The following is a 228,322-nucleotide window of genomic DNA, read 5'->3' on the forward strand; positions in this document are numbered from 1 at the left end:
TCTGTTCCAAGGGCTTACTGCAAAAGGCAGAAAACATGAAAAATAGCACATGAAAGTTGGAAGAATGCGATTGACAGGTCACAACATATCAGTGGACCATGCGGCAGGTTCGGCCGGACATTATCTGCCCTCCTGAATCCCGCGTGCCCCGCGGGCGCCAGCCATCAGATGTCGAGCCGCTGCTTGGCGGCCCGGAACGCGTCGATTGCCATGGCAACGTCGTCCTGACTCAGCGCTGCAGACATCTGCGTGCGTATCCTCGCCTTGCCGCGGGGGACCACGGGGAAGGAAAACGCCACGACATACACGCCGAGCTCGAGCATGGTCTCGGCAAAGCGTGCAGCGAGTGCGGCGTCGTGGAGCATGACGGGGACGATGGGGTGCTCACCGGGCAGCAGTTCAAAGCCCGCCGACTGAAGGCCATCGCGCAGCGCCGCCGTATTGTCACGCAAGCGGTCGCGCAGCGCCGGTTCCTCGTCGACCAGTTCGAGCGCGCGGATCGCGCCTGCCACCACCGGCGGTGCGACGGTGTTGGAGAACAGGTAGGGCCGTGAACGCTGCCTTAGCAGCGCAACAATGTCTGAATGTGCGGAGGTGAAGCCACCACTGCCGCCGCCGATGGCCTTGCCCAGCGTGCCGGTAATGATGTCTACCCGGTCCATGCAGTCGCGGAACTCGTGGGTGCCGCGCCCGCTGGCGCCAAGGAAGCCGGTGGCGTGGCAGTCGTCAAAATGCACCAGCGCGCCGTAGCGCTCCGCAAGGTCACAGATCTCGTCCAGGCGGGCAATGGTGCCATCCATGGAAAAGACACCGTCGGTGGTGATCAGCTTGAAGCGGGCACCGGCGGCATCTGCCGCCTTGAGCTGTGCTTCCAGGTCGGTCATGTCGTTGTTGCGGTAGCGGTAGCGCGATGCCTTGCACAGACGGATGCCGTCGATAATGCTGGCATGGTTGAGTTCGTCGGAAATCACCGCGTCTTCGGGGCCGAGCAGAGTCTCGAACAGGCCGCCGTTGGCATCGAAGCAGGACGGGTAGAGGATAGTGTCCTCACAGCCGAGAAACGCACTGAGTCGTTCTTCGAGAGTCTTGTGCAGTGTCTGTGTGCCGCAGATAAAGCGCACGGACGCCATGCCATAGCCCCACTGCTCGAGTCCCTGGCGCGCGGCGGCATTCACCTCGGGGTGCTGGGCGAGGCCCAGATAGTTGTTGGCACACAGGTTCAGCAGCTCGCCGTCGCCGGCGATGCCCACCCGGTTGCCCTGGGGCGTGCTGATGATGCGCTCGTGCTTGCGCAGCCCGGCCGCATCTATGTCCGCCAGCTCCGACTGCAGGTGTTCCGCGAATGTTCCGTACATACTCTCAGTGCTCCTCCCAGTTGAGAATGACCTTGCTCGCTTCGCCGCTGTTCATCACCGTGAAGCCCTGCTCGAATTCCCGATAGTTCAGACGGTGGGTGATGACCGGCGAAATATCCAGTCCGGAATCGATCATCACCGACATCTTGTACCAGGTCTCGTACATTTCGCGACCGTAAATTCCCTTGATGGTGAGCATGTTGAAAATCACCGTGCTCCAGTCTATCGCCATCTCCTTCGCCGGGATGCCGAGCATGGCGATCTTGCCCCCGTGGCACATATTGGCAATAAGGTCGTTGAAAGCCTGAGGATTGCCGGACATTTCCAGGCCGACATCAAAGCCCTCGCGCATGCCCAGCTGCTTCTGCAGGTCGCTGATGGTGTCGCGGCCGACATTCACGGTGTGTGTGGCACCCAGGGTTTTCGCCATCTCCAGCCTGGCATCGATAACGTCGGTGATCACGACGTGGCGCGCACCGGCGTGGCGACAGACGGCCGCCGCCATCGCGCCGATGGGGCCGGCGCCGGTGATCAGCACGTCCTCACCCAGCAGGTCGTTCTGCAGAGCCGTGTGTACGGCATTGCCGAAGGGATCGAACAGGGCGGCAACGTCCAGATCAATGCCCGGGGCGTGCTCCCAGACATTGGACATGGGCAGGACCATGTATTCGGCAAATGCCCCCGGACGATTGACGCCGATGCCACTGGTGTGAGCGCAGAGGTGTCGTCTGCCCGCCATGCAGTTACGGCAGCGGCCGCAGACCACGTGACCTTCGCCGGACACGATCTGCCCGGGCTTGAAGTCGATGACATTGCTGCCCACCTCGACGATTTCGCCGACAAATTCATGGCCGATCGTCATCGGCGCCTTTATCGTCTTCTGCGCCCATGCATCCCAGTTGTAGATATGCAGATCCGTGCCGCAGATCGCGGTTCGCCGTACCTTTATGAGAACGTCGTTAATGCCGGGGCGAGGCTCGGGCACCTCTTCCAGGCTGAGCCCGGGTGCAGCGTCGCGTTTTACCAGTGCCTGCATGAAGGCCTCCATGGGTTTCGTATAGAAGAATAATTCCAGTATAGTGGATGAAGGGCGCGCCGGATGCAAGTCCTGGCGGTGCTCTCGTGCCTACAAGTCCTCAATCCCGGCGGCGCTGGCTTCAAGCGACAGGCGATCAGTGAAATAATGCGCGTTATCGGACCGATAACAGCGAGGCACCTGTGACAGCAATGAATAATGAAGAATCCGTGATCCCGGCATTGAACGCCCGTCGTCCGGCGTTCCTCGGGATGCTCGGTGGCCGGGTTGTGGCGCTGGATCGTGATGCAGGAACCTGCACCATGGCCTTCGACATCAGCACCGACTTCTGTCACTCCGTCGACATCATCCAGGGGGGCTTCGTCACGGCCATGCTTGACGCGGCCGCATCGCACGCCGCGTTTGCGCTTGTCGACGGCGTCACGGCGCTCGCCACCCTGGAGATCAAGGTGAGTTTTCTCGAACCCTCACGCGCCGGCGTCTATCGCGCCGTCGGCATCATCAATCGGGTCGGTCAGAGCACCGCCTTTCTCAGCGCTGAGCTGTATACCGACGATGGGCGTCTTACCGCCATGGCAACCACAACAGCCCGCCTCATCCGCAAAAAGGAAGTCGCCTGATGAAGCTCTCGCGCCGCCTCCTGCTGTCGCCGTTTCTGATCGCGGCGGGTCTTTTTCTCCTCGCCGGCTGCGGCGATACAGAGCAGACGGTCAGGGAGCCGCAGACGGTGGATGCTCTGGAGGCCTTTACCGATGGCATGCAGCGGGTTGGCGGTTTTCTGCCGTTCTACCTCGACGAGAAAAAGGGCCGTGTGTATCTGAGCCTGCAGCCTGATCCGCCGCAGATGATTTATCAGGCCTCTCTGCCGCAGGGCGTTGGGTCGAATGACCTGGGCTTTGACCGCGGCCAGTTGGCGCGGAACGGGACATCGCTGGTACGTTTCGAGCCCGTGGGGGATCGCGTGCTGATGCGTCGCCTGAACACGCAGTTTCGCGCGAACTCGGGCAGCGATGCCGAGCGCCGCTCCGTGGAAGAGGCATTTGCCAGTTCGGTGCTCTGGGGCTTTCCGGTGGTTGCCCGCAGTGACGGGCAGCTGCTGCTGGATGCCACGGATTTCCTGCTGCGCGACAGCCACGGCATAGCGCGCAACCTGCGCGATCGCGGGCAAGGCGATTTCCGGCACGATGCCAGTCGCTCCGGGCTTTACTACCCACGCATCCGCAGTTTTCCGCGCAATACCGAGTTCGAGGCGACGGTCACCTTTACTGGCGATAATCCGGGTCAGTACCTGGAGGATGTCGCGCCAGATCCGCACAGCTTCAGCGTGCGAATGCATCACAGTTTCGTGGCGCTGCCGGAGCCCGGCTACCAGCCGCGCCTTTTTCTGCCGGAATCCGGTTTTGGCGCATTTACCTACCGTGATTATGCGGCGGCGATTGAAGAGCCGATTGTGCAGCGCTATATCCGCCGGCATCGCCTCGTGAAAAAGAATCCAGCGGCGGACAGCAGTGAACCCGTCGAGCCTATTATCTACTACCTTGACCCCGGCACGCCGGAGCCCGTGCGCGGCGCTTTGCTGGATGGGGCGCGCTGGTGGAATGATGCCTTTGCCGCTGCAGGCTATGAAAATGCGTTCCGGGTCGAGATGCTGCCCGAGGATGCCGACCCCATGGACGTGCGCTTCAACGTCATCCAGTGGGTACACCGCGCCACGCGCGGCTGGTCCTACGGTTCGAGCATCACCGACCCGCGCACCGGTGAGATCATCAAAGGTCACGTGACTCTGGGCTCGCTGCGCGTGCGGCAGGATTACCTTATTGCCCAGGGTATGACATCGCCGTTCACGGAGGGCGACGAAGACACCGATGACATTTCTGCGCTGGCGCTGGACCGGATACGACAGCTCTCCGCGCACGAGGTAGGCCACACGCTGGGGCTGGCGCACAATTTCGTCGCCAGCGCCCGGGGACGCGCGTCGGTGATGGACTACCCGCATCCCCGGATAGCGCTGGATGCGGATGGCGAGGTTGCGCTGGATGATGCCTATGCGAGTGGCATCGGGGACTGGGACAGGATAAGTATCCGCTATGGTTACGCGGACCTGCCGCCGGGCGAGACCGAGCTGGCAGCCCTGTCGGGCCTGCTGGAGGACGCGCGGTCTGGCGGCTACGCCTTCATTTCCGACCCCGACTCAAGAGCGAGTCGACAGGCACACCCGCGCAGTCATCTTTGGGACAACGGCGCCGACGCCGTCGCCGAACTGGAGCGATTGATCGATCTGCGCGAGCATGCCCTGAGTCGTTTCGGTCATCGCAGTATTGCCAATGGTCGTCCATTTTCGGATCTCGAGGAGATACTGGTCCCGGTGTATTTCCATCACCGCTACCAGGCCGAAGCCGTCGGCAAGTGGATTGGCGGCATCGATTACCGCTATGCGGTGCGTGAGGGCGGTGACGACTATGCCTACCGCCCGGTGTCTGCGGTCAGGCAGCGCCGGGCACTGCTGGCGCTGATGAGAACGCTGCGCCCGGAGTTTCTTGCGCTGGACGAATCGCTGCGCCGCGCCATACCGCCAAAAGCCTATGGCTATGAGCGCACGCGTGAAAGTGCCGGAGGCTACATGGGACGGCAGCTGGATCCTGTGTCCCTGGCGGAGGCCTCGGTACAGCACACGCTGGACATTCTGCTTGAGCCCGAGCGGCTCGCCCGGCTGGCGCTGCAGCACGCGGATGATTCGGCACATATTGGCGTGGGACTGCTGTTTGCCCAGCTGCAGGAGAATCTGCTACCCACGGTCACGGAAGACGGCTACCTGGCGCTGCTGCAGCAGCGCACGGCGGCGACATTGCTCTCGGCCTGGCGCAAGCTGGTGCAGGCACCAGAGGTCGCTCCGGAGGTGCGTGCGGAAAGCCTCGCTGCGCTGGAATCCGCGGCGCGCTTCATGCGTCGACAGCACCAGGCGCCGCCCGGTTACGCGGCCTTTTACGCCTACCAGCTGTCGCTGATCGAGGAGTTCCGCCGCAGTCCGGCGCTTCTGCCACCGCTGCAGTCGCGTGACCTGCCGCCGGGCTCTCCCATCGGGGGATGATGGTTGCCGGCGGCTGCCACGCTGTTACCAGCGGCCGTAGCGATTGAGGTCGTAAACGCCGGCTTCCAGCGGCGCCTGCGTCTCGAGCAGATCCCGGAAGCTGTGGAACACCGGCCAGATGTCCGGATCCATGCGCCGCAGCCCCCAGCGCCCGACCATCGCCTGCATCGCGGCCTCACTGTCCACATCCAGCAGGGTGCCGACGAAGTCTCCCAGTTCCTCCGCGTCCACGCGCAACATCAGGTTGGGGTAGCTGCCGACCAGCGTGGGAAGGATGCTCAGAGTGTCGTGCCCCTCCTGATAGCGCAGTGATTCGCCCAGCATGAAAGCCACGTTGCTGTGTCGTCGATTGCGCAGCAGTGTCAGGGCTTCGCGGCTGCCGTCCGCATGATCCACACGCAGGAAGGTGGTTTCCGGCATCCAGCGCACCAGGTCCAGGTCGCTGGCGGGGCGTGCAGCCAGCACTCGCAGCGTTCTGTGCGTGTCGCGCTGCTCAGGTGTCAGCCCTGGTGACCAGTGATCGGTCTCCGGCCTGTTGATGGCGTCGCTGGTACCGGTGAGTTCGGGGCTTCTTTTTTTCAACTGCTGCAGCACCCGGGTATAGCTGTCGTCTGTGCCTGGCAGGACCTGCGTCGGTGTCGTGGTATCCAGATCGTGGTAGGTCATGAGCATCTTCAGCTTGCCGCTGTTCTGGTACCAGCTGTCGTACCTGGCCTTGCGCCGGTCGGGCGGCAGCAGTCGCAGAAAGTTGGTTTCCGCCTCGTTGCGTATGAGGTCAAAATAGAGTCGTGTCTGCGCCTGGTGGGAGACGCTGCCAAAGACATTGAAGCCCACCACCAGCTCATAGTAGGTTCTTTCCAGCAGCGGATAATCCATCAGCCAGGTTGTACGCGGCTGTTCCCCCTGCCAACCGGCCATGACGGAAGCGCTGTCATGATGGCGGAAAATGGTCAGGAAGGCATTCGGGTTATGCGTCTCACCGTTCCAGACCTGGGACAGGCCCGGGCCCTGGGGAAAGTCTTCGGCGTAGCGAAGGGTTCGCCTGTCAAGATAGCGGTTGCGTACCGCCTTGTAGTCGAGCCACTCCGGTCCCAGCGAGATCAGTGAGCTTTTCTGTCCGGGCACGCCCAGCAATGGGCTGACCTCCTCGCGGTAGGCCTTGCGGTTGGTGAAACGTTCTTCTGCCGGCGATTCGAACATGACCCAGAACTGATCGCGAATGACATCGGTGGCGATCTGTCCGCGACAGACGGGTCCTCGAATGAAATTGCGCACAAAGTACAGCGCGTCGTTGAGCAGAAAACGGTAGCGCAGCCGGGGTGGAATGGCGGCGAAGGTCTCGAAGGGGTTGGCGCGCGCATCGCTGTCATACCCGGGCAGTGTATCGACAGACCAGTCCTGGCTGTCGAACAGGTCCATGAGTTCCCGGCGTCGCGCGCGATCAAAGCGGTAAATGATGTGGGTCTTGTGGACGATGCTGTCGTCAATGCGCGCAAGACGATAATGGAAATCACCCTCTACCGGATCATTCGGCCGCAGAGTGGCCACCGGCCGGGGTGCAGCCGGGGCAGCGGTGCGCGACCGTATGAGGGCATAGAAGCGGCTGTTTGCACCTTCGCCGCTCTCCAGATACAGGTGACCGAGGTACAGATGCTCGTACAGATAACGGGCGAGTAGCCTGGCGCGTTTATCGTCGCGATTCAGCCAGCGCTCCCACTGCCGGATCTCTTCGGTATGCGTTGAGTCGGCGGCGTCGGCGCTGCCGTCCCTTTCTGTCGACGCTATGAGAGCGCCTTCCCTGATCCAGCGAGACAGCCTGTCATACTCGCCATCCGTGAGCCCTGCCATGACCAGCGGCATGCCGCCATGGGGGTTCTGTTCGCGATAGCGCGCAAATTCGCCGGGCTCGGGGCAGGCATGCCTGCGCGACAGGTCGAGGCGGATCTCGTCCGGGATGGGGTCCTGCTGCGGCAGCGGATTCTCTCTGCCAAAGTCAATCATGGACTGCAGCAGCGGCAGCGTTTCCTGGCCGCCTTCCTGTGGCGCGTCCAGGACGCTGAAGAAGCCGCGCCGGCGCCACTCTGCGGCAGTCTGCGCATCGATACCCAGGCGTGTAGGCGGTGTGTCTCCCAGCCGCAGACCACTATAGACCCGTATTTTCGAGGCGCCGCGTTCAAGCCCTGCAACGTTATCGAATTTCAGCTGGCAGGGGGCGTCGTAGCAGGCGTGACAGGCCAGGCATTTGTCGTACAGCACGGGCAGGATATCCCGCTCGAAGTCGTGGCTTTGCTCTTTCGCTGTCTCCCGATCCTGCCACGCATACTCTTTCTGCCGGGTAAACAGCTGTTTAAGCTGGTCAAAGCCCGAGCGCAGCGATGTGTTTATCGTATGCAGCTGGTTGTCGGGGTTATCTGCCTCTGGCGTCTGCGCGTTGTCGGCGGCGACCATCTGGTTGAGGCAGAGTGTCGCGGCCATAAAAAGATATAGCAGGGCCGACTGCCGGCTCCTGGAGAATCCATCAATCACCGTGCTGGCTCCCTGCGTCCGCCGTTGTTCTCTCGACCTGGAATCCCTGACGCGGAAAGTGGACAGCAACAGTGCCTACCCGGGGGTGCTCACGCAGCAGGCTGATATGCTCCAGCGTCGACTGCATGAGGACACCTGCCACCGGCTGCCGACCGTAGTCCGTTGCCATGACCTGCACGTCTTCGCCAGGCCTGAGTCCGTCCATCGGCGCCAGCGATTTGCCGTCAGCCACCCGGGGTGACACACGGCGAGCCAGCTCAACGGCGTCCGCGGAGGACAGTTCCGTGGCATCACCGTGGCCGAATTCGCGCATGACATCCATCCATTTGAGCAGGTGGGGATAGGGGGCAAATTCGGTTTCCAGCGCCGGGTTGCGCCAGACAAACCAGCAGCAATGATAGGTGGAAAAGTCCGCTTCGGTGGGCGTGCTGTTGAACAGAAAGGCGCTCGACCCCAACTGACGGTCCAGGCGCGCCAGATGGCCGTGAAATGCGGGCAGGGCGGTTGCCAGCGGCATGGTGAGGCTCGTCCCTCCGGTGAGTTCACGCCGGTCGCGCATGAAGGCGTCGGCCGCCTGTGGGTCTGAGAACAAGGGGCTCTGTGCCAAAGCCCTGGGCTGGAAGGCCACGGAGATACAGATGCGGAAAAACTCGCTGTCGGTCCAGCGCGCGGCGGCGTTGACGGTTGCCTCGTTCCCCGCGGGGTAGATACTGTTCTCGGGGAGGATGTGATCTATGACCCGTGCGATCAGCGCCGAGTCACAGTAGATGTCGGCACCAAGCTGCATCACCGGAGTTCGGCGGTAACCGCCAGTCAATGGCATCAGGTCGGGTCTCGGCATGATCACGGGTATCTCCACACGCTTCCAGGTGGCGTGCTTGTAGCCCAGCAGCAAGCGGATCTTTTCGGAAAACGGTGAATCCGCATACTGGTGGAGAACGATATCGGTCATGCAGGTATGCCCCGGTGGCTCCTGGCCGGGAGTGGCCGGAGGCTTACTGTCGCAAACATCCCGGGGGGCGTCCATGGCAAAATTGCCGCGCGGAATACGCCGCGGATGGCGGCGTGCCATGGCGGGTGGCCTTCCCGGGGCGCGAGCCTGCTATGATCGGTGCGGTCAATCACCGGAATGGAGGAGGCATGAAGCAGAAGAGCGGTGCAGACCTGTCTGTACAGACCCGACTGGTGCACGATCCCGATAACGCCTACGGTGTCGTGGCGACACCCGTCTACCACGCTTCGACCGTGCTTTTCCCGACCTACGCAGACCTGCGCCGGGGGGAGGCCGATCCACTGAGTCGCGATTCGATGTACTACGGCCGCATGGGGACACCTTCCACCCGTTCACTCGAGGACGCGCTCTCCGCTCTGGACAACAGCGTTGGCGCGGTATTGTTTCCTTCCGGCGTTGCCGCTATCGCCGCCACGCTGCAGTGTTTTCTGCGTCCGGGTGACCATTTGCTGATGGTGGACTCGACCTACGGCCCCACCCGCAACTTCTGTCTGGGATACCTGGCTGACATTGGCGTGGAAACCACCTTCTACGACCCCTGTGCAGGCACTGCGGAACTGCAGTCCCTGTTCAGGGAGAACACGCGCCTGGTGTTCATGGAATCGCCCGGGTCAGCGACGTTCGAGGTGCAGGATGTTCCCGCGATCGTTTCTCTGGCCGCCGGGCGAGGCATTCTCACGGCAATTGACAACACCTGGGCGACACCGCTTCTGTTCAATCCGCTGGATCACGGCGTTGATCTTGCCATTCAGTCCGGCACGAAATATCTCAACGGCCACGCCGATTGCCTCTATGGCGTAGTGACGTGCCGCGACAACACACTGTATGACCGACTGCATCGGTATGCCCTGGCCACCGGCAGTCATCTTGCGCCCGATGACTGCTTTCTGGCGCGACGCGGTCTGCGTACGCTCGCGGTACGCCTTGCGGCACACGAGGCTGCCGGCATTGCCCTGGCAGAGTATCTGGCGCAGCGATCCGAGGTGTCACAGGTTCTGCATCCGGGGCGCCCGGAGCACCCGGGCCATGCCATTTTCAGGCGTGACTTCTGCGGCGCCAGTGGTCTGTTCGCGGTGGTGCTGGACGGTTTCGACGAGGAGCGGCTGGCCCGGTTCCTCGATGCCCTGGCGCTTTTCGGTATGGGTTATTCCTGGGGTGGCTTTGAAAGCCTGGCCCTGCCCATGCGGCCGGTGCGGACGCTGTCGACGCGACTGGCGCTGGGTCCCGATCAGCGTTTGCTGCGCCTGCATGCCGGTCTCGAGTCAATCGATGATCTGACTGCAGACCTTGAAGGCGCATTTGCCGCCGCTGCACGCTGATGGCGATCAGCTGCTTTCGAAGCGTCGGAAGTCGGTGATCAGCGCATCCACCGCCGCGGCAATGATTTTCTCGCCGTTCGCAGCCGTCGCCTGAGACGGGTCAGAGCCAATGCGACCGTCGGGAAAGTTTTCCCGGTAATGGTTGGCATCGGTGAAGGTATTCACGGGCGCGACTTTTGGCTGCAGCTTGCGCGTGCGCTTTTGCTCGGGATAAGCCGCCCATGTCACGGCGATTTCCGAAGCCGTGGCATGCATGCCATCGTTGCTGGGGTGCAGCTGTCGACAGGTTTCCATCACTGCCGGAAGCTCCCACCAGTTTCGCGCGCGCAGGGTCAGCGCGCTTTCCTCCGGCGCTGCCGGATTCAGGCTTCGCCGCGCATAGATTTCGGCGAAGGCAGCGTGCAGCGTCGCCGTATTGCCGCCGTGCCCGTTGAGAAAGTAGATGCGCCGGAAACCGTGTCGGGAGAGGGATGCGCACCAGTCCTCAAGCGCGGCAATCATCGTCGACGGACGCAGGGTGATGGTGCCGGGAAATCCGAGATGGTGCTGTGCGCAGCCGACGTTGAATGTCGGACCAACAAGAAAGTTATCGCGCTCGCCCGCGCGCCGGGCGATGATTTCGGGACACAGGGCATCTGTTCCTATCAGGCCGGTGGGGCCGTGCTGCTCCATGGAGCCGATGGGCACGACAAGTGCCTTGCTGCTGCGAAGATAGTCTTCGACATCGCACCAGGTTGATAATGCCAGCTGCATGGCGTTTCTCCAGAACGGTCTCGGTTGTCTTTCGACCATCGCAGAATACCATGGACAGAGCCGGTATACTGTCAGCTCCCTTGTGGTTCCGGGACAATAAAGCGACACAATGCCAATCATTTCTCTGCTTGCCCGCGTGCCGTTGCGCGCGCTTTATCTGCTGTCCGGCGTTCTGTCCTTCCTGCTTTACAGAGTGCTTCGCTATCGACGTCGGGTGGTGCGTGAGAACATCGCTGCGGCGCTGCCCGAGCGGCCGGTAGCCGAGCAGCGTCGCATCGAACGAGCCTTCTATCGCTACCTTGCCGATCTGGTGGTAGAGGTTATCGCTGCGAGCGCCTTGCCGCGCTCGGCGTTCACCTCCCGCGTCACGCTGCGCAATCCCCAGCTGTTCGAAGCGGCGATCCGCGATCGTGGGGTGCCGATGCTCGTGCTGGCGATACATCAGGGTAACTGGGAGTGGATGCTGCACGCTGCGACGCTGTCGCTGGATACGCCGATTCACGCCGTCTACAAACCGCTGCACAGCCCGCGCTGGGACGCGTTCGCCGTTGCCATGCGCAGCCGCTTCGGCAGCAGTCCGCTGCCCATGCAGCGGGCGTTCAGATCGGTGTTGCGCAATCGTCACCATAGCGTCGCGTATGCCCTGGTGGCCGATCAGTCGGCGTCACGCCACGGCTACCGTACGCAGTTTCTCGGCAGAGAGGCGAGTTTCTACCGCGGGGCGGACCAGATGGCGCGTGCGGTTGATGCGCCGGTGATTTTTATCCAGTGCCGTCGCCTCGGCAGAGGGCACTATGAGGCCGTTTTCCACAGCCTGTCGATGCCGCCGCACGACTGCCCGGAGAACGCCATTACCGAGCGCTACGTCGCCCTTGCAGAGCAGTGCATCCGGGAGCAGCCAGAGACCTATCTCTGGAGCAGCCGCCGCTGGCGACGCAAGGCCCCATGATACGCTTGCGTCATGTCGCGGGGCTGGACGAGGATATTGCCTGTTGATGACGATCGCTATAGTTTTCACCGTATTGCTGGCGTTGATAGGGTCACTCCGTTATCCCTGGTGGAAGCCGGCGGTACCCATAACACTGCCGCGGATTCTCATGTACCACATGATCTGCGAGCCCGTGCCGGGTGCCCGCTTCAATGGACTGCGCGTATCCCCGCAGCAGTTAGAGCGCCAGCTCGCCTGGCTTCGTCGTCATGGCTGGCAGTTCCGATTCCTGTCCGATGTGCTATCGGCAGATGCCGTGCGTCAGCCTGGCTCCGAAAAGGTCTGCGTGATCACCTTCGATGATGGCTACGCGGACAACCTGCATAGCGCACTGCCGATTCTGCAGCGCCACGGCGCGGTGGCCACGCTTTACCTGGTTCAGCACCGCCATGACAACGACTGGTCGGTGAAGAAGAAACAGCACCATGATGAGGGCGAACTGGCGCGCGAGCCGAAGCTGACGGATGCCGAGGTCGAGACGCTCCTGGCGTCCGGGTGTTTCGAGCTGGGAGGGCACAGCGCGACCCATGCCGATTTCAGCAAGCTGGACCCCGCGACGCGGCGTGCGGAAATCGTGGAGAGCAAGTCGGCGCTGGAGAGACGTTTTGGCGTGCCGCTGCAAACCTACGCCTACCCCTTCGGGATTTATGACAGCCTGGACGTGGCGCTGGTCCGCGAGGCCGGCTTCCTGGGCGCAGTGACAACGCGTCCCGGTATCAGCCGTGACCTGCAGACCGAGCGTTTTGAACTGAAGCGTGTCAAGGTATCGGGCAAAAAAGGGCAGCTCATCTTCCGCCTCGGCATGCGGATGGGCTGGCGGACCTGGGTATAGCCGGATGATCATCAGTCATCGCTATCGCTTCATTTTTATCAAGACGCACAAGACCGCGGGCAGCAGTCTGGAAATGGGTCTTGGGCCCCTGTGCGCGAAAGAGGATGTCGTGTCGCACATGGAGACCAACCTGCAGTCGGGTGTGCCGCGCAATTATCTGCCCGACACGCGGATTGGCCGCGCCTATGGCCGGCACCGCTGGGTACGTAAACTGCTGTCACGGCATTCGCCACGCCTCGGCGCGTATTTTTATGAGCATATGCCGGCATGGCGGGTGCGCGAGCTGGTGGGTGAGGGTGTCTGGCAGTCGTACTTTACCTTCTGCATGGAGCGCAATCCCTGGGACAAGCTCGTGTCCTACTATCTGTGGAAACGCGACGGGCAGTCGCGGTCCATGCCCTCTTTCAAATCCTGGGTGATGGGTAAACCCCACAGACTGCCGCTGGATGCGGACCTGTACATGTCGGGTGATCAACTGCTGGTGGATCGTGTCTTTGACTATCGGGATCTACCGTCGGCACTGCGTGAGCTGGGCTCACGTACCGGACTTCCGGTTCCAGCAGTGCTGCCGGGTGAGAAAACCGGCATCGCGATTGACCGCAAGCCATGGCCCACCTACTACGACGACGAGGCGCGGGCACGTGTCGAGATGCTGTATCGCCGCGAGATCGCGTTGATGAACTACCGCTTCGACGGGCCGTGACAACTGGCGTCAGCCTGGCCTGATAACGCTGTGCACATAGCCGGTGCGGGGACCGTCGATGCCAAGGCGACTGCGCTGTGCTTCGCTCGACTCGAGGTCTCCGGGCCGGGTAACGCTGGCGGTGAATCCGGCTTCCTCAAGTCGCTGCAGATAATCGTGACCATACTGCCGCAGGTGCTCGTCCGGGCGCCTGTCGAAGCGCGGTCGGACATTATCCGGGCGTACGTTCTCGCAGGTGGTCTCGGCGTGCAGCGGGACGTTGAGAATCGCCCATCCCCCCGGACGCAGCGTGCGGCGGAACTCGGCCAGGGCCGCGCGATCGTCGGGCACATCCTGCAGGACATGGCTGCAATAGATGGCGTCGAGGCAGGCATCCCGGAACGGCAGTGCACTCACGTCCAGCCGGAAATCGACATCACGGCGCATCAGGTCGGCGCTGATATAGCCGGTGCCGGCGCGCTGGCGGAAAAAGTCTGCGAGCCGCGGTTCGGGCGCAACGTGCAGCAATCGCAGCGGTTTGTCGAAAAGCTGCGTGTTGCGCTGCAGGAACAGCCAGGTCAGACGGTCGCGTTCGCGCGCCCGGCACAGGGGGCATACGGCGTTTTCGCGATAGCGCGCGCCGGTCCCCGCCGGCAGGAAGCGACTGAAGTCTGCCTCGCATACCGGACAGTGCACGGCGCTGCCGCGGTAGCGCCAGGGTGCCAGGCGATTGCGCCACTGGCGCAGGCGAACTTCCACCGGTTTCAGAAATTGCACAGTTGAACCTTCTCCTGATCGCAGAGGGGTAGCAGCATGCGAACACGACCCTCCAGCCGCTTCAGCTTGCGCTGAACCTTGGCGCGCGCGGCGCGCTGTGAGCAGGCGGCGAGCGGGATGAAGTCTGCGCTACCGATGCCATCGACCACCAGTACCTGTACGCTGCCGTCGGCGTGCTCAACCGCGATCATGTTGTGTGGCAGAAGGTCGCGGGTCAATACGCGGTATCGCGCCATGACGTCAGCAAAGGCCTTTATCCCATCACACAGCGCCGGCGTCAGTCCGCGCGGCAGGCGTTGCTCGAGATTCCGTGGCCAGCTGCCGTCGTGGTTGCGGTACAGCCGCGTTACAATGCCGAGTCCGCAGTCTGTGGTCACCGTGCCGAAGTATTCAGGAACGTGCTGCCAGACCGGCGTCAGGTCGGGGGTGGATGCCAAAAGCTGCTGGTAGGCACGTATCTCCTTGATCTGGTCATCGAAGGCGGAAGCCGGCAGCAGCTGCTTCCAGCCGCGTTTCTGCGCGCGACGGGCGGCCCCGGTGCGGTCTGAACGCAGGACCTTGATGCACCGGTCGGCGTAGTCCGGATGCTGGAAAACCCGACGTGTGCCGCCGATGAACAAGGGTTTCTCATCACTGAGCAATACCTGCTGCATCAGTGTTCCGTCCTGTCGCGCTGGGTTTCCAGCAGCTCACGGTAAACCGCCAGGGTGTCCTCACACATGCGCGAGAGCAGAAATGTCGTGTTGGCGCGCGGCGGCGGCAGGGCCTGCCGCAGTGCGGCATCGACTTTTTCTACCGCCTCTTCGATGGCGCCGCAGGGCACCGCACCCTCCGGGAACAGCGCCTGCATTATCTCGCCGACGCCACCGTGATTGTAGGCGACCACCGGAACCTGCATGCTCAGCGGCTCCAGCACCGTGCGACCGAAAGACTCCGGCCGATTCGACAGGGACAGGACGACGCTGGACATGGCATAGATTTCCCGCATGTCGTTCCTGTGTCCGGTAAACAGCACGTGATCCGACAGCCCCATGTCCATCGCCAGGTCGTGAATTTCCTGTGCGTATGCTCTGTGTCCGGGGTCTTCGTCGCCAACGATCAGGCCTTTCACGCTGCGGCCACGGGCGCGCAGCCCCGCGAGTATCCGCAGAAAGTCCGTGTGATTCTTCAGGCGTGTCAGCCGCCCCGGCAGCGTGATCACGTCGTGTTCCAGCAGCTGGGGATATTGTCGGTACCAGCGGCGCAGCCAGTGTTCCGGCGGCCGGTAACCGGGCGGGAACTGCGCCGGGTTGATACCGCGATACACCAGCCGAAGCTTCGCGGGATCGCAGTCAGGGTAGTTTTCCGTGACATAGCGCCGCACTGACTCCGAGACGACGATGACGCGCTCGCCGCAGGTCACGATCGCACTGTAACGGCTGACCGAGTGCAGACCATGCACAGTGGTCACAAGGTGTGGCCGTGTCGCAGCAGGCATGCCGCGCCAGGCAAGCCAGACCAGCCAGGCGGGCATGCGCGAGCGCAGGTGGACAATGTCAAAGCGCTGTCGGGTCAGCCAGCGTCGCAGTCCTGGCACCTGAAGCAGTGACAGTGGGGATTTTTTGCCGAGTGACCACTGCACGTGCGTTGACCCCTGACGCTCGAGGCGAGAGACCAGCTGACCTCCGCCCGAGATCACCCAGGACTCATGGCCGGCCTTGACCAGGGCAGTGCCCATTTCCAGCGTGCCGCGCTCCACGCCCCCGCTGTTCAGCGCCGGCAGAACCTGCAGAACCTTCATGTCAGCACCCTTTCCGGCAGTTTCTGCAGCAGCCAGTCTGCGGCGCGAGCGGCCTCCTGCAGCGGCTGCGCTGGCCGCTGCGGCGACTGACCGGCCAGAATCGGGTCGAGCAGGTTGATCATGTTGCGACGGTGCAGATTCTCCATGCCGTGCTGCAGCCGCCCGGCGCGGACTGTGGGCAGGGCAAGCAACCCGGTTGCCGTGCCGGCGCTCAGCGCCTCGTAAACCATGGAAACACTATCCTCGGTAATCCATGCCTGCGCACAGCCTGACAGCATCTGCGCAACCCATCCCTGCGGCGTATCGGTGTGTGATATCACCTGCAGGTTTGCTACCGCCTTCGCCGCCAGGGCGGCGATCGTACCGTCCGGTGTTCGGCGCGAGGTGCTGGCAGTCCACTGCATCCCGGGAAAACGCTGACACAGTAACGCGACCCGGGTACAGACGTCGTCGACAGGGAAATGGAAATGTCGTGACGGCCCGCCAAGCAGAATCAGGCCGCGGCTGTCGTCCACCTTCGTGGCCGGCAGAATGGGGTTGAGAACACCCTCGGTGACCAGTACCCGTGGGCTTTGCGGCGGCAGGTCGTGGCGCGGTACGACGGCCGTATCGAAACAGCGCAGGGGAAGGCTTGGGCGCATCAGCACACAGGTCAGGCAACCACTCGCCCGGCCCAGCGTCAGCAGCTGGCGATGCGTGGCATGGCCGGCGCCAACGGCGATTGTCGGAGTATTTGACGCCGTCAGGTCCGGATAGCGGCCACGCAGCAGATCTGTCCAGCCCGCGCGCCGGCTCGCCACGTCTATCCATGTGACCGTCACCGGCCGGCGTCGCGCCAGCGCCTGTCCCAGACCCTGGAGCTGTGCCTCGTGTCCCGCCTTGCCGTCCGACAGCAGCCAGATCCTGATCGCCTCGGAAGCCGCGGCGGTACTGGCGTGGGGCCGCTCAGCGTGCAGCATCGCTATCGCTGAATTGTTGCCGGTAGAGGTCGGCATAGGGGCCGTCGTTGGCAACCAGTTCCGCGTGCGTGCCGATTTCCACGATACGCCCGGCTTCCAGCACGATAATGCGATCCGCGCGCTCCACGGTAGACAGACGATGCGCGATGATCAGTGTCGTGCGGTCCTCGGTGATACGCGTCAGTGCCTGCTGGATGAGCATTTCCGAGTGGGCATCGAGTGCCGAGGTGGCTTCGTCGAGCACCAGGATTCTGGCGTCCTTGAGGAATGCGCGGGCAAGAGCGAGGCGCTGGCGCTGCCCGCCTGAGAGATCGTTGGCGTCCTCGTTGACCTGGGTTGCCATGCCGTCTGGCAGCTGTGCGATGAACTCGCTGGCGTGGGCGTCGTCTGCGGCGCGACGTATCGCCTCCTCGCTGGCGCCGCGAAGTTCGCCGTAGGCGATATTGTCGGCAATACTTGCCTCGAACAGTACGGTGTGCTGGTTGACGACAGCCACGTGGCGGCGCAGCGACTCGAGTCGGATGTCCTCCATGGCAATATCGTCGATGAAAATACACCCCGCGGGCGGCGGCGTGAAACCGGCTACGAGGGACGCCAGAGTTGACTTGCCGGCGCCGGAACGCCCGACGACGGCCACGGTTTCTCCGGGCTCTATGATCAGATTGATATCCTGAAGTACTGGCGTATCCCCTGGCTGGTAACGGAAGCTAAGGTGCCGGCATTCAATGCGTCCTCGCGGGTTATCGAGGCTGCGCGTGCCGCGATCTGGCTCCACTGGCTGGTCGAGAATCGCAAAGATGCTCTCGCTGGCTGCAATCCCCCGCTGTATGCCGGCGTTGATGTTACTTAGCTGCCGGAGTGGCTTGGCGACGAGGCTAGCTGCGGTAATATAGGTGAGGAACTCTCCGGCCGTCATGCCGCCGCGCAGCTCCGGGTCGAGTCCCAGCCAGAACAGTCCCGCAATGGCGCCGAAGGTCAGAAACTGGATCACCGGCGTACTGATCTCGTTGACCCGGGCGAGCTTGAGATCCTGTTTCAGTGCATAACCGCTGCGTTCACTGAAGCGTTGATTCTCATAGCGCACGCCACCAAAGCTGCGAACCACGGGAAACCCGCGGATCGCCTCGGTCGTGACCTGGGTAATCCCGCCCATGGACGTCTGTATCCGACGGCTGTATTTCTTGAACTGCCCGGAGGCAAAGCCGATGATCAGCGCGATCAGTGGCGCGACCGCCAGGAAAAGCAGGGACAGTTTCCAGTTCAGGTAAAAAATATAGGCCATGAGAGCGATTACGGTCAGGCCCTCACGGACCACCACCTTGATGGCGTTGGAGGCGGCCGATGTGACCTGTTCTACATTGTAGGTGATGATGGAAACGAGCTGGCTGGAATTGTTCTGGCTGAAGAAACTGCCCGGCATCAGGTTGATATGCCGGAACAGGTCTACCCGCAGCTGATTGACGACGTTGCGAGCCACATACGTGATGTAGTAGCCGCCGAGATAGGATCCGATACCTCGCAGGCTGACAATGACCAGCAATGCCACGGGCAGGAAAACCCGGATCCCCTCCGGCGAATCAAGATTGAGCGCCAGTTCCCACGCGGCGAGTTCGGTGGTGTCGGCGGGCAGGGTCGCGAAAGCATTGGGGAGATACTGCATAAGCCCGGCAAACGCCGACTGGGTGAGCGCGTACAGCATGAAACCGATAAGACTGAGGAGAAACGCCGGCCAGATGGCCTTCACGTAAACCAGCAGACGGCGGTAGGTACGCCAGCCAGAGGGCGCTGGGCTGCCTGGACTGTCGTGGCTCATGCGATCGGTAGTATTCCGTCTGGCGGGTGTCGGAGTCTGGCCTTCCTTGACTTGCCGGGGTGTAGGGTGATCATGCGGTGCTGCCGTATCTGCCGGGAATGCCCAATCTGCAATTGTACGGTATCGGGCGCGGCTCGCCTAACAGGCGGGGCGGCATGACCGGCGACAGGGGCGTAAAGCATGGCAGTCAGCGGTGACCATTTGCAGGCAGGACAGGAGAAAATGCCGTGATACATGACGACAGCGTCCCCCGACACATTCCGCACCTCGCCACGCCGGAGGTAATGTCGATGGGACTGCGCCCACTGGATCCGGGGGACTGGATCGAGACGGATACCAGCCTGTCACATTTTCATCAGCATACGCTGGCGATGCGACAGCTGCACGGTCACGCCGTGTACGCAGCGCTCCCCGGGTCCCTAGAGGCGCAGCAGGAACTGCTGTCGCTGCTGTGCGGGCACTTGCTGGAGGACCATGCCGACGCCTATCGGCGCGATGGCAGTGGGATAAGCAGCGCTGCGGGCGGCTTCCACGTCGCGCTGACGGAAGCGGACCCGGAGCCACTGTGGCAGGCGTCCCTGCTGGTGGCAGACGACCTCGTCATTATGCAACCCTCGGCGAATGGTTACCTGCTGGCCGCGGCAAGCCTTGCCAGTCCAAGCCACTGGCGTCTGCAGGACAAGCTCGGACAGCCGATACGGGCAGTTCACGACCCGATTCCGGGAATACATCGGCAGCTCACCCCGCGCATTGAGCGTTTCTTTGTCCACATCAGCCCCGAGCGCCCGGTATCCCGCTTCAACTGGGCGTTACAGAGCGATCCCGGCCTGTTTCACCCCGCTGCGCCTGAGGCCACGGCGAGCAGTGACACCATTCTCTATTACCGGGTGGAGCGTCAGACACTGCGACGGCTGCCCTGCAGTGGAGCCATTGCATTCACGATTCGCGTTTTCCTGCACCCGCTGGCGGCACTCAGCACGGTGCCAGGCGCTATTGACGCGCTGGTTTCGGCTGTCGATGCCACGCCACCGGCGCTGGCCAGGTATAAAGGATTTCCCTCACTGCGAGACGCGCTGGAGCAATACCGGCTAAAATCCGCAGCTGAAATCCACTGGCCCCGGAGGTCGCCTACGTGATCAATGCCCATTTCGCGGCCGCCCTCGGGCCGATGCGCGCACCATTTCTTTTGCTGGTGCCCGTCTGTGTGCTGCTCGGCTGGGCTGCAGCGGTTCACGATGGTCACAGTGTGAACGCTGTTCATCTTGCTCTGGCTGCGGCGGGCGCCCTGGCGGCGCACATCAGTGTCAATGCGCTCAACGAGTATGAGGATTTCCGCAGCGGCCTCGATTTCCGGACCGAGCGAACGCCGTTCAGCGGCGGTACCGGCGTGCTGCCGGCCAATCCGGATAAAGCGCATTACGCACTGGTTGTTGCCGTTGCGACGCTGTGTATTGTGATAGCCGTGGGCGTTTACTTCATTCGCCTGCGCGGCGTCGGTATTCTGCCTCTTGGCCTGGCGGGTGTTCTGATCATCGTGCTGTATACCCGTTGGCTGACGCGCTCGCCGCTGCTGTGCCTGCTGGCGCCGGGTGTCGGGTTCGGGCCACTGATGGTGCTCGGGGTCTACTATGTGCTCACCGGTGTGTACAGCACTACCGCTCTGATGGTGTCCCTGCTGCCGCTGTTCATGGTCAGCGACCTGTTGCTGATCAACCAGTTCCCGGATCGTGAAGCGGATCGCTGGGCTGGTCGCAATCACCTGTTGCTGGTCTGGGGCGGTCCCGCGGGCGTGGCGGTTTACGGGGTCTTTCTTTTTGCGGCCTATGTTTCCGTGGTTGTCGCCGTGATCTTCAAGGTGTTGCCGCCTATGGGTCTGCTGAGTCTGGCGACGATTCCCGTCGCTGCACTGGCATACCGCGGTCTGCGTCGGCATCAGGACTCGGTGCCCGCGCTGGTGCCCCACATGGCGCAGCACGTGGCCCTGACGCTGGCGACGCCGCTGCTGCTCGCCCTTGGCATTGCCATCAGCTGATGGCAGGTCGTGGCATTCCGTGCTGATTGAGCCCCTCGCGGTAATCGCTCGATACTGGCGCGCCCTGTCGATTCTTTCCCTGGTTGTGTTGACCACGCTGTCGCTACTGCCACTGCCGGCAGGGTCGTCTGTCGCCGGCAGTGACAAGTTTCTGCACCTTGCCGCGTGGGGGCTCGCGGTGATTCCCGCGGCACTGGCGCTCGGCGGACGCGTGCTGCCGTTGATCGCTCTGTTTCTGATGTGGAGCATAGCTATCGAGTTTGTACAGCCGTTTGTGGGGCGTTTTTTTGAAGTCGCGGACATGCTGGCCAATGCCGCGGGTCTGTCGCTAGGCGCGTGGCTGGGTAGCGCTCTGCGCCGATTCGCCGGACGGTGAGGGAGCCCGCATGTCCGTAACGCCGCAACCCGCACTGTCTTCCCTCGTTCTGCGGGCCATAGGTGTGAGCACCGGTACGGTTGTAAGTCGTGCTGGCATACACGATGCCCATGAGGCGGCCGGGACCAGTGCCGGGCTGTCTGGCGCCCTTGGGATCGTCTTCGGCGCAGTTTTTGCCGTCTGGTCCGGTGCTGTCTTCAAAGGTGACTTTGCGCCGGTCGCCAACATTATCGCCATTTCCGCGAGCCTGACCTTCCTCCGCTGGCTGCTCGTGCGCAAGCGGGCGTCGATAGACGCGTACGAAGCGGAGGTGCACTCGCGTTGAACTGCCTTGCTCTGCATTCCTGCCTGAATATGCCATCATGCCCATGCCCTGCAGTCACCCGGGAAGCCGAGCCATGACCGACAGCAGAAACGACGAACCTGACGACGACCACGCAGAAAGTCTCGCGCAGAGTTACAGACGCGCCTACGACAACAGAATCGGGTTCGGACGGAAACCGGCACTGATTCTGGTGGATTTTGTGCGGGCGTATTTTGACAGGGATTGCGAGCTGTATGCGGACGTCCAGCCGGCGCTCGATGCTGCGCTTCGGGTGCGGGCGGCGGCCCGCGAAGCGCAGATTCCGGTCATCTACACGAATGTCGTGTTCCACGAGTCGGGGATGAATGGCGGTCGTTTCTTTCAGAAAGCACTGCCGCTGCGTCATTTCGTGGCCGGAAATCCCATGGGTGCCTGGGCGGATGGGCTCGAGCCTGCCGCGAGCGAACTGGTCATTTCCAAGCAGTATGCAAGTGCGTTTTTTGCAACCAGCCTGTCTTCCACTCTCACGGCCATGGGTATCGATACGCTGTTGATTACGGGTGTGACGACCAGTGGCTGCATCCGGGCAACCTGTGTCGACAGCTGTCAGCACGGTTTCATTCCGATTGTCGTCGAGGAAGCCTGTGGTGACAGGCACCCGGCGCCTCACGCCAGCAATCTGTTTGATATGGATGCCAAGTACGGCGATGTGTGCAGCGAGCATGAGGTGGTTGTCTGGCTGTCTGGCCTCGGACAGTCGGTGCGACGATGACGCGGCGTGCGGTTCGTTGGCGGATGGGCTACTCTTCAAGGGCAGTCGGTGCCGTGATCGGTGCCGTGATCGGTGCCGACAAAGTGCAACCAACAGGCAACTGACAGGGAGAGACTATCGTGGCGGCAAATGACAAGACGACGTCCGACAGGCAGAAAGAGATGGATGCTGGCAGAGAGTCCGTGCTGGCTGCCTATAACGACATGCTGGAGGCTCAGGGGCATTTTCGAAGTGCTGCCGAGGCCGCCGGGCTGGATCTCAAGAACGATGCGATGGAGCAGCTGCTGAAAGGCAGGGAAAAGGCGGATGCACTCGGCGAGGAAGTTCAGCGCTACGTGCACGAGAAGCCCGTAGCCACCCTGGGCCTCGCATTTTTTGCCGGACTGCTAGTGTCGCAGTTATTGTCCCGGAAGTAGCTCTGTGCCCGAAGACGCGGATCCCCACGACAGCGGCGCGCAAAACGACAGGGCAGCGGCGGAACTGCAGGCCTGGTTCGCACTGGGCAGCCAGGCCGTTGCTGTCATGGAGCAGCTGGCGACAGTGCTGCGCCTGGAGCTTGGGCTCGCTGTTGCCGATGCGAAACGGCTTCTCATGGTGGTGCTGGCGATGATCCCGCTGATTTTGCTGGCGTGGCTGGGCTTCTGCGCACTGCTTGCCTGGCTGGCAGTGGTGGCCAGCGAGTCTGTCACACTGGGCCTGACCACGTTTCTTTTGCTGCAGCTGGGCTCTCTTTTTTTGCTGGCGCGTGCCGCCCGCCGATTCCAGAGCAGTCTGGGTTTTCCGGCCAGCCGGCGCCAGTGGCGGGCGTTGATGCACAGCCAGGCCGCGAACAGCGGCGAGACAGGGCAGGGGAAATGAGTCGTAAACAACAACTGCGGGAACTGCAGTCTGCCGAGGCGGTGCTCGAGGAACGCAGACTGAAACTGCATCGTGCGGCGCGTTCGCGGCGGGATCACCTGCAGCGCGTGCATCCCGCCTGGCTGCTCGCGGTCGGTTTCACTACTGGCGTTGTCACGCATCGCGTGGGCGTGTGGGCAGGGGCATCCGGCATGGTTTCCTCGCTGCTCGTTTCCGGATTGCGTCTTGCGCGCATCGCGGCAGGCAGTGTGTTCGCCGACATCGGCGTCACCGGTCGGTGAGCCCCGGCGATGGCCAGCCGGGAGCGAGTCACCCGGAAGCGAGTCACCAGGAAGTCCGCCAGGGCAGCGGGCAGGGTGTCACGCTGGCCCTGCGCTGCCTGTCGGTGCTGGCGGTTCTCTACACGGTGTATTTTGCCCGATCGCTGCTGATGCCCATGGTGGTGGCGCTGTTTTTCGCGCTGTTGCTGAGCCCGTTGGTGGAGTCCCTGAAGCGGTTTTATGTGCCGCGAACCCTGTCTGCCATCCTCATTCTCTGCGTTATCGGCGGGCCGCTGGGTTTACTGGCGAGTCAGCTCGCTGAGCCGGCACAGCGCTGGGCGACAGCGATTCCCCGGCTGGCGGATGAACTCAGTCAGCACGTGGAGGACCTGACGCAGCGACTGGCTCCCGGGGAAGCGCCGACACCGCCCGAGCCGCAAGGCTTTACGTTTTTTGGTCTGTTCGGCGACGATGAGTCGGATGCTGCAGGCGTCTCCGGAGGCAGCAACGCAGACCCGGGCATCAGCGAAAAACTCAAGCAGGGGGGACTGGAAGCCATGATTGCCGCGTTGAGCGCGGCGCCGGTCATGATCGCCCAGCTGCTCACTGCCCTGATGCTGATTCTGTTTCTCCTCATTTTCGGTTCCGGGCTTTTTGTCACCTGGGTCAACGTCTTCCCGCACATTCGCGAGAAAGAGCACAGCATCGACCTGATGCAGTCCATTCAAAGGGAGCTCTCGCGGTATATCCTGACCGTCAGCGTCATCAATGCCGGCCTGGGTCTGGTCGTCGCATCCGCGCTCTGGTCCCTCGGTGTCGAGGACGCGCTTTTCTGGGGCGCTGTGGTGGGAATGCTCAACTTTGCGCCTTACGTGGGGCCGTTGATCGGTGTGATCCTGCTCTCGCTCGCCGGTGTTGTGCAGTACGGCCTCGCACTGTCGGCGCTGTTGCCGGCGCTGGTCTATTTCAGCATCAACATGCTGGAAGCCCAGTTCGTGACGCCTGTTGTCCTCGGCCGCAGAATGCGGCTGAACCCGCTGATTATCATTGTCTGGCTGGTCATCTGGGGCTGGCTGTGGGGTGCCGTGGGGGTGCTGCTCGCCGTGCCGATGCTGGTCTGCATCAAGATAGCGGCGAAACAGACCCGCGTCATGAATCACTGGGTGGACCTGATAGAAACCCGCGCCTGAGCAAGGCATTGGCGGTCGCACGGACTGCCGCTTGCGCGATTCCCCGCGTGGCGAGGCAGGCAGCATACGCCCGTTGCGCAAACCGCGTTAGAATCGGGGCACACATCACTACCGTGAGGCTACCCGTGAAAGCATCCGACCTGTTCGTCCGCGCGCTGGAAGCTGAAGGCGTGAAATACATTTTTGGCATTCCCGGCGAGGAAAATCTCGATCTGCTCGAATCCCTCCGAACTTCGTCAATCCGGCTGATTCTGACGCGGCACGAACAGGCCGCGGGCTTCATGGCGGCGACCTATGGGCGTCTTACCGGCAATGTCGGGGTCTGCCTGTCGACGCTGGGTCCGGGGGCGACAAATCTGGTCACTGCGGCTGCCTACGCCCAGCTGGGCGCCATGCCCATGCTGATGATCACGGGACAGAAACCGATCAAGAGCAGCAAGCAGGGGCGTTTCCAGGTCATTGACGCGGTGGACATGATGCAGCCGATTACCAAACATACCGTGCAGGTTGTGAGCGGTGATCGCGTGCCGTCCATTGTGCGCGAGGCATTTCGCCTGGCGCATGAGGAGCGGCCGGGCGCTGTGCATATTGAGTTGCCCGAGGATATTGCGGCGGAGCAGACCGATGTCCCCCTGCTTGCCGCCAGTGCGGTGCGCCGCCCCATCGCCGAATACAAGTCCATTGACGCCGCCGTTGGCATGATCGAGCAGGCGAGGTCGCCGGTGCTGCTGATCGGTGCCGGCGCCAACCGCAAGCTCACGGCAAAAATGCTGCGCGAGTTTGTCGACAAAACGGATATTCCGTTTATCACCACGCAGATGGGAAAGGGCGTTCTGGACGAGAAGCATCACCGCTTCATGGGAAATACCGCGTTATCAGACGGCGATTTTGTGCACCGGGTCATCGGTGCGGCTGACCTCATCATCAACATCGGTCACGATGTGGTCGAAAAACCCCCCTTTTTCATGCGCGCGACGGACAAACGCCAGGTTATGCATATCAACTTCGAGACCGCTGCGGTTGATCCGGTGTATTTTCCCCAGCTGGAGGTGGTGGGCGATATTGCCAACAGCATCTGGCAGATCAAGGAAAAAATCAGCGTTCAGGATGACTGGTCTTTCGATTTCTTCAGCCGCGCGCACGATGCCTACCTAACCCATCGTGCCGAGGCGGAGGCGGACATGCGCTTCCCGATGCTGCCAGAGCGCCTGGTCAGGGTAGTGCGTGATGTCCTGCCCCCAGAGGGTATCGTGACGCTGGATAACGGGGTCTACAAGATCTGGTTTGCGCGCAATTTCCCGGCAGCGCATCCGAACACGCTGCTGCTGGACAACGCTCTCGCCACCATGGGCGCGGGGCTGCCGTCGGCAATGGCGGCGAAGCTGGTGCATCCGGACAGACCGGTGATTGCCGTGGTGGGTGACGGCGGATTCATGATGAACAGCCAGGAACTGGAGACAGCTGTCCGTCTCAAGCTGCATCTGGTCGTGGTGATACTGCGTGACGACGCTTACGGCATGATCAAGTGGAAGCAGGCCCAGATGCAGTTCCCTGACTATGGGCTGGATTACGGCAACCCGGATTTCGTGCAGTACGCCGAATCATATGGCGCACGCGGCTGGCGCGTGGCTGACAGTGCCGAGCTGGAGCCGCTGCTGACCCGCTGTCTGGGTGAGCCCGCCGTGCACGTGATCGACGTGCCGGTGGACTACTCACTCAACGACGAAACGCTGCACAGAACGATACCGGCACTGAGTCGCGCGCTGTAACCGGCATGCGCCGCGCAACGCTCTACCGGTTGCCGCCGCCGCGCTGACCGCCGCTGCGTCCGCCCCCGGCTCTCGGGCTGCCAGCGCTGCGTCGCGGGGCCCCACCGGGACGACCGCCGCCTGGCTTGCCCGCGGCTCCGCCGCGTCCTGGTGGACGTCCGCTCCGCTGTGCCGCAGCGGGCTTGCGCGCCGAGGGAGGAGGGCGTACCCCTGCCGCCGGCAGTGCATGCTCTGGCTCATAGCCGTCAATTTCCTCTCGTGGCAGCGTCTTTCGAATCAGGCGCTCGATACCGTACAGGTAGTCTGCCTCATCCGCTGACACCAGCGAATAGGAATGCCCGCTGGCACCGGCACGGCCGGTGCGACCGATGCGATGGACGTAGTCCTCGGCGATATTCGGCAGATCGAAATTCACCACCTGCGGCAGCTGGGCGATATCCAGTCCACGGGCGGCAATGTCCGTAGCGATCAGCGCCTGAATGCGGCCCTGCTTGAAGCCGTCCAGGGCACGGGTGCGGGCATTCTGGCTCTTGTTGCCGTGAATGGCCTCGGCACGGATGCCGTCGTCTTCCAGCTTTTTCGTCAGCTTGTTGGCGCCGTGCTTGGTGCGGGTAAATACCAGTACCTGATGCCAGTCCCGGCTGCGAACCAGGTGAGACAGCAGCTCTGGCTTGCGCTTCTTGTCGACCGGATAAATCCATTGCTCGACGCTGTCCGCTGTGGCATTGGCCGGGGCAACCTCTACCTGTTTGGGGTTGTTGAGGTAACCCTCGGCCAGGCGGCGGATCTCGCCGGAAAACGTGGCAGAGAACATCAGTGTCTGGCGTTTCTTCGGCATCAGCGCGACGATGCGACGGATGTCATGGATGAAACCCATGTCGAGCATGCGGTCGGCTTCGTCCAGCACCAGGATCTCCACGCGATCAAATGCCACCGCACCCTGCTGGTGAAGGTCGAGCAGGCGACCCGGCGTGGCGACCAGGATGTCACTGCCGCGTTTCAGTTTCGCGATCTGCGGATTGATTTTTACGCCGCCGAATACCACGGAGGCGCTCAGTTCACTGCGTGCGCCGTAGTCGACCGCGCTCTGGTGCACCTGAGCCGCGAGTTCACGGGTGGGTGTCAGTACCAGGGCACGCACCTGGCGGTCGCGGGTGCGGGTGCCCTCTGCGAGCCGCTGGAGCATGGGAACAACGAAGGCGGCGGTTTTACCGGTACCGGTCTGGGCGGCCGCCATGAGGTCATGGCCAGCAAGAACCAGGGGAATGGCTTTCTCCTGAACCGGAGAGGGGCTGGTATAGCCCTTGTCGGTCAACGCCTGCAATAGCGGCGCAGACAGACCGAGGTCTGTAAATTTCATCGTCAGGATCCCTAACGTTGGATGCTGACGAACAGGAAGACACTGTCAGCAAGTGTCGAGGTGCGCAGGATACGCTATCGTCCGGCCTTTGCAACTGCCCGTAACGTTATCCATTCAGGCGCCCGGGTCACGCAGCAAGTCGCAGGGACAATCTGTGAAAATAAAGCGTGCACATCCCCGCATTCGGTGTTAATGTTCAAGGCGTTTGATAGTTGCAAGCATTTATGTCGCTTTAGTTCGTGTACGCTCTATCTGCCCCCATTGTAGGGACAGCCACTTCAAGGTCGCTATTCATTACTACGGGTCAGATTGTCGTTTCCCGTCCTGTTTGTTCATATTGCCCAGCATGACTTCAAGCAAGAACGCCCGCTTGTGGGCACAATCAATGAATGAGTAGGAATGTAGAAAATGGCATCAGTTACCGGTACAGTTAAGTGGTTCAACGAAACAAAAGGCTTTGGCTTCATCGAGCAGGAATCAGGCCCTGACGTGTTTGCACACTTCAGCGCTATCAGCGGTTCAGGTTTCAAAACCCTTCTGGAAGGTCAGAAAGTGCAGTTCAATGTCACGCAGGGCCAGAAAGGCCCCCAGGCGTCTGATATTGAAGTTATTGCGTAACGCGATAGCACAGTGACAGCAGGAACCCGGTTGGCGAAAGCCAGCCGGGTTTTTTTGTGGGCGCTTTTTCTTGTGCTTGATATCAGGCATGTGCTCGATATCAGGGACCTCGACTGCCCGCAAGCCGGGCGGGCTAACAGGCTATGACCGCCGGCTGCTCATGCCGGCATCTGTGTCACGCTGATGTAACGGGGCGCCCCGGGTCACTGCTTCGCTCGCTGAACCGGGCCCGGATATCGGCAAACCTGCCGCGCAGATGGTCGGGCAGCGCCAGCATGGCTGGCGTTGCGATCAGCGTAAGGATGGTCGCGAAGCTCAGGCCGAACACGATCGCCTGGGAGAGTGGCCCCCAGAAAGTGGCCATCTGGCCGCTGGCAGTGATACTGCGGTTGATCAGGTCCACCGACAGGCCGCACGCGAGTGGCAGCAAGCCGAAAACCGTCGTCACAGTAGTGAGCAGAACCGGCCGCAGACGTTGCGAGGCCGATAGCACTACGACCTCCGCCGTGCTGAGGCCGGGCTGCTCTCTGCGTACGGTGTTGAAGGTATCAATCAGGACGATATTGTTGTTCACCACAATGCCCGCCAGCGCAACGACGCCAACGCCTGAGAGAATGGCGCTGAAAGGCTTGTCGAGAATCAGTAAGCCAAGAAGCACGCCCGCAGTTGACATGATCACCGCCAGCAGAATCAGTGCGCTCTGGTAGAAACTGTTGAACTGCGTGACAAGCAGAATGAACATGAGCAGCAGTGACAGCAGGAAGGCCACCTGCACGAAAGCCAGGGAGTCTGACTGCTCTTCGTTGGCGCCGCGGAAGCGGATATCCAGGCGAGGATCGAAGGTCTGTGTGTTCAGCCAGGACTCGATGTCACGGACCATGCTGTCTGCGAGTACACCATCAATGACATCAGCGCGTATGCGCTCTACCGGTGTCCCGTCGATACGCTCAAAGGTGTCGACACCCGGCGAGGGCTGCAGCGTCACAAAATTCGACAGCGGCACATGCCCCATGGCAGTGCTGATGCGGAGATCGTCCATGGCGCCGATACCGCGCTCATTCAGGGGATAGCGTACGCGAATGTCAACCGCATCGTCAGCGGATTCCGGCCGGTATTCCGCCACTTTGACGCCGTTGGTCACCAGCTGCACCGCGACTCCCGCGGAGGAGACGTCAGCACCGTAAATAGCGGCCTGGGCGCGATCCACATCCATCTGCCACTCGATGGTCGGCAGCGCCAGCGTGTCATCGATATCCACCAGCTCGGGCAGGGACTGCATGTACTCCTTGATGCGGGCGAGGGCGGGCTCAAGCAGAGCGCGCTGGGGTGAGCGCAGCTCTATCTGTATCGGCTTGCCGACCGGTGGGCCTTGCTCCTGAGCCATGACGTCCACTGTGATGCCCGCCAGCGGATCCGTGCGACGACGAATTTCCTTTATGATCTCGCGCCCCTTGATGTTGCGTTCGCTCTCGGGGAACAGCTGGATAAAAATGGAGCCAATGCGATCTGCGGTGCTCATCGCGCCGCGCCCCATGCCGTTGCCGCCGGGGAGAATCGTGCGCGAGTTCAGTGCCTCGATGCCGGGTATCTCGAGAATCTCCCGCTCCACTTCATAGACCAGCGCGTTGACCTCGTCGGCTGAGAAATTGCCCTGTGCGCGAACCGACACCTGTATGAACTGCGGGTCAGAGTCCGAGAAGAACACCATGCCCTTGCTGTACTTGCCATAGGCGACAAAAATGCTCATCAGTCCCGCGAGCACGATCATGAGAGTGAGGCCGGGCCTGGCGCATACGCGCGCGAGGAAGCGGGCGTAGCCGCCGGTCACTGTCGGCAGGGTTGTGGGATCGCCGCTCTCGAGCTCCTGCATGGCCTTGGCTGCCGCACGGGAATGGACGGTGGGTCGCCCGAAGACCGTGCCCAGCACCGGGCCGAACAGCAGGGCATACAGCAGCGAGCCGGCCAGGACCGTGAACACGGTGACCGGCAGGAAGCTCATGAATTTTCCGGGAATGCCCGGCCAGAAGATCAGCGGCAGAAAGGCCGCGAGCGTTGTCGCCACGGACGCGGTGACCGGCCAGAACATGCGCTTTACCGACTCTGAGTAGGCGGCCCGGTGGTCCATGCCCTCACCCATTTTGCGGTCGGCGTACTCGGTAACCACAATGGCACCGTCAATCAGCATGCCCAGCCCGAGCAGCATGCCGAACATCACCATGAAGTTGAAGGTGTAGCCCAGCAGATAAATGATGATCACGGAAAACAGCAGCGACACAGGAATACCGAGACCGACGATCACGCCGCTGCGAAAGCCCATGGTTGCCACGACGAGAATCATGACCAGCGCCAGGGCCGTAAAGATGTTGCCCTGGAGTTCCGTGACCTGCAGCCCTGCGAACTCGGCCTGATCCTGCGTGGTGAGCACCTTGATGCTGCTGGGTATCTCGGGGCGCATCTCTTCCAGGAGGGCACGTAATGCGTCGACTGTCTCGATGATATTGCCGTTGGCCCGGGCGCGCACGGCAATCGATATGGCGTCCATGCCATTGACGCGGGCGTGGCTGTCGCGATCCTTGAAGGTCTTGCGGATCTCGGCGACTTCGCGCAATGTGACCACGGTATCGCCAGAGCTGGTAATGGGCAGGCTCATTACGTCTTCCGGGCGCTCCACAATGGAGGGTACCTTCACGGAAAAACGCCCGCTGCCGGTATCGATACTGCCCGCCGGGATCAGCCGGTTGTTGCGCTGCAGCGTGTTGATCAGTGTCTCACTGGATATCTGGTAGGTATCCAGAGCCTCCGGATCAATGATCACCTCCAGAAGTTCCTCACGGTGGCCCTGAAGGTCGGCCTTGAGTACTGAGGGTATAGTCTCTATCCGGTCGCGTAACATGAGTGCCGTTTCATACACGATGCGCTCGGGGGCACCATCACCGATCAGGCTGATCTGCAGTATGGGATACTCGTCGATTTCAATTTCGCGAACGATCGGCTCCTCCGCCGTGGCCGGAATCTCGGCCTTGCCGCGGTCAACGGCCTCGCGCACGTCTGTCAGTGCCTGGCTGAGATCCTGCTCGGGGCCGAATTCGATGAACAGCGTGGCATTGCCCTCGGATGCCATCGCCGTGATTTCATCAATGCCCTCCACCTTTCGCAGTTCGGTTTCCATCGGCTGTATCAGCAGGCGTTCGGCGTCCTCGGGCGAGATACCCTCGTGCATGATGCCCACATAGAAAAAGGGCACTTCTATGTGGGGTTCGTTGGCTATTGGCAGGATGGAGCGCGCGATAAGCCCGCACAGGATGATAACGCCCATGAGCATTAGCGTGCTGCGCGAGCGATTGATCGCGGCGTCTATAAAACTCATGATGACGCGCTCCGGGAGGCGACCGTGCCGCTTTCCGTGACGGGCTCGACACGCTGTCCGGGAACAACGGATTCCTGGCCGACGATGATCAGGCGCGTGCGATCGGGCAGACCGGTAATCCAGGCGCCGTTGGGCGTATCTTCAATAATCGTGATGTGCCGGAACTCGACCTGGTCACGATCGTCCAGTATGCGAACGCCGACACGACCGGCATCGTCCAGCGCAAACAGGGCCGGCGAGACCCGGTGCGCCTGCACCTCATCGCGGGCGATGAACAGCGTTGCGGTGACGCCGGATCTCAGCGCGTAGTCACTGTTATCGACCGTCGCCTCCAGCGCATAGGTTCGCGTCTGGTTGTCGCTCTGGCGACCGACAAAGCTGACGATGCCCGTCACCTCCTGGCCGGTGGCGATGCGGGCGTTGACACTGTCGCCTTTCTCGATGGCACTCACGTCGCGTTCGGTCACGCGCGCGGTCAACAGCATCGGATCGAGATCCAGCAGTGTCACGCAGTCACCACCGGGAGACAGGTAATCGCCGCTGTTGGCGTGAATCTCTTCGACCATGCCGGCGAACGGCGCCCGGATTTCGGTGCGCGCCAGGTTGAGCCGTGCCCGTCGAAGGACCGCCTCGGCCGCCGCCTGTGAGGCCTCGGCCTGGGCGATGGCGGTATCCGACTGCAGCCCCTTTTCTTTCAGACGCTGACTGCCTTCATATTCCAGCGTGGCGCGGCGCAGCATGGCCTCGGCTTCGGCAACTGCCGCGCTGCGGTCGTCATCCGCAAGACGGCAAAGGAGTGCGTTCTGCTCCACACGCTCACCGCGTTCGACTGCGCGCTCGGTCACCACCCCGGTGATTTCTGATTTGACGACGACGGTGCGCTTATTGGCAGTGCGCCCGCGCAGAGTGATGCGCTGGATGCGGGGTTCCGCCTCGATCTCACGCACGCGGACCCTCGGCAGCTCGTTTTTTTCGCGGGGTTCGAAGGATTGTTCGGCCAGTACGGGCCGGGTGTCGGGATCGACGGCTTCGTCACCGGAGAGAAGGCCTGACAGCAGCCAAAGACCGATTGCTGCCGCGATCAAAAAGGCAGTGATCAGGTTTTTGCGCATAGGAGGTGACCGGGGCGCATCGCCCTGCAGTGAAAATCAGTCGACGAGTATATCATTGCATCAATCAATCTGGCTTTCGTACTCTTCGTGAAATTGTTCCAGGTGTCGCTCCACGAGGGCGGTCTGTCGACCGTAGCGAGCGACATGGAACACGGCATCGCCCTCGTATACCAGCGGCAGGTTGGTGCGGCCGATGACCACCCCGTCGTGGGTTGCCACCATCGGCACCTCGCTGCTGCCGAGTGGGTCGGCGACCACGGCAACGGTTTCTCCCGCCACTATCTTGGCGCCAAGGGGAACCAGGGTGCTGAGAATGCCGCTTTCCGGGGCCCGCAGCCAGCTCGACTGGTCGCTCACTATGGGTGCGGGCACCGGCTTGCGGCGGGGGCTGCGGCGCAACAGGCCCACTTCCCGCAGGACGTTGATGACGCCGGAGACGCCGGCACGGATATACATCTCGTCGAAGCGCAGGGCCTCGCCGGCCTCGTAGAGAATGACCGGAATGCCGGCATCACCGGCTGCCTCCCGCAGCGAGCCGTCGCGGATCTTCGCATCGATCGCCAGCGGAACGCCGAAGGCCTCCGTCATGGCCCGCGCTCCGGGCATGTCCAGGTCAGCGCGAATCTGGGGGAAATTGGCCCGATGGCGGGCGCCGGTATGCAGGTCAATGCCGTAATCGCACTTGAGCACGATTTCCCGGAGGAAGGTGTTGGCGACCCGCGCTGCGAGCGATCCGGCTTCCGAACCCGGAAAGGAGCGGTTGAGGTCCCTGCCATCCGGCAGGTAGCGGGAATGGTTCAGAAATCCGTAGATATTGACGATGGGAATCGCCAGGAGCGTGCCGCGCAGGTTGCGTAGCGAACGGTGCTTGAGCATTCGCCGGATGATTTCGACACCGTTGATTTCGTCGCCGTGCACGGCCGCACAGACGAAGGCGATGGGTCCCGGCTGTCGGCCATGTATGACCTGTACGCTGATGGACAGGTCGTCATGCGTGTAGAGTGGAGCCACCGGGATATCAACGGTCTTTTTTTCTCCGGGAGCAATGCTGATACCCCCGATGTCAATAGCGCCGCGTGATCTGGCCATGTCTCTATCCCTGAGTGCGTCGGCTGTCGGTGCGCGTTGGCCTCGCGTTCTCCTCGACATACTGGATGATTCTGCTGGCGATATTCTTGCCGCTGGCCTCTTCGATACCGCGCAGACCCGGGGAGGAGTTGACCTCCATGATCAACGGTCCCCGGGACGAGCGCAGTATATCGACGCCTGCCACCGCGAGTCCCATGGTCTGTGCCGCCTTGACCGCCGTGCGCCGCTCTTCCGGCGTCAGCTTGGTCGGCTGTGCACTGCCGCCGCGGTGAAGGTTGGAGCGGAATTCGCCTTCCGCGGCGCTGCGCTCCATGGCGGCGACGACCCGGCGGCCGATAATAAAGGCGCGCACGTCCGAGCCACCCGCTTCCTTGATGAACTCCTGCACCAGGAAGTCAGCGCCGAGCTCGATGAAGGCATCGATCACGGATTCCGCGGCTTTGTAGGTTTCCGCCAGGACAACACCGCGCCCCTGCGTACCCTCGAGGAGTTTCAGCACTACGGGGGTGCCGCCGACCATCTTGATCAGCTCGCGGCCGTTCTCCACGCTGTGGGCAAAGCCGGTGACCGGCATGCCGACGCCCTTGCGCGACATGAGCTGCAGCGCCCGCAGCTTGTCCCGCGAACGTCCCAGCGGGATCGACTCCGTGAGGCAGTAGACCCCCATCATCTCGAATTGCCGGATGACCGCCGTGCCGTACTCTGTTATCGAGGCGCCAATGCGCGGAATGATGGCATCGAATCCTTCAACGGCCTTGCCTTTGTAATAAATGGCGGGCCTGGCCGAGTTGATATCCATGTAGCACTTCAGCGTGTCCATGACTTCAACATCATGGCCGCGTTCGCGAGCCGCCTCTGCCAGCCGCTGCGTGCTGTAGAGTCGTGAGTTGCGCGAGAGAATGCCTATCTTCATTTTCATGGTCGGGCGGTGACCTGTGTCAGTGGTTTTCTAGCGGGGAGGTTTCCCGACCAGGTAGGAGCGGCCGGAATCCACCACAAAGTTGCGTTTCAGCGCCGTGCGGCCCAACAGGCAACGAAAACGCATGGAGTCGCGATCCGTCAGCGTTACCTCGGCTGTCAACTGATGGGGGCCAATGTGGATCTCCGCCTCGATGACATAACGCATCTCAGCGTGCCCGCCGGAATCGCGCACCGACCGGCGGTCGACAACCGGGGCTTCGCACTCCAGTACTGTGTCCTGATCCCGTTGATTGGGATGGATGGAGAAGGCGACATAAAGTCTGCCGTCCCGCTCGAAAGGAGACACCTTGAAGGCGTGCAGTGCACTGGTGCGTGCCCCGGTATCGACCTTTGCCTTGATGGCGTCGATACCGAGAGCCGGGAAGCTGATCCACTCCCGCCAGCCTACCCGAGGCAGGCCGGGTGGAACAGGAGTTTCGTCCCGGTTGGTAGCGCTGGCGCCTGACACGGGCTACTTGTGGGCTATGGGTTTGTCAGTGAACAGGTAGTCCCTGAGCTCACTGTAAAACTTTGGATCCTGACGGCGTATCCACTCAATCACCATCGCGGCATGCTCCTTTTCCTCGTCGCGATTGTGCTCGAGAATACGCTTCAGTTCCGGGTCCTGGCAGGCATCGACTCGCTGGTTATACCAGTCTACGGCCTCCAGCTCTTCCATCAGTGAAACGATGGCGCGATGCATGTCGCGAGTTGCGGCGGACAGTTCGCTTACGGGTTCGTGATATCCCTCATTGGCCATAATCGTCCCCTGATGTGTATTTTTACCGTCGACGTTGCGACAAAAACGAATAGTCTGGCTCCTCAGCACGGACAATGCAACGAGTCTGCGCCCGGCGTTCGCAATCAGCCAGGCTCCTGCCGCCGGTTTATGTGCAAAAACCAGCGATCCTGCGTCGCTGGTGCATTCAAGACAGGAAGCGGAATTCACAGGGGTGTTCTTTGTCGTGATTGGCGTATACTGCGCCGCTCGGGGTCACGCGATCTATTGAGGGGTCGTGACCCGCAACGCACTCAGTGTATCCTACGGGCCGCTATGAGCTGGAAAACACAACGACAGCGAGTCTCCAGAACGTTGGCAGTATTCCTGCTGGCTTTTGCTATCGGAGCGCAGTTCGGGCTGGTCGGCCATCAACATGTCGATGGCAAGCCTGTTGCCGACTGTCTTCAATGCCAGTTCGATCACGGTAAGGCAGCGATCTCAAGCAATAGCCTGAGCGGCTTCCACGCCCCGGCACACGCAGCACCTGAATCAGTCACCCTGGTGGGTATCGTCGCTGCCCACTACGCCTTCAATGCGCGAGGCCCACCCTTACTCTCCTGATCATCACATTTTCTTTCTATCATCAGGAGAACGACATGAAGAAGACCCTAATTGCGGTCTGCGTTGGCGCTGCCAGCCAGGCTATGGCACAGATACCAGAGTCACGGATGGAGCACGTGCTTGTTACGACGCCCATTCACAAAAAAGCGGCAGAGACAGCTCTCCCCGTTACCGTTCTGAGCGGCGATGAACTGCGTCGACTGGCGGCGAGTACTCTCGGCGAAACGCTTGGCGACAAGCCAGGCATCTCCAATGCATCCTTTGGCCCCGGCGTCGGAAGACCCGTGATACGGGGGCAGGGTGGTCCGCGAACCATCAATCTCAACAACGCCATTGCAGCGGCCGATGTGTCCAGCCTCAGCCCGGACCATGCGGTGAGCATCGAGCCGATGTTGGCGGATTCCGTTGAGGTGCTGCGTGGCCCCGCCACACTCCTCTACGGGGGTGGGGCTATTGGCGGTGTGATCAATACGCGCGACAACCGAATCCCCAGCGAGCGTATAGATGGCGTGCAGGGTGCCGTGGAGTATCGCTACGATGACGCTCCCGAGATGAACACGGGTGTTCTGAAATTCGAGGGAGGCTCCGGCGACTTTGCGTTTCATGTCAGCGGCACGTTCCGGGACTTTGAGGACACGAGTATTCCAGGTCTGGCGATTGATGAGGAAGCGGTAGAAACGCAGGAAGCGCTGCTCGGCGGTGGGCACGGTGGGGACCACGAAGAAGATCACGATCACGAGGAAGAAGAATTCGAGAACTCCGATGGCTTTATTGCCAATACGGATGGCGACGCAGACGTTTTCACGATCGGCGGCAGCTATCACTTTGGTGAACGGGATTTTGTCGGTTTTTCCTACAACAGCTTCGAAACCAATTACGGCATTCCGCCCGGGGCGCATGAACACGGCCATGAAGAAGAGCACGACCACGATGGAGAACACGACCACGAGGGCGAAGAGCATGGCGAGGAGGAGGACGAGATTATCCGTATCGATCTCAAGCAGGAACGCTACGATACGCAGCTACACATACACGACCTCGTGCCGGGCCTCATTGACGTAGCGCGAGGCTTTCTGACCTATACAGACTATGAGCACGTGGAGCTTGAGGGTGTTGAGATCGGGACACAATTCAGCCGTCAGACCTACGAGGGGCGCCTGGAGCTTGTGCGCGAGGGCGATAATCATGGCGTCCTCGGTTTGCAGTGGCGCGCTGACGAGTTTGAGGCGGTGGGTGATGAAGCCTACGTACCAAAAACCGACTCGTCGGAATGGGGTGTGTTCTACGTGCAGGATTTCCACGCTGCAGACTGGCAGTTTGAAGTAGGTGGTCGCGCCGATATCGTTGATCGCGATCCGGCGACCGGCGCCGCAGAAGACTTCACCAGTTTCAGTCTGTCGGCGTCGGGACTTTACAACATCAGTCGTGAGTGGAACCTGGGTGTTTCCTTGTCACGTGCAGAACGCGCACCTTCAACGGAGGAACTGTTCTCTAACCTCAATAACACGGATGAGCAGCTCGTAACCCACGCCGCCACGGGCGTCATCGAAATCGGCGACCCCGACATCGGCACTGAAACGTCTCTCAACGGCGACCTGTCGCTAACATGGACTGCCGAGCGCAGCTTCGCGGAGCTCACGGTGTTCTACAACACCTTCAGTGATTATATTTTCCTGCTGAATACAGGCGAGGAAGTTGACGAAACTCCGGTGTACATTTACGAACAGGAGGACGCGAAGTTCTATGGTGTGGAGTTTGAGTCCAGCTTCGCGCTTGCCCGCGTTGCCGGTGGTGACGTTAGCCTGGGTGTTTTTGGCGACATGATTACGGGCGAATTCGACTCCGCCGGTGACGTGCCGAGGCTGCCTCCCATGCGGATTGGCAGCGAGCTCTCCTGGCGCAGTGACTCCCTGGGCGCCTATGTCAGGTTCCTCAATGCGAGTGATCAGGATGATCCCGGTGATTTTGAAACCGGGACCGACGGCTATACCCGTTGGGACGCCGGTGTCGACTACCGCGTGCAGTTTGCGGGTAACAACGAGTTACTGGCTTTCCTGAAGTTAAAAAATATCACCGATGAGGAAATACGCCTCAGCACCTCTTTCCTGCGCAATTTCGCGCCTCAGGCCGGAGAGAGCATAGAAGCGGGTGTGCGTTTCATGTTCTAGCCGTAACAAGGCAGGAGAGAAGGCACGGCGCGTTCATAGCGGCGTAAAGTCGTCGGTTCGACGATAGCGCGGGTTGCGAAAGCTGAACGGGCCGCCTGCTTAGATCCCCCCCAACGACCCAGCTTCAGCCTGAGGCGACGGGCCCGTCGTCTGGGGGGCTTTTCCAGCTCGCGCAACGAGTGTTCAAATGCGATCGAAAAGATTATGCTGGAGAGCGACATCAATAACGGAGATACCGCAATGCCACTTACCAATTTCAGTCGTCTGACCAAGCTTTTCCGGGAGCAGGAGGTTACGGCAGACGAAGAGGTGTATCGTGAGCTTTTCGTACTGGTGCTGTCGCGTGCAACGGATGCGGATGCCTACACGCATCCGGCGGAAATCGCCAGCGTACAGGCTGTGATAAAGGAATACCTTGGCGAGGACATTTCGAGCAGTGACATTCGCACAGCCGCATTGTCGAAGCTCTACGAGTCTGCGCCGCTGCACAAATATCTCGCGGAGGTTGCGCCGCGACTCAGCCGACCGCAGCGCGTGTCAATTATCCGCGGTCTGGTGGAAGTGCTGAAAGCCGATGGCAACGTTTCCAGTGGTGAGGCGGAATTCTTCAACATGGTGACGATGGCGCTGGGCCTGACGGCCGCGGATGCCGCCGGACTGGCTGTGGAGTAGCGACCGGCTCGACAGGCGTCCGGCCTGGTCGGCGGTCAGGACGCACGCCCCTGTAGCCACCGGGACGCCAGCCACATGCCGGCGAACATGCTGACGACAAAAGCCAGAGTCCCGGTATGGCCATAGATCAGCGCGGTCAGGCCAGGGCCCGGGCAGTAGCCGTAGAGTCCCCAACCCGTTCCGAACAGCGCCGACCCTATCATCAGACGGCCGTCTATTGCTCGCGCCTGCGGCAGCGAGAACGCCTGCGCGAAAATGGGCGTCCGGCGGCGCAACACCAGGGTAAAGGCGATGGCGGTCACCGCGACGGCACCGCCCATCACGAATGCGAGATCGGGCATCCAGTCACCAAAGATGTCGAGGAAGCCCAGCACCTTGGCGGTATCGGTCATTCCCGACAGCGCGAGACCGGCACCGAACATCAGGCCACAGACGAGTGCCGCCAGCGCTTTCATGAACCACCCCCGAGCACGTGGCGCAGGATAAATACCGTGATGATGCCGGTGGTCATGAATGTTGCCGTTGCCGCCAGGGAGCGCAGGGAGTGAAAGCCCAGCCCGCAAACCCCATGCCCGCTGGTGCATCCATTGCCGAGTCTGACGCCAATGCCGACGACAAGCCCTGCAGCGGCGGCCAGCGGCCAGCCTGCGGGATTGGGCGCCGGCGCGGGGGTGCCGCTGATCCAGTGATAAAGAGCGCCGCCACCGATCAAACCCAGCAGAAACAGCCAGCGCCAGGCATTGTCAGCAGCGCCGGAGACAGCGCTCCAGGCGATGCCGCTGATGCCGGCGATACGCCCGACAAGCAATAGAAGCATGACGGCAGAGAGGCCGATGAGCAGGCCGCCCGCCAGCGGTGCCAGAAATTGGTTTACCATGAGGTGTGTCCGCAGGTCTGCTGTGGTTGCCAAGTGTGAGCACATGGCGCGTCCCGGGCAAGCCCTGCGTGCATGCGGCGAGAGTGTCACTCTGCCGCCATGCCATCCGGTTTTTCTGCACTGAGGAGTTTCATGCACCCGTCATCCGTGTCCGAGCCCACCAGCGGCCACTACAACTGGTCCCTGCTATGGCGTCTGCTGCCGGTGCTGCGCGAGAACGCCGGCCGTGTCGCCCTTGCCATGGCCTGCCTGTTCCTTGCCAAAGGCGCTCTGCTGACCATTCCGTTTATTCTGAAGTCGCTTGTCGACACGCTGGATCTTGAGACTCCTGAACAGATAACGGTGGTTATGCTGCTGTCGCTGGTGATTGCCTACGGTATGGCGCGCTTCGCCAGCGTGATGTTCGCAGAGCTGCGCGACACCCTGTTCGGCCGGGTCACGGAGCGGGCCATGCGACGAATCGGTCTGCAGGTGTTCCGCCATGTGCACAATCTGGACATTGATTATCACCTGAATCGACGCACCGGCGGTCTGGCGCGGGATATCGAACGTGGCACCACCGGCATCAGCTTCCTGATGCGTTTCTTCATTTTCAATATCGCCCCTACCCTGTTTGAAATTGCGATGGTTGCGGGCATCCTGCTATACAACTACGGGCTCTCCTACGCTGTTGTGGTTGTGGTCGCGGTGCTGGGTTATGGCGCGTTTTCCTTCCGCGCGACCGAGTGGCGGACCCGCTTTGTCCGTGCGGTGAATGAGGCGGATTCCAGCAGCAATACGCGGGCGGTCGACAGCCTGCTGAACTACGAAACGGTCAAGTACTTTACCAACGAGACCTTTGAGAGCGACCGCTACGATGAGTCTCTCGCGGCCTGGGAGCAGGCTCGGCGCTCCAATCGCCTGTCGCTGTTCGCGCTGAATGCGGGACAGGCGCTGATAATCGCTCTTTCCCAGACACTGATGATCGGTCTGGCGGCCTGGCAGGTTCGGGATGGGGTGCTGAGCCTTGGTGATTTCGTGCTCATCAACCAGTTCATGCTGCAGCTGTTCATGCCATTGGGCTTTCTCGGTTTCGTGTACCGAGAGATCAAGAGTTCCATGGCGAACATCGAGAACCTGTTTGATCTGCTGGAGCGTGAGCCCGCGGTGCGCGATGCCGACGATGCCAGGACGCTGCAGGTCGAACACGGACGTATCGCTTTCGAGGATGTGGTGTTTAATTACGGGGACAAGCGCAGCATTATCAATGGCTTCAGCCTGGGCGTTGAGCCGGGAACCCGTGTGGCACTGGTCGGCGCCAGCGGCGCGGGCAAATCCACGCTGATAAAGCTGCTGTTTCGATTTTATGACCCGGTGGCTGGCCGAATTACCATTGACGGTCAGGATATCCGCGAGGTCACGCAGGAATCGCTGCGTCGGCACATAGCAATCGTTCCGCAGGATACCGTGCTGTTCAATGACAGTCTGCTGGAGAATGTTCGCTACGGCAATCCGGCGGCAGATGACGACGCGGTGCGAGAGGCGATTCACGCTGCCCACCTCGACGACTTTGTCAGTCAGCTCCCGGAGGGCCTGCTGACCCGCGTGGGTGAGCGGGGGCTGAAACTCTCTGGCGGTGAAAAACAGCGGGTGGCCATCGCGCGCGCAATCCTCAAGGACGCACCGATACTGGTCTTCGATGAGGCAACGTCATCGCTGGACAGTCACTCGGAGCAGGCCGTGCTCTCGGCGTTTCGCGACCTGGCGCAGCGCCATACGACGCTGGTCATCGCGCATCGCCTGTCAACCGTGGTAGACGCCGATCGTATTGTCGTTCTGCGCGATGGCGCTATTGCCGAGAGTGGCGCACACGGCGATCTGCTGTCGCGTGATGGAGAGTATGCCCGACTGTGGTGGGCGCAGCAGGCACGTGAAACGGTGCCCGCGTAAAGGTAGTGTCGTGGGCGGCTTCAGGGGCCAATCAATGCTTTGAGGTGGGCTTCTACGCTGCGTGCGAGGGCGTGCAGCTCGTAGCCGCCCTCGAGACACGACACAATCCGGCCTGCCGCGGAGGTATTGGCGACCCGGCACAGCTCGGAGGTGACCCAGGCGTAATCACTGTCGACGAATGTCAGGCCTGCCATGTCGTCAGCCTGGTGGGCGTCAAAGCCGGCGGAAATCAGCACCAGTTCCGGGGCAAAGTCGGCAAGCCTCGGCAGCCAGTGTTCTTCCACTGCGCAGGCGAAAGCCGCACCGCCGGAGCCCGCCGCAAGCGGCACGTTGACAATATTGTCCGCCGAGGGCGTTGATCCCGAGTGGGGATAGAAGGGGTGCTGGAAGGTAGAACAGAACAGTATCCGGGAGTCATCGGCAACAATATGTTCCGTGCCGTTGCCGTGGTGCACGTCGAAATCGACGATAGCAACACGGGCTAGCCCATAGGCTTCGAGGGCCTCGTAGGCCGCAATAGCCACATTGTTGTAAAGGCAGAAGCCCATGGCGCGATCGCGCTCTGCATGGTGGCCGGGCGGGCGCACGGCGCAGAATACGCGGCGGTGTTCTCCCGTCATCACGAGCGCAACAGCGCTGGCGGCAGCACCGGCTGCACGTTCTGCCGCCAGCAGGCTGTGCGGGTTCATGGCGGTGTCGCCATCCAGCCAGGTCATGCCGGCGGCGGGCGACTGTTCGGCGATAGCGTCGATATAGGCAGGATCGTGGACTCGCAGCAGCTGCTTCCGGGTAACCCGGGGTGCATCGTGACGCACCAGCGCCGCATCGAGACCGCAGCCAATCAGTCGATCATTGATGGCCAGCAGGCGAGCCGGGGATTCCGGGTGGCCCTGCCCCGATTCGTGTAGCAGGCAATCCGTGTGCGTGATGTATCCGATGGTCATGTGGGTATCCAGCTGATTTGTGCCTATGGCACCATTGTCCCGTATCCTGCGCATCGATGCACTTGCGTGCGGGAGCGGGAGAATCATGGCGAGGAAACATTACCTGCACCGGCTGTTCGAGCCAGACAGCGTTGCCGTCGTCGGGGCCTCTGATCGTATTGATGCCGTGGGGGGCAGAGTCCTGCACAACATCCTCGGCGGCGGTTTTTCGGGCGCGGTATATCCGGTCAACTCCCGCCGCACGACGGTCCAGGGTTTGCAGGCCTATCCCCGAATAGGAGCGATCGGCGTTGCACTGGACCTGGTTGTCATTGCCGTGCCCGCGAGCGATGTCCCCGACGTGCTGCTCGATGCGGCCCAGGCTGGCGTCTCGGCGGCGATTGTCCTTTCCGCCGGCTTTGGTGGTCAGGCGACGGATGGCCTGTCGCAGCAGCCGCTGGTCAGGATCGCCCGGGAGCACGGCATCGCGCTGCTCGGCCCGCATACGCTCGGTGTGCTGCGCCCGTCCTGGAACTTCAATGCCAGCTTCGCGCGCAGTGTGGTGGGGCCCGGGCGCGTTGCTCTGTTGTCCCAGTCCGTGGGTTTCTGCAATGCCATGCTCGACTGGGCGGCCTCGAATCACTTTGGAATGTCCCTGCTGGCGTCTCCCGGTGCGGCCGCCGATGTGGATTTCGGCGACCTGCTTGACTATTGCGCGGTGGATGCGTCAACGCGCAGCGTTCTTCTCTATGTAGAGCGCATTGCCGATGCCCGGGCCTTTGTCAGCGGACTGCGGCTTGCTGCGCGGGTGAAGCCTGTTGTCGTGCTCAAGTCGGGCGGTGGAGCCATCAATGATACCGCGATTGACCAGGCACCCATGGCGGATGCTGCGTTTGATGCCGCCGTCAGGCGCGCCGGTGCCGTGCGCGTGAGCAGCGTGCATGAACTGCTAACGGCGGCACGGACCCTGGCTTCGGGTACCAAAGCGGCGGCGGGGCAGCGCGTGGTGATGATCACCAATGCCGCCGGCCCGGGAGCCATGGCCACGAACCGCGCCCGCCACCATGGCCTGCCAATGGCCTGTCCCTCCGCGTCCACCCGCGAGGCGCTAACCGCCGTAATGCCGTCCGGCTGGCAGTGCAGCAATCCGGTCGATTTGCTGGGTGATGCCGCCCCCGCGCGTTTTGCCGAGGCAGCGAAAGCGCTGTTGGGCGATCCCGAGGTGGATACGTTACTGGCGCTGTTGACACCGCAGGGCGTGACCGATCCGCTTGCCTGCGCAGAGGCGCTGGTTGCACAGGCCAACCCCGCGGGCAAGCCGGTAATGGCCTGCTGGATGGGGCAGGATCTGGTGGCAGACAGCCGCGCGCTGCTGTCTGCCGCCTCGATTCCGCAATTTTCAAGTCCCGAGCGGGCGGTGGATGCGCTGGCTTATCTCGCCAGCTACCGGAACAGCCAGAATCTGCTCCTGCAGCTCACGCCACCCCTGTCTCGACATGCCGCTCCCGATCTACCCCGCGCCAGGGCGCTTGTCAGAGATCACATGACCGCTGAAGCATCGCGCTTGCCGGCAGCGGCTGTGGTCGAGTTGTTCGACGCCATGGATGCCCGGGTGGTTCCCTCGCCTGCTGCCATGACGGGCGCGCCGGCGTCTTTTCATCGTCGTATCGCGTTGCTTCTTGCGCGGGCGCCGGCCTTTGGGCCGGTGTTATTCCTCGGCCCTGCCGGCAGTATCCTGCCGCGTCTTGACGGTGTGCAGGCGTCACTGCCCCCGCTTAACGATTACCTGTGTCGGGAGCTGCTAGGGCGCGTGACAAAGCGCTTTGCCATGGAGCCCCTTTTGCCCTCGCAGGAAACCCAACTGATAGATATGCTGATGACGCTGTCGGCGATCGCCTGTGAGATTCCCGAGGTCGAAAGCATCAGCCTGCCGTACCTGCCGCTGGGCGATGCAGCAGTGCCGGAAGCCGAGCGCATAGAGGTTTCCCTAGTCCCCCGGGGCGTCGGCGCTACCGCATCCAGCTATGGCCATATGGCCATACTTCCCTACCCGGGTGAGCTGGAAAACCGGGTGTCACTCCCCGACGGAGAATCCCTGCTGATTCGGCCGATACGCCCGGAAGATGCCGACATGGAGCAGCGTTTCGTGGATGGCTTGTCGGCGCAGAGCCGTTATTACCGTTTCATGTATCGCCTCGATCATCTTTCCACTGCCATGCTTGCGCGCTTCACCCAGATCGACTACGACCGTGAGATGGCCCTGGTGGCCGTTGTCGACAGCGGTTTGCCGGGTGAGCGCATTGTCGGCGTGTCGCGCTATGCCGTGAACTCGGATGCCGTTTCCTGCGAGTTTGCCCTGGCGGTGTCCGACGAGATTCAGGGCCGGGGTATCGGAAGCCAGTTAATGCAAGCGCTATTTCGCATTGCGCGCGATCGCGGCCTCGAGCTCATGGAGGGTGAAGTGCTGGCCCACAATCGCAAGATGCTTGCACTGTGCCGCGGTCTTGGCTTCAGCCTGAAGCGTCGTCTCGACGATCCTGATATTGTCGCGGTTACCCGACCGCTTTAGTGCGTCACGTGGTGAGTCCGTTGTCGCCCGGCCGCATCCGATGGCACGTTGCCTGCGTAGCTAAAGATCGGGAAAAAGATCTGCGAAGGAGTCGGCGGGCATGTCAGCACAAGCTGCGGTCATTATCGGTGCCAGCGGTGGTATTGGTCGGGCATTGGTGGACGCGGTGCAGGATGGCTGCGTGCACGCCGTCAGTCGCAGTGCGGCACCGGACGCTCTGGCGTCGCACGTGCAGTGGCACGTCTGCGCCGATGACGCGGTGCAGCGCGCTGAAACCGTTTCGAGAATCGGCAGAATGCTCAAGGAATCGGATGCCGAACTGCGGCGCGTCATCGTGTGTAGCGGAACACTTCACGGCGAGCATTATCGACCCGAGCGCGCGCTGCGCGAGCTTGATGCCGGCACCATGCAGACCGTGTTTCACGTCAATGCCATGGTGCCGATGTTGTGGCTTGCCGCACTGGAGCCTCTGATGCGGCGCAGCCCGGGGTGCGTTGCGGCTTTCCTGAGTGCTCGCGTGGGCAGTATCGCGGACAATCGCCTGGGTGGCTGGTACAGCTATCGGGGATCCAAGTCTGCCCTCAACATGATGCTCAAATCGGCGGCAATCGAACTTGCCCGACGTGCACCCGCGATCAAGCTTGTCGCGTTCCACCCCGGCACCACCGATACGCCATTGTCGGAACCGTTCCAGGCGCGCGTGCCAGAGGAAAAGCTTTTTACGCCGGCGTACGTGGCTGACAGGCTGCTGACGATCATGGAAAGTGTCAATGCGGATGGTACTCTGTCCTACCTGGACTGGGCCGGGGAGCGCATTGACTGGTGAATGGCGCGACACCCCGGCGCCGGCGTCTGTTCATGGCAGCCGGGGCAGGGTATCTTGCGCAGGGATATCTGCTGTGGAGTCACTGATGGTTTCAGACATCGTAAGGCACGCCGGCTGGCGCGCGATACCGGTTCTTCTTTTTTGCGTCCTTGGGGCCTGTGCGCAATACGACAACAGGCGCGGTGTCGAAGTTACCTGGAAGCCCGCAGCCATCGGGGATCTGCAGCCGGGCAGGACGACCCGCGGCGAGATTCTGGCACGTCTGGGACCGCCGTCGCAGGTTATCGCCCTCGGCGACGAATCCGTGCTGTATTACCTGAATGAACAGGCCGACGGTGAAGCCCTGCTGCTGATTGTGTATAACCGCTTCACGGTGGATACGCGCTACGACCGGGCTATTTTCTTCTTTGACGAGAATGACATTCTCACCGATCACTCCACGTGGATTCGACCGGACGCGGATTAACGCGATGATGCGTGTATCAGCCCTTCTTGCCGTGTTTCTCCTGGTTGGCTGCACGCAGCGCTTTCATCAGTTGGGGCAGCCACTGCCGTCCGTTCAGGCTGAGCCCGCCGCAGGCGCATCGCTGCAGTCGGTGTTGGCCCAGCTGGGTCCGCCGCAGCGCCTGACGCGCAGCGCCTCGGGGTGGGTCATGGGCTGGGAGCACTGGCGTATCTCAGAAAATGCCTTTGGAGCCAGTCTCGGCGTCCTGGGGGTCGATGCGCTGACCTTCGACTGGGGTGACGCCCGGGTCCGCGGCGATTTTCTGCTGGTCAGCTTTGATGACGGGCATGTCGCGACCTCGGTCTCGCGCGCCACCTGGGACAATGCCGTTGGCGGCGGTGCTTCCGTGCAGGCCTTTGTCGGCGTCGCACCGCTGGTGAATGTCGCCGACCTGCTGATCCCCATGCCCCAGCATGGCTGGGGCGCCGCCGCGTTAATGCCATTGCCCACGGCTCTCAATAACGAAAACAGACCGGGCATGGGCAGTAATGGTCTGGAACAGCGCGGTACGCCGACCGGAATCGGGCAGCGGACCCTGGAGATGAGATAGCCGGCGCGTGATGTCCAAATCCATCCGGCCCCGACAATAAGGAGATGACGCATGTTGAACGACACTATCACCGGGCTGGTGAGCCACTGGGCAAAGACGTGTCCAGACAAACTGTGGCTTCGTGATCTTCGTGAAGCGGGCAGCGATGATTACACCTGGTCTGAGGCTTACGCCGAGATTCAGGCCATCGCCGCCATGCTGGAGGACCGCTTCGGGCACGGTGAACGCATGGGCATATTGTCCCGCAACCGGCCGCACTGGTTCATGGCAGATCTCGCGGTTATCGCCTCCGGTAACATCTCGGTAAGCCTGTTTACCACGCTGCCCGCATCCACAGCGGAGTACATACTTGATTTCACGGAGACCCGGGTTCTGTTTGTCGGTGAGACGCATAACTGGGAGGCGGTCAGCAAGGTTCTGCCTGACGGTGTCACTCTGATCACGCTGCCGGGCGTTTCCCTCGATCATCCCCACTTGCGCTGGGAGGACCTGTTGGCGGAGTGGCGGGGCAGGGCGCCGGCCTATGAGTGTGCTGCCGATGACACCATCGCCCTGGTGTTCACCTCCGGCACCACGGGTCTGCCCAAGGGGGTTATCCAGACGCATTCCAGTAATCTTGTGCCGATTCGCCGGTTCATCCAGGCCTTCGGTATACGAGACAATCCACGCTACTTCTCTTATCTGCCCCTTTCACATATCGCCGAGCGCCAGATTGTGGAATTTTCCTCGGTGGTCGTTTGCGGCGAGGTGTCGTTCAACGAGTCACTGGAAACCATCCTTCGGGATCTGCAGCGCACACGCCCGCACATGTTCTTCGGGCCGCCGCGCATCTGGGAGCAGTTCCAGCAGGCGATCATTGGCAAATTCGGTGGCCAGGCAGAGCTCGACAAGGCTCTGGAGGCGGATCGTGAGGGTATTGGCAGGCTGGTGCTGGACACCATGGGGCTGAACGAGGTCGAGTTCTGTCTGGTGGCCGCCGCGCCCACCCCGCCAGCGCTGATTCACTGGTGGGAAAAGTTCGGTCTTACGCTCATGGAGGGGTTTGGTCAGACCGAAGCCATGGGGCTGATTGTCAGCAGTCCCGACCAGCGCCGTATCGGTTCGATCGGCAAGCCGATTGGCGAGGTCCAGTACCGGATAACAGAAGATGGCGAGCTGGCGGTCAAGGCGGAAGGCTGTACGCCCGGCTATTACCGCATGCCGGACAAGACGGCGGAACTGATTCGTGATGGCTGGATCCACACCGGCGACAAGGCCCGTGTGGATGAGGACGGCTTTCTCTACATCACCGGGCGCGTGAAGGATTACTTCAAGACTATCCAGGGCAAGTACGTCGCGCCGCCACCCATCGAGGGGGAGTTTGCGAAGAACCCGCACGCCGAGCAGCAATGTCTTCTGGGGCGCGGTTACTCGAAGACAGTCATGGTCGCGGTGCTTACGCCGGAAGCGCGTCAGCGCTCGCGCGAGGAACTGGAAGCCTCGTTCCTGGCGACGCTGGAAGAGATCAACGCCGCTGTTGAGAGGCACGCGCGCATCGGTGGCGTCATTCTGTCCAGCGAGGCGTGGGATATCGCCAACGAGGTGCTGACACCGACGCTCAAAATACGTCGTGACCGCGTCGAGGAGCTGTTTGGCGATGTGGCGCGCGAGATTGCGTTGCAATCCGCGGAGCAGGGAAAAGTTGTTGTTCACTGGCATGGCCAGGTGAACTGAAGGTTCGACCACTCCCATGGCAGATTGGCCTGCCGTGGGAGCGTTGACGCAGGCTCGATCCGTCGCCCGCCCGAAGGCGTGGCGATGACGGGGTTCAGCCGAGAAATTCGCCGCGCGTACTGGCGTCGGTCTTGAATGCACCACCGAGTGCCGTGGTCCGGGTTGTCGAGTTACTGTCCATGACGCCGCGTGATTTCACGCAATAGTGGACAGCGTTCACGGTCACGGCGACGTCGTCGGTCTCCAGCAGCGTTTGCAGCGCGACGAGGATCTGCTGTGTCAACCGTTCCTGGACCTGGGGGCGCTGGGAGAAAAAGCGCACAATGCGGTTGATCTTTGACAGGCCGATGATCCGGTGCCGCGGTATGTACGCAACCCTGGCGCTCCCGTCGATGGTGACGAAATGATGCTCACAGGTGCTCACCAGATCGATCTTGTCGATGCAGACCATCTCCTCCACCTGCATCTTGTTGTCGATGACCGATATGGACGGGAATTTTGCATAGTCCAACCCGGAAAAGATCTCGTCGACGTACATTTTGGCAATCCGGTGCGGCGTTTCACGGAGACTGTCGTCGCGCAGGTCAAGTCCTAGCACTTGCGCGATTTCCGTGAAGGCATCACGAATCCGGGCGTATTTCTCATCCCGGTCGAGACCGTTGTGAACTAGCGGTGTCTCGAGGCCTTTATCGGTCAGCGCTTTCTGCACCATGGCAGCTTCGGCACTGAGGTTGGTTGTGACGTCCGGGCAGGTAATAGCATGGGCAGTGGTCATGTCGAGTCTCCATCAACGTAAACAGAAATACGCGGACCTTGCCCGCCCAGATTGCCGGGAACATGGTCAAAGTAGCGACAGGTTTGCGCTGCCATGCGATGAGTGCAAGACTATTCACAGCGCAGTTACCCTACCTTTGGAGATTTTCAGTATGTCGACAGACAGGCCAGTACGCCTTGGGCTGATGGGCTTCGGGCAGACGGGACGCCAGCTGTATGATCTGGCATCGCACCGGGACGACATCACCGTCATTGCCATTGCCGATATCGGCAAGCCCCAGATTCTCCACTACCTGCTGCAGTCGGAAGTTGCCAGACCGGCGGAGTATTCCCTGGATGGCAATTATCTGGTGGGTCCCGGCGGTCGCACACGCCTGATGTCCACCGACCAGCCGGCGGAAATGCCCTGGGATGTGTTTGACGTGGATCTCGTGATCGACGCCACCGGGCGCTACCGCAGCGCTGACGAGATGCGTGCCCATCTGGGCAACGGCGCTCCCAGAGTGCTGCTGCGCACGCTCCCCGGGGATGATATCGATCGCATCGTGATACCCGGCGTCAACGAGGAGAGTATTGCCCCGCAGGATCGCATGGTCTCCGCCGGTTCACCGACAACATCGGCACTGTGCCTGCTCCTGCACACGCTGTCGCAGCACTTCGTGATCGAGTGCGGCAGTGCCACCACGGTACATGCGTACACGTCGGACCAGGCGCTGCAGGACTATGCGGGCAGCGATTACCGGCGCAGTCGCTCCGCGGCGCGCAATATCATTCCCAACGGCCATGAGGCCGGCCACTGGCTGGGCCATGTGCTGCCGCTGTTTGCCGGCAAGATAACGACGTCGACACTCAATGTGCCCGTGCAGGAGGGCTGCCTGCTTGACGTGAACCTGGTGTTCGAGGATGCCGCCGTGACCGCCGATGACGTCAACCGGGTCATGACCGAGGCAGCAAAGCGCCTGCCTGAGCAGATGGGCGTGATAGATGATCCGATTGTGTCCTCCGATGTGCTCGGCAGCAGTCTGTCGCTGCTGTTCGACATTCAGGGGACGTTGAAAGCCGGGGAACATTTCGTCAAGACCCTGTCCTGGTATGAAACGCGGGGGCATGCCGCGCGGCTTCTCGACGTTGCCCGACTCTACCATCGACTTGATGCCAGGGAGGTTGCGTAATGAAAAACCTCAAGGTCGCCATCAATGGCTTCGGGCGAATCGGCCGCTCCGTCTTCCGCATACTCGAGGACGTGGAGGGTATCGATGTTGTCGCCATCAATGATCTCTTCGACCACGACGCCCTGCGCTATCTGCTCAATTACGACACTGTCATGGGCCGCTTCAAGGGTGAGCTGGCGTTGCAGGATGACCATATTGTGACTGGCAAGAGCCGTGTCCGTATGCTCAGCGAACGGGATCCCTCGGCGTTGCCCTGGGCTGAACTTGGCGTGGACGCAGTGATCGAGGCCACCGGCGCATTTCGCACGCGGGAGAAGCTGCAGCTGCACATCGACGCCGGTGCCGACCGCGTGGTGCTGACCGTACCGGCAAAGGATGATATCGACTTCATGGTCGTGCTGGGAGTAAACGACGAACAGCTTGAGCCGGCGCACCGGATCATCTCCAACGCGAGCTGTACGACAAACTGTCTGGCGCCGATGGTGCGCGTGCTGAATGACAGTTTCGGCGTCGTCGAGGGTGTCATGAACACGGTGCACGCCTATACCAACGACCAGCGGCTTGCAGATGTCCCGCACTCTGACTGGCGTCGCAGTCGAGCGGCTGCGGAAAACATTATCCCGACCTCTACCGGTGCCGCGAAAGCGGTCGGCAAGGTGTTGCCGGAACTTGCCGGCAAATTGCACGGCATCGCATCCCGGGTACCGGTTTCCGACGGCTCGGTGGTGGATCTGTTTGTGAAGCTGGGGCGCACGGTCAGCGTGGAGGAGGTACATCGGGTCGTGAAAGCCGCATCCGAGAGCGACACCCTGGCGGGCATCCTGCAGTTCAGCGAGCGGCCGCTGGTGTCTTCAGACATTATAGGCAACAGCCACTCCTCGATATTTGACAGTGGTTTTACCGCAGTGACCAACGGCCGGTATCTGCGGGTGCTGAACTGGTACGACAATGAATGGGGTTACAGCTGCCGCGTCTGCGACCTGCTGGAGCGATTCCGACAGTGGTAACCCAGGGGGTGGTACACCTTCTTCCCTACTGTTCGCCAGCGAGCGTGTAATGGTTCACTGGGCGAAAGAAGGCAATGCTCAGGACGAGCCGCTCCGGGGTGATACCTATGCCAGTCTGCGACGCAATGTCAGTATGCTGGGCAGCGTTCTTGGCGAAGTTATCGCCTCTGCCGAGGGTGAGGACTTTCTGGCAGGCGTTGAACGCATCCGACAGCTCTCCCGCAGCTCCCGCGATGGCGACAGTGAAGACCGGGACCGGCTGATTGACGCCCTGCACAGTCTGCCCGAGAAAGACATGCTGTCGGTGGCCCGCGCCTTCAGCCAGTTTCTCAACCTGGCAAATATCGCCGACCAGCAGCACAGCGTGTCGAGGGAGATGGTGCAGCAGTTCTCGCCGTCGAGCATGCTGTCAGGCATGGTGGACGAGCTGCTTGCTGCCGACATCGATCCGACCGGGGTCGCGCAGACGATTGACGCCCTCAATATCGAGTTGGTGCTGACGGCGCATCCCACGGAAATCATGCGTCGAACACTGATCCACAAGCACCGCGAAATCGGTCGTTGCCTGTCTGATCTCGAGCTCTCCGGGCGTACCGATGCCGAGCGCGAGCGACTGCAGCAGCGTGTGCGGGAGCTCGTTGCACAGATCTGGTTCGGAGAGGAGTTCCGGGCTGAGCGACCCACACCGGTGGATGAGGCGAAGTGGGGCTTCGCCGTGGTCGAGGACTCTCTCTGGAATGCGGTGCCGGAATTCCTGCGCCGCCTCGATCGCGCCCGGCAGCGCGCCTGCGGGGAAGGCCTGCCGCTGGATGCGGCACCGGTACGATTTCTTTCCTGGATGGGCGGCGACCGTGACGGCAATCCCAATGTCACGGCCAGCGTGACTGAAGAGGTATTGCTGCTGGCCCGCTGGCAGGCCGCCGACCTCTACCTCCGCGATATCGAGGATCTGATCGAAGAACTGTCTGTCACGCGCTGTGATGCTCACCTTCGCGAGCGCAACCCCGAAGCCCGTGAGCCCTACCGTGCAGAGTTGCGCAAACTTCGCCGGCTGCTGCGGGACACCCTGAGCTACCTCGAGGCGGTGCTCGCCGGCGAGTCGCCTGCAGAGCCTGCGGATGGGGACTGGCTGCACAATGAACAGCAGCTGCGCGAGCCCCTGCTGTTCTGCTATCGCTCACTTGAGGCCTGCGGCATGCAGGCCATAGCGCAGAGTCGTCTTCTGGACAGTTTGCGTCGCGTGGAGTGCTTTGGCGTTCATCTTGTGCGCCTGGACATTCGCCAGGACAGCGCCCGGCACACGGCGGCATTGGCCGAGATTACCCGATACCTCGAGCTCGGGGACTATGCCGCCTGGGATGAGCCGCATCGCCTGGCGTTTCTGGTGTCCGAGCTGCAGGGACGCCGGCCGCTGCTGCCGTGGGGATGGCGGGGGAGTGATGACGCGCAGGAGGTTTTCGATACCTGTCGCGCCATCGCTGCACAGCCGGCCGCGTCGCTGGGTGCCTATGTCATTTCCATGGCCCGCGAGGCGTCTGATGTGCTGGCGGTGCATCTGCTGCTGCGCGAGTTTGGCTGTCGTGTTGCCCTCCCTGTTGCGCCGCTGTTTGAAACCCTGGATGACCTCTCCAACGCCAGCCGTGTTGTGGAGGGTCTGCTGCAGATCCCCTGGTATCGCGAGCACATAGACGGCCGCATGATGGTCATGATCGGCTATTCAGACTCCGCCAAGGATGCCGGCGTTTTTGCCGCTGCCTGGGCGCAGTATCAGGCCCAGGAAGCGCTGCTTTCGGTGTGCCGTACGAATGCCGTGGAGCTGACGCTGTTTCATGGGCGCGGTGGCACGATTGGACGTGGCGGGGCGCCTGCCTATGACGCGCTGCTGTCACAGCCACCCGGGTCGTTGCGCAATGGTCTTCGGGTTACCGAACAGGGCGAGATGATTCGCGCCAAGCTCGGCCTGACCTCGATTGCCGTGCGCACCCTGGCTCTGTACGCCAGCGCCATCTGCCGCACGAACCTGATCAGTCCGCCGCGTCCGAAGCAGGCCTGGCGCGAGGGCATGAACGCCATGGCCGAGAGTTCCTGCGCCGCCTATCGACGGGTAGTGCGCGACAATCCCGATTTTGTCGACTATTTCCGTCACGCGACACCCGAGCAGGAGCTGGCAAGTCTGCCTCTGGGATCGCGGCCGGCGCGGCGTCGGGGAAGCGGAGGAATCGAGAGCCTGCGCGCCATTCCCTGGATATTTGCCTGGTCGCAGAACCGGCTAATGCTTCCCGCCTGGCTGGGGGCGGGGCATGCGCTGCGTGAAGCACTGACGGGCGGGCACGCGCAGACGATTGCGGAAATGGCCCGGGAGTGGCCCTTCTTCGCCACGCGTCTGGCCATGCTGGAAATGGTTTTTGCCAAGGCCGATGCCGGCTTGTCTGCACATTACGACGTCCATCTGGTACCAGACAACCTGCGCGATATCGGCGAGGCGCTGCGCGCGGAAATGGCGGCAGACCGGGATACCGTCATGTCCCTGCTGGGGGTCGATGCCTTGCTGGAAACTCAGGTATGGGCCGCTGAATCGATATCACTGCGCAATGTCTACACAGACCCCCTGAACTATCTTCAGGTCGAGTTGCTCACACGAACCCGGGAAACCGCCGACCCGGTGGCCCAGCGGGCCATGATGGTCACGATAGCGGGTATCGCGGCGGGCATGCGCAATACCGGCTGACAGGAGAATCATCGTGCAAGAATTCAGTAATCAATCGCAGGCCTTCCAGTCGCGTCTGCAGGCCTTCATGGATGAGCACGTCTACCCGAACGAGGCGCTCTACGCCCGGCAGCTGCACGAGGCGACATCGCGCTTTGCGCCCTTGCCGCTGATGGATGAACTGAAATCCCTTGCGCGTGAGGCGGGGCTGTGGAACCTGTTTGTTTCACCGCACCACGCCGGGTACTGCGATCATGGGGGTTTCAGCAATTTCGATTATGCGCCAATGGCGGAAATGATGGGGCGTGTTCTCTGGTCGCCGGAAATCTTCAACTGCAACGCGCCCGACACCGGCAACATGGAAGTGTTGATGAAGTATGGAGATGCGGCGCAGCGGGAGCGCTGGCTGCGCCCACTGCTGTCGGGGGAGATTCGATCGTCTTATGCGATGACGGAACCGCAGGTGGCCTCATCGGATGCCACCAACATCGAACTGCGGATAGAGCAAGAGGGTGATGAATGGGTATTGAACGGACGCAAATGGTTCATCACCAACGCCATGTACGAGCGAACGACAATCTTCATCGTCATGGGCAAGTCGGACCCCGACAACCCCAACCGTCACCTGCAGCAGTCTCAGGTTCTCGTGCCGAAGGACACGCCGGGAGTGACGCTGGTGCGCCCGCTGACGACGCTGGGTTACGACGATGCGCCACTCGGGCACGCCGAGGTGGATTTCAAGGACGTGCGTGTACCCCTGGAAAACATGCTGCTCGGCGCAGGCCGCGGTTTCGAGATTGCCCAGGGGCGCCTCGGTCCCGGGCGTATGCACCACTGCATGCGCCTGATCGGTGCGGCCCAGCGCTCGCTGGAGCTGGCGTGTGCGCGGGTGCAGACGCGGACGACGTTTGGCCGTGCCCTGAGTCAGCACCAGTCGGTTCGCGAGGATATCGCCCGCTGTTTTTCCGAGATCGAGATGGCCCGGCTGCTGGTGCTGAAAACCTGTCAGCGCATGGACGAGGTGGGTCCGCAGGAGGCGCGCGACATGATCGCCGCCAGCAAGACCAGCGTTCCCCTCATGATGCAGACCGTGATTGATCGCTGCATGCAGGTGCACGGCGCCGGCGGCCTGACCGAGGATTACTGCATGGCGGAGGCATTCAACTATGCGCGCTGGTGCCGTCAGGCGGATGGCCCGGATCAGGTGCACCTGATGGCGCTTGGCAAGCAGATCATCAACCGCTTTGCCTGAGGCCCTGGTGGACGACAACCAGGGGCGCGCTGGTGCGGGCCGGGAGTTCTGCTTTACACTAAGCCTGTAATCCGTCACTCAGGCCTTGCGTGGCGAGATCGTCCGGCGCATCGATCACTTGCCGGGTTTCTGATTCTGCCGTGGAGTGAACCACCATGCGACTGTCTGCCCAACGTTTTACCGCGATGCTCTTACTGCTGTTCTGTACCAGTGGCGTTGCGCAGGCCGACAGATACGAGGAGGCCATCCAGTCCTTCGACAGTGCCACAGAAACTGACCGGTTTTTCAGGACCGCTTATGGCTACGCGCTGTTTCCCACCATCGGCAAGGGTGGCATCGGTATTGGCGGCGCCTACGGCAAGGGCCGCGTCTATCGACAGGGCGAGCACGTGGGTGATGTCTCCATGACCCAGCTGACCATGGGCGTGCAGTTCGGGGGGCAGGCCTACAGCCAGATCATCTTCTTCGAGGACGCGCGGGCCTTTGAGATATTCACGTCCGGGAATTTTGAGTTTTCCGCCCAGGCCACGGCGGTGGCCATCACTGCTGGCATCTCTGCTGAAGCCAATACCGGGGGTGGCGTCTCTGCCGGCGCCAGCGGTGGCCGCAATGACGCGACGGCGAGGCACGCGGGTTATCGCAAGGGTATGGCGGTATTCACCATTGCCAGAGGCGGGTTGATGTACGAGGCCACTATCGGGGGACAGAAGTTCAGCTACGAGCCACTGGCCGCGCCCTGACAGCAGCTGCATCCTGTGCCGCCCTGGCCAGCTCAGGCCCGTCCGCGGCGATCAGAATCACCAGCCAGGCTTTCGGTCCCTGTGCGCCATACACCATGTTCAGTGCGATGTCGGCGGTGCTGGAGGGCCCCGAGATGATCTGCAGGCAGCGCGGGCGATAGGCATCGGAATCCGCGGTTCTTGACTGCCAGGCGTCTTCCAGTCGGTCGAACACATCGACAGCGTCCACCAGCACAATGTGATTTTCCGCCAGCAGGCTGTTGCTGACCGGGCTGTCGCGCCCGCTCTCCAGAACAATACTGCCCGTTTCGGCAATCGCCCGGCGGGCATAGCTCACGCTCACCTTGTCACCGCTTTCCACCACGCCGAAACGCGGCAGCAGCCCTGCCTCGCGCCATGGCAGGGCCGCCAGTCGCGCATCCTTGCCGGCCACCACTTTGCGCTGGCCGAATCGCCGGGCGACATAGTCGCCGATACACGCCACGGCACCCGAGCGGTTTTCCACGCCGCGAGCGTCGCCGTGATTATTGAGCACGTTTGCCAGAAACGTCACGTGACGGTCCGTGTGCCGCGCTCTGGCCGCAGGTCCCCTGCCGATTGCCTGCAGCTCATGGGCAATGTCCGCAGGATCAGCGCGTCGGCTGCTGTTCCTGATCCGCGCTTCAATGGCGGATTGCGCCCCGTGATCATCTTCCATGGCGTGACTTTCTGAGGCTGTTGTATTGATGCATGAACGTGTTGGCGGACTCCGGCGCCGGAAAATCCCGCGCCGCGCTCCAGCCCTTTGCGAAGGGCAGCCGCGCAAGGCTGCCGCGCCCGCGTGCCAGCCAGGTCAGGGACCGCACCGCGAGGGCGGTCAGTCTGCGATACAGTCCGGGGGTTGTGAGCAGCCAGGCATGCGCGCGCATGCCCATGCGCCAGCGGCGGGGCGACAATTGCGCGAGAAGCTCCTCGTGGCGCAAATCCCGCAGCAGATCGGGCAGGGCGATATTGGCCGGGCAGACTTCTTCGCAGCGGCCGCATGCAGTGCAGGCGTTGGGCAGGTCATGACTCTCATCGAGCGAGGTCAGCAGCGGGGTCAGTATGGATCCCATGGGCCCGGGATAGACCCAGCCGTAGGCGTGTCCGCCAGCGGCAACATAGACCGGGCAGTGATTGAGGCAGGCGCCGCAGCGCACGCAGTGCAGCATGTCACGGTAATCGCTGGCCAGAATGTCGGTGCGTCGATTGTCGAGCAGTATGATGTGTGTCTCCAGCGGGCCATCTTCCTCGCCGTCACGACGTGGACCGCTGTAGAGCGTGCTGTAACAGGAGATCGGCTGTCCTGTCGCGGACCTCGCCAGCAGGCGCAGCAGATCCGTCGCATCCGCAAAGCGCGGCAGCAGGCGCTCCAGCGTCGTGCACACAATCAGCACCGGCGGCAGGTTGGCACAGAGATCGCCGTTGCCCTCGTTAGTGACCAGTACGGAATAACCGCTATCCGCAATCAAGGCATTCGCGCCGATAATGCCCACATCCGCATCGAGGAAACGCTGCCTGAGAAGCCCACGTGCCTCTGCCACCAGGGCGGCCGCATCTCCCAGTTCGCGGTCGCCGAGATCATGCCTGTCCAGGAACAGCTCACGGATCTCGGCTTCCGGCTTGTGCAGTGCGGGTCCCACGATATGGCTGGGGGTTTCCCCGGCCTCCTGCAGGATATACTCGCCAAGATCGGTCTCGGTAACCTGGTAGCCCTCGGCTATGAGGTGATCGTTGAGCGCCGTCTCCTCGGTCACCATCGACTTGCCCTTGACGACCTGCCGGGCCTCATGGCGCTGGCAGATATCGGAAACCAGGCGGTTGAGCTCGTCGCCATCCCGGGCGAAGTGCACCTCGTTGCCGTTCTGCGTTGCCTGCTTCACATAACTGTCAAGGTAATGATCCAGGTGGTCCAGGGTGTGTGTCCGCACCTCACTCACATGGGCGCGGAGCGCGTCAAAATCACCGAAGGAGGCAACGCCGCTATCGCGAAGCTGTGGCATCAGCGTCCCCAGGCGCTGGCGATTCATCGATCGCTCTGGCTGCAGCATGGCGTCATGGGCGTTCTGCAGGAATGTGGCGCTGGTCTGTTTCACTGCCTGCCGGCCCCGTTCGCCGGGCCCGCCCCGATGCCCTGCCCGGACCTATGGTCATGGATCAACTCGACCACGTGGCGGAACTCGAGATCGATGCCCTCCCGCGAGGCGCGTCCGGCGAGGCTGAGGAGACAGCCGAGATCACCACCAACCAGCATGTCCGCACCCGAGTCGATCGTGTCGCGCAGCTTTTCAGACGCCATGGTGGCAGAAATTTCCGGCATCTTCGCGCAGAAGGTCCCGCCGAAGCCGCAGCAGACGTCGCGTTTCTCGAGCTCCAGAGCCTGCACCCCCGCGCGCTCGCGCAGCAATGCCCGGGGCTGCTCACGGATGTTGAGTTCGCGCAGACCCGCGCAGCTGTCGTGGTAGGCGACCTTACGGTTCGTCAATGCCGTGTCAGGAGTTCGATCACCGGCAGGAAGGGGCATCACGTCGGTCAGAAAGGCGGTGATTTCGAAGGTCCGGCTAGCAAGCGCCTGGGCGCGCTCTTTCCACTCCCCCTCAAGCAGGCGCGGATAGTGCTTCACGATCATCCCGGCGCAGGATCCGGAAGGTGCCACCACGTAATCGGCGCTTTCGAACATGGCGATGACGCGCCTGGCGACATCACCGGCGCCCCGGTAATCCCCGCTGTTGTAGCCCGGCTGTCCACAGCAGGTCTGCGCTCTGGGTACGCTGACCCTGCAGCCGGCGGCCTTGAGCAGGGCCAGACTGGCGAATGCCACGGATGGCCGGAAAACATCGGCCAGGCAGGTCACGAAGAGGGCCACTTTCGGTCGCCGCGATCGGCCTTTACGGATGTGCGGTGCGGGAGACAAAACAGGCGTTATCCTTGCCAGCTGAATGGCGCTGCGCGGCAGTATAGCGCAGCAGACCCCGCTTAGCAGTCCCCGCTCATACTGCTGTCGGCAGTGTCAGCCACAGCGAGACGATTAGCAGCCCGACAGGGATTGCCAGGGCGGGCAGAAGCAAGGGGTGACGGGACCGCACAAGCCGTTCGAGGACGCTGGCGGCATGCCCGGGCACGTCGTCCTGCAGAGGATGACTCCACAAACTCGCGCGCTCTTGCCGCCGAGGCATCTTGATGCCGGGAATTCCCGGCAGGTGCGTGCAGACAATGACGCCGCCACGAAAGACAAAGGGGCCAAAGGTGTGGAAGGTGCCGGCAGCGCCTGTCTGGTAGATACCGCGGTGATCGACCAGGGCGACATGGTCGCCGTCTATACCGATCTGGGGGGCGGGGAGAGCGAGGTAGTGTCTGGCGCCGAGACTGAAAAGAAGCGCCGGCAGGCACAGGGCGGCCAGCGCCGTCACCCCGGCTGCGATTGCCAGGCAGAACGTGAGAGCAAGGGAAAGGCACGCGAGAGACCACTTGCGCCTCGCTGCAGCGCGATCTGCATCTGGCGGCAGCCAGCGAAACCGCGGCAGCCTGGGCTCCAGCAGGAAGTCGGGTGCCGCAGGCGGGGTCTTGCTGGCGCTCCGCCGATGGAAGTTCATCCAGGTAAGCAATCCGCCGCACAGCGTGAGCACCAGGAGCACGAGCAGGCCCACGGCGTATCCGAACTGCCTCCGCGAAGCATCCGCTCGGGTGCTCGCTGCCAGGTTGGTGAGCGATTCTGACACTAGCGGCGCCTCCAGCCTGCCTGCCGGGCTGACACGCTCCACCTTCAGGCGATCGGGCGCGAAGATCAGCAGTCGATCGCGCCAGGTCGTCACACGCGCGGATGCGGGCAGGGATGGCAGCGCTATTACGGCCTCAGGTGCCCAGTCTTCATTGAAGCGATAGAGGTCCGTGCCTGTGCCGTCGGTCAGCAGAGCCCAGTTGCCGTTCGCGGTCAGCGCAAAATCCAGCACCCGGTTCTGGTTGCGGGCTATCGCCTTGGGATGCAGCAGGAGTATTTCGTCCAGCTGCTGCCCGAAGGCGGCAGCGTCCGGGCGGTAGACGCCAATCCCGGGGCCTTCGCTGTTGTTGATCAGCAGCAGACCGCGATGATTGATCACTCGCAGTGGAGTATTGTTCGCCGGTAGTGGACTGCGCTGATCGATCGTGCCGCTGGCAAGCCGCAGCAGTTCCGGCGCATCGTTTATCGCGAAAAGCGTGGCGGTCAGTCGGCTGGAGGCGAGGGACTCGACGGTTACGGGCGCGGCGGTGAGCGCCTCGCACGCGGGTGCGTCAGCGTCAGTCTCCATCGGGCACTCCCATGGGCGCCAATCGTCAGCCGCATCACCCATGGCGCTCGCGCTCAGGATCGGTGTGTTCCCGCGAATCGAGAGAAGGGCACGTATTGCCTGAAAGCCAAGATCAGCGGCGCTGTACGTTGTGATGCTGCTCCCCGCCCGATCGTGCACCAGCAGGCTGTCGCCGGCAAGCATGTAGAGCGTGCCGTCCATTGCCGAGACCAGGTTTTCCGGTCCTGTGACGGGCGCAGCCGGAGACCACAGGAAAAGCCGGGTCAGCAGTGCGACCATAAGGGCGGTGCCCGCCAGTGCCGTGCCGACCGCCGTTGCGAGAAAGCGCAGCTGCAGGCTCGCCGCATCGGCATTGTCTGCTGATGGCATATCACTGCGGATCTGGAACCGGTTTGGCGGCGGGGCGGATTCGAGCGGGTTGCACTCAGGTTCAGGGTCTGGCTCTGGGGCTGGCTCTGGTTCAGGTTCAGGTTCAGGTTCTGGCTCTGGCTCTGGCTGTGCCAGCAGGTGGCATTCCAGCCCGCCGGCTACCAGTCGCTCGCAAAGCTCTTGTGCCTCCGCTTCCGGCAGCGCGCGTCGCAATGTCACGGCGCCGTTGCCGAAAAACGACTCTACCGCCGCCGGGTCTGCCAGTCGGAAAAAGGCGGTGAGCCTCAGGCGTGCCTGCCGGGTATCGGTCCCGGGCAGAAGATTCCCCGTGAAAACCAGGTCAAACCCGGGGTCGGATGATGTCAACGCAGTCGACTCCCGGGCTGGCATGACGCGATTCAGTGAATACCGCGCATCATCTTTCGCAGGACAGGCGATGCCGCCAGCAATACCGCACCCACGCTGACACCGGTCCACAGCAGGCTGCTGAACAGATCGGTATACAGTCCCAGCGCGACGCCGACGTCAGCGATCTCCCCGGTGGGTGTCTCCACGACCGCCAGCTTTGCCAGCTGCGCCGCCACGTGCTGCGAGTAGGCGGTGGCGAGAAACCAGGCGCCCATCATCAGACCCGCGATGCTCGGCACCGCCAGCTTGGTTACGGCAGACAGACCCACCGGCGACAGACACAGTTCGCCGCTGGTATGCAGCAGGTAGGCAAGCACCATCCAGTAACCGGAGACCAGTCTCGCCTGGTCGGGGTTGGCGGCACCCAGCACCAGTGCACCGAAGCCGAGTCCAGCCTGGGCGATGCCAAACGCAAACTTGACCGGCGTCGAGGGCTCCAGTCCACGGCGTCCCAGCGCCGTCCACAGCCAGGCGAAAAGCGGCGCCAGCAGAAAGATAAAGAAGGCGTTGAGCGAGCCGAACTGCGCCGCGGTGAGCTGGACGCCGAAGATATTGCGGTCCATGACCCGGTCGGCGTACAGCGTCATGGAGCCTGCACTCTGCTCGAACAGCGACCAGAACAGCACGCTGGACATGGTAAGGATGACCAGTACGATCATGCGGCTGCGCTCCGTGGCATCGCACTTGACCGCGATGAACCAGACCAGACCGCACAGCACAGAGATGGCAAGGACATTCAGCAAGGTGCCGACCGCGCCCTGGAACTGAAGCATCTGCCACGCGGCTAGCACTGCCAGCAGCGCTGCGGCGTAAATGGTGGTTTCCTTGTTCAACCCCAGCGGTGAGCGCTCACGCAGAACCGCGGGCCGGGCAGGCTCTGCGTGCCCCTGCAAATGCCGCTGGCCACGCAGGAAGGTTGCGAGGCCGACGAGCATGCCAATACCGGCGGCACCGAAACCGTAGCGCCAGCCCAAGGTCTCACCCAGATAGCCGCAAAGCAGCGTGGCGGTAAACGCGCCGAGATTGATGCCCATGTAGAAGATGGTGAAGCCGGCGTCACGGCGCGGATCATCAATCGCGTAGAGTTTTCCGACGATGGTGGAGATGCTGGGCTTGAGAAAGCCTACGCCTATCACAATCAGGCCGAGGGAAAAATAGAACACCTGCAGCGCGCCGCTGTCGCGGATTACCGTATCGCCCATGCGTCTGGCCTGCTCACCCTCGACCGCCATGCCGAGGTGGCCTAGGACCAGCAGCAGGCCGCCGAAGACCACGGCCTTGCGCATGCCCAGGTAGCGGTCAGCGATGAGTCCACCGAGCACGGGCGTGGCGAACACCAGGGCGGCGTAGCCACCGAGGACCTCAAGGCCGTTGCTGTCGCTGAACAGATGGTACTTCGTGAGGTAAAGAAGCAGGAGGTACTTCATGCCATAAAACGAAAACCGCTCCCAGAGCTCCGTGGCGAAACACACGAACAGCCCCGTGGGGTGACCGAAAAATCCGGTGTCCAGGGCGCGATCGGAGTCGTTGGCGGTCGTTGCGGGCATGCGCGGTTTTCCTCGGATTGACGATGGCTCAGGCGGCGATGCCCTGTCGGTCAGCACCGTCGAGGTGCGCCCGGATGGCGGCGGGGTCGTGCAGCCGCTTGATGGACTCGAACAGGACGGCACCCTGTGGATAATAGCTTCGCAGATATACCAGCCACTGCTTCAGCGGGTTTCCCGCATAGCGGGCATCGTAGCCCTGCAGCGTCAGCTCGAAAAAATGTCGTAACAACGGGCGCACGTCAGACCAGGCCATCGGCGCCAGCGGATCGCCGCGGTCGACACTGCGCACCAGCCGCGGCAGGTCCGGCCGGCACAGCGCGCCGCGTCCCAGCATGAGGTCGCTGCTGCCGCTGGCTTCCCGGCAGCGAACAGCATCATCCGGACTCCAGATCTCTCCGTTCGCCACCAGCGGCAGTTCGGTGCAGGCCCGCGCGCGTTCGATCTCTCCCCAGTAGGCGGGGGGGCGGTAGCCATCCCGGCGGGTACGTGCGTGAATCACGATTTCGCTGGCGCCGGCATCGCTGATGGCCGAAATGACCTCGGTAAAGGTGCTCCGGTCGTCGAATCCCAGCCGCACCTTGACCGTCAGCGGGGTCGCCGCCGGCAGCGCACGACGCACGGCAGCGGTAATGGCGTGAACGCGCCCGGGCTCGCGCAGCAAGATGGCGCCGCCATCCGAACGGTTCACGGTTTTTGCCGGGCAGCCGAAGTTCAGGTCAATGCCCGGTGCGCCCAGCTCTGCGCCTCGCGCGGCGTTTTCCGCAAGCACCTGCGGCTCTCCGCCGAGAAGCTGCAGGAACACCGGTGTGCCGTGCCGGGTAACGCCGCCCTGCTGCAGTTCCGGACAGATACGATGGAATACCCGCGGTGGCAGAAGCTGCCCACTCACACGCAGAAACTCCGTGACGCAGCGATCAATGCCCCCGAGACCGGTGAGCATCTCGCGCATGGTGTGATCGATGACGCCCTCCATCGGGGCCAGTAGAATGCGCATGGCAGTGGGCGCTGTAGCGGTGAATGTGGGGAGAGTGTAACCCAGCTCGCATGGCATCAGAATGCCTGCTGCTTTATGATGCAGCTGCCAGTTGCCAGAGGGACTTCCATGTCACCCACACTGTTTGAGCAGGGCGTCGAGATCATGTTTTTCGGCATGGGAACGGTCATCGCCTTCCTGACGCTACTCGTGATCGCGATGGGCCTGATGTCACGGCTCCTGGCACATTTCTATCCCGCAGTGAACCCGCCGGCGCCGTCAGCCGCCGCGCCAGCTTCGGGGCAGCTGGAGGCGGACGAACTGCTAGTGGTGATCACCGCGGCCGTGCACCGGCATCGACAGCAGTCCGGGCAAACGCAGCACAAGGAAACAGCTCATGGATAACAGCACGCAGCCCCTGGGCATTACTGATGTGGTTCTGCGCGACGGGCACCAGTCGCTTCTGGCAACGCGCATGCGCCTGGACGACATGCTGCCGATCGCCGCCGCGCTTGACGATGTCGGTTTCTGGTCCCTGGAATCATGGGGTGGCGCCACCTTCGACGCCTGCATCCGCTATCTCGGGGAAGATCCCTGGGACCGCATCCGCGAACTCAAGAAGGCCATGCCGAAGACGCCGCAGCAGATGCTGTTCCGCGGCCAGAACATCCTCGGTTATCGTCACTATGCCGATGATGTGGTGCGCCGTTTTGTCGAGCGGGCGGCGGAAAACGGCGTCGATGTGTTCCGCGTGTTTGACGCCATGAACGATATGCGCAATCTCGAGATTGCCCTGCGAGCCGTGAAAGAGACCGGCAGGCATGCCCAGGGCACGCTGTCCTATACCCTCAGTCCGGTGCACGATATCGAGACCTGGGTGGATATGGGCCGCCGGATCGAAGATACCGGTGCCGACTCCATCGCAATCAAGGATATGGCAGGGCTGCTGCGTCCCTACACGGGTTATGAACTGGTGCGCCGCCTCAAGGAAGCCTGTTCCATTCCCATCCACATGCAGTGTCACGCCACCACCGGGCTCTCTACGGCGACCATTCTCAAGTGTGTCGAGGCCGGTATCGATAACGTCGATACGTCGATCTCCTCCATGTCCATGACCTACGGCCACTCGCCGACGGAGTCCGTCGTGGCCATTCTCGAGGGCACCGATCGCGCAACCGGCCTGGATATCGACAAGCTGGCGGAGATAGCCGCCTATTTCCGCGATGTCCGTCTCAAGTATGCGCGGTTCGAGGGCGCGCTGCGCGGCGTGGACTCGCGCATTCTGGTTGCCCAGGTGCCAGGCGGCATGCTGACCAATATGGAGAATCAGCTGCGGGAGCAGGGCGCCTCCGACAGGATGGATGAGGTGCTGAAGGAGATTCCCCGCGTACGCGAGGACCTCGGCTTCATACCGCTGGTGACGCCCACGTCGCAGATTGTTGGCACTCAGGCAGTGCTCAACGTGCTCACCGGGGAGCGCTACAAATCCATCTCCCGCGAGACAGCGGCAGTACTCAAGGGCGAGTACGGCGCAACGCCGGCGCCGGTCAATCAGGAGCTGCAGGCGCGGGTACTCGAGGGTGCCGAACCCATCACCTGCCGTCCCGCCGAACGGCTTGAGCCTGAAATGGATGCCCTCAGTGACGAGCTGGAGAGTCTCGCGCAGGAGCAGGGCATCTCACTTGCCGACGGTGAGCGTCGGGTCGACGACGTGCTGACCTATGCCCTGTTTCCACAGATCGGCCTGAAGTTTCTCGCCAACCGCGGCAATCCCGATGCCTTTGAGCCGGCCCCCGGCAGCGAGGCCAAGGCCGGCGGCGAAGCGGCCGCAGCGCCGGCGGCGGTCAGCGCGCCCGCAGAGACACCCCCGGCGCCGGGGGAAAACGCCGCCGCCGTCTATACGATCACGGTGAACGGCAAGGCCTACACGGTCGAGGTGGCCGAGGGTGGCGATATCGAGCGTGTCGCGCCTGCCGAATCGACGGAGCCAGCGGCCAAGGCCGCTGCGCAGACGTCGGATGCGGCGCCGGGCGGGCCGGTCGAACCGGTGAAGGCACCCCTCGCGGGCAATATCTTCAAAGTGGAAGTCGCGGTAGGAGACACTGTCAATGCCGGACAGGTGCTGATCATTCTCGAGGCCATGAAGATGGAGACGGAAATCCGTGCTACCCGGGACGGTCGCGTTGCCGGTATAGAGGTTAGCGCCGGAGATGCGGTCACCGTGGGCTCAACGCTGCTGACGCTGGAAAATCGTCAGTGACGCGATTGCACGAACTGTGGTCAGCCTCGGGGCTGGCGCAGATGGATGCTGGCGCCCTCCTGATGATTGGCGTGGGTCTGCTGCTGCTGTTTCTGGCCATCCGCAAGAACTTCGAGCCACTGCTGCTGGTGCCTATCGGCTTTGGCGGCATTCTGGCCAATATTCCGGGCGCGGGACTGGCCTATTCCGCCGCCGAGAATGCGCTGAACGCGGCCGATCCGGCCCTGCTGCCCGAATTCGCCGCGATGCTGGCGCTGCCGGCGGACGCCGGCGTGGAGACGCTGCGGGAGGGTCTTGCCGATGCCAGCGCTGCGCTGAGCACCGGCCTGCACCGGCTTGCGGAAGACGCCGGCTACGCCGATGGCATGCTCTATACCTTTTATCGCGTGTCGATTGCCAGTGGCATCGCTCCCCTGGTGATCTTCATGGGCGTGGGTGCCATGACGGATTTCGGACCCCTGCTGGCCAACCCGAGAACGCTTTTCCTGGGCGCTGCCGCGCAGTTCGGAATTTTCGCCACGGTGCTCGGGGCAGTGGGTCTGACCCAGCTTGGCCTCACTGACTTCACGCTGGCAGACGCCGCGGCGATCGGCATTATTGGCGGCGCGGACGGTCCGACCGCCATTTATGTCTCCAGCGTGCTTGCCCCCGATCTGCTCGGCCCGATCGCGGTTGCCGCCTATTCCTACATGGCCCTGGTACCGCTGATACAGCCGCCGATCATGCGACTTTTGACCAGCGAGGCGGAGCGGGGCATCGTCATGACCCAGCTGCGTGAGGTCGGTCAGCGCGAGAAGATCATCTTTCCGCTGGTGCTTCTGGTGCTGGTGGCGCTGCTTCTGCCCGGCGCCGCGCCACTGCTGGGTATGTTCTGCTTCGGCAACCTGATGCGCGAATGCGGGGTCGTCGAGCGCCTCAGCGCGGCGGCCCAGAATGCCCTGATCAACATCACCACAATTTTTCTGGGGCTGTCGGTGGGCTCAAAGCTGGTCGCCGAGCAGTTCCTTGCCACCAGTACACTGGGCATACTGGCGCTGGGGATTGTCGCCTTTTCCATCGGCACAGCCGCGGGCGTGATTCTGGCGAAACTCATGAATCGCTTCGGCTCCACCCCGATCAACCCCTTGATCGGGTCCGCCGGTGTCTCAGCCGTGCCGATGGCCGCGCGCGTGAGCAACCGGCTGGGTCTGGAGGCAAATCCGCACAATTTTCTTCTCATGCACGCCATGGGGCCTAACGTCGCGGGCGTGGTAGGGTCTGCGGTTGCCGCCGGCGTGATGATAACGCTGCTCGGCTGACTGCTGGCGTTAGCCGCCGCCGACGATATTTTGTACACTCGGGGCCCTGCCTCGCTTGGGACATCAGGACGACATGAACCCTAATTATCTCGATTTTGAACAACCGATTGCAGAGCTTGAGGTGAAAATCCAGGAGCTGCAGCTGGTCGGCACGGACGCCGATCTCAATCTGACGGAAGAGATCGCCACGCTGCGCAAGAAGAGCAAGCGCCTCACCGAGAAAATCTTCTCCAATCTCAGTGCCTGGGATATTGTCCGCGTCGCGCGGCATCCGCAGCGGCCCTACTCCATGGACTATATCTCCAGGGTGTTTACCGAATTTGACGAACTGCATGGCGATCGCCACTTTGGCGACGACAAGGCCATTGTCGGGGGTGTTGCGCGTCTGGATGGCAGGCCGGTAATGGTCATTGGCCAGGAAAAGGGCCGTGCGGTAAAGGACAAGGTCTATCGCAATTTCGGCATGCCCAAGCCCGAGGGCTACCGCAAGGCGCTACGTCTGATGGAAATGGCCGAGCGGTTTCGCATGCCTGTCATCACGCTGATCGACACGCCGGGAGCCTATCCGGGTATCGATTCTGAAGAGCGGGGCATCAGTGAGTCGATCGCCAGGAATCTCGCGGTCATGTCGCGACTTGCCACGCCGATCATCTGCGTGGTGATTGGTGAGGGCAGCTCCGGGGGTGCCCTGGGCATTGGTGTCGGCGATCATCTCGCCATGCTGCAGTATTCCACGTATTTTGTTATCTCGCCCGAGGGTTGCGCGAATATTATCTGGAAATCCACCGACAACGCCCCGGATGCAGCACAGGCCATGGGCGTGACCTCGAAGGTACTGCAGGAACTGGGTATTGTCGACGCGACGATACCGGAGCCCCTGGGCGGAGCGCACCGGGACATCGACCTGATGGCCGAACGCATTCGCGATCACCTGGTGCAGAAGATCGATGCGCTGCAGCAGCTGCCGCTGGAGGCCATGCTCGAGTCACGCTACCAGCGGCTGATGTCCTACGGTAACTGACGGTCGCAAGCAGGCTATGGCCAGGGGCAGCGGATTGCTCACTGTAGACGCCGCCGTTGCCCGAACACTGCAGCAGCACCTCGATGCACCGCACTGGCTCGTGGCCTTCAGTGGCGGCCTGGATTCCAGCGCATTGCTGGTTGCCCTTTGCCGTTACGTCGCAGCCGTTGGCACGGCGCCGCCGCTGACCGCGCTGCACATTCACCACGGCCTTTCCGCCCAGGCCGATGCCTGGGGAGCCCACTGCCTGTCGGTATGCAAAAAACTGCATATTGAGTGTCGTATGCAGCGCGTGGCGGTGGTCTGCGGCGCGCAGGGGGTCGAGGCCGCAGCCCGCGAGGCGCGCTATGCGGTGTTTGAAAGCGCGCTGCAGGAAGGCGGTCGCCTGTTCGTCGGTCACCACCAGGATGATCAGGTGGAAACGTTTTTCCTGCGCCTGATGCGTGGTGCCGGGGTACATGGCCTGGCCGGTATGCCGCCGGAGCGGGATCTGGGCAAGGGACGCCTCGTTCGACCGCTACTCGCCCTGACGCGGGAAGATCTTCGCGCCTACGTGGTCGCGGCGGGACTGGACTGGATCGAGGATACCTCGAACAGTGATACTCGCTATGACCGCAACTACCTTCGCCAGCGCGTCCTGCCGCTGCTGGAGCAGCGCTGGCCGGGCTATCGGGCGCCGGTCACGCGGGCCATGGCGCTGCTCGCCGAGCGGGAAGACTCAGGGCCGCTGACGCCGTTGACCACACGCTACAACGCGTTCGGCGATCCCGGCTGTGACAGCCGGGAGCTTTGCCGGCTGCCTACAGAGGCGGCGGCAGGGGCGCTGCGCCGCTGGTTGCGCGAGCACGGCTGTCTGCCGCCGCCCTTTGAGCCCCTGCGGGAATTCCTGCGCCAGCTCGGGTCCGCCGCGGCAGGCGCGTCGCCGAGGCTGCAGCGCCGTGACTGGTGCCTGCAGCGTCATGCCGGCGCGGTGTATCTGCTGCCGCGCCCTTGGCCATTTGTGCAACCGCCGGCGCGCGCGGTGAGCGACGGCGAGCGTATCGTGATCGAGGGTGTGGGGCGTGTTGACGTTCTGGCCCCGGCAGGCGCGGAACCGGCATTGACGCTGGGTTTCCGTCAGGGCGGCGAAAGGCTCTGCCTGCCGGGCGAGACGCATCATCGCACGCTGAAGACGCTGCTGCAGGATGCACGAGTGCCACCCTGGTGGCGCGAGCGTGTCCCGCTGTTGTTTTCCGGGCGGAATCTGCTCGCGGTGGGAGACCTGTGGCGGGCCCGGGACGCCTGCGCAAACCTCGTCTGGGAACGCCCCTGCAGCGGCTATCCTGATTGAGGTAGACCGGGCTTTCTGTTAATTTAGCCAACCATCTTCTCGCAGGGCATGCCGGGTTGGCGCGGTGACAGGCGCGCTGGCCCAGAGCAGTTTTGCGCGTCTCCCATTTCAGCGACTGTAAGGTTTTTCATGACGCGTTTCGTCTTTGTGACCGGTGGGGTCGTTTCTTCTCTCGGCAAGGGCATAGCAGCTGCGTCGCTGGCGGCGGTGCTCGAGAGCAGAGGCCTCAAGGTGACTCTGCTCAAGCTGGACCCCTACATCAATATCGACCCCGGCACCATGAGCCCGTTCCAGCACGGAGAAGTGTTTGTCACCGAGGATGGCGCCGAGACCGACCTGGATCTCGGCCACTACGAACGCTTCACGCGTACCGTCATGCATCGCGGCAACAACTTCACGACCGGCCGTGTCTATAACGCCGTGCTCGCCAAGGAGCGCCGCGGCGATTACCTCGGTGGCACGGTGCAGGTGATTCCCCATATCACCGACGAGATCAAACGGCGCGTGTATCTGGGTGCCGGTGATGCGGATGTGGCGGTGGTGGAAATTGGTGGCACCGTCGGCGATATCGAGGGTCTGCCTTTCCTTGAGGCGGCGCGGCAGCTCAAGGTCGAGCTGGGCTCATCCCGTGCCCTGCTCATGCACCTGACGCTGGTGCCTTATATCGCCACCGCCGGCGAGATCAAGACCAAGCCGACGCAGCACTCGGTGAAGGAGCTGCGCTCCATTGGTCTGCAGCCGGATATTCTTCTGTGCCGCTGTTCGGTGCCGATTGATGAGGGGGCCTGCCGGAAAATCTCTCTGTTTACCAACGTCGAGGAGCGTGCCGTCATTCCCCTGATGGACGCCGACTCCATCTACCGGATCCCGCGGGCCCTGCATGACAAGGGTCTTGATGATTTTGTGGTCGAGCGCTTCCGGATTGACTGTCCCGCCGCTGACCTCAGCGAGTGGGACGAGGTGCTGCGGCGGGAATTCAGTCCCGATCGCGGCGAGGTGCGCGTGGCCATGGTGGGCAAATACATGGAGCTTCCCGATGCCTACAAATCGCTCAATGAAGCCCTGTCCCACGCCGGCCTGCAGACGCTGACCAATGTGCGGATCGACTATGTCGAGGCAGAGGACATCGAGCGCAACGGCACGGACGTGCTTGCGTCGGCGGATGCGATTCTGGTCCCCGGGGGCTTTGGCGATCGCGGCGTCGAGGGCAAGATCGAGGCGGTCCGCTACGCGCGCGAGAACGGCGTGCCCTTCCTCGGCATCTGCCTCGGCATGCACGTGGCGTTGATTGAATACGCCCGCAACGTCTGCGGCCTCAGCGGCGCCAACTCAACGGAAATGGAGCGGGACACGCCGCACCCCGTGATCGCGCTGATCACGGAATGGCAGAATGCGGACGGCTCGACGCAGCTGCGCGACGAGTCCTCTGACCTCGGCGGCACGATGCGCCTGGGCGCTCAGCCCTGTCATCTGGAAGCCGGCAGCATGATTCGCGGGATCTACGGTGCCGATACCATCAATGAGCGGCATCGCCATCGCTATGAAGTCAATAGTAATTACGTGGAGCGCTTTCAGAACGCGGGTATGCGCGTCGCCGGCTGGTCGGCCGACAGAAGCCTGGTCGAGATGATCGAACTGCCCGGACATCCCTGGTTCGTCGCCTGCCAGTTCCATCCGGAATTCACCTCGCGCCCGCGCGGTGGACACCGGCTGTTCACCGGTTTCATTGAAGCGGCGGTCGCCAGGGCGGCTGCCAGATAAGGCGCTGCGGCGTCCAACAGCGGAGAATTACGGCATGCAGGAAGCCAGCGTCAACGTCGCCGGTCTGACCATCGCGAATTCACGTCCCTTCACCCTGCTGGGGGGAGTCAACGTGCTCGAGAGCGAGCAGTTTGCGATGGATGTGGCGGGCGTGTATTGCGAGGTTTGCGCCAGGCTTGGCATTCCGCTGGTTTTCAAGGCGTCCTATGACAAGGCCAATCGCTCTTCCATCCACTCTTTCCGCGGGCCGGGTATCGAGGAAGGGCTGCGCATTCTGGCGCGCATCAAGTCCGAATACGGCGTAGCGGTGATCAGTGATGTCCATTCGCCGACGGAAGCTGCACCCGCCGCCGAGATCTGCGATATCATACAGCTGCCGGCGTTCCTGGCGCGTCAGACCGACCTGGTGGCGGCAATGGCGGCTACCGGTGCAGCAATCAATATCAAGAAACCACAGTTCCTCAGTCCCGCGCAGATGACCAATGTGGTCGAGAAGTTCCGCGAGTGCGGTAACGACCGCCTGATGCTGTGCGAGCGCGGAACGATGTTCGGCTATGACAATCTCGTGGTCGACATGCTGGGCTTTGACGTGATGCGCAAGTCCTGCGGCAATATACCGCTCATTTTCGACGTCACGCATGCGCTGCAGTGCCGTGATCCCATGGGCGCTGCCTCCGGTGGCCGGCGCTCACAGGTCGCCGAGCTGGCGCGGGCCGGTCTCGCCGTCGGGCTGGCGGGTCTGTTTCTCGAGGCACACCCGGAGCCGGACAAGGCCCTGTGTGATGGTCCGAGTGCACTGCCACTGCACCGGCTCGAGGACTTCCTCACGCAGGCCAGGGCCATTGACGAGGTGGTCAAGCAGCTCCCCCCGCTGGCCATAGACTGATAGTTTCGAAAGACTGACAAGTTTCGGAGATAAGGCATGAGCAAGATCAGGACCGTCCAGGCATTCGAGGTGCTCGACTCCCGTGGCAACCCCACGGTCATGGCCGAGGTCGGCCTCGAGGATGGCAGCCTGGGCGTGGCCTGCGCCCCATCCGGCGCTTCCACCGGTTCCCGGGAGGCGCTGGAGCTGCGCGACGGCGACGCGGCCCGCTATCTCGGCAAGGGCGTTCTGTCCGCCGTAGCCCATGTAAACGACAGCATCGCGACGCTGCTCAAGGGCGCGGACGCCAGCGATCAGCGCGACATCGACCGCCGCATGATCGAGGCCGACGGCACGCCAAACAAGGCGAGCTTCGGTGCCAACGCCATCCTCGCTGTGTCCCTGGCGACGGCAAAGGCGGCGGCGATCTCGCAGCAGCTGCCGCTGTACCGCCATATTGCCGCGCTCGCTGGCAACACCTCGCTGACCATGCCCGTCCCCATGATGAATATTCTCAATGGGGGAGAGCACGCCGACAACAATGTGGATATTCAGGAGTTCATGATACAGCCGGTGTCGGCAGGCTCCTTCGCCGAGGCGCTGCGCATGGGCGCGGAGGTATTTCACCACCTGAAGAAAACGCTCGGCGCTCGCGGTCTCGCCACGGCGGTCGGCGATGAAGGCGGCTTTGCGCCCAGCCTGCCGAGCAATGCCGCGGCGCTGGAAGTGATTGCCGAGGCGGTGGCCAACGCCGGATATCGCCTGGGCGAGGACATCACCCTGGCACTGGACTGTGCCGCGTCCGAATTCTATCGCGATGGCCGTTACCGTCTGAGCGGTGAAGGGGTGGACTACGACAGCGCGGGCTTTGCCGATTACCTGGCCGGGCTGGTGGATAATCATCCTATCATTTCCATCGAGGACGGCCTCGACGAGTCCGACTGGGATGGCTGGAAACTGCTGACCGAGAAACTGGGCGACCGGGTGCAGCTGGTCGGTGACGACCTGTTCGTGACCAACACCGATATCCTGCGACAGGGTATCGAGCGCGGCGTGGCGAACTCCATACTGATCAAGTTCAACCAGATCGGCAGTCTCAGCGAGACACTGGATGCCATTGCCATGGCCTCCGAGGCGGGGTACTCCTCGGTCATTTCCCACCGCTCGGGGGAAACCGAGGACACCACAATCGCCGATCTGGCCGTCGCCACTGCGGCCGGTCAGATCAAGACGGGGTCACTGTGCCGCTCCGATCGCGTTGCCAAGTACAACCGTCTGCTGCGTATTGAAGCAGAGCTGGGCACAGAGGCACCCTATCGCGGTCGCCTGGAATTCCCGCGCTAGTGGGCCGCTAGGCAGCCGTCTTGCGCTGGTTTCTCGCTGTTCTCGCCGGTCTGCTGATTCTGCTGCAGTACCGCCTGTGGTTTGCCGATGGCAGCCTTGCCGAGCGGCAGCGCCTGCAGCAGCAGGTGGAAACTGCAGAGCGCGAGAATGCCCGCCTGCGCGAGCGCAACAACACGCTGTCCCGGGAAGTGCTCGAGCTCAAGTCGGGCAAGGCCGTTGTGGAAGAGCGCGCCCGGGAAGAACTGGGTCTGATCCGCGAGGGCGAGATATTTTACCACTTCGTGGAAGAGGATGACCGCAAGCGCCGCATTCGCCAGGACAAGCCGCAGTGAGCTGCTGGGGTGTCATACCTGCGGCGGGAGTCGGTCGTCGCATGCTTGCGGATACGCCCAAGCAGTATCTTCAGGTGGCGGGCATGACGCTTCTTGAGCACAGTTTGCAGGCCCTGCTCGCCGATGCGCGCATACGGGCCGTGAGCGTGGTCGTGAGGGCGGGGGACGGGCGAGCATCGCAGCTTGGCGGTATTGCCGGGAATCCCCGCGTCAGTCTGGCGATCGGGGGCGACGAGCGCAGCGATTCGGTAGCCGCCGGTCTCGATGACCTGCTTGCGCTCGGCGCCGATGTCGAGGACTGGGTGCTGGTGCACGATGCGGCGCGGCCATGCCTGCCGCAGGCGTCACTTGCCGCTCTCATGGAGCAGGTGCTGGCCAGTGGACGTGGGGGCATCCTTGCGCAACCCGTCCCGGATACGGTGAAGAAGGCCTTTGAGGGGCAAATTGCCGCCACCATCGACCGCCGCGACCTGTGGCTGGCGCAGACCCCGCAGATGTTCCGCCTCGGCGAGTTGCGCAGTGCACTGTCGGCGGCCCGCCGCGAGGGCCGTGCGGTAACCGACGAGGCCTCGGCCATGGAATGTTCAGGAGCCGCGGTTCAACTGGTGTCGTCACCGCGGCGCAACCTCAAGGTGACGACACCAGAGGATATTGAACTCGTGAAGTTTTACCTCCAGTCGGAGAACTGAACCATGCGCATTGGGCACGGCTACGATGTACACGCCTTCGCCGACGGTGACCACGTTATGATCGGCGGCGTCAGAATTCCGTACGGTCGCGGACTCGCCGCGCACTCCGATGGGGATGTCCTTCTGCATGCGATCTGCGATGCGCTGCTGGGCGCGGTTGCCGCGGGCGATATCGGGCACCACTTTCCCGATTCGGATCCCGCCAACGCCGGTATCGACAGTCGCCTGCTGCTGCGACGCGTTGTGCAGAGTGTGCGAGGAACGGGCTGGTCGCTGGGTAACCTCGATGCCACGGTAATCGCGCAGGCGCCGCGCATGGCGCCCCACGTGGATGCGATGCGATCGCTGATCGCAGCGGATTGCGCTGTCGACATCGACGCCGTGAATGTGAAGGCAACCACGACGGAAGGTCTGGGTCCCATGGGTCGCGGGGAGGGGATCGCTGCCCATGCGGTGGTTCTGCTGCAGCCACTCGCGGCGCGCCGCGCCGAGTGACTTTTGTCCATGCATTTGTGAAGATAGCGCACCTCGCGGGGTCCTCGGCTGAGTCCGGACTGTCGCCGGTGCACCATCCCCGCTGATTGCGAATAACAGGAGCTGAGTTGAATAGCCCGGATCTTGCCGGTATTGGCATGACGTCACAGCGCACCCGTGAACGGCTGGTCGAACGTCTGGCTGAGCGGGGTATCCGCAATCGTGAGGTGTTGCAGGCAATGCGCACAACACCGCGTCACCTGTTCCTCGACGAGGCCATGGCCCACAGGGCCTATGAGGATACGGCGCTGCCTATCGGTTATCAGCAGACGCTGTCCCAGCCTTACGTGGTGGCCCGCATGACCGAACTGCTGCTCGCCGGCGGGCCGCTCGGTCGCGTGCTCGAGATCGGCAGTGGGTCGGGTTACCAGACCGCGATTCTGGCTCAGCTGGTGGACAATGTCTTTGCCGTAGAGCGCATCAAGCCGCTGCTCGATGCCTCCCGGCGGCGTCTGCGGACACTGCGCCTGCGCAACGTCCGGTTTCGTCACGCGGACGGCAGTCTGGGCTGGCCCGAACTGGCGCCCTTTGATGGCATTCTGGGCGCCGCGGCGCCGGCGGAAGTGCCTGCCGACCTGCTGGCCCAGCTGGCACCCGGGGGGCGCCTGGTCCTGCCGGTCGGCACGCAAACCCAGCATCTGCATGTCATCACTCGCACCGATGACGGTTTCTCGACAGAGGTTGTCGAGGCGGTGCGTTTTGTGCCCCTGCGACCCGGGACCCAGCGGTGACAGTGGACCGGGAGAGTGTGCTGCGGGAGTACGGCGGCATCTATCTGCGCGGCGTGTTGATGGGGGCGGCAGATATTGTGCCGGGTGTCTCCGGCGGCACCATCGCCTTTATCACGGGGATCTACGACCGCCTTATCGCTGCCATCAGCGCCGTGGATCATCACACCGCCATGCTTCTGCTACGCGGTCACTGGCGGTCAGCGGGAGCGGCCATCGACGGTGGGTTTCTGCTGGCGCTGGGGCTCGGCATCGTTACCAGCATCGCCACGCTTGCCCACTTGCTCGGATGGCTGCTGGAAGCACACCCGCTACTGGTGTGGGCATTCTTCTTTGGCCTGATTGCCGGCTCGGCTTTGCTGCTGGTGCGCCATGTCAGCCATTGGCAAGGCCTTACCGTCGGCGCGCTGGTGACTGGCGTTATGGTGGCTGCCGGGATTGCCCTGCTGCCAGCCACGCAACTGGGGGATGGCAACCTGGCGCTGTTTGTTGCCGGGTTCATTGCCATCTGCGCAATGATACTCCCAGGTATTTCCGGGAGCTTCATCCTCGTGTTGCTGGGTATGTACGGACCGGTGCTCGCTGCCGTGGAGGATTTCCGCCTGCTGCCCCTGGCCATACTCGCGGCCGGCGCGGTGTGTGGACTGCTCGTTTTTTCCCGACTGCTCAACTGGCTGCTGACGCAATTCCACGCTGCCTGCATGGCCCTCCTTACCGGTTTTCTCATCGGTTCCCTGCTGGTGGTCTGGCCCTGGAAGGCGGCGCGCGATACCGAGGCCGGTGGCGTGGCGCTGGAGACCACGGTGCTGCAGTGGCCGCTGAGTCCCGCGGCCTTTGCTGAACTGAGTGGTGAGCCTTCGCGTGTGCTGCCCTGTGTGCTTCTCATGTTGGCCGGATTTGCGGCGGTGTGGCTGATCGAGCGTCGCTGGGGCGACGACGGTTCCTGAGCCATGCAGCGCCGTCGGCACCGGCGAATGCTTGGGCTGTGCGCCATGCTGATGTGCCTGGGGCTTCAGGCCTGTTCCGTACGGCCGCCGGCGCCGATTGAAGATCGCGCATCGACGCCTGCGCCGGAGGGTCGCAGCTATCGCGTACAGCCTGGAGATACCCTGTATTCCATCGCCTGGCGCTATGGACTGGATTATCCACGCCTCGCCGCCGCCAACGCGATTTCGCCGCCGTTCACCATCCATGTCGGCCAGCGACTCGCGCTGCGAGAGGCGGATGTTCCCGACGCGCCGGTGCGACCGCCCCCCGCGCCTGCGCGCAAACCGAGTGAGGCAGTCCCCGTCTCGCCGCCGCGTCGTCCCGCGGCCGACACATCGCCACCCCGGACAGCGAGCCCGCCGGCGTCGCCGAAACCGCCACTGCAGGCAGCGGCTCCGCCCCGGGATGTCGCGGTAGGAACCTGGCGCTGGCCCGCAAAGGGGCCTGTCGTGCGCCGCTTCTCCGCTACCCTGCATAAAGGGATCGATATCGGCGGCGACGAGGGAGATCCGGTGGTTGCCGTTGCGGCGGGCCAGGTTGTGTATGCCGGCACCGGCATCCCCGGTTACGGCGAACTGCTTATCCTGCGACACAACCCGCGCTACCTCAGCGCATATGGCCACAACGACCGACTGCTGGTGGGAGAAGGTGCGCGCGTCAGCGCAGGCCAGCAGATCGCTACCCGCGGCAGCAGCGGTACCAACGCTGTCAAGCTGCACTTTGAAATTCGTGAGAACGGCAAGCCGATCGACCCCATGAGACTGCTGCCCCCGCGCTGAGCCATCCCCGGAGTTTCAGGTAAACACATGATGACGCTATGTGCTTGTCAGCTGACACAGGCTTGGGTAGTCTGAATGCCACTCTTCCATTGCGATAGCGTCCGGTGAGTGTCCGGAAGCGGTGCGGCGGCGCGTATTATGGGGCGATCAAAACGACCATCGGGGTTCAATGAGGATCAGCGCGAATCGCTATCCCTGTCCTATGGGGGCGAACCTGACGCGTTGCAGGGCGATGGTGCAGATGAGGTTCTGGAGGTAGGCGAGGACACCGCCAATGGCACCGCTTCAGCAGCCAACGGCAAGTCTGCAGCGGACCGCAGTCTTGACGCCACGCAGATGTACCTCAGTGAAATCGGCTTTTCGCCACTGCTGACGGCAGACGAGGAAAAGCATTTTTCCCGACTGGCGCTGGCGGGTGACGACGCGGCGCGTCGCCGCATGATCGAGAGCAATCTCAGGCTCGTGGTGAAGATTGCGCGGCGTTACCTGCACCGAGGCCTTTCCCTCCTCGACCTGATCGAGGAGGGAAATCTCGGCCTCATGCGCGCCGTGGAGAAGTTCGATCCCGAGCGCGGGTTCCGCTTTTCCACCTACGCAACCTGGTGGATACGGCAGACCATGGAGCGCGCGATCATGAACCAGACGCGGACCATTCGCCTGCCCATCCATGTAGTCAAGGAGCTTAATGTCTACCTGCGTGCGGCGCGGGAGCTGACCCAGCGGCTGGATCATGAACCTACCGCCGAAGAGATCGCGGGGATGCTCGATAAACCGGCGGAAGAAGTGTCCCGGATGCTCGGATTGAACGAGAAGATCACCTCGATGGATGCACCGCTCGGTCCCGATTCCGATGGCTCCTTTGCCGATACCATTGCCGATGAGGCCGCCTGTGACCCCTCCGATCTGCTGCAGGATCAGGACGTCATCGAGGGCGTGGTGCAGTGGCTCGAGCAGCTCAGCGATAAACAGCGTGAGGTGGTGGCCCGCCGCTTCGGTCTGCTGGGCCACGAAGTGTCCACGCTGGAGGAGGTGGGGCAGGAAATCGGTCTGACCCGGGAGCGAGTCAGGCAGATTCAGGTCGAGGCGCTCAAGCGCCTACGACGCATCATGGAGCGGCAGGGCCTCTCGGTGGATACCCTGCTGCACTGACAGCCGGCGAGTCAACGCCGGCTGTGGTCTATCGCTCGAGCAGTGCCAGCTTGTTGGGTTTGCCGGCCCATTCCTCTGCGTCGGGGGGAGATTCCTTCATTTCAGTGATATTCGGCCAGATTTCCGCCAGTTCTGCATTGAGCTCCAGGAATACCTGCTGGTCTTCCGGCAGCTCATCCTCGGAGAAGATCGCATCTACCGGACACTCGGGCTCGCACAGGGCGCAGTCAATGCACTCGTCCGGATGGATCACCAGGAAATTCGGGCCTTCGTAAAAACAATCGACTGGACACACTTCCACGCAATCCGTGTGCTTGCACTTGATGCAGTCTTCACCTACCACAAATGTCATGCTTGTCTGCCCCTGTACTACCGCTGTTCGAAGGCGGCATTCTAGCGTCATGTGCCGGGGTTGAGAAGGGGGCTATTCCGCTGCGCCACGCAGTTCGTAAAGTAAGTCCAGGGCGGCCCGGGGGGTTAGCTCATCCGGATTGGTCTCGCGAAGGCGCGTCAGCGCCGGATGTTCCGCCGCGGCAAACAGGTCAGTCTGCGCCGGCGCCGCTCCGGCGGTTTCCTGCTGGATATTACGCCCCGCTTCCAGCTCACGCAGTTTGCCTGCAGCGGCACTGATCACAGTGGCGGGGATACCCGCCAGACGCGCCACCTGCAGTCCGAAACTGCGGTTGGCCGGCCCGCGCTGGATCTTGTGCAGGAACACCACGTGGTCGCGGTGCTCGGTGGCATCCAGGTGTACATTGAGCATACTGTCGCAGGTGTCGGGCAGGCTTGTCAGTTCGAAGTAGTGCGTGGAAAACAACGTAAACGCGCGCACCTCACGACCCAGGTGCACCGCGGCCGCCCAGGCAATGCTGAGGCCATCAAAGGTGCTGGTACCGCGGCCGATCTCGTCCATCAGCACCAGGCTGCGGGGCGTTGCATTGTGCAGGATATTCGCTGTCTCGGTCATTTCCACCATGAAGGTGGAGCGTCCGCCGGCGAGATCGTCGGAAGCGCCAATGCGGGTGAATATGCGGTCCAGCGGGGCCAGGGTGGCAGCGGACGCGGGCACGAAGCTGCCAACGTGCGCCAGCAGGGCGATGATGGCGTTCTGGCGCATGTAGGTGGATTTGCCGCCCATGTTCGGGCCAGTGATCAGCAGCATGCGGGTGCTGTCGTCAAGCGCCGTGTCATTGGCAATGAAGGGCTCGTCCAGCACCTGCTCCACCACCAGGTGGCGCCCGTCGTGCACGCTGAACGATGGTGTCTCGCAGAAGCTGGGGCGACACAGATCGAGTCGGTCGGCGCGCTCTGCCAGTGTCGCCAGGACATCGAGCTCGGCCAGGGCCGACGCGGTGGCCCTGAGCGGCCCGAGAACCGCGTTCAGAGTATCGAGCAGGCCCTCATAGAGCTGCTTCTCCCGGGCCAGGGCGCGGCTCTTGGCGGACAGGGCGCGGTCCTCAAACTCCTTTAGTTCCGGGGTGATGAAGCGCTCGGTGTTCTTCAGGGTCTGGCGACGCGTGTAGTGCTCCGGGGCGCGCTCTGACTGGCTGCGGCTGATCTCGATGTAATAGCCGTGCACGCGGTTGTAGCCGACTTTCAGGGTCGACAGACCGGAGGCGGCACGCTCGCGCTGCTCGATGTCCAGCAGGAAATCCCCGGCATGAGTGCTGATGCGTCGCAGTTCGTCCAGCTCCTCGTCATAGCCCTCGGCAATCACGCCGCCGTCGCGGATGACGACCGGTGGGTTGTCGATGAGCGCGGCGTCGAGCTGGGCGATAAGCGCTGGATAGTCGCCAAGGCCTGCGGCCAGCGCTTCCAGCCGCTCGTGGCGCTGTGCCGGCAGCGCCGCGTGAATGGTTGGCAGAGTCGACAGCGTCAGCAGCAGTCGGGTGAGGTCCCGGGGGCGCGCCGAGCGCAGCGCAACCCGGGTGAGAATGCGTTCCAAATCGCCCACCGGCTTCAGCGTATCGCGCAGTGCATCGACATGCATCTCGGCCAGCAGGTCTGCAATCCCGTCCTGGCGCGACTGCAGCAGTGCGATGTCGGTCAGGGGGCGATGCAGCCAGCGCCGCAGCAGTCGGCTGCCCATGCTCGTGCGGCAGCGGTCCATGACCCAGAGCAGGGTATGATCCTCGCCGCCGGCGAGATTGCGGTCTATCTCGAGATTACGCCGGGTGGCTGCGTCCATGACGACGCTGTCGCTGTGGCGCTCCACGCCGATGCCATCAATATGCGGCAGCGAGGAACGCTGGGTATCCCTGACGTATTGCAGCAGGCAGCCGGCCGCGGCAATGGCCAGCGGCATGTCGTCGCAGCCAAAGCCCTGCAGGTCGCGGGTCTGGAACTGCTCATTCAGCGCGCGTCGGGCGCTCTCGACATCGAAGGCCCAGCCCGGCTGCCTGCGGGCACCGCGTCGTTGCTGCAGTGCCGGCTGTTCCAGCTCCTCGTGATACAGCAGTTCGGCCGGGTTCAGGCGCTCCAGTTCGCCGATCAGCGCCTCTTCACTGTCGGCGAGCAGCAGGCGGAAGCGGCCGCTGCCAAGATCGAGGTAGGCGATGCCATAGCTGCCGGCCGAGCCGGTCACTGCGACCAATAGTTGTTCCTGCCGGGCGTCGAGCAGAGCCTCATCGCTCAGCGTGCCGGGCGTAACGATGCGCACGACGCGGCGCTCTACGGGCCCCTTGCTGGTGGCGGGATCGCCGATCTGCTCGGCAATGGCGACCGAATGTCCGCCGCGCACCAGGCGCGCCAGGTAGTTTTCCGCCGCGTGGTAGGGCACGCCGGCCATGGGGATGGATTCCCCGGCGGACTTGCCGCGGGCGGTGAGGGTGATGTCGAGCAATTCCGCGGCGCGGCGTGCGTCGTCGTAGAACAGCTCGTAGAAGTCACCCATGCGGTAGAACACCAGCTCATTGGGGTGTTCTCGCTTGATGCTGAGGTACTGCTGCATCATTGGGGTGTGTGTAACGTCTTGATTCAAAGGCTGAATATCTTCAATTGACTGAGAGGTGACCGTGAGCCGCCATGTTACGGCAGAGATCTGCCGTGTACACCCAAAAGTTGTTATTTGGTGGCTTCGCAATGACTTTTCGTCTGTCCGCACGGATAGTTTCACCTGCACCATGAGAGGTAGGTTTCTCGAAGCGGTCGAGACGCGGTGAGACAGCCGGTTACAAGAGTGAGCTTCCGGGAATCGCCCCCAGCAGTTCCCGGGTATAGTTTTCTCTCGGCGCGTTGAAAAGTTGTTCGCCGGAGCCTTCCTCAATCACCCTGCCCTGGAACAGCACGATGATACGGTCGGCGATGTGCCTGACCACTGCCAGGTCGTGGGAGACAAAGAGCATGGTCAGGCCGTATTCACGGCCGAGTTCCACCATGAGGTCGAGGATCTGCGCCTGAATGGTCACGTCCAGCGCCGATACCGGTTCGTCTGCTACCACAAACTCCGGACGGGTGGCGAGGGCGCGCCCGATCGCAATGCGCTGGCGCTGGCCGCCAGAGAACTCGTGGGGATACTTGCGCACGGCACTGCGCGCCAGCCCCACGTCGTCCATTAGCCGCAGCACCGCGTCGCTTACGCTGCGTCGGTCTTCCAGCTTGTGCAGCAGCAGCGGTTCGGCGAGCGTGTCGAAAACGGTCATGCGCGGATTCAGTGACGCGAAGGGATCCTGAAAAATCATCTGCATTCGCCGGCGCATGCTTTTCAGTGCCTTGCCTTCCAGCACCGTGATATCTGTGCCATCAAAGCTCACGCTGCCCGCGGAAATCGGCACCAGACGAAGCAGCGAGCGTCCGATGGTGGATTTCCCGGAGCCGGACTCACCGACAAGCCCCAGTACCTCGCCGCGCCGGATATCGAAGCTCACGTCGTCCACGGCCTTCATGGTGTCGCCGGACGGGGTGCGGAACCAGGTCCTGAGATTGCGCACCCGGATCAAATCGTCACCGACCGCCTCGGACAAGGTCTTGCTGCCGCTGGGGATGGCCGCCAGCAGCGTTTGCGTATAGGGGTGCTCAGCGCCGCGGAAGATCGCCTCGCGATCGCCGTGCTCGACGATGCGGCCGTTCTGCATCACCGCGATTTCATCGGCGATGTCCGCGACCACCGCCAGATCGTGGCTGATGAAAATCACGCCGATATCACGTTTTTTCTGGAGATCGGCAATCAGCTTGAGAATCTGCGCCTGTATCGTGACGTCAAGTGCTGTTGTGGGTTCGTCGGCAATCAGCAGCCTGGGTTCGTTGATCAACGCCATGGCGATCATCACCCGCTGGCGCATGCCCCCGGAGAACTCGTGGGGATAGCTGTCGATGGTGGTCCCGGGATCGCGGATACCCACCTCGTCGAGTATCTCGATGGCGCGGCGCCTGGCCTCAGCCTTGCCGGCGCCGCAGTGCAAAATGAGCGGTTCTGCGAGCTGATCGCCGATGCACAGGTACGGATTGAGGCAGGTCATCGGGTCCTGGAAGATCATCGCCACGTCGCGGCCGCGGATGCGTCGCAGTTGCGACTCGCTCATTTGCAGCAGGTCTTCCCCGTCGAACAGCGCGCTGCCGCTGTCAATACGCCCCGGGGGTGAGGGTATCAGCCCGAGCATGCTGTAGCAGGCGACGGATTTGCCGGAGCCGGACTCGCCGATGATGGCGGTGATCTTGCCCGACTGGACGTCGAAGCTGATGCCGTCCACGGCCTTGTTGACGCCATTGCGGGTCACAAAGCTGACGCCGAGGTCCCTGACTTCCAGTAAGGCCATGGCCGCTAATCCCTGGAGCCGCGAACGTCCAGCGCATCGCGCAGCCCGTCACCGAGAAAGTTGAGCGAGAACAGGGTGACAGTGAGCGTCAGGCCCGGGTAGATCAGCAGCCAGGGGTACTCTTCCATGGTATCTGCGCCATAGGAAATCAGCAGACCCCAGGAGGTCTGGGGTGGCTGCACGCCTAGACCGAGGAAGCTGAGGAATGCCTCGAGGAGCATCACACCGGGAATGGTCAGCGTGGTGTAGACGATGATCGGTCCCAGCGCGTTCGGCACCAGGTGGCGTCGTATGATGGTTGACGTCGGCAGGCCCAGGGAAATTGCCGCCTCGACAAACTCCTGCTGGCGTAGCGACTGCACCTGCCCACGCATGATGCGCGCCATGGTCAGCCATTCCACGGCGCCGATGGCCAGGAACAGCAGGAGCATATTGCGCCCGAAAACCACCATCAGCAGCACGATGAAGATCATGAACGGCAGGGCGTACAGGATATCCACCAGACGCATCATCACCGCGTCCACCCGCCCGCCAACGTAGCCGGCAATGGCTCCCCAGGTGACCCCGATCAGCAGGGCGACAGTGGTGGCAATGAAGCCCACCGCGAGGGAAATGCGCCCGCCGTACAGGATCTGGGTGAGCATGTCGCGACCGAAAATATCTGTTCCCAGCCAGTGCGCCGCCGACGGGGGCGTTGCACCGAGATCGAGGTTCTGTGCATCAAAGGCGTAGGGCGCGATCCACGGCGTCAGCAGTGCCGTCATGACCATGATCAGGAGAACGATCAGACCGCACACAGCCAGTCGGTTCTTTTTCAGGCGTACCCAGGCATCCTGCCATAGCGAGGTGCCCTGTTCGGCCTGGGCAATGTCCGTGATGACCTCAGTCGTCATGCGCTGCTCCCGTACTGGGCTCGCAGCCGGGGATTGAGCCAGGCGGCAAGAACGTCGGACATCAGGTTGAACAGTACGATGAGCGTTGACAGAAATACCGTGGTCCCGAGAATCATCGTGTAATCCCGGTTGAAGGCGGCCTGCACATAGAAGCGTCCCAGCCCGGGTATCTGGAAAATACTTTCCACCACGAAGGATCCTGCAAGCAGGCCGGCAAAAGCCGGCCCCAGGAAGGTCACAACCGGTAACAGGCCGCCACGCAGCGCGTGCCTTGTCACCACCTGCCACTCCGGCAGGCCCTTGGCACGGGCGGTGCGGATGTAATCCTGTGACAGCACTTCCAGCATGCCGGCGCGCGACAGGCGGGCGATGTAGGCGGCCAGGGCGGCGCCGAGTGTCAGGCTGGGCAGGATCTTGTCGCCGGGCAGGTCTCCCCAGCCCGAAACCGGAAGCCACTCGAGCCTGATGCCGAACAGAAGGACCAGCAGCGGGCCGAGCAGGAAGGTCGGCATGCAGATACCCAGCATGGCCAGTGCCATCGGGACATAGTCCTGCGCCGTATTGGGTTTCAGTGAGGCGAGAACGCCAGCGAGACCGCCGATAAGCGTTGCTATGAGGAGCGCATAGAACCCGAGTTCCGCCGTTACCGGCAGACCGGCAGCGATGAGTTCGTTGACGCTGCGACCGGGATATTTGAAGGAGGGACCGAAATCGCCGGACGCGAGGTCACCGAGATAGGCGAAGTACTGGCTTGCCAGCGGCTGATCGAGCCGGTACTGAGCCTCCAGTGCTGCCCTCACCTCGGGGATCACGGCTTTCTCGCTGTCGAAGGGGCCCCCCGGCGCCATGCGCACCAGGAAAAAGGTCGCGGTGATCACGGCGAGGATCACCGGCACCGCCTGCAGTAAACGACTGCCAATGAACCGCCACATCAGTTGGCTGCCTGCCTGTTGTCTGCAGGCGTCTGCCATTTCCACGCCGGGGCATCCGCGTCGAGCACCACGTATTTGTAATTCAGCATGTCGCCAGCGTTGGCTGGCATGCCCTGCAGGCTGGGCTGCACCAGCCGCTTGGTCTTGTAGGCATAGATCGGAATCAGCGGTGTCTCTTCGAGAAAGATACGCTCCGCGCGCTGGTATAGCTGCATCTGGGCATCCTTGTCCGGGGTTGCGCGAAGGTCCTCGAGAATGATTCTGTCGTACTCGGCGTTGGCAAAACCCGTGCGGTTGGTGCCTCCGGTGCTGATCATGGTGTCGAGGAAGGACCCGGGGTAAATGTCCGCGACCCAGCCCATGCGGGCGATATCGTAGTTGTGCTGGTCCAGGCTATCGAGATAAACGCGCCATTCCTCGTTGGCGATCTGCACGTCGATATTCAGATGCTGCTTCCACATCTGCTGCACGGCAATGGCAACGCTGCGGTGGTTCTCCGCGGTGTTGTACTTCAGCGTCAGCGCGGGAAATCCCGCGCCACCCGGATAGCCCGCTTCAGCCAGCAGACGCCGCGCGGCTTCGGGGTCAAAGTCCAGGATGTGCGTGTGTTCATAGTCGGGCATGCCGAAAGGTACGTAGCTGGACCAGGCGGTTACCGTATCCTGGAGCACAGATCGCGCCAGTGTTTCCCGATCAATCGACAATGCCATGGCCCTGCGCACGCGACCGTTGTCCAGTGGCGGGTGCTCCATGTTCATCATGTAGTAGTAAATGCCCATGAAGGGCCCCTCCACCAGCGGCGTTTCGGACTGTGCCCGGTAGTCCGGGATCTTGCTGTTCGGGGGGTTCAGCGCCGTGTGCAGCTGTCCGCTGCGGAACATTTTTTCCTCGGTGGTCGAACTCTCGATGGGCCGAAACACAATACCGTTGAGCGCCACATTATCTCTATCCCAGTAGTAGGGATTGCGCTTGACCTTGACGAAACGCTGCATTTTCCACTCATCGAGCGTGAAGGGCCCATTGCCGACAAAATTCACGGGGCGTGTCCAGGGCGAGAAACGGTCCGTGGGTGCGCCGTGGGCCTCGATAGTGGCGCGATGCACGGGAGCGAGGTAAACGTAGGTAAACTTGAGCAGAGCGAACGGGTTGGAGTACTCAAGCGCCACGCGCAGTGTATGGGCGTCAAGCGCCTGTACGCCGATGGCGTCGGGGTCGTCGATGCGGCCAAGATGGTAGGCCTCGGCGTTGCGTATATGGTAGAACACAACGTCCGCGACCTGGTTGCCGATCTTCGGATTCAGGGCCCGCTGCCAGGACCAGACGAAGTCCTGTGCCGTGACCGGATCGCCGTTCGACCAGCGGGCCTCGGGATTCAGGTAAAAGGTGATCACTGAGCGGTCGGCGTTGAACTCCCAGCGCTCGGCCACCCCGGGCTCGATTTCCAGGGTATAGGGATTGCGGGCGATCAGCGGCTCGAACAGCGCGCTAGCCAGATTGCCTTCCGGCGAGCCCGTCAGCACATGTGGATCTATGGTCTGCGGCTCGGTGCCGTTGCCGAAATAGAGAATGCCCTCGCGATTGCCGCGCTCTACGTTGTTTTCTCCGGCGGAGCAGGCGAGCAGCCCTGACACAGTGACTGCCGTAATCAGCTGCCGGAAAGCCGTCATCTTTCGCGGTTCCGCAGAATGCGCCACTGCACCGTTTTAACCCTGGCAACGGCCACCGCCCGATAAAACTTCTGCTTATTCTTGCTCTTCGCCTCCTTGCCTCGAAGATTCATTGCCCCTTCTCCACAAGCTCCCAGAACTCGCTGCGGTCATTGGTGCGGGGGTAGGGTTCGTCTGGCACGTCGACGCCGAGGAAGTCGCAGAGTGGCGCCCAGCCTTGCTTCGCCTCGAAAACCAACAGGCGCTCCGCCGGGATCGTCGCCTTCACAGACGCTTCATGCGTCATGAAGGCCTGTGCAAGGGCTGCGTCCGACATGTTGTCATGAACTGCGCAGCGTGCCGTAACGCTGTGGGCCATGTCGAGCCAGGCTTGCATGGGCTCTGGTGCATTGGCCCGGTCGGCCACCAGTTTGGCGATGGTCGAACCATAGGACGCCGCCCAGCTGTCCGGGCTGCGCGTCGACAGGATAAAGCGCGCATCGGGCAAGGCGGCGCTGAGTTCGCGGTAGAAGGATGCTGTGGGCCAGTCGACCGCGCTGTTGAAGCCCTCGAAGAGCGCGGCCCAATCAGCCCTGCCCGCCAGCGCGTCGTTCCAGTGCGGCACGCGCAGCGGCATGTCGTGCAGCACGCTCTCCATGTGGTAGCAGGGGCCGAAGCCCAGCCGCTCCAGTGCGGCCTTCAGGGAATAGGTGCCCGTCCTGCCGAGCCCGGCGCCGATGACTTTCATGTCTTGCTTTCCTGAGTTGTCAGAGCGTTCAGGCTTGCAGTCCCCTGCAATCCCATTGAATTTCTGAAGCCAAGAATGGGGGCAGCCGCCGACAGGCGTCAATCGCACCGGGCGTCAATAAAGCGTCAAAACGCTATTGCGGCAGGCGCGGATCGCCCGGCATCAGGTCCGGCCAGCCGTAAGTCTCCCACGCGGTGACCAGACCAATGTTTTCCGCGAAGGATATGAATTCCGGATGCAGACGGATCTGCCGGATCGGCTCCACATCCGTCCACAGGCTCATCAGTCCGGGCATGTTGGCCGGGTGCATCCGCTCACGATAGAGTTTCATGACGAGACTGGCATGCCCCATCCAGATGGCGGGCCAGGCGATGGAGGGGTCATAGGGGTCGGCCATCGCCGCATGCAGCATGTCGAGCATCTGGCAGTAGGTGGCGCGTGCGTCCGGCTCGCCTGAACAGACGCCTCTCGCAGCGGTCGTCCAGTAGAGGTCACGCGTCTCCTCAGAGATCACGCCGGTGCCCGGCGGCGGAGTGATCACCGATCCCATAAGCAGGCGTGTGCGGTAATAGGTTTCAATGGCGCTGGCATGATCCCCGCATGCGGCCTGGACTGTAGCAAGATGCAATCCCGGCATGCCCAGATCGACCATCCTGCGACCGGCCGCCAGTGCGGCGTCATGGTTGCCCAGATTGAGATGGGCGATGCAAAGCATGCCGTAGTTGCGGCCATAGACCGGGTCCTGCTCAATGGCCGCCTCGATATAAGGAAGCGCCGCCCGAGTGCGTCCCAGGTAAAGCAGGAAAGATCCAAGCCTGACGCTGACGTCAGCATTGTTGGGCTCGAGCTGATAGGCCTCGAGGGCGTATTTCAACGCGGCGCCGGGATTGAACCGGGTCCACTCATGAATGCCGAGCAGGACCAGGGCATGGCCCTGACTGCTGTCAAGCTCCAGAGCTCGCTGCGCGCAGATCGCGGCCTGCTCCGATCGGGCAACCCGCTCCACGCAGGGCGTGTAGACGGCCGTGTGTACGTGTGCCTCTGCCAACGCAGTCCAGGCCTCGGCAAAACCAGCGTCCAGCTGCAGTGCCTGCTCCAGGAGTTCGACGGCCTTGGCGACCGCACCTTCGGACATGGATCGTTGCACCAGAGAGCGCCCCTGCAGATAGAGTGCATAGGCCTCGCGATTGGCCGTCATTCGCCGCTGCGTACCTGTGGTCATGCTAACGCCAAGCGCCCTGCAGATATTGGTGGCAATCCGGGCACTGAACACCTGCCGGGTATTCAGAAATGTTTCGACCGTGCCTTCGAGCCGGTCGGACCAGATCTCGCGGCCTGAGGGCCCGTCGATCAGCTGAATGGTGATGAAGACACCAGACAATGTGCGGCGCACCATCCCTTCGATCAGGTAGGCGACATTCAGCCGCTCCGCGAATTCCGGAAGCATTAGCCCAAGACCTGTCAGGGCGTCGACCGATGTACGCCCCACCACCGCGATGTCCGAGACCCTGCCGAGATGAGCGTAGAGTTCATCGACAACGCCCTCGGCGAGATAGAACTCGCCGCCAATCTCGTCATGCTGCGCGAAGGACAGGACCGCGACGCCGACCCGCTTCTGCCGGCGCGTGGGGTTTTCACGCATGCGCCAGGCAGTCATGAGCTCTTCAGCGACTCGCTGATCGCCTGCCGCGTTCAAAGCCGATGATAGACGGTCGGCCAGGATTCTCAGCCGGCTTTCGATCTGCAGACGCCTGCCGGCCAGCCAGGCCTCCAGCGGTTCGCCAAATGCCATGCCGGCAGCCAGGGTATTGCCGGACGTTTCGTTCAGAAGGCGGATCGCGCTGTGGGCATCGCCGCCAGATAGTGCGGCTTCGAGTGTTCCGAGGTCCGTGCAGATTTTAGCCGGCTTGATGGCGACCCGCGCGTGGGAAACTTGCAGGATGTCCGATCCGAACGGCTGCAGCTGCCGGTTCAGGTCATACAGGCATTGGCGCAGACTGGCGCGCGCCTGCTGCGTGAAACGCCCTGGCCAGAGGAGCTTGCTGATCTGTTCACGCTCGATCGCATTGCCCGGCGCAAGGCACAGGAGAACCAGGAGCGCGCGTCCGCGCCGGTTTGAAATACTGATGTCTGAGCCCTGCGCATCCAGGACAGCAAAGTCTCCAAACAGGGAAATAGCAAGTGGTCTCTCGACCGGTGCCGTCTCTTCCAAAGCCATGCCGAACCCGATCGCTGATTATTTCTTCTATTCTCAAGGATCATGCCCGGTTAATCTCTCGATTGCGAATCTGACGATTTGCGACGAGAGAAGACACAGGATGGCTAGGCAAACTCAGGAGAATACGATTTTCGATTATCAACGGGGTAAAGGGTCGCTGCGAAAACTCACGGTAAAGCAAAGCCAATGAGGGTCAGACTGTATTCCGGTACGGTGATTCCGCCGAGGACCCACGCCGGCGTGTGCTGCGTGGAAATATCCACCCCGGTTTTCACGATGCGGAGAAACGCTTGTCTCTGATGTACAGGTCATGGGCGTTGCTGCCGCGCTTGTTGCGCTTCTCGATATCGAACAGTTCCGTGGTCTCAATCAGGGTGCTCAGTTTCCGGTAGCCGTAGTTGCGGGAGTCGAAAGAGCTCTGGTTGGCGATGTGCCCTCCGACTGCCGCAATGTTTGCCCAGCCGTCGTCATCGGCACAGGCCTCGACCGCGCCGCGCAGCAGGCTGATCAGCTTGGCGTCCTGGTTAAGCTGCTTTTTGGATTTCTTCTCCTTGGCGGGTCCCTTGGCATCACCGGTTGAACTCGCCTCATCCGAGGAGGCGGCGAGCGCCTCGAGGAACACGAATTTGTCGCATGCGGCCTGCAGGGAGCCTGGCGTTTTCTTTTCACCGAACCCATACACCACAAGGCCGGATTCACGGATGCGCGTTGCCAGCCGGGTAAAATCGGAGTCGCTCGTCACCAGGCAGAAACCGTCGAATTTCTCGGTGTACAGCAGATCCATTGCATCGATGATCATGGACGAGTCGGTGGAGTTCTTTCCTGAGGTGTAGCTGAACTGCTGCATGGGGCTGATGGCGTATTCGTGCAGCAGGGGCTTCCAGGAGGACAGCTGTGGAGTCGTCCAGTCGCCGTAGGCGCGTTTCACGCTGGCCGCCCCGTACTTGGCGACTTCCTGCACCAGTGCTTCGCACAGGGTGGGCCTGACATTGTCGGCGTCGATCAGTACGGCAAGCTTCTTGCTGTGTTCCATTGGTATGTCCCGGGTGTTTCGATAGCCGCCGACGATGTCTGAGCGAAGGCTCCGTGCTGCCTCAGCCCATGCGGTGCAGGGCGCAGAGCTTGTTGCCGGAGGGGTCGCGCAGGTAGGCGAGATAGAGCCGGCCGAGGCCGCCCTCGCGCACCCCGGGCGCGTCCTCGCAGGCAGTGCCGCCATTGGCAAGCCCCGCGGCATGCCAGGCGTCGGCAAGCTCGGGGCTCGTTGCGGCGAAGCCGATGGTGGAGCCGTTGCCGGCGGTGGCCGGCTTGCCATCGATGGGCGGCGTCAGGGCGAGAATGCCCTTCTCGGTCATGTAGAACAGGCGACCGCGATCATCGCGCTTGCCGGGCGGATAGCCCAGGGCGCCCAGGGTGGCATCGTAGAAGGCCTGGGCGGCGTCGATATCGTTTGCACCGAGCATGATGTGGCTGAACATGGTTGGTAATCCTCAGGGGCTGACGGTTTGGTCAAGGCGGACAACTGTATCAAGAGAGTCGCTCCGAGGACTACAGGCACGCTGCAAAATGCCTATTGCCGTGGCCTGATCGCTCGTTGCCGGACGCGCGACTTGCTGGATCCGCTTGCGCGAGAACAGCGGCCGCGAGGCCGTATCGACACCGCAGAGAGGCTCAGGGACGAGTTGGATCGAAGTGTCGGGTCAGCCCTTCCCAGCAGCGGCAATAGTCGCGCTGGCGCAGGGAGGTTTCCAGCGCCCAGGGCGTCGGCTGGATGAGGTAGCGCGATTCCAGCATGAAGGCCAGAGTATCGACGTAACGCTCCGGCTTCAGGGTCGCGTTGCTGGCTTTTTCGAACACCGCCGCCTCGGGTCCATGGGGCGACATGCAGTTGTGCAGGCTGCCGCCACCGGGCAGGAAACCGGTCTCCTTGGCATCGTAGACGCCCTCGATAAGTCCCATGTACTCGTTCATCACGTTGCGATGGAACCAGGGCGGTCGGAAGGTGTTTTCCGCCACCATCCAGCGTGGTGGAAAGATGACGAAGTCCACGTTGGCGACGCCTTCCGTCTCCGAGGGTGAGGTCAGCACTGTCAAGATGCTCGGGTCCGGGTGATCGTAGCTGACCGAGCCGATCACGTTAAAGCGCGACAGGTCATAGCGATAGGGCGCGGAGTTGCCGGTCCAGGCGACCACGTCGAGGGGTGAGTGGTCTATCGGTGCGCGGTACAGGTGGCCCGCGAATTTGCACAGCAGCTCAATGTCGCCTTCCCGGTCCTCATAGTGCGCGACCGGGTATTCGAAATCGCGATCGTTGGCATAGCCGTTGGCGCCCACCGGGCCGCGCTCCGGCAGCACGAAGGGTGCACCGTAATTCTCGCAGACATAACCTCTTGCAGGTCCCGTCGGCAGATCCACCGCGAATTTCATTCCCCGGGGGATCACGGCGACAAATCCGGGCGCCACGTCCAGCACGCCGCATTCGGTGCGCAACCGCAGCTCACCCTGCTGGGGAATCAGCAGCCATTCGCCATCGGCGCAGTAAAAATACCGATCCTGCATGGAGCGGTTGGCGGCGTACAGGTGTATCCCCATACCTTGCTGCGCCAGTGCATCACCGCAGGATGCGACAGTGGTCAGGGAATCCACCAGGTCGACATCAACCTCGGGCAGTGGCAAGGGGTCCCAGCGCAGCATGTTCGGTGGCGTGTTGGTTCTCTGTGGACCGGTGGCAAGCAGCGGACTGCCCTCGGGGTACGGGGCATAATCGCCCTGAACCACCGAGGGTCGGATGCGATACAGCCAGGTCCGCCGATTGCTGGCTCGCGGTGCGGTGAAGGCGGTTGAGCTGAACTGTTCGGCGTAAAGTCCGTAGGGAACCCGCTGTGGGCTGAAGCGCCCGCGTGGCAGGGCACCCTCGAGCGCTTCGGTTTCGTGCTCGTTATCAAAACCGGTGAGATAGCGCGGTCCTGTTGCTGGCTCACTCATGACCGTTGTCCTGGTTGCTGTTCGTAGCCGCAAGTCTGACGGATATTCCATGCAGACGACAGCCGCTCGCTGTGCGAGGGCTTTAGGTCTACCATACTGCCGCCGCCGGCGACGTCGTTGATGGCAGTTACGACCCGCACCGATGCAGCACGCGTTACGTCGCTGGACGCCCCACGAGAAACAGCCGAGAGGCAAACCAGAAGCAACAACTGTTAGATAACCAGGGAGATTTTGATCCATGCAAGAGGCTTTTATCTGCGATGCCATACGCACCCCCATAGGCCGCTACGGCGGGGCCCTGTCGGCGGTTCGCGCCGACGACCTCGGTGCAATACCGCTGCGGGCCCTGCAGGAGCGGAATCCCGGTGTCGACTGGTCGCAGGTGGAGGATGTCTGGTACGGCTGTGCCAACCAGGCCGGTGAGGACAATCGCAATGTCGCGCGCATGAGCCTGCTGCTGGCGGGCCTGCCGGAAACGGTGCCTGGCGTCACGCTCAATCGCCTGTGTGGTTCCGGTATGGACGCGGTGGGCAGTGCCGCGCGCGCCATCCGCTGTGGCGACATGCAACTGGCGATCGCCGGCGGCGTGGAATCCATGTCCCGCGCTCCGTTTGTCGTGAGCAAGACCGGCAGTGCTTTCGGGCGCGACGTCAGGATGTATGACACCACGATGGGCTGGCGCTTCATCAACCGGCTGCTGCAGAAACAGTACGGGGTGGACTCCATGCCGGAAACTGCCGAGAACGTCGCAGAGGCGTTCTCCATCGGTCGCGAAGATCAGGACGCGTTTGCGCTGCGCAGCCAACAGCGAACGGCGGCGGCCCAGGCCGACGGACGTTTTGATGAAGAGCTGACGCCGGTGACGATTCCGCAGCGCAAGGGAGATCCGGTGGTGGTGACAAAGGACGAGCACCCCCGGGAAACGTCCCTTGCCGCGTTGGCAAAGTTGCCGACACCGTTTCGCGATAACGGCACGGTCACCGCCGGCAATGCCTCCGGGGTTAACGACGGTGCCTGTGCACTGCTGCTGGCGTCAGCGGACGCGGCATCGCGCTTTGGCCTGACGCCGCGGGCGAGGGTGGTAGCCATGGCCACCAGCGGGCTTGCGCCGCGCATCATGGGTTACGGCCCGGTAGAGGCAACGCGCCGGGTTCTCGCGAAGTCTGGCCTCGAGCTTGCAGAGATGGATGTGATCGAGCTGAACGAAGCCTTCGCCGCGCAGTCCCTGGCGGTCACCAGGGCGCTGGGCCTGGCCGACGATGCCCCGCAGGTGAACCCGAATGGCGGCGCGATTGCCCTTGGCCATCCGCTGGGAATGAGCGGTGCGCGACTGGTTACCACCGCGCTCTACGAGCTGCAGCGCAGGCAGGGTCGCTTCGCACTCTGCACTATGTGCATTGGTGTAGGGCAGGGTATTGCGGTGATTATCGAGCGTGTGGACAGCGTCTGAGGCGACCTCTTCCGGGGTCAGGTCCCGCTGGGACCTGACCCCGCGGGAGAAGAAGCAGGCGCATCCGGCTGAGCGCTGGGATGCGCTTTTTGAAACGCCGGCAGCAGGTCGCAGCGATCCCGAAGCGCGCGGATCCGTGGAAAATCCCCCAGCGCTACCGCAAAGCGTTCGGCATTGTAGATCTGCGGCACGATAAAGATTTCCGCCATTCCCGGTGCCTCGCCGTTTACGAAGGCCTCCTCCGGCAGGCGGCTCTCCAGCGCGGTGAAGCCCTCGATGACCCAGTGTGCGTACCACAGCCGCACCGCGTCTTCGTCCTGGCCGAGTTCGCCCTTGAGGTATTTCAGCACCCGCAGATTGTTCAGAGGATGGATGTCGCAGGCAACGAGCTGGCACAGCGCGCGTACCTGGGCCCGCAGCAGGGCATCCCGTGGATACAGCGCCGGTTCCGGGTATTCCTCCTCCAGCCACTCCAGAATGGCGGTACTCTGTGTCAACGCCTCATTACCGGTAACCAGCGTCGGCACGAGTCCCTGCGGATTGTGCCGCCGGTAGCTGTCACTGCGCTGTTCCCCGGCAGCGAGATTTACCGGTATCACGCCGTAGTCGAGTCCTTTCAGGTTGAGGGCAATCCTGACCCGGTAGGCGGCGGATGAGCGGAAATAGCTGTAAAGCTGCATAAGATTTTCTCTGCGCAATCAAGTGGGCGGCGTGTAGGCCTCCACCTGCTGGTCAATGTCGCCGAAAATGCTGTTGCCGTCGGCATCGCGCATGTAGATTTCGATGCGGTCGCCAAAGGACATGAACGGCGTTTTTGCCTCACCCTGTTCGATGGTTTCGATACAGCGGACTTCGGCCAGGCAGCAGGAGCCATCCTTGCTGCCAACGTTGGATACCGTACCGCTGCCGATGACGGTGCCGGCAACGAGAGAGCGCGACTTCGCGCAGTGGGCGATCAGCGTCGGAAAATCGAAAACCATGTCCACGCCCGCATTCGGACTGCCGACTTTGGTGCCGTTGTGAATGGCGTATAGCGGCAGATGCAGCCTGTGACCGTCCCAGGCGTCGCCGAGCTCATCCGGCGTGGCCAGAGTGGGCGTAAATGACGTCCACGGCTTGGATTGATAAAAGCCGAACTGCTTGCCCAGCTCTGCCGGTATGAGGTTGCGCAGTGACACGTCGTTGACCAGCCCGATCAGCTTGATGTGTCCGGCGGCCTGCGCTGGCGTCACACCCGCGGGAACGTCGTCGGTGACCACCACGACCTCGGCTTCAAAATCGATGCCCCAGGCCTCATCCTGCACGGGGATCGGGTCTCTGGCACCGATAAAGGCATCGGAAGCACCCATGTAGATCAGTGGATCTTCCCAGAATGACTGCGGCAGTTCCGCGCCGCGTGCCTTGCGCACCAGTTCCACGTGGGTCACGTAGGCGCTGCCGTCGGCCCAGTGATAGCCCCGCGGCAGCGGTGCGTCGCAGTCTGCAGGGTCGAATGTGATGCTCTTTGCCGTTCCGGCCTGCAGCGCGTCATAGCGATCCTGCAGCTTCGGCTGCAGCGCCGCCCAGTCATCCAGCGCTGCCTGCAGCGTCGGGGCAATATCGTCGGCGGGGCAGGCCCGCGACAGGTCGCTACTGACGATGTGGAGCCTGCCGTCACGTCCGTGTTTGAGCGATGCGAGCTTCATGGTACTTCTCTCCTTGCGTACTTCAGAATGCCGGAATGTCGGTTTGCGTGCGGCCGAGAATCAGAGCGTGAATGTCGTGCGTGCCTTCGTAGGTGTTGACGACTTCCAGGTTGACCAGATGGCGCATCACCGGGTACTCGTCGGAAATGCCGTTGCCGCCCAGCATGTCCCTGGCTTTGCGCGCCACATCGAGGGCCTTGCCACAGGAATTGCGCTTGATCAGAGAGATGAGCTCCGGCGCGATCTCTCCTGCATCCAGCAGCTGTCCCGCACGATGACAGCCCTGCAGTCCGAGGCTGATGTCAGTCTGCATGTCGGCGAGCTTGACCTGGATCAGCTGATTGGATGCCAGCGGACGCCCGAACTGGCTGCGTTCCATGGTGTAGTCGCGGGCCGCAAACCAGCAGGTCTCGGCAGCGCCGAGGGCACCCCAGGCAATACCGTAGCGCGCATTGTTGAGACAGCCAAAGGGACCCTTGAGGCCGTGTACATTCGGCAGCAGCTGTTCCTCGGTCACAAACACGTCCTGCATGACGATCTCGCCGGTGACCGAGGCGCGCAAGGCCAGCTTGCCCTCGATTTTCGGCGCCGAGAGTCCTGCCATGCCTTTTTCCAGGATAAAGCCGCGAATCTTGCCATCGTCGGTCTTTGCCCAGATCACGAACACGTCAGCGATGGGGCTGTTGGTGATCCACATCTTGGCGCCGTTGATCCGGTAGCCGCCATCGACGCTGGTTGCGCGGGTTGCCATCGACCCGGGGTCGGAACCGTGGTCTGGCTCGGTGAGACCAAAGCAGCCGATCCACTCCCCGGTGGCCAGACGCGGCAGGTACTTTTCGCGCTGCTCCTCGCTGCCGTAGGCGTAAATGGGGTACATGACCAGCGATGACTGCACGCTCATCATTGAGCGGTAGCCGGAATCCACCCGCTCGACTTCCCGCGCAATCAGGCCATAGCTGGTGTAGTCGACGCCGGGACAGCCATAGCCGTTGATGGTGCTGCCAAGCAGCCCGAGTTCACCCATCTCGCGAAAGATCGCAATGTCAGTGTACTCATCGCGAAAGGCCTGCTGCACGCGGGGTCGCAGTGACGCGGCCGCATACTTGCGTGCGCTGTCGCGAACCATGCGCTGCTCGTCTGTGAGCTCCTGCTCCAGAAGAAATGGGTCGCGCCAGTCAAGGGCACGCCAGCTTGTCTTGCCACTCATAAATGTCACCTCGTCACGACTATCTTACAGTGTTTGCCAGCCTGGCTCCCGCACACCTAGTTTACGGGCAATACCATGGCCTCCCAACAGGAAGTTGGCCGACCCGCGCGCCGGCGGCGAATCATGGCTGTTTCCCGCGCCTTGGTTTTTCTCCCGGTGACCGATATGCTTCCCGCACAAGCAAGCACTCTCCGAAAACAGGGCCAGAGACATCATGAAAACACGCGCAGCAGTCGCTTTCGGCGCCGGAAAGCCACTCGAGATCTGCGAGGTCGATCTCGAGGGACCACGCCAGGGTGAAGTGCTGGTGGAAATGAAGGCGACGGGGGTCTGTCACACCGATGCCTTCACCCTCTCGGGGGACGACCCTGAGGGTGCCTTCCCGACAATCCTCGGTCACGAGGGCGCGGGTGTCGTGCTGGAAGTGGGCGAGGGCGTCAGGAGTCTCCAGCCCGGTGACCACGTGATTCCGCTTTACACACCGGAATGCCGGGAATGCGATTACTGCCTGCATCCGCGCACCAATCTGTGCCAGGCCATTCGCGAGACCCAGGGGCAGGGTGTCATGCCCGATGGTACTTCGCGTTTCTCCCTCGATGGCAAGCCGCTGCGGCATTACATGGGCTGTTCCACCTTTGCCAATCACTCTGTCCTGCCGGCGATCGCCCTGGCCAAAGTGCGCAAGGACGCCCCCTTTGACAAGATCTGCTATATCGGCTGTGGCGTTACCACGGGTATCGGTGCGGTAGCTTTCACCATGGGCGTTGAGGCGGGCGCGACGGTGGCGGTTTTCGGGCTGGGTGGCATTGGCCTGAATGTCGTTCAGGGGGCGCGCATGGTCGGTGCCTCACGGATTATCGGCGTTGACATGAACCCGGCAAAGGAAGCCCTCGGCAGGCAGTTCGGCATGACAGATTTCGTCAACCCGCGCGATGTAGACGATGTGGTTCAGCATCTCATTGCGATGACCGGTGGCGGTGTCGACTACAGCTTCGAATGCATAGGTAATGTGCAGGTCATGCGCCAGGCCCTGGAATGTGCCCACAAGGGCTGGGGCCAGAGCTGCATCATCGGTGTGGCTGGTGCGGGGCAGGAGATTTCCACCCGCCCGTTCCAGCTGGTCACCGGACGCAGCTGGCGCGGCACGGCATTCGGTGGGGCGCGTGGACGCACCGATGTCCCGAAAATCGTCGACTGGTATATGGAGGGTCGCATCAACATTGACGACCTGATCACTCACACCATGCCGCTGGACGATATCAACAGGGCGTTCGATCTGATGCACGCGGGAGAGAGTATCCGCTCCGTCATACACTACTGAATCGGGCCGGTTCAGGGTCCCGGTCGCACAAGGGGGCAGTCAGGCATGGGGCTCGAGATCGACCGCAGCGACTTCAGTACGCAGGATTTCACCGCGTTCCAGGCGGCTCTGGAAGGCAATCTGGCCAGCCTGGCGGAGCTTCTGCAGACCCCGGGTTTTGGCGAGGGGCCGCCATCCCTCGGTGCCGAACTCGAGATGTACCTGGTGGACCAGGCCGGCGAGCCCCTGCATGCCAATCAGGCCATCCACAGCGCCGCCGGTGACCCTCAGCTGACGCTGGAGCTGAACCGCTACAACCTCGAGTACAACCTGACGCCGCGGCTGCTCGACGCCGCTGCCTTTGCCGGCACGGAAGCGGAGATCGTGGCGCGACTTGCGGATCTCGGCAAACTCGCTGCCCGTCACGGCGGCCATCTGCTGCCGATTGGCATCCTGCCGACGCTGAAACAGAGCGACTTCGGCGCCGACTGCGTCACCGACCAGCCGCGCTATCATGCGCTGGTGAAGCAGCTTATCGAACGTCGCGGCAGCGACTTCTGCATCGATATCAGTGGTGACGATCCGCTGCGTCTCGATATGGCGGACATCACTCTGGAGGGCGCCAACACCAGTTTCCAGGTGCACTACCGGGTTGCGCCGGCGGCGTTCGCAGATACCTTCAACGCGCTGCAGCTGGTGACGCCGCTGGCGCTGGCACTTGCCGCAAACTCGCCGACGCTGTTTGGGCACGCCCTGTGGCGCGAGACACGCATTCCACTGTTCAAGCAGTCCATCGATATCCGCCAGCGTGACCGCTACTCCTGGAGTGAGCCCGCGCGGGTGAACTTCGGCCGCGGCTGGGTCAGGCGCGGGGCGTTCGAGCTGTTCGAGGAGGCGGTGCGTCTGTATCATCCCCTGATCCCGGTCTGCGCGGACGACACATGCCCGCTCGCCGATGGCGAGGCTCCGGCACTGCGGGAGCTGCGCCTGCACCTGAGCACCGTCTGGCTGTGGAACCGGCCGGTGTACGACCCGGCGGATGGCGGCCACCTGCGTATCGAAATGCGCGCACTCCCGGCTGGCCCGACCGCCGTCGACATGGTAGCCAATGCGGCCTTTCTGATCGGACTTGCCGAGGGCCTGCGCGCCGACATCAATCGCCTGCTCCCCGCTATTCCGTTCCACATCGCCGAGTACAATTTCTATCGTGCCGCACAGCACGGCCTGCAGGCGAATCTGGTATGGCCCAGGCAGGCCCAGTACCGCCTCCGCGAGCAGCCGGTGACCGGCATTATCGCCTCGCTGCTGCCAGTGGCTAGGGAAGGCCTGGCGTCGGTAGGCGTGCAGGCCGACGAGATCGATCACTATCTGGGTATTATCGAGACACGCCTCCACGGTGGGGTGACGGCGGCCGACTGGCAGCTCAAGGCCTGGCGTCGACTCGAAAAGGACATGACCTCGCACCGCGCACTGCACGCCATGCTGAAACTCTTCATGACGCACAGTGAGGCAAACCTGCCGGTCGCCCGCTGGCCCCTGCCATGAGGCGACGGTTCACGTTCCTGCATAATCCGGGGGAGCACGATCTGGCCCAGTCTCCCGAGGCCATGCTCTCACGCTATCGCGGTCCACTGTGCATCAAGGTGGATGGCGAGGACCGCTCGCGCTGCCGTGCGCTGGTGACCCTGCTGCACGGCAACGAGCCTTCGGGTCTGCACGCCATCTGGCACTGGCTGCGCAGCGCCGAGCGGCCGGCGGTGAATCTTCTGCTGATGATTGCATCGGTGTCTGCGGCGCTTTGTGAGCCACTGTTCTCGCATCGCATGCTGCCCCGCGCCCGGGATCTCAACCGCTGTTTCCGGCCACCGTTCGAGGACGAGCAGGGTCGCCTGGCAGAGGAGATCCTGACTCTGCTGGAGCTGCACGATCCCGAGGCGGTTGTGGACATGCACAACACCTCCGGCCGGGGCCCCGACTTTGCCGTCGTCGCGTTTGATGATCCCTTCCATGACGCCATTGCGGCATTCTTTACCCATCGTCTGGTGGTCTGCTCACTGGGTCTCGGAGCCTTGATGGAAAGCAGCAGCGATACCCGCCCGATCGTGACTGTCGAAGTCGGCGGGTGCGAGGACCCCCGGGCCGACACCATTGCCCTGGCCGGCCTGCAGCGGTTTGCGCAAGCGCCCCGGATCTCGCCGCAGCACGGTAACGCGACGCCATTGGAGAAACTCGACGCACCGCTGCGACTCGAGCTCCGGGACGGCGTCACCCTGACCTATGCAGATACCCCGCAGCGCGGCCACGACGTGACCCTGAACCCGGTCATTGAACATCACAATTTCGGCACCGTGACGGTAAACACACCGCTGGGCTGGAGCGATGCCGATCCGCGGCAGCTGTTTCAGGCCAGGGATGCCTCCGGACTGTGCGCGGTAAGGCAGCTCGTGCAGGTGATTGACGGCGTGCTGTATCCTGCCCAGACGCTCATTCTGTTCATGATCACCACGCATGCGGGGATCGCTGAGAGTGACTGCCTGTTCTACGCCGTGTCGGCGGATGGCAGCCCCATCTCCGGAACAGGGCCTGTAGGTATCTGACCTGTCGCTTTTTCACGCAGGTTTTGGCGCGCCGACCGCATAAGGCCGAATTCATGCCGTTTCCACACTTGCATTTGTCAGCGCGAACACTGACTATATATACAGTGGTTTGGCGGTAGCGCTTTTCAGCCGTCCCGACGCCGCTTTCCGAAAATTGCGAAGGCAGAAAAGTCAAAAACACGAGCGACACAAGGTGTCGCTACCGCCGGCTGAAAATCCGGACTGGCATATCGCAGGTAATGGAGAAGACTTATGGATCCGAACAAACAGAAGGCGCTGCAGGCGGCACTCGGCCAGATCGACCGTCAGTTTGGTAAAGGCACGGTCATGCGCATGGGTGACAACGAGCGGATCGCTATCCCGTCCATTTCCACGGGGTCTCTCGGACTCGATGTTGCCCTGGGTATCGGTGGTCTGCCACGTGGACGAATCTGCGAAATCTACGGTCCGGAGTCCTCCGGCAAGACCACACTCACCCTCCAGGTGATTGCCGAGGCACAAAAAGCCGGCGGTACAGCCGCATTTATCGATGCCGAGCACGCACTCGATCCTTCCTATGCCGAAAAGCTCGGTGTTCAGGTCGACGATCTCATCGTGTCGCAGCCCGATACCGGAGAGCAGGCCCTTGAGGTGACGGAGATGCTGGTGCGCTCCGGCGCCATTGACGTGCTCGTGGTCGACTCTGTTGCAGCGCTGACGCCAAAGGCGGAAATTGAGGGCGAGATGGGTGACAGCCATGTGGGTCTTCAGGCCCGTCTGCTCAGCCAGGCCATGCGCAAGTTGACGGCGACCATCAAGCAGACCAACTGCATGGTGATCTTTATCAATCAGATCCGAATGAAAATCGGCGTGATGTTCGGCTCGCCGGAGACCACAACCGGTGGCAACGCCCTGAAGTTCTATTCCTCGGTAAGGCTGGATATCCGCCGCATCGGTGCGGTGAAGGAAGGCGATGAGGTAGTCGGCAACGAAACACGCGTGAAGGTGGTCAAGAACAAGGTGGCGCCGCCCTTCAAGCAGGCTGAATTCCAGATCATGTACGGCTACGGTATCAATCGCATGGCGGAGATCATTGATTGGGGTGTCAAGCTTGATCTGGTCGAAAAGTCAGGTGCGTGGTACGCCTACAAGGGTGACAAGATCGGTCAGGGCAAGGCCAACGCCTCGAAATTCCTCACGGATAACCCGGCGCTCGCCAGTGAAATTGAAGGATTGATCCGAGCTCAGGTGCTGGAACTCAAGTCGCCCAAGAAGGCGGAGGAGGCAACAGTTGCCGAGGCGTCAGCCGATTCCGAGGAAGACTGAAGCGGTTTTCAGGCGCCGGGTCCCACTGATCCCACTCTCACGCCCGGCGCCTTTTTTTGTCACTGGTAATGGTTATGGCGCATGTCGCGAATGACGGGTAACCCTGATCCGTCCGGTCTGGACGAGATCGACAGTCAGGGGGGCGATGACGGTGAAGCCAACGCCAACATCATCGCTGTGCGTCGATCGGCCATGGACCTGCTCGCGCGACGCGAGCACGCCCGTTTCGAACTCGAGCGCAAACTGCTCCGCCGCTATCCCCAACACCTGATACAGCAGGCTGTCGAACGTCTCGCTGAAGAGGGTCTACAGAGTGACGAACGCTTTGCAGAAAGCTACGTACATCAGCGTGCGGGTCGTGGCTACGGACCTTCGCGCATCCTGCGTGAATTGCAGGAACGCGGCGTAGACGATAGCCTGGCAGAGTCGATACTGGCAGTCAGCGGTATTGACTGGCATGACATAGCCCGTCGGGCTCTGACAAAGAAGTTCGGTGCCGTGGCCGAGCCGCTACCGCTGGTTGAGAAAGCCCGAATCCTGCGCTTTCTCGCCTACCGAGGCTTCAGCCGGGAGCATTTGCCGGCCCCTCTGGGCTGACTGCTTGTGTCTGCTGACGTCGGGCACAGCGCTCAGGGGTTGAGCAGCGCTTCCCGCAGAGCCCGCGCCTTTTCCTTGATGCGGCGAACATTGTGAGGGCCAGTGCGCAACAGCTGCTTCTGCAAGAGGGAAAGCGACTCAAGGTCCTTTCTCGCATAGGCCCAGACCGCCTCACTGCGTTCTACTGCTACCACGCCTTCGATCACCGGGGTTGCCTGGATCTGGTCCAGGGCTGCAATCAGTGCATTATCCATCTCATCCGGCGCATAACCCAGTGCACCGTATGCCTCTTCCAGCAGCGGACGGAAGCGCTGAAACGCGCTGACCATGGGCGCGATGGGCGCGTCGACCAATGAGTTCACCATCGCGTCGTAACGGCGGTAACTCTCAGGGTCTATGATCGTCTGGTCATTCTGGGTTCTTACCTTGAACGCGCCTTTCGGGCGCTGCAGGTTAAGCAATCTGTCAGGAACCAGGCCTCTGCGAATAGAGTCGATGGCGGCCGCGCTGCGCTCGACCAGGTTGTTGTTGCGCAGCACTTCCCCGGGGATACCATCAGAAAAGACCTCGCCCAACTGCTCACGCAGTCTGTCGTCGCTGTTCGCCAGGGTCAGAGGCGGCTCAGTGGGCTCTGCTGGCGCCTCTGGCTGGATGTTATCGGCGTCATCCACATTCTCATTGCCCACCTCGCCTTCGGGATCGCTCGCTCCAGCCCACTCGGAGGTGTCTACGGTTACCGGGATGTCCGGCGCGATGGGGGCGGGGGGTTCAGCGGGCGTTACTGGCTCCGGCGCTGCGACTTCCGGTGCGGTCTCCACGGGGACCGTGTCGCTGTCATCCCGCAGCATCAGCCACGCAAAGACCGCCAATATCAGTACCGAGACTGCCGTTATCAGGGTTTGTCTTGCTGGATTGGCGCTGCGCTGCGGTGCTTTGTCATCGCTCAGTCGCTGATTGCGGTTTGCCTGCATGTTGCCTCCCGTGCCTTTGACCCGGACACCGCGCCAAAGGTAACAAAAACCGAGGCAACAGACACTCGCTATGTTGCTGACGGCCCGAGATCGCGAGGGGCACTGTCGGGACTGGCGTAAGCCATGACCTTCAGCGGCGTTCCGGCATGGTAGGTATCGAGGCCCGACAGGGCGACGGTTCCCGCACGCGTCAGATCGAGCCTGCCTTCGGCATCGACACAGTCGTCCGGCAGGTCCAGCAGCACGACCTCGCCAATCACGAGGTGCGTGCCATTGATCGCCAGCTTCTGGTGCTCTCGCAGGCGCAGTCCCATGCGCACTGTCGCCTCGCCGACAAAGGGGGCGTGGAAATCCTCATGCCAGTGTTCCGTAAGCCCGGTGGCCTCGAACTCCGAGATCTCGCGCGGGTAGCGGGCCGCGGTCTGGTGGGCCGACTCGATGAAGTGTTCGCCCACATGGTTGATGGTGTAGTACCCGGTCTCGAGAATATTGTCGAGGGTGTGGCGGTCAACCGGATCGGGCCGGATGACCAGCCCAATCAGGGGTGGACGCGAGCCGAGATGCACAACAGAGCTCATGATGGCCACATTGCTGTGGCCCTGGGCGTCGGCGGTAGCGACCAGGTTGGCTGGCTTGTAACCGGTGACGGCGTTGATCAGGGCAGCCCGGTACCGCTTATCCAGTGCGGCGATGTCCTGGTCGTCTAGCTGCATGGGCGGTCATCGCTGCCGTCGCCGCGCGCTCTGCAGGCCTGCGCCTCCGGACTGCCGTACAGTCTCCGGTAACGCCAGCGCGCCCAGGGCGCGTAGAACGCGTCCACAATGCTGGCGATAACTGGCCAGCGCAGCCACCGCCACAGCCATCCGTGGCGTGTGTGCTGCCAGGCAGCGACGTTGGCGTCTGCGCCCGTCAGCCAGTCACCGTTACCGGTACGCAGGTGCAGGGTCCTGAGCAGGGTGTCGCGGTCAGGCAGATTTTCTGTGGAATTCAGGGCATGAATATCCTGAAGGGCCAGTGAACCCTGCTGAAGCCTGGCGAGACGCTGAATCTCACCGGCGCACAGGGAACACTGGCCATCGTAATACAGCGTTGCTTTCATGGAGGCGTCTGTCATGGAGTGGCCTGTTCATTGCTGCCGCGGTGGCGGGCAGCCCTTCTCATCGTGCTCACAGCTGTTGAAACCCAGGAGCGCCCAGAGATAACAGCGGGAAAACAGAAAATTCAGCGTCAGAGCCGTGGCAACAAGCAATGCCAGAGGTGTCAGAACGTCGTGGCTGTCTCGCAACGCTACCCAGGCTGCCAGGATAATGGCTCCCATCAATCGCAGCACTCGCTCCGTGCTGCCGAGATTGCGTTCGATCATGTCGGTGACCTGTTGGGTGAATGTTCGGGGAATCTACGCTACACCGCAGCAAACAGATGAATGGCAAGTCGTGATCGCCCCAATTGACCGCCGCTGCAGAGCGGCTCTCAATCCCCGACTTCCATGCCCATCACCAGTGTGCGGGTAGCGAGCTGAACCTCCCTGACGAACAACAGCAGAGAAATAATCAGCAGGCAAAGCGCCAGAACAAAGACCGTAACGATGGCCGCGCCGATATCGATCTGCCAGAAATCGCCCACGAACAGTCCTACTACCACGCAGCAGACCAGCAGGGCTGACGACGCGCAAAGGCCGATACAGCGGTTGATAAGGCGGATGCGCCGCCAGAGCATTTTGTTTTCGCGGCTAGCGGTGGCCAGCTGATCGGGTTCCTGAAGCCGGCTGACGCGCCGTTCGACAATGCGCGCGCGATCGACGATACGGCCGAGACGCGCTGACATGACGTTGAGAAAGCCCGCGATGCCCGCCAGCAGGAAGACCGGCGTGACGGCAATCTGTATGACGCTGCCGAGGGCGGCAACCGAATCGTTCATGGAGAACACCACCTTGCGGTGAAAAGCGTGATAGTAGGGCCAGCCGCGAGAGCTGTGCAACAAGGATACGTTGATTGCCGCAGGTGATGGCTGCATGATGATGTGATTCCACAGTGACATGGCAGGAGCGCGCTGTCGCGCGCGACGCGGTGGGGAGGTGTCGACGATGATGGCAGGCGAGATGGAAGGCAGGTTGTCGGGAACGTCGGTGATTCCGATTCTCACGGTGCAGGATCCCGAGCAGGCAGTGCTGGCCAGCGAAGCCCTGGCCAGGGGAGGGATGACGGTGATCGAGATCACGTTGCGCACAGCGCAGGCGCTCGCCTCGATTCGCGCTGTGAAAGAGGCGTTGCCGTCTCTTCAGGTCGCGGCGGGCACGGTACTGGATGACCGCCAGATGGATGCGGCACTGGCAGCCGGCAGTGATTTCTGTGTCAGCCCGGGTCTGACCCCGGCGTTGTTGCGCGCTGCCCGCGACCGCGGGTGTTCCCTGCTCCCCGGCGTTGCCACGGCGAGTGACATCATGTGTGGACTCGCCGAGGGTTTCCAGGTCTTCAAGCTGTTCCCCGCCATGGCGGCCGGCGGCGTTGCGCTGCTGCGCAGTCTCTCTGGGCCCTTTCCCGACGTGCGTTTCTGCCCCACCGGTGGTGTCACCCGGGAAAACCTGGGGATCTTGCTGGCCGAGCCGAATGTACTCTGCTGCGGCGGCTCGTGGATGGCATCGCAGTCGCTGATCGACGCGGCCGACTGGGCGGCGATCGAAGGCCTGGCGTCGGCGGCACAGTCAGGCCGAGGCACAGGACCATGAAAACGGATGTGCTGGTGGTCGGCGGCGAGGGCGACCTTGCCCTGCGCAAACTCTATCCCGCGCTGTTTGCCCTGCGCCAGGGCGGCTGGATCGATGGCGATATGCGGATTGTCGCGGTGGCACGCAAATCGCTGACGCAGGAAGCGTTCACAACCCAGGTGACGGCCTGGTATGCCGATCAGGGCGGGGAGACGGGCAGTGCCGAGTGGCAGTCCTTCCTCGGCCAGCTGGTCTATGCGTCGCTCGACGCAACGACGGCCGATGCCATGTCGGAACTGCGCCGCCGCCACCTCTCAGACAGCGAGCGGGAACTCGTGGTGTATCTGGCGACGCCGCCACAGATCTTTGCGCCGGTGTGTCACGCCATGGACGCGGCTGGACTGGTCAGGGACAACATGCGGATCGTGGTGGAGAAACCCCTCGGTGATGACCTGGAGTCCTTTCGCAGCATCAATGCCGACCTGACCGCGATTTTCCGCGAAGACCAGGTCTTTCGCATCGACCATTACCTGGGCAAGGAGACCGTGCAGAACCTCATGGCCACGCGCTTTGCCAATGCCTTCCTGGAGCCGCTGTGGAACAATCGCTACGTCGACAACGTGCAGATCACGGTCGCCGAAAGCATCGGCGCGGGCGGGCGCTGGGATTTCTATGACCGGGCCGGCGCGATGCGGGACATGGTGCAGAATCACCTGCTGCAGATTCTCTGCATTGTGGCCATGGAGCCGCCGGCCCACCTGGCGCCGGACGATGTTCGCAATGAGAAGCGCAAGGTACTGTCTTGCCTGCGGCCGATGGACGATCACATCGTGCGCGAGAACACCGTCATGGGGCAGTACACGGCGGGCGCGATAGGCGGCAAGCCGGTGCCCGGTTACCTTGAGGAGGAGGGCGCCAGCCCGAAGTCGGTGACGGAAACCTTCGTCGCCATAAAGGCCGAGATCGACAACTGGCGCTGGGCCGGGGTGCCTTTCTACCTGCGCACGGGCAAGCGACTGCAGCGCCGCATGGCTGAAATCGTTGTCGAGTTCAAGGACGTGCCACATTCGATATTCGGCCAGCAGATGGCCCAGTGCTGCGGCAACCGGCTTATTATTCGCCTGCAGCCGGACGAGATCATCCGGCTGGAGATGCTCAACAAGCAGCCCGGACTGGGAGAGGACCTGCCGCTGCGCTCGGTGTCGCTGGATCTGTCTTTCCAGAGCGATGGGGAGTCGGCACCGGATGCCTATCAACGCCTGCTGCTGGATGTTCTGCGCAACAATCCGACGCTGTTTGTGCGCGCCGACGAGGTCGAGCAGGCCTGGCGCTGGATTGATCGCATTCAGGAAGCCTGGGCGCGCCTGGGACGGCATCCGCAGCATTACATCGCCGGGTCCTGGGGGCCCTCCGCCGCCTACGCGCTGATTGCCCGTGACGGGCGCAGCTGGTACGAGTCCGCGCGATGAAGGGTGCCATCGAAGTCTGCGCGTTCCCCGGCCAGGCCGAGCTGGCGCCGGCGCTGGCGGCGGCGGTGGCCGATCGCCTGCGCACGGCGATTGCCGCCCGCGGTCGCGCGGTACTGGCAGTGTCCGGGGGCAGCACGCCGGTGCCTTTTTTCGTGGCCCTGCAGCGGGAGGTGCTCGACTGGCGCCGGGTGACGATAACGCTGGTAGACGAGCGCTGGGTGAATGCCGACCACCCGGATTCCAATGCGGCGCTGGTTCAGCGCTATCTTTTGCAGGGCGGGGCGGCCGGGGCGCAGTTTCAGCCGCTGAAAAACGGTGCCGCCACGGCCGCTGCGGGCTGTGACGCCATCAGTTCACAGGTCAGTGCGCTGTTTCCACTGGATGTTGCGGTGCTGGGCATGGGCACCGACGGCCACACGGCGTCCTGGTTTCCCGGTGCCTCGAATCTGGAGCAGGCGCTGGACAGGGACTATCCCGGATCCTGTGTCGCGCTGCAGCCTGCCGCTGGCGGTCATGAGCGCCTGTCACTGAGCCTTGCTGCGGTGCTTTCGGCCGCGCAGCTTTACCTGCACGTCAGCGGTAGCGAAAAATGGACAGTCCTGGAGCGAGCACTGCTGCCAGGGCCGGTTGCCGACCTTCCGGTACGCGCGTTGCTGCGGCAGTCAGAGCGACCGCTGCAGGTATGCTACGCGGTACAGGACAAACCTGCGAGGGACGATGCATGAACCCGATAGTGGAACAGGTGACGGATGATCTGCGCGAACGCAGCCGCAGGACCCGCGGCGACTATCTCGACAACTGCCGGCGTACACGGGACGAGCTGCCGCCGCGCAAGCGCCTGTCCTGCGGCAACCTTGCCCACGGCTATGCGGCCTGCAGTCAGGATGAAAAGGCGGTCATGGCGCGGATGGAGTCGGCCAATATCGGCGTTATCAACGCCTATAACGACATGCTGTCAGCGCACCAGCCACTGCATGCCTACCCCGACCTGATCAAGCAGGCGGCCTGGGCGCTGGGCGCTACCGCCCAGGTGGCCTCCGGCGTGCCGGCGATGTGCGATGGCGTGACCCAGGGACAGCCGGGCATGGAGCTCAGCCTGTTCAGTCGGGACGTGGTGGCCATGGCCACGGCCGTGGGTCTGAGCCACAATCTGTTTGACGCAGCCGTGTGCCTGGGGATCTGCGACAAGATTGTTCCCGGCATGCTGATCGGGGCGCTGCAGTTCGCACACCTGCCGATCGCGTTCATTGGCTCGGGGCCGATGGCCTCCGGCATACCCAATCACGAGAAGGCCGCTGTGCGCCAGCGGCACGCCCAGGGCAAGGCCGACGACGCCGAGCTGCTGGCGGTGGAGTCAGCGTCCTACCACAGCCCCGGCACCTGCACGTTCTATGGCACCGCCAACAGCAACCAGATGCTCATGGAAATGCTCGGTGTCCAGTTGCCGGGCAGTTCCTTCCTGCATCCGGAAGACCCGCTGCGCCCGGCGCTTCTGGACAGGACGGTGTCGGCGCTGGTGCAGGCCGCGGCCGAGGGGCCAGGTCATATCCCCCTGTATCGGGTGGTGGACGAGGCTTCCATTGTCAATGCCGTGGTGGGCCTGCTGGCGACGGGGGGATCGACCAATCACACGCTGCATCTGGTGGCCATCGCACGCAGCGCCGGCATCCAGCTGTCGCTCGACGATTTCCACGCCCTGTCGCCGGCCGTGCCGCTGCTGACCCGTATCTATCCGAACGGGAGTGCGGATATCAACGATTTCCAGCGTGCCGGCGGCATGGCCTGTCTCGCCGGCGAGCTGCGACATGGCGGCCTGCTTAACGAGGATGTGATGTCGCTGCTCGGTCCCGGACTCAATGCGCTGTGCCGTCCGCCCACGCCCGGGAATAACGGTGAGGTGCAATGGGCGGGTGACGCGCCTGTGTCTGCCGATACCAGCGTACTGGCAACGCTGTCGTCGCCCTTTGCTGCCGAGGGCGGTCTGCGCCGGCTGCGGGGGAATCTGGGCGAGTGCGTGATCAAGGTCTCGGCGGTCGATCCGGCGCACTATCGCATCAGCGCCCCGGTCCGGGTCTTTGCCAGCCAGCAGTCGCTGCGCGAGGCCTTTGACGCCGACGCACTGAATGGCGACATGATTGCGGTGGTGCGCTTCCAGGGGCCTGTCGCCAACGGTATGCCCGAACTGCACAAGCTGACGCCTTACCTGGGTGTCCTGCAGGACCGTGGGCACCGCGTCGCGCTGGTCACCGATGGCCGCATGTCCGGTGCATCCGGCAAGGTGCCCGCAGCGATCCATCTGACGCCGGAAGCGGCCGCGGGAGGCATGCTGGCGCGGGTGCGCGATGGCGATCTCATCACCCTGGATGCCGACGCCGGAACCCTCGAACTGCATGTAGAAGCGTCGGAACTTGCGGCAAGAGAGTCAGTTCCGTTGCCGGATTCCGCCTCCACGCTCGGGCGAGGCCTGTTTGGCGCCATGCGCGCGCGGGTGTCCGACGCTGCCAGTGGAGCCAGCGTTTTTCAGTTTCCCTGAAGATGGATGCATCGGTGTTATGCCCTGTCCCGCGTCTGCTGAAACGCCATGGCGGCGCCTCGGAGTGCGGTCTCCGTGTCCGTGATGACATGCACGGGTAGCGCCTCGCAATAGGCTGCCATGACGCCCTTGTCGCTGAAATCCCGCGCAAACTGACCCGTGTCCAGCGCCGGCAACAGCCGCGGCAGAATGCCACCACCGATGTAGACCCCGCCGCGTGCCCCCTGGCTGAGCACGGTATTGCCGGCAAAGCGGGCCAGCAGCGTGAGGAACTGGTCGACGGTGCGCCGCCCCCAGCTTTCACCACCGCCAAGTGCTTCCTGTGTGATGGTTTCCACCGGACGCAGGGAGCCGGGTTCGCCGCGCAGAACGGCATCGATGCGACGCAGTCCTTCACCCGACAGTACATGCTCCGCGGAGATGCGCGTACCTAGCTGCTCGTGAAGCGCCTGCTTGAGCGACCACTCCTGTGACGTGACGGCCGCCAGATCAACGTGCCCGCCCTCGGTGGGAATAACCGTCTGCGTGGGTCCGGGCGATACCACGCAGGCGACGCCGAGGCCGGTGCCGGGGCCAATCACGCACAGGGGTGCGCCGGTCACGGGACGTCCGCGCTTGATGCGCTGCGTGTGCGCGTCATCAAGCGCGTGAACGCCACTTGCCAGCGCGGTGAAATCGTTGATCAGGAGAGCGTCAGCGAAGCCAAAATCACGCTTCAGGGCCGCCGCGTCGAACTGCCATCGACCGTTGGTCAGCAACGCGCTGGAACCGTCGGTGGGGCCGGCCACGGCAATGCAGGCGCGCGCCGGGAGCGGCATATCGAGACTGCTCAAGAAACGCGTCAGTTGCGTCGGGAAATCCTCGACACCGGCGTTGGCGAATCGAGTGACGCGCTGCAGTGTCGTTCTGCCCGTCTCACTGACCGCAATCGCAAAACGGCTGTTGGTGCCGCCGATGTCGGCAACCAGCAGGTCGCGATCCTTGCTTCTGCCGCGCATGGCTTTTCCCCCGTCATACGGTTTCATTGTGAGTCTACCGCGGAATCGCGCTGCGTCGGCAATGGCATCGCGTTTTCGGCCAATCCGGGAATCTGACGGCAAAACCGCTATTGACCGGCTGATCCGCGGATGGCAGATTGACGCCGTCAACATAAAACCTATAACCAGGAATCGTGTTATGAAAAAAGCTTTTTTCCAGAGCGCCGCCGCGTGTTTTCGTCCCTCGCTGCTGTGCAGTGCAGTAGCGGCCACGCTGGTCACGCCGTCCGCTTACTCGCAGGGTCCTGGCGTACTGGAGGAGATCGTTGTCCTCGCCACCAAGCGTCAGCAGACCCTGCAGGAAGTCCCCGTTGCCGTCTCTGTGGTCAGCGCCCTGGAGATGGAGCAGGCGCAGGTGCTGGATATCAAGGATCTGCAGTCGCTGGTGCCGTCGCTGCGTGTGACCCAGCTGCAAACCAGCGCCAATACCAATTTTGTGATTCGTGGCTTTGGTAATGGCGCGAATAACGCCGGCATTGAGCCCTCGGTCGGTGTGTTTATCGATGGCGTATTCCGCTCGCGGGTCGGCAGTGCGCTGGCCGACCTGCCCAAGCTGGAGCGAGTTGAGGTGCTGCGTGGCCCGCAGAGCACGCTCTTTGGCAAAAATGCGTCAGCTGGCGTGATTAATGTCGTTACGGCGAAACCCGATCTTGACGGATATAGTGGCTCCATCTCTGCTACAGCGGGGAATTATAGCCAGACGATCGCGCGCGCAGATGTCACGGGGCCTCTGTCCGATAACCTGGCATTCAGTCTGTTCGGCAGCATTAACAAGCGCGACGGGTATTTCGACAATGAAGTCAATGGTGATGACATTAACGAGGTAAATCGCTGGAATCTGCGTGGTCAGCTGCTGTTTGCGCCGACCGACCGGCTTGAGATGCGCGTTATCGTCGATGGCGAGAAACTGGACGAGGCCTGCTGCGGTGTGGCTAACCTGGTCGATGGCCCGACGGGCCCGGCAGTGCGTGCGCTGGGCGGCGATCTGGTGCCGAATGATGCGTTCGCCTATCGCGGTTTTTATGACTTTTCACCGGAGAACGACATCGAGACCTTCGGCGCGTCGCTCGAGATCAACTACGAGCTCGACTGGGCGACGGTGACGTCCATTACGGCCGATCGCGAACTCTCCCAATACCAGAACGCGGATATCGATTTTACCAGCGTGCGGCTTGCCCAGGCGTTTATCAGTGACACCCAGATTGACACCTTTACCCAGGAACTGCGACTCACCTCCAACGGCGACGGCGCCCTGGACTGGATGGTTGGCGCGTTCTACTTCAATGAGGACGTCTCTATCGATGGCGATTTCCGTATCGGCGATGACTTCAGGCCTTTCTTCGACGTATTGACGGGGGGCGCGATCACTGCCGTCGAGGGTCTTTTCGGTACCTTTGATCCACGCGTCACGCCGGGTAGTTTGTTGCGCTCCGGCACGGGCTATCCCGTGGAGCAGTCGACCCAGGATGATGAATCACTCTCTGTGTTCGCACAGTTCGACTGGCGGTTTACCGACGACCTGACCCTGACGCTGGGCGGAAACTATACCGAGGTGAAGAAAAAAGCGGGCGTCAACATTGTCTCCGATGAGTTGTTTTCCGCCATTGAGCTGCCAGAGGCGCTTGCGCCCCTGAGGGGCGTACAGATTCTGCCGCCCTTCCTCAATTTCCCCAACGCCGTCGAGTCCGGCAGGACCACCGACGACGATTTTACCTACACGCTGCGACTGGCCTACGATATTAACGCTAACGTCAGCACCTACGCTGCCCTTAGCACCGGGTTCAAGGCGTCATCCTGGAACCTGTCCCGTGACTCCAGGCCTTTTGCACGCGATATCGCCGCACTGCAGGCGGCAGGTCTGACGGTGCCGAATCTGGTGTCCGGGACACGCTTTGCGGGCCCGGAAGAATCCACGGTGTATGAACTCGGCATGAAAGCCGAATTCAGTTCCTTCGCTTTCAACCTGGCGATCTTCGACCAGGAAATTGACGGTTTTCAGTCGAACGTTTTCACCGGTACGGGCTTTGTGCTCGCGAACGCCGGCACGCAGACGGTGCAGGGTTTCGAGTTTGACACCAACTGGGCACCGACAGAGGCACTGCGCCTGAGTTTTGCCGTAACCTACCTCGACCCCGAATATGAGGACTTCGTTGGCGGTGTCGGTCCGGATGGGCCTACCGACCTCAGTGGAACACGCCCGGCTGGCATTCACGAGTGGAGCACCAACACCTCGGGTACCTATAGCTTCAGTATTGGCAGCGCCAGCGGCTATGCCCGAGTCGAGCACATCTTCGAAGACGAGGTCCAGGTGGTCGAAAACGTGTCTGCCGCTGTTGCCTCGCGTGAAGTCTCGACTTTCAACGCCAGTGTCGGCCTGAACTGGAACAACGGCATTGAGCTGAATCTCTGGGGACGCAACCTGACCAATGATGAGTACCTGCTCAGTGCATTCCCGGCGGTTGCCCAGGCCGGCAGCTTCAGCGGTTACCCGAACCAGCCGCGAACCTACGGCCTGACACTGCGCAAGAGCTTCGACTGAGACGGCGTGCTGTCTGTCGTTTCCCGGACGGCTGCAGTGTGCGGCAGTCCGGGACTCGGCGGCAGGGGCCGCGCATTCAGTAACCGCGGGTAAAATCGATCTCGTAGCGCAGCGCCTCCCCGGCGAGAAAGCGCTTCAGGTTATCGAGGAACAGCGGCGCAATCGCGGTGACCTCGGTGGGCGCGGCGGTGTGTGATGTGATGTAGATGCCGTCGGTCCGCCACAGCGGATCGTCCTCGGGCAGCGGCTCTACCGGCAGCACATCCAGCACGGCCGCACGCAGGTGGCCATCTTCCACGCTCTGGCGCAATGCCACGTGGTCTATGGCGTTGGCGCGCCCGGCGTTGATCAGCACCGCGCCCACTGGCAGTGCCTGCAGGAAATCGCTGTCAATCAGGCCGCGAGTGGCGGGCGTATCGGGCATGAGGGAAACCACGAAATCCAGGTCCCGGGCAAACACTAGTCTGTCTTCAGTGCGGTAACAGCGGCTGAAAGGGGCTTCTGCCTGGCCCCGGGTGTTGAGACCGCTGAGTCTGACGCCAAACGCCTCGGCGCGTCGCGCCACCGCCATGCCCAGAGCCCCGGTGCCGAGGATGCCGACCCGCTTTCCTGCCAGATTTCCGTCCGGCGTGCCGTCCCACTGCCTTGCGCTCGCGCGCTGCAGCACGTTGCGCTGCAGCGCCAGCATCCACGCCATGACGTATTCACTGATGGCGGCATCAAACAGGTTCTTGACCCCCGTGAGCCGATAATTCTGCCGTGACGCGCTGATCAAGGGGGTGACGCCGGCCCAGGTGGATTGAGCCCACTGCAGCGCAGGCAGGCGCGGCAGCGCCTTGAGAAGGCGGTCGGGCGCCGCCAGGACAACGCTGGCAGACTCCGCGACGCCGGGCAGTTGCGCGGCGTCGGTGCAGGGATGTATGCGGGTGTCTGCCGGCAGATCCCCGCGCAGAGCAGCGGCCAACGCGTCGGCGTCGGCGCTGAGAATGAGTATCTCTGTGATGGCCATGAACGCTCCGGTGATAATGTTGCATGTGCCGTACCGGACGGAATTCGGCGGCATTGCGTCATACTGCACAGCCAACCCGGTACTATCGAAGGTATAATGCCAGCTGCTGCGGCCTAGCCGCTACTTTGTTGCCGCCGGAATCCGCATTATGTCATCCGAAACACCGATTACCCGCTTTGCCGACCTCGACCTGCCAGCCGCGCTGCAGCAGGCACTTGTCGACGTCGGCTATGAGTCGCCGTCGGCGATACAGGCGATGACCATCCCTCCCATGCTTGAGGGCGTGGATCTGGTGGGGCAGGCGCAGACGGGCACTGGCAAGACGGCAGCGTTCGCGCTGCCCTGTCTGGCCCGCCTTGATCCCACGCAGCGCCTGCCCCAGGTGCTGGTGCTGGCGCCCACACGGGAACTGGCGCTGCAGGTGGCCGAAGCCTTCCAGAACTACGCCCGCCACCTGCCGTCGTTTCACGTGCTGCCCCTTTACGGCGGCGCCGACATGCGAACACAGCTGCGACAGCTGCAGCGCGGCGTGCAGGTCATCGTTGGCACGCCGGGCAGGGTCATGGACCACATGCGCCGGGGATCTCTGGATCTTGGCAGCCTGCGTACGCTGGTGCTGGATGAAGCCGACGAAATGCTGCGCATGGGCTTCATCGATGACGTCGAGTGGATTCTCTCGCACACGCCCCCCGAGCGTCAGATCGCACTGTTCTCGGCGACCATGCCAGAGGCCATTCGCCGTATCGCCAAGAACCACCTGCGCAACCCGCACGAGATCACGGCGAAAGTGACCGCGGTGGCAAAATCACGTATCCGCCAGCGGGTGTGGATGATGGCCGGCGTGCACAAACTCGATGCGCTGACGCGGATCCTCGAGGTGGAGGATTTTGACGGCATTATCATATTTGTGCGCACGCGCATTGCCACCACGGAGCTGGCGGAGAAGCTCGCCGCACGTGGCTATGCCACCGCAGCGCTGAACGGCGACGTTGCCCAGAACCTGCGTGAAAAGACGGTCGAGAATCTGAAGTCAGGCCGCCTCGATATCCTCGTCGCCACAGACGTGGCCGCACGCGGGCTGGATGTTGACCGCATCAGCCACGTGATCAATTACGACATCCCCTACGATGCCGAGGCCTATACCCACCGCATCGGCCGCACCGGCAGGGCGGGACGCCACGGCGAAACGATCCTGTTCGTTGCCAATCGCGAGCGTCGTCTGCTGCGCGCGATCGAGCGTGCCACTGGCGACCGGATCGAGCCGATGCAGCTGCCGACCCCCGAGGAAGTGACCGACAAGCGCGCCACCCGCTTCAAGCAGCGGATCACCGAGGCGCTCGATGTGGCCGAGCTGGACAGCAGTCGGCGACTGGTGGAGAGTTACCAGCACGAGTTCGGTGTTCCGGTGCTCGACATTGCCGCGGCGCTGGCCTTTCTGGCCCAGGGTTCGGGGCCGGCGCCGTCTGCTGCACCCGCGAGCGTGACGCCGCACAGAACCCCGGTCGACGACGGCCCTAGCGCGCGTCACACGGCTCCCCGGCAGCGCACGGCAGGCAGCAAGCGTGCGGACACTGGAGCGCCAGCAAAGCCGCGGCCGCAACGCGACTCGGCCGTGCAGGCGGGTATGCGACGCTACCGCATCGAGGTGGGACATCTGCACGATGTGAAGCCGGGCAACATTGTCGGTGCCATCGCCAACGAAGCGGACATGGAGTCAGAGTACATCGGTAAGATAACGATCAACGATGAATACAGCACAGTGGAACTGCCAGAGGGCATGCCTTCGGAAGTGTTCCAGCATCTGCGTAACGTCTGGGTGTCCGGGCGCAAACTGCAGATTTCTGAAATCGATGCGACGGCCGATGGTCAGGCACCCCCGCGCCGGCGTAAGGCCGGCGATACCGATGCGAAAGCATCGCGTCCCCGCCTGTCTCCAAACGGTCCGCGCACGGCCGCTGCAAAGTCTGGCGCCAGGCCCGATGGCAAGCGGTCCGCGACCAAGAAGCCCCGCAAGAAGCCCAATTGATGAAACCGCCGAAGCGATTGCTGCCGCTGATCGAGTACGGCCTGGTTGACGAGGTGCTGTATCCGTTGATGAGTGGCAAGGAAGCCGATGTTTTTGTGGTCCGCTGCGGCGAGGAAGAGCGCTGCGCCAAGATCTACAAAGAGTCGCGAACCCGCAGCTTCAAGCAGGCCGTGAAATATACCGAGGGGCGGAAAGTCCGGAACACCCGGCGCGCCCGGGCGATGGAAAAAGGCTCGCGCTTCGGTCGCGAGCAGCAGGAGGAAGTCTGGCAGAACGCCGAGGTCAGCGCGCTGTACCGCCTGGATGCCGCTGATGTGCGCGTGCCGCGCCCCTACGGCTGTGTTGAAGGCGTGCTGTTAATGGAACTGATCACGGACGAGTCCGGCGATGTCGCGCCGCGTCTGGCAGATGTGCGCATGTCTGCAGAGCAGGCGGTGGAGGATTTCGACATGGTCATCCGCTATGTTGTGCGCATGTTGTGCGCCGGCATCGTGCACGGTGATCTGTCCGAGTTCAACGTGCTGGTGGATGAGGGCGGGCCGGTCATTATCGATCTCCCGCAGGCGGTGGATGCCGCATCCAACAACAACGCGCGCGAGATGTTCATTCGCGATGTCCTGCGTATGACGCAGTACTATGCCCTGTTCGAGCCCGCGCTGCTGCAGACGCGGTATGCCGCAGAAATCTGGCAACTCTACGAAGATGCTGCCCTGGAACCGGAAACTCCGCTGACGGGTGTCGCTGAACTGGACGAATCGGCGGCCGACGTCGATGGCGTCATGCGCGAAATCGAGGCGGCGCTGGAGGAGCATCTTGAGCGTCTGGCGCGCGAGGCGGACGACGACGAGGACTGAATCCACGCCTGGCGTAACTCACACGAAGAGGCGAGCATGAAGATCCTGCTGCAGCGGGTAACACGGGCAGATGTGTCGGTGGGAGAGGCGACCATCAGCCGCATAGGTCCTGGCCTGCTGGTTTTCCTCGGGCTGGAGCAGGACGACCGTTGCGGTACGGCCGAGGCACTTCTGCACAGGCTTCTCGGTTATCGGGTTTTCGTGGACGCCGCGGGGCGCATGAATCTGAGCGTGGCAGACGCAGCCGGCGACGTCCTTCTGGTGCCCCAGTTCACCCTGGCCGCCGATACCACTCGCGGTCGGCGTCCCGGTTTTTCCTGCGCCATGTCGTCTGCCGACGCTGAACCCCTGTACAGTTTCTGCCTTGACTGGCTCGCATCGAATCACACATCGGGCAAGGTTGCCGGTGGGGTTTTCGGTGCCGACATGCAGGTCAGCCTGGTCAACGACGGGCCGGTAACGTTCCTGCTGTCGGCCTGATGGCGCGTCCTGTGAAGCGAGGAGTCAGTCCCTGCCGAGCGTGCTGATCAGGTGGTTGACGCGTCGGCGCACCGCGGCATCTCCCAGTGCGGCCTGGATTTTCGGCATGTCGCTCGCCATCAGGTAGTCCGGCAGGTAAAAATATTCCAGTGCTTCCTGTGCAGCGAGGTCCACGTCGCCGATATCCGTGACGCCATGGAAAGCCACCTGATCACCAATCCGTTCAGCGACATAGCAAAGCACCGCAGAGGCGAGGTCGCCATCAATATCGGGATGCTGCGCCGGCGGCAGCGCCATGGGGATGTAGCCATGCTGCAGTCCCCGGATGAGTGCCTCAGGCAGTCCCCACTGCTCGACCAGCATGCCGGAAATCACCGCGGCGTTTGCCATCAGCTCGTCCTGCTGGGCCTTCGCGCGGGAGAACAGTGTGGCTTTTCGCGCATACAGTCCCGCCATGTCGGCACGCGCCGACAGTAGTGCGAGATCGCCCAGGTTCGCCAACAGCGATCGCGTGGAGAGTATTGACGGGTGCGCCACGCCGAGATGCTGCCCTAGCATGAGTGCGGTAGTGCTGGCCACATAGCTTGAACGCCACAGGCGCATGTAGGCATCCTGCTGTGAGGCGTGCTCGAACTCCATGACGCGATTGACGGTCGACTGCAGCACCAGACCCTTGACCAGGCTGGTGCCCAGGTACGTGATGGCGTGCTGAATACTGGAAATAGGCGCGGATAGAGCGAATGCTGCCGAGTTGACGGTTCGCAGAATATCAGCGGTCAGCGCAGGATTCGACTTGACTGCCTCGGCAAGCGCGTCCGGGTCGTCCAGGCCTTTGGTGACGCGCTCGAGAATCGGCGGCGGCTGACGCAGCCGGGCAACGATTTCTGCCACGTCCTCGCGTTCTACCTCGGTGAGATGATCCTCCATGACGAGGAAAAAATCGGCGAGCTCGTTCGGTACCTTGCGCTCGGTGACAGGCCGCGCGGTGGCGGGCTCGCTGCGAGCCGTCGCGGCTGGCCGTCGCTCTGTGACGGTGTCACCGACGACGGGCTTGCGCCGACTGGCGTCGCTACGCACGGCGCTCTTGTCATCTTTGTTCCGCGTGAACCATCCCATGTCGCGCTTTTCCCCCTGATACCAATGTCGTGGGCAGGATGATCGCCGGACTGCAATAGCAGGTCGGATTTCTGCATCAGCACACCGGCAAAGGTTAGCATACTCGTGGGCGGCTGGCGTGCAGGAGCGTCCCCGTTATGCGCTCCGGGGCACGCTATTGTCGGGCGACGGCAGCGGCACCACCAGCCGCAGGTTCCGGCGCTTTTTCGGGGTAAAGTATGTCCGTGATGCGAACAATACGCTTGACGCTTTCCTCGATGATGGCAATGGCGTGCAGCTGTCGCGTTGCCTCCAGGGTACTCGTCTTGCCGTCGCTGATTCTTTCAAGCAGGTAGGTACGCCGCTGGCGACGCAGCCGCTTGGCCTGCTTGAGCTGTTTTTCCCGCGCTTTAGCGCTCATCTGCTTCAATTCACCGCTGCGCATGAAGGATAGATAAACCGCCTCCAGTTCTGGCGAGAGACCCTTATTCACATCCGCCGCTGGCAGCGCCGCCAGCTCCGCCACCAGCTCCCGGAGCTGGCTGAGGTCTTCTTTCGCCTGGTTCAGGTTGAGCAGATCTTCTGCTGCGTCGGGTGGCATGGTCTGCGCGCCAAGTCGACTGCTGAAGTCACCGATAGCCCGCAGCAGTGCGCCGGTGCTGATATCGCGCTCCGGCTCCCCGTCCTCGGCGCTGTTGACCAGCGGACGCGCCCGCCCAAGAAGCTGCTTGTAGACGCGCTTTAGCTCCGAGCGCATGGCAGCGACACCCATCACCGGGACGCCGAGAACCGTATCATCGAGATAGCGGGTCTTCTCGGACAGCAGCTCCGGCTGGCGTATCCGGCGCTCAATGCGGCGCAATATCGGATCCGCCAGAACCGTCATCAGCAGCAAGCCGAACAGGTTGAACAGGGTGTGAAACAGTGCCAGACCGGTGCTGATGTCGGCGCGTTCCGGACCGCCGGCAAGCGATTCTGAAACCCACCACAGCGGCCCCAGCAGTGCCAGCGCCACAACGCCGGTGACCAGTTTTTCAACGACATGAACCGCTGCCAGGCGGCGCGCATTCGCCGTTGCCCCAATGCTGGCCAGCACGCTCGTGGCCGTGGTGCCGATATTGGCGCCGATCACCAGCGATGCGCCCAGCAGCGGAGTCAGTACACCGGTGACCGAGGCGGTCAGAATAATTGCCAGCGCCGCGGAGGAGGACTGTATAAGCGCCGTTAGCAGCGCGCCGAAAGCCACCCCGAGCAGTATGCCGATAATCCCCGACGTGCCGAGGCGCTCCATAGGAATCCACTCGGCGACGTCGATAAAGGCATCCCGAAGCAGTCCAAGACCGAGAAAAAGTACGCCGAAACCGGCGAGCGCAAAGCCGACATGGGCGAGGCGCGATCCGGGTTGCAGCAGTCGCGCCAGCATCCCAAGACCGATCATGGGCAGTGCTATCAGCTCCACCTTGATGCGCAGGCCGACCAGGGCAACGATCCACGCCGTCATGGTGGTGCCAAGATTGCTGCCAAAAACCACCCAGGCTGCCTGCCTCAGCTTGAGCATGCCTGCGTTGGTAAAGCCGAGAGTGGTCACGATCACGGCGCTGGATGACTGCACCACGGCGGTAATGGAAAACCCGACCAGCGCCGCGCGCAGCCGGGTGCGGGTTGAGCGTTCGAGGAAGCCCTGTAGCGAGCTTCCTGCAGCGGCCTTGAGGCCGTCGGTCATCATGCCCATGCCAAGCAGCAGCAGGCCGATCCCGCCGAGGGCAAAGGTCAGCAGGGTGGCGCTCATCAGCGCGGGGTGACCCCCTCAACCGGCTCCCGCGGCAGGTCGTCCGTCGCCGGCGCGGAGCCCGCCCGCAGCCTCAGTGCCGCCGCCTGCGCCTGTCGGCTGTAGTCCATGGATTCGCCGAGAATGCGCGCGGCCTCCTGGTCGGCATGGAAGCCGCGGGAGTTCTCGCTGCTGATATAATCGAGCCGCCACATTGCCTTGCGCTGCAGTTCCAGCACGGGGGCAAGTTCCGTGTCGGTGGCACCCGCCGCCTGTGCCTCGAGAATGGCGTCCAGCATCTCGGTCATTGCGGCGCCGGCGCGCTCGGTCAGAGTGACCGTGGTTTCCTGTATCCGGTACACGCGCTCGCGCAACTCGGCCTCGGCGACGTTGTGGCAGGTCTGGCAGGAAGTGTTGACCGACTGCATGGGGCTCTGCACGTTATGACTGCTCATTTTGGTCGCACCCCGTGTCTCGTAGGGCATGTGGCAGTCGGCGCAGCTCACGCCGCTGCGAGCATGAATACCCTGACTCCAGAGCTCGAATTCCGGGTGCTGCGCCTTGAAGATCGGTGCCCCGGTCTCGCCATGGCGATAATCGAGAAAGTCGCTGCCGTCCGGGAAGGATTTGCTGGCCCAGTGCGTCTCCAGGTTCTCCATGCGCAAACCCTGACTCCAGGGAAACTCGAGGGTATCACCGGCGGCGCAGTAATATTCCACGTGGCACTGGGCGCAGACCATTGAGCGCATTTCCTGGCGGCTGCTGTCGGCGTTCACATCATAGGGTTGTTCCCGGTCGCCTCGACGCCAGGCCTCGACGCCCGGCAGGTGGGGCACCGGCGCATCGCCTTCCGCAAGGGCCTGCATGCCCAGCACGAGGCCCGGGCGCGTGACGCGCAGCGCCATGGTGTCGGGGTTGTGGCAGTCGATGCAGGTTACCGGATGTGCGTCGCCCTCAAGGGCATGCTCCTCGGGCAGCGCCTTGCCGGCAAATTCTTCGGTGAAGCCACCGGGTGGCGGTGTGGGAAAAACCGGTTCACTGTCATCAGGGGTGCCGTCGGGGACGGCGTATAGCATGGCCAGAACCTCCTGGTAGGGGCGCTGACTGAGCTCCTGAAAGCCACGGATTACCGCCGGCATATTGAAGTCCTCTGCCAGTGCTGCGTCGTCCGCCGGCAGGCCCATCGCCTCCAGCCCCACCTTGCGGTACAGCACGTTGGTCGAGCCGTGACAGTGCAGGCAGGCCCCGGCCTGAGGTTTCTGTGTGACGCGCTCGGTAACACCCTGATCGTAGAGCATGTAGGCATGTCCGCGGGCCTCGCGGTAGTCAATGCTGAAGGCATATCCGGCATAAAGCCGTCGCAGCCAGGGCTGTGCGTCGAGCTTGCTTTCCGGCATGGCGCTGGAGCCGCCGTAGAACTTGTCGCCCGCGGTTGCTTTCCAGCCATCATAGTGGTGCGGCCAGTTGAGACCCCAGGGCTGGGGGTCCACACTGATCTCATCGAGCTTGGCCACCCGCACCCCGGGACTGCGGGCCTCCTGCTTGCGCTCGAAAACCGACGTGAGCAGGTGGCTGACCACCAGCGCAGCGATGGCGGTAACCAGGAATACCGCGCCCAGAAGCAGTACGGATTTTGCCAGACCCGCCTGTCTGCCGCGCGCGTTGTATGTCATGTGGATGTCCATGCTCTCATCCTCTGCTTATTGACGATCGGCAAATCCGCGTCTTCGACCGGCATGGCCGACGTCGCTGTGGCAATCGGCGCACCAGGCCATATCGCCGCCCTGGTGCGCGGGTAACATGGCGTTGACGGTGCCTTCGTGGCAGGCCAGGCAGGCTTCCTGTGTCTTGCGCCGGTTGCGCGGCTTGATCTGCAGGGGCCGGTGGAAATTGTCGGTGGTGAAGGCCAGCGCATGGAAAAAACCGTTGTCTGCCTTGGTGATCCAGCGCCCCGCGAAGCCCTGACCGAGATGGCAGTCGTTGCAGGTTGCGACATTGTCGTGGCTAGACTGCAGCCAGCTGTCGTAGTGCTCCTGCATGACGTGGCAGTTCGCGCAGACGGCAGGGTCGTCGCGCAGGTAGGCCAGACCGTCGGCATAGCCCAGCGTGAACATGCCCACCCCGCCGAGGATACCGAGCGCCGCGGCGGTTGCAACAGCCAGTCTCCAGAGTGTGCGGTCCGTCCGCTGTCTGTCGGTCATTCAACCGCTCCGGCGCCTCATCACAGGCCCTTACGGTAACTGTAGGGCGTGACGCCCGTCCAGCCCTTGAAGGCGCGGATGAACGCACTCGACTCCGAGAACCCGGCGCGGTGGGCGATTTCCTCGATACTCAGACCGCGGCGGCCGAGGTAGTGCAGGGCGATATCGCGCCGCAGCTGGTTCTTGATGTCCTTGAAGGTGGTGCCTTCACTGGCAAGACGGCGACGCAGGGTCTGTGGGTGCAACTCCAGAGCCCCGGCAATCGTGTTCAGCTCTGGCATGTGCATGAGGTCCTGGCGGATCAACTCGCGTACCTGGCTGGTCCAGCTGCTGCGCTCATACTGCAGCGTGAGCATGTTCAGCGCCGGATGGCGCAGAAAGCGTGCCAGGGTCTGCTCGTTCTGCAGCACAGGCTTGTCCATGAGCGAGCGCGCCAGCACCAGCGAGCAGACCGGCTGCTCGAAGCTCACGGGGTTGGCGAGGAACATCAGACGATACTCCTCGGGCTGTGCCGCCGGCGAATAACTCAGCGTGGCGCGCTGTATCGGCAGGTGCTCCTGTACCAGCCAGCTGCCGAAGCGGTGTATGTTGAACAGGAACAGCTCGGCGATGTAGGGATCGATGTCGCCATCAGCCACCCCGACCAGACGAATCAGGACACGTGCGTCCTCGACATGCAGCTCTGGCCGCGGCCCGAAGTCGAACAGGGAGTAGAAGCGGCAGTGACGATGCAGGGCCTGTCCCAGCGTCGTGGAACCCACGACCGCATGACACATCATTGCCCAGGTGCCCAGCGGCATGACACGCTGGCAGTAGCCCAGCGACTCATCCTGCATGGCGCGCATGGTGCTGATCTGCAGGTCGGCAAAGCGTTCAATCGAGATGCGCGCATCCCGCTCCTGCAGCAGGCGTGGTGAAATGCCGTTTTTGCGCAGCAGTGGCAGCGGATCAACGCCGCGGGTCACGGCATGCCTGAGAACGGCGCGCGCGAAATGCACTGAGATGGAAAGCTTGCGCACTGCTGTTTCCCTGCCTTGACGGCACCGGAGCGCCGGGTTGCGAGGCTGTCAGTTTGGGTCAAGTTTTTTGTCGGTGGCGGTCATTGTTGGCGCCGTGGGTGCTCACCATACTGCACACTTGCCCACAAATGGAGTTAACGCATGCTGCCAAGGCGCTTCACCGAAGAACAGACCATGTTCCGCGATGCCTACCGAAAATTTCTTGCCGCAGAGATTGTGCCACATATGGAAGACTGGCGTGAGGCGGGTATCGTGGACCGGGACGCCTTCAGGCGCGCCGGCGAGCGGGGTTTCCTCATGGTCTGGCCCGACGAAAAATACGGCGGGATGGGTGACAACGATTTTCGCTTTGAGCAGGTCATCATCGAGGAAACCTGCTACGCCCGGGTGGGCGACTGGTACAACAGCCTGCACAGTCGCCTGGTCGGCCCGTATTTCACCCGCTTTGGCAGCGAGGAACAGCGAGCGCGCTTTCTGCCACACTGTGTCTCCGGCGAGTGCATTCTGGCGATTGCCATGACCGAGCCGGATGCCGGCAGTGATCTCGCAGGCATGCGCACATCGGCGGTTGAGGACGGCGACGACTGGGTGTTGAATGGCTCCAAGACCTATATTTCCAACGGCATCAATGCCGACGCCGTGATTGTGGCGGCGAAGACGGATCCGCAGAACAACCCGCATGCGATGACGCTGTTCATTGTCGAGCGGGGCATGCCGGGCTTTGAGCGCGGCCGCAATCTCAAAAAGATGGGCCTGAAGGCACAGGACACGGCGGAGCTGTTTTTCAACGATGTCCGTGTGCCCAGGGCCAACGTGCTGGGTGAGCCCGGCAAGGGCTTCATTTACCTCATGGAAGGCCTGGCCGAGGAGCGCCTCATGGGTGCCGCTGGCTACATTGCATCGGCGCAGCTGTCCTGGGACCTGACGGCAGCCTTCGTGCAGGAGCGCAAGGCCTTCGGCAAGTCGCTCGCCGCCTTCCAGAATACGCAGTTCCAGCTGGCCGATCTGCGCACGCGGCTGGATATCACCCAGACCTACGTCGACCAGTGCGTCGAGGCTTTCAATGCCGGGGTTCTCACCGCAGTAGATGCGGCGAAAGCCAAGCTGGCCACCAGTGAGCTGCAGGTGGAGGCCGCGGAGATTGGCGTGCAGCTCCACGGCGGTGCCGGCTACATGGACGAATATCCCATCAGCCGTCAATATACCGATGCCCGGATCTCGACCATTTACGCCGGCACCTCGGAAGTCATGAAGATCATCATCAGCCGCGACTGCCTGTCGGCGGATTACGTGCCGTTCAACACGCGCAACTTCTGAAACAGCAACCCGTACAGGAAACAGATGCCATGGAACTGAAAGACAAGGTAGCGGTAATCACCGGCGGTGCCTCGGGCCTGGGGCGCGCATCCGTGAAGCGTTTCGTCGGCCACGGTGCCAAGTGCGCCATCTTCGACATGAATGTGGAAAAGGGTGAGGCACTGGCGGCCGAGCTCGGGGACAACGTCATTTTCGTCAAGGTCAATGTCTCCGACGAGGCCTCGGTGCAGGCTGGCATCGCCGCCACCCTGGCCGCTTTTGGCGCCATTCACATCAACTGCAACTTCGCCGGCATCGGCAATGCCATGCGCACCATGGGCAAAAAGGGACCTTTCCCGCTGGACGCCTTCAAGCAGGTTATTGACGTCAACCTCGTTGGAACCTTCAATGTGCTGCGCCTCTGCGCGGAAAAAATGGGGGAAAACGAGACCTTGACCCGGGACGGTGGTCGCGGTGTGATTATCAACACTGCCTCGGTAGCCGCCTATGAAGGCCAGATTGGCCAGGCCGCCTACTCCGCGTCGAAGGGTGGCATTGTCGGCCTCACGCTGCCGGTTGCCCGCGATCTTGCGGTCCTGGGTATCCGCGTGAACACCATCGTTCCGGGGTTGATTGCGACGCCGCTGATGATGGGAGGCGCTGAAGAGCTGACGCCGGAAATCTGGGAGCACCTGAAGCCCCTGGGCAGCCAGGTGCTGTACCCCCAGCGCCTGGGTGATCCGGATGAAATCGCCCACCTCGCCCAGATGATGGTTGAGAACGACTACCTGAACGGCGAGTGTGTGCGGCTGGATGGCGGCATCCGTATGCAGCCCAAGTAGAGTGGGAGACAGCAGCGTAGGAGGCAGCATGGGACCGTTACACGGCTACACAGTCATCGAGCTTGCGGGCATTGGTCCCGCACCCATGGGCGGGATGATGCTGGCGGACATGGGCGCGGAGGTGATTCGCGTCGACCGTGCCGGCGCCGCCGACCCGCGGCTCACCGAGCGGGTCAGCGGTCGCGGCAAGAAGTCGATCGTGATCAACCTCAAGGATTCGTCAGGGGTGGAAACCCTGCTGCGCATGCTGGAAAACGCCGATGTGCTGATCGATCCCTTTCGCCCGGGAGTCTGCGAGAAACTGGGTATCGGCCCCGACGTGTGCATGGCGAGAAATCCCCGGCTCGTATTCGCGCGAATGACGGGCTGGGGACAGACGGGTCCTTTGGCTCACACCGCGGGGCACGATATCAACTACATCTCCCTGGCGGGTGCCCTTTATGCGGTGGGGCCTGCCGGCGGCAAGCCTGTCGTGCCCTTGAATCTGGTGGGCGACATGGGCGGTGGCGGTATGCTGCTGGTCAACGGCGTGCTCGCCGCGCTGCTGGAAGCGTCCAGCTCAGGGCAGGGGCAGGTGATAGATGTTGCCATGGTGGACGGCACGGCACAGTCGATGTGGATGTTTCACAGCCTGCACTCTCTGGGTGCATGGAATGCGGACGAGCGCGGCGTGAACATGCTCGACGGCGGCGCGCATTTTTATGACACCTATGAGTGCGCCGATGGGGAATACATGGCCGTGGGTGCTATCGAACCCCAGTTTTACGCCGAATTGTGCCGTCTGGCCGAACTGCCCGCAGAGACCTTCGGTGACCAGAACAATGCCGCGGCCTGGCCGGCGATGAAGGCGCAGCTGGCCGAAGTCTTCCGGCGCAAGTCACGTGACGAGTGGTCTGCCCTGTTCGAGGGCAGCGATGCCTGCGTTGCACCGGTGCTGCGGTTTACCGAGGCACCCGAGCATCCGGCAAACCGGGCGCGGGAGGTGTATATTGAGATCGATGGCGTGGTCCAGCCCGCTCCCGCACCGCGCTTTGCCCGCACCCCTTCGGCTGTCGGTCACGGCGCTCACGGTGCCGGCGAGGACACCCATGCCGTCCTTTCTGCCATGGGCTTCGGCGCGGAGGAGATTGATGCGCTGCACCGGCAGGGCGCCGTGACGATGCAGACTTGACGGCACACTGACGCACCCTGATATCACAAGGAAACGAGGAATGACGACATACGACACGGTATCGGTGGAGCGCCGCGGGGCGGTGGCCCTGCTGACCCTGAACCGGCCCGACAGCCTGAACGCGTTTGACGAGGCCCTGCGCCGCGACATGCTTGCGGCGGCGCTGGCGGTGAATGCCGACAACGACGTGCGTGTCGTGGTGCTGACCGGTGCCGGACGCGCCTTCTGTGCCGGAGCCGATCTCACCGAGGTATCCTCCCGCGAGGAGGGTGGCGGCCTCAATACCGAGGCCATGCTGAACACCGAGTACAAGCCGGCGGTGCTGGCGATTGCCGAAGCGCCCAAGCCCTGGATCTCCGCGGTCAACGGCGCAGCGGCGGGTATCGGCAGTGCCTTTGCCATGACCTGCGATCTCACGGTCATGGGACGCAGTGCCTACCTCTACCAGGCCTTCGCGGCGATCGGGCTGGTGCCTGATGGCGGCGCAACCTGGCAGCTGGTGCGCGTCCTGGGTCGCAAGCGGGCCTACGAAATGATGATTTCCGGCGAGAAAGTCCGGGCTGATCGCTGTCTCGAGCTGGGACTGTGCAACCGTGTTGTTGACGATGACGCACTGGTGGATGCCGCGATGGCCTGGGCGGAAGAACTGGCGGAGAAGGCACCGCTCGCGCTGCACTATGGCAAGAAAAGTCTGGCGCTTGCCGCAGAGAACGATCTGGCTTCGGTGATTTCCTCCGAGGCATCGCTGCAGCATATCTGCATCGACAGTAAGGACGCCGAGGAGGGCGTGCGCGCCTTTCTCGAGAAGCGCAAGCCGCAGTGGCGCGGCTGCTGACGTTCAACACCTGCCCGGTGGGCATTGGCGCGCGGGCAGGCCTGTGGCCGGTGGCTCGACCTGACCTCTGGATTGGCTGTGGCTGACGACAGTAAAGACGCGCTGCAGCAACTGCAGGCTCGCCTGGCGTTGACTCTCGATGAGTCCCGTGCCGAGGCGCGCCAGCGCCGCCACGCCAAAGGCTATCGGACCGCGAGAGAGAATCTGCATGATCTGGTGGATGACGGCTCCTTCCAGGAGTACGGCCAGCTTGCCGTGGCCGCCCAGCGCAGCCGGCGTGATTATGCGGATCTTCAGGTATCGACCGCCGCAGACGGTATCATTACCGGGACCTGTACCATCAATGCTGACAGCGTGGGTGCCGACAGGGCGCGCGCCGCCGTCGCGATCAATGACTACAGCGTGCTCGCCGGAACCCAGGGGTATTTTCATCACCGCAAGCTGGATCGCCTGTGCGACGTGGCCATGCGTCACCGCCTGCCGGTAGTGATGTATACCGAGGGCGGCGGCGGTCGTCCCGGAGATACCGATGTCGCAACGCAGATAGCCGGGCTCAATCTGTCGTCGTTTGCGGCGTGGGCACGTCTGGCCGGAAAGGTGCCGCGTATTGCCGTCAGCAATGGCTATTGCTTTGCAGGCAACGCTGCACTGTTCGGCTGCGCCGACTTCCGCATTGCCACGCAGCAGTCCTGGACCGGTATGGCGGGTCCGGCCATGATCGAGGGGGGAGGCCTTGGCAGCTTCGCTCCAATGGACATCGGCCCCGTGAAAGCGCAACAGCGCAACGGCGTTGTCGATATTGTCGCGGCCGATGAGGCCCAGGCGACCCGCGTGGCCCGGCAGCTGCTTTCGTATTTTCAAGGCAATGCGGAGCGATGGGAGTGTGCCGATCAGGCGCAGCTGCGGTCGGTGATTCCCGCGGATCGCCGCTGGGGCTATCCCGTGCGCAGGCTGATTGAAGTGCTCGCAGACAGCGACACGTTTCTGGAGCTGCAGCGGGTATTCGGACGCGGCATCATTACCGGCTTTCTGCGCATCGAAGGCCGGCCGCTGGCGCTGATGGCGAGTGACTGCCAGCAGCTTGGCGGTGCGGTGGACGCGGAATCGGCGGACAAGGCGGCACGCTTCCTCAGCAGCTGTGGCGCTCTTGGACTGCCGGTGCTGTCACTGATCGATACGCCGGGGTTCATGGTGGGTCCGGATAGCGAGGCGGCCGGAGCGGTGCGCCGCATGTCCAGCCTGTTCACCGCCGGCGCAGCGCTCGAGGTTCCATTGATTGCCATTTTCCTGCGCAAGGGCTACGGCCTCGGCGCCATGGCCATGGCCGGTGGTGGTTTCATGGAGCCGGTATACAGCGCGGCCTGGCCCTGTGGGGAATTCGGCGGCATGGGGCTGGAGGGTGCGGTGCGTCTTGGCTACAGCAAGGAGCTGGCGGCCGTCCCCGAGGGGGAGGCCCGGGAAGCCCTGTTCGCCAGACTTGTGGCGAAACTCTACCAGGTGGGTAAAGCCACGGAAGCGGCTGCCCATCTCGAGATAGATGCCGTCATTGACCCTGCCGACACTCGCCAGGTTGTCCTGCGGGCACTGGATGCTGCGCTTCCCCCGGCATGAACGCCGTGTCGCGCCGGCTGTGGATCCCTGTCGTGGTCACTGCGGTCAGCGCGTGACAATCAATCTGACGGCCTGCAGCTGCAGGCTGGCACGGTCGATCAGGCGCAGGCTTTCCTCGCGCTGCCAGCGCAGGTGATCAATCTCATCCTGACGCACCTGTGGGTTGATCCGTTGCAGGGCTTCGAGGCGCTCGATTTCCCCGCCGAGGGTGTTATCCGCGGCATCGCGCGCCCCGCCGATGACAGCGCGCAGCTGTTTCCCGGCAATGCCGGTTGCCGCGTTCAGGTGCTCCTCGACCTGGCCGCGTACCTGCTTGATGATGGCAAGCCCGGTGCTGCGATTGACCCGGGTCACCAGCTCACTGAGTTTGTCATGCGGCATGAGGCCTGACAGGTCGCGGCCCTTGTTGTCGACCAGAATGCGCAGCGGGGACAGGGACAGGAATCGCTGCAGCTGAAGCTGGCGCGGGGCGGGACAGCTCACGGTGAACAGGGATTCGAGTAGCAGCGAACCCGGGGCCACACCCTTCAGGGCGATGGTACCGATCGCCGTGTTGCCAAGCTCCGTGGCGAGTATCGCCTCCATGCTCTCGGACACCATGGGATGCTCCCAGGTGAGGAAAGCCATGTCTTCGCGGGCGAGCGCAATGCCGCGATCGAAAGTGACAGTACGCCCCTCCTCAGGCAGATGCGGAAACTCCGGCATCAGCATGTGTTCACCTGGCCGCAGCACCAGGCAGTGCGCCGAGTGGTGCTCGTGCTCAACGCCGACAATGTCGCACAGACCGGTAAAGTAGGTCTCCAGCGCCGTGGATGCTTCGGACGCCTCGATTTCCCGAATCAGCCGCTCGGCCTCGTCCCTGTGACAGGAGTTTCGCTCGAGCAGGCGGTCGCGGCCCTCGCGCAGTTCCTGCTTGGTGATGTTGGTGAAACCCCGGGTTTCTGACAGCAGTGCCTCGAAATCGGCATTGTCGCCGCCAAGCGCATTCAGCAGGGGTTCGCTGAAGCGGCTGTAGATCATCTGTCCCGCCGAGCAGCTGTTGCGGAAGATATCGAGTCCTTCGTGCAGCCAGCGGAACAGGGTTTCCTGGGCGGTGCCCTCAAAGTAAGGCACGTGGATGGTGATATCGCCGCGTTGCCCGATACGGTCCAGGCGCCCGATGCGCTGTTCCAGCAGATCCGGGTTCAAGGGCAGGTCGAACAGCACCAGATGCTGCGAGAACTGGAAGTTGCGGCCCTCGCTGCCGATTTCCGAACAGACCAGCGTCTGCGCGCCGTTCTCGGTATCGGCAAAGTAGGCAGCGGCGCGATCGCGCTCGATGATTGACAGGCCCTCGTGAAAAGCCGCGGAGCGGATGCCGGCACGCAGGTGCAGGTAGTGCTCCAGCGCGATGGCGGTTTCGGCACCGGAGCAGATGATAAGTGCTTTAGCAGGGCGCATGGCCTTCAGCGTCGATGTCAGCCAGGCGACCCGCGGATCTGTCTGTACCCAGTCGTCGCCGCTTTCGTAGCGTTCCGGGTACAGCGCCTGCAGCGGATCCTGCGCAGTTTGCAGGGTGAGTGGTGGTGCGATTGGCGCGGCCGCAAGGCGTCGCTCCGGAAAGCCGGCGACGCTGGCCCGGGTATTGCGGAACAGCACGCGGCCCGTGCCATGGCGATCGAGAATGCGCGGGATCAGGTCCTCGGCGGGCAGGTCGGGATCCAGGCCCTCCGGCAGCTCGGTCGGCGTTTCTCCGGCCTCAAGCTGCTCGATGACATGGCTCCAGCGACGGTACTCGGCTTCCTGCTGGCGGAACTGCTGAATATCCCGGAAGCGCGCCGGATCCAGCAGCTGCAGGCGGGCAAAGTGGCTTTCCTGTCCCACCTGCTCGGGGGTCGCCGTCAGCAGCAGCAGTCCGGCGGCATGGCGCGACAGGTTGTCGACAAACTGATAGTCCTCGCCGGGTGCATCCTCCGACCACTGCAGGTGGTGTGCCTCATCCACCACCACCAGATCCCAGTCCGCCGCCAGGGCGAGCGCGCGTGCTGCCGGGGAACGACGAAAAAGGGCGGTACTGGCGAGCACCAGCTGCTCTGTCTCGAAGGGGTTGTCGCCCTCGTGCTGCTGCAGCCGCTCCTCATCAAACAGGGCAAAATGCAGACTGAAGCGACGCAGCATCTCCACCAGCCACTGGTGGAGCAGCGGTGCCGGTACGAGCACAAGCACCCGTTCACTGCGGCCGGTGAGCAGCTGGCGATGGATGATCATACCGGCCTCGATGGTCTTGCCGAGGCCTACCTCGTCGGCAAGCAGCACTCGCGGTGCATGGCGCTGGCCAACCTCGCTGGCAATATACACCTGGTGGGGCAGCAGGCTGGTGCGCGATCCGAGTAGGCCGCGGACTTCCCCGCGCTGCAGCCGGTCAAGCTGCATGCAGGTGGCGACGCGCAGGGCGAACTCGGCGTGCCCGTCGAAGTGGCCGTTGAGAAGACGCTGCTGGGGGGTTGTGAGCTGCACGAAAGCGTCGAGCTCAACCTCGGATGCCCGATGTTCGTTGCCCTGCTCGTCGACCCCGGCATAGGCCAGCAGACCGGCTTTCTCGATGACGTCCGTAACTTCGAAGCGCCGGCCATCGGCGGTTTCCACCGTATCTTCCTTCTTGAAGCGAAGCCGGGTCAGCGGCGCATTGTGTGCCGCATAGGTGCGTTCCTCTCCTACTGCTGGAAAGCTCAGCGTGACGCGCCGATCCTCAAGGCCCACCACGATGCCAAGGCCCAGCTGCATGTCGGCATGGCTGACCCAGCGCTGTCCAATGATATATTCCATGCCTCTCAGGACTCCGCGATGGTAGTTGGGAAGAACAGCCGCTGGCTGTTGTCATAGGTCTGCCTGAGAAGCGCTTCCGTCGGCAGTGCCTTTATTGCGGCGATTTTTTCTGCGACGAACGGCAGATAACAGGGCTCATTGGGGCGACCCCGGTAGGGCACCGGCGTCAGATAGGGTGAATCGGTCTCCAGCAGGAGCTGTTCAAGCGGCGTCATGGCCACGATGTCACGGACATTCTGCGCCGAGTTGAAGGTGACAATGCCGTTGAAACCCAGCATGAAGCCGGCATCCAGACAGAACTCCGCCAGTGCCTGACCCGAGGTGAAGCTGTGTATGACGCCGCGGCGGGACAGATCGGGCAGGAATTCGCCCAGGATCGCCCGGGTGTCCTCGTCGGCCTCGCGGCTGTGTATGACCACCGGGTAATCGTGGCTGGCGGCAATAGCCAGCTGGGCGCGGAACGCTTCTCTCTGGCTCGCCCGATCGGTGTGGTCGTAATAGTAGTCAAGGCCTATCTCTCCCACAGCCAGTATGCGCGGGTGTGACAGGTTGGCGACGATAAGGTCAGCCACCCGATCGCAGAATCCCGACGCTTCATGCGGGTGAATACCCTGCGTTCCCCAGACGCGAGGGTCGGCCTCGGTCAGTGAGACGACGGTCGACAGATTGTCGGGGGATACGGCAATGGTGATCAGCTTTTCAATGCCGCTTGCCACCGCACGCTCAATCGCGGCGGCGAACTGATCGTCATCGAAATAGTCCAAGTGGCAATGGGTTTCGATGATTGCGGTATTGAAGCGGGGAATGTCGCGACGCTTTTGCTTGCCCATAAACTCCTGCAGACTGCCCAGGCGTGACGTGCCTGGCGCGTTGTATAACATGACAATCCGCGCATTATATCGGACTCGGACCGATCGATGTGACCCACCGGAGTCTCTTTGCTGATGTTGAAAACGATTTCCAGTGGCTTTTGGCTGCTGACAGCCCTGCTTGCCTCGATCGCTGCGCTCGCGCGCGAGCCCGCCAGCTACGGAGAGCGCATAGCGTTGAGAGGGGCTGAGTGGGCCGAGGGACGGATGGACCCGGCGCTGACGGTGTTATCCGGGATCGACGATCGCGATAACGTGGGAGAGGGGGGGTCGCAAGCGCAGGACTCGGTAACGCAATGGCAGGCACAGGTCGAGACCCTCGAGGCCGCAGGTGGCCCCTACGCCAGCGGGCTTGAGGAACCGCTCGCAGATCTGGCGCGGCAGCGGGTTGCCGAGGGCCGCTTCGGCGAGGCCCTGGCCCTCTACCGGCGCAGCCTGCATATTCTCCGCGTGAACACCGGCCTTGCCAGTCCCGCTCAGATGACCATCGTGCGCGCCATGCTGGAGCTGCAGCGTGCCCTTGGCGATCGTGAGGGGCTCGACGATCTCTACGGCTATTACTACCGCCTGGGGTGGTTGGCGGCAGATGACGAGGAGGGTGATGAGCGCTGGCGCGTGGCCCTGGAATATCTGCGCTGGCAGCGGGAATTGCTGCGTACGGCCGATAGCGGCGACCCGGACCGTGAGCTGCTGGAGCTGTTCCGGCTGAATACCGAGCTGCTCGAGCGCGCAAGCGCCGAGGCGGCGCCCCTCGGAACAAGACAGGATCTCGTTCAGAGCCAGCTCAAAAACCTGTACCTGGTGCAGGCCAGGGTCCTGCCGCAGGTACGGGAAAGCCTGTCCGTACTGTCGCCGCGGCGCAGCCGCCGTCAGGAGCTGTTGCCGGAGGATGTCGATCGTGACCGCCTGCTATCCCTGCAGCGATCGGCGGTAGCCACCGGGGCAGAGCTGCTGACCTCACTGGCTGAGCAGGCTGAGTCGCCGGTTGCCCGCGCTGCACTGTACCGCGAGCTGGGGGACTGGGAACAGTGGAACGGCAGCTGGCGTCGCGCGGAAGAGGCCTGGCGCAGGGCCGTTTCTCTCCTGCAAGACGCTGGCGAGAATGATCGGCTCGCCGAGTGGTTCGGCGAGCCGGTGGAACTGCCCGACAACGGTGCGTTCTGGCAACCGCCTAATGACGCCGACGTCTCCCTGGTGAGGGCGGGTTTCGATGTGAGCGAGCGGGGGCAGGTGCGCCGGGCGACGGCGTCGGTCCTCGCAGGGCGCGACAGTGCATCGATTCTGGCGGTCAGGGAGCTGCGCGATGTGCGTTTCAGGCCCCGGTTTGACGCCGGCCAGGCCGTCGCGGTGGAGGGACTGGAGCGCGACTATGAGGTTTACCACTGACCACTGACCGCTGTCAGCGGTTCTCGACCACCAGCAGGACGCCCCGCGCGCTCATGGGACCGCGCGTGCGCCATTCGAGCAGCTGGCCACCATGCCGGTCGATAACCCGCTCGGCCATCTCGACAAAGGTGGGGCGCTCCGGATCGGCAAGAATGATCTGTCCAACCCCAGCACGAATGGCCCTGTTGACCATGTTATACACGGGTTTGACCAGTTCATCCCAGAAGCAGATATCGGCCCCAATCAGCATATCGTACTGAGCCAGCTGGCGCGTTGTGAGCTGTTCAAAGCGGCGTGCCTCGGGCTGCGTCTCCACCCCATTCAATCGCGCGACAACGTCAAGAAACGGAAACACCGCCGGGTCGGCGTCTACCGAGGCTACCCGCGCGCCGTATTTCTGTGCGCACCACACGCCGCCGATTCCCCAGCCGCAGCCGACATCGATCACGGCGTCGGGCCTCGCGGGAGGGTTGCGATGCAGGTAGTCGATGACCAGGCAGCTGGATTTCCAGAGTTTGTTGCCATGTATCCCCGGCTGCGCAGAACGCCGCTTCACGGCGCGAATGTCCGGATGGGAGGCAGTTGGCATCCGTGCACCGCGGAAACGCCGCAGTGTCTTTACCGCCATTGCAGGGCGCTTCCGGTAGCTACGGCATAATTTCCTGCGGGCCAGTGCTCAGTCAAGGGTTTCAACGTCTTCCGCCTGCGGCCCCTTTTCGGTCTTTGCCACCTCCAGTGCGACCCGCTGGCCGTCGCGCAGACTGCGTCTTCCCTCGCCGCGGATTGAACGGAAGTGAACGAAGACCTCATCGCCACCGTCGAGGGTGATGAAGCCGAAGCCCTTGGAGGCATTGAACCACTTGACCTGGCCCTCTTCCCGCTTGCCGCTGCTCTTCTGCGGCTTCTGTCGCGAGGACTCACGACTCTGAGCGCGGGGTTCCTTGCGCTGCTGCGGTGCCTTTTTCGGGGTTTCCGCGCCCGGTGCAACGACGGCCTCTGCTGCTGCCTTCGATACCAGTGGACGGTGAGTGGCGAGTACGGATGCGCAGGTGGCGATGATAAATGCCAGGCCCAGCAGCAAATCCGGATCCTTGCTGCCCTGCATGAGCGTTGTGGCGATGAATACCAGCATGGCGATGGCGATGGCGATAACCAGTTTGCCTGAAATGGACATGATGCTCCTCGTGTTAAAGCGTTGATAAATCGTTACACATCGCTGCTCGTTTCCGGGCAGCGATGTGGCGGTGGTTCGCAGAAACCCTGCGTGGGTCTGGCGGCGTCAGCCTTCCGGGCGAGGTGAGTTTCTCGCCCGGGAAAATATCGGCTAAAGCTTGGTGACGTCTTCTGCCTGCAGTCCCTTGGGGCCGTGCGCCAGCGTGAACTCCACCGCCTGCCCCTCGTCCAGCGTCCGGTAGCCGTCACCCTGAATCGAACGGAAATGGACGAACACGTCCTCGTCGTTTTCCCCCTGCGTGATAAATCCGAACCCCTTGGCGTTGTTGAACCATTTCACCGTGCCGTTGACACGCTCTCCCATGCTGCATCCCTCGATGTTGCGCTGTTATTGTTTTCGCGGGGCCTGTTGCCCCATTGCCTTGTTATTCTCTGGTGCTCATGCCCCGGCGAGAGATGCCCGCTGCCGGGCCAGCTTCTCCAGGGTCTGACGGTGCTGATCCAGCTTTCCGCGTTCCTTGTCCACCACGGCAGCCGGCGCTTTCTCTGTAAAGCCGGCGTTCGCGAGTTTCTTCTCGAGTCGCGTTATCTCCTCTGACAGCTTGCCGGTCTCGCGGTCGAGCCTGGCCAGCTCGGCGTCGACATCGATCAATCCGGCGAGCGGCACCAGTAATTCCAGCTCACCGACAACCGATGTCGCGGCTGCGGGTGGCTCGCCGGAGAGCCATTCGATGCGCTCCAGTCGCGCCATCTGTGTCAGGAACGCCGCGTTGTCATCAAGGCGTTGCCGATCCTGTGCCGTGCCGTTGCGCAGCAGCAGCGGTACCTTGACGCCCGGTCCGACACCCATTTCGCCGCGTATGGTGCGAACGCCCAGAATGACAGACTTCAGCCATTCTATCTCTGCGTTCGCGGCCTTGTCCACGCGGTCGTCGTCGGCCTGTGGCAGCGGCTGCAGCATGATACTCGGTCCGCTGACGGCGGCCAGGGGAGCAACGGCCTGCCAGATTTCCTCGGTGATGAAGGGCATGAAGGGGTGCAGCAGGCGAAGCCAGGTTTCCAGCACCCGGATCAGCGTCTGCCGGGTGCCGCGCAGCGCGGCTGCGCTCGCCTGGGGGTCGCGCAGTACCGGCTTGGACAGCTCGAGATACCAGTCGCAGTATTCATTCCAGATGAAGTCGTAGAGGGCCTGGGCCGCCAGATCAAAGCGATAATTGCCTATCGCTCTGTGGACTTCGGCCGTTGTCTCCTGCAGCCGGCCTTGAATCCAGCGGTCTACCAGATGCAGTTCAACCGGCGCCTCCCCTGACTGACCGCAATCCTCACCTTCGGTGTTCATCAGCACGTAGCGGGCCGCGTTCCAGATCTTGTTGCAGAAGTTGCGGTAGCCTTCAATGCGACCGATATCGAACTTGATGTCGCGGCCGGTCGAGGCGAGCGAGTAAAAGGTAAAGCGCAGGGCATCCGTGCCGTAGGCGTCAATGCCATCCGGGTAGTGTTTGCGGGTTGCGTGCTCGATCGACTTTGCCAGCTGCGGCTGCATCATGCCGGCGGTCCGCTTGCTCACCAGACTCTCCAGGTCGATGCCGTCAATGAGATCGATCGGGTCCAGCACGTTGCCCTTGGACTTCGACATTTTCTGGCCTTCGGCGTCGCGCACCAGACCGTGCACATACACCTCGTGAAAAGGCACTTCCTCGCGCAGATGCAGCGTCATCATGATCATCCGGGCAACCCAGAAGAAGATGATATCGAAGCCGGTTACCAGCACCGACGTCGGGTGGAACTTGGCGAGTTCCGGCGTTTCCTCCGGCCAGCCCAGGGTGCCGAAGGTCCACAGTGCAGAGGAGAACCAGGTGTCCAGCACGTCTTCGTCGCGGTGCAGAAGGGTCTCCGCGGGAAGCTTGTGCGCCTCGCGCACGGCGTCCTCGCTCTGCCCGACGTAAATGTTCCCGCCGGCGTCGTACCAGGCGGGAATACGGTGTCCCCACCAGAGCTGCCGGCTGATGCACCAGTCCTGGATGTCGCGCATCCAGGCGAAATAGGTGTTTTCCCATTGCTTCGGGACAAAGCGGATGTCGCCATTCTCCACCGCGGCGATGGCGGGTCCCGCGAGTTTGCGTGCGTCGACATACCACTGCCGCGTCAGCCAGGGTTCGATCACCACCCCGCTTCGATCGCCGCGGGGGACTTTCAAGGCGTGCGCCTCAACTTTTTCCAGCAGGCCGAGCCGATCCATGTCGGCGATGATCTGCTCGCGGGCGGTGAATCGATCCATGCCGCGGTAGGGTTCCGGGGCCGCTTCACTAATGCTGGCATCGGCGTTGAGGATGTTGATCAGCTCCAGGTCGTGACGCTGTCCCATGGCGTAGTCGTTGAAGTCATGGGCGGGCGTGATCTTCACGCAGCCGGTGCCGAACTCGGGGTCAACGTAATCATCGGCGATAACCGGCACGTCGCGGTCACTGAGTGGCAGGCGCACTCGCTGGCCTACGAGGTGGGCAAAGCGCGGGTCATCCGGGTTTACCGCGATGGCGCTGTCGCCGAGCATTGTCTCCGGGCGCGTGGTTGCGACACTGACATGCCCGCTGCCGTCGCTGAGGGGATAGCGGAAGTGCCACAGGTGGCCCTGTTCTTCTTCAGCAACGACTTCAAGATCGGAAATGGCGGTGTGCAGCGCCGGATCCCAGTTCACGAGTCGCTGTCCCCGATAGATCAGGCCCTCCCGGTAAAGACGAATGAAGACGTCCTGCACCGCAGCCGAGAACCCGTCATCCATGGTGAAGCGCTCGCGCGACCAGTCCAGGGATGACCCAAGGCGCCGCAACTGGCGGGTGATATTGCCGCCGGACTCCGCTTTCCACTGCCAGACGCGCTCGATAAATGCATCGCGCCCGAGCTCGTGACGATCGGTAGCTTCTGCCTGCAGCTGCCGCTCCACCACCATCTGAGTGGCGATGCCGGCATGATCTGTCCCCACCTGCCACAGGGTGTCGTCGCCCGCCATACGGTGGTAGCGGATCAATGCATCCATGATGGCTTCCTGGAAACCGTGACCCATGTGCAGGCTGCCCGTGACGTTGGGCGGTGGAATCATTATGGAATAGGGGGCTTCGCCACCCTGGGGGGCAAAGTAGCCACTGCTCTCCCAGTGCGAGTACCAGCGGCTTTCGATGTCGGCGGGTTGGAAAGTCTTGTCCATGCGGCGTGGATTCCGGTGGGCGATCAGCGTTCGGGAAAACGCGGGATTATACGCCGCGGATGTCGTGTTTTTCCAATGCGAATCCCCGCTCACGGTAGAACGACCAGGAGGCGCGCAGCGCTTCAAGGCTCTGCGGGTCCTGGGTGACGACCTCGGCTACGCGATGGAATCGTGAAAAAAAAGCCGGCACCGACAGATCGAGATTGATCAGCAGGTCGTCATGTCCCTGCGGGTCCTGTCCCCAGCCGATGGCAATACGATCGGCATCGTCGCTATTGATCAGGCCATGGGGCAGGAAACTGTCGGGGCGGAAGCGCCAAAGCAGATCATCCATTTCCTCCGCCTGAGCCTGTGACGCGCAGTTGAAGAAAATGGCATGCCCGCGCTGGAACGCCTTGTCCGCCAGTCGTGCGGCCACCTGCAGGCGCTTGGCGGGTGCTCCAGCCTGTACGACGTAAAAGCCGACCCGCGTCACTGTGCGCCAGCGCGCTCTCGCAGATAGCGCAGCAGCAGACCCACCGGTCGCCCGGTGGCGCCCTTGGGCGAGCTGTTCCAGGCGGCCCCAGCGATGTCCAGATGCGCCCAGGGGTAGTTCTCGGCGAACTGCGCCAGGAAACAGGCCGCCGTGATACTGCCTGCCTCGGGGCCGCCAATATTGGCGAGGTCGGCAAAATTGCTGTGTAGCTGCTTGCGGTACTCATCCCACAGCGGCATGCGCCAGGCCCGGTCATGGCTGTCGATACCGGCTTTCAGCAGCTGATCGGCCAGTTCGTCGTTGTTGGCGTAGAGGGCAGCGGCGTGGGAGCCCAGTGCCACAACGCAGGCTCCCGTGAGGGTGGCCATGTCAATGACTGCCGCGGGCTTGAAACGCTCCGCGTAGGTAAGCGCATCACACAGAACCAGTCTGCCCTCGGCGTCGGTGTTCAGCACCTCGATGGTTTTTCCGGCCATGGACGTTACCACATCCCCCGGCTTGGTGGCGCGACCGCTGGGCATGTTCTCGGCGGCGGCGATAATGCCCACTACGTTGATCTCCAGACCCAGCTCGCAGAGTGCCTCGAAGGTGCCGAGAACGCTGGCGGCGCCGCACATGTCGTACTTCATCTCGTCCATCTTGGCGCCGGGTTTCAGCGATATACCGCCGGTATCAAAGGTAATCCCCTTGCCGACCAGCACCTGCGGCGCGTCGCCGCGCTTGCCGCCCTTGTATTCCATGACGATGAGCCGCGCCGGCTGATCGCTGCCGGCGGACACTGACAGCAGAGAACCCATGCCGAGCTCGGCCATCTGCTTTTCATTGAGAACCTTCGTCGTGACACGCGCATTCTGGCGGCCCAGCTTGCGCGCCGCTTTTGCCAGGTAGTCCGGCGTGCAGATGTTCCCGGGCAGGTTGCCAAGCTCTCTTGCCGCATTGATGCCCTTGCCGAGCGCAATGCCGACGTCCATTGCGCTGCGGGCGCGCGCCGCCGGCAGCATTTCCCCGGGCGACACCGAAAGTTTGGTCAGCTTGCTGCCGCGGGGCTTCTTGCTCAGGGTTTCACTGTAGTGGTACTGGTGCGCCACGACGCTGCGAGCCAGATCTTCACAGCACGCTGCGGCATCGTCCTCACTGTCGAAGGGCAGGTCATTCAGCAATGCCAGGGCGTCGCGCGCCTCGGTATGTTTCAGTGCCTTGCCGGCAGTGTCGCAAAAACTGCGCTGTGCTGCGCGATCAAACGTCTTGCCGTTGCCCAGTCCGACCAGCAGTACCCGCTTGACGTCCTTGCTCCCAGGCAGAAGCAGGGTCTTGCCCTGCGCCCCGCTGAAATCGCCCATTGCCAGGGCCGCCTGAATAATCCCACCCAGTGCACTGTCCAGCTGCGCCCCGATGTCGCTGAGCTTGCCGCCGGTAAAAACAGGCAGGATGGCACACTGGGTCTTGGTACTGCCGCCATCGCGGAGCGTGCGGGCGGTGATACTGATGCTCGGCATACAGGATTCCTTGTGAGATTTCTTTCGCTTGGCGTTGTGCGTAGTTTACGGGGAACGCGGTGACAACTGAACCATTGGCCGTTTACGCTGTGGAATCGGCCTTCGGTTTTTTAGGCATCAGCACGAGCGCCGTTCCCGACAGATAGTCGTGCCAGTAGCGCCCCCTGCGGTCCACCAGGCACCAGAGATAACCGATGCCCAGACACGCCAGCGACAGCAGCGCCGCCGCACAGCGCAGCAGACAGCGCGCGGCGGTAAGGCGTTTGCCCGGCAGGGCTACCAGCTTGATGCGCCAGGCCTGCATGCCCAGGGTCTGGCCACTCTTGCGCCAGAAGGCGGTGAAGAACCCGGCGATCACCAGCACGGCAATGCCGCGGACCGCCCACGCCTGCAGGGGCTCGTCGCCCACGGCACCGCCAAGAAGTCGCGTCAGTGCGGAGTAGAGTCCCATGCCTATCGCCACGCCGAGCATGATGATGGGCAGTACCAGGAAGGTGTCGTAAAGTGCCGCCATCAGACGTCTTGGCAGGCCGGGCGCCATTACCGCGTCAGCGCCAGTCTCTTGTTGGGTATCGGTATCAGTCATGCGCTGTGGGCTCTATCGACAGGTGGTCAGTGCGCGGGGCGGGCGGTGTATCCTGCTGTCGGTAGCGTGTATCCAGCAAATCACTATCGGGATCTGCAAGCGTCAGCGCAGAGGTGTCGGGTGTGGCTCGCGGCACCGTCGCTGCGAGCCCGGGAATTGTCTCGCCAGCCTCCGCGACGGTAATGTGGGAGGTGTCCGGTGGCGCAGGCGCCTGCGGTTCCGGAGCACCGAGACGCTCCCCCGCGGCAGCGACGGAGAAGGCCGACAGGTCCATGTCGCGACGGGATGCCGGGTGACGTTCATCGGGCTGCAGCACGTCGGTACCTGCCGGTGCCAGAGACAGCGCTGCCCGCGTTTCCTGTCGGGGCTGATGCGCAGGCCCCGGTTGCGCGGCGGCGGTGCCAGGAGTGGACTGTGCGCTGTCACTGGCGACGGCGATTGTGGCCAGGGCCCCTGCGCGCCGCATGGCTGTCTGGTATTTCAGTGCTTCATCCTTCGTGCAGTTGCGTTTGATGAGCTGCTTCCTGCCGGAGAAGAGTTTGTCCAGCGTGGCTTCTCTCGCGTTGAACAGGGCGCCGACCCTGCGGCGCACGTCGCCAAGGGATTCACCATCCGCGATATCACCGGCGAAATAGATGTTAAAGGTTTCCTGCATGATCAATCCCGGCCGCCCAGCGCCAACACAGTATAGGGAATGCCGTGGAGACACTCCAAGCCGACGTGATACCGGTTTCGCGCGCACCGCCTCACGCCGGTATAATACACGCTGAAACAGGAGGACACATGACAGTTGCCGAAACCCTCAAGCAGAAACTCGAGACCGCGCTGGCGCCCGTCTCGCTGGACATCGCCAACGAGAGCCACATGCACAGTGTGCCGCCGAACTCGGAAACGCACTTCCGGGTGGTGGTGGTCAGTGATGCCTTTGACGGCAAGCGGCAGGTTGCCCGCCACCAGTCCGTGTATGCCGCCGTAGCAGATGAGCTGGCCGGACCGGTGCACGCACTGGCACTGCATACCTATACGCCACAGGAATGGTCCGAGCGGGAGCAGCTGGCACCGGCCTCGCCCGAATGCCTCGGAGGCAGCAAGGCAGACGCCGGCGGGGGATCCGTATCATGAGTGTGGTGGTTGCCGCGCTGTACAAATTCACCCGGCTGGCCGATTACCGCGAGCTTCGCGAGCCGCTCCTCGACGAGTGCCTGCGTCTGGGTGTCCGTGGCACCCTTCTCCTCGCTGAGGAAGGCATCAATGGTACGATTGCCGGTGATCGGTCCGCTATTGATGCTGTCCTGGCCTGGCTGCGGCGCGACCCGAGGCTCGCCGACATCGAGCACAAGGAGAGTGAGGACGAGGCTCTGCCTTTCTACCGCATGAAGGTGAAGCTCAAGCGCGAGATCGTGACGCTGGGAGTCCCCGGGGTTGATCCGAATGCCCGGGTCGGCACCTACGTTGCGCCGACAGAGTGGAACCGCGTGGTGAATGATCCCGACGTGGTGCTTGTCGATACGCGAAATCACTATGAATACGGCATTGGCAGCTTCCGTGGCGCGCTGGATCCCGGGACGTCATCCTTTCGCGAGTTTCCCGAGTGGGTGAAGAACAACCTGGATCCAACGCGCAATCCCAGGGTGGCAATGTTCTGCACGGGTGGCATCCGCTGTGAAAAAGCCTCCTCTTATCTGCTGCAGCAGGGGTTTGAGACTGTGTACCACCTTCGGGGCGGCGTGCTCAAGTATCTGGAGGAAGTCCCGGAAGCGGAAAGTACCTGGGAAGGAGAGTGCTTTGTCTTCGATAACCGTGTGTCCGTGAATCACCGACTGGAAAAGGGCGAGTATGACCAGTGCCACGGGTGTCGCCGTCCCATCACCCAGGACGACAAGCTGTCAGAGCGTTACCAGAAGGGGGTGTGCTGTCCGGCCTGCTTCGACGAGCTGACGACTGACCAGAAAACCCGGTTCGCCGAGCGGCAGAAACAGGTGGAGCTGGCGCGGGTGCGCGGTGAGCAGCATCTCGGCGCGGACTGCGCCGCCAGTCAGCGGGAGCGCAGCGCTATCTCAATGGAAGAGTAGGCGTCCCGCCCGGCCGCCGATGCGCGAAACCGGTACAAAAATGCTCTGTGCGAGACTGTCCCCACGTGAGATAACGCCGAGCAGCCGGCCGCTGGCGATGCTGAATACGGCGCCTCCGGAGGCGCCGCGATAGGCAAGGCAATCGGTGGCGATATCCTCATCGCTGCGCGCCACAACGCGGCAATTCCGGTGGAAGGTCAGCACCTGGCCGGCTTCGCCCAGACCCTCGTCCCTGGAATATCCGGCCATGATGATGCGGCTGCCAATCCCGGGCACGACGTCCTGCGCCACGTTGGCGGCGGTGACCGTGGCAGTGGGCAGCGGCTCCTCGAGACGCATGATCAGCCAGTCGGCGTGCATGCCACCGCCACTGGAGACCGTCTTCACGCGGCTCTCCAGGCGCTCTCCCGCGGTCGACTCGATGACGAAGGTGATATCGTCCGTGAGGTCGGTGTGGTATTCGATGCAGTGCCAGGCTGTCAGAATGAGCGATGCTGGCTCGCCGTCGACCGGTGCGAGCAGCGTCGCGCTGCAGGATTCGCGGTAGTGTCGCGGGTAGCCGTTTTCGATGCGTCGCCCGGGCACCAGCAGCCTCCCGACACTCATCAGCATGGGTGGCGATGTCGCACTCACCTGCTGTCGCGGTTCCGCAGTGACGAGGATTGCCGGCAACAGCCATGGCAGGATGCACAGCCACACGCGGGCTAAGCAAGGTATTGGCAGGCGTCTGCCCCGCTGACTGGCGCCGCGGTTTTTCGGCCGGTGCGTCGATATCACCGCGGGCTCAACCTGACGACATGACTTGACTGACGTCAATGTCTGGAAACTGATCTATCGTTACTCTTGCGTCCAGCATTGCATTCCACATTGCATTCAAGCGGTACCGCGTCGGTGCCAAAAAAAACGGAGAATAGCATGAAGACCCTGACAGCGATCACCCTGCCCCTGACACTCAGCTGTGCGTTGGCGACCAGCGCGCTGGCACATGAAGCCGGCGATATTATTCTGCGGACAGGATTCGTGACTGTGGCGCCGAACGACGACAGCGATGCCATCGTCCTGCCCAGCGATCCAGTCACGACGTTGCCATCGGGTGTCGGCGTTGGCAACGACACCCAGCTCAGCATTATCGGCGCATTCATGGTCACGGACCAGTGGGCGGTGGAACTGCTGGCGGCAACGCCCTTTGAGCATGATATTGACGTACCGGATCTGGGTATCGACGCCGGCAGCATCAGGCATCTGCCGCCGACACTCAGTCTGCAGTGGTATCCCCGCGGTGGTCAGGAAGGCTGGCAGCCCTATGTCGGGCTGGGTGTTAACTACACGTATATCTACGATGAGGACATTGATCCGGCGCTTGCCGATGCGCTCGGCAGCGTCATCGGGGCGGGATCGTCACGGCTGGATCTGGACGATTCCTTCGGCTTTGCGGCCCAGGCCGGGGTCGACATTCCGCTGAGCAGGAACTGGATGCTGAATGCGGGCGTCTGGTACATGAACATTGAAACCACCGCCGATGTCGTGACCGACGTGGGCACTGTCAGCTTTGATGTCGATATCAACCCCTGGGTGTACAACATCGGTATCGCCTACAAGTTCTGATCCCTGCTGGCGCGTTATTGGCCCATTAGCGGCGGCGACCGCGGTCGTCGCCGCTGTCATCCGTGCCCGGAATGATCCATCGGCGCCGATGAACCGCCACCCGGCACGATCTCCCGCTGCAACAGGTGGCCGCCGTGTGCATAGGTGAGGTGCAGCGTCCATGCCCCTGCTGCGATCATCAGCACGGCCACGAGGGTCTTGAAGCCTCGACTCTTCAGTATTGCGCTGACATGACCGGCGGCGAAGCTCGCGCCCAGCATGGTCGGCAGGGTGCCCACGCCGAAAGCCAGCATCAATCCCGCAGACTGCAGCGCATCCTGTGCGGTCAGCGCATAGGCCAGCGCGCTGTAAATCAGCCCGCAGGGCATGAGTCCCCAGCCCAACCCGAGTGCGTAGGCCTCGCGGGCGCGCTGCACCGGCAGCCAGCGCGCGGAAAAGCGCTGTATGGGACGCCACAACACCGCGCCGGCGCGCTCAAGGTACGTGAGTCCGCGCCACCAGTCGGCAATATACAGCCCCATCGCAATGAGCAGAAAACCTGCGAGGTAGCGCAGCCCCAGCGTCCATTCTGCAAGCTGGATGCTGCCCGCGAGCAAACCGAGCAGGGCGCCGAGCAGAGTGTAGCTGCTGATTCGGCCCGCGTGATAGGCCACAGTGGTCCCCGGCGCGGCCTTGCCACCCAGGCCGACGGCCGCGGCGATGCCGCCACACATTCCCAGGCAATGCCCGGCGCCGGCGAGGCCTATCGCCAGCGCCGCCAGCAGACTGACGCTGTTCATGTCGACGGTCCGTCCTCCTCTCCGCTGTGCGCCTTGTGGTCTTTTTTCTCATCGCTGCTGTCATCGTCGGCAAGAATGCGCCAGCTTTCCTTGTCCAGGTCATCGTACTGGCCGTTGTCGATGGCCCAGAGCAGAAGACGTATGGCGATTACACAGAATACCAGGGCAATCGGAATCAGCAGATAAAGGCTTTCCATAACATCTGACCTGTTACGTTCGGCGCGGTGGACGTACCAGTCGCAGGGAATTGGCGACCACCAGAAGTGAGCTCAGCGACATGCCGATGGCCGCGGCCCAGGGCGGTATGTAGCCCAGAGCAGCGAGGGGTATGCCAAGCAGATTATACCCTAGTGCCCAGGCGAGATTCTGGTAGAGCGTGCGCCGGCACTGCTGTGCCTTGTCGATGATCGCTGTCACCCGGTGCAGGTCTCCGTCCATGATCACGAAGTCTGCCTGGGTGCGCGCGAGGTCCGTGGCGCCGGCAACCGCAATAGAGGCATTGGCGCGTCTCAGCACGGGAGCATCGTTGAGGCCATCGCCAACCATCAGCACGATGGCCCCCTGCCGCTGAAGCGCGGCGACGTGGGCACTTTTGTCCTGCGGCGTCATCCCCACATGGATCGCGTCAAATCCCAGGGATCTGCCCATGACCGTGGCCTGTCGAGAGTGATCGCCGGTGACGAGCTCGAGCCGTGCGCCACGGGATTTCAGCTCCGACGTCACTGCTGTGGCCTCGTTGCGCAGCACATCCTCGAGCGCTATCCAGGCCAGGGGCTGATCGCGCAGCACCAGTGCGACCCAGTAGCCTGCCGCGTCGGGTTGCGCGGGCAGTGAGGGGGCAATCTCTCGGCAGTACTCTGCGCTGCCGACTCGGCAGGCGCGACCTGAAAACGTCCCTGAAACTCCTCGCCCAACGTGGAAAAGCACCTCGCTGACGCTGTCTGCTGGCGCAATCTCTGTGAAACCGCGTGCGATGGGGTGATTGGCGTAGCGCTGCAGGGCGGCGGCCAGGGCCAGCACGTCCGCGCGCGAGGTATCGCCGAGGCAGAGAACCTGTCCAATGGCCAGCTCACCGCGGGTCAGGGTACCGGTCTTGTCAAACAGGATATGCGTGACGCGGGCGACAGACTCCAGGGCTCCCTCGCCGCGCACCAGTACGCCACCGCGGCGCAGGGCATTGGCCGCGTTGCTCAGGGCTGCAGGTGTCGCCAGTGCCAGTGCACAGGGACAGCTGATGACCAGCACCGAGAGTGCCGTCCACAGTGCCCGCTCCGGCGCAATACCGTACCAGACCCAGGCGGTTGCGCCCGTCGCCAGTAGAATGCCACCGATGAACCAGCCCGCAATACGGTCCGCGATCTGCGCGATCGGTGGCTTTTCCGCCGACGCGGTTTCGATAGAGCGCTGCAGCGCGGCAAGTCGTGTATCCACATAGCTGCCGCTGGCCGTGATATCTAGCGCGGCATCGGTATTCACCGTGCCCGCGAACACCGTGTCGCCCGCCGTTACCCGTCGCGGCAGCGATTCGCCGCTGAAGGCGTCCTCGCGCACAGCGCTTTCGCCGCTTCCCACCACGCCGTCGATGGGCACGGTATCGCCGGCGCGAACGAGGACGCGGTCGCCCCGCTCCAGTTGCTGGCGCGCCTGCTGCCGCCAGTCATCGCCCCGACGCACCAGCACCGCATCGGGCAGCGCCGACTCCGCGTCAAACCAGTCCAGGCTGCCGGCGAGGCGCGCCCGCTTTTCGGCGAAGCGTGCCAGCAGCAGCAGAAAGGTGAACATGACGACGGAGTCGAAATACACCTGGCCGGTGCCGGTAACCGTGGCATAGACACTGGCCGTGAACGCGAGGCCAATAGCCAGCGCGACCGGCAGATCCATGACCAGAGCGCCCTGGCGCAGGTGTCGCCAGGCGCTGCTGAAAAAGGGACGCGCCGAGAAACGCACGATAAACGCAGTAACACCGAGGCTGACCACGCGCAGCAGCTGCTCGTATTCCCGGGCAATGCCCTGCAGTTCACCGGCATGCAGGGCAATGGCGAACATGCCCACCTGCATCATGCCGAGCCCGGCAACCGCGAGGCGGCGCAGATCCGAGCGATACTCGCGCCGCATCTGTTCCCGCTGGGCGTTGGCATGGAACGGTTTTACGCTGTACCCAAGCGCTGCGACACGGGCAAACAGGCGACTCAGCGGGAGACGCTCGCAGTCCAGAACGACGTCCAGTCGCGATTGCGACAGGTTCACAATGGCGCTGTGGACCCCAAAAACCCGGGCCAGGCTCTGCTCGATCAGCCAGGTGCAGGCGGCGCAGGTCATGCCACCGAGCAGCAGGCGCACGCGAGTCAGGCCGTCGCCATCATCATGACTGAAGGTGGCGGCGAGTGCCGGATCGTCGTACAGCCGGAACTGCTCCTCGGCACTGGCGTCGCCCGAGCTGCCGTCAGGTCTCAGATTGTACTCGGTGCGCTGGGCATAAAAACGCGCCATGCCGCTGTCAGCAATCAGCTGGGCGACCGCGCGACACCCGGGGCAGCACATGTCCCGCAGTTCATTGTCGATAACAACACGGAAATTGCTGCCGGCGGGTACCGGATCACCGCAGTGAAAGCACACTGTGTTTGCGGAGGAGTCGGTCATTGATTGCCGTGCCTGCGCCGGCAGGTTTGACTCAGCGCGGGACTGCACGCTGGGCGTCTGTGGTCGCATTTCCGGTGGTGCCGGTGATGCGCCAGTCGCTGCTCTCGCCCGCGTCCAGCAACCAGTGCCAGTTGTCTCCCACAGGAACCGGAAGGCGGGCGGCGTAGCGTTCCGGACCGCTGCGACGCAGATCGATACGGATATCCCGGTCGGCCTCCATGGGATGCGAAAGCCGCAGTCGGAGCTCGGCAACCGCGGGCAGATCCTCGGTAACAACTGTGACAGTGTCTTCTGCTATCGCCAGACGGGCTGCATAGCCCCTTTCCCGGGCACGCTCGTCGCGTTCAAGTTGCCGGTTGATGGCGAGGCCGTCCTTGTAATAATCATCCGCCACCAGATCGTCAGAGCCGCGCACGGCGATGATCATGGTGGTGATGGCCGCAATAACGACCGAGCCCGGCAGTACGATCAGGAACCAGGGCCAGAACTGTCGGTACCAGGGTTCCGGCGTACTGTCGTCAATCCGCGATTTCAGCATTACCGCGGTCTCAGAAAGCGGCTGTCGGCTGAGATACGCAGCGAGGGCATGTCGCTGGAAATGGCCTCGAAAGTGATTTCTGTGCCGGGGGCATCCAGGTGCCGAGGCTGCGCACGTACTCGCAGGGTGATGGAGCGCACCTCGCCGGCGTCCAGTGCGTAACTGGCGTCGCCGATGATCTCGGCCTCGTCAATACCGTTGACGCTGAGGTCAAAGTCGTGCGGCTGGGTATCCATGTTCACCAGCTGGATGCGATACATGTTTTCGATATCGCCCGCCTGTGTCTCGACAAACAGGTTGTTGCGATCGCGGATGATGGTCATTTCCAGGGGCACCCGCGACACCACGTTGTAGCCGAATACGCCGATCATGAGGGTCAATACCGTGAGATAGCCGATGACCCGCGGCCTGGCCCAGTGCGTGGGTTTGCCTTCCAGCGCGTTTTCACTGGTGTAGCGGATCAGACCCGGCTCGTAGCCCATCTTGTCCATCACGGAGTCGCAGGCATCGATACACAGCGCGCAGCCGATGCACTCGTACTGCAGACCCTGACGGATATCGATGCCGGTCGGACAGACCTGTACGCACAGGTCGCAATCGATGCAGTCGCCGAGGCCCAGGGCTGCCGGGTCCGCGGAGCGCTTGCGCGAACCGCGCGGCTCACCGCGGGCCGGATCGTAGGAGACGATCAGGGTATCGCGATCGAACATGACAGACTGGAAGCGCGCATAGGGACACATGTAGGTGCATACCTGCTCGCGCATCCAGCCGGCATTGATATAGGTGGCGAGAGTGAAGAACAGCGTCCAGAGGGCCTGCCACTTGCCCGTGGACAGGGTAGCCAGCTCAACCGTCAGTTCACGCACCGGGTAGAAGTAGCCGACGAAAGTCAGACCGGTCATAAAGGCGACGAACAGCCAGCCACCGTGCTTGGTGGCCTTGCGCATGGCCTTGCCGACAGTCCAGGGCGCCTTGTCCAGCTTGATGCGCTGATTGCGGCTGCCCTCGGTCTTCTGCTCGATCCACATGAAGATACTGGTCCACACGGTCTGCGGGCAGCTATAGCCGCACCAGACCCGGCCTGCCACCACGGTAACCGCGAACAGGCCGAAGGCCGCAATAATGAGCAAAAAGGCCAGCAGCGGAAAATCCTGTGGCCAGAAGGTCAACGTGAAGATGTGGAACTTGCGCTCAGGCAGATCGAACCATACCGCCTGGCGGCCATTCACCGAGATCCACGGCAGCAGGAAATAGGCAATCAGCAGTGGCCAGCCGGTATACAGGCGCAGGCGCTGGTAGAAGCCTTCTATTTTGCGCGTGTAGATTTTCTCGCGCTTCTGGTAAAGATCGAGCTCGGCAACTTCGGCAGGCGCGAGCTCTTCAACGTCGATCAGTTCGGGGTCTTTGTCAGCCATAATTCCTTCTCGCCCGGGGGACGATTACTGCAGGATGTGCGGGGCGCCGCCGGGCCGGCGTGCCCCGTCAGTTGCCCAGGCCGTAAATGTAAGCGGTGAGAATGTGGATCTTGTCTTCCGTGAGATTCTCGCCATAAGCCGGCATCTTGCCATTGCGGCCAACGCGCAGGGTATGTGCAATCTGCTCCTCTGTGCCACCGTACAGCCATATGCCGTTGGTCAGGTTGGGTGCACCCATGGCCACGTTGCCCTTGCCTTCAGCGCCGTGGCAGGCCACGCAGTAGGTCTGGAAATGCTTCTCACCAAGTTTGGCCTTTTCCGGATCGGCGCTGCGCCGGTTTAGCGACAGCACGTATTCGGTGGTTTCAGCGATACCGTCGTCGCCCAGTATGTCTCTCCAGGCAGGCATGGCGGCGTTGCGCCCGTTTACCAGCGTGTGCTTGATGGCGTCGGGTGTGCCGCCCCACAGCCAGTCCTCGTCTGCCAGATTGGGGAAGCCATAGGCACCGCGTGCGTCGAGTCCGTGGCACTGGGAGCAATTGTTGCTGTAAAGCCGCTGGCCCATGCGCATGACCTTGGAGTCCTGGGCGATTTCCTCAACAGGCAGCGCCAGATAGCGATCGCGCATGGCGCGAAACTGCGCCTCCGCGGCCGCGACTTCCTCATCGTGCTGCTCGATCTGGGTCCAGCCCAGAACGCCCTTGAAGTTGCCCATGCCAGGGTAGAAGATCAGGTAACCGATTCCCCAGACAATCGTGATGACGAACATGGCAAACCACCAGGCAGGGAGCGGGTTGTCGTATTCCTCGATGCCATCGTGGCTGTGTCCCGTGGTCTGGTCTATTTCCTTGGGCTGTTTGCGGTTGGCAAACAGGATCCAGACGAGACCGGCGATGGTCACGATCGTCAGGACAATGATCCAGCTGCTCCAGAAGGTCGTCATTGCTGCTTTTCCTCTTGCTCGCGCTGCGGCTCGTCCGGCGCGGATTCTTCGTCGGCGAACGGCAGGTTGGCTGCCTCATCGAAAGTCTTCTTGCGCTTGCTGCTGTAGGCCCAGATGCACAGTCCGATAAAGGCCATGAACAGGAATAGCGTGCTCAGTCCACGCAGATCATTAATATCCATACCACTCCTAGCGGCGCGACTGTATGAGTGTGCCCATACCCTGCAGGTAGGCGACCAGCGCATCGATTTCCTTCCTGCCGTTTACAACCGAGCTTGCGTTGGCAATGTCATCATCGGTGTAGGGCACACCGAGCCTGCGCAGTGCGCGCATTTTTTTCGGCGTCCGTTCAGCGTTGATTTCGTCCCGGAACAGCCACGGGTAGGCCGGCATGTTCGACTCGGGGACGACATCCCGCGGGTTGTACAGGTGTGCCCGATGCCAGTCGTCGCTGTAGCGCTCACCGACACGGGCCAGATCAGGCCCGGTGCGCTTGGAGCCCCACAGGTGAGGATGATCGTAGACAAACTCGCCGGCGACGGAATAGTGGCCGTAGCGTTCGGTTTCGGCGCGCAGCGGGCGAATCATCTGCGAGTGACAGGTATTGCATCCCTCGCGAATGTAGATGTCACGGCCCTCAAGCTGAAGCGCCGGGTAGGGCTTCAGCCCTGCGACCGGCTCGTTGGTTTCCTTGGAGAACATCAGCGGGACCAGCTCGACCAGGGTGCCGAAGCTGATCGCCACAATGATCAGAATGATCATGATGCCGACGTTCTTCTCGACCTTTTCATGTTTCATTACTGGCGCTCCTAAGCCGCGCTGGCGCTGGTTGCCGGTACCTGTACAGGCACATCGCGGCGAGTGGTCATATAGACGTTATAGGCCATGATCAGCATGCCGCCGAGGAAGATGGCGCCGCCGAGCACCCGCACCACGTAACCGGGGTAGCTGGCGGCAACACCCTCCACGAAGGCGTAGGTGAGCGTGCCATCCTGGTTGTAGGCGCGCCACATCAGGCCCTGCATGATGCCGTTCACCCACATGGATGCGATGTAAAGTACCGTGCCGATGGTCGACATCCAGAAGTGCACGTTGATCAGACTGATGCTGTACATGCGTTCACGATTATAGAGCACGGGGATCAGGTGATAGAGCGAGCCAATGGTGATCATGGCCACCCAGCCCAGCGCGCCCGAGTGCACGTGGCCGATTGTCCAGTCCGTGTAGTGCGACAGGGCGTTCACCGTCTTGATAGCCATCATCGGGCCCTCAAAGGTCGACATGCCGTAGAAAGACAGGCTGACCACGAGGAAGCGCAGGATGGGGTCGTCACGGAGTTTGTGCCAGGCGCCGGAGAGGGTCATGATGCCGTTGATCATGCCGCCCCAGGACGGCGCCAGCAGGATGATGCTCATCACCATACCCAGGCTCTGTGCCCAGTCGGGCAGTGCCGTATAGTGCAGATGGTGTGGACCGGCCCAGATGTACACGGCGACCAGCGCCCAGAAATGCACGATACTCAGGCGATAGGAGTATATGGGGCGATCGGCCTGCTTGGGCACGAAATAATACATGATGCCGAGAAAGCCGGCGGTCAGGAAAAAGCCCACCGCGTTATGTCCGTACCACCATTGCACCATCGCGTCGACGGTGCCGGCATACGCCGAGTAGGACTTGGTCATGTCCACAGGCATGGACGCGCTATTGATGATGTGCAGCACGGCGACCGTGACGATGAAGGCACCAAAAAACCAGTTCGCCACGTAGATGTGGCTGGTCTTGCGCTTCGTGATTGTGCCGAAGAAAACCACCGCGTAGGAAACCCAAACGATGGCGATCAGGACATCGATCGGCCACTCCAGCTCGGCGTATTCCTTGGAGCTGGTGAGGCCGAGAGGCAGTGTGACAGCAGCTGCGACAATGACGGCCTGCCAGCCCCAGAAGGTGAAGGCGGCGAGCCGATCAGAGATCAGCCTCACCTGGCAGGTGCGCTGGACAACGTAATAGGACGTTGCAAAAAGCGCCGAGCCGCCGAAAGCAAAGATAACGGCGTTGGTATGCAGTGGTCGAAGACGGCCAAAGCTGGTCCAGGGCAGGTCGAAATTCAGCGCCGGCCAGGCCAGCTGCGCCGCGATGAGGACGCCGACAAGCATGCCGACGATGCCCCAGACGACGGTCATGATCGCGAACTGTCGCACCACCTTGTAGTTGTAGACGGGGTGCTCCAGGTCAGAATTGAGCTCAGTCATGGTGTTGTTCCGTTCCGATGGATTCGAGCGGGTTGAATGCGTGGTTGCGTAATTCTAGTGGTTTCCGCGCCGGAATGGTGGTCTCAGCCATCAGTGAAAGCCGGAGCCGCCCCGTAATCCCAGGCAAGGATCGAAATCACCATGATGCTGACCAGCACCACCATGGCAATGGCCAGCACGGCGCTGGAGAACAGGAAGCCGCGCTCCTCCGGGATTTTCATCATGATGGGGATGCCAAGATACATGAGGTAGACGGACCAGCTGATGGCGACAACACCGATCAGCAGGTCGAGCCAGAGCGTGGGATAAAATCCCACGAGGCCAGTCACGAACAGCGGCGTCGCGGTCAGGCCCGCGATCACGATTCCCTTGGGCACGGTCGACTCCGCGCCGTAGGTTTGCGACATCCAGTGAATGAAGTAGCCGATGATGGCGACGCTGCCCACCATCACCAGGTAAAAAAGCAGGCTTATCTGGAAGGCACTCTCCGTTGTCAGGCGCACAACGTTACCTTGAAGCCCCGTGGTCCAGCCGACCTTGCTGGTGCCGAAATACCAGGCGATGGCGGGGAACAGCGCCAGAATGCATGGGTATAGCACGAGGACGTTGCGCGACTTTTCCGGAAGCTTTGCGACAATGCGCCATTGTGTGCTGGGTCTGAGCAGGAGACCGATGGTGTGCTGGATCATGTGTCGGGAATCCCCGTGGGTTTCAGGTTGCATAGTGTAGCGGCAACGTGCCGCCGTTTGTTGATGCAGGTCAAGTCTGCCGGGCAAGCCATTCGGTGTAGACCGGCCGCACCGTCTGGACGAATGTATACCACGAGCGGGACGCGCATGGGGTGATGCCGTCTATTCGCCGCTGGTAAGCTGTCTCAGGGCCGCTTCGTCGAGAATACGGATTTCACGGTTGCTCACGTCAACGATTTCTGACTTCTGCAGCCTCGTGAACACCCGGCTGACGGTTTCCACGGTGAGGCCGAGATAGTTGCCGATATCCACGCGGGACATGCTCAGGCGAAATTGCGTCGCACTGAGACGACGGCGGGCGTTGCGCATTGAGATGCTCAGAAGCAGCGCGGCGATGCGCGCATCCGCAGAGCTTTTGCTCAGCAGCGTAATCAACTGCTGGTCCTCGGTGATCTCCCGGCTCATGAGCTGGAAGAAATGCCGCTGTAACTGCGGCATGCTGGCGCTCAGCTTCTCCAGCGACGAGAACGGGATTTCGCAGACCGCCGAGGTTTCGAGCGCGCGTGCCGATGAAGCATGACGACTCTGGCTGATGCCATCCATGCCGACAATCTCTCCCGGAAAATAGAACCCGGTGACCTGCTCCCGACCGTCGTCAGTCATGCGGTAGGCCTTGAGCGTGCCCGACCGTACCGCGTAGACCGAGCCGAAGTCATCGCCCTGGCGATAAAGATGCCCACCTTTCTGCAGGGGACGCCCGCGCTGGATGATTCTGTCAAGCTCCTCGATATCGCGGGATTCCAGAGAAAAAGGTAGACAAATGCTGTTCAGACGACAGTCGCTGCAGTTGGCGGAAAACTCATGGCTGCAGGCCAGCGGCTCCTGGCGACTGACCTTGATCGGCGCTTGCGATGTCATGGAATGCACCCCGAAACTGAGGTGTAAACGCTATAGCGCTACTGCCCCGGAGTCAAGGTCTCTGCCGCTCCCCCCTCCCGGGGCGGCGATCCGGCCGTGCCTCACACGGTGGCGGAAAAACGGCCGCCCGACGCCACATCAGCGGCGAGATAACCATCAAAAGGCATGCAGATATTGCGCAGGAAGGGCCGGCCGGCGGGCTCTACCCGGAGTTCGGTGTCGCCCAGTGTCACCAGGCCGTCGCCTGCCAGCGGGGTGAGTGCGTCCAGCGCGTCGGCAAAATGGCGGTCAAAGTCGACGCCGAAGCGCGTGCCGGTGTCTGCCTTGTTCAGGTGCAGGTCACAGATAAGTGACATGATCACGTGGCGCCGCAGCCGGTCTTCGGCGTTCATTTCGTAACCGCGCCGCAGCGGTAGCTCGCCCTGGTCCACCAGACCGTAGTAACTGTCCAGCTGAGGTGCATTCTGCAGGTAGAAGTTGCCGATCTGGCTGATAGCGGACACGCCGAGGCCCAGGGTGTCTTCCGCCAGACGCAGCGAGTAGCCCTGGAAGTTGCGCTGCAGTCTGCCGCGGGACTGGGCCTGCGCCAGTTCGTCGTGGGGCAGCACAAAGTGATCCATGCCAATGTGCAGGTAGCCCGCGCTCTCCAGCGTTGATGCGATGAGCTCCGCCAGGCGCAGCTTGTCTTCCGGTGAGGGAAGGGCCAGCCGGTCAATCGCTCGCTGTGAGGAGAATCGCTCGGGCAGGTGGGCATAGTTGTAGCTGGCAATTCGGTCCGGGCGCAGCCGCAGCACATCCTCCAGCGACTCTTCCATGCTGTCGACGGTCTGGAAGGGCAGGCCGTAGATGAGATCGAAGCTGAGAGAGCGGAAGCCGTGCTCGCGCGCCGCATCCACCAGGGTGGCGACGCTCTCGGGTGTCTGTATCCGGTTGATCGCGCGCTGCACGCGTGGGTCGAAATCCTGGATACCGAGACTCAGTCGATTGAAGCCGAGCCCCTTGAGCAGGGCAATGGTCGACACATCGACCGTTCGCGGATCAATCTCGATGGCGTATTCCCGCTCAGCTGTGCTCTGGAGGGCGAAGTGCCGGGACAGTGCGTGCATCAGGCGGGTCATTTCACCGCTGTCGAGATAGGTTGGCGTGCCACCGCCCCAGTGCATCTGGGTGATGGGCCGCCGGTCGCCGACAATTTTTGACTGCATGGCGATCTCGAGCTCCAGGCGGTCGAGGTAATCACTGGCCACGCCGCGTCGGCGCGTTACCACTTTGTTGCAGGCGCAGTAATAGCAGATGTCGTTGCAGAACGGCACGTGAATATACAGCGACAGTGGGCGCGTGCCGGCATCCGTTTCCGCCTGCCAGTCGAGGTAGCGTTCCCTCGGGAAACTCTCGCTGAAGTGTGGCGCTGTCGGGTAGGACGTGTAGCGCGGCCCGCGGCAGGCGTACTTGCGCGCCAGTGCAATGTTCGCGTCGCCATGCGCTGGTTTTTCCTTCTGCGGGATCACAAGGGGCTGTGTGTGTTGCATGAGATATCACCGGCTGCTTATGTCTATGTTGTGTTCAGGCTAGCAGTGGTATTGGTTGTCCGCGTTGATTTACGTCAAGGAGGCGCGTCGTGGTCCTCTAGGTTTCGAGTGCCTCGAGTTCACGCGTGACTTCCGGCAGTTCCCGCGGCATCCCGACGCCCCATCCCTGAAGGTAGTCGATGCCCAGCTCGCGCAGGGGCTCGATGATATCCAGCGTCTCCACGCACTCGGCGATGGTTTCCTGACCCAGAAAATGCGCCAGGTCATTGATGGACCGGACCATGGCATGGTCGGTCCTGTTGGCGAGAATATCCCTGATGAAGGTGCCGTCTATCTTGACGTAGTCCACCGGCAGTTCGCGCAGGTAGCTGTAGCTGGCCAGGCCGGTGCCGAAGTCGTCGAGCGAGAATTTGCAGCCGATATTGCGCAGGGTGCGGACGAAGTCGACCGCCTTGGTCAGATTCTCGATGGCACCGGTCTCGGTGATTTCGAAGCAGATCTTGCTGGTGCCGACACCGAATTCCGAGATCTGCTCCAGCACGTAATCGGTAAACGTGTCGTTGGTCAGGCTGCTCCCGGAGAGATTGATGGACAGCTGTGGCACGACCTTCTGCATGTCCATCAGGCTGGAAATCCACTCGCAGACCTTGCGCACCACCCAGCGGTCAACCAGGTTGATATAGCCGAAACGCTCGGCGGAGCGGATGAACTCCGTGGGCGACAGCAGGCTGCCGTTGTCCTGACGGATCGACAGCAGAATTTCATAGTGATGGGACGCCGGTCTGCTGCCGTCCATGGCGCTCTGCACGATCGGCTGGGCGCGCAGCACCAGGGTGTCGGTGGCGATGGCGTCTTCCAGCTGCCGCTGCGACTGCGTTTTTTCCCGCTGGTATGCAATCAGCTGCTGCTCGTCGACATCAAACTGAACGCAGCGGTCGCCGCCATGCTCCTTGGCAACGCGCCCGGCGTCCCGCGCCTGGCGCAGCACCTCGTCGGCGTCCACGGTTGACTGCAGGATTGGCGCGACGCCGATGGACGTGGTGAAAGAGACTTCCTCGCCAGCGACAGTGATGCTGCTGTCGCTGATATCGCTGCGCACCCGGTCGGCGAACACCATGGCTTCGTCAATGGCGCGATAGGCGAGAAGAATGCCGAAGGTATCGCCTTCAAGGCGGGCCGCGAGGGACCGTTTTTCATTCAGCTGGCTGAGCAGGCGGGCAAACTCCGCCAGCACCTGGTCGCCGTCCACTTCGTCGTAAACATCGTTCACCAGGTGAAAACTGTCGATATCCAGGTGCAGGAAGGCATGCGCGGCATCGTGTCGCTGGGCGTGGTGTACCGAGCGCTCAATCTGGCGCTTGAGCGATTCACCATTGATCAGGCGCGTGACGCGGTCACGGTTGCGCTTGAAGCTAAGGCGCTCCTGAGCGCCCGCCAAAGTTCCGTAGACGCTCTGGTTGAGCACCGACATTCGGTCGACGGAGCTGGGCGGCTTGAGTCCCTGACTCAGCTTGCGGGCCAGCCGGATGCGCGATATCTCCGCTACCTTCTGCCCCAGCTCGTTGACGAATGCGTAGCGCTCCCTGTCATCGCTGATCCATACCAGGCGCATGCGACGGCGGAATCCCTGCTTGTCGCGGTAGCTCATGATGGTGCCGATCTGCAGCTGCTCTACGCGCTTGACCCAGCGGTTGAGTCTTGGCAGCTGCTCCAGCCGCGCGCGGGAGATGCCGGTTTCTCCGGCTGATTCATGAACGGCGTAGGTTTCCAGCGGCACTTCACCGCGCAATATTTGCGACAGCTCTTCCAGCGTTTGCTCGTGACCGAGGTTGTCCGGTTGCGCCGATCGGATGTCTTCTTTCAGCCCTCGAACCGCGGGTGCCAGCTCGCGAAACGCGTCCGCGGGCTGGTCACCGCGCTCAACGCTGTTCAAGGCAGACAGGATTTTCTGCAGAGCTCCCACCTGATCCTGCCAGGCCTCGGACTCAACGCCCTCGCGCACGGCGATCTGGACCAGAAGATCGCGCCAGCCGGCATCCATGAGGTCGAGAAGAACCCGCGGCGCCGAGGGCGGCTTGATGAAGGTCCCCAGCAGCTGCTCGACGGACTGCTGGGCCTGCTGCAGTCGTTCCTGGCCTTCCATGGTGCTGACAACGCGCTCGATGTTCTTGCGAAGTGCGGTTTCCTGCTGCGTGACCAGTCTGTCAAGATTCTTCAGTGCGGTCTCGAAAACGCCTGCGTCACCGTCATAGCTCCCGGCAATGTCATCGACGATGGCCCGGACTTTTTTCTCCAGCACGCGATTCGGGAAATTCTCTGCGGTTGCCAGCTGCGACAGCTTGTCGAGCATCTGGTGCGCCGGATGTTCGGGGTCGGCAAAAAACCTTGGCTCCTGCAGCGATAGCCGCGCCAGCGGTATGCGCAGCTGGTCGAGAGTGGGCTTGACGTCGTCCGCCACGTCCACGCTGCCGCGAATGGTGCTGAAGACGTTGTCGATGAAGTCGAGGCGGTTGGAACTCTCTACCTGCAGTTTGCTGCCGGCAAGTGCAGGGAGCTGGCCGGAATGTTGCTCAAGCAGTTCGCGCAGGGACTGCGAGCTGCCAGCACTGCTTATCCAGTCGGGGTGCTGCTGTAACTGCAGCAGGGCCTGAATCACCGTTGCCGGTTCTGCCCGCGGCGCGTCAGTGGACTCCGCCGAGCTTTCAGCCTCGGCATCCGCAGATGAGCTGTCTTCGGCATGACGCGCCGACAGCGCATGCACGACGGCGTCATACATGGCATCGTGTTTCATGCGCGGCTGCACGGGACCCTGGGCCGCGGCGAAGTCTACCCCGCGGTCTGGGGTGATGGGATCGGTAGCTCGCCGCCCCTGGCGGCCGCGTCGCTCCACAGCGGGCCTTGCCGGCGCGTCTCCGCTGCCGCTTGCAGCATCCTTGCCGTCGGCTGCGCTGACCTGTGCGTCGCCGGAGTTTTCGTTGTCGTCATCTCTCTCCGGGCTCCTGCGCTTCTGCACCGGTCGCCGACTGCTGCTGTCCATGATGGAGCCGGTGTTGTAGAGCTCATCCTCCAATCCTGGCCGCAGCCCGTCGCTGGCCAGGCCGTTGTTGAGGCGGGCGTAGAATCCGCGGAGTTTATTTATCCATTCGCGGTGGAAGAACTTCAGGCTGTCCTGGATGACGGTAGGACTGAAGTCCAGCCGGTGCAGCGCGTCGCGAAAGCTGCGACACAGGTATGCCGGATGGAAGGGGGTTTTGACGCGCGCCGCTCCCAGGGCTAGCAGGTCACCAGTGCGCAGCGTCAGGCTTTCCAGGTCAACCCGGTACAGGTTTACCGCGTCGGTCGTAATGCGGTCGAGGGCCAGTTTTTCCTCCATCTCGCTGAGCCCGACCAGGTCGAGCTCACTGGCGTCCGTTTCTTCCAGAGCATCCTCGCCTCGTCTACTGCGGGGTTTTTCCGGCTGCGCAAGTTCGTCTGCCAGCTGCTCCAGCATTCCGGAAATAAAGGCCTTGTTGTTACGCTTCAGACTGTTCAGCGCGTCGTAGTGCTCATGGCGCCCGGAAATGCCATGCTGTGGCGAGGTAGACAGATCGAACAGGTGATCGCCGAGGCTCAGCGTGAATGCGCGCAGACTGTCACCGAGCAGAGCGATACCCTCGGCGTTGAATTTCTCGCGGTATCTCGCAGCGTCACCGGCTGTCAGGCGATGTTTTCCCAGCATCATTCCCAGCGCCCGGGCGCTGTCATCGTCCAGCCCCTCGGTCACCGTGACGTCCAGGCCATGGCCGAGACTGCCGTTGAAGACCACGGAAAGTCGCGCATCCGGTGTGCCGGCACCGCCGGGATGGAACACGGTGAGTGCCGCGACCTCGATATCGCGCCAGTTCTCCTGTACCGGGTGCTCGGCAAAGAACAGGAGCGCATGAATTCCCCTGACCGCCAGTTTTCCGCGGTAGACACCGCCGCCCGGCAGGTGCAGTTCGGCGCTGTGAGGCGCGTCGGGTAGGGCTTTTTTATCCATGCTCTCTGGGCATTGGCCGAGGGTATGCGTCGCGTCCGGTATAGCCGGGCACGATAGCGTGCGAGGCGCCTGCACACAAGTGATCAAGATGCCCCGTCCTTGAGCTATGCTTAGACAGAACAGCAGGAGCACGGGCCATCCATGTTTTCCGGGACTACTGACATTCTCGCCGTGCTCGGCCTGTACTTCTGTTTCATGCTCGGCATTGGTTTCTGGGCCCGGCGCAGCCACGATTCCGCCTCCGGCTATTTTCTGGCAGGGCGTCGCCTGCCCTTCTGGGTTGCAGCCTTCAGCATGAACGCCACGGGCGAAAGCGCCTGGCTGATCCTGGGGCTGTCTGGCGTTGCCTATCTCACGGGGGTGCAGGCGCTCTGGGTGGTAGCGGGCGAGGTGCTGGGAGTGGCGGGTGCGTGGCTGCTGGTAGCAAGGCGGCTCAACGCCGCATCCCGCGAGTCTGCCACGATTACCGTCCCCGACTTTCTCGGTCAGCGATTCCCGGCTCAGGGAAAGCCTGTTCGACTGCTCGCGGTGGCGATTATTCTGAGCATGGCCTGCGCCTATATCGCCGCGCAGATGCTTGCCACGGGCAAGGCCTTCAGCGTTTTTCTGGGTTGGGATTACGCCACCGGGGTCTGGGTCGGTGGACTCGTGACTGTCGCCTACACGGCGTTCGGCGGCTTCAAGGCCGTGGCCTACACCGACGCTGCCCAGGCCATGCTGATGCTATTTGCCCTTGTGGCGGTGCCTGCTGTCGGCATTCACGCCATCGGAGGTCTTGCCGCACTGGGGCAGGGGCTTGCTGACGCCGACGCCGCCCTGTTGCTGCCCTGGTCGCTCGAGGACGGCAGTCTGGTGGCGATGATTGTGATCGCCAGCGGGCTGGCCGTCGGGCTGCCTTTCCTCGGTGTGCCGCAGCTGCTCGTGCGTTTCATGGCGATTCGTGAAACGCGGGACGTGCCGAAAGCCGCAGGCATGTCCATCGTCGTTATTCTGCTGTTCGACCTCGGCGCGGTGGCGACAGGGCTGGTTGGGCGTGTTTTGTTCCCCGGGCTCGAGGATGCGGAAACCGTCATGCCGGAGCTGGCCCGATCCCTCTTTCCGCCGCTTGTTACCGGCATTCTGGTAGTCGCCGTACTGTCGGCAGTGATGTCCACGGTAAGTTCGCTGCTGAATCTCGCGTCCTCTGCCATTGTTCACGACCTCTATGGACAGTTTGCACGTCGCTCCGACGCCGCGAGGCGCGAGGCGGGTATCGGTGCCTGGGTCACCCTCGCTATCGGTATTGCGGGCTGCCTGATTGCCCTGCGCGGGGGTGGCGTGATCTTTTCACTGGTTCTCTTCGCCTGGAGCGGCCTCGGCGCTGCCTTCGGTCCGGTTGTTCTGTGCGTACTGCACTGGCGCGGTACCACGGGCCCGGGTGTCATCGCCGGCATGGTCACCGGGTTCGGCACCACGGTGCTGTGGGTCCTGCTGTTCAAGGAGGCCAGTCATGGGCTATATGAAATGGTTCCCGCGTTCATCGCCAGTCTGGCCATGACGATCGTGGTGAGTCGGCTGACGACTCGCGTGGACTCAAGCCCCGAGGCCTTACCCTCTGAGAGGGCGTAACCCGAAAATAAAACAAGGAGATAGACCCATGCACACCCTCAACAGACGTCGCTTTGCCCAGGGAATCGCCGCTGGCAGCCTGGGCGTTTTCGCCAGTCCACTGCTGGCCGCCGGCTTCTGGGGCAAGGCCGATATCGTGGTGCTCTGCGATACGCTTTACACTATGGACCCTGGCTACCCCAATGCCAGCGCCTTCGCGGTGCGCGGCAACCGGATTCTTGCGGTTGGCGCTGCGGAAGATATCCGGACCCTGGCAGGCCCAGCGACCGAGGTGATCGACGCGCGGGGACTCACCGTGACGCCGGGGTTCATTGATGCCCATAGCCACCCCCTCGGTGCAAACGAAGTCATCAGTGCCAATGTCGATGTTCGCAGCATCGCCGATATACAGGCCGCGCTGCGCAAACGCGCGGCGGATACGCCTGCGGGGCAGTGGATTCTGGGACACATGTACGACGACACCAAGCTCGCCGAAGGCCGGGCGCTGAATCGCGAGGATCTTGACGGCGTTTCCACGGCGCATCCGATATTCGTGAAACATCGGGGCGGTCACACCGGCGTCGTCAACAGCCGGGCGTTCGATCTCGCCGGCGTGACCGTCGAGACGCCCGATCCGGAAAGCGGCAAGTTTTACCGCGAGGGAGGAAGGCTGACCGGCAAGGTTGCCGAGCATGCCGTGGACGTGTTCGAGGCGGCGGGCGAATGGCCCGATGTTGACCGCGCCGGCCACGCCGAGAATGCCGCGCTGATGACCCGGCGCATGGCGGCATCCGGGCTCACCTCCACCACCGACGCCTGGGGCAGCGAGACCGGCTGGCGAGCCTATGATGATGCCTATCGCGCGGGCAGGCTGTCGCTGCGTGTCAGCTTCATGCCGGGCGGCAGGAACAGTATCTACACGGCGATGAAGGCGGCGGGGCTGCACTCGGGATTCGGCGACGCCATGCTGCGCGTGGGCGCGGTCAAATACGGTGCCGACGGCTCGGCCTCAGAGCGCACCATGGCGATGAGCACGCCCTATGAGGGTCGGCCCGACGACTTCGGCATCTTCACCATGAGCGTGGAGGAGATCAACGCGGCGGTGGATGACGCGGTGGCCCACGATTTCCGTATCGGCATTCATGCGAATGGCGATGTTGCCATCGACCGCGTGCTCAGCGCCTATGAGCGCGTGCTGGCCGACATGCCGGGGCGCACCCCGCGCTTTCGCATCGAACACTGCTCTCTGGTCACGCCGTCACTGCTCGACAGGATTCGCGACGCCGGCGTGGTACCAACGCCCTTCTATACCTACGCGCACTACCACGGCAACAAGTGGGGCGAGTACGGTGAAGAGAAGATGCGGAACATGTTCGCGCACCGCTCCTTCCTCGACCACGGCATCCCGGTTGCCCCCGCGTCGGATTTCACTCCCGGGCCCTACGAGCCGATGATGGCGCTGCAGAGCATGGTCACGCGCAAGGATTTTCAGGGCAGGGTCTGGGGGCCAAATCAGCGTATCAGCGTTGATGAGGCGATGCGCGTGTGCACCATGAACGGTGCCTATGCGTCCTTCGAGGAAGACCTGAAAGGCTCGATTACTCCGGGCAAGCTGGCGGATTTTGTGGTTCTGGGGGATGATCCCAACAGGGTGGATCCGGACCGGATCAAGGAAATTCCCATTCTGCGGACCGTGATGGACGGGCGGACGACCTTCGAGGCGTGAACAGGCGTGCCGCAGCCTTTGTTGGCGATTCTGCCGGTCGGCCCTTCCGGCCCGTCGGGCGGCCGTCCCGACCGCTTATTCGAGGGACACAACCTTGATCGAGCGGCCCCGGTCCGGTTGATAGCGGAACCGCCCGCGCACCGTCAGAGGCTCGCCCTCGCGACCCGTAAGGTCGCCCGGGAAATCCAGCTCCACGCGGTGGTAGGCGTCGTCCTCGATCCAGTAATGCAGCGGATCGGGATGCGATCGCAGCGTGCCGCTGACCACCACCTGGCGCCCAGCATAGTCGTCCTGTTGCGCGGCAAGCTGAGCCAGGGTGACATCGGCGGCGTTATCGCCGGTGCAGGCGATCAGGCTGAGCAGAGCGACAATGATGGCGGCGTGGCGCATGGTGAGAACTTCCCTGATGGTGTTTGTCTGCTGGGCTATCGGTGAGAGCGTCAACGGCAGGTGAGGGCTGCCCGTGACCGGGTGACCCACCGTGACCGCTGCAGTATGATTACACACAAGCCTGGTTGGCGGTAACCTCAGCCGGGAACAGGCAGGCATCGTCGATGCCGTCTACCGCCATGCTGGTATCAGGACAGTGAGCGTATGCCTTCCAGTCATTGCCATGTCTATCACCTTGTTCAGGCCAGACTGTGGGAGCAGGTTGCGGCGACCGAAGGTATTTATTTCCCACCGACTTACGAAACGGACGGCTTTGTTCACGGGACCGCTAACACGCAGAAGCTATTGAGCGTTGCCAATCATTTTTATCGCGATATTCCCGGCCGGTGGTGCTGTCTGCGCATGACCGTGGAGAGCCTGGGCCGCACCGGGGTAGAGACCGTTTTCGAAGGCACGGCGCCGGTGGGCGACATTCAGCCCGGGTTCGAGGGCGCCGGGGACGAGTTGTTTCCCCATATTTATGGCGGTATCCGGCCTGCGGCCGTGCTGCAGGTGCATGCCGTAACCCGAGCGGCCGATGGCACGTTTCTGGCGGTTGCCGGTGTCACTGACTGAGCCGAGCCGCGGCATGAGAGTGTTTGACAATGGTCCTATGCATGAATAGCTGCACCGCCGCCAGACGCTGGCTGCGTCTTCTTGTCCTCGCGCTCGTGGGCGCGCCGCTACTTGCGCTTGCGGCTCCTGGTGAACTGGTCGTCAGGGCACTGGACGCCGCATCCGGGCGCTCGCTTTCCGGTGTTCGAATCGAGGTCACCGATCGCGATGGACAGTCGGTCAGGGCCTTTTCCGACGATCGTGGCGAAGCGCGTTTCGGGAATCTTGAAGAGGGTTTCTATCGCGTTGAGGCGAGTGCGGAAGGGCGCGCCCTGACCCTCGAGCCGACCTTCCGGATTCTCGCCGGGCGCAGCGCGTCTCTGGAGATTCAGCTGCCCCGTCTGGAGCGGCTGGCGGACACGCCGCTCGAGGAAGTGCTGGTGGTCGCCCGTGCCCGGCAGGCAGATCGGCTCAGTGGCGTCAGTGCAAGCTTTCGCAATCGCGACGAGCTGCGCAATGCGGTCGGCGCCGGTCCTGACGTCATGCGCGCCCTGGATGGCCTGCCGGGGCTCGTGTCGGACGGCGCCTTTGCCGGCTTTACCGTGCGCGGACGAGGCCCGCGCAACAACCTGATATTCGTCGATGACTTTCCTCTCGACAAGGTGGTGCACTTCGACCAGACCATCGGCGAGGATGACGATATCGGCGGCGGTGGCCGCTTTTCCATCTTTGCGCCGAACTCGGTTGCCGGCGCTGAATTCTCGCCCGGCGGCTGGGGAGCGGCCTACGGTGGTCGCGCCGGCTCGCTGCTGCGCCTTGAGCTTGCCGAGGGCGGTCTGACGCCGGTCACCAGTCTGCGCCTGGATGTGGCCGGCGCCGAGTTCACCTACGACGGCCCCTCGGGTTTTGATGACGATACCTCGGTGTTCTTCACCGCGCGGCGCTTCGATTTCGGCAATCTGTTCGAACTCATCGGCCAGGACGCCATCGGCACGCCGAAGGTCACGGATATCATTCTCAAGACGTCGACCCAGCTTAGCGAACGGGACGAGCTGCAGTTCCTAGTGATTCATGCGCCGGAGGATTTCACCCGGGATCTTGACAACGTTGCCAATTCCGACGATTTCGACAACGTCAACCTGATTCGCTCAACGCAGGACCTGTCCCTGTTTGGCGTGACCTGGCGGCGCATGGTGGGCAACAGCGGTGAGTGGAGCAACCGCCTCTACCTGCGCAGTAGTGACAAGGATTCCACCCAGGGCGAGGCCTTTCCCGACCTCGCCAAGGATGGTGTCATTCCCGCCCGGGAAACTGTCTTCTCAATCCTTGAAAAGGAAGATGAGCTCGGCTGGCGCAGCGATTTCACCACCTTCAATCGCTTCGGCGAGTTTTCCGCGGGACTTCGTGTGGTTCGCATCGACGCTGATTTCGCGACGCAGCTCGACGGGCCCTGGATCCGCTATGTCTATGAGAGCGACGATCCGCGGCCGCCGGGGCAGCAGTACATTGTCTGGCAGCCCGAAAACATCGAAGCCCGCTTTGGCCGGGCGGGGACAAACCTCGCGGCCTATGTCGAGCAGAGTATCGAGCTGGACCGCTTCGAATTGCGCCCGGGCCTGCGCGTGGATCGGGATGCATTTTCCGAGGAAAGCTATCTTTCCCCACGCTTTTCCCTGGACTATTTGGCAACGCCGACCCTGCGTTTTTCCCTGACCAGCGGCCTGTTCCACGAGTCGCCCCGGTTTCTGACCCGCGCTGCGAACCCGGCCAATTTCGATCTGGCCAACGAGAAGATCGCCCACGTCAGTCTTGGGCTGGACTACACAATCAACGATGCCTGGAACGTCATCGCCGAGGTCTACCACCAGGATCTGGATGATCTTGTCGTCGACCAGAGCCGCGCCAACCGGCGTGCGCTGAATGCGGGAGACGGTACCAGCAGCGGCTTTGACCTCGTGCTGCAGCGGGCCTTCGACAATGGCTGGTCTGCCGATCTTACCTACTCCTACAACCGTGGGCGCCAGGACGACAACGATGGACGTGGCAGCTACACGCCGGATTTCAGCCGTGAACATTTTTTCTCCGTCGGCAGCCGCTGGGAGGTTACCGATCGGCTTCAGCTGGCGGCACGCTGGAAGTGGGGCAGCGGCCGTCCGGGAGATGCCTTCATCATCCACCAGAACGTCATGCCGGGGAGTGGACTTCTGCGCGCCTCGAAAGAGATCACTGAGCAGAATGCGACCACCCTGGGTGACTACCAGTCGCTGAACGTGCGCGTCGATTACCGGCGCCGATTCGGGCCCATGGACGTCGTGCTGTTCCTCGATGTCATCAATCTCTATGGCGCCGAGCGCGGTGCACCGCAGGATTTCAATCCCATCACCGGCCGTCAGATTGACGATGAGGCCAGTCCGTTTCCCCAGTTCGGGCTGATACTGGAGCGTGCCTGGTAAAGCCGAGGTAACGTGAATGGCTTCCCCTCGCCCGGTATTACCCGTACTGTAGAACTCGCAGCAGCCGCAACGCCACCCACAGATAACGCATAACATTGCTGGGAGACGCCGCTTTGACACAGATCCACCCGGGCGCCGCAGCGCCATCGGAAAGCGTTGGCGCCGGCACGCGCCGCTACGTGTTGACCATTCTGGTCATTGCCTACACCTTCAATTTCATTGACCGGCAGATTCTTGGCATTCTGGTGGAGCCAATCCGGCTGGAACTCGGGGTAGGGGATACCGCGATGGGTCTGCTCACGGGGCTGGCCTTTGCCGTTTTCTATACGCTGATGGGAATTCCCATTGCCCGCTATGCCGACCGCGCTAATCGCCGCAACCTGATTGCCGCCGCGGTTGGCATCTGGAGCCTGTTTACCGCAGCCCAGGGACTCGCGCAGAACTACTGGCAGCTGCTGGCCTACCGCGTTGGCGTAGGCGTCGGGGAGGCTGGCTGCTCGCCACCGGCGCACTCCATGCTGTCGGACTATTACCCGGCCAACCAGCGCGCGACGGCGCTGGGCATCTATTCCCTCGGTATTCCCGTTGGGATCCTTTTCGGCTTCTTTGTCGGCGGCTGGATGAACGAGTGGTTTGGCTGGCGTGTGGCCTTTCTCGTTGTGGGTATCCCCGGCATCGTGCTCGCTCTGGTCATTCGTTTCACCGTGCGCGAGCCGGAGCGAGGCATGTCGGAGCAGCGGGCCAACGCGGACCCGGATGCGGATCAGCCAGCCATCGGCGCAGTTTTTCGCTACCTGCTGGGCCGTCGCTCATTTATCCACATGGCACTGGGGGGCGGCATTTCCGCCTTTGTCGGCTATGGGCTGATTTCCTGGTCGGCGGCGTTCCTGGCGCGCAGCCACGGACTGTCTTCAGGGGAGATCGGTACATGGCTCGGTCTGATTTTCGGGATACCGGGTGGTATCGGCATTGTGCTGGGCGGGCGCCTGGCCGACCACCTTGGTGAGCGCGATACGCGATGGTATCTGTGGGTGGTGGCAGTGGCGCTGTTGATTGCCGTACCCGCGGGTGTGGGTGTGTTTCTTTCCGACTCCGTGAGTGCCGCGCTGCTGTTTCTGATCATTCCGGTGATTCTCGGCAACTTCTACCAGGCGACCACGTTTGCGCAGACGCAGACCCTTGTGGGTCTGCGCATGCGCAGTGTTGCTGCGGCTATCCTTCTCTTTGTGATCAATATTGTTGGCTTGGCTTTCGGGCCCTCGGTGGTGGGTGTGCTCAGTGACATGCTGGCACCGCACTACGGTTTGGAGTCCCTGCGCTGGGCGCTGTTGATCTGCTCTATGGCGAATCTGTGGGCAGCGTTTCACTACTGGCGGGCTGGGGTGCACTTTCCGGGCGATTTGCAGCGGGTTGAGGATTGACAGCCGCATTCCACTCTGCCTCGGTCGCAGGATGCTTCTGGTATTCCATGACCATGGTCCAATCGCCCGACTTCAGCAATAGCGCCTCGAAGTGGATGTAGGCGCCGTCGATCTCGCTCTCATCGACGTCGTCGCCCACCGGTCCGGACTGGTAGTGAAATATGCCTTTCTCATGCGATGTTGATTCACTGTAGAGGCGCCGCGTGATGCGGAATTCGACCCTGGAAAAGGTCCTGCCGGCCTGGGTATCCAGGATGCCGGGCTTCCAGCGCTCCAGGGCGCGGGTGATAGGGTAGCTGGTATCCAGGGATTCGCTCACCAGTACCGCATCCGGGTGGTAGGTCGATACAACCCCGTCGAAGTCGCCAGCTGCCAGGTATTGCTCGACACTGCGCCAGTAGGCGTCTAGCTCGCTTTCAATCGCCGTGTCGTCTGCACTTGCTGGCAGTGAGCCCAGCAGGGCGAGCGCGATCAGACCTGATGCGCGTAATATCCTTTTCATCATGTGAGTCCTTTATTGTTGAGTGATGTCTGGCGTGGCTCGCCTGATCACGTCTCACTATAGTTCTGCGCAGGGTCTGTCTCAATTTTTTCCTTCTGGACTCGCGACGGTAAGCCGGTGAATGGGCACTTGCGGCAGGCGTGAGGCCGAATACTATTGAAACAGTGATGGTTTACGGGGGGCATTCGTGATGGCGATGCTCATGTTTGCTGTTCTTCTCATGCTGATATTGATCATCCTGACATTGGCGCTGCTCTGGCAGTTTGACGCACGCGCCGACCGTGCCGAGTGGCGCAGGCTCCTCGCGCTGCAACCGGACGATCCGCCGCGGTTTGACCAATCCATGATTGCCGATCTTCCGGAGCCTGCGCGACGCTATTTCACGTTCACGATACAGCCGGGAACTGCGCTGTTCCCGGTAGCCGAGATCGACATGACCGGAGATTTCAGTCTGGGTAGCAAGGACAGGCCTGCCTATCAGCCGATGGAAGCACAGCAGATACTGGCCGTGCCCGAGGGCTTTGTCTGGTCCATGCGCACGCGAGGAGGGCTACCGATATCGGGATCGGATACCGCATCGTGGACGCGGTTTCGCATGCTGTGGGTCATTCCCGTCGCTCGGCTGGGTGGCGACCCGGATCACACACGCTCTGCTTTTGGTCGCTATGCAGGGGAGGCGGTGATCTGGGCGCCCGCGGCCCTGCTGCCCGCCCCCGGGGTCTCATGGGAAGCCGTGGCTGAAAATATAGCACGGGTCACCGTGCGCCACGGCAATCTGAGCCAGGCCATTGATGTGACCATCGACAGCGAAGGTCGGCCTGTCGTCGTGGCGTTTCAGCGCTGGAGTGATGCCAACCCCGACAAGGTTCATCGCCTGCAGCCGTTCGGCGCCACCCTCTCTGATTTTCGCGACGTCGGGGGTTATCGTCTGCCGTTCCATGTGGAGGCGGGCAACATGTTCGGCACGAAGGAGTACTTCCCGTTCTTTATTGCTGATGTCACGGAGATCCGCTTTCCGCAGGCCATGAAATGATCGCGCTCGTTCTTCTTGTGCAGGTCGCCTTGCCGTTGCTGCTTCTCGCCTGGCTTGCCCTGTTTCCGGCAGGTACTCTTGTCGGGTGGCTGACGCAGGCGCTGGGTATCGCGGCATTCCTGTTTGCACTGGCGCGCATCGCACAATGGGCATTGCCGGTATGGTGGTTGCCGTGGGTCTACGGCGGTCTCTGGCTGGCCGCAGTGTCCCTGCAGTTGCTTGGCGAGCGAATGCGCGGACTGCCGCCGCTTCCCGAAACGTCACTGGGATGGTCGGGCCTCGTTCTTTCGGTCGTTCTCCTGGGTGTCGGCGTCTGGTATGGCGCGCGCGCACTCGCGGGGCGGAGCCTGCCCCCGGTTGATGTCGTCGATATCGCCAACCCGCTGGGGCCGGGCCGTTATCTCGTCGGCCATGGGGGTTCTACCGCGCTCGTCAACGGCCACATGCGGACGCTGGATACCCGCATCGAACGGTTCCGGCCCTGGCTCGGTCAATCCTATGCGGTGGACTTTTATGGCCTCGGACCCTGGGGTCTGCGCGCGCGCGGCTGGTTACCTGCTGACCCCGCCGCCTATGCAATTTTCGGGGCAGAGTTGCGTGCCCCCTGTGCCGGGAACGTCGTGAGCGCCGAGGGTGGCTTGCCGGATTTCGAGCCACCGAAGGAGGATCCGGTAAACCGGCTTGGCAACCATGTGATTCTGCGCTGTGGCACGGCCGAAATCGTGGTGGCCCACATGCGTCAGGGCAGCGTGAGCCTCGCGCAGGGGGACGCGCTGGCGATCGGCGATCGGCTGGGCGAGGTCGGCAATTCCGGCGCCTCGACTGAGCCGCACCTGCATATCCACGCGCAACGCCCTGCGAACGAGGGCGCGTCGCCGATCTCGGGCAAGCCGCTGGCGCTTCGCATCGAGGGGCGCTTTCTGGTGCGTGGTGACCGCCTCCAGGGGGGCGCTCCGGCGCTGCCCTGATCAGGGCAGCCAAGCGGGGCGCTCGCGCTACAGACGTACACCGTTACGGTTCCGACACCCTCAATACCAGTTTGCCGGCAACGTTGCCGGCCTCCACCTCTTCGTGAGCACGTCGCGCCTGCGCAAGTGGCAGGACCTCGGCCACGATCGGTGCGATCCGACCCTCGGCCAGCATTGTGAACAGCGATGCAAGATCCTCGAGGAACCACTCGGGATGTGCTCTTCGCATCGCCCCGATGGAGTAGAAGGCCGTGGCGCGCCCGTTTGGCAGCCAGTTCCAGAGCTTCAGTTTAACGAAGTCCATCGGGATTGAGCCGCCGCGTCCCAGCACAGCGCTCTGAAAGCCGAAGGCGACCAGCATGCCTCCGGGTTTCAGTGCGTGCAGCGAGCGTGACAGGCTTTTACCGCCAAGCGGGTCGAACACGACATCGACGCCCTGTCCAAGGGCCTCCTGCAACGCAGCCTCCCCGGCGTTTGCGTCGATGGGTGTGGCGCCGAGTCGTCGGATCAACTCGTGCTTGACGACGATGTCAGTGCCATAGGCCGTGATGCCGGCATCCTGCGCCAGCTGCAGCATTGCCGTGCCGACCGCGCCGCCCGCGCCATGTATCAGCAGGCTCTGGCCCGCCTGTGCCTTGGCGACACGGTGGAGCATCTGGTGGGGCGTGACAGCCGACAGAATCATGCCGAGCGCGTCTACGTCCGACACTTCCCCGGGAACGGACGTCAGCCTGTCCTCGGGCAGGCACAGGTACTCGGCATAGGCGCCTATGGTTGTCAGATCTGCCACGCGTTCTCCCGGCTTGAAACGCGTCGCGGCGGAGCCTGTCTTGTCCACCACGCCCACCAAGTCGTAACCCGGTGTGAAGGGCGGTCTTTGCTTTACGTCCGGGTACATTCCCTTGCGGATCATTACGTCGGTAAAAGCAGCGCTGGTGACCAGAACGCGGATGCGCACCTCAGTGGCCCCGGGTTCTGGCAGCGTATCCTCTGTTTGCAGGTCGAGGCACTCCGGGCCGCCGAATCCGGTAAGGACGATCTTTTTCCATGCCATTGCGGTATCTCCGTTGGTGGTTGGTATCGCAACCGGAACTACATTCTGTGTTCTGCACCTATCGCGAGATCGGCCAACGCAGACTCAAGCGCCGGAATGAGATCAGAGCTGTCATCTGCCACTTCCGCGTCGCTGTTGATCTGTAGCGCCACGGTCACACGGTAATCGGCGTAGTGACGAAGGCTGGAAACAAAGGCCGGAATCCAGCCACCATGACCATAGACCGGCCCGCGCGGGGTGTCGGCGTGGATCGCGACGCCTGCGCCGTATTGAACGTCGGGCGTATCGGGTGCCATGGGCACTGCGTCTAGCAGCCGGTCGAGATAGCGTCCGCGCATCGCCTCACCGCCAAACAGGGCATGCCCCCATCGCGCAAGATCGCGGGACGTGGAGACTAGCCCGCCGCCGCTCCACTCCACGGCAGGATCCCAGAGAAGCCGACCCTCAGCATCCGCTGTTCGCGGCGGCAGGCCGAACGGATTGCCGGAAATCGTGTAGCCGACGGCGAGACCGGGGAGCTCGGGCCGGTCCGAAGGGGTGGTTTCGAGCAGGCCGAGCGGGGCGAGAAATCGCTCCGTCACACTGATGTAGTAAGGCCGACCGGTGACCTTCTCGATCACCAGCCCGAGCAGGATGTACCCGGTATCGCTGTATCCCCAACCAGAGCCAGCCTGGAAAAGCGCTTCCTTCGTCGCGATGAAGCTCAACAGTTCTTCCGGGGCAAAGGCGGGGCCACCCGCCGCAATCCGCGCCTTTACCGCCGTCTCGAACTCGGGCAGATGTGCGTGATCCGGCAGCCCGGACTGATGGCGCAGGAGATGCCCCAGGGTCATGGTGTCGGCATTGGGCAGGTCAGTGAACCAGGGGCGGTCGTGGAGATGCTCTGCGAGGAGATCCGCTCGCGACAGCAGGCCCTCGCTTTCCAGCGCGAGGACGGTTGCGCCGACAAATGTCTTGCCGATGCTCGCCGCCAGCATCCGGGCCCCGGGCGTCATAGGCCGCCCCGCCTCGACATCCGCCAGCCCCGTCGCCGCGGTCACGAGAGAGCCGTCTGGCAGTGCAATGGCTGCGGTCGCACCGGGGAAGCCATAGCGACTACGAAACGTGTGCAGTGTCTCCACCAGACGGGTCGCCAGGGCAGTGGTGTCTGTTGCGACGGCGATCCCCGGCATTGCCGGGGACAGAACCATCGCAGCCAGCACGAAGACGGCGCGCACGCTGCTCACTGCGCCGTGCCAGGCGTGGCGCGATCTGGCCTTGGAATGACTTCTTTCACGGCACCATCGCGACTGAACATGTCTTCGTGTTTCCACCAGACGATGGCCATGGCAACTCCGACGAGGATCCACGTATCCCAGGGCTCTGCATCCGGCCAGAACGGGTTAATGAGTTGCCAGTGAAAGAGCACGGGCAGCAGCAGGCCCCCTCGTGCGCTGTTGAAGATGGGTGTGATGAGAATCGCCAGCGTCACGTTGCCGATAAAAAAGGGCAGAAAGCTCCAGTTTTCAAACACGACCCCGGCGAGGAAAAAGGCCGGCAGATGCCAGATTCCCCAGACGGCTCCAATCAGCGCGCCCGCCCAGAAAGGCGCCATGTGGCGCTGCAGGACGGGTTGCGCCACGCCGCGCCAGCCGAGTTCCTCCACCGGGCCGAGAAACAGCACGATCCCCAGCAGAGCAAGCATCGCGCCGGTGCCCTCCGGCGGCAGGGGCGCGAGAAGGGAACCGCCCTTCACCAGGGATCCCGTCATGAAGACAAGGGGAATGCCCAGGAGAATGAAAACCCACCAGACCGACGCGCAGCGCCAGATCAGCAGGCGTGAGAGAAACGCGCGAAGCCCTCGCGGGCCACTATAGGCCAGGACAAGCGTGACCCCGGTGAGCGCAGGCGCCCACGTGGCCAGGAAGTACAGAGGATGCACGCCGCTGATTTCCCCGAAATGTGCGACGGTGACGTCGGGTAGCAGAATGTAGCTGCCGATAATGCTCCAGGTGATGGCGAAGGTGCCGATGGCAAAAAACTTCAGCGCCGCAGAAGGAACGTCGCACTGAAACCTCACTGATGCGATGGCCATCATTTATCCCCCGACAAACCCATTCGGTGAATCAAGCATGGCACGCCAGTTCGGCAAGTCCAGTTAACCGAGTCATATTGTTTGCGGTCAGTTGGGCGGTTTCGGTTTCTCAGAGGCGCCCATGCCGCACGCTCGAAAACTCGACCTGTGTATGTGTACAGTCTTTATCTGAGTAACGCGTCGCTTATGCTGGTCTATTGACAAGCCGCCACAGGGAGAGGGCACGAGCACTGACACCGTCAGATCGGCATCAAGCGACATCCACACGGCCGCGCGCCGGGATCGAGGCCGCGGTGCCCTACTGGGCCTGGCCGTTGGCGATGCCCTCGGACCCCCTTGGAATTCCGCTCTCCCGGCACATTTACCCCCATTGACGACATGATTGGCGGCGGCCCGTTCCAGCTGGCGCCGGGACAGTGGACGGATGACATGTCCATGGCACTGTGCCTGGCCGACAGCCTCCTGGAATGTGGCGAGTGTGATCCCGTTGACCAGATTCGGCGCTATGTGCGCTGGCCGGGGAAAGCCGGGAGGCGTTGTGCCGCCCGCTTTATCATCCTGCGCGTCACACCTGGCACAGCGATGACTTCGCTTCGAAGATCAGCGCCATCGCCAGTGGCTCCTTCAAGGACCGCTCGCCGCCGGATATGCGCGGTAGCGGCTATGTGGTGGATGCTCTTGAAGCCGCCCTGTGGGCCTTCTGGCACGCGCGGGATTTTCGCGAGGGGGCGTTGGCGGCGGTGGACCTGGGCGACGATGCCGATACCACCGGCGCCATTTACTGGCAGATTGCCGGGGCGGTCTTTGGCGAGAGCGGGATTCCGGCCGCCTGGCTGGAGGTGCTACACGACGGGGACGGGATTCGCAGTGTGGCAGACGAATTACTCGACTGCGTGGCCCACTAGGTGCGGGCGACCCTTGAAGCAACAGCTGGTGAAGCATGGCCGTTCCTGTCAGCCACTGTTGTTCGCGCGCGAAAAGCGCAGGCTTGAAAATCGCCTGACATCACCCTTTCGCTGTCTTGGCCCGATTCTCCAACAGAATCATCAAGGCAGTCGGCCTGTCAGTATCGTCTGGCGTCTGCAGCATGAGTTGCCAGCGAGGTATCTGCGAAATTATCGCCTGGAGGCGGTGTAGCCGCCTTGAATGAATTTTACTGTGCAGATTTCGCTGACCTTCACGTCAGGTTTGATGTATTCCAAAAGCGCCAGTCCGGATTCCAACTCTCCAGTCTGACTCTAGGCGCGGCAGACCTCCAGGATAAGACGAGGCCAGAACCGCGGACGCGGAGAAGGACTGACAGAACTTGTCGCTAGCTTCCCGCAATAACGCTTGCAGGGCCGTTCGGCCGACGTCCGAGCCCATGAGATGATGGGCAAGGGACCAGGCAACAGCATAATGGAGATGTCTCTGCGGGCCATGCCATTGAGTCCTGTCCATGGCCAGAAAGTCAGCGAGAGGCGGTAATTTCGCCGAATTCAGGAGCTCCAGGTGCGCCAGATTCGGGCTTACTGCCGCAGTCTGGTCAGTGACGACCATCGTTTCAGCATATTCTGCCAGCCCTTCGGTCAACCATGGTGGCGTGACTCCCAGATGACTTGCGGTAATCAAGTGGGAAATTTCATGAAAAGCCGTCGCCACGGCTCTTCTGGGCATGCCAGAGTCATATCTTACGTACGCGGTATTACTGCTCATCTCGTAGAAGCCGTTCACGGGCTTCGCCCCCGGCGCTCTCCCGGCCCACAATGCATCGAACTGTTCAGCTTCGAGAGCGCGAATCGTAATCTCTACCTGCCTCAGGCGCTCCTCTCCAAGAAGGAAGTGCCATATGTCGAATATCCGCTTGGAGCCCGCCGCGATCTCGCCAGAAAACTGCATGGGCAAGGCCACCCCGTGCCCATGAATCTGGTAAGTGAAGTCCCGCCTCGACCCAGAAATATCGAAGACCGAAGCGACGGCATCTACCGGTGCCTTGTCGGCCATGTGGGTAACGCCATCACTGTCCTGCCACCTGTAAATGACTGCTATACCCGTGTCAGCTCTGGATTTTGTGGCCGGGCGTGCGCAAGCCTGTGCGTCATTCGCGGTGTGATCGAGTGCAATGTTGCTGGTGCCGCTTCCAGTAGCGGATTGTGTCAACGATCTGGCAGTATCAGGAGAGTATTGTCGGGTTGAATCCGTCTTGAAAACGTTGGTAAGAAATCCGCTGCCGAAGGGTAGGTGGAAGCTCTGCCTGGCAACGAGCGCGGACAACAAACCGATGACGAACAGCAAGCTGAACGATGTCCAGAATCGGTTATTCATGTGCAGCCTGAGTTCTCACCATAAAAGTGAGATTATTCGCTAGGTCGGGTTCTGTCATTGAGTATTGATGAATCGAGATTCTCGCGATTCCGCTTTTGAGGTGTAGTCGTCAAAAAACGTGCTCTACAGCTTCGGTCTTGCCTGATCCGGATAGTGTGCCAAGTTAAAAAGCGTTGACGACCCTCGTTTCCATCGAGGACTCCGGCAAGGTGCTCTTGCGTCTGCAAGCAGACCACTGAGGTGCCCCGTGCATGCGAGTGAAAACACCTGAGATAGCGTCCAGGCCGGCGGTTGCAAGGTGCCCGCAATGGCCAGTAGCAAGGGTTTTTCCTTATCGGCGTTGCGCACCTTATTATCCGGCGTAACACTGGCTATCAACGGAGCCCTCTCAATGAACCTCAGCGGAAAAACTGTCTATGTCACCGGTGCCGCCTCCGGCATTGGCGAGGCCGTCGCGCGACGCTGTCATGCCGAAGGTGCACGCCTCGCCCTGGTGGATCGGGATGCCGAGCGGCTTGCGGCGCTGGCACAGTCGCTCTCGGGCGATGCAAAACACGTCATGACCCGGGTGGTGGATATCAGCGACGAGACCGCCGTGGCGGCTTCTGTGGATGCCTTCGCCGAGCAGCATGGCCGGTTGGATATTGCCATTAACTGTGCTGGGATCCTGGGCCCGACGGGTCCACTGCATGCAACCGATACGGCAGCCTATCGGGCGTTGATGGCGGTGAATCTCGATGGCATGTTCCACTGCCTCAAGCACCAGCTGCGTCACATGCATGCCCGTGAGCAGGGCAGTATCGTCAATATTGCCTCGGCGGCGGGTCTGGTCGGCTTTCCCAGCGCCGCGGCCTATACCGCGGCCAAGCATGCAGTGGTCGGCCTCACGCGCACCTGCGCCATCGACTATGCGGAGCAGGGCATCCGTGTCAACGCCATCGCCCCTGGCGGTATCGACACGCCGCTGATCAGGGCCACCACCTGCGCGACGCCGGAAGGCCAGCAGATGATCGAGTCCATGCATCCGATGAAGCGCCTGGGTACGCCGCAGGAAATCGCCAATGCGGCGGTGTTTCTGGCCTCTGACGAGGCATCGTTCGTTACCGGCAGCGTCATGGCCGTCGACGGCGGCTGGACCAGCTGGTAGCCGCGTGCAGCCCGGCGCTTGATTGCATGAGGGCAATTTGAAAAACTGTCAAGGCGGTCGCGTTCCCGGCTGCAATCCCCAGCGTGCCAGGAGGCAGCCATCATGCCAGTCGAAATACAGGTGCTCGCTTACGCGGGCCTGCTGCAGTTTGTCCAGATTGTCCTTATGGCCGTTCCGGTCAATATACAGCTGGGTCCCGCCTATACGGCCGGTCCCCGTGACGAGGAGCGCAAGCCAAGCGGGGTACCCGGACGGCTCAAGCGCGCGGTAGACAATCACTTCGAGGGCCTGGCGCTTTTCACCATCGCGGTCGTGGTGGTGGTGCTGGGTGACGTCACCAGCGCGCTCACGGCCCAGTGTGCCTGGGCCTACCTCATTTCGCGCATTCTCTACGTGCCGGCCTACGCGGCAGGCATCTACCTGCTGCGTTCGTTGATCTGGGCGGTCGGTTTCTTTGCCACGCTCATCATGCTGCTGGTCGCGGTACTGTGATAGCGCTGGCTCGCCGCCTCGGCGTGCTGTGGATGCTTGTGCTGGCGGCGTCCGTCTCCGCGGAGATGCCGCTGCAGTCGGGCTTCGTGCAGGTGCCGGGTGGGCCGGTCTGGTACGAGATCGCCGGTGATGGGCTGGGAGTGCCGCTGCTGACCCTGCACGGTGGGCCCGGTGGCACGTCCTGCGGATCCCAGCTGTTGTACCCCCTCTCCGGGGAACGGCCGATTATCCGCTACGACCAGCTCGGCAGCGGGCGCTCCGGTCGCCCCAGCGACACCAGCCTCTGGCAGCGCGATCGCTTCGTCGAGGCGCTGCACACGCTGCGCCGGGAGCTCGGCCTCGAGCGGTTGCATCTGCATGGCCATAGCTGGGGGGGTGCCTTGGCAGCCTATTATGTATTGCAGAAGGGCCCGGAGGGCATTGTGTCGCTGACCCTTTCCTCGCCACTGATCAGCACACCCCTGTGGATTCGTGATGCGGACGCCTTGCGCGCGACCTTGCCACAGGACGTACAGGATACGCTCGACAGGCATGAAGCCGAAGGCAGCACGGATCATGAAGACTACGTCGCGGCCACGGAAGCGTTCTACAGCCGCTTCGTGTCGCGCGGTGATCCGGTAGAAGAAACCCGTTGCGAGGATGCGCCGAGAAACCCGCTGATCTACCGGCAGATGTGGGGGCCAACGGAGTTCCACGCCACCGGCAGTCTGCAGGACTTCGACGTTACCCCGCGGCTTGGCGAGATTGATGTGCCAACGCTTTTCATTACCGGTGAGCACGATGAGGCCAGGCCCGAGACCATCCGTGGCTTCGCCCGGGCCGTGCCCGGGTCTCAGGTCGAGGTGCTCCCCGGTGTGGGTCACGCCTCGCTGAGCAGGGCGCCGCAGCGCTACCGGGACCTGCTGGGCAAATTTCTGCGAGAGTCGGAGGCGCGCAGTGCTGAATGAGTCGCCAAATCAGCGACAGTCTCAAGGCATTTGACGGGCCGGATCAACCCTGCCAATCTTTTCGATACCACATAAAGGGATAATACAATGCAAAGAGTCGGCGGGTTTCTGGCAGGTTGCTGTGCACTCCTTTCCGTGACACTGGTCCATGTACAGGCGCAGGATCAGGTTCAGCCGGCCCCCGACCGGGGCGAAAACGAGGGTGCGGGACCCTTTGACCGTCTGGTCATCCGCGGCGCGACCTTGATCAATGGCGATGGCGGCATGCCGGTCGGCCCGGTCGATATCGTGATCGAGCAGAACCGCATTGAGTCCATCAAGGGCGTCGGAACGCCGGGCATCCCGATCAGTGACGAGGGTCGGCCCGAGCCGGGGACACATGAAATCGATGCCCACGGTATGTATGTCATGCCGGGCTTTATCGACAACCACGTGCATACGGGCGGTGTTCCGAAAGCGCCCAACGCCGATTACGTCTACAGGCTGTGGCTGGCCCACGGCATTACCACGGTGCGTGGCGTTCCCTTTGGTCCGCTCGAGTGGTCCATCAGCGAGAAGGAACGCAGCGCCAGCAACGCAATTGTGGCCCCGCGCATGGTGTCCTTCCACCGCATGGGCAGCGGCGAGGCCTGGAAGAATCGCTCGATACGCACCCCGGACGAGGCCCGTGAGTGGGTGCGCTATGCGAAGACCCAGGGCGTTGACGGGCTCAAGCTGGGTGCGCATCGGCCAGATATCATGGCGGCGCTCATCGATGAGGCGAACAAGCTGGGTATGGGCCAGACCGCACACCTGGACCAGCGCGGTGTCGCGCGGATGAATGCGCTCGATGCGGCCCGTCTCGGCATGAGGGGCATGACGCATTTTTACGGGCTTTTTGAAGCGCTTTACGACGATCACGATGTGCAGCCCTGGCCGGCAGGCATCAACTACGCCAACGAATATGACCGCTTCAGCCAGGTGGCCAGGCAGTGGAACCTGATCACTGAACCGGGCAGTGAGTCCTGGAATGCGGTGCTTGATGAGTTTATTGAGCGGGACTTCATCATCAATCCGACAATGACGATCTACGCCGCGGGTCGCAACGTGGAGTTTGCGCGACAGTCGGTGTGGCATGACGCCTACACACTGCCCTCCATGATGGAGTATTACCGCGCCAGTCGCACGGATCACGGCGCCTACTGGTTCTACTGGACCACGGCGGATGAGGTAGCCTGGCGCAATTTCTATCAGCGCTGGATGGCCTTCCTTGACGACTACAAGGACCGAGGCGGGCGCGTCACTATCGGCACCGATGCCGGCTTTATCTATAAACTCTTCGGCTTCAGCTATGTGGAGGAAATGGAGCTGCTTCAGGAGGCGGGCTTCCATCCGCTGGAGGTTATCCGCGCTGCCACGCTGCATGGTGCTGAGGAAATCTTCGAGCCCCAGGGCAAGCCCATTGAGTATGGGCTCATTCAGGAAGGGTTGCTGGCAGACCTGGTGATCGTTGAGGAAAATCCGCTTGAGAACTTCAAGGTCCTGTACGGTACGGGGGCCGTGAAGCTCAACGATGAAACCCGAAGACCCGAGCGCATTGGTGGCGTGAAATACACCATCAAGGATGGCATTGTTTACGATGCCAGGCAATTGCTCGCTGATGTCGCGCGTATGGTTGAAACGGCGAAGCAGGCTGATGCCGAAGGCAGCGCTGAGGCGAAGTGATTTTTTGACGCCCGGAGTGACAGCGCCGGAGTGACGTATGGGTGTGGCGCACCCTTCTATGTCTGGCATGTGTTGCAGTCCATGCATCAGAGCCTCGGCAGTCAATGGCGGCTCCGCTACGGCGACGATAGAGCGCGAGTTTCTAAACATGCGGATCGCCCCCGCTGAGCGGGTTACGAAGTTCGCCTCTTTTTTTGACAGGGAAATTTCAGAATATGCCTTTTCCACGCGTTCTATTACCCGCGGTTGTGAGCGGTTGTCTGGCAGTGGCCGGCGGCGACAGCGCCAGCGCGGCTACCGTCGTCATGGTTAACGGTGAGCGCTTTTCCGGCGAGGTTGTCAGCATGGTTGATGGCAGGCTGCTGTTGGAGAACGCGTACGCCGGTGAAATCACGCTACCCTGGTCAGCGGTGACGGCGTTGATCAGCGACGAGCCGCTGCAACTTCAGCTTCCGGATGAGACTGTCGTCAGCAGCGCGACGGAGAGTGCGGCACCGGGCATTGTCGAGCTGGCGGAGGCTTCCAGTGCGGAGGCAAAGATGCTGGCGTTGGGCGACATCCTGGCCATCAACACAACACTGGTGGACCCCTATGAGTATCAGTGGCGCGGCAAGTCCAATGTGGGCCTCAACGCCACCACGGGTAACTCCGATACCACGCGCTTTCATGTGGATGCCGAGGGAACGCTGGAAAATGACGTGGACCGTTACATCGCCGGCGTGGATTTCAACCGCGGCAGCGACAACGATATCACCAGCGTGGACAACTGGACGGCCTACGGCAGCTATGACCACTTCTTCAGTGACCGAATGTTCTGGAACAACTCTCTCAGCTTCAAGCGGAACACCCTGCAGGAACTGGATCTTCGCAGTGCAATCGGTACGGGTGTCAGTTATCAGTTTTTTGATGACAGCATGCTGCGCCTGTCTACCACCGCGGGCCTGAGTTATGTACGCGAGGAGTTTGATGTTCAGTCCAGCGAGGAATTCGTGGCTCTGCAGCTGGGCGTGGATTATGAACACCGATGGTTCGACTGGCTGCGTTTTTTCCACAGTCTGCAGACGCTGACCAGTTTCGAGAGCGTTGACGATTTCGTGCTGCGCACTCGCACCGGGCTTCGTTATCCCATCAGCGATAACTTTGTCGCAAGTCTTCAGGTCAACGTGGATTTCGACAATACGCCATCGGATGGGGCTGAGAAGGAAGACGTTCTTTATGTCTTCACGCTGGGATACAGCTGGTAAGGTCGTGACGTTTCTGAAAGAGGGCGTTTGACTCAGGTTATTGCCTCATACCTCAGCCATTCAGGTAGGCATGCCAGTACAGCTGTGTCGCAACGCTTCGAAACGGCCGGTAGCGTTCCCCCAGTTCATCCAGCTCCATGGCGTCGGGCCGCTCCGGCAGATTCTTGATGGTCTGTATGGCCTTTACCAGGGCGAGGTCGCCGATGGGCCACAGGTCCGGGCGTCGCAGCGCCAGCATCAGGTAGCAGTCAGCTGTCCAATGGCCGATGCCCGGCAAGGCCGTGAGCAGGGCCCGTGCCCGCGCATCACTGCGGCGCGCAAGGCCGGCTATCGGCAAGGTGCCGTCTTCTATCGCGGCAGCCACCGCGCGCGTGTAGCGCGCTTTCTGTCGGCTCACGCCCGCGCTGCGCAGCGCCTCATCCTCGAGCCGAAGGTACGCCGCCGGGGTGAACTCCGGCAGGCGCACGCTGAGCTTGTCGAGAGTGGCCTTTGCCGAGGCGAGGGAGACCTGCTGTTCCAGGATAATGTGAACAAGGGTCTCGAAGCCGGCGGGCCTTGCGCGAAAGGGCGGCGGCCCGTGACGCGCCACGATAATGCCCAGGTCCCTGTCTCTGGCGGCGAGTGCGTTTACCGCCGCCAGATGGTGTTTGCGCGTGAGTGCGGGCACGCGGTCAGCGCGCCAGGGGATCGGGCCGCATCTGGAAGTGATATACCTTGCTGGTTGTGCCCGCCCCGGTCTCCATGTGGAAGGGCGTCCGGCTGCTGAAGGTGGCCCACAGGCCGCGACCCTTCCAGCCGCCATCGGGATCATCAATGCGGCCATCCATCCACTTGGTGTAGAACCCGAGAGGATAGGGCACCGTCAGTCGCACCCATTCCCCGTGATGCAGCACCAGCAGCGCTTCTGACAGGTTGCCGGTATTGATCGGGGTGTTGGCACCGAGGCCCAGGCTGTTGAACTGATCCACCCAGGTGTAGTAGCTGCCTTCTGCACTGCCCTCGTGCTGCTGGTTACGGAACTTCGGCAGGGGCTCGGTATAGAACGTCCAGCCTTCGGGACAGTGCTGCCCGGTCGCTGTCGGGCCGTTCAGGGGACCTTCGCAAAGTCGTCGGTCAAAGCTCGCCATGTGGCCACTTGCCATCGCCGCCCACGCCACGCCATTGCGGTCGATATCCATGCCGCGGGGGGAAAAGCCCTCAATGGCGTTACCATTCTCGTCCAGGGGCGGCTCGAAATACTCTGCCAGCGCAGTGTTGACGGGATCATCGCCCGGCTCCAGCCTGACCAGGCCTCCGGGATAGCCGAGGGTTGAGCCCCAGACAGAGCCATCCGGCGCCGGAGCAACACCGTAGTAGCCCGCCTGGATGCGCGTATCCCGGCTGGCGTCGGCAGATTCGCCCGGCTCCACATAGCCTTCATCCCGGCGACCATTGCCGTTGGTATCGAGTATGGTCGGTGTCCAGCCCTGTGAGGCGGCGGCATCTCCCGTCTCGAGGTACTGTTCGACGTCAAGCCAGCCCACCACGTCGCGACCGCCGCTGGTCCACAGGGTGTTCTGCGCGTCCTCGGCAAACATCAGATGGTGGGTGCTGAAGCAGGTGTCGATCGGAGTATAGGTGTCTGTCGCGGGTTCATAAACACCGAGATGCCGGTAAGCGCGCTCTGTCGGGAATGCCTGTGCCGCAGGATGATCGGAGCCGTTGCGGCAGAAGTCAGGATTCTCTTCGGGGTCGCGCACCCGTGCGGTCACCCAGACACGTCCGTCGGCATCCAGCATGGGGTTGTGTGCGGTGGTCGCGCTGTCCCAGATCTGTTCCTCCCCCCAGAACACTGAAGGGCCCGACACCGGTGCCGGGTCGGGATCGTAGCCGGAGTCTGGCAGCGGGAAGATGGGCACTTCTGACACATCATGCGTTGCAGGATCGAGCACCGGCATATAGTCCGCACTGTTCTCCAGCACGCCATACAGCCTGCCCCCCGCGTTGACCGTAGGGTCACGGCGATCGGTGGAAACCACGTCGTGCAGGTAGGCCCTGGGGTCTGCCCAGTCCCACTGGGTAATCACCACATTGCGTTCCAGCCCCTCAGGACGCGGCGGCGTCGGCGGCAGCTCGCCGCCGGCAATGCGGTCGGTCCAGTCGGCATACAGACTGACCGCGCGCTCCATTCCCATACCGGCAAGAATGTTCACCATGCCAGTGCCTGCCTGACCGGCCTGCACGCGCTGGTGCCAGGCTTCCACGCTGCTGCGGCCGTCGCTGAACAGGTCGGGTATCTCGCGGGTAGCCTTGCTGCCGAGCTGGTGGCAGGCCAGGCAGCTGTTATTGCCGATGCGTCGCACCCAGTCCTCGTAGTGAGTGATCGACTCGGAGATGCCATTACCCTGCGGACCGGTACCCGGGAAGTCGCTTCTTGCTGGCAGCTCCAGCAGCGAGTACCAGTAGCCCGCGGGGTAGTACTCGGCGGCCGCGGCCGGACTGGGAGCGGCGCGTGCCTCAAGCGCCAGCTGACTGCCGGGCGCTGCTGTGATCTTTTCGGAATCCACCAGCCCGTAGCCCCGCACCCAGACCTGGTAGCTGGCGTCGGGCAGATCTGGCACCAGGAAGCGTCCTGCATCATCGGTGACAACGATGCGGGCGAAGCGCGTTGGCAGATCGGTGGTCTCGGCAATGACCCAGACACCGGCTTCCGGACCTGCGGGCCCGGATACCACCCCGCCGATATCCGTATCGCCGATGGTCACGCCACCCTCCGACAGGCTATCGCCCTGTGCGGGTGTCGAGGTATCGGTACGCTCGGCACCTGTCTGTGAGTCGGTGTTCCCACGGTCGCAGGCGCTGAGTGCGCCCAGACCAATGATCAAACACATCACCCATGCTGTTCGGCACATTGTCGTACCCTCCCGATGTCAATCTGTATCGCGACAGCGGTGACTCTTCGAGCCCTGGTCTAGCGCCGGTCAGGTCAGAAACTGCGCCGGTCAGGGCCTGAAATCCCCCATCGTGTCGTCGTCCATGTGTTCGTCGTTCGCTTCTTCCGCATCGAGCACTTCCAGATGCTCTTCGGCAAACCAGCGGTTCATGAGGAAGCGCAGCGGCACCAGCATCGCAATGAACAGCGGGAACAGGATACCCGCGGGGCTGCTCTTGAGTATCCAGAGTGCTACGAGCGCCACGAGCTGTATCAGCGTGAACAGATGGATGACCTTGCGCGGGACCCTGCGCACATAATGGGTCTGTGGATACAGCTTTCTGTCAGTCGCCCAGAGACGCACGCGCTCGAAGAACTCGGTGCCGCTCAGGGTGCTGAAACCCATGTAGAGAAAGAGTCCGAAGAGGACCTCCATGGGAATCATCTTTATCACCGGCAGCATGAAGATCGAAGCGGCCAGCAGGAGGTGTATCAGCAGCGGCGATACGCGGTTTTCCTCCACCGAGATGATCTTCTCGGTGGTGCTGGAACCCAGGCTGACGGTTTCGGTGGTTGCCAGGCTTTTGACGTGATTCAGGGAGTGCACGGTGGCCGCGACGATCCACGGCAGGGCGAAGAGCGAACACACGGCGGTGATCACGCCCACCACGACGAGGTCGAGATTATAGCCACAGCCCTTGCGCAGTGAGTGCAGCGGACTGTTGACCAGTCGCGCCGAGATGTTCTGGTCCAGGAAAAGCAGAACGGTCACCAGCAGTGCCGGGCCTGCCGCCGCGAAGATCGCCCAGGTGGGCAGCGCAAACAGATCAACCAGCCAGGGTCTGCCCGTGGTGGTGGCAAAGGTTTCAGGGACTGCAGCGCGTTCGACGTCGATTTCCGGCATCAGCAGGGCGAATGCCGTCATGATGGCGATAGCGATGGCGGGACCGAAATCTGATATGAACTCGCGTGCCTTGCGCTGCAGATAGGGTGTCTGCAGCACCATTTTCAGGCTGCGTGCCAGCATGTAGGTTCCCAGTGACAGCACCAGGGTCATCAGCGCCTTGGAATTGTCCCGGGGGTTTTCCATGAAGGGGGCGAGCAGGGAGCTCACGGCCTCGTAGATAAAGATAACCGCAACCAGGGCGGCGAAGATCTCGTCAGTGAAGCGCGTGAACAGGCGCATCAGGGCACTGGCGTCGGTGAAGGCGAGAATCAGCATGAACAGGCCGGCCCACAGTCCGACCCAGGCATACACCGACAGGAACGGCAGGCTCATCTGCTGGCTCAACGCATACAGCAGGCCTGTGAAGATCACGATCGGACCCGTGCCGCCCAGAATGGTCAGCGGTTGTCCCGCAAACAATGCGAACAGAATACCACCAAGCGCGGTTGCCACAATCATTTCGACCGTACCGATTTCACCGCCGGTCATGATGCTGGTGAGAGCGCCGAAAGCGACGGCGTTTGCCAGACAGGCAAAAAACAGGAACACCGTGGAGGCAACAACCTTGCTGCTGAGACCATCGCGAAAATCGCTGATGTAAAAGGGCAGTCGACGCCTGAGGTCGTTCTGAAGTCCACCAAAAAGGCGACCGGTGTATGCCAGAGGATCACTGCTATCCGTTTTTCTCATCGGGCTCTCGTCTCGTTGTCATTGGGTACGCCGCTTGACGCGGGAGGGGTGTTGGCGGCTAGGGTTCAATCGGTGGTGTGAAGCCCGGAGGCTTGATGGCGATGACGGAGCAGTTGGCCCAGGGCAGCACGTTCTCGGCCGTGTTGCCGGTGAGCAGTCCCGCGATACCCTGGCGTGCAACGGTTCCCATGACGAGCAGGTCAACCGGGTTTTTTTCCAGGTGCTCCAGAATTCTCGCGTAAGCGTTGCCATCGGTGATGGTAATGTCCCAGGTGCCTTCCGGCAGCAGGGACCGACACTGGGCTTCTATCGTCGCTTTTGCGTCATCAAGACGTCGCTGGCGCTCATCACGAGCCACGCTGTCGAGAAAGTGCGCCGCTTCCGGATGTTCTACGACGTGCAGCACCTTCACGTCAGCGCCGTCGAACTGCTGCTTGAGTGCCGCCGCTATCGAGAGTGCCGCTTCGCCCACGGGCGTGAGGTCGTGCGCGATGAGTACGGTGGGATGCTCTGGGCGCGGCTCGTCCTTGACCACCCACACGGGGCACGGGCAGAGACGCAGAAGTTTGTTTCCCGTGCTGCCGAACAGCAAGCGTCCTGCGAGACTGCGCTTGCGGGTGCCAATCACCACCAGGTCGTGATTTTCCTCCACCACCGCGTGCAGGATTTCCCGCCAGTGCTCGCCGAAGCGAATGGCCGTCTGTGAACGCAGGTCCTTGCCGGCATCTGCCTGCAGTTTCCCAAGAATCTTCAATGCGGCCGCGTGTTGTTTTCCTGCGGCGGTGCTCGTGTCAGGGGCGCCGGACGCCTGCTTGTTGCCCGGCGAATTGATGACGTGCATGAATGTCACCTCGGCGTTGTCGCGCCGTGCCGTGGTCAGCGCCTCGCGAACCGCCACGGCACCGGTATCAGCTATGGTTCCCGACTTGTAGTCGATGTCCACCGCAACCAGCACTTTGCGAAATTGGATCATGTTGGTCGTTTCCTCCACAGGGGCTCTCGCACAGGGCTCTCGCCTTTGCGAGGCATGACAAGCGCCGCTGCGCTCACCTCGAAAGAGAAGCAGCGTAGCAATCAGGGTTTTGTACGACAAGAAAAGCCCGTGTGCGCAGAGCGCACATAGCGGGTCAGCGACTGTCGTCATCACGGCCAGCGCCTTGCTGTTCACGGGCTCAGTTCCCGATGTCTATCACACGCTTGGCCCTGAAGCCCGCTGGCATTACGTCCTCGGGCCCCTGCAGCTGGTTGATCAGCCCCAGCTCCGGCACGGAAATCATCGACGGGTAGCTGGCGCTGAATTCCTGCAGCGTCATCCTGCGGGGCAGGCGCACGACCGATATCTGCAGCGGCTGCCGGTTCAGGGCCTCGGGACTGGTAAGTCTGGCGAAGCTGTTCATGGCGGTGCGGAAGGTCTTGCCGTAGGTTGCGCGCTGCTGCACCGGCGTGTAGCCGAGGATCCTGTAGGTGCGACCGTCAAGTTCAATGAAGGTGACAACCCCGCCGAGCCGAACCTGATCGGTCTGTACCTCGAAGTCACCGCTAATGGCTGGCAGACCGCCAACGGTGCCCGTTTCTGTCCTGCCGATGGTCATTCCCTGCTGGCTGAAGAAAGTGTTGGCGGCGTCCTGAGGGCTGCCTGCTGCCAGCATCAGCTGTAGCAGCGCATCCTCTTTCGGACTGCCTGCGACCACGGCCTTGGACAGGTTCTGTGTGCGCCAGCCCCGGGGAAAGTCCATGCGGAAGGCGAGCTCCGGGTGCAGAAAGCGGTGGTCATCGAAATAGCCTTTGCGGGGATTTTCGCCATAGGCGAGACCATCAATGCGCTGCAGGTATTCGGCCTCGCCGATGCGACGATCCATCGACGCTGGTGGCAGCGACGCCAGCTGTCTGTTGATTCGCTGTATGCGCTCCGCCGGGTAGGGGTGTGATGCCTGCCAGCTGGGCACCGGATTCTGCCCGGCCAGCTGCGCGGACTGCTGCAGCGCTGCGAAGACGTTCACCATCTCCCTCACGTCGTAGCCCTGTTCGAGAGCGTAACGGTAGCCGAGGTCATCCGCCTCTCGCTCTGCGTCACGGCCGTACTTCAGGAACAGAAGCTGCAGACCGCCCGCGGCCAGCTCACCGAACTGCGCCGCGGTCGGGCTGAGCACCGAGGCGATACCGATGCCGAGTTGCGCAAGCTGGGCGCGGCTCATCATGGCGACGGAATGGCGTGCAGTGACATGACCGATTTCATGGCCAAGAATACTCACCAGCTCTGCCTCATTGCGCAGCAGGGCAAGCAGTCCGCGCGTTACGAAAATGAACCCGCCCGGCGCGGCGAAGGCATTTGGTGTCGCCTCGTCGACCACCTGGAAGGACCAGGGCAGATCCGGGCGTTCGGAGGCCTGTGCCAGGCGGCTGCCGAGTGCCTGCACATAGGCCTGCAGCGCCTCATCCTTCACCAGTCCGAATTCCTGCGCAGCATTGCTCGCGACTTCGCGCCCGATCTGGATTTCCTGGCCTTCAGAGACCAACGCCAGCTGCCGGTCACCCGTGACCGGATTGACCGCGCAGGACGCGAGTGAGAAGGCCAGGACGAACAGGGCGAAGCGCGTCATGTTAGCACCCGATCAGAAATTGAAGTTTCCCGAGCCGAACAGTCCTATGAGACCCACGGCGATGAGGTAGATGGCAACAATCTTGGCCAGCAGGCGTGGAAACAGGAAAATGAGAACGCCGGCGATGAGTGAAACCAGCGGCGTCAGTGCGAGGTTGATGTCCATGAAGTGTTTCCTTTCCGGTTATGGCTTTGCGCCAGACTACTCTCATTGGCGGCTCGCCGTTAGTGCGGTGAATGACAGAAGCGCTGCATGAAAGATTCTGATTTGGCATGCGTACCATCGCAGCTTGCTCTCGGCCGCCGATCGAGGCGTCAGCGCTGGTAGACAATCCGTCCTTCCTTGATGGTTTGCTCCACCATCAGGGTATTCAGTTGTTCCTCGGGCACGGCCATTGGATTTGCCGACAGCACGACGAAGTCCGCCAGTTTGCCTGGCTCTATGCTGCCCTTTTCATTTTCTTCAAAGTGTTGCCACGCGGGCCACAGCGTCATGGCTTTGAGGGCCGTTGCGACCGGCACACGGTGCTCTGGCCCGAGGATGTCTCCACTGCGCGAACGACGCGTGACGGTTGCCGACAGCACGCGCATGGCATCCGGTAGTGCGACCGGAGCGTCGTGGTGACTGCCGAACATCATTCCGCGCGGAAGCAGCCAGCCGGTGGGGGAGATATTGTCGGCGCGCACCGGGCCAAGGACGGAATCCCGGTGCCAGTCGCCCCAGTAGAAGGTGTGCATGGGAAACAGGGACGGAAAAATGCCCAACTCGTCGATGGCTTCCACCTGGTCCTTGCGAAGGGTCTGTCCGTGGATCAGTACCGGGCGATTGTCGACGTCGGGGTACTCCGTCTGCGCCGCGCGCACGGCGTCGATGTACTGGTCGATCGCCGCGTCGCCGTTGGCGTGGCAGAGTATCTGCCATCCCCTGGCGAACGCTCTGGCAACCGAGGCGCGGGCAGTGCTTTCATCGATGGCGCCATAGCCACGGTAGTCAGCGGACTGGCCGTGGGGTGGGTGAAAGTAGGGTTCGCTGAGATAGGCGGTCTTGCCCTGGGGCGAGCCGTCGATGGTCAGTTTGACGCCACCGATGCGAAAACGCTTCGCGTAGGTTCTCGACGGCGTGACGTCCGGTACGGCCAGCATGTCCGGGTAGGCGACCAGATCCACATCCAGGGCGCCACGCTCTGCGACCCGGCGCATGGCCGCAATCGCTGCGGGCATTGCCCGGCCTTCCTGCACCGTGGTGTAGCCGTAGGTGGCTGCCAGTCGCGTTCCCTCAATCACCAGGTGCTCGTTCATGGCGTCGTCAAACTGTGACAGCAGCTGCATCAGCGGGGCGAGAAACGCCATCTCTTCGAGCACGCCGTTCGGTTGCCGGGACGTCTGTTCGCGCCGGATAATGCCGCCGTCAGGGTTTTCGCTGGCCGTCGTGATGCCCAGGCGCTCGAGTGCCTTGCTGTTGGCGACGCCGAAGTGGCCGGACTGGTGAATGATCATCACCGGGTAATCGATGGTAACGGCGTCCAGATCCCGGCGAGTTGGGTGGCGCTGTTCCGCCAGCTGGGAATCGTCGTAGCCGAAGCCGATCACCCAGCCGATGCCCCGCATGACGGCTGGATCGTCTGCCATCCAGTCTGCAAGCTGTGCCTGCAGGGCAGGAATGTCGGCAGCCGCGCCGTCGGGCGGTGGCAGCAGGTTGGCGGTGCTCGCCTGCAGACCAATGGCGTAGGCATGGCCGTGGGAGTCCACAAAGCCCGGCAGCAGGGTGTGACCCCCGAGGTCGATGCGACGGGCGGTCTTCCCGGCGCTGGCCATAACGATATCCCGATTGCCGACGGCGACAATGCGTCCCTCGCGGACTGCCACGGCCTCCGCGAGAGGCCTGTCATCATCCATGGTGATGATTGTGCCGTTGTAGTAGACGGTGTCTGTCGCCGCTGCACGGGTCGCGAAAAAGCCGAGGCTCGCGAGAAGGGTGACGATGATGAGCAGGCGCGCCGTTTTCGCCAGGTTCATGGATGATGCCTCCGCAGGACAAGGGGTGATAATGCCAGATCGCTCAGCGGGCTTGCACTGCGAAGGGCGCAACAACAGGTCCGGGCTGTATTAAAACGAAACGGTTAATCAGGTTCATATAAAACCAATTGGGTTTAATTTACTCCAATAAAACCTATTAGGTTGAATATACTGGTGTTCAACTGATAAGGTTTGTCCGTTTTCAACCACAACGGATGTAATGAGCGTGCAATATCTCGTTCTGATTGGCGACCTGCGAGACTCCCGTCGCGTGAAGGATCGCGCGGGCCTGCAGCACCTTTTCGAGTCGTCGCTCGCGTTCCTGAACAAGCGTTTTCGGGGGGCGCTTGCCTCACCACTCACCGTTACCCTCGGTGATGAGTTTCAGGCGGTGTTCTCAGACCCGCTTCCTGTCTGGGAGATACTCTCCGCCCTGCAGGCGCGGCTGTTTCCGGTAACGGCACGCTTCGGCCTTGGGCTTGGCCAAATCGCAACGCCTGTCAATCCTCAGGCAGCGCTCGGCATGGATGGCCCCGCCTTCTATCGCGCGCGGGATGCTATTGTTCAGCTAAAAGAAGAGGGCGGGAATTATCGCATTGAGGGCCTTGATGACGCCGACCTGATCAATCACACCTTGTCTCTGGTGTCTGGTCTGCAGGAAAGCTGGCATTGCAATCGTTTCGCTACGTATCACAGCTTTCTGTCGGGTGTCCCGGTCCAGCGTATCGCACAGGAACTGAAAATCAGCAAGACCGCCGTCTACAAGAACCTGCATGACGGGCATCTTCACCCGATCTCCGGTATTCACAGGTCAATTGCAGCAAAGATGGCGGCGGCGATGGAAACGACAGCGGATGCCTGATTACCAGCTATACCTGTGCCTGATGCTTGTCACCCGCCTGGTGTATCTGCGTCAGGATGCCGCTGCCAGCTGGCGATTTTCATTGACATTGGCTCTGTCTCAGGCCGCGCTGCTTTTGCTTGTCTTCGGCATTGGCGGAACCACTCTCGCCGTGATGTTCGCGGTGTCCGGTTTTACCCTTCTGGGTGGTTTGCTCGAGGCGCGAGTGTCAGTCTACGCGGTGCGGTTTGCTGTGCTCGTGCTTCTCTCGATGGCGCCCCTGGTATTGCAGCCTCTCTTCGGTGCGCTGTCGATGTCTTCACTGAGTCTGGCGGTATCGACCATGCTCGATCACGGGTTGCAGGCGCTGCTGGGCGGTGGCGTCGGGGTGCAGCGGGCTGCGCTACCCGTTCTGCTGGGTTTTTTGCTGCTTGCCAATGAAGTTAACGTGATCATGCGCGGTGTCTTTCAGGTCCTGCGTCTGGAGCCTCGTGTGAATCCGCAGGCGGTGGATGGGAAGCCGGATATCGATGAGTACAACGCGGGCCGCGTTATCGGCATTCTTGAACGCTGGCTCATGTTCCTTGTCGTGCTCTTTACCAGCGACTGGGCGGCCCTGGGTTTTATTGTTGCGGCCAAGAGTCTGGTACGTTTTGACCAGTTCAAGGATCGCCGATTCGCCGAATATATGCTGGTGGGAACCTTCATGTCTGCACTGTTTGCCATCGCCGTCGCCTCGATGACAGGGATGGCGCTACCTCGGCCCTGACGGCGGCCGTCATGTGCAGCCAGAATGTCACCGCCAAGTGTGACAACGTTACCCGACAGATGGAGACAGACAGTGACGAAAGGCCGTGACGTTCAGCTACAGTCCGATTGGCTGCGGCTGCTGGGCGATGAGTTCGAGCAGGACTACATGCGTGACCTCGCCGGCTTCCTGCGCCGGCGGCGAGGGGAGGGTGCCGTGCTGTACCCGCCGCCCGCGGAGATATTCAACGCATTCTGGTACACCCCGCCAGGGGATGTCGCCGTCGTGATTCTGGGACAGGATCCCTACCACAATCCGGGGCAGGCTCATGGCCTGTGTTTTTCGGTGCGCCCGGAGGTTGCCGTCCCGCCATCTCTGCGCAATATCTTTCAGGAACAGCGCGACGACCTCGGCGTGGAGGTCCCTTCCCATGGCTCGCTGGTTGCGTGGGCACGTCGCGGCGTGCTGCTGCTGAACAGCGTGCTCACGGTAGAGAGGGGGCAGGCGGGGTCGCACCAGGGGCAGGGCTGGGAGCGCTTTACCGATCGCGTGATTGATGCAATCAATGGCCAGGAGCGCCCGGTCGTCTTCATGCTCTGGGGTAGCTACGCCCAGAAAAAGGGCGCATCGATTGACGCATCACGCCACTGCGTACTGCGCGCACCTCACCCGTCGCCGCTGAGTGCGCACCGCGGCTTTCTCGGCTGCAGGCACTTCAGTGCCGCCAATGCCTTTTTACGCGACCGCGGCATGGCCGATCTGGACTGGACGCTGCCGTCGCTTGACGAGGCTCGTCAGCTGGCCTCGCTGGATCCGCGCAGGCTGTAGGGCAGGGGTACTGGCTGCAGGTGGGGACGATGGGTGCCGGCGTCCTTCACGATCAAGGGTAGTTCACTGTCGGCTACCGTAATCAGAGCCAGCACCAGCGACGGCTCACCCGCCGCCCGGATGATGCGCAGGACACTGCCGACTGCGCGACCATCAGCCTCCGGCGCCAGGGTGGCACCGGCTTCCAGGTCTGCTGCTTCCGCGACACTGTAAATCCCGCAGCGTCGTTTGCTCTTGCCTTTGTAGTGCAGCCGCGCGACGACCTCCTGGCCGATGTAGCAACCCTTGCGAAAATTAAGGAGGCCGGCGAGGTCGTAGTTCAGAACCTGGGGGACGTGACTGGCGCTCAGTTCGGCGGTGGTTCGTACCAGACCGCGACGCAGCTCGTTCTGCTGCCAGTGTGCCTCGGGACATTCCCGAGCCTGGGGCGCCAGTGCCGCCAAAACATCGGATATCGCGGCGCGTGTCACGAGCACTTCGAAAGCCTCGCCGGCATCATCTGCCTGACAGGCCACCAGGGCGTCGGTTGTCAGGCAGCGGTCGCGTCCGTCGGGTGTGGCGCCAGCGATGGTGCGCAGTACCGTGGCTGCGTCTTCGCCCCAGAGACCGAGCAGCGTCCATTGGTCATTCCGTTCACTGATCTGTGTGCGCGAGAACATGGCGTACTTTTCCAGCGTCGCGTGGGTGATGTCGCGCAAGTCACTGCGCAGTCGCAATGCGTAGTGTGTGTCGCCGAGGCACAGCACTCGACAATCCGTCACGACGCGCCCCTGGGCGCTGCACAGCGCGCCCTGGACGCTTTGCGACTCGCTGACCTGGAGGCAGTCGCAGGTGAGCTGGCCCTGGAGGAATGTCGGCACCTGATCACCGTTGAAATGAAGCAGGCGGTCTGAGGCGAGTTGCGCGTAAAAAGCGGGCATGGAAGGCAGTCCTGTTATTGCTGGGTCTGCGGCGGTCGCCGCGTGTTTGCGGCTATAATGGCCGCTTTTGCTCTGGCACTGGGGATACTTTACGGCGATGATACGTGAAAATGAACACCGTCGGATGCGTTGGGCGAGCCGCCGCGGCATGCTCGAGCTGGATCTGGTTCTGGCGCCCTTTGTCGACCAGGTCTTTCCCGATCTGTCGGAGGAGGATCAGCTCTGCTACCGGCGGCTGATGGAGTGTGAGGATCAGCAGCTTTTCGGCTGGTTCCTCGGACGCGATATCCCGGAGGATCCCGGCCTTGCCCGCATTGTCGACAGAATCCTCGCCTGTAACGCTGCTGGCTATACCGCTGGCTGATACATCGCCGGCGCGGTGGCTTCACGTCGCCATCTTGGCCGCGCTCGTTGTGCAATGTGCGCTGTTACTGTCCGTCGCGCCCCTTGCGGCAGCCGCCACCTTTGGTGCGTCTGCGCTCGCGCTCTGGAGTCTCCGCCAGGCTTCGCTGGCAACGGGGATGCTCTCCCTCACCGAGGAGGGCTGGTGCCTGGTCGATGACGCGGGGTTGTGCTGGCGCGCGCCCCTGCCTGCCATTTCCATGGTGTCCTTTGCCTGCGCGATACGGCTTCGCCGGGGTTACCGCTGCCGCTGGGTCTTGGTCACCCGTGGCGTCTGCGGCACGGGGCCGTGGCGGGCGTTACGCCGAGCGGTGACTCTTTATGCGCGGCCCATCCGGTTCAAGGATCGTGTCCGTTCCCGTCTCCTGGGTATCCGGGTAATCCAGCGTGAAGTGCAGCCCGCGGCTCTCCCGACGTTCCAGCGCACTGCGAATCATCAGCTCGGACACCATTGACAGGTTGCGCAGTTCGAGCAGATCGTTGCTCACCTTGTAATTCGAGTAGTATTCGGCAATTTCGGACTGCAGCAGTTCTGCCCGGTGCAGCGCGCGCTGCAGGCGCTTCGTACTGCGGACTATCCCCACGTAGTCCCACATGAAGCGGCGCAGCTCATCCCAGTTGTGGGAAATCACCACGTCTTCATCGGAATCGGTGACCTGGCTCTCATCCCAGCCCTTGATGTCCGGGGCGCTGGCCTTGTGCAGATCGGCGCTGGCAATGTCCTCTGCCGCTGCCCGCGCAAATACGATGCATTCGAGCAGTGAGTTGCTGGCCATGCGGTTGGCACCATGCAGCCCGGTAAACGAGCATTCCCCCACCGCGTAAAGTCCCGGGATATCGGTTCGCGCCCGGGTGTCGACCACGATGCCGCCGCAGGTATAGTGCGCCGCCGGAACCACGGGAATGGGTTCCTGCGCGATATCAATGCCGAATTCGGCGCAGCGGGCCATGATGGTAGGGAAGTGCCCGCGCAGAAAGTCCTCACTCTGGTGGGATATGTCGAGATACACGCAGTCGATGCCCAGACGTTTCATCTCGTGGTCGATGGCCCGGGCGACGATGTCCCGCGGCGCCAGTTCCGCGCGCTCGTCGAAGCGCTGCATGAAGCGATCGCCGTCCGGCAGGCGAAGCACAGCACCTTCGCCGCGCAGCGCCTCGGAGATCAGGAAGGACTTCGCCCTCGGATGATAGAGGCAGGTGGGGTGGAACTGGTTGAACTCCATGTTACCGACCCGGCAACCCGCCCGCCAGGCCATGGCGATACCGTCGCCACTGGCGCCGTCCGGGTTGCTGGTATACAGGTAAGCCTTGCTGGCGCCGCCGGTTGCCAGAATGACCGCCGGCGCCTGGAACAGATCAACATGATCGCTGCGCTGATTCAGCGCATAGACGCCATGGCAATGGCCGTTGCGCACCACTAGGTCCACGGCCACGCGATGGGTAAACACCTCGACGTTGTCCGCTGCCTGTACTTCGCTCCCCAGTACATCGCCGATGGCGCGGCCGGTCTGGTCGGTGGAGTGAATGATGCGACGGTGGCTGTGGCCGCCTTCCTGCACCAGGTGAAACTCGGGCGCCGCGTCGGCCGCCTGATCGTCGCGGCGGTCGAAATTGACGCCAAGCCCGACCAGCCACTCCACGCAATCGCGGCTGTGGCGGACGGTAAACTCCACTACCTCACGGTGGCAGAGCCCCGCGCCGGCCCGCAGCGTGTCTTCGACATGTGAATCCACCGTGTCGCGATCGTGCAGTACGGCTGCCATTCCGCCCTGCGCCCAGTACGTTGCCCCCTGCGCAATGTCCGCCTTGGATATCAGGGCGATGCGCAGGTGCCCTGGCAGGCGCAGTGCGGCGCTGAGGCCCGCGGCCCCGCTACCGATGATGACGACGTCGTGGCGCCAGTGTTGTCCCATGGAATTTCCGTCAGCCCGGTGTGAGTGTGTGCAAAAAACGCGGCGGCGTGAGAAGCTTGACCGCAGTATAGTCGACCCGACGAGGGTGACGAAGACATTCAATGAATGATGAACTTGCAGGCGTCATCATGGTCTATTGGGCAAGCCGACGCCGCGGGCGCCATAGCCTGCTGGCAAATATCAAGGAGGATGGCGTCGCGTGACGGCAACGGCCACGGACAAACAGCTGGTTGCCAGGGTGCAGAAGGGGGACAACCGCGCCTTCGATCTGCTTGTGCTCAAATATCAGCACAAGATCCTGGGGTTGATCAGCCGTTACATCCAGGATTCGGACGAAATGCAGGATGTTGCACAGGAAGCGTTCATCAAGGCATACCGTGCCTTGCCCGGCTTTCGTGGCGACAGTGCGTTCTATACCTGGCTGTACCGGATTGCGATCAACACGGCCAAAAATCACATTGTGGCGCGCTCCCGCCGCCCCCCCGGCAGTGATGTCGAGGTTGAGGACGCGGAGTATTATGATGGGGGCGGTGCCCTGCGCGATCTGGAAAACCCGGAAAATGCGCTTTTTGGTGAAGAATTGAAAGCGGTTGTCGAAGCCGCCATTGCAGATCTGCCTGATGATTTGCGCACTGCGGTAACTTTGCGGGAATTTGATGGTCTCAGTTATGAGGACATCGCGGATGTCATGGATTGCCCGGTAGGCACCGTGCGTTCACGCATTTTCCGGGCACGCGAGGCTATTGATGCCAAAGTCACCGCCCAGATTGATGGCAGCTAGCAAGGGCGTCGCAGCATGCGGCGGCAACCAGAGGTAACGAATGACCCACAGTACGCAAACGGAAGGCCATATGAACGAGTCCATGCGCGAATCCTTGTCTGCATTGATGGATGGAGAAGCGAGCGAGATAGAACTGCACCGCATTCTCGCCAGTACCGATGACGATGAACTTCGGGCCGCCTGGTCCGGCATGCACCGCAACAGCGATATTCTGCGCGGAACCGCGGTGATAACCCGGATGGATATTTCCCGAGCGGTCAGTGAGTCGGTTGCGAAGATCGATTTCGCACCCGTGGCCGACAAGGTCGCCGGCGGTGGAATGCGCCGGTCGCTGGTAAGTTTTGCCGTGGCGGCCTCGGTCACTGCCGTGGTCGTATTCGGCGGACAGCAGTTTCTGACATCGCCCGACAGCATCACGCCGGCAGGTGTCGGATCACCGGGTCTGGTCAATTCCGGCGGTGCGGTTCCCGTCCGTGCCAGCTTCGGCTCACGCACGGAACAGCCGTCCATGGTGCTGCAACCCGCTACAGGGGCGGGCTACCAGGAACTCGCGCGACAGCGGCTGCGCAAGTACAGCCAGGCTCACGCGGAACAGGCAGCGCTGAACACGCCACAGGGCCTCGTGCCGTTTGCCCGCGTTCAGGACATCCAGTCACAGTAACGTCCGCATGCATCGCTCTCGGCTGCACCCGATTCGTGCGCTTGTCTACGGCGCCTGCCTGCTGCCCACAGTCGTCTGGGCGACGTCCGACTGTGAGGATTCCAGCACCGGCGCACTTCAGTTGCTTGAGCGCATGTCCCGCGCGGGGACGATGGTAAATCATCAGGGCATGGCGACACTGCAGCGCGACGGCGATATGCGCGTCCTGAAGATTCGCCGGAACACCGAGGGTGATGCGACGACAGAGACCCTTACCTTGCTGACCGGTCAGACGGCGCAGGTTGTGCGCTCTGCACATCCAGAAAGCTGTGTTCACCCAGGGCACACGCTGCTTCGCCTGCAGCAGGGGCAGGGAAGCGTCTGTGGTGTAGCCGCGTATTACCGGCTCGCCATGGAATCGGGTGACCGTGTCGCCGGCCGCATGACACAGCGAATTATTGCTCAGCCGCGCGACATGTATCGCTATGCCCATGTGCTTGAGATTGATGAGGAAACCGCGCAACTGCTCAAGGTGACGACGCTGACAGCTGACGGTCGCCCTCTGGAGCAGTTCCAGTACGCCAGCCTTGCGCTCGAAGACACACGGGACACCGAGCGCGAAACCGGTGCTGATACCGCAGACGCCGACACCTCGCCCGGGGTCGCCAGCAGTCACGCTGCCGCGCATCCCGGTAACGACGTTGAGGGTGCTGATGCCGCGACGTCTTCCGGCACCTCGGCAGCGGTGCCGCAAACGGGATCACCGCAGGAAGCTGGCATGGAGTGGAAACCAGAGTGGGTGCCCGACGGATTTCTCCCGACCCGGGCGATAGAAAACGGCAACCGCCAGACCTATACCGACGGCATGGCCAGCTTCTCTGTGTTTCTCGAGCCGGGCAGCATTAGCATGCAGCCTGGTGAAGGCGCTGTGCGCGAAGGCAGTACACTTGCCTACACACGGGGGCTGCGCCTCGCGGACTCCATGGTGCTGGTCACGGTCATCGGCGAAGTGCCGGTGAATACCGCGCGGATCGTCGCTGATTCGGTCAGGCTGAGGTAGCGCATGCTGCTGGAATCAGGCAGGGTTGTGGCGGTGGAGCCGGACGTTGTCTGGGTGGAGACCCTGCGCCGCTCAACCTGTGGCAGTTGTGCTGCCCGTGCCGGATGCGGTCAACGCCTGCTGAATCGACACGAGGGCGGTGGGCGGGGACTCGTTCGCGCGTTGTCGGGTGACGCACTGAAGGCGGCAGACTGTCGCGTCAATGATCGCGTTGAGATTGCGCTGCCAGAGGAAGTCATTCTGCGCGGGTCAACCATTGTCTATGCCGTACCGATCATCAGCATGATCCTGGCTGTGGCGCTGGTTTCGGGCCTGAGCACCGACGCTGGCGACGCCGCCAGCGTCACAGCGGCCTTGGCTGGCTTCGCGGCAGGCCTCGGCCTGGTCCGCTGGCATGCCTTCTCTCACCGCGACGATCCGCGGATCCAGCCGGTACTGCAGCGACGACTGCCGGCTGATTTGGATGCCGGCATCACCGTCGCTGCCATGTCGTGAACACGGCGATCTGAAATAAACGCTACACTTACTTTTTTCGAGTGATGGGGAACTGACCTATGCCAACTCCACGATCCCTCGCCCAGTGGCTGCTGCTGTCAGCCGCGCTGCTGGCGACAGGTTTGCACGCACAGGGCCTGCCGGACTTTCGGGATATTGTCGCCGACAATTCGGCAGCCGTCGTCAAGATTCTGGTGGAACAGGAAGCGGGAGCTCCTGCTCACCCCGGTTTTGACTCCGATGAAATCCCGGAATACCTGAGGCGCTTTTTCGAGGACCGCGGTGCGCCGCCGGGACCGCGACAGAGAATGTCGATGGGCTCAGGGTTCATCATTTCCGATGACGGGTACATCGTGACCAACAACCACGTGGTGGAAAGGGCCAGCAGCGTCGTTGTCCGCCTCAGTGACCGCCGCGAGTACGATGCGGAGGTCATCGGCCTTGATGAGCGGTCTGATCTTGCTCTGCTCAGAATCGAGGGCGAGGATCTGCCGGTCGCCCGGCTGGACACCACCGATCGGCTGGATGTCGGCGAATGGGTGCTCGCGGTCGGCTCGCCCTTTGGCCTCGATTACTCGGTCACTGCCGGCATCGTCAGCGCCAAGGGTCGCAGCCTGCCCACCGAGCGCAACGAAAACTATGTGCCCTTTATTCAAACGGATGTTGCCATCAACCCCGGCAATTCCGGAGGGCCGCTGTTCAACCTCGACGGTGAGGTGGTGGGTGTCAATTCCCAGATCTTCACCCGCAGCGGCGGTTCTATCGGTCTGTCTTTCGCGATTCCGGTGAGTGTCGTGCGCAGCGTGGTTGAGCAGCTGAAGGAAAGCGGCTCTGTTTCACGGGGCTGGCTTGGCGTGACAATTCAGGACGTCGACCGCAACCTGGCCGAATCCTTTGAGCTCGACCGTCCGATGGGCGCGCTGATCGCGCAGCTCGCGCCGGGGGGTCCGGCCGAGGGAGCGGGCTTTGAGCCGGGAGACGTGATTATCGAATTCGCCGGCCAGCCTGTCGAAACCTCCGCTGATCTGCCGCACGTGGTGGGACTGCTGCGACCCGGTACGGAAGTCGATGCCGTGATTGTGCGCGAGGGCAAGCGCCGCACCATCAGCGTCACGGTCGGCGGCCTTGACGCCGGGGATGACCTGGCCGCTGCGGCCAGCGGCGCCGCCAGTGGCGACGAGGGCAAGCTCGGCATCCTCTGCGAGAATGCCGCGCCGGATGTCCTTGAGCGCTGGGGACTGTCAGGCGGCGTTCTCGTCCGCAACGTTGAGCCGGGATCACCCGCCGCAGATGCGGGCATCCGTGCGGGTGACGTGATTACCATGCTCGCCAACCAGCCGGTGCAGGATCTCGATACCCTGCGCGACGTCACGGCATCGCTGCGCGCAGGCGCATCCGTGCCAGTGCGACTGATCCGCCGCGGTGCACCACTGTTCATCGGCCTGCGCGTACCTGGCTGATACCGTCACTCACGCAGCGCCGCCCGCCCGCCTTTCACGCGTGCGTGGCGGGCGCGCCTCCGCTGCGTTACAATCGCGCCTTCCGAGCGATGGTACGCCCCGCGTATCATCAGTTGGCCGAGTGCACATCCCTATCGCACGCAATCCCGGCACCCCGAGGCGTAGAGTCATACCGAGTGAGTGATCTCAAGCACATCCGCAATTTCTCCATTATTGCCCATATTGACCACGGAAAGTCCACGCTGGCAGACCGCTTCATACAGCACTGCGGCGGCCTGAGCGATCGCGAGATGAGCGAGCAGGTGCTCGATTCCATGGATATCGAGCGCGAGCGTGGCATTACCATCAAGGCCCAGAGCGTTACCCTCGATTATCGGGCGAGGGACGGTGAGGTCTACCAGCTCAATTTCATTGATACCCCCGGCCACGTCGATTTTTCCTACGAGGTTTCGCGGTCCCTGTTTGCCTGCGAGGGCGCCCTGCTGGTGGTGGATGCCGGTCAGGGCGTGGAGGCGCAGTCCGTGGCCAACTGCTACACCGCCATCGAGCAGGGCCTTGAGGTACTGCCGGTGCTCAACAAAATGGACCTGCCGCAGGCGGATCCCGACAAAGTGCGCATTGAGATCGAGGAGATCATCGGCATTGATGCAACCGACGCCTGTCTGGTCAGCGCCAAGTCAGGCATGGGTATCGAAGATGTGCTTGAGCAGCTGGTGGCAAAGGTACCGCCGCCAGAGGGTGACCGGGATGCGCCGCTGCAGGCGCTCATTATCGACTCCTGGTTCGACAATTACCTCGGCGTGGTATCGCTGGTGCGGGTCAAGCAGGGCACGCTGAGCAAACGTGACAAGATCGTCACCAAATCCACCGGCAAGCAGCATCAGGTAGATGGCGTGGGTATTTTCACGCCCAAGCGCAAGGAAACTGGCTGCCTGCGTGCGGGCGAGGTCGGTTACGTGATTGCGGGCATCAAGGAGATCAACGGTGCCCCGGTGGGCGATACGCTGGTGCCGGCGCAACACACGGATGTTCCGGCGCTGCCGGGGTTCAAGAAGGTGCGGCCACAGGTCTATGCCGGTATTTTCACCGTGTCCACGGATGACTATGAGGACTTTCGCGACGCGCTGGCCAAGCTGACCCTGAACGACGCCTCTCTGTTCTACGAGCCTGAAACCTCCGATGCCCTGGGCTTCGGCTTTCGCTGCGGTTTCCTCGGCATGCTGCACATGGAAATCATTCAGGAGCGCCTGGAGCGTGAGTACGACCTTGACCTGATTACGACCGCACCGTCGGTGATCTACGAGGTACTGACCAAGACCGGTGATGTCATCAGCATAGACAATCCCTCATCGCTGCCGGATGTCGGCGATATTGAGGAAATGCGTGAGCCTATTGCCCGCTGCAGCATTCTCGTGCCGCAGGATTACCTTGGCAACGTGATTACGCTGTGCGTCGAGAAGCGCGGTGAGCAGATAGACATGCAGTTCCTTGGTTCCCAGGTGTCCCTGAGCTACGACATTCCACTGGCGGAGGTCGTGCTCGACTTCTTTGACCGGCTGAAGTCAGTCAGCCGCGGCTACGCCTCGCTTGAATACGGCTTCGATCGCTTCCAGCCGGCGAATCTCGCGCGTCTGGATGTACTGATCAACGGTGACCGGGTGGATGCGCTAGCAGTGATCGTGCACCGCGACCACATCCAGCACCGGGGTCGTGTGCTGACTGAAAAAATGAAAGAGTTGATCCCCCGGCAGATGTTTGACGTGGCGATACAGGCGGCGGTTGGCGGCAAGATTGTGGCGCGCCAGACCGTCAAGGCACTGCGCAAGAACGTGACGGCAAAGTGCTACGGCGGCGATGTGTCGCGCAAGCGCAAACTGCTCGATAAACAGAAGGCCGGCAAGAAGCGCATGAAGCAGGTTGGCCGTGTTGAAATTCCGCAGTCGGCGTTCCTCGCCGTCCTGCAGGTAGACTGATAGGGACGGACCCCGATGACCATAGACTTCCCCCTCATACTGGTGCTGGCGGTATTTTTTACCGGCGGCGTCTGGCTCGTTGATGCGCTGCTGCTGGCGCCGGCCCGGCGCAGGAATGCCGATGACAAGCCGGCAGCCGAACCCGTCCTCGTGGAGTACTCGAAGTCATTTTTCCCCGTGCTCTTTGTGGTTTTCGTGCTGCGCTCCTTCATTGTGGAACCGTTTCAGATACCGTCTTCCTCCATGGTGCCGACACTGGAAGTAGGTGACTACATCCTGGTCAACAAGTTTACCTATGGACTGCGATTACCGGTGGTGCGCACCAAGGTGCTGGACATGAACGAACCGGAGCGTGGCGATGTGATGGTGTTCTTTCCGCCGCACATGAACAAGACTTACTATATCAAGCGCGTCATCGGTATCCCCGGGGACACGGTCACGCACCGCAATCGGCGTCTGTACGTGAATGGCGAGCTGGTCGACACAGAGAGCCTCGCGGTCATTCCCGAGGGGCGCTCACGCTACCAGATCAGTCGCGCGGATTTCGGTGACGAGGGTCATCTGCTTCAGGAAGACGTTTCGCGGCCAACACGGGATTTTTCCGTGGTGGTGCGACCGGGCCATTATTTCATGATGGGCGACAATCGGGACAACAGCAGTGACAGCCGGGTATGGGGTCAGGTGGCCGAGAAGGACATTGTCGGCAAGGCCTTTGCCGTGTGGATGCACTGGGACTCGCTGTTCAGCGTGCCCAGCTTCAGTCGGGTGGGAAGGATTCGCTAACGCAGATCCAGCCTGGGAAACAGTGCCGGTTGCGCGCGGCACGCACATAACGGGATAGCGACTATGACGTTACAGGGTTCACAGCGCGGCATGTCACTGCCGGGCCTGCTGGTAATCGCAATGATGGTGGGCTTTTTTGTCACGGCCGCCATTCGTATCGCGCCAAAATACATTGAGTACCTCACGGTCAAGGAAGTGGTCGAACGCGTTGCCAGTGAATTCAATCGCGATGAAGACACGATTTCCGACGTGCGCCGCAAACTGGCAACCACGCTGAATACCAACCAGGTCTACGACATCGATTACAAGGATATTGAAGTCTATCGTGAAGACGGCAGAACCTGGATTGATGCCCGCTATGAGGCTCGCGTTCCGATGATCTGGCGCATCGATGCCGTGGTCAAGTTCGATGACCTGTTATTCGAGGCCGGGCGTGCCGAGCCGCAATGAATGCGACAAGCCAGCCTGCAAACCTTGAGCGTGCCATCGGCTATGTGTTTTCCCAGCGCGCCCTCCTGTCACAGGCGCTGTCCCACCGCAGCGTGGGTCGTCACAACAACGAGCGGCTGGAGTTTCTGGGCGACTCCATTCTCAATCATCTCGTCGCCGAGCATCTGTACGGCGCCTTTCCGCGCGCTCGCGAGGGCTCGTTGAGCCGCATGCGCGCGGAAATCGTCAAGGGCGAGACCCTGGCGGCAGTGGCTCGCGAGCTCAATCTTGGCGACTACCTCGCCCTCGGCCCGGGTGAACTCAAAAGCGGGGGTCATCGCCGTGATTCCATCCTCGCCGATGCGCTGGAGGCGCTGACCGGCGCCATCCTTATTGACGGAGGGCTGGAGGCGTGCCGGCGCTTTGTCATGCAGGTGCTGGGTGACCGTCTGGGGGCGTTGCAGGATGTCGAGCTCGACAAGGACCCGAAAACGCGGCTGCAGGAGTACCTTCAGTCCAGGGGGCTGCCACTCCCAGAGTATCAGCTGCTGGATGTCAGCGGCAGCGATCACGACCAGGAATTCCGCGTGACCTGCCGGCTCGCAAAGCCGAAATCCGCAGCCGAGGGAACCGGTCGCAGCATCCGTCGCGCCGAACAGGCTGCCGCAAAAACCGCATTGGGGCTTCTCAACCGTGGATGACCCCGTAGTGCACCGCTGTGGGCACGTCGCCATTATTGGCCGACCCAATACCGGCAAGTCGACCCTGCTCAACTATCTGGTGGGCCAGAAGCTGAGCATTACCTCGCGCAAGCCACAGACCACACGGCATCAGATACTCGGGATCAAGACCGGCGACGATTATCAGATTCTGTTCGTCGATACGCCGGGCATGCACGTGGACGCCCCGCGCGCCATCAATCGCATGATGAACCGCGCTGCCAGCTCCTCCCTGGTGGATGTCGACGTGGTCCTGATGGTGGTGGACCGTACCGCGTGGACCGAGAACGACGAGCGCGTGCTGAGTCACCTCGCGAACTGCGAGGCGCCGGTGATTCTGGTGGTGAACAAGGTCGACCTGGTCCGCGACAAGACCGAGCTTCTGCCGCACCTCGAAAGCCTCGAGCAAAAGGCGGACTTTGCCGCTATTGTGCCGCTGTCAGCCCTTCGCAGGCAGAACATGGATGCCCTTGAGCGTGAGATTGTCGCGCGCCTGCCCGAGCGTGAGCCTCTCTTCCCCGAGGACCAGATTACCGACAAGAGCATGCGCTTTCTCGCCGCGGAGATCGTGCGCGAGAAAATCATGCGCCAGCTGGGTGATGAGCTGCCCTACGCTACGGCGGTGGAGATCGAGGAGTTTGTCGAGGACAAGGGCATCCTGAACATCTCTGCGCTGATACTGGTGGAGCGGCGTGGCCAGAAGCTGATTCTCATTGGCGAGGGCGGCTCGCGCCTGCGTTCCATTGGCAGTGAAGCGCGGCGCGATATGGAAAAACTGTTTGATAACAAGGTCATGCTGCGGCTCTGGGTGAAGATCAAGTCCGGCTGGTCGGATGACGATCGGGCCCTGAAAAGTCTTGGCTACGACGATCGCGGTTAGCGCGAGTTACCGGGCGGAATGAATGCGCATTACCCTGCAGCCGGCCTATCTGCTTCACCGACGACCGTTTCGCGACAGTAGCCAGCTGCTGGAGGTTCTGACTGCGGAATATGGCCGCCTTGGTCTGGTGGCCCGCGGCGTGCGCCGCAAGTCGCGCGGTGGTTCCAGTGGCTCGCTGCTGCAGCCATTCGCTCCCCTTCTGCTTTCTTTTTCAGGTGGCGGCGACCTGAAAACGCTGACCGCTATCGAGGCCGGTGGCGGTATCGCTCCGTTGCGCGGTGATGCCCTGCTCAGCGGTTTTTATCTGAATGAGCTGGCGGTGCGCCTGCTGCATCGTGATGATCCGCAACCGGACATCTTTGCCGCCTATGCGGTAGCGCTGGCTGCCTTGGCGGACGGCGGCGCTATTGAGGACGCGCTGCGCGCCTTTGAGTTCAACCTGCTCGACGCGCTGGGCTACCGTGTTGAGCTGGTGGTGAATGGGGCAGACGGCGGCGCTATCGCCGATGAGGCTTTCTACACCTATCGGCCCGGTACGGGACTGATTCCACAGGCGAACGCCGCTGTGGCAGAGGCGCCCAAAGGGCTGTACCGCGGATCCGATCTGCTGGCGGTAGCCCGGGGCGACTATCGCGGCTCCGCCGGGCAGACTGCCAAGCGACTGGCACGATCAGCGCTCGCAGACCTGCTTGGCGGACGTCCCTTGCGCAGTCGGGAGCTGTTTCTGCAACATCGTGAGCGGGCCCGTGACAGCGGCTGAGCGCTGACCCGCACCGGACCCTGCTCAGGTCCAGCTTCAGGCGTTATACTGCACCGCGCCACTCGCAGCGAAGGTTTGTTCCCCCATGCCCACATATCCCACAATAGAAAGCTGCATCGGTCAGACGCCACTGGTCAGGTTGCAGCGTCTGCCCGGGCCCACAGGCAACACCCTGCTGGCCAAGCTTGAGGGCAACAACCCGGCGGGGTCGGTCAAGGATCGGCCCGCACTCAGCATGATCGCCGAGGCCGAGGCCCGGGGCGACATCAAGCCCGGCGACACCCTGATCGAGGCCACGAGCGGCAATACGGGCATCGCCCTGGCCATGGCGGCGGCGATCCGCGGCTACCGACTCGTCCTGATCATGCCGGAAAGCGCCAGCCGTGAGCGCAAGCAGGCCATGCAGGCCTATGGTGCCGAGCTGATCGAGGTGTCGGCGAAAGACGGTATGGAGGGCGCGCGCGACATGGCAGACGGCATGGCGAGGGAGGGTCGTGGCCGCGTGCTTGACCAGTTCGCCAATCCGGATAATCCCCTGGCGCATTATCGCGGTACGGGCCCGGAGCTGTGGCAGCAGACGGCGGGCGAGATCACACACCTGGTCACCTCCATGGGCACGACGGGTACCGCCATGGGCTGTTCGGCCTTTCTCAAGGAAATGAATCCGGCGATACAGATTATCGGACTGCAGCCGGCGGACGGCGCAAGCATTCCCGGTATTCGCCGGTGGCCGCAGGCCTATCTGCCAAAGATCTTCGAGGCCGCGAGAGTGGATAGGGTGATGGATATTTCCCAGGAGGAGTCCGAGGACACCATGCGCCGGCTCGCTGCGCAGGAGGGCATATTCTGCGGCGTGTCGGCCGGTGGCTCGGTGGCGGGAGCGCTGCGACTGTCGCAGGAAGTCGAAAACGCGACCATCGTGTCGATCATTTGTGATCGCGGAGATCGCTATCTGTCCACTGGCGTGTTCGCACCGCGCGACTGAGCGGCGCAGCCCATGGTTCAGGTCCGCGATCAGTACCACGTCAGTGCCGATGGCCAGGTGGACGTCAGCCGCTGGCTCGCCCACGTGCCGATGGCGCTTGAGGCGGCGGATCGCCAGCGCCTCGCCGACGCCGCACAGATGGCCAGCGAGGCGCGGCAGCGGCCGGGCGTCGATGCCAGCGACTGGAGCGCCCACTCGGACTGTCTTCTGGCCGGTGTCGAGACCGCGCAGATACTTGCCGAGCTGCAGGTGAGCGTGGATTGCCTGCTGGCGGGTTTGCTGTACCGCGCGGTGCGCGAGGGCCGGCTCGACGTTGCCAGCGTGGCAGACCGTTTCGGTCCCGGCACGGGAAACCTCCTTGACGGCGTGCTGCGCATGGCGGCCATTGGCGATCTGCGCAATACCGGCGACGCGCGCGTTCTCGGGCAGGCTGATGCGCAGCGCGAGAACATTCGCAAGATGCTGGTAGCGATTGTGGATGATGTCCGGGTCGCGCTGATCAAGCTCGCGGAGCGTACCTGCGCGATCCGGGCGGTCAAGAACGACGCCGAGCGGCGCGAACCCATCGCCCGGGAGGTCGCGGACGTCTACGCGCCGCTGGCTCACCGTCTCGGCATCGGACACCTGAAGTGGGAGCTGGAGGATCTGTCGTTCCGCTATTTGCACCCGGACGCCTACAGCAAGATCGCGCGCCTGCTGGACGGCAAGCGCCGGGAGCGCGACCGCTTTATCCAGCAGGTGTCATCGCAGCTTGATGTGGTGTTGAGCAGCGCGAATATCGACTTTGAGCTCAATGGTCGCGCCAAGCATATCTACAGCATCTGGCGGAAAATGCAGCGCAAGGGAATCGGTTTCTCACAGGTGTATGACATCCGCGCGCTGCGCATTCTCGTTCCTGACGTCAAGGACTGCTACGCGACCCTGGGTCTGGTCCACGGGCTATGGCGCAATATCCCCAACGAATTCGACGATTACATCGCCAACCCCAAGGAAAACGGCTATCGCTCGCTGCACACGGCGGTTATTGGCCCGGAGGGCAAGATTCTCGAGGTACAGATACGCACCCGTGCCATGCATGAGGAGGCGGAACTGGGCGTCTGCGCCCACTGGCGCTACAAGGGCTCGGACCGCGAGGCGCGTCTTGGCAGCACCTATGAAGAAAAGATCGCGTGGCTGCGCCAGGTCCTGGATTGGCATGAGGAAACCGGCGATGCCGGCAGCGTTGCGGAACAGCTCAGCTTCAATGTCGCCCAGGATCGCGTGTATGTGTTTACCCCCTCCGGCGACGTGGTGAACCTCGCCAGCGGTGCCACCCCCCTGGATTTTGCCTATCACGTGCACACCGAGGTGGGTCACTGCTGCCGCGGCGCCAAGGTCAATGGGCAGATCGTGCCGCTGACCTATGAACTCAAGACGGGTGAGCGTGTGGAAATACTCACCGCGAAGCAGGGCCAGCCGAAGCGCGACTGGCTGCAGCCGGCGCTGGGCTACCTCAGGACCAGTCGCGCCCGTGCCAAGGTTCAGCAGTGGTTCAAGAGCCAGGCGCGGGAGGAGAACATTGACGCGGGCCGGCACCTCCTGGAGCGGGAGTTCCGGCGCATGGCGCTGACCAGCGTCGACTACAAGCGCATTGCCGCCAGGGTGCAGCTGTCCACGGTAGAGGACATGTTCGCGGCGGTGGGAGCGGGAGACCTGTCGTCCTCACAGGTAGTCAATGCCGCGGAGAGCCTGGTCGGTGACAGGCCGCAGCCGCAATTGCGTGTGGCGCACGGCAAGGGGCGTCGCAGCGGTCATGTCGATGTTCAGGGCGTGGGCAATCTGCTGACGCACATGGCGGGCTGCTGCAAGCCGCTCCCGGGCGACAACATCGTCGGTTTTATCACCCAGGGCCGCGGCGTCAGCGTGCACCGTGCGGACTGCCGCCGGGTCGTCCAGTGCCAGGACAGCTCGCCGGAGCGCATTATCGAGGTGGAGTGGGGCTCGGACGCTGACGAGAAGTTCGAGGTCGACATCGCCATCGAGGCCTACGATCGCCAGGGGCTGCTGCGGGATGTCACCGCGATGTTCGCCACTGCACGGATCAATGTGCTCGCCATCACGACACAGTCCATCCGCCAGTCGCATTCCGCCACCATGCGTCTGACCGTTGAAATTGCCGACCTCGAGTCACTCGCCAAGCTGCTGGAGCGACTGAACCGACTGAAAAACGTGATATCCGCAAAGCGGATCAACAGCTGAGGTAAAGCCGTGACCGATACCCGCTATGACCTGAACGATCTTCTGCGCATCATGCAGCGTCTGCGCGACCCTGACGGCGGCTGTCCCTGGGACCTGAAACAGGATTTTCAGAGCATCGTGCCCTCCACTATCGAGGAGTGCTATGAACTGGCAGAGGCAATAGAGCAGGAGGACTACCCGCATGTTGCCGAGGAACTGGGAGATGTTCTTTTCCAGGTGATCTTCTACGCCCAGCTCGGCAGTGAGCGGGCGCTGTTCGATTTTCACGCCATTGTGCACACGCTGGCGGACAAGCTGGTGCGGCGGCATCCCCACGTCTTTGTCCCTGGCGACCTTGAGCGGCGCGTGGACCCCGGGGCCCTGGACGAGGCCGACGTCAAGGCGCAGTGGGAAGCGATCAAGCGCGAGGAGCGTCGCGCCCGCGACCAGCATCATGCACTCGCCGATGTGCCGGTGGCACTGCCGGCACTGCAGCGTTCGCAGAAGCTACAGAAACGCGCCGCCCATGCGGGCTTCGACTGGTCGGACAGTGATGGCGTGCTGGACAAACTGGAGGAGGAGATTGCCGAGTTGCGCGCTGCCATGCACAGCGGTGAGAGCGACGCGGTCGAGGACGAAATGGGAGACGTGCTGTTCACCTGTGTGAACCTGGCCCGCTGGCTGAAGCTCGATGCAGAGCGTGCCCTGCGGCGGGCGTCGGGCAAGTTCGAGCGTCGCTTCCGCCGCGTGGAAGAACTGGCAGGCGCCCGCGGTGCGACACTGGATTCCCTCGACCCGATTGCGCTGGACGAGCTCTGGCAGGCCGCAAAAGCGGACGTCTAGCGCCGTGAAACGGCCCCGGAGGAGCCCTTGTACTCGTTCCGTGGGCTGTGTAAGGTTGCGCTTCTTCTGACCGGGGTCGGCGTTGCCACGTGCGCCGCATGGATAAAAGCTACTGCCAAGGAACAGCTGCATGCGTTTAATTCTTCTGGGCGCCCCGGGTGCCGGAAAAGGCACTCAGGCCCAGTTTATTACCGAGCACCTGAATATCCCGCAAATTTCTACCGGCGACATGCTGCGCGCTGCGGTCAAGGCGGAGACAGAACTTGGCAAACGCGCAAAGGACGTCATGGACGCGGGCGGTCTGGTCTCCGACGATATCATCATCGGCCTGGTGGAGGAGCGTATCAAGGAACCGGACTGCGCCCACGGCTTTCTGTTCGACGGTTTTCCGCGGACCATTCCGCAGGCTCAGGCGCTGCTGGATTCCGGCGTGGTGATTGACCACGTGGTAGAAATTGCCGTGGATGACGAGGAGATTGTCGGGCGCATGTCAGGTCGCCGCGTGCACCCCGCCTCGGGTCGCATATACCACACCGAGCACAACCCACCGCGGGTTGAGGGCGTTGACGACGTCACCGGCGAAGCGCTGGTCGCCCGGGATGACGATCGCGAGGAAGTGGTGCGCAAGCGTCTTGCGGTGTACCACGAGCAGACAGCGCCTCTGGTGGGTTTCTACCGGTCTCTCACCAGCGATGCCGCCCCGGAGTATCACCGCATTATGGGGGTGGGCGATGTCGAGGACATCCGCGATCGCGTCTTTGCCGCTCTTGGCGTGAGTTAGCGGTCCGCGCGAGGCTGGTTGATATTGCGCAAGGCCCCCGGCGGCAGATCTACGAACAGACCCTGGGTATGCAGGGTCGCCAGCCATCCCCGCACGCTGCGCTCCCCGCTGTCCAGATACCCCGCCAGTCCCGCCAGAGCCTCCCGGCGCACTGCGAGGCACAGATAGTGCTCGCGCCCGCCGCTGCTCAGGTAAGCCGCATCAAGCCCCCGCGCGCCTCCTTGTGCGAGAGTATCGCGCAGGCGTGTGAAAACAGCCGGCGAAACGCCGGGCATATCGCAGGGCGACACCAGCAGAAGCGGCGTCGACACCTGCCCGCTGGCCGCTTCCAGTCCCGCAAGGGGTCCCTGGTAACCCCCGCGATCGTCGGCTATCACGCGGTCGGCGAAGTCGCAGTAATGGTCCAGGTTGCGGTTGCAGCTGATCAGCAGCCGGCTGACCAGCGGCCGCAGGTTGCGCGCAGCATGTGCCACCAGCGGCTCTCCCTGCCAGGGAATCAGCCCCTTGTCCCGGTTCTGCATGCGCCGCCCGGCGCCGCCCGCAAGAATCAGACCTGTGGTCGCCACGCGATGCTGTGGGGCGAGGGGATCGATCGATAAGCGGCTGACTGGGTGCATGGGACGGATTGTGGGATAATTTCGCGATTTACGCACATCATTCGGGCGGGTGAAAATCACATGGCTTCAGGCGAAGGGCGCAGTCAACGACTGCTGGGCATTGAGACTGCAACCGATGCCTGCTCGGTCGCCCTGTGCCTTGACGGTAAAACGGCGCAGCGCCATGAGTGCCAGCCGCGCCAGCACAGTCGCCGGCTTTTTCCTATGCTCGCTGACCTGCTGGGGAATCGCCCGCCGGCTTCCCTGACGCTTGACGCCATTGTCTACGGCTGCGGCCCAGGTTCCTTCACTGGCTTGCGCATTGCGGCCAGTGCCGCTCAGGGGCTCGCTTTCAGTCTTAACCTGCCGGTCGTGCCGGTCTCCACGCTGGCCTGTCAGGCAGCCACGGCGCGGCGCGAGCACGACGTGCCGGAGAGTGCAGTGATACTGAGTACGCTGGACGCCAATATCGGGCAGGTTTACTGGGCGCTCTACCGCGCTACGCCCGAGGGAGTGGTTGAGCTGATGCCGCCCGCCGTATGCACGCCTGAAGCGCTGCCGGCCGCCGCGATCACGGCGCAGCTGCCGGAGGCGTCGCCGCTCTGTGTCGTGGGCTCGGGAACCGCGCTGCTTTACCGTATTCCCGGGCTGCCCGTGCACCGCGGCTATGCTGACGTGCTGCCTCAGGCACGCGATCTGCTGTCGATGGCGCGGACCGCGCTGGCGTCGGGTGCCACGCAGTCTGCGGCAGACGTCTCGCCAGTCTATGTTCAGGATGCAACACGCTGGAAGAAGCTGGCAGAGCAGGGGCCGCGCGCGTGATCGACTGGTGGCAGGCTATCATCCTGGCCTTGCTTCAGGGACTCACGGAATTTCTGCCGATTTCCAGCTCGGCCCACCTGGTAATTCCCTCACTGATGCTCGGCTGGAAAGATCAGGGCCTGGCTTTTGATGTGGCGGTTCACGTCGGCACGCTGAGCGCGGTGGTGATATATTTCCGCCGCGACCTGATCGCGCTGCTGCTGGCACTCGTGTCGGGCACGCGGGAGCGCAGGGTGAACGACGGCTGCCGCCAGGTCATGTTCCTTGTTGTAGCCACCTTGCCCGTGGTGATCACGGGTTTCCTGCTCAACGACGTGATCGAGGGGCATTTGCGCACGCTGCCCGTGATTGCCGCCACCACGCTGGTCTTCGGCCTGGTCCTGGGGCTTGCCGACCGGTCGGCACGGGACGGTATACAGCGCGACCTCACACTGCCCATCGCCCTGGCCGTGGGCATTGCCCAGGCGATAGCACCGGTACCCGGTGTCTCGCGCTCCGGCGTGACCATTACCGCGGGTCTTCTCCTCGGTCTCGGGCATCAGCGCGCGGCGCGCTTTTCGTTTTTACTGTCGATTCCTGTCATCGCCGGCGCCGGGCTGCTCAAGGGGCGCGACCTGCTGCTGCTTGAAACGCCCGTGCCCTGGCTGCAGCTGCTGCTGGCCGCGCTGCTGGCGGGCACCACCGCCTACGCCTGCATTGCGGCCTTTCTGCGCCTGATCGATCGCATTGGGCTGATGCCCTTTGTTTACTACCGCGTCGCCCTGGCGCTGGTTCTCGCCGCGCTCTGGTTGGCATAATGCGGCGCCAGCTATTTGGAGGAACAGCATGAAGATCGCGTTTATCGGCCTTGGCGTCATGGGCTTTCCCATGGCGGGGCATCTGCGGGCCGCAGGACACGAGGTGACCGTGTTCAATCGTACGCGGCAGCGGGCATTGGCCTGGCAGCAACAGCACGGCGGCAGTGTTGCCGACACGCCGGCGGCGGCTGCCGCCGGTGCCGAGATCGTGTGCTGCTGCGTCGGCAACGATGACGACGTGCGTCAGGTACTGCTCGGGGATGACGGTGCGTTGGCGGCCATGGCCACGGGTTCGCTGCTGGTAGACCACACGACGGCGTCCGCGGCACTGGCCCGTGAACTTCACGTGGCCGCCGGCGCGGTCGGCGTCGGTTTTCTCGATGCTCCCGTGTCGGGTGGACAGGCGGGCGCCGAGAACGCTGCACTCACCATCATGGTCGGCGGCGACGACGATCCTTTTGCCCGCGCCGAGCCGGTCCTGTCGGCCTATGCACGCTGTGTGCGCCTGCTGGGTCCCAGCGGCAGCGGGCAGCTGGCGAAGATGGTCAACCAGATCTGTATCGCTGGTGTGGTGCAGGGACTTGCCGAGGGCCTGGCGTTCTCCGAGCGCGCGGGCCTCGACAGCGCTGCCGTGATCGAGGTTATCTCCCAGGGCGCAGCGCAGTCCTGGCAGATGGTCAACCGCTACCAGACCATGCTGGCCGGGGAGTATGAGCACGGCTTTGCGGTGGACTGGATGCGCAAGGACCTGGGAATGGTGCTGGAGGAGGCCGCGCAGCGCGATCTGGAATTGCCCGTCACGTCGCTGGTCGACGCCTTCTACGCCGAGGTGCAGGAGTTGGGCGGCGGCCGCTGGGATACCTCGAGCCTGTTCGCGCGCATGCGGGCGCAGATGGCGGAAAGCGGGAGCGGAACCTCATGAACAGCACCGATTTCAATCACGGATTGTGTGATTTTCTGTCCCGCGCCACCACGCCATTTCATGCGGTGGCGGCCATGGCCGCCACCCTGCGCGAGGCCGGGTTTGAGTCCCTCGATGAAACGGAGAAAGGCGCGTCGACGCAGCCGGGAGGCCGCTACTACCTCACCCGCAACGACAGCAGCCTGATTGCCTTCACCCACGGCACGGAACACGCGCCCGGGGACGGCCTGCACATGGTTGGCGCGCACACCGACAGTCCCTGCCTGATGGTCAAGCCCAACCCCGAGCGGCTTCGCCAGGGCTGTTTCCAGCTCGGGGTGGAGGTTTACGGCGGCGCGCTGCTGAACCCCTGGTTCGATCGCGACCTGTCTCTCGCCGGGCGGGTCAGCTATGCCGACGACGCTGGGGCGCTGGCCACGGGCCTGGTAGATTTCCGCAGGCCGCTGGCCATTATCCCGAGTCTCGCGATCCACCTCGACCGCGAGGCGAACAGCAACCGCAGCGTAAATCCGCAGACCGACATCCTGCCCCTGCTTGCCCTCGCCAAAGAGGGCGAGGAGCCGGCCCTGCGGGAGCTTCTCGCCACCAAGCTCCGCGAGCAGGGCCACGCCGTCGGCCGGGTGCTTGACTACGAGCTGTGTTTCTACGACGTGCAGCCGCCGGCAGTGGTGGGTCTGAAGCAGGAGTTCATTGCCTCGGCGCGCCTGGATAACCTGCTGTCCTGCTATGTCGGCCTGCAGGCGCTGCTGGCGGCGGACCCGGCGCAGTCCTCATTGCTGGTGTGCAATGACCACGAGGAGGTCGGCAGCACTTCCGCCGTGGGTGCACAGGGTCCGATGCTGCGATCGCTGTTGATGCAGCTGGCGGGCAACGAGCCGGCCTACGCGCACATGCTCGATCGCTCGGTGATGATTTCGGCCGACAACGCCCACGCCGTGCATCCCAACTACGCCGACCGCCACGACGAGCGACACGGCCCCCACCTCAACGCCGGGCCGGTCATCAAGCACAACGCCAACCAGCGCTACGCCACAAGTAGCGAGACGGCGGGGCTTTACCGCCTGCTGGCTGAGAAGGAAGACGTGCCCGTGCAGTCTTTCGTGGTGCGCACCGACATGGGCTGCGGCAGCACGATCGGTCCCCTGACCGCGGCTGAGCTCGGTGTGCGTACGCTGGATATCGGTGTGCCGACACTGGCCATGCACAGCGTGCGCGAACTTGCCGGCAGCGAGGATGCCTTCAACCTGTGGCGGGTATTGCGCCGTTTCTATGCGTATCCGAGGGCAAGCGCGCCCCGTGTTGAGTGAACGGGCTCGCGCAGCCGGTTCCCTGGGCCTGCCGATACCTATCAATGCTCCGCCGAAAGTGCATAGCCCGCGCGCGGAAAGTGCACGTGCACGGTGTCGAAGCCGTCCGTTTCCCGCGCGACGATAATCCTGTCATCGGTGAGCGCCACCAGCGTTCCGGTCACGGGCACGACGCCGTAGTCCTCGGGCGCCACTGCCACGCTTTCACCGAGTGCCACGGGGGGCTGTTCGACGCTGTCCGGGAGAGGTCTGGGTTTGGCGTCCCGGGCGACGGCGAAGGCCTGCTCCTGGCCGATCTCCTCGCGTCTGCCGTGACCGATGGCGGCCACGCGCTGGTACCAGCGCATGACCTCTGGTGAGGCATCAAGCGGCTTGCGACGGGTTGTCACGTGCAGCCACAGCGGGTGATAGACCGAAAAATCCGCCACCGTCGGTGCCTCGCCACTGAGCCACTCGCTGTCTGCCAGCGCGTTCTGAAGGGTGTCGAGGAAGGATTGCAGCGTGGCTCTTGCCTCGGCGGCTTTCGGCGGTCTGGCCTTGCCACCCTGGAGCAGGCGGGAGCGGTCTTTCACGAACCGGTAGGCGCCGATGGGACCAAGTAACTGCAGCAGTGTGCCCAGCAGCCTGGGCGCGGGTACTGCAACAATGGCGGCGAAAAAGACCTCCTTTTCGGCAGTCTGCATCAGCGAGCGCGCATCGCCAAGTAGGTTCGCAGGATTGAGCGCGGGCAGGTCTGCCATCGCTGCCACCTCTCGGGCAATAAGGTCAGTATCACAGAGGATGTCGGCGCCGATCTGTGCCACGGGAATCCGGCGGTAGCCGCCGGCCAGCGGGTCGACGTTCGGTCGTGGCGGCAAGGGCGGAGAGAGTAGGGACTGCCAGTGGCTGTTGCCCAGACCGAACATCAGGCGCACTTTTTCCGCGTACGGTGAGTTTTCATAGTGGTGCAGAATGATTGGCTGGGTCATAGGGCTTGCCGTTCCTTTTCCGGAAGTTCCGATTCCACCCACTTCAGCCGACGGAAATTGAAGTTCTCGTGCAGGGTGGGCTTGATGATGTCGAAGTAGGGCGAGAGGTCGAAATCCCGGGGCACGAACAGGGTGTGGTGGCGTCTGTACAGTAGTACCTCCAGGGTCCTGCCATCATCGACGCTGTCCTGCCCGATAAAGGGCAGAATGGGATAGCGGATCGACTGGAATGCCTCCGCAATCAGCGTAGAGCAGATAGCTCTCGTTGGGTCCCCGCTACCGAGACTGATCATTCGGCGCCGAAACTGTGACGGTACGGGTGGCGTTGGCAGAAGGTAGCGTGCCAGGTCGGTAATGTTGCGCAGGTCGTACTGATGTCCGAGACGGCCCAGAGCGTGATCAATCACGCGTCGCCGGTCTTCGTTGCTGACGCCCACGGGCCTGCAGATGCGAGTGTTGAATCCTGCGTATTCGCTTATCCCGGTCGTGCGAACGCCAGCGCGGGTGTCCGCCTCGATGAAGCAGTGCGCATCGGGTATGTCGCCCCGGTCGTGACCGAACCCGATGTACAGCGCCGCGTGCGACCAGGTGGACTGGGTCAGGTAGCGAATGGCCGTGCTGATGCGGGAGGTGCCCTCCACCAGCAGGACGTCGCCGGGTTCCAGCGCATTGAGAAGTGCTTCGACGCCGGGGCCCCGGAAGTCTTCGCCCTTGCCCCGGGGTTTGCTAAGAAACTCTGCGAGTCGCGTTCCGATACGATGCAACAGGGAATTCATGCGTGTTGTTCAGTGCTCCGCTTTCGTGGATGAAACGTTCGGATATTCCGGACAGTCGATTCCGCCGTCGGCGAGTCCGCGCATTGCATGGCTTGCGTGGTATCCCGGCGCCGAATGGAGCGGCAATAATGCCAGACATGGGCGTGCTGTCCACGCATCGACGCGGCGAGTTCTGCCACCCTGTCGCGTTCACCTGCGACAGCAGGCTCGGGTAGCGGATAGATTTACCGACAGGAATCCGTATCATGACGGGCTTTTGCGTACGGGTCGAAACAGCATGAGCGAGCAACGGGTTCTCACCGGCATCACCACCACCGGCACGCCGCACCTTGGCAACTATGTCGGCGCGATCCGCCCGGCAATCGCGGCCGCGACACAGCCGGACCAGCAGAGTTTCTTTTTTCTTGCCGACTACCACGCGCTGATCAAGTGCCAGGATCCCGAGCAGATACGCCGCTCGAGCCTCGAGATCGCCGCCACCTGGCTGGCCTTCGGGCTGGATACCGACCGCGCGATTTTCTACCGGCAATCCGATATCCCCGAGATTCCGGAACTCACCTGGATTCTCAACTGCAGCGCCGCCAAGGGCCTGATGAACCGCGCCCATGCCTACAAGGCCGCGGTACAGGCGAACGAGGAGGCCGGTGAAGATCCCGACTTTGGCATTACCATGGGTCTGTTCTGCTACCCGGTATTGATGGCGGCGGACATTCTCATGTTCGGTGCCCAGCGCATTCCTGTAGGGCGCGACCAGATACAGCACGTGGAGATGGCGCGGGATATTGCCCAGCGTTTCAACCACAATTTTGCCGACGTCTTCACTCTGCCCGAGGCGGTTGTCGAGGACAATGGCGCCGTGCTGCAGGGGCTGGATGGGCGCAAGATGAGCAAGAGCTACAACAACACCATCCCGCTGTTCGAGTCGGAGAAGAAGCTGCGGAAATCGATTAACCGCATCAAGACCAATCTGCTGGAGCCCGGCGAGCCCAAAGCCACCGATAACTCAACGCTGTTCCAGATATGGGCGGCCTTTGCCGACGATAGCGAAACATCGCGCATGCGCCAGGCCTTTGCCGACGGCATCGCCTGGGGCGAAGCGAAGAAGCAGCTCTTTGAGCTGGTGAACGATCATCTGGCGCCGGCACGCGGGTATTACATGGAACTCATGGATGATCCCGGGCACATCGAATCGGTGCTGCAAAAGGGCGCGCAGCGAGCCCGTGAGTACAGTGTTCCGCTCATGCAGCGGGTGCGTGATGCTGTCGGCATCTCCAGCATGGGCGGGCGCTAACGCCCGCCGGGATACCAAGATACCTCCGCGTACACTCCTCGCGGCTGGCCGACAAAGTAGCGATACTGGCCGAAGCCGAAGTCGGCGCGCTCGGCGTAATCCCGGTTAAGCAGGTTGGTGACGCGCAGGCCGGCCTCCCAGTTCGCAGAGATCGCACTGCGCAGCCGCAGATTGAGCAGGCTGTGGCCGTCGTATTCGTGGTTGTTGTCCGGATCCAGGTAATAGCTGTCCATGTAGACCCATTCCAGTTCCGCATGACCCGGGCCGAGCAGTGACATCTCGCGACCGATGCGGGCGCTGCCGAACAGGCGCGGCGCGGTGGTGATGTCATTGCCGCTGATATCGCTGCCCGAGCCGAGAAGCGGCGTCTGCCCTTCGTAGCGGTGTCTGGCGGCACTCGCATCAAGGCCTGCATACCAGCCGCCGTCAGCGCGATAGTCGAGGGTGACTTCCAGGCCGCGATGGCTGGTTTCCGCGCCGCTGACATTCTGGCGGTCAGCGTCCTGGAAAATGACGTCGGTCTTGTTCATCGCATACAGGGTCAGGTCCCAGCTAAGTCGGGCATCGAAATCGCCGCGCCAGCCCACTTCCACGCTGTCGATGCGCTCGGAGTCCAGTTCGGCGATGGTCTGCCCCGACTGCAGCCGATACAGTTCGGCGGTCTGCGGTGCACGGAACCCGCGAGCCAGTCGCGTGTAGACCACATTGTTGCCCAAGCCGCCGTAGCTTGCCCCGAGATTAAACGAGGCATCGCTGAAGCGGTCCTCGCGATCGGCAGGGCGGAAGAAGCGACAGGCGCTGGCCTCGGGGGCGCAGGCCGAGCCATCGCCGGTGCGGTTGTCATAGTCGTAGCGTCGGTGCTCGAAGCGCCCGCCCGCCTGCAGTGTCCAGTCCGTGGCCGGCTGCCAGTTAAGCTGCGTGTAGGCCGCGGCAACCGAGGCGTCAACGGTGTAATCGTAGTGCACGCCGCGCGGCTGGTTCGGACTGAAGTCGTTGGCCTGTATCTCGCTCAGATACCCGTTGGTGCGCTCGAGGTCGATGCCGCGAATCCACTCCAGATTACCCTCGTCCACCGTCAGTACCACGTTGAGTCCTGCGCTCTCATGGCCGTTGGTTTCCACTGGCTGCCAGGGCAGGAAGTGCTGCAGAAACTCCATGCGGTTGCGGCGCAGGTACGGTGTTACCGTGAGGGAGGTGTCCGGAGCCAGCTCCCGCTGCCAGCGGCTATAGGCGCGCAGCGACCAGGTATCGCGGTAGGCCTCGGGATTGGGGTTGCGTCTTCGCAGACTGCCATCCTTGTAGGCCCTGAAACCCTGTATGAAGCCGGAAGTCTCCTGGTTCAGGTTGGTCGCCTCCAGCGCGGACGTCACCTGCCAGATATCGCCGGCATAATCGTGTCGCAGCGTCAGCTTCTGCTGATCAAAACCGGAGTCATCCTTGAAGCCGCCGTCGGTGGCGGCATTGCCGCGCAGGCTGATGCCGTGTCGGCCCCGGCTCTCGCTGTAGCGGTATTTCGCCCGGTAATAATCGAACGGGCCGGTCTCCAGGGTGGCACGCTGCTCGCGCTCTGCGGTCGGTTCCGCGGTGAGAATGTTGATTACGCCGTGCATGGCATTGGAGCCATACACCGAGGTGCCCGGACCGCGAATGACTTCGACCCGGTCCGCCTGCTCCGCATTGGCGTCAAACAGCTGGTTGACGTTGCAAAAGCCCGGCGCGCGCAGGCTGATGTTGTCCCAGCCCATGAAGAAAGGTCCACAGCCGCCGGCGCCGGTCAACACGGGCGAGCGCAGTGCGGTAAGGCTTTCCTGTCCGTTACCGCGGCTGATCCAGGCACCCGGAACGCGCTGCATCAGTTCATTGATGTGCACCGCTGCGGTGGTGTCGATCTCATCACCGCGGATGGTGGACCAGCCAACGGGGAGCTCGAGGGCTTTTTCGGCGCTGCGGCTTGCGCTGACGAACACTTCCTCAAGCCGCGGCGGCGGATCGGCGACGGCCGTTGCGCTCAATGAGAGCATCAGGGGCAGGGCGGCAGAGCGCCAGGGCGCGAATGGCATTGGGATCTCCCGGTAGCAATGATGGGAGAGTGTAACAGCGCGCCGGTGCAGGCCCCAAGTCGCCGCGCACCGGGCCTATGGCCGTTTCGGTATACCCCGGCGGATTGCGCAAGACCGCGCCCGGTCCCCCAGTGCGCACGCTGTTTGCTATCATGCACGCTCTTCGACCCTGAAAGAGAGTTCTGCATGTCGCCCGTTTCCGAGGTGCTGGCCGTTAATGATACGCTGCCCATCCGCACCTCCTCGCCGGTGCACAGTGGCAAGGTCCGTTCCGTGTACTGGCTGACTGAGGCAGACAGTGCGCGCCTGGTGGCGCAGCGTGGATATCCGGCAGGCCCTGGTGCGCGGCTCGGTATCATGGTGATTTCGGATCGCCTTTCGGCGTTTGACTGCATCTGGCACGCGGAAGGCGGACTGCACGGCGTGCCGGGCAAGGGCGCCGCACTGAACGCGATAGCCAGCTACTGGTTCCGATGCTTCACTGACGCGGGGCTGGCGCCCAATCACATACTCGAGGTTCCGCATCCGCTGGTCTGGATCGTGCAGCGTGCGCGGCCAGTTGCCATTGAGGCGATTGCGCGGCAGTACATCACGGGTTCCATGTGGCGTGCGTACGAGCGCGGCGAACGTGAGTTCTGCGGCATTCAGCTGCCCGCGGGCCTGCGGCGCGACCAGCGACTCCCGGAGCTGCTGGTAACGCCATCCACAAAAGGCATTCTGACCGGCATTCCGGGTGTGCCCGCAGCGGATGATGTCAACGTCAGCTCCGCACAGATCCGCGAGCACGCGGATCGCTTTCAGTTCGCGTCGCCGGACGATGTCGACACCTGCGACCGCCTGCTCCGGGAAGGGTTTTCCCTGATCTCGGCGCAGCTCGCCGAGAAGGGGCTGCTGCTGGTGGATACCAAGTTCGAGTTTGGCTATGTGTCCGCCGAGGACGGAGCGGACCGGCTGATCTACATGGATGAGGTGGGTACCCCCGATTCCTCGCGTCTCTGGGACGCCGCGGCCTATCGCGAAGGTCGCGTCGTTGAGAGTTCGAAAGAGACGTTCCGGCAATCCCTGCTGGCGCGGGTCGAGGATCCCGCAGTCCTCCTCGACAAGGATCGCATGCCCGAGCGCCAGGTCCTGGCGCGGGATACCGTGTTGCCCCGCGCGCTGTTTGACGAAGTGTCTGCCACTTACACCGGTCTTGCCGAGCGGATTACCGGTGAGGCGCTGCCGCGATCGGATGACCCGCGTCGCGACATTCTGGACGTTCTCGGCGGCGACGCCTTCCGCCTGGTTGACTGAACCTTCCTGTGCTCGGAGATCCCTTTTTCTGGCTTGTCAGCATCCCCGCCGTTCTGCTGTTCGGCATCGGCAAGGGTGGCTTCGGCGGGGCCGTGGCGATTCTTGCGGTGCCACTGATGGCGCTGGTCATGTCGCCGGTTCAGGCTGCGGCGATTCTGCTGCCCATTCTGGTGGTGATGGATGCCGTGGTGGTGCGCACGTTCTGGGGGCACTTTGACTGGCGCGCGCTGCGTCGTCTGCTTCCCGGGGCGGTTCTGGGAATTTCTCTCGGCTACTACAGCGTTGGCCTGCTGGATGAAAACGCGCTGCGGCTGCTTGTCGGTATCGTGGCCATCACCTTCGGGCTGCTGACACTGCTCGGCCTGCAGGCGGTGACCGGTCGCGAGCACCATGCGGGGACCGCGCTGTTCTTCGGTACGCTGTCGGGCTACACGAGTTTCAGCATCCATGCCGGTGGGCCGCCGCTCACCATGTATCTGCTGCCGAAGTCGCTGCCGCCGTTGGTGTTTGTCGGTACGGCCGGGGTCTTCTTCGCCGCCGTCAATGCGCTCAAGCTTTACCCCTATTATCTGCTGGGCCAGTTCGATACGGACAATCTGCTGTATTCGCTTGTGCTGATGCCACTGGCGCCGGTAGGCGTGCGCATCGGGCACTGGCTGGTGCTGCACTCGCAGCCCGCCGTATACTACCGGATCATCGCAGTCTTCCTCGTGCTGGTGGGCATCAAGCTCATCGCGGACGGTCTTGGCCTGGGGTGGACTGCCAGCTCGATAGCCGCCGGTTGAAACGCCGCGCCGGTTGAAACGCCACGGTGTGGGTAAGCCCTGCCACGGAATGACCCCATAGGAGAGAGAACATGCAGATCATCAGTCTCACGGACAGTGTCGGCGTTGCGGGTCAGGTTCAGCCCGCGGACATGCCCGCCATCGCCGAGGCGGGCTACAAGGTCGTGATCAACAATCGCCCGGATGGCGAGGCACCGGACCAGCCGCGAAGTGAGGAACTCGCCGCCGCGGCCACGGCTGCAGGGCTGGAGTATCATTACTATCCGTTGAATGCCATGAATTATCCCGGCGACGACACGGAGGCGATGGCGGCCCTGTTCAACGATGATTCCCGACCTGTCTTTGCGTTCTGTCGCAGTGGCACGCGCTCGAGCAATCTGTGGATCAGCACGCGCTCTGCCGATGCCCGGGATGCGGCGCAGCGCCGCGCGAGCGGCCTCGGTTTCGACATTTCGATGTCAATGCAGCGCTAGGCAGTGCCGACATGTCTGGCATGAAAAATGTGACATCGGAGCCTGTGCTCTGGGATATCCCGGTCCGCGTTATCCACTGGGCGCTTGCCGCCTGCGTGCCTGCCGCATGGTGGACGGCTGACCAGGGCTACATGGAGCAGCACTCATGGATAGGCTATACCGTGCTGGTGCTGGTGGCGACGCGAATCGTGTGGGGCTTTGTCGGTAGCCCCCAGGCCCGCTTCAGTGACTTTCTGCGGGGTCCCCGGGCGGTCTGGGCTTACCTCCGGGGAGCGCCGTGGGAAACGCCGGGCCACAATCCGCTGGGCGGCTGGTCATCCGTGGCGCTGTGGCTGGTGCTGCTGTCCCAGGCGGGCAGCGGCCTGTTCAACAGCGATGGCATTCTGTTTGACGGACCGTTCTACCATGCGGCGGATTCCTCCGTGACCGATTATCTGGGCAGCATTCATGAAACGGCCTTCGACGTTCTGCTCGGACTGATTGCCCTGCACCTGGCAGCGGTTGCCTACTACCAGTTCATTGCCCGCGAGCGCCTGCTCGGACCCATGTGGCGCGGTTCTGTCGAGGGTCGACACGGCACCGGACCGGCTCGGCCGTGGTGGTGGGCGACGCTGATTGCCGGGCTGTTTGCCGCCATGCTCTGGGGGGCGATCCAGCTGGCGCCGGCGCCGGTGTCCTACTGGTAACAGCGAGAACCCCTGTTGGTTTGCTGCACAGGCAGCGCTGTCAGAACAGAGCGTGCTCGCCGAGTTCCTGACCGGCGAGTCCCTGGTGTCGCGTGCGCTGATAAAACGCTTCCAGCGTGTCACCGCCAAAGCTCGGCGTCGCCTCGGCAGAGTGACGGCCTGTCTCGGGGTCTATGCTCAGCATGGATTCCGTGGCGTAGAAACGTCCGATACGCGCAAATTCCGCCTTGTCTGCCGCCGCCGATGACAGCTTTGCAAACGGCCACAGCACAGCGCCGACAACGCTGAAAAGCTGTACCGGTACGTGTGTATAGCGCGGTGCTTTCTCATAGATGCGAAACAGCATCTCCCCCTGCTGCAGCGGGGTAATCGCCGGCCCGGGACCACCGACAGGGAGGATGGCATTGTGGGCGCCGTCGTCCTGCAGGCAATTGGCGAGAAACATGGCAAGATCGCGTTCGCTGATCGGTTTGCAGGCGGTCTGCTCGCCATCGCCAAATACGAGAAACGACTTGCCTTGCTGGATGCGCCGGATCTGCCCCGAGAGGGATTTGAAGAACGCGGTGGGACGGACGATGCTGTAGCGCAGACCGCTAGATAGCAATTCCTGTTCGAACGCCAGCTTCGCGTGCTGGAAGGCCAGCTTCGGTGTCTGCACGCAGATAGCCGAGAGCAGGACAAAGTGGGGAATGTCCGCGGCGCGCGCCGCGGTGAGAAGATGATGATTGCACTGGTATTCCACGTGCCAGGCATCCCGGATACCGCCGCCGCGGGTTGCGAGGCAGGAATAAACGGCGTCAAAGGCGTCGCCGTCAATCCCCTGGCGGCTGATGCTGTCGCTGCTGGTAAAGTCCACCACCCTGAGAACGGCGCCCGCCAGTTCGGGCAGCGTGCCAGCGTCGGGCGACGTTCGAAGGAGGCAGGTGACCTCGCAGCCGCGGGTGAGGAGCTCTGCAACGAGCTGCCGCCCAATGTAGCCGCTGGCACCCGCGACCAGTACGCGATGGTTCACGATCGTGGGTTCGTGCTGGCTGTGGGTCCCGTTGCCACTCAGTACAGGTAGTCTTTCGCCTTGTACTCATCGTGACAGGCCTTGCAGGCGCCACCGGTGTCTCTGACGGCGCTGGCGATGGCCTTGCGGTCCCCGCTGCCTGCGGCTTCCTCAAGCGCCTCTGCGGCGTCTCGAAGGTCTTCGAGCTTGGCCTCGAAGTCGTCCATGTTGTCCCAGATTTCCGGTTTGGCGCGCGTCGTCCCCTTTTCCGACCCGGGCGCAAAGCCGCGCAGCAGGTCAAGATCGACGATGTCCTCGAGGTCATCCGCATAGCCCTCCATGGCGTCCTGGTCCCAGGCGGTGTCGCCCTTGACCATGGCTGCGATCGGGCCGAAGTTTGCGCCGATGAGTGCGAAAATGGACTGACGATAGGATTGCAGCGGCTCATCTTTCACCGAATGCGCGAGAACGGCGGGTGCGCTGGCCATGATCGTCGCGAGAATGGCGACGCGACAGTGCTGTTTGGTGACGTGAAACATGGATATCTACTCCCGGGTGTTTGTTGGGTGACATAACTCTAGCAGACTGACGACGCCTGTCGACCCGTGGATTCGCATGAGGGCTGCCATGGCAATGCACTGATCCCGCTCGATTCCTGCTGCGGCCGCGCGCTACACTGCAGTCTTTGCGAAACAGGGAGACTGCGGGTGACCCATTCGGCGAGGCCATTGGACGGTCTTCGG

At 62.5% G+C, this 228,322-nt stretch carries 208 protein-coding genes and 1 pseudogene (1 of these 209 cut by a window edge); 111 read left to right on the forward strand and 98 right to left on the reverse strand.

What is annotated here, in order from left to right; translation table 11 throughout:
- Positions 1–164: 164 nt before the first annotated feature.
- Both EV688_RS02190 and tdh read right to left on the reverse strand, forming a co-directional pair.
- Positions 165–1,355 (reverse strand): glycine C-acetyltransferase, encoded by a 1,191-nt coding sequence (locus EV688_RS02190; RefSeq protein ID WP_117314352.1) that lies wholly within the window; start codon positions 1,353–1,355, stop codon positions 165–167.
- A 4-nt stretch (positions 1,356–1,359) separates the two neighbouring features.
- Positions 1,360–2,391, reverse strand: a complete 1,032-nt coding sequence (tdh, locus tag EV688_RS02195; protein WP_117314756.1) for an L-threonine 3-dehydrogenase — start codon at positions 2,389–2,391, stop codon at positions 1,360–1,362.
- A 191-nt stretch (positions 2,392–2,582) separates the two neighbouring features.
- Between tdh and EV688_RS02200 the strand changes: the two genes are divergently transcribed.
- Both EV688_RS02200 and EV688_RS02205 read left to right on the forward strand, forming a co-directional pair.
- A complete protein-coding gene (locus EV688_RS02200; RefSeq protein ID WP_117314355.1) occupies positions 2,583–3,011 on the forward strand; it encodes a PaaI family thioesterase in 429 nt (142 codons plus the stop codon).
- Positions 3,011–5,479: a zinc-dependent metalloprotease gene (locus EV688_RS02205; RefSeq protein WP_240624176.1), complete on the forward strand. Its 2,469-nt coding sequence runs from the start codon at positions 3,011–3,013 to the stop codon at positions 5,477–5,479. The genes EV688_RS02200 and EV688_RS02205 overlap by 1 nt, the downstream gene beginning before the upstream one ends.
- A 24-nt stretch (positions 5,480–5,503) precedes the next feature.
- Here EV688_RS02205 and EV688_RS02210 read toward each other — a convergent pair whose 3' ends face one another.
- Both EV688_RS02210 and EV688_RS02215 read right to left on the reverse strand, forming a co-directional pair.
- On the reverse strand, positions 5,504–7,954 hold the full coding sequence (locus EV688_RS02210) for a fatty acid cis/trans isomerase (RefSeq protein ID WP_117314356.1): 2,451 nt from the start codon (positions 7,952–7,954) through the stop codon (positions 5,504–5,506).
- Between the two features lie 43 nt (positions 7,955–7,997).
- Positions 7,998–9,077 carry a glutathione S-transferase family protein gene (locus EV688_RS02215; protein ID WP_205686447.1) on the reverse strand — a complete coding sequence of 360 codons (1,080 nt, stop codon included), beginning with the start codon at positions 9,075–9,077 and terminating at the stop codon, positions 7,998–8,000.
- Between the two features lie 68 nt (positions 9,078–9,145).
- Between EV688_RS02215 and metC the strand changes: the two genes are divergently transcribed.
- The gene (gene metC, locus EV688_RS02220; protein ID WP_117314359.1) at positions 9,146–10,336 is read left to right on the forward strand and encodes a cystathionine beta-lyase; all 1,191 of its coding nucleotides are present in this window, start codon (positions 9,146–9,148) and stop codon (positions 10,334–10,336) included.
- Positions 10,337–10,342: 6 nt separating this feature from the next.
- On the opposite strand, the gene EV688_RS02225 is transcribed toward metC, so the two are convergent.
- Positions 10,343–11,089 (reverse strand): creatininase family protein, encoded by a 747-nt coding sequence (locus EV688_RS02225; RefSeq protein WP_117314361.1) that lies wholly within the window; start codon positions 11,087–11,089, stop codon positions 10,343–10,345.
- Between the two features lie 109 nt (positions 11,090–11,198).
- On the opposite strand from EV688_RS02225, the gene EV688_RS02230 reads away from it, so the two are divergent.
- From EV688_RS02230 to EV688_RS02240, 3 genes are read left to right on the forward strand one after another with little or no spacing between them, the layout of a single operon-like run.
- Positions 11,199–12,038 carry a lysophospholipid acyltransferase family protein gene (locus EV688_RS02230; RefSeq protein WP_117314364.1) on the forward strand — a complete coding sequence of 280 codons (840 nt, stop codon included), beginning with the start codon at positions 11,199–11,201 and terminating at the stop codon, positions 12,036–12,038.
- Positions 12,039–12,084: 46 nt separating this feature from the next.
- Complete coding sequence (locus EV688_RS02235) at positions 12,085–12,909, forward strand: polysaccharide deacetylase family protein (protein WP_117314366.1); 825 nt, start codon at positions 12,085–12,087, stop codon at positions 12,907–12,909.
- 4 nt (positions 12,910–12,913) lie between these two features.
- A complete protein-coding gene (locus tag EV688_RS02240; RefSeq protein WP_117314368.1) occupies positions 12,914–13,612 on the forward strand; it encodes a hypothetical protein in 699 nt (232 codons plus the stop codon).
- 9 nt (positions 13,613–13,621) lie between these two features.
- Here EV688_RS02240 and EV688_RS02245 read toward each other — a convergent pair whose 3' ends face one another.
- The 5 genes from EV688_RS02245 to msbA are packed head-to-tail and all read right to left on the reverse strand — an operon-like array spanning position 13,622 to position 18,920.
- On the reverse strand, positions 13,622–14,368 hold the full coding sequence (locus EV688_RS02245; RefSeq protein WP_117314370.1) for a methyltransferase domain-containing protein: 747 nt from the start codon (positions 14,366–14,368) through the stop codon (positions 13,622–13,624).
- A complete protein-coding gene (locus EV688_RS02250) occupies positions 14,356–15,021 on the reverse strand; it encodes a YrbL family protein (protein ID WP_117314372.1) in 666 nt (221 codons plus the stop codon). Before EV688_RS02250 ends, EV688_RS02245 begins: the two co-directional genes overlap by 13 nt.
- Positions 15,021–16,148 carry a glycosyltransferase family 4 protein gene (locus EV688_RS02255; protein ID WP_117314374.1) on the reverse strand — a complete coding sequence of 376 codons (1,128 nt, stop codon included), beginning with the start codon at positions 16,146–16,148 and terminating at the stop codon, positions 15,021–15,023. Before EV688_RS02255 ends, EV688_RS02250 begins: the two co-directional genes overlap by 1 nt.
- Positions 16,145–17,107 (reverse strand): mitochondrial fission ELM1 family protein, encoded by a 963-nt coding sequence (locus EV688_RS02260; RefSeq protein ID WP_162883753.1) that lies wholly within the window; start codon positions 17,105–17,107, stop codon positions 16,145–16,147. Before EV688_RS02260 ends, EV688_RS02255 begins: the two co-directional genes overlap by 4 nt.
- Positions 17,094–18,920 (reverse strand): lipid A export permease/ATP-binding protein MsbA, encoded by a 1,827-nt coding sequence (gene msbA / locus EV688_RS02265; RefSeq protein ID WP_117314378.1) that lies wholly within the window; start codon positions 18,918–18,920, stop codon positions 17,094–17,096. Before msbA ends, EV688_RS02260 begins: the two co-directional genes overlap by 14 nt.
- 227 nt (positions 18,921–19,147) lie before the next feature.
- Between msbA and EV688_RS02270 the strand changes: the two genes are divergently transcribed.
- From EV688_RS02270 to EV688_RS02310, 10 genes are all read left to right on the forward strand, one after another.
- Positions 19,148–20,056, forward strand: coding sequence for a heme-dependent oxidative N-demethylase family protein (locus EV688_RS02270; RefSeq protein ID WP_117314380.1), 909 nt, complete (start codon positions 19,148–19,150; stop codon positions 20,054–20,056).
- Positions 20,053–20,952, forward strand: coding sequence for a prenyltransferase (locus tag EV688_RS02275; RefSeq protein WP_117314382.1), 900 nt, complete (start codon positions 20,053–20,055; stop codon positions 20,950–20,952). The genes EV688_RS02270 and EV688_RS02275 overlap by 4 nt, the downstream gene beginning before the upstream one ends.
- A 19-nt stretch (positions 20,953–20,971) precedes the next feature.
- Positions 20,972–21,328, forward strand: coding sequence for a VanZ family protein (locus EV688_RS02280; RefSeq protein WP_162883754.1), 357 nt, complete (start codon positions 20,972–20,974; stop codon positions 21,326–21,328).
- Between the two features lie 10 nt (positions 21,329–21,338).
- On the forward strand, positions 21,339–21,653 hold the full coding sequence (locus EV688_RS02285) for a hypothetical protein (protein WP_117314386.1): 315 nt from the start codon (positions 21,339–21,341) through the stop codon (positions 21,651–21,653).
- Between the two features lie 73 nt (positions 21,654–21,726).
- Positions 21,727–22,404 (forward strand): isochorismatase family protein, encoded by a 678-nt coding sequence (locus EV688_RS02290; RefSeq protein ID WP_117314388.1) that lies wholly within the window; start codon positions 21,727–21,729, stop codon positions 22,402–22,404.
- Positions 22,405–22,523: 119 nt separating this feature from the next.
- Positions 22,524–22,820 (forward strand): DUF883 C-terminal domain-containing protein, encoded by a 297-nt coding sequence (locus tag EV688_RS02295; protein ID WP_117314390.1) that lies wholly within the window; start codon positions 22,524–22,526, stop codon positions 22,818–22,820.
- 4 nt (positions 22,821–22,824) lie between these two features.
- Complete coding sequence (locus EV688_RS02300; protein ID WP_117314392.1) at positions 22,825–23,262, forward strand: hypothetical protein; 438 nt, start codon at positions 22,825–22,827, stop codon at positions 23,260–23,262.
- Complete coding sequence (locus EV688_RS17355) at positions 23,259–23,543, forward strand: hypothetical protein (protein ID WP_162883755.1); 285 nt, start codon at positions 23,259–23,261, stop codon at positions 23,541–23,543. Before EV688_RS02300 ends, EV688_RS17355 begins: the two co-directional genes overlap by 4 nt.
- Positions 23,540–24,712, forward strand: coding sequence for an AI-2E family transporter (locus tag EV688_RS02305; protein WP_162883756.1), 1,173 nt, complete (start codon positions 23,540–23,542; stop codon positions 24,710–24,712). Before EV688_RS17355 ends, EV688_RS02305 begins: the two co-directional genes overlap by 4 nt.
- 125 nt (positions 24,713–24,837) lie before the next feature.
- Positions 24,838–26,481, forward strand: a complete 1,644-nt coding sequence (locus tag EV688_RS02310; protein WP_117314396.1) for an acetolactate synthase large subunit — start codon at positions 24,838–24,840, stop codon at positions 26,479–26,481.
- A gap of 22 nt (positions 26,482–26,503) precedes the next feature.
- Here the strand turns inward: EV688_RS02310 and EV688_RS02315 are convergent, their stop codons facing one another.
- Positions 26,504–27,841, reverse strand: coding sequence for a DEAD/DEAH box helicase (locus EV688_RS02315; RefSeq protein ID WP_117314398.1), 1,338 nt, complete (start codon positions 27,839–27,841; stop codon positions 26,504–26,506).
- 408 nt (positions 27,842–28,249) lie between these two features.
- On the opposite strand from EV688_RS02315, the gene EV688_RS02320 reads away from it, so the two are divergent.
- On the forward strand, positions 28,250–28,459 hold the full coding sequence (locus tag EV688_RS02320; protein ID WP_117314399.1) for a cold-shock protein: 210 nt from the start codon (positions 28,250–28,252) through the stop codon (positions 28,457–28,459).
- Positions 28,460–28,634: 175 nt separating this feature from the next.
- Here EV688_RS02320 and EV688_RS02325 read toward each other — a convergent pair whose 3' ends face one another.
- Genes EV688_RS02325 through EV688_RS02350 form a run of 6 tightly spaced genes read right to left on the reverse strand, consistent with a single transcriptional unit; the run spans position 28,635 to position 35,747 of the window.
- Positions 28,635–31,826 (reverse strand): efflux RND transporter permease subunit, encoded by a 3,192-nt coding sequence (locus EV688_RS02325; RefSeq protein WP_131917532.1) that lies wholly within the window; start codon positions 31,824–31,826, stop codon positions 28,635–28,637.
- Positions 31,823–32,938: an efflux RND transporter periplasmic adaptor subunit gene (locus EV688_RS02330; RefSeq protein WP_117314403.1), complete on the reverse strand. Its 1,116-nt coding sequence runs from the start codon at positions 32,936–32,938 to the stop codon at positions 31,823–31,825. Before EV688_RS02330 ends, EV688_RS02325 begins: the two co-directional genes overlap by 4 nt.
- Positions 32,939–32,998: 60 nt before the next feature.
- Entirely contained in the window at positions 32,999–34,027 is a 1,029-nt protein-coding gene (locus tag EV688_RS02335) for a succinylglutamate desuccinylase/aspartoacylase family protein (RefSeq protein WP_117314405.1), read from the reverse strand.
- A gap of 4 nt (positions 34,028–34,031) precedes the next feature.
- Positions 34,032–34,940, reverse strand: coding sequence for a 30S ribosomal protein S6--L-glutamate ligase (gene rimK / locus EV688_RS02340; RefSeq protein WP_117314407.1), 909 nt, complete (start codon positions 34,938–34,940; stop codon positions 34,032–34,034).
- Positions 34,941–34,976: 36 nt separating this feature from the next.
- Complete coding sequence (locus EV688_RS17640; protein WP_240624177.1) at positions 34,977–35,456, reverse strand: ATP-dependent zinc protease family protein; 480 nt, start codon at positions 35,454–35,456, stop codon at positions 34,977–34,979.
- 3 nt (positions 35,457–35,459) lie between these two features.
- Positions 35,460–35,747 carry an encapsulin-associated ferritin-like protein gene (locus tag EV688_RS02350; RefSeq protein WP_117314409.1) on the reverse strand — a complete coding sequence of 96 codons (288 nt, stop codon included), beginning with the start codon at positions 35,745–35,747 and terminating at the stop codon, positions 35,460–35,462.
- Positions 35,748–36,364: 617 nt separating this feature from the next.
- On the opposite strand from EV688_RS02350, the gene EV688_RS02355 reads away from it, so the two are divergent.
- On the forward strand, positions 36,365–38,497 hold the full coding sequence (locus tag EV688_RS02355) for a TonB-dependent receptor (RefSeq protein WP_117314411.1): 2,133 nt from the start codon (positions 36,365–36,367) through the stop codon (positions 38,495–38,497).
- A 240-nt stretch (positions 38,498–38,737) separates the two neighbouring features.
- The gene (locus EV688_RS02360; RefSeq protein WP_117314759.1) at positions 38,738–39,169 is read left to right on the forward strand and encodes a TerB family tellurite resistance protein; all 432 of its coding nucleotides are present in this window, start codon (positions 38,738–38,740) and stop codon (positions 39,167–39,169) included.
- 35 nt (positions 39,170–39,204) lie between these two features.
- Here EV688_RS02360 and EV688_RS02365 read toward each other — a convergent pair whose 3' ends face one another.
- Positions 39,205–39,624: a DUF6691 family protein gene (locus EV688_RS02365; RefSeq protein WP_117314413.1), complete on the reverse strand. Its 420-nt coding sequence runs from the start codon at positions 39,622–39,624 to the stop codon at positions 39,205–39,207.
- Positions 39,621–40,046 (reverse strand): YeeE/YedE family protein, encoded by a 426-nt coding sequence (locus EV688_RS02370; protein ID WP_117314415.1) that lies wholly within the window; start codon positions 40,044–40,046, stop codon positions 39,621–39,623. The genes EV688_RS02365 and EV688_RS02370 overlap by 4 nt, the downstream gene beginning before the upstream one ends.
- 132 nt (positions 40,047–40,178) lie before the next feature.
- Between EV688_RS02370 and EV688_RS02375 the strand changes: the two genes are divergently transcribed.
- On the forward strand, positions 40,179–41,975 hold the full coding sequence (locus EV688_RS02375; protein ID WP_117314417.1) for an ABCB family ABC transporter ATP-binding protein/permease: 1,797 nt from the start codon (positions 40,179–40,181) through the stop codon (positions 41,973–41,975).
- A gap of 20 nt (positions 41,976–41,995) precedes the next feature.
- Here the strand turns inward: EV688_RS02375 and EV688_RS02380 are convergent, their stop codons facing one another.
- Positions 41,996–42,919 carry a histone deacetylase family protein gene (locus EV688_RS02380; RefSeq protein ID WP_117314419.1) on the reverse strand — a complete coding sequence of 308 codons (924 nt, stop codon included), beginning with the start codon at positions 42,917–42,919 and terminating at the stop codon, positions 41,996–41,998.
- Between the two features lie 85 nt (positions 42,920–43,004).
- Here EV688_RS02380 and EV688_RS02385 point away from each other — a divergent pair, with 85 nt between their 5' ends.
- The 5 genes from EV688_RS02385 (at position 43,005) to EV688_RS02405 (ending at position 49,061) form a co-directional block, all read left to right on the forward strand.
- Positions 43,005–45,467, forward strand: a complete 2,463-nt coding sequence (locus EV688_RS02385) for a bifunctional acetate--CoA ligase family protein/GNAT family N-acetyltransferase (RefSeq protein ID WP_162883757.1) — start codon at positions 43,005–43,007, stop codon at positions 45,465–45,467.
- A 100-nt stretch (positions 45,468–45,567) separates the two neighbouring features.
- Positions 45,568–46,293: an SDR family NAD(P)-dependent oxidoreductase gene (locus EV688_RS02390; protein WP_117314421.1), complete on the forward strand. Its 726-nt coding sequence runs from the start codon at positions 45,568–45,570 to the stop codon at positions 46,291–46,293.
- An 85-nt stretch (positions 46,294–46,378) separates the two neighbouring features.
- Positions 46,379–46,759: a hypothetical protein gene (locus EV688_RS02395; protein ID WP_240624178.1), complete on the forward strand. Its 381-nt coding sequence runs from the start codon at positions 46,379–46,381 to the stop codon at positions 46,757–46,759.
- 4 nt (positions 46,760–46,763) lie between these two features.
- On the forward strand, positions 46,764–47,348 hold the full coding sequence (locus EV688_RS02400) for a hypothetical protein (protein WP_117314423.1): 585 nt from the start codon (positions 46,764–46,766) through the stop codon (positions 47,346–47,348).
- Positions 47,349–47,399: 51 nt separating this feature from the next.
- Complete coding sequence (locus tag EV688_RS02405) at positions 47,400–49,061, forward strand: AMP-binding protein (protein ID WP_117314425.1); 1,662 nt, start codon at positions 47,400–47,402, stop codon at positions 49,059–49,061.
- 94 nt (positions 49,062–49,155) lie between these two features.
- Here EV688_RS02405 and folE read toward each other — a convergent pair whose 3' ends face one another.
- The gene (folE, locus tag EV688_RS02410; protein ID WP_117314427.1) at positions 49,156–49,836 is read right to left on the reverse strand and encodes a GTP cyclohydrolase I FolE; all 681 of its coding nucleotides are present in this window, start codon (positions 49,834–49,836) and stop codon (positions 49,156–49,158) included.
- 151 nt (positions 49,837–49,987) lie between these two features.
- Here folE and EV688_RS02415 point away from each other — a divergent pair, with 151 nt between their 5' ends.
- The 5 genes from EV688_RS02415 to EV688_RS02435 all read left to right on the forward strand — a co-directional run bounded on the left by EV688_RS02415 (position 49,988) and on the right by EV688_RS02435 (position 56,713).
- Positions 49,988–51,007: a type I glyceraldehyde-3-phosphate dehydrogenase gene (locus EV688_RS02415; protein ID WP_117314429.1), complete on the forward strand. Its 1,020-nt coding sequence runs from the start codon at positions 49,988–49,990 to the stop codon at positions 51,005–51,007.
- The gene (gene gap / locus EV688_RS02420; RefSeq protein ID WP_117314431.1) at positions 51,007–52,014 is read left to right on the forward strand and encodes a type I glyceraldehyde-3-phosphate dehydrogenase; all 1,008 of its coding nucleotides are present in this window, start codon (positions 51,007–51,009) and stop codon (positions 52,012–52,014) included. The genes EV688_RS02415 and gap overlap by 1 nt, the downstream gene beginning before the upstream one ends.
- Positions 52,015–52,063: 49 nt before the next feature.
- On the forward strand, positions 52,064–54,742 hold the full coding sequence (gene ppc, locus EV688_RS02425; RefSeq protein WP_117314433.1) for a phosphoenolpyruvate carboxylase: 2,679 nt from the start codon (positions 52,064–52,066) through the stop codon (positions 54,740–54,742).
- Between the two features lie 13 nt (positions 54,743–54,755).
- Positions 54,756–55,973 carry an acyl-CoA dehydrogenase family protein gene (locus EV688_RS02430; RefSeq protein WP_117314435.1) on the forward strand — a complete coding sequence of 406 codons (1,218 nt, stop codon included), beginning with the start codon at positions 54,756–54,758 and terminating at the stop codon, positions 55,971–55,973.
- 155 nt (positions 55,974–56,128) lie between these two features.
- Positions 56,129–56,713: a lipid-binding SYLF domain-containing protein gene (locus EV688_RS02435; protein ID WP_117314437.1), complete on the forward strand. Its 585-nt coding sequence runs from the start codon at positions 56,129–56,131 to the stop codon at positions 56,711–56,713.
- On the opposite strand, the gene EV688_RS02440 is transcribed toward EV688_RS02435, so the two are convergent.
- The 6 genes from EV688_RS02440 to EV688_RS02470 form a co-directional block, all read right to left on the reverse strand.
- Complete coding sequence (locus EV688_RS02440) at positions 56,685–57,410, reverse strand: LutC/YkgG family protein (RefSeq protein ID WP_117314439.1); 726 nt, start codon at positions 57,408–57,410, stop codon at positions 56,685–56,687. The two genes, EV688_RS02435 and EV688_RS02440, sit on opposite strands and share 29 nt — an antisense overlap.
- Positions 57,400–58,827 carry a lactate utilization protein B gene (locus EV688_RS02445; protein ID WP_117314441.1) on the reverse strand — a complete coding sequence of 476 codons (1,428 nt, stop codon included), beginning with the start codon at positions 58,825–58,827 and terminating at the stop codon, positions 57,400–57,402. The genes EV688_RS02440 and EV688_RS02445 overlap by 11 nt, the downstream gene beginning before the upstream one ends.
- On the reverse strand, positions 58,824–59,597 hold the full coding sequence (locus EV688_RS02450) for a (Fe-S)-binding protein (RefSeq protein WP_240624179.1): 774 nt from the start codon (positions 59,595–59,597) through the stop codon (positions 58,824–58,826). The genes EV688_RS02445 and EV688_RS02450 overlap by 4 nt, the downstream gene beginning before the upstream one ends.
- 124 nt (positions 59,598–59,721) lie before the next feature.
- A complete protein-coding gene (locus tag EV688_RS02455; protein WP_205686449.1) occupies positions 59,722–61,752 on the reverse strand; it encodes a hypothetical protein in 2,031 nt (676 codons plus the stop codon).
- A 32-nt stretch (positions 61,753–61,784) separates the two neighbouring features.
- On the reverse strand, positions 61,785–63,341 hold the full coding sequence (locus tag EV688_RS02465; protein WP_117314444.1) for a peptide MFS transporter: 1,557 nt from the start codon (positions 63,339–63,341) through the stop codon (positions 61,785–61,787).
- A 28-nt stretch (positions 63,342–63,369) separates the two neighbouring features.
- Entirely contained in the window at positions 63,370–64,335 is a 966-nt protein-coding gene (locus tag EV688_RS02470; protein WP_117314445.1) for a tRNA dihydrouridine synthase, read from the reverse strand.
- 108 nt (positions 64,336–64,443) lie between these two features.
- On the opposite strand from EV688_RS02470, the gene EV688_RS02475 reads away from it, so the two are divergent.
- From EV688_RS02475 to rpoS, 15 genes are all read left to right on the forward strand, one after another.
- Positions 64,444–64,719: an OadG family protein gene (locus EV688_RS02475; protein WP_117314446.1), complete on the forward strand. Its 276-nt coding sequence runs from the start codon at positions 64,444–64,446 to the stop codon at positions 64,717–64,719.
- A complete protein-coding gene (oadA, locus tag EV688_RS02480) occupies positions 64,712–66,574 on the forward strand; it encodes a sodium-extruding oxaloacetate decarboxylase subunit alpha (RefSeq protein WP_117314448.1) in 1,863 nt (620 codons plus the stop codon). Before EV688_RS02475 ends, oadA begins: the two co-directional genes overlap by 8 nt.
- Positions 66,575–66,615: 41 nt before the next feature.
- Positions 66,616–67,872 (forward strand): sodium ion-translocating decarboxylase subunit beta, encoded by a 1,257-nt coding sequence (locus tag EV688_RS02485; RefSeq protein WP_420867040.1) that lies wholly within the window; start codon positions 66,616–66,618, stop codon positions 67,870–67,872.
- Positions 67,873–67,945: 73 nt separating this feature from the next.
- Positions 67,946–68,893 carry an acetyl-CoA carboxylase carboxyl transferase subunit alpha gene (gene accA, locus EV688_RS02490; RefSeq protein WP_117314452.1) on the forward strand — a complete coding sequence of 316 codons (948 nt, stop codon included), beginning with the start codon at positions 67,946–67,948 and terminating at the stop codon, positions 68,891–68,893.
- Positions 68,894–68,909: 16 nt separating this feature from the next.
- The gene (tilS, locus tag EV688_RS02495; protein WP_117314454.1) at positions 68,910–70,223 is read left to right on the forward strand and encodes a tRNA lysidine(34) synthetase TilS; all 1,314 of its coding nucleotides are present in this window, start codon (positions 68,910–68,912) and stop codon (positions 70,221–70,223) included.
- A 129-nt stretch (positions 70,224–70,352) separates the two neighbouring features.
- The gene (locus EV688_RS02500) at positions 70,353–71,984 is read left to right on the forward strand and encodes a CTP synthase (RefSeq protein ID WP_117314456.1); all 1,632 of its coding nucleotides are present in this window, start codon (positions 70,353–70,355) and stop codon (positions 71,982–71,984) included.
- Positions 71,985–72,018: 34 nt separating this feature from the next.
- On the forward strand, positions 72,019–72,870 hold the full coding sequence (gene kdsA, locus EV688_RS02505) for a 3-deoxy-8-phosphooctulonate synthase (RefSeq protein ID WP_117314458.1): 852 nt from the start codon (positions 72,019–72,021) through the stop codon (positions 72,868–72,870).
- A 36-nt stretch (positions 72,871–72,906) separates the two neighbouring features.
- Positions 72,907–74,193, forward strand: a complete 1,287-nt coding sequence (gene eno / locus EV688_RS02510) for a phosphopyruvate hydratase (protein ID WP_117314459.1) — start codon at positions 72,907–72,909, stop codon at positions 74,191–74,193.
- A 20-nt stretch (positions 74,194–74,213) separates the two neighbouring features.
- Positions 74,214–74,525, forward strand: coding sequence for a cell division protein FtsB (gene ftsB / locus EV688_RS02515; RefSeq protein ID WP_117314461.1), 312 nt, complete (start codon positions 74,214–74,216; stop codon positions 74,523–74,525).
- Positions 74,522–75,214, forward strand: a complete 693-nt coding sequence (ispD, locus tag EV688_RS02520) for a 2-C-methyl-D-erythritol 4-phosphate cytidylyltransferase (RefSeq protein WP_240624180.1) — start codon at positions 74,522–74,524, stop codon at positions 75,212–75,214. The genes ftsB and ispD overlap by 4 nt, the downstream gene beginning before the upstream one ends.
- A gap of 3 nt (positions 75,215–75,217) precedes the next feature.
- Complete coding sequence (ispF, locus tag EV688_RS02525; RefSeq protein WP_117314465.1) at positions 75,218–75,709, forward strand: 2-C-methyl-D-erythritol 2,4-cyclodiphosphate synthase; 492 nt, start codon at positions 75,218–75,220, stop codon at positions 75,707–75,709.
- A 137-nt stretch (positions 75,710–75,846) separates the two neighbouring features.
- Entirely contained in the window at positions 75,847–76,479 is a 633-nt protein-coding gene (locus EV688_RS02530; protein ID WP_420867041.1) for a protein-L-isoaspartate(D-aspartate) O-methyltransferase, read from the forward strand.
- Positions 76,476–77,423, forward strand: coding sequence for a DUF368 domain-containing protein (locus tag EV688_RS02535; protein WP_240624181.1), 948 nt, complete (start codon positions 76,476–76,478; stop codon positions 77,421–77,423). Before EV688_RS02530 ends, EV688_RS02535 begins: the two co-directional genes overlap by 4 nt.
- Before the next feature lie 3 nt (positions 77,424–77,426).
- The gene (locus EV688_RS02540; protein ID WP_240624182.1) at positions 77,427–78,242 is read left to right on the forward strand and encodes a peptidoglycan DD-metalloendopeptidase family protein; all 816 of its coding nucleotides are present in this window, start codon (positions 77,427–77,429) and stop codon (positions 78,240–78,242) included.
- 138 nt (positions 78,243–78,380) lie between these two features.
- Positions 78,381–79,391: an RNA polymerase sigma factor RpoS gene (gene rpoS / locus EV688_RS02545; protein ID WP_117314468.1), complete on the forward strand. Its 1,011-nt coding sequence runs from the start codon at positions 78,381–78,383 to the stop codon at positions 79,389–79,391.
- Positions 79,392–79,419: 28 nt separating this feature from the next.
- Here the strand turns inward: rpoS and fdxA are convergent, their stop codons facing one another.
- The 11 genes from fdxA to hmgA all read right to left on the reverse strand — a co-directional run bounded on the left by fdxA (position 79,420) and on the right by hmgA (position 93,564).
- Positions 79,420–79,743, reverse strand: coding sequence for a ferredoxin FdxA (fdxA, locus tag EV688_RS02550; RefSeq protein WP_117314470.1), 324 nt, complete (start codon positions 79,741–79,743; stop codon positions 79,420–79,422).
- A gap of 72 nt (positions 79,744–79,815) precedes the next feature.
- Positions 79,816–82,344 carry a DNA mismatch repair protein MutS gene (mutS, locus tag EV688_RS02555; RefSeq protein ID WP_117314472.1) on the reverse strand — a complete coding sequence of 843 codons (2,529 nt, stop codon included), beginning with the start codon at positions 82,342–82,344 and terminating at the stop codon, positions 79,816–79,818.
- Positions 82,345–82,561: 217 nt separating this feature from the next.
- Positions 82,562–84,145 carry an ABC transporter ATP-binding protein gene (locus EV688_RS02560; RefSeq protein WP_117314476.1) on the reverse strand — a complete coding sequence of 528 codons (1,584 nt, stop codon included), beginning with the start codon at positions 84,143–84,145 and terminating at the stop codon, positions 82,562–82,564.
- Positions 84,146–84,150: 5 nt separating this feature from the next.
- Entirely contained in the window at positions 84,151–85,038 is an 888-nt protein-coding gene (locus EV688_RS02565; protein ID WP_117314478.1) for an ABC transporter permease, read from the reverse strand.
- The gene (locus EV688_RS02570; protein ID WP_117314480.1) at positions 85,035–85,970 is read right to left on the reverse strand and encodes an ABC transporter permease; all 936 of its coding nucleotides are present in this window, start codon (positions 85,968–85,970) and stop codon (positions 85,035–85,037) included. Before EV688_RS02570 ends, EV688_RS02565 begins: the two co-directional genes overlap by 4 nt.
- Positions 85,970–87,637, reverse strand: a complete 1,668-nt coding sequence (locus EV688_RS02575; RefSeq protein WP_117314482.1) for a peptide ABC transporter substrate-binding protein — start codon at positions 87,635–87,637, stop codon at positions 85,970–85,972. Before EV688_RS02575 ends, EV688_RS02570 begins: the two co-directional genes overlap by 1 nt.
- 109 nt (positions 87,638–87,746) lie before the next feature.
- Positions 87,747–88,364: a sulfotransferase family protein gene (locus EV688_RS02580; protein WP_117314484.1), complete on the reverse strand. Its 618-nt coding sequence runs from the start codon at positions 88,362–88,364 to the stop codon at positions 87,747–87,749.
- 133 nt (positions 88,365–88,497) lie between these two features.
- Positions 88,498–90,582: an AfsR/SARP family transcriptional regulator gene (locus tag EV688_RS02585; RefSeq protein ID WP_117314486.1), complete on the reverse strand. Its 2,085-nt coding sequence runs from the start codon at positions 90,580–90,582 to the stop codon at positions 88,498–88,500.
- A gap of 271 nt (positions 90,583–90,853) precedes the next feature.
- Positions 90,854–91,615 (reverse strand): NYN domain-containing protein, encoded by a 762-nt coding sequence (locus EV688_RS02590; protein WP_205686450.1) that lies wholly within the window; start codon positions 91,613–91,615, stop codon positions 90,854–90,856.
- 61 nt (positions 91,616–91,676) lie between these two features.
- Positions 91,677–92,057 (reverse strand): VOC family protein, encoded by a 381-nt coding sequence (locus EV688_RS02595; protein WP_117314488.1) that lies wholly within the window; start codon positions 92,055–92,057, stop codon positions 91,677–91,679.
- A 193-nt stretch (positions 92,058–92,250) separates the two neighbouring features.
- On the reverse strand, positions 92,251–93,564 hold the full coding sequence (gene hmgA / locus EV688_RS02600; protein ID WP_117314489.1) for a homogentisate 1,2-dioxygenase: 1,314 nt from the start codon (positions 93,562–93,564) through the stop codon (positions 92,251–92,253).
- Between the two features lie 238 nt (positions 93,565–93,802).
- Here hmgA and pcaF point away from each other — a divergent pair, with 238 nt between their 5' ends.
- Positions 93,803–95,014, forward strand: a complete 1,212-nt coding sequence (pcaF, locus tag EV688_RS02605) for a 3-oxoadipyl-CoA thiolase (RefSeq protein WP_117314491.1) — start codon at positions 93,803–93,805, stop codon at positions 95,012–95,014.
- Positions 95,015–95,031: 17 nt separating this feature from the next.
- Here the strand turns inward: pcaF and maiA are convergent, their stop codons facing one another.
- From maiA to EV688_RS02620, 3 genes are read right to left on the reverse strand one after another with little or no spacing between them, the layout of a single operon-like run.
- Positions 95,032–95,694 (reverse strand): maleylacetoacetate isomerase, encoded by a 663-nt coding sequence (gene maiA / locus EV688_RS02610; RefSeq protein WP_117314493.1) that lies wholly within the window; start codon positions 95,692–95,694, stop codon positions 95,032–95,034.
- 18 nt (positions 95,695–95,712) lie between these two features.
- Entirely contained in the window at positions 95,713–96,699 is a 987-nt protein-coding gene (locus tag EV688_RS02615) for a fumarylacetoacetate hydrolase family protein (RefSeq protein WP_117314495.1), read from the reverse strand.
- Positions 96,700–96,721: 22 nt separating this feature from the next.
- Positions 96,722–97,906 carry an acyl-CoA dehydrogenase gene (locus EV688_RS02620; RefSeq protein WP_117314497.1) on the reverse strand — a complete coding sequence of 395 codons (1,185 nt, stop codon included), beginning with the start codon at positions 97,904–97,906 and terminating at the stop codon, positions 96,722–96,724.
- 214 nt (positions 97,907–98,120) lie between these two features.
- Here EV688_RS02620 and EV688_RS02625 point away from each other — a divergent pair, with 214 nt between their 5' ends.
- The 5 genes from EV688_RS02625 to EV688_RS02645 all read left to right on the forward strand — a co-directional run bounded on the left by EV688_RS02625 (position 98,121) and on the right by EV688_RS02645 (position 103,705).
- Entirely contained in the window at positions 98,121–99,227 is a 1,107-nt protein-coding gene (locus tag EV688_RS02625) for an S-(hydroxymethyl)glutathione dehydrogenase/class III alcohol dehydrogenase (RefSeq protein WP_117314499.1), read from the forward strand.
- Positions 99,228–99,272: 45 nt separating this feature from the next.
- Positions 99,273–100,751, forward strand: coding sequence for a glutamate-cysteine ligase family protein (locus tag EV688_RS02630; RefSeq protein WP_117314501.1), 1,479 nt, complete (start codon positions 99,273–99,275; stop codon positions 100,749–100,751).
- Positions 100,748–101,803 carry a M14 family metallopeptidase gene (locus tag EV688_RS02635; RefSeq protein ID WP_117314503.1) on the forward strand — a complete coding sequence of 352 codons (1,056 nt, stop codon included), beginning with the start codon at positions 100,748–100,750 and terminating at the stop codon, positions 101,801–101,803. Before EV688_RS02630 ends, EV688_RS02635 begins: the two co-directional genes overlap by 4 nt.
- A 252-nt stretch (positions 101,804–102,055) precedes the next feature.
- On the forward strand, positions 102,056–103,108 hold the full coding sequence (gene recA / locus EV688_RS02640) for a recombinase RecA (RefSeq protein WP_117314505.1): 1,053 nt from the start codon (positions 102,056–102,058) through the stop codon (positions 103,106–103,108).
- 81 nt (positions 103,109–103,189) lie between these two features.
- Positions 103,190–103,705, forward strand: a complete 516-nt coding sequence (locus tag EV688_RS02645) for a regulatory protein RecX (RefSeq protein ID WP_240624183.1) — start codon at positions 103,190–103,192, stop codon at positions 103,703–103,705.
- Positions 103,706–103,737: 32 nt separating this feature from the next.
- Here the strand turns inward: EV688_RS02645 and EV688_RS02650 are convergent, their stop codons facing one another.
- The 5 genes from EV688_RS02650 to EV688_RS02670 form a co-directional block, all read right to left on the reverse strand.
- The gene (locus EV688_RS02650) at positions 103,738–104,676 is read right to left on the reverse strand and encodes a DUF3014 domain-containing protein (protein ID WP_117314508.1); all 939 of its coding nucleotides are present in this window, start codon (positions 104,674–104,676) and stop codon (positions 103,738–103,740) included.
- A 68-nt stretch (positions 104,677–104,744) separates the two neighbouring features.
- The gene (locus EV688_RS02655; RefSeq protein ID WP_117314510.1) at positions 104,745–105,389 is read right to left on the reverse strand and encodes a flavin reductase family protein; all 645 of its coding nucleotides are present in this window, start codon (positions 105,387–105,389) and stop codon (positions 104,745–104,747) included.
- Positions 105,380–105,790, reverse strand: a complete 411-nt coding sequence (locus tag EV688_RS02660) for a thiol-disulfide oxidoreductase DCC family protein (protein WP_117314512.1) — start codon at positions 105,788–105,790, stop codon at positions 105,380–105,382. The genes EV688_RS02655 and EV688_RS02660 overlap by 10 nt, the downstream gene beginning before the upstream one ends.
- Before the next feature lie 12 nt (positions 105,791–105,802).
- On the reverse strand, positions 105,803–106,039 hold the full coding sequence (locus tag EV688_RS02665; RefSeq protein ID WP_117314513.1) for a YgaP family membrane protein: 237 nt from the start codon (positions 106,037–106,039) through the stop codon (positions 105,803–105,805).
- Positions 106,040–106,146: 107 nt separating this feature from the next.
- Complete coding sequence (locus EV688_RS02670) at positions 106,147–106,818, reverse strand: DUF2721 domain-containing protein (protein ID WP_240624184.1); 672 nt, start codon at positions 106,816–106,818, stop codon at positions 106,147–106,149.
- On the opposite strand from EV688_RS02670, the gene eda reads away from it, so the two are divergent.
- From eda to edd, 4 genes are read left to right on the forward strand one after another with little or no spacing between them, the layout of a single operon-like run.
- Positions 106,802–107,401, forward strand: coding sequence for a bifunctional 4-hydroxy-2-oxoglutarate aldolase/2-dehydro-3-deoxy-phosphogluconate aldolase (gene eda, locus EV688_RS02675; RefSeq protein WP_240624185.1), 600 nt, complete (start codon positions 106,802–106,804; stop codon positions 107,399–107,401). The genes EV688_RS02670 and eda overlap by 17 nt on opposite strands.
- Positions 107,398–108,849 carry a glucose-6-phosphate dehydrogenase gene (gene zwf, locus EV688_RS02680; RefSeq protein ID WP_117314517.1) on the forward strand — a complete coding sequence of 484 codons (1,452 nt, stop codon included), beginning with the start codon at positions 107,398–107,400 and terminating at the stop codon, positions 108,847–108,849. Before eda ends, zwf begins: the two co-directional genes overlap by 4 nt.
- Positions 108,846–109,574: a 6-phosphogluconolactonase gene (pgl, locus tag EV688_RS02685; RefSeq protein ID WP_117314519.1), complete on the forward strand. Its 729-nt coding sequence runs from the start codon at positions 108,846–108,848 to the stop codon at positions 109,572–109,574. Before zwf ends, pgl begins: the two co-directional genes overlap by 4 nt.
- Positions 109,571–111,382 carry a phosphogluconate dehydratase gene (edd, locus tag EV688_RS02690; RefSeq protein ID WP_117314521.1) on the forward strand — a complete coding sequence of 604 codons (1,812 nt, stop codon included), beginning with the start codon at positions 109,571–109,573 and terminating at the stop codon, positions 111,380–111,382. Before pgl ends, edd begins: the two co-directional genes overlap by 4 nt.
- A 17-nt stretch (positions 111,383–111,399) precedes the next feature.
- Here edd and EV688_RS02695 read toward each other — a convergent pair whose 3' ends face one another.
- A complete protein-coding gene (locus EV688_RS02695; protein WP_162883758.1) occupies positions 111,400–112,380 on the reverse strand; it encodes a glucokinase in 981 nt (326 codons plus the stop codon).
- A 178-nt stretch (positions 112,381–112,558) separates the two neighbouring features.
- On the opposite strand from EV688_RS02695, the gene EV688_RS02700 reads away from it, so the two are divergent.
- The gene (locus tag EV688_RS02700; RefSeq protein ID WP_117314525.1) at positions 112,559–114,958 is read left to right on the forward strand and encodes a TonB-dependent receptor; all 2,400 of its coding nucleotides are present in this window, start codon (positions 112,559–112,561) and stop codon (positions 114,956–114,958) included.
- 76 nt (positions 114,959–115,034) lie between these two features.
- Here the strand turns inward: EV688_RS02700 and EV688_RS02705 are convergent, their stop codons facing one another.
- Entirely contained in the window at positions 115,035–115,967 is a 933-nt protein-coding gene (locus EV688_RS02705) for a D-2-hydroxyacid dehydrogenase (protein WP_162883759.1), read from the reverse strand.
- Between the two features lie 148 nt (positions 115,968–116,115).
- Here EV688_RS02705 and EV688_RS02710 point away from each other — a divergent pair, with 148 nt between their 5' ends.
- Genes EV688_RS02710 through dtd form a run of 3 tightly spaced genes read left to right on the forward strand, consistent with a single transcriptional unit; the run spans position 116,116 to position 119,327 of the window.
- Complete coding sequence (locus EV688_RS02710; RefSeq protein WP_117314529.1) at positions 116,116–117,993, forward strand: DEAD/DEAH box helicase; 1,878 nt, start codon at positions 116,116–116,118, stop codon at positions 117,991–117,993.
- On the forward strand, positions 117,993–118,847 hold the full coding sequence (locus tag EV688_RS02715; protein ID WP_117314531.1) for a PA4780 family RIO1-like protein kinase: 855 nt from the start codon (positions 117,993–117,995) through the stop codon (positions 118,845–118,847). The genes EV688_RS02710 and EV688_RS02715 overlap by 1 nt, the downstream gene beginning before the upstream one ends.
- Before the next feature lie 36 nt (positions 118,848–118,883).
- The gene (gene dtd, locus EV688_RS02720) at positions 118,884–119,327 is read left to right on the forward strand and encodes a D-aminoacyl-tRNA deacylase (protein WP_117314533.1); all 444 of its coding nucleotides are present in this window, start codon (positions 118,884–118,886) and stop codon (positions 119,325–119,327) included.
- Positions 119,328–119,351: 24 nt separating this feature from the next.
- On the opposite strand, the gene EV688_RS02725 is transcribed toward dtd, so the two are convergent.
- The 5 genes from EV688_RS02725 to EV688_RS02745 all read right to left on the reverse strand — a co-directional run bounded on the left by EV688_RS02725 (position 119,352) and on the right by EV688_RS02745 (position 125,410).
- Complete coding sequence (locus EV688_RS02725) at positions 119,352–120,443, reverse strand: HDOD domain-containing protein (RefSeq protein WP_117314534.1); 1,092 nt, start codon at positions 120,441–120,443, stop codon at positions 119,352–119,354.
- A gap of 154 nt (positions 120,444–120,597) precedes the next feature.
- Entirely contained in the window at positions 120,598–122,211 is a 1,614-nt protein-coding gene (locus tag EV688_RS02730; protein WP_117314535.1) for a Na/Pi cotransporter family protein, read from the reverse strand.
- Positions 122,211–123,863, reverse strand: coding sequence for an ammonia-forming cytochrome c nitrite reductase subunit c552 (locus tag EV688_RS02735; protein ID WP_117314766.1), 1,653 nt, complete (start codon positions 123,861–123,863; stop codon positions 122,211–122,213). The genes EV688_RS02730 and EV688_RS02735 overlap by 1 nt, the downstream gene beginning before the upstream one ends.
- Positions 123,864–123,890: 27 nt before the next feature.
- Positions 123,891–124,391, reverse strand: a complete 501-nt coding sequence (gene nrfH, locus EV688_RS02740) for a cytochrome c nitrite reductase small subunit (protein ID WP_117314537.1) — start codon at positions 124,389–124,391, stop codon at positions 123,891–123,893.
- 20 nt (positions 124,392–124,411) lie between these two features.
- Positions 124,412–125,410, reverse strand: coding sequence for an AraC family transcriptional regulator (locus EV688_RS02745; protein WP_117314539.1), 999 nt, complete (start codon positions 125,408–125,410; stop codon positions 124,412–124,414).
- A gap of 141 nt (positions 125,411–125,551) precedes the next feature.
- On the opposite strand from EV688_RS02745, the gene EV688_RS02750 reads away from it, so the two are divergent.
- From EV688_RS02750 to EV688_RS02770, 5 genes are all read left to right on the forward strand, one after another.
- Positions 125,552–126,727, forward strand: a complete 1,176-nt coding sequence (locus EV688_RS02750) for an acyl-CoA dehydrogenase family protein (RefSeq protein ID WP_117314540.1) — start codon at positions 125,552–125,554, stop codon at positions 126,725–126,727.
- 29 nt (positions 126,728–126,756) lie between these two features.
- Complete coding sequence (locus tag EV688_RS02755) at positions 126,757–127,548, forward strand: SDR family NAD(P)-dependent oxidoreductase (protein ID WP_117314542.1); 792 nt, start codon at positions 126,757–126,759, stop codon at positions 127,546–127,548.
- A gap of 28 nt (positions 127,549–127,576) precedes the next feature.
- A complete protein-coding gene (locus tag EV688_RS02760; RefSeq protein ID WP_117314544.1) occupies positions 127,577–128,719 on the forward strand; it encodes a CaiB/BaiF CoA transferase family protein in 1,143 nt (380 codons plus the stop codon).
- Positions 128,720–128,759: 40 nt separating this feature from the next.
- On the forward strand, positions 128,760–129,554 hold the full coding sequence (locus EV688_RS02765; RefSeq protein WP_117314546.1) for an enoyl-CoA hydratase/isomerase family protein: 795 nt from the start codon (positions 128,760–128,762) through the stop codon (positions 129,552–129,554).
- Positions 129,555–129,632: 78 nt separating this feature from the next.
- Positions 129,633–131,165, forward strand: coding sequence for an acyl-CoA carboxylase subunit beta (locus EV688_RS02770; protein ID WP_117314548.1), 1,533 nt, complete (start codon positions 129,633–129,635; stop codon positions 131,163–131,165).
- A gap of 45 nt (positions 131,166–131,210) precedes the next feature.
- Here EV688_RS02770 and rapA read toward each other — a convergent pair whose 3' ends face one another.
- Positions 131,211–133,970, reverse strand: coding sequence for an RNA polymerase-associated protein RapA (rapA, locus tag EV688_RS02775; protein ID WP_117314550.1), 2,760 nt, complete (start codon positions 133,968–133,970; stop codon positions 131,211–131,213).
- A gap of 5 nt (positions 133,971–133,975) precedes the next feature.
- On the reverse strand, positions 133,976–134,851 hold the full coding sequence (locus EV688_RS02780; RefSeq protein ID WP_240624186.1) for a TatD family hydrolase: 876 nt from the start codon (positions 134,849–134,851) through the stop codon (positions 133,976–133,978).
- A 63-nt stretch (positions 134,852–134,914) separates the two neighbouring features.
- On the opposite strand from EV688_RS02780, the gene EV688_RS02785 reads away from it, so the two are divergent.
- Positions 134,915–136,225 carry a hypothetical protein gene (locus EV688_RS02785; protein WP_117314551.1) on the forward strand — a complete coding sequence of 437 codons (1,311 nt, stop codon included), beginning with the start codon at positions 134,915–134,917 and terminating at the stop codon, positions 136,223–136,225.
- A 13-nt stretch (positions 136,226–136,238) separates the two neighbouring features.
- Here the strand turns inward: EV688_RS02785 and EV688_RS02790 are convergent, their stop codons facing one another.
- The 8 genes from EV688_RS02790 to EV688_RS02825 form a co-directional block, all read right to left on the reverse strand.
- Positions 136,239–136,853 (reverse strand): class I SAM-dependent methyltransferase, encoded by a 615-nt coding sequence (locus EV688_RS02790; RefSeq protein WP_240624187.1) that lies wholly within the window; start codon positions 136,851–136,853, stop codon positions 136,239–136,241.
- Between the two features lie 48 nt (positions 136,854–136,901).
- Positions 136,902–137,399, reverse strand: coding sequence for a cold-shock protein (locus EV688_RS17950; RefSeq protein ID WP_117314552.1), 498 nt, complete (start codon positions 137,397–137,399; stop codon positions 136,902–136,904).
- Between the two features lie 150 nt (positions 137,400–137,549).
- Positions 137,550–137,762, reverse strand: a complete 213-nt coding sequence (locus EV688_RS02800; RefSeq protein WP_117314553.1) for a cold-shock protein — start codon at positions 137,760–137,762, stop codon at positions 137,550–137,552.
- 75 nt (positions 137,763–137,837) lie between these two features.
- Positions 137,838–140,600: a valine--tRNA ligase gene (locus EV688_RS02805; RefSeq protein WP_117314554.1), complete on the reverse strand. Its 2,763-nt coding sequence runs from the start codon at positions 140,598–140,600 to the stop codon at positions 137,838–137,840.
- Between the two features lie 46 nt (positions 140,601–140,646).
- Complete coding sequence (locus EV688_RS02810) at positions 140,647–141,075, reverse strand: DNA polymerase III subunit chi (protein ID WP_117314555.1); 429 nt, start codon at positions 141,073–141,075, stop codon at positions 140,647–140,649.
- Positions 141,072–142,571 carry a leucyl aminopeptidase gene (locus tag EV688_RS02815; RefSeq protein ID WP_117314556.1) on the reverse strand — a complete coding sequence of 500 codons (1,500 nt, stop codon included), beginning with the start codon at positions 142,569–142,571 and terminating at the stop codon, positions 141,072–141,074. Before EV688_RS02815 ends, EV688_RS02810 begins: the two co-directional genes overlap by 4 nt.
- Before the next feature lie 82 nt (positions 142,572–142,653).
- Positions 142,654–143,157 (reverse strand): RDD family protein, encoded by a 504-nt coding sequence (locus EV688_RS02820; protein WP_117314557.1) that lies wholly within the window; start codon positions 143,155–143,157, stop codon positions 142,654–142,656.
- Entirely contained in the window at positions 143,150–143,812 is a 663-nt protein-coding gene (locus tag EV688_RS02825) for a hypothetical protein (RefSeq protein ID WP_117314558.1), read from the reverse strand. The genes EV688_RS02820 and EV688_RS02825 overlap by 8 nt, the downstream gene beginning before the upstream one ends.
- 128 nt (positions 143,813–143,940) lie before the next feature.
- On the opposite strand from EV688_RS02825, the gene EV688_RS02830 reads away from it, so the two are divergent.
- Both EV688_RS02830 and trhO read left to right on the forward strand, forming a co-directional pair.
- Entirely contained in the window at positions 143,941–144,279 is a 339-nt protein-coding gene (locus tag EV688_RS02830) for a BolA family protein (protein ID WP_117314559.1), read from the forward strand.
- The gene (gene trhO, locus EV688_RS02835) at positions 144,273–145,229 is read left to right on the forward strand and encodes an oxygen-dependent tRNA uridine(34) hydroxylase TrhO (protein WP_205686473.1); all 957 of its coding nucleotides are present in this window, start codon (positions 144,273–144,275) and stop codon (positions 145,227–145,229) included. The genes EV688_RS02830 and trhO overlap by 7 nt, the downstream gene beginning before the upstream one ends.
- On the opposite strand, the gene EV688_RS02840 is transcribed toward trhO, so the two are convergent.
- The gene (locus tag EV688_RS02840; protein ID WP_131917533.1) at positions 145,215–145,928 is read right to left on the reverse strand and encodes a trypsin-like serine peptidase; all 714 of its coding nucleotides are present in this window, start codon (positions 145,926–145,928) and stop codon (positions 145,215–145,217) included. The two genes, trhO and EV688_RS02840, sit on opposite strands and share 15 nt — an antisense overlap.
- Positions 145,929–146,144: 216 nt before the next feature.
- Here EV688_RS02840 and EV688_RS02845 point away from each other — a divergent pair, with 216 nt between their 5' ends.
- Positions 146,145–146,834, forward strand: a complete 690-nt coding sequence (locus EV688_RS02845) for an OmpW/AlkL family protein (RefSeq protein WP_117314562.1) — start codon at positions 146,145–146,147, stop codon at positions 146,832–146,834.
- Positions 146,835–146,890: 56 nt separating this feature from the next.
- Here EV688_RS02845 and EV688_RS02850 read toward each other — a convergent pair whose 3' ends face one another.
- From EV688_RS02850 to EV688_RS02910, 13 genes are all read right to left on the reverse strand, one after another.
- Positions 146,891–147,613 (reverse strand): sulfite exporter TauE/SafE family protein, encoded by a 723-nt coding sequence (locus EV688_RS02850; RefSeq protein ID WP_117314563.1) that lies wholly within the window; start codon positions 147,611–147,613, stop codon positions 146,891–146,893.
- Entirely contained in the window at positions 147,610–147,810 is a 201-nt protein-coding gene (gene ccoS / locus EV688_RS02855) for a cbb3-type cytochrome oxidase assembly protein CcoS (RefSeq protein WP_117314564.1), read from the reverse strand. Before ccoS ends, EV688_RS02850 begins: the two co-directional genes overlap by 4 nt.
- A gap of 13 nt (positions 147,811–147,823) precedes the next feature.
- Positions 147,824–150,253: a heavy metal translocating P-type ATPase gene (locus tag EV688_RS02860; RefSeq protein WP_117314769.1), complete on the reverse strand. Its 2,430-nt coding sequence runs from the start codon at positions 150,251–150,253 to the stop codon at positions 147,824–147,826.
- A gap of 31 nt (positions 150,254–150,284) precedes the next feature.
- Entirely contained in the window at positions 150,285–150,791 is a 507-nt protein-coding gene (locus tag EV688_RS02865) for a FixH family protein (protein ID WP_117314565.1), read from the reverse strand.
- Positions 150,791–152,206 carry a cytochrome c oxidase accessory protein CcoG gene (gene ccoG, locus EV688_RS02870; protein ID WP_117314566.1) on the reverse strand — a complete coding sequence of 472 codons (1,416 nt, stop codon included), beginning with the start codon at positions 152,204–152,206 and terminating at the stop codon, positions 150,791–150,793. Before ccoG ends, EV688_RS02865 begins: the two co-directional genes overlap by 1 nt.
- A 67-nt stretch (positions 152,207–152,273) precedes the next feature.
- Positions 152,274–153,149 carry a cytochrome-c oxidase, cbb3-type subunit III gene (ccoP, locus tag EV688_RS02875; RefSeq protein ID WP_117314567.1) on the reverse strand — a complete coding sequence of 292 codons (876 nt, stop codon included), beginning with the start codon at positions 153,147–153,149 and terminating at the stop codon, positions 152,274–152,276.
- Positions 153,146–153,331, reverse strand: a complete 186-nt coding sequence (locus EV688_RS02880) for a cbb3-type cytochrome oxidase subunit 3 (RefSeq protein WP_117314568.1) — start codon at positions 153,329–153,331, stop codon at positions 153,146–153,148. The genes ccoP and EV688_RS02880 overlap by 4 nt, the downstream gene beginning before the upstream one ends.
- Before the next feature lie 7 nt (positions 153,332–153,338).
- A complete protein-coding gene (gene ccoO / locus EV688_RS02885) occupies positions 153,339–153,947 on the reverse strand; it encodes a cytochrome-c oxidase, cbb3-type subunit II (RefSeq protein WP_117314569.1) in 609 nt (202 codons plus the stop codon).
- Positions 153,948–153,958: 11 nt separating this feature from the next.
- A complete protein-coding gene (gene ccoN, locus EV688_RS02890) occupies positions 153,959–155,398 on the reverse strand; it encodes a cytochrome-c oxidase, cbb3-type subunit I (protein ID WP_117314570.1) in 1,440 nt (479 codons plus the stop codon).
- Positions 155,399–155,481: 83 nt separating this feature from the next.
- A complete protein-coding gene (locus EV688_RS02895) occupies positions 155,482–156,087 on the reverse strand; it encodes a Yip1 family protein (RefSeq protein ID WP_117314571.1) in 606 nt (201 codons plus the stop codon).
- A gap of 162 nt (positions 156,088–156,249) precedes the next feature.
- Positions 156,250–157,005, reverse strand: a complete 756-nt coding sequence (gene fnr / locus EV688_RS02900) for a fumarate/nitrate reduction transcriptional regulator Fnr (protein WP_117314572.1) — start codon at positions 157,003–157,005, stop codon at positions 156,250–156,252.
- Positions 157,006–157,106: 101 nt separating this feature from the next.
- Entirely contained in the window at positions 157,107–158,534 is a 1,428-nt protein-coding gene (hemN, locus tag EV688_RS02905; protein ID WP_117314573.1) for an oxygen-independent coproporphyrinogen III oxidase, read from the reverse strand.
- Between the two features lie 97 nt (positions 158,535–158,631).
- On the reverse strand, positions 158,632–162,552 hold the full coding sequence (locus tag EV688_RS02910) for a DUF1631 family protein (RefSeq protein WP_117314574.1): 3,921 nt from the start codon (positions 162,550–162,552) through the stop codon (positions 158,632–158,634).
- Between the two features lie 141 nt (positions 162,553–162,693).
- Between EV688_RS02910 and EV688_RS02915 the strand changes: the two genes are divergently transcribed.
- Positions 162,694–164,160, forward strand: coding sequence for a sodium/proline symporter (locus tag EV688_RS02915; RefSeq protein ID WP_117314575.1), 1,467 nt, complete (start codon positions 162,694–162,696; stop codon positions 164,158–164,160).
- Between the two features lie 28 nt (positions 164,161–164,188).
- On the forward strand, positions 164,189–165,865 hold the full coding sequence (locus EV688_RS02920) for an amidohydrolase (protein ID WP_117314576.1): 1,677 nt from the start codon (positions 164,189–164,191) through the stop codon (positions 165,863–165,865).
- A 75-nt stretch (positions 165,866–165,940) separates the two neighbouring features.
- Here EV688_RS02920 and EV688_RS02925 read toward each other — a convergent pair whose 3' ends face one another.
- Positions 165,941–166,345, reverse strand: a complete 405-nt coding sequence (locus EV688_RS02925; protein ID WP_131917534.1) for a hypothetical protein — start codon at positions 166,343–166,345, stop codon at positions 165,941–165,943.
- A 114-nt stretch (positions 166,346–166,459) separates the two neighbouring features.
- Between EV688_RS02925 and EV688_RS02930 the strand changes: the two genes are divergently transcribed.
- The 3 genes from EV688_RS02930 to EV688_RS02940 all read left to right on the forward strand — a co-directional run bounded on the left by EV688_RS02930 (position 166,460) and on the right by EV688_RS02940 (position 170,723).
- Positions 166,460–166,870: a DUF952 domain-containing protein gene (locus EV688_RS02930; protein WP_117314578.1), complete on the forward strand. Its 411-nt coding sequence runs from the start codon at positions 166,460–166,462 to the stop codon at positions 166,868–166,870.
- A 41-nt stretch (positions 166,871–166,911) separates the two neighbouring features.
- Positions 166,912–169,302, forward strand: coding sequence for a TonB-dependent receptor (locus EV688_RS02935; RefSeq protein WP_162883760.1), 2,391 nt, complete (start codon positions 166,912–166,914; stop codon positions 169,300–169,302).
- Between the two features lie 113 nt (positions 169,303–169,415).
- Entirely contained in the window at positions 169,416–170,723 is a 1,308-nt protein-coding gene (locus tag EV688_RS02940) for a spinster family MFS transporter (protein WP_117314580.1), read from the forward strand.
- Here the strand turns inward: EV688_RS02940 and EV688_RS02945 are convergent.
- A complete protein-coding gene (locus EV688_RS02945) occupies positions 170,641–171,225 on the reverse strand; it encodes a hypothetical protein (RefSeq protein WP_117314581.1) in 585 nt (194 codons plus the stop codon). The two genes, EV688_RS02940 and EV688_RS02945, sit on opposite strands and share 83 nt — an antisense overlap.
- A 202-nt stretch (positions 171,226–171,427) precedes the next feature.
- Between EV688_RS02945 and EV688_RS02950 the strand changes: the two genes are divergently transcribed.
- Together EV688_RS02950 and EV688_RS02955 are read left to right on the forward strand one after the other, a co-directional pair.
- The gene (locus EV688_RS02950) at positions 171,428–172,258 is read left to right on the forward strand and encodes a DUF6544 family protein (RefSeq protein ID WP_205686451.1); all 831 of its coding nucleotides are present in this window, start codon (positions 171,428–171,430) and stop codon (positions 172,256–172,258) included.
- Positions 172,255–173,226, forward strand: a complete 972-nt coding sequence (locus tag EV688_RS02955) for a M23 family metallopeptidase (protein ID WP_117314582.1) — start codon at positions 172,255–172,257, stop codon at positions 173,224–173,226. Before EV688_RS02950 ends, EV688_RS02955 begins: the two co-directional genes overlap by 4 nt.
- 43 nt (positions 173,227–173,269) lie before the next feature.
- Here EV688_RS02955 and EV688_RS02960 read toward each other — a convergent pair whose 3' ends face one another.
- Genes EV688_RS02960 through EV688_RS02970 form a run of 3 tightly spaced genes read right to left on the reverse strand, consistent with a single transcriptional unit; the run spans position 173,270 to position 176,354 of the window.
- Positions 173,270–174,280: a medium chain dehydrogenase/reductase family protein gene (locus EV688_RS02960; protein WP_117314583.1), complete on the reverse strand. Its 1,011-nt coding sequence runs from the start codon at positions 174,278–174,280 to the stop codon at positions 173,270–173,272.
- Positions 174,281–174,318: 38 nt separating this feature from the next.
- The gene (locus EV688_RS02965; protein ID WP_205686452.1) at positions 174,319–175,506 is read right to left on the reverse strand and encodes a serine hydrolase domain-containing protein; all 1,188 of its coding nucleotides are present in this window, start codon (positions 175,504–175,506) and stop codon (positions 174,319–174,321) included.
- On the reverse strand, positions 175,503–176,354 hold the full coding sequence (locus EV688_RS02970; protein ID WP_117314584.1) for a CPBP family intramembrane glutamic endopeptidase: 852 nt from the start codon (positions 176,352–176,354) through the stop codon (positions 175,503–175,505). Before EV688_RS02970 ends, EV688_RS02965 begins: the two co-directional genes overlap by 4 nt.
- 378 nt (positions 176,355–176,732) lie before the next feature.
- On the opposite strand from EV688_RS02970, the pseudogene EV688_RS17845 reads away from it, so the two are divergent.
- Both EV688_RS17845 and EV688_RS17650 read left to right on the forward strand, forming a co-directional pair.
- Positions 176,733–176,803, forward strand: a pseudogene (locus EV688_RS17845) (hypothetical protein); the annotation flags it as partial.
- Positions 176,804–176,890: 87 nt separating this feature from the next.
- Positions 176,891–177,259 (forward strand): ADP-ribosylglycohydrolase family protein, encoded by a 369-nt coding sequence (locus EV688_RS17650; RefSeq protein ID WP_240624188.1) that lies wholly within the window; start codon positions 176,891–176,893, stop codon positions 177,257–177,259.
- Positions 177,260–177,536: 277 nt separating this feature from the next.
- Here the strand turns inward: EV688_RS17650 and EV688_RS02980 are convergent, their stop codons facing one another.
- Positions 177,537–178,658, reverse strand: a complete 1,122-nt coding sequence (locus EV688_RS02980) for a DUF4124 domain-containing protein (protein WP_117314585.1) — start codon at positions 178,656–178,658, stop codon at positions 177,537–177,539.
- A 391-nt stretch (positions 178,659–179,049) separates the two neighbouring features.
- On the opposite strand from EV688_RS02980, the gene EV688_RS02985 reads away from it, so the two are divergent.
- The 5 genes from EV688_RS02985 (at position 179,050) to EV688_RS03005 (ending at position 184,192) form a co-directional block, all read left to right on the forward strand.
- Positions 179,050–179,805, forward strand: a complete 756-nt coding sequence (locus EV688_RS02985) for an SDR family NAD(P)-dependent oxidoreductase (RefSeq protein WP_162883761.1) — start codon at positions 179,050–179,052, stop codon at positions 179,803–179,805.
- A 102-nt stretch (positions 179,806–179,907) separates the two neighbouring features.
- Positions 179,908–180,297: an MAPEG family protein gene (locus EV688_RS02990; protein WP_117314587.1), complete on the forward strand. Its 390-nt coding sequence runs from the start codon at positions 179,908–179,910 to the stop codon at positions 180,295–180,297.
- Entirely contained in the window at positions 180,294–181,244 is a 951-nt protein-coding gene (locus EV688_RS02995) for a proline iminopeptidase-family hydrolase (protein ID WP_131917537.1), read from the forward strand. Before EV688_RS02990 ends, EV688_RS02995 begins: the two co-directional genes overlap by 4 nt.
- An 87-nt stretch (positions 181,245–181,331) precedes the next feature.
- On the forward strand, positions 181,332–182,948 hold the full coding sequence (locus EV688_RS03000; protein ID WP_117314589.1) for an amidohydrolase family protein: 1,617 nt from the start codon (positions 181,332–181,334) through the stop codon (positions 182,946–182,948).
- A gap of 215 nt (positions 182,949–183,163) precedes the next feature.
- Entirely contained in the window at positions 183,164–184,192 is a 1,029-nt protein-coding gene (locus EV688_RS03005) for a DUF481 domain-containing protein (RefSeq protein ID WP_117314590.1), read from the forward strand.
- A 52-nt stretch (positions 184,193–184,244) separates the two neighbouring features.
- On the opposite strand, the gene EV688_RS03010 is transcribed toward EV688_RS03005, so the two are convergent.
- The 7 genes from EV688_RS03010 to EV688_RS03035 all read right to left on the reverse strand — a co-directional run bounded on the left by EV688_RS03010 (position 184,245) and on the right by EV688_RS03035 (position 193,354).
- Positions 184,245–184,859: a DNA-3-methyladenine glycosylase family protein gene (locus EV688_RS03010; RefSeq protein ID WP_240624189.1), complete on the reverse strand. Its 615-nt coding sequence runs from the start codon at positions 184,857–184,859 to the stop codon at positions 184,245–184,247.
- A 4-nt stretch (positions 184,860–184,863) separates the two neighbouring features.
- Positions 184,864–187,056 (reverse strand): carboxypeptidase-like regulatory domain-containing protein, encoded by a 2,193-nt coding sequence (locus EV688_RS17655; protein WP_240624190.1) that lies wholly within the window; start codon positions 187,054–187,056, stop codon positions 184,864–184,866.
- A 117-nt stretch (positions 187,057–187,173) separates the two neighbouring features.
- The gene (locus EV688_RS03015; protein ID WP_117314592.1) at positions 187,174–188,739 is read right to left on the reverse strand and encodes a sodium bicarbonate transporter family protein; all 1,566 of its coding nucleotides are present in this window, start codon (positions 188,737–188,739) and stop codon (positions 187,174–187,176) included.
- 58 nt (positions 188,740–188,797) lie between these two features.
- Entirely contained in the window at positions 188,798–189,712 is a 915-nt protein-coding gene (locus tag EV688_RS03020; RefSeq protein WP_162883762.1) for a universal stress protein, read from the reverse strand.
- 199 nt (positions 189,713–189,911) lie between these two features.
- Complete coding sequence (locus EV688_RS03025) at positions 189,912–191,339, reverse strand: M48 family metalloprotease (RefSeq protein WP_117314594.1); 1,428 nt, start codon at positions 191,337–191,339, stop codon at positions 189,912–189,914.
- 12 nt (positions 191,340–191,351) lie between these two features.
- The gene (locus EV688_RS03030; RefSeq protein WP_117314595.1) at positions 191,352–191,504 is read right to left on the reverse strand and encodes a DUF3096 domain-containing protein; all 153 of its coding nucleotides are present in this window, start codon (positions 191,502–191,504) and stop codon (positions 191,352–191,354) included.
- 149 nt (positions 191,505–191,653) lie between these two features.
- Complete coding sequence (locus EV688_RS03035; protein WP_117314596.1) at positions 191,654–193,354, reverse strand: amidohydrolase; 1,701 nt, start codon at positions 193,352–193,354, stop codon at positions 191,654–191,656.
- 226 nt (positions 193,355–193,580) lie between these two features.
- On the opposite strand from EV688_RS03035, the gene EV688_RS03040 reads away from it, so the two are divergent.
- The 3 genes from EV688_RS03040 to ung all read left to right on the forward strand — a co-directional run bounded on the left by EV688_RS03040 (position 193,581) and on the right by ung (position 195,771).
- Positions 193,581–194,216, forward strand: coding sequence for a SatD family protein (locus tag EV688_RS03040; protein ID WP_162883763.1), 636 nt, complete (start codon positions 193,581–193,583; stop codon positions 194,214–194,216).
- Complete coding sequence (locus EV688_RS03045) at positions 194,209–194,964, forward strand: hypothetical protein (protein WP_117314598.1); 756 nt, start codon at positions 194,209–194,211, stop codon at positions 194,962–194,964. The genes EV688_RS03040 and EV688_RS03045 overlap by 8 nt, the downstream gene beginning before the upstream one ends.
- A 72-nt stretch (positions 194,965–195,036) precedes the next feature.
- On the forward strand, positions 195,037–195,771 hold the full coding sequence (ung, locus tag EV688_RS03050; RefSeq protein WP_240624191.1) for a uracil-DNA glycosylase: 735 nt from the start codon (positions 195,037–195,039) through the stop codon (positions 195,769–195,771).
- Here ung and ygfZ read toward each other — a convergent pair.
- Positions 195,738–196,691 carry a CAF17-like 4Fe-4S cluster assembly/insertion protein YgfZ gene (gene ygfZ / locus EV688_RS03055; protein WP_162883764.1) on the reverse strand — a complete coding sequence of 318 codons (954 nt, stop codon included), beginning with the start codon at positions 196,689–196,691 and terminating at the stop codon, positions 195,738–195,740. The two genes, ung and ygfZ, sit on opposite strands and share 34 nt — an antisense overlap.
- A gap of 97 nt (positions 196,692–196,788) precedes the next feature.
- Between ygfZ and EV688_RS03060 the strand changes: the two genes are divergently transcribed.
- Complete coding sequence (locus tag EV688_RS03060; RefSeq protein WP_117314772.1) at positions 196,789–197,055, forward strand: FAD assembly factor SdhE; 267 nt, start codon at positions 196,789–196,791, stop codon at positions 197,053–197,055.
- A gap of 337 nt (positions 197,056–197,392) precedes the next feature.
- Here EV688_RS03060 and nadB read toward each other — a convergent pair whose 3' ends face one another.
- Complete coding sequence (gene nadB / locus EV688_RS03065) at positions 197,393–199,006, reverse strand: L-aspartate oxidase (protein WP_117314602.1); 1,614 nt, start codon at positions 199,004–199,006, stop codon at positions 197,393–197,395.
- Positions 199,007–199,205: 199 nt separating this feature from the next.
- Here nadB and rpoE point away from each other — a divergent pair, with 199 nt between their 5' ends.
- From rpoE to adk, 15 genes are all read left to right on the forward strand, one after another.
- Positions 199,206–199,787: an RNA polymerase sigma factor RpoE gene (rpoE, locus tag EV688_RS03070; protein WP_117314603.1), complete on the forward strand. Its 582-nt coding sequence runs from the start codon at positions 199,206–199,208 to the stop codon at positions 199,785–199,787.
- Positions 199,788–199,857: 70 nt separating this feature from the next.
- Positions 199,858–200,448: a sigma-E factor negative regulatory protein gene (locus tag EV688_RS03075; RefSeq protein WP_117314604.1), complete on the forward strand. Its 591-nt coding sequence runs from the start codon at positions 199,858–199,860 to the stop codon at positions 200,446–200,448.
- A gap of 7 nt (positions 200,449–200,455) precedes the next feature.
- Positions 200,456–201,487 (forward strand): MucB/RseB C-terminal domain-containing protein, encoded by a 1,032-nt coding sequence (locus EV688_RS03080; protein ID WP_117314605.1) that lies wholly within the window; start codon positions 200,456–200,458, stop codon positions 201,485–201,487.
- Between the two features lie 3 nt (positions 201,488–201,490).
- Entirely contained in the window at positions 201,491–201,982 is a 492-nt protein-coding gene (locus EV688_RS03085; RefSeq protein WP_117314606.1) for a SoxR reducing system RseC family protein, read from the forward strand.
- A 59-nt stretch (positions 201,983–202,041) separates the two neighbouring features.
- Positions 202,042–203,442, forward strand: coding sequence for a trypsin-like peptidase domain-containing protein (locus tag EV688_RS03090; protein WP_117314607.1), 1,401 nt, complete (start codon positions 202,042–202,044; stop codon positions 203,440–203,442).
- Between the two features lie 176 nt (positions 203,443–203,618).
- Positions 203,619–205,415: a translation elongation factor 4 gene (gene lepA / locus EV688_RS03095; RefSeq protein ID WP_117314608.1), complete on the forward strand. Its 1,797-nt coding sequence runs from the start codon at positions 203,619–203,621 to the stop codon at positions 205,413–205,415.
- Between the two features lie 15 nt (positions 205,416–205,430).
- Complete coding sequence (gene lepB / locus EV688_RS03100; protein WP_117314609.1) at positions 205,431–206,198, forward strand: signal peptidase I; 768 nt, start codon at positions 205,431–205,433, stop codon at positions 206,196–206,198.
- Positions 206,199–206,261: 63 nt separating this feature from the next.
- Positions 206,262–206,648, forward strand: coding sequence for a DUF4845 domain-containing protein (locus EV688_RS03105; protein ID WP_205686455.1), 387 nt, complete (start codon positions 206,262–206,264; stop codon positions 206,646–206,648).
- Positions 206,645–207,328, forward strand: coding sequence for a ribonuclease III (gene rnc, locus EV688_RS03110; protein WP_117314610.1), 684 nt, complete (start codon positions 206,645–206,647; stop codon positions 207,326–207,328). The genes EV688_RS03105 and rnc overlap by 4 nt, the downstream gene beginning before the upstream one ends.
- Positions 207,321–208,226 carry a GTPase Era gene (gene era / locus EV688_RS03115; protein ID WP_205686456.1) on the forward strand — a complete coding sequence of 302 codons (906 nt, stop codon included), beginning with the start codon at positions 207,321–207,323 and terminating at the stop codon, positions 208,224–208,226. The genes rnc and era overlap by 8 nt, the downstream gene beginning before the upstream one ends.
- A gap of 22 nt (positions 208,227–208,248) precedes the next feature.
- The gene (gene recO / locus EV688_RS03120; protein WP_117314611.1) at positions 208,249–208,986 is read left to right on the forward strand and encodes a DNA repair protein RecO; all 738 of its coding nucleotides are present in this window, start codon (positions 208,249–208,251) and stop codon (positions 208,984–208,986) included.
- A gap of 85 nt (positions 208,987–209,071) precedes the next feature.
- Entirely contained in the window at positions 209,072–209,971 is a 900-nt protein-coding gene (gene cysM, locus EV688_RS03125) for a cysteine synthase CysM (RefSeq protein ID WP_117314612.1), read from the forward strand.
- Positions 209,972–209,983: 12 nt separating this feature from the next.
- Positions 209,984–212,209, forward strand: a complete 2,226-nt coding sequence (relA, locus tag EV688_RS03130; protein ID WP_117314613.1) for a GTP diphosphokinase — start codon at positions 209,984–209,986, stop codon at positions 212,207–212,209.
- Positions 212,210–212,218: 9 nt separating this feature from the next.
- On the forward strand, positions 212,219–213,031 hold the full coding sequence (gene mazG / locus EV688_RS03135; protein WP_117314614.1) for a nucleoside triphosphate pyrophosphohydrolase: 813 nt from the start codon (positions 212,219–212,221) through the stop codon (positions 213,029–213,031).
- Positions 213,032–213,161: 130 nt separating this feature from the next.
- Positions 213,162–213,812, forward strand: a complete 651-nt coding sequence (adk, locus tag EV688_RS03140) for an adenylate kinase (RefSeq protein WP_117314615.1) — start codon at positions 213,162–213,164, stop codon at positions 213,810–213,812.
- Here adk and mobA read toward each other — a convergent pair.
- The gene (mobA, locus tag EV688_RS03145; protein WP_131917538.1) at positions 213,809–214,429 is read right to left on the reverse strand and encodes a molybdenum cofactor guanylyltransferase MobA; all 621 of its coding nucleotides are present in this window, start codon (positions 214,427–214,429) and stop codon (positions 213,809–213,811) included. The genes adk and mobA overlap by 4 nt on opposite strands.
- A gap of 60 nt (positions 214,430–214,489) precedes the next feature.
- Here mobA and tsaB point away from each other — a divergent pair, with 60 nt between their 5' ends.
- From tsaB to EV688_RS03165, 4 genes are read left to right on the forward strand one after another with little or no spacing between them, the layout of a single operon-like run.
- Positions 214,490–215,230, forward strand: coding sequence for a tRNA (adenosine(37)-N6)-threonylcarbamoyltransferase complex dimerization subunit type 1 TsaB (gene tsaB, locus EV688_RS03150; protein ID WP_117314617.1), 741 nt, complete (start codon positions 214,490–214,492; stop codon positions 215,228–215,230).
- Positions 215,230–216,027 (forward strand): undecaprenyl-diphosphate phosphatase, encoded by a 798-nt coding sequence (locus EV688_RS03155; protein WP_117314775.1) that lies wholly within the window; start codon positions 215,230–215,232, stop codon positions 216,025–216,027. Before tsaB ends, EV688_RS03155 begins: the two co-directional genes overlap by 1 nt.
- 28 nt (positions 216,028–216,055) lie before the next feature.
- Positions 216,056–216,949: an NAD(P)-dependent oxidoreductase gene (locus EV688_RS03160; protein ID WP_117314618.1), complete on the forward strand. Its 894-nt coding sequence runs from the start codon at positions 216,056–216,058 to the stop codon at positions 216,947–216,949.
- A complete protein-coding gene (locus tag EV688_RS03165; RefSeq protein ID WP_117314619.1) occupies positions 216,946–218,256 on the forward strand; it encodes a M18 family aminopeptidase in 1,311 nt (436 codons plus the stop codon). The genes EV688_RS03160 and EV688_RS03165 overlap by 4 nt, the downstream gene beginning before the upstream one ends.
- A 41-nt stretch (positions 218,257–218,297) precedes the next feature.
- Here EV688_RS03165 and EV688_RS03170 read toward each other — a convergent pair whose 3' ends face one another.
- A complete protein-coding gene (locus tag EV688_RS03170; RefSeq protein ID WP_117314620.1) occupies positions 218,298–219,224 on the reverse strand; it encodes a glutathione S-transferase family protein in 927 nt (308 codons plus the stop codon).
- The gene (locus EV688_RS03175) at positions 219,221–220,000 is read right to left on the reverse strand and encodes a YiiX/YebB-like N1pC/P60 family cysteine hydrolase (protein ID WP_117314621.1); all 780 of its coding nucleotides are present in this window, start codon (positions 219,998–220,000) and stop codon (positions 219,221–219,223) included. Before EV688_RS03175 ends, EV688_RS03170 begins: the two co-directional genes overlap by 4 nt.
- Before the next feature lie 277 nt (positions 220,001–220,277).
- Between EV688_RS03175 and trpS the strand changes: the two genes are divergently transcribed.
- Positions 220,278–221,291 carry a tryptophan--tRNA ligase gene (gene trpS / locus EV688_RS03180; RefSeq protein ID WP_117314776.1) on the forward strand — a complete coding sequence of 338 codons (1,014 nt, stop codon included), beginning with the start codon at positions 220,278–220,280 and terminating at the stop codon, positions 221,289–221,291.
- Here the strand turns inward: trpS and EV688_RS03185 are convergent.
- Positions 221,288–223,351, reverse strand: a complete 2,064-nt coding sequence (locus EV688_RS03185; protein ID WP_240624192.1) for a TonB-dependent receptor — start codon at positions 223,349–223,351, stop codon at positions 221,288–221,290. The genes trpS and EV688_RS03185 overlap by 4 nt on opposite strands.
- Positions 223,352–223,537: 186 nt before the next feature.
- Here EV688_RS03185 and EV688_RS03190 point away from each other — a divergent pair, with 186 nt between their 5' ends.
- The 4 genes from EV688_RS03190 to EV688_RS03205 all read left to right on the forward strand — a co-directional run bounded on the left by EV688_RS03190 (position 223,538) and on the right by EV688_RS03205 (position 226,588).
- Complete coding sequence (locus tag EV688_RS03190; protein ID WP_117314622.1) at positions 223,538–224,644, forward strand: phosphoribosylaminoimidazolesuccinocarboxamide synthase; 1,107 nt, start codon at positions 223,538–223,540, stop codon at positions 224,642–224,644.
- Between the two features lie 8 nt (positions 224,645–224,652).
- Positions 224,653–225,429: a sulfite exporter TauE/SafE family protein gene (locus tag EV688_RS03195; RefSeq protein ID WP_117314623.1), complete on the forward strand. Its 777-nt coding sequence runs from the start codon at positions 224,653–224,655 to the stop codon at positions 225,427–225,429.
- 71 nt (positions 225,430–225,500) lie between these two features.
- On the forward strand, positions 225,501–225,902 hold the full coding sequence (locus tag EV688_RS03200; RefSeq protein ID WP_117314624.1) for a protein tyrosine phosphatase family protein: 402 nt from the start codon (positions 225,501–225,503) through the stop codon (positions 225,900–225,902).
- Between the two features lie 11 nt (positions 225,903–225,913).
- Positions 225,914–226,588 carry a cytochrome b/b6 domain-containing protein gene (locus tag EV688_RS03205; protein ID WP_240624193.1) on the forward strand — a complete coding sequence of 225 codons (675 nt, stop codon included), beginning with the start codon at positions 225,914–225,916 and terminating at the stop codon, positions 226,586–226,588.
- A gap of 40 nt (positions 226,589–226,628) precedes the next feature.
- Here EV688_RS03205 and EV688_RS03210 read toward each other — a convergent pair whose 3' ends face one another.
- The gene (locus EV688_RS03210) at positions 226,629–227,600 is read right to left on the reverse strand and encodes an NAD(P)H-binding protein (RefSeq protein ID WP_240624194.1); all 972 of its coding nucleotides are present in this window, start codon (positions 227,598–227,600) and stop codon (positions 226,629–226,631) included.
- Positions 227,601–227,638: 38 nt separating this feature from the next.
- Positions 227,639–228,118, reverse strand: coding sequence for a c-type cytochrome (locus EV688_RS03215; RefSeq protein WP_162883766.1), 480 nt, complete (start codon positions 228,116–228,118; stop codon positions 227,639–227,641).
- 162 nt (positions 228,119–228,280) lie between these two features.
- On the opposite strand from EV688_RS03215, the gene EV688_RS03220 reads away from it, so the two are divergent.
- Positions 228,281–228,322, forward strand: the 5' portion of a protein-coding gene (locus tag EV688_RS03220; RefSeq protein WP_117314780.1) for a CaiB/BaiF CoA transferase family protein. Its footprint extends 1,161 nt past the window's final position; the window shows 42 of its 1,203 coding nt (coding positions 1–42); the start codon lies at positions 228,281–228,283; its stop codon lies beyond the right edge, outside the window.

This window comes from Chromatocurvus halotolerans, from assembly GCF_004340525.1.
GTDB classification, from domain to species: domain Bacteria; phylum Pseudomonadota; class Gammaproteobacteria; order Pseudomonadales; family Halieaceae; genus Chromatocurvus; species Chromatocurvus halotolerans.

What these genes read in the sequence shown, in the direction of transcription:
- ccoP (WP_117314567.1), bottom strand. Translation starts at nt 153,149, where the DNA reads ATGACGACCTTCTGGAGCAGCTGGATCATTGTCCTGACGATCGTGACC.
- EV688_RS02725 (WP_117314534.1), bottom strand. Translation starts at nt 120,443, where the DNA reads ATGGGATGGTTCACGCGGAACAAAGATGACAAGAGCGCCGTGCGTAGC.
- EV688_RS02260 (WP_162883753.1), bottom strand. Translation starts at nt 17,107, where the DNA reads ATGCTGCACGCTGAGCGGCCCCACGCCAGTACCGCCGCGGCTTCCGAG.
- EV688_RS02785 (WP_117314551.1), top strand. Translation starts at nt 134,915, where the DNA reads ATGTTGAAAACGATTTCCAGTGGCTTTTGGCTGCTGACAGCCCTGCTT.
- gap (WP_117314431.1), top strand. Translation starts at nt 51,007, where the DNA reads ATGAAAAACCTCAAGGTCGCCATCAATGGCTTCGGGCGAATCGGCCGC.
- EV688_RS02400 (WP_117314423.1), top strand. Translation starts at nt 46,764, where the DNA reads ATGATGCGTGTATCAGCCCTTCTTGCCGTGTTTCTCCTGGTTGGCTGC.
- EV688_RS03165 (WP_117314619.1), top strand. Translation starts at nt 216,946, where the DNA reads ATGAACAGCACCGATTTCAATCACGGATTGTGTGATTTTCTGTCCCGC.
- EV688_RS02560 (WP_117314476.1), bottom strand. Translation starts at nt 84,145, where the DNA reads ATGGCCTTACTGGAAGTCAGGGACCTCGGCGTCAGCTTTGTGACCCGC.
- nrfH (WP_117314537.1), bottom strand. Translation starts at nt 124,391, where the DNA reads ATGACCGACAGACAGCGGACGGACCGCACACTCTGGAGACTGGCTGTT.
- EV688_RS02440 (WP_117314439.1), bottom strand. Translation starts at nt 57,410, where the DNA reads ATGGAAGATGATCACGGGGCGCAATCCGCCATTGAAGCGCGGATCAGG.
- EV688_RS02235 (WP_117314366.1), top strand. Translation starts at nt 12,085, where the DNA reads ATGACGATCGCTATAGTTTTCACCGTATTGCTGGCGTTGATAGGGTCA.
- EV688_RS02865 (WP_117314565.1), bottom strand. Translation starts at nt 150,791, where the DNA reads ATGCTGAAATCGCGGATTGACGACAGTACGCCGGAACCCTGGTACCGA.
- EV688_RS02200 (WP_117314355.1), top strand. Translation starts at nt 2,583, where the DNA reads ATGAATAATGAAGAATCCGTGATCCCGGCATTGAACGCCCGTCGTCCG.
- EV688_RS03200 (WP_117314624.1), top strand. Translation starts at nt 225,501, where the DNA reads ATGCAGATCATCAGTCTCACGGACAGTGTCGGCGTTGCGGGTCAGGTT.
- oadA (WP_117314448.1), top strand. Translation starts at nt 64,712, where the DNA reads ATGGATAACAGCACGCAGCCCCTGGGCATTACTGATGTGGTTCTGCGC.
- EV688_RS02710 (WP_117314529.1), top strand. Translation starts at nt 116,116, where the DNA reads ATGTCATCCGAAACACCGATTACCCGCTTTGCCGACCTCGACCTGCCA.
- EV688_RS02500 (WP_117314456.1), top strand. Translation starts at nt 70,353, where the DNA reads ATGACGCGTTTCGTCTTTGTGACCGGTGGGGTCGTTTCTTCTCTCGGC.
- EV688_RS02615 (WP_117314495.1), bottom strand. Translation starts at nt 96,699, where the DNA reads ATGAAGCTCGCATCGCTCAAACACGGACGTGACGGCAGGCTCCACATC.
- rapA (WP_117314550.1), bottom strand. Translation starts at nt 133,970, where the DNA reads ATGGAATATATCATTGGACAGCGCTGGGTCAGCCATGCCGACATGCAG.
- rimK (WP_117314407.1), bottom strand. Translation starts at nt 34,940, where the DNA reads ATGAAGATAGGCATTCTCTCGCGCAACTCACGACTCTACAGCACGCAG.
- EV688_RS02395 (WP_240624178.1), top strand. Translation starts at nt 46,379, where the DNA reads ATGGTTTCAGACATCGTAAGGCACGCCGGCTGGCGCGCGATACCGGTT.
- EV688_RS03075 (WP_117314604.1), top strand. Translation starts at nt 199,858, where the DNA reads ATGAACGAGTCCATGCGCGAATCCTTGTCTGCATTGATGGATGGAGAA.
- EV688_RS02365 (WP_117314413.1), bottom strand. Translation starts at nt 39,624, where the DNA reads ATGAAAGCGCTGGCGGCACTCGTCTGTGGCCTGATGTTCGGTGCCGGT.
- EV688_RS02255 (WP_117314374.1), bottom strand. Translation starts at nt 16,148, where the DNA reads ATGAAGGTTCTGCAGGTTCTGCCGGCGCTGAACAGCGGGGGCGTGGAG.
- EV688_RS02825 (WP_117314558.1), bottom strand. Translation starts at nt 143,812, where the DNA reads ATGCAGGAAACCTTTAACATCTATTTCGCCGGTGATATCGCGGATGGT.
- EV688_RS02405 (WP_117314425.1), top strand. Translation starts at nt 47,400, where the DNA reads ATGTTGAACGACACTATCACCGGGCTGGTGAGCCACTGGGCAAAGACG.
- EV688_RS02815 (WP_117314556.1), bottom strand. Translation starts at nt 142,571, where the DNA reads ATGCCGAGCATCAGTATCACCGCCCGCACGCTCCGCGATGGCGGCAGT.
- EV688_RS02980 (WP_117314585.1), bottom strand. Translation starts at nt 178,658, where the DNA reads ATGAATAACCGATTCTGGACATCGTTCAGCTTGCTGTTCGTCATCGGT.
- EV688_RS02315 (WP_117314398.1), bottom strand. Translation starts at nt 27,841, where the DNA reads ATGAAATTTACAGACCTCGGTCTGTCTGCGCCGCTATTGCAGGCGTTG.
- EV688_RS02960 (WP_117314583.1), bottom strand. Translation starts at nt 174,280, where the DNA reads ATGGCATGGAAAAAGATCGTCCTTACCGGATTCGGCGGCCCGGAGTGC.
- EV688_RS03060 (WP_117314772.1), top strand. Translation starts at nt 196,789, where the DNA reads ATGATACGTGAAAATGAACACCGTCGGATGCGTTGGGCGAGCCGCCGC.
- EV688_RS02630 (WP_117314501.1), top strand. Translation starts at nt 99,273, where the DNA reads ATGGGGCTCGAGATCGACCGCAGCGACTTCAGTACGCAGGATTTCACC.
- rnc (WP_117314610.1), top strand. Translation starts at nt 206,645, where the DNA reads ATGAATGCGACAAGCCAGCCTGCAAACCTTGAGCGTGCCATCGGCTAT.
- EV688_RS02575 (WP_117314482.1), bottom strand. Translation starts at nt 87,637, where the DNA reads ATGACGGCTTTCCGGCAGCTGATTACGGCAGTCACTGTGTCAGGGCTG.
- EV688_RS03090 (WP_117314607.1), top strand. Translation starts at nt 202,042, where the DNA reads ATGCCAACTCCACGATCCCTCGCCCAGTGGCTGCTGCTGTCAGCCGCG.
- EV688_RS02390 (WP_117314421.1), top strand. Translation starts at nt 45,568, where the DNA reads ATGTCAGCACAAGCTGCGGTCATTATCGGTGCCAGCGGTGGTATTGGT.
- EV688_RS02620 (WP_117314497.1), bottom strand. Translation starts at nt 97,906, where the DNA reads ATGAGTGGCAAGACAAGCTGGCGTGCCCTTGACTGGCGCGACCCATTT.
- EV688_RS03175 (WP_117314621.1), bottom strand. Translation starts at nt 220,000, where the DNA reads ATGAATTCCCTGTTGCATCGTATCGGAACGCGACTCGCAGAGTTTCTT.
- EV688_RS02730 (WP_117314535.1), bottom strand. Translation starts at nt 122,211, where the DNA reads ATGAGCGCCACCCTGCTGACCTTTGCCCTCGGCGGGATCGGCCTGCTG.
- fdxA (WP_117314470.1), bottom strand. Translation starts at nt 79,743, where the DNA reads ATGACATTTGTGGTAGGTGAAGACTGCATCAAGTGCAAGCACACGGAT.
- EV688_RS02895 (WP_117314571.1), bottom strand. Translation starts at nt 156,087, where the DNA reads ATGATCCAGCACACCATCGGTCTCCTGCTCAGACCCAGCACACAATGG.
- adk (WP_117314615.1), top strand. Translation starts at nt 213,162, where the DNA reads ATGCGTTTAATTCTTCTGGGCGCCCCGGGTGCCGGAAAAGGCACTCAG.
- trpS (WP_117314776.1), top strand. Translation starts at nt 220,278, where the DNA reads ATGAGCGAGCAACGGGTTCTCACCGGCATCACCACCACCGGCACGCCG.
- EV688_RS03170 (WP_117314620.1), bottom strand. Translation starts at nt 219,224, where the DNA reads ATGACCCAGCCAATCATTCTGCACCACTATGAAAACTCACCGTACGCG.
- EV688_RS02590 (WP_205686450.1), bottom strand. Translation starts at nt 91,615, where the DNA reads ATGGAACACAGCAAGAAGCTTGCCGTACTGATCGACGCCGACAATGTC.
- EV688_RS03015 (WP_117314592.1), bottom strand. Translation starts at nt 188,739, where the DNA reads ATGAGAAAAACGGATAGCAGTGATCCTCTGGCATACACCGGTCGCCTT.
- EV688_RS02715 (WP_117314531.1), top strand. Translation starts at nt 117,993, where the DNA reads ATGAAACCGCCGAAGCGATTGCTGCCGCTGATCGAGTACGGCCTGGTT.
- ispF (WP_117314465.1), top strand. Translation starts at nt 75,218, where the DNA reads ATGCGCATTGGGCACGGCTACGATGTACACGCCTTCGCCGACGGTGAC.
- EV688_RS03025 (WP_117314594.1), bottom strand. Translation starts at nt 191,339, where the DNA reads ATGACGCGCTTCGCCCTGTTCGTCCTGGCCTTCTCACTCGCGTCCTGC.
- EV688_RS03215 (WP_162883766.1), bottom strand. Translation starts at nt 228,118, where the DNA reads ATGTTTCACGTCACCAAACAGCACTGTCGCGTCGCCATTCTCGCGACG.
- EV688_RS02215 (WP_205686447.1), bottom strand. Translation starts at nt 9,077, where the DNA reads ATGGCACGCCGCCATCCGCGGCGTATTCCGCGCGGCAATTTTGCCATG.
- EV688_RS03190 (WP_117314622.1), top strand. Translation starts at nt 223,538, where the DNA reads ATGTCGCCCGTTTCCGAGGTGCTGGCCGTTAATGATACGCTGCCCATC.
- edd (WP_117314521.1), top strand. Translation starts at nt 109,571, where the DNA reads ATGAACCCGATAGTGGAACAGGTGACGGATGATCTGCGCGAACGCAGC.
- EV688_RS02650 (WP_117314508.1), bottom strand. Translation starts at nt 104,676, where the DNA reads ATGCAGGCAAACCGCAATCAGCGACTGAGCGATGACAAAGCACCGCAG.
- EV688_RS02850 (WP_117314563.1), bottom strand. Translation starts at nt 147,613, where the DNA reads ATGAACAGCGTCAGTCTGCTGGCGGCGCTGGCGATAGGCCTCGCCGGC.
- cysM (WP_117314612.1), top strand. Translation starts at nt 209,072, where the DNA reads ATGCCCACATATCCCACAATAGAAAGCTGCATCGGTCAGACGCCACTG.
- EV688_RS02645 (WP_240624183.1), top strand. Translation starts at nt 103,190, where the DNA reads ATGTCGCGAATGACGGGTAACCCTGATCCGTCCGGTCTGGACGAGATC.
- EV688_RS02880 (WP_117314568.1), bottom strand. Translation starts at nt 153,331, where the DNA reads ATGGATATTAATGATCTGCGTGGACTGAGCACGCTATTCCTGTTCATG.
- EV688_RS02335 (WP_117314405.1), bottom strand. Translation starts at nt 34,027, where the DNA reads ATGGCCAGATCACGCGGCGCTATTGACATCGGGGGTATCAGCATTGCT.
- EV688_RS03000 (WP_117314589.1), top strand. Translation starts at nt 181,332, where the DNA reads ATGCAAAGAGTCGGCGGGTTTCTGGCAGGTTGCTGTGCACTCCTTTCC.
- EV688_RS02915 (WP_117314575.1), top strand. Translation starts at nt 162,694, where the DNA reads ATGTTTTCCGGGACTACTGACATTCTCGCCGTGCTCGGCCTGTACTTC.
- EV688_RS02360 (WP_117314759.1), top strand. Translation starts at nt 38,738, where the DNA reads ATGCCACTTACCAATTTCAGTCGTCTGACCAAGCTTTTCCGGGAGCAG.
- EV688_RS02985 (WP_162883761.1), top strand. Translation starts at nt 179,050, where the DNA reads ATGAACCTCAGCGGAAAAACTGTCTATGTCACCGGTGCCGCCTCCGGC.
- EV688_RS02790 (WP_240624187.1), bottom strand. Translation starts at nt 136,853, where the DNA reads ATGGCGGTAAAGACACTGCGGCGTTTCCGCGGTGCACGGATGCCAACT.
- ccoN (WP_117314570.1), bottom strand. Translation starts at nt 155,398, where the DNA reads ATGACTGAGCTCAATTCTGACCTGGAGCACCCCGTCTACAACTACAAG.
- msbA (WP_117314378.1), bottom strand. Translation starts at nt 18,920, where the DNA reads ATGAGCCACGACAGTCCAGGCAGCCCAGCGCCCTCTGGCTGGCGTACC.
- EV688_RS02970 (WP_117314584.1), bottom strand. Translation starts at nt 176,354, where the DNA reads ATGGCCATCGCATCAGTGAGGTTTCAGTGCGACGTTCCTTCTGCGGCG.
- EV688_RS03160 (WP_117314618.1), top strand. Translation starts at nt 216,056, where the DNA reads ATGAAGATCGCGTTTATCGGCCTTGGCGTCATGGGCTTTCCCATGGCG.
- EV688_RS02325 (WP_131917532.1), bottom strand. Translation starts at nt 31,826, where the DNA reads ATGAGTTTTATAGACGCCGCGATCAATCGCTCGCGCAGCACGCTAATG.
- EV688_RS02655 (WP_117314510.1), bottom strand. Translation starts at nt 105,389, where the DNA reads ATGCAGCTAGACGACCAGGACATCGCCGCACTGGATAAGCGGTACCGG.
- EV688_RS03080 (WP_117314605.1), top strand. Translation starts at nt 200,456, where the DNA reads ATGCATCGCTCTCGGCTGCACCCGATTCGTGCGCTTGTCTACGGCGCC.
- mobA (WP_131917538.1), bottom strand. Translation starts at nt 214,429, where the DNA reads ATGCACCCAGTCAGCCGCTTATCGATCGATCCCCTCGCCCCACAGCAT.
- EV688_RS02695 (WP_162883758.1), bottom strand. Translation starts at nt 112,380, where the DNA reads ATGCGCGGCAGAAGCAAGGATCGCGACCTGCTGGTTGCCGACATCGGC.
- hemN (WP_117314573.1), bottom strand. Translation starts at nt 158,534, where the DNA reads ATGCAACACACACAGCCCCTTGTGATCCCGCAGAAGGAAAAACCAGCG.
- ccoO (WP_117314569.1), bottom strand. Translation starts at nt 153,947, where the DNA reads ATGAAACATGAAAAGGTCGAGAAGAACGTCGGCATCATGATCATTCTG.
- EV688_RS02750 (WP_117314540.1), top strand. Translation starts at nt 125,552, where the DNA reads ATGCTGCCAAGGCGCTTCACCGAAGAACAGACCATGTTCCGCGATGCC.
- EV688_RS02660 (WP_117314512.1), bottom strand. Translation starts at nt 105,790, where the DNA reads ATGACAGACGCCTCCATGAAAGCAACGCTGTATTACGATGGCCAGTGT.
- EV688_RS03185 (WP_240624192.1), bottom strand. Translation starts at nt 223,351, where the DNA reads ATGCCATTCGCGCCCTGGCGCTCTGCCGCCCTGCCCCTGATGCTCTCA.
- EV688_RS02330 (WP_117314403.1), bottom strand. Translation starts at nt 32,938, where the DNA reads ATGCGCAAAAACCTGATCACTGCCTTTTTGATCGCGGCAGCAATCGGT.
- EV688_RS02910 (WP_117314574.1), bottom strand. Translation starts at nt 162,552, where the DNA reads ATGGATAAAAAAGCCCTACCCGACGCGCCTCACAGCGCCGAACTGCAC.
- EV688_RS02990 (WP_117314587.1), top strand. Translation starts at nt 179,908, where the DNA reads ATGCCAGTCGAAATACAGGTGCTCGCTTACGCGGGCCTGCTGCAGTTT.
- EV688_RS03105 (WP_205686455.1), top strand. Translation starts at nt 206,262, where the DNA reads ATGACGTTACAGGGTTCACAGCGCGGCATGTCACTGCCGGGCCTGCTG.
- EV688_RS02595 (WP_117314488.1), bottom strand. Translation starts at nt 92,057, where the DNA reads ATGTTCAGCCACATCATGCTCGGTGCAAACGATATCGACGCCGCCCAG.
- EV688_RS02375 (WP_117314417.1), top strand. Translation starts at nt 40,179, where the DNA reads ATGCACCCGTCATCCGTGTCCGAGCCCACCAGCGGCCACTACAACTGG.
- EV688_RS02190 (WP_117314352.1), bottom strand. Translation starts at nt 1,355, where the DNA reads ATGTACGGAACATTCGCGGAACACCTGCAGTCGGAGCTGGCGGACATA.
- EV688_RS02285 (WP_117314386.1), top strand. Translation starts at nt 21,339, where the DNA reads ATGTCCGTAACGCCGCAACCCGCACTGTCTTCCCTCGTTCTGCGGGCC.
- EV688_RS02765 (WP_117314546.1), top strand. Translation starts at nt 128,760, where the DNA reads ATGACGACATACGACACGGTATCGGTGGAGCGCCGCGGGGCGGTGGCC.
- EV688_RS02350 (WP_117314409.1), bottom strand. Translation starts at nt 35,747, where the DNA reads ATGGCCAATGAGGGATATCACGAACCCGTAAGCGAACTGTCCGCCGCA.
- EV688_RS02585 (WP_117314486.1), bottom strand. Translation starts at nt 90,582, where the DNA reads ATGGCTTTGGAAGAGACGGCACCGGTCGAGAGACCACTTGCTATTTCC.
- recO (WP_117314611.1), top strand. Translation starts at nt 208,249, where the DNA reads ATGCGCATTACCCTGCAGCCGGCCTATCTGCTTCACCGACGACCGTTT.
- EV688_RS02625 (WP_117314499.1), top strand. Translation starts at nt 98,121, where the DNA reads ATGAAAACACGCGCAGCAGTCGCTTTCGGCGCCGGAAAGCCACTCGAG.
- EV688_RS02565 (WP_117314478.1), bottom strand. Translation starts at nt 85,038, where the DNA reads ATGACGACTGAGGTCATCACGGACATTGCCCAGGCCGAACAGGGCACC.
- EV688_RS02475 (WP_117314446.1), top strand. Translation starts at nt 64,444, where the DNA reads ATGTCACCCACACTGTTTGAGCAGGGCGTCGAGATCATGTTTTTCGGC.
- zwf (WP_117314517.1), top strand. Translation starts at nt 107,398, where the DNA reads ATGAAAACGGATGTGCTGGTGGTCGGCGGCGAGGGCGACCTTGCCCTG.
- EV688_RS03205 (WP_240624193.1), top strand. Translation starts at nt 225,914, where the DNA reads ATGTCTGGCATGAAAAATGTGACATCGGAGCCTGTGCTCTGGGATATC.
- mutS (WP_117314472.1), bottom strand. Translation starts at nt 82,344, where the DNA reads ATGATGCAGCAGTACCTCAGCATCAAGCGAGAACACCCCAATGAGCTG.
- EV688_RS02540 (WP_240624182.1), top strand. Translation starts at nt 77,427, where the DNA reads ATGCAGCGCCGTCGGCACCGGCGAATGCTTGGGCTGTGCGCCATGCTG.
- pcaF (WP_117314491.1), top strand. Translation starts at nt 93,803, where the DNA reads ATGCAAGAGGCTTTTATCTGCGATGCCATACGCACCCCCATAGGCCGC.
- EV688_RS02860 (WP_117314769.1), bottom strand. Translation starts at nt 150,253, where the DNA reads ATGACCGACTCCTCCGCAAACACAGTGTGCTTTCACTGCGGTGATCCG.
- EV688_RS02205 (WP_240624176.1), top strand. Translation starts at nt 3,011, where the DNA reads ATGAAGCTCTCGCGCCGCCTCCTGCTGTCGCCGTTTCTGATCGCGGCG.
- EV688_RS02755 (WP_117314542.1), top strand. Translation starts at nt 126,757, where the DNA reads ATGGAACTGAAAGACAAGGTAGCGGTAATCACCGGCGGTGCCTCGGGC.
- EV688_RS03005 (WP_117314590.1), top strand. Translation starts at nt 183,164, where the DNA reads ATGCCTTTTCCACGCGTTCTATTACCCGCGGTTGTGAGCGGTTGTCTG.
- EV688_RS02580 (WP_117314484.1), bottom strand. Translation starts at nt 88,364, where the DNA reads ATGAAAGTCATCGGCGCCGGGCTCGGCAGGACGGGCACCTATTCCCTG.
- recA (WP_117314505.1), top strand. Translation starts at nt 102,056, where the DNA reads ATGGATCCGAACAAACAGAAGGCGCTGCAGGCGGCACTCGGCCAGATC.
- EV688_RS02465 (WP_117314444.1), bottom strand. Translation starts at nt 63,341, where the DNA reads ATGCCCGCAACGACCGCCAACGACTCCGATCGCGCCCTGGACACCGGA.
- EV688_RS02955 (WP_117314582.1), top strand. Translation starts at nt 172,255, where the DNA reads ATGATCGCGCTCGTTCTTCTTGTGCAGGTCGCCTTGCCGTTGCTGCTT.
- relA (WP_117314613.1), top strand. Translation starts at nt 209,984, where the DNA reads ATGGTTCAGGTCCGCGATCAGTACCACGTCAGTGCCGATGGCCAGGTG.
- EV688_RS02380 (WP_117314419.1), bottom strand. Translation starts at nt 42,919, where the DNA reads ATGACCATCGGATACATCACGCACACGGATTGCCTGCTACACGAATCG.
- EV688_RS02635 (WP_117314503.1), top strand. Translation starts at nt 100,748, where the DNA reads ATGAGGCGACGGTTCACGTTCCTGCATAATCCGGGGGAGCACGATCTG.
- EV688_RS02370 (WP_117314415.1), bottom strand. Translation starts at nt 40,046, where the DNA reads ATGGTAAACCAATTTCTGGCACCGCTGGCGGGCGGCCTGCTCATCGGC.
- EV688_RS02320 (WP_117314399.1), top strand. Translation starts at nt 28,250, where the DNA reads ATGGCATCAGTTACCGGTACAGTTAAGTGGTTCAACGAAACAAAAGGC.
- maiA (WP_117314493.1), bottom strand. Translation starts at nt 95,694, where the DNA reads ATGCAGCTTTACAGCTATTTCCGCTCATCCGCCGCCTACCGGGTCAGG.
- EV688_RS02240 (WP_117314368.1), top strand. Translation starts at nt 12,914, where the DNA reads ATGATCATCAGTCATCGCTATCGCTTCATTTTTATCAAGACGCACAAG.
- EV688_RS02845 (WP_117314562.1), top strand. Translation starts at nt 146,145, where the DNA reads ATGAAGACCCTGACAGCGATCACCCTGCCCCTGACACTCAGCTGTGCG.
- EV688_RS02415 (WP_117314429.1), top strand. Translation starts at nt 49,988, where the DNA reads ATGTCGACAGACAGGCCAGTACGCCTTGGGCTGATGGGCTTCGGGCAG.
- dtd (WP_117314533.1), top strand. Translation starts at nt 118,884, where the DNA reads ATGAAGATCCTGCTGCAGCGGGTAACACGGGCAGATGTGTCGGTGGGA.
- ygfZ (WP_162883764.1), bottom strand. Translation starts at nt 196,691, where the DNA reads ATGCCCGCTTTTTACGCGCAACTCGCCTCAGACCGCCTGCTTCATTTC.
- ccoS (WP_117314564.1), bottom strand. Translation starts at nt 147,810, where the DNA reads ATGGAAAGCCTTTATCTGCTGATTCCGATTGCCCTGGTATTCTGTGTA.
- EV688_RS02470 (WP_117314445.1), bottom strand. Translation starts at nt 64,335, where the DNA reads ATGCGCATTCTACTGGCCCCGATGGAGGGCGTCATCGATCACACCATG.
- EV688_RS02385 (WP_162883757.1), top strand. Translation starts at nt 43,005, where the DNA reads ATGGCGAGGAAACATTACCTGCACCGGCTGTTCGAGCCAGACAGCGTT.
- EV688_RS02570 (WP_117314480.1), bottom strand. Translation starts at nt 85,970, where the DNA reads ATGTGGCGGTTCATTGGCAGTCGTTTACTGCAGGCGGTGCCGGTGATC.
- ccoG (WP_117314566.1), bottom strand. Translation starts at nt 152,206, where the DNA reads ATGGCTGACAAAGACCCCGAACTGATCGACGTTGAAGAGCTCGCGCCT.
- tilS (WP_117314454.1), top strand. Translation starts at nt 68,910, where the DNA reads ATGGCCAGGGGCAGCGGATTGCTCACTGTAGACGCCGCCGTTGCCCGA.
- EV688_RS02760 (WP_117314544.1), top strand. Translation starts at nt 127,577, where the DNA reads ATGGGACCGTTACACGGCTACACAGTCATCGAGCTTGCGGGCATTGGT.
- EV688_RS02945 (WP_117314581.1), bottom strand. Translation starts at nt 171,225, where the DNA reads ATGAAAAGGATATTACGCGCATCAGGTCTGATCGCGCTCGCCCTGCTG.
- rpoS (WP_117314468.1), top strand. Translation starts at nt 78,381, where the DNA reads ATGGGGCGATCAAAACGACCATCGGGGTTCAATGAGGATCAGCGCGAA.
- EV688_RS02950 (WP_205686451.1), top strand. Translation starts at nt 171,428, where the DNA reads ATGTTTGCTGTTCTTCTCATGCTGATATTGATCATCCTGACATTGGCG.
- EV688_RS02530 (WP_420867041.1), top strand. Translation starts at nt 75,847, where the DNA reads ATGACGTCACAGCGCACCCGTGAACGGCTGGTCGAACGTCTGGCTGAG.
- eno (WP_117314459.1), top strand. Translation starts at nt 72,907, where the DNA reads ATGAGCAAGATCAGGACCGTCCAGGCATTCGAGGTGCTCGACTCCCGT.
- EV688_RS02665 (WP_117314513.1), bottom strand. Translation starts at nt 106,039, where the DNA reads ATGATCGAACGCAATCTCGGCAGCACGGAGCGAGTGCTGCGATTGATG.
- tsaB (WP_117314617.1), top strand. Translation starts at nt 214,490, where the DNA reads ATGGCTTCAGGCGAAGGGCGCAGTCAACGACTGCTGGGCATTGAGACT.
- EV688_RS02830 (WP_117314559.1), top strand. Translation starts at nt 143,941, where the DNA reads ATGACAGTTGCCGAAACCCTCAAGCAGAAACTCGAGACCGCGCTGGCG.
- EV688_RS02705 (WP_162883759.1), bottom strand. Translation starts at nt 115,967, where the DNA reads ATGGCCATCACAGAGATACTCATTCTCAGCGCCGACGCCGACGCGTTG.
- EV688_RS02920 (WP_117314576.1), top strand. Translation starts at nt 164,189, where the DNA reads ATGCACACCCTCAACAGACGTCGCTTTGCCCAGGGAATCGCCGCTGGC.
- metC (WP_117314359.1), top strand. Translation starts at nt 9,146, where the DNA reads ATGAAGCAGAAGAGCGGTGCAGACCTGTCTGTACAGACCCGACTGGTG.
- lepB (WP_117314609.1), top strand. Translation starts at nt 205,431, where the DNA reads ATGACCATAGACTTCCCCCTCATACTGGTGCTGGCGGTATTTTTTACC.
- EV688_RS02930 (WP_117314578.1), top strand. Translation starts at nt 166,460, where the DNA reads ATGCCTTCCAGTCATTGCCATGTCTATCACCTTGTTCAGGCCAGACTG.
- EV688_RS02225 (WP_117314361.1), bottom strand. Translation starts at nt 11,089, where the DNA reads ATGCAGCTGGCATTATCAACCTGGTGCGATGTCGAAGACTATCTTCGC.
- EV688_RS02210 (WP_117314356.1), bottom strand. Translation starts at nt 7,954, where the DNA reads ATGGCCGCGACACTCTGCCTCAACCAGATGGTCGCCGCCGACAACGCG.
- EV688_RS03035 (WP_117314596.1), bottom strand. Translation starts at nt 193,354, where the DNA reads ATGAACCTGGCGAAAACGGCGCGCCTGCTCATCATCGTCACCCTTCTC.
- EV688_RS03030 (WP_117314595.1), bottom strand. Translation starts at nt 191,504, where the DNA reads ATGGACATCAACCTCGCACTGACGCCGCTGGTTTCACTCATCGCCGGC.
- tdh (WP_117314756.1), bottom strand. Translation starts at nt 2,391, where the DNA reads ATGCAGGCACTGGTAAAACGCGACGCTGCACCCGGGCTCAGCCTGGAA.
- EV688_RS02805 (WP_117314554.1), bottom strand. Translation starts at nt 140,600, where the DNA reads ATGGACAAGACTTTCCAACCCGCCGACATCGAAAGCCGCTGGTACTCG.
- fnr (WP_117314572.1), bottom strand. Translation starts at nt 157,005, where the DNA reads ATGACATCGCAAGCGCCGATCAAGGTCAGTCGCCAGGAGCCGCTGGCC.
- EV688_RS02230 (WP_117314364.1), top strand. Translation starts at nt 11,199, where the DNA reads ATGCCAATCATTTCTCTGCTTGCCCGCGTGCCGTTGCGCGCGCTTTAT.
- EV688_RS03085 (WP_117314606.1), top strand. Translation starts at nt 201,491, where the DNA reads ATGCTGCTGGAATCAGGCAGGGTTGTGGCGGTGGAGCCGGACGTTGTC.
- EV688_RS17950 (WP_117314552.1), bottom strand. Translation starts at nt 137,399, where the DNA reads ATGTCCATTTCAGGCAAACTGGTTATCGCCATCGCCATCGCCATGCTG.
- ppc (WP_117314433.1), top strand. Translation starts at nt 52,064, where the DNA reads ATGGTTCACTGGGCGAAAGAAGGCAATGCTCAGGACGAGCCGCTCCGG.
- folE (WP_117314427.1), bottom strand. Translation starts at nt 49,836, where the DNA reads ATGACCACTGCCCATGCTATTACCTGCCCGGACGTCACAACCAACCTC.
- nadB (WP_117314602.1), bottom strand. Translation starts at nt 199,006, where the DNA reads ATGGGACAACACTGGCGCCACGACGTCGTCATCATCGGTAGCGGGGCC.
- EV688_RS17355 (WP_162883755.1), top strand. Translation starts at nt 23,259, where the DNA reads ATGAGTCGTAAACAACAACTGCGGGAACTGCAGTCTGCCGAGGCGGTG.
- EV688_RS02250 (WP_117314372.1), bottom strand. Translation starts at nt 15,021, where the DNA reads ATGCAGCAGGTATTGCTCAGTGATGAGAAACCCTTGTTCATCGGCGGC.
- EV688_RS02820 (WP_117314557.1), bottom strand. Translation starts at nt 143,157, where the DNA reads ATGACTGATACCGATACCCAACAAGAGACTGGCGCTGACGCGGTAATG.
- EV688_RS02700 (WP_117314525.1), top strand. Translation starts at nt 112,559, where the DNA reads ATGAAAAAAGCTTTTTTCCAGAGCGCCGCCGCGTGTTTTCGTCCCTCG.
- EV688_RS02800 (WP_117314553.1), bottom strand. Translation starts at nt 137,762, where the DNA reads ATGGGAGAGCGTGTCAACGGCACGGTGAAATGGTTCAACAACGCCAAG.
- EV688_RS02290 (WP_117314388.1), top strand. Translation starts at nt 21,727, where the DNA reads ATGACCGACAGCAGAAACGACGAACCTGACGACGACCACGCAGAAAGT.
- EV688_RS02485 (WP_420867040.1), top strand. Translation starts at nt 66,616, where the DNA reads ATGGATGCTGGCGCCCTCCTGATGATTGGCGTGGGTCTGCTGCTGCTG.
- EV688_RS02435 (WP_117314437.1), top strand. Translation starts at nt 56,129, where the DNA reads ATGCGACTGTCTGCCCAACGTTTTACCGCGATGCTCTTACTGCTGTTC.
- hmgA (WP_117314489.1), bottom strand. Translation starts at nt 93,564, where the DNA reads ATGAGTGAGCCAGCAACAGGACCGCGCTATCTCACCGGTTTTGATAAC.
- EV688_RS02935 (WP_162883760.1), top strand. Translation starts at nt 166,912, where the DNA reads ATGAATAGCTGCACCGCCGCCAGACGCTGGCTGCGTCTTCTTGTCCTC.
- kdsA (WP_117314458.1), top strand. Translation starts at nt 72,019, where the DNA reads ATGCAGGAAGCCAGCGTCAACGTCGCCGGTCTGACCATCGCGAATTCA.
- pgl (WP_117314519.1), top strand. Translation starts at nt 108,846, where the DNA reads ATGAAGGGTGCCATCGAAGTCTGCGCGTTCCCCGGCCAGGCCGAGCTG.
- EV688_RS02780 (WP_240624186.1), bottom strand. Translation starts at nt 134,851, where the DNA reads ATGTTATACAACGCGCCAGGCACGTCACGCCTGGGCAGTCTGCAGGAG.
- accA (WP_117314452.1), top strand. Translation starts at nt 67,946, where the DNA reads ATGAACCCTAATTATCTCGATTTTGAACAACCGATTGCAGAGCTTGAG.
- EV688_RS03045 (WP_117314598.1), top strand. Translation starts at nt 194,209, where the DNA reads ATGCCTGATTACCAGCTATACCTGTGCCTGATGCTTGTCACCCGCCTG.
- EV688_RS02355 (WP_117314411.1), top strand. Translation starts at nt 36,365, where the DNA reads ATGAAGAAGACCCTAATTGCGGTCTGCGTTGGCGCTGCCAGCCAGGCT.
- EV688_RS03020 (WP_162883762.1), bottom strand. Translation starts at nt 189,712, where the DNA reads ATGATCCAATTTCGCAAAGTGCTGGTTGCGGTGGACATCGACTACAAG.
- EV688_RS02735 (WP_117314766.1), bottom strand. Translation starts at nt 123,863, where the DNA reads ATGACATACAACGCGCGCGGCAGACAGGCGGGTCTGGCAAAATCCGTA.